The following is a 216,990-nucleotide window of genomic DNA, read 5'->3' as shown; positions in this document are numbered from 1 at the left end:
TAAGACATGATTCAGGACCATCCATTGACTTTCAGGGTTCAGAAGCACCTCCAGTCGTTCCGCGGCGAGAATACCGAGTCCTTATATCCTTCAAATCCAGTCATCTGTTCATTTCCCCGGAGGAAATCATGGCAAGAAAGCTGTTTACCGTCGTCACCGTGTTGCTCTGCTTCGCTATGAGTACGCAAGCAGCCGACAAAAAGGAGTTCAAGATTCCGTACGAGAAATATGCTCTCTCGAACGGGATGGATGTGATCCTCCACGTCGATCATTCAAACCCGATCGTCGCGGTCTATATCGTCTATCATGTCGGATCGGCGAGAGAAGAAAAAGGCAGGACCGGATTCGCACATCTCTTCGAGCACTTGCGATTCAACGAATCGCAGAATATACCGCAGGGACAGTGGTTCAAAAAGCTCCAGACAGCAGGGGCGACAAACGTCAATGGTTCGACGAACACGGACCGGACGAACTACTATGAAGTGGTTCCCAAAAATGCCCTCGAGATGGTTCTGTGGATGGAATCTGACAGAATGGGATTCCTCAAGAGCAAGATCAACCCTCAGACGTTCATCACGCAGCAGAACGTAGTGCAAAACGAGAAGCGCCAGGGGGAAACCTCGCCGTATTCGCAGACGAGCTACATCGTTGACAAACTGACCTACCCCGAGAACCATCCGTACAACTGGCAGGTGATCGGATCGCTGGAAGATCTGGCGAATGCAAAAATCCAGGATGCCATCGATTTCCACGATAAGTACTACGGTCCAAGCAATGCGACGCTCGTCGTGTCCGGAGATATCGATGTCGCCCAGACAAAACAATGGATCGACAAGTACTTCGCCGAGATTCCTTCGTCGCCGAAGCCGAAGTCGTTGGCGAAGATGCCTGTGAAGCTCAGCGAGACAAAGCGCGCGATGTTCGAGGACTACCTTGCCAATGCGCCGCAACTGACCATGACGTTTCCGACCGTAGAGCAATACAGCAAGGACTCGTATGCGCTCTCATTTCTCTCGCGTATTCTCTCGGCCAAGAAATCTCCGCTGATCAAAATTCTCGTGGAAGAGAAGAAACTCGCGCCCGGCGGTTCGGGCGGCAGGGGGTTTGGCCGCGGTGGTGGCGGAGGTTCAGCGGTGTCGGTGTTCCAGGGGAGCCAGGAAGTTGCCGGAGCAATGCAGATCAGTGTCCGGGCATTTCCGAATGTGAAGCTGGGGGATGTCGAAGCGGCTATCAAGGAATCGTTTGAGAGATTTGAAAAAGAAGGATTCACGGAGCAGGATGTCGCCCGCCAGAAAGCGGGACTTGAATACCGTTTCTATACATCAGCGAGCAGCATCTTCGGCAAAGCGACACAGCTTGGGAACTACAATCTGATGACGGGTTCGCCCGACTATATGGCTGTGGATCTGCAGAACTCCATGAGTGTCACCAAAGACGATGTATGGCGTGTGTACAACAAATACATCAAGGGACAGAACTATGTTCTGTTGAGCACTGTGCCGAGCGGCAAGACTGACCTTGCAGCTCCAAACTCCCCGGCGTTCGTTGTCCCTGAAGAATCCGTTGACAAAGCCGGTACGAAGAGAGATGTGGGGACCTACAATATCGGGCCGATCCCTTCGAAGATTGACAGGACGAAAGAGCCGCCAAAGGGTCCCGAACCAGCGGTCACCGTCCCCTCGATCTGGACCGCCAAGACGTCCAATGGCATCGAAATGTACGGCATACAGAAGAGCGATTTCCCGATTGCGGATTTCTCCATCATCATCAAAGGCGGGATGCTCCTCGATGGTCCCGGAAAAATCGGCGCCGCCTATTTAGTCGGTCGCCTCATGAACCAGGGAACAAAAACCAGGACGCCCGTCGAGCTGCAGGAAGCGATCGAGGATTTGGGGGCGAATGTCAGCATCTCGGGGACGGAAGAGTCCATTACTCTGAGCGGCAGCTGCCTGTCGGGCAAGTTGAGGGAAGTGTTCGCGCTGGCGAAAGAGATGATGTTCGAGCCTCGCTGGGATGAAAAGGAGTTTGCGCTTGCCAAGGCTCAAACGATTGAAACCCTGAAGCGATCGGAGACTTCACTCACGTCGATTTCGTCGAGTGTTTTCGACAAGTTGATCTACGGTGATGACAACATCCTCTCCAATAGCGCCATGGGCTCTCCAAAATCCATCGAAAGCATGACAATCGAAGATTTGAAGGCGTATTATGACAAATACTTCTCGTCGTCGATGGCGAAGATCATGGTCCTGGGGGATATCTCCAAAGGAGACGCTCTTCAGCTCTTTGATGGATTGAAAGACTGGAAAGCCAAAGAAGTGAAGCTTCCCGATGTGAAGGTCACCCATGCTGCGAGGCCTGGCGTCTATTTTGTGGACATGCCGAAAGCCAAGCAATCGGTGTTCAACGTCGGTCATATCAGCCTTGCGGCATCGGATCCCGACTATTATAGAACGATCGTCATGAACTACAAGCTGGGAGGAGATTTCTCCAGCGTTTTCAACATGATCCTCCGTGAAACGAAATCATTCACATACGGAGCGCGGTCGGCGTTTTCGGGTTCGCTCTATCCCGGGTCGTTCAGAATGACGACTCAGGTGCAAACGAATGCGACGTTTGAGACCGCGCAGATTGTGAAGGACGAGATCGCGAAGTATCGCCAGGGAATCACGGCTGATGATCTGAACCTCGTGAAGAGCACTCTGCTCAAGAGCAATGCTGGACGATTCGAGACACTCCAGCAATTGGGCGGCATGCTGAATCCGATCGTGACGTACGGCCTCCCCTTCGATTACATCAAGCAGCGCGAAGCGATGGTGCTGAACATGACACTCGAAGAGCACAAGGCGCTCTCACAGAAGTACCTGCATCCTGACAAGCTGGTTTTTGTGATTGTGGGAGACAAGGAAACACAGTTTGACAAGCTGAAGGAACTCGGCTTGGGAGACCCGATTCTTGTTGATAAGGAAGGGAAGCCGGTAGGGAAATAGGGCCTTTCTTCCACGCAGTTCAACCTCTTCCAATTTCTGCATTTCGGCGCCCCCTTTTTGGGGGCGCTGTCATTTTCCTGCTCACCTCTCTTGCCTTTGAAGCACTCCTCCGTTAGCTTTGTGCCAGCAACGATAATTCCCAGGGATGACGCGTAGTCTTGAGTGGTTCGGCTTGCGATGTCGATCAGCAGGATGATCACTGATTCTCTGCCGGCCCCCTGATGTGGTTGCAGACACAAGACATTCTGAAATAGCGGGAGAGCGAGTTCTGCTCTCTCTACAATCCAGATGAGGTAACCAATGCGAAAAATCTATTCTATCATACAAACAGTCCTGCTGTTCTCAACGCTGCTGGTGATCGGTACGCCCGAAACCCAGGCCCAGTGTAAGCAAGAGGGGAGCTGGGTTGTCTGCCGTGATGCCCGATTCCAATTCCTTTCGCCGACGACGATACGAATGGAGTTCGTTCCCGGCAGCGATTTCGTCGACGCACCGACGATCGTCATTCAAAAACGTGAAACCAGGAAGGTCCCGATCGAGGTCTGGGCTGACAAGGAATACCTCGTCGTGAAGACAGCGAAGCTCTTTCTCCGCTACAAAGTCAATTCCGGCCGGTTCACGAAGGACAACCTGAGTCTGACCTGGAAAGGGGAAAAGAAGCCGTTCTGGACGCCCTCTGAGTCTGAGCCGACCAACCTTGGCGGGATTTCAACGTCGCTTGACGGCCTGAGGAAAGATCGCTTGACGAAAACTGAGAACGGCTTCCTCAATCGGAGCGGTATCACTATTGTGGATGACAGCCGGACGCCGCTCTGGGATGAGGAAACGCAGTGGATTAAACCGCGTAGACAGGTCGGGAACCAGGACTGGTACTTCTTCTATTACGGCAACGACTATGCACAGATGCTGAAATGGTACGCGGAATTGACCGGACCGATTCCAATGATCCCCCGCTACGCGCTCGGCGCCTGGATCACCGATCTCAACTACGAGTACCTCCCCGGCACAAAAGTCGTCGACAATTTCAAATACACAGACAAGGACGTGAAGAAAATTGTCGACCGGTTCCGAAGCGAAGGAATTCCGCTCGACGTTCTTGTGCTCGATTTCGCCTGGCACAACTACGGATGGAGGGGAGGATATGATTGGAGCCCGATTTTCCCTCAGCCGAAGGAATTCCTGGACTGGGCACACAAAAGCGGATTGAAGATTTCCCTGAACGATCACCCGGGGTATGGCAAGGAGAGTGTCCTCTCTGATGAAGACAGCCACGCTTCGGCAATCCGGACTGCGTTGCGCATGCCTGCGCCGGAAAAGGCCACATACAATCTCGATCTCACAGCGGCATGGAAGTTCAAGACAGACCCGTCGAACGCCGGTGTGAAGGAGAAGTGGTTCTCGGCGGACACGAAGGTCGATGACTGGGCGACAATCCAGGCCGGAAAACCGTGGGAGGAGCAGGGGCACGCAGGCTACGATGGCGTGGCGTGGTACCGGCAGAACATCTCACCCCCTGTGAACATGCCTTTTGGAAATCTCTATCTCGTTTTTGGCGGCGTCGACGACGAGTATGATCTCTATATCAACGACAGTCTCATTACGCACTTCGGCTCGAAGGGGAACAGCTCGTACAACACTGCCACCTCGACGGAAGTGAGCGGCCTCATCAGGCGTGGGGAGAACAACGTGATCGCTCTCCGTGTTAACGACTGGGGGGGCGATGGAGGGTTGGTGTTCGCGCCGTGGACTATCGCGAATAAACCGCCGCCGAAGGGGATCAGATTCAACCTGGCGAATAAGACGCACGCCGAGGCATTCATGGACATCCTTCATAACCCTCTGGTCGATCAGGGGGTCGATTTCTGGTGGGTCGATGGGGGTGAAGGCGCTTCGGACATGCCGGGATTGAACGGCCAACTCTGGACGAACAAGGTCTTCTATGATTTCACGCAGGATCATACAAAGAAGCGTGGATTTATTTTCAGCCGTTATGGCGGCCCGGGAAATCACAGGTATCCATCGTTCTTCACGGGCGACACGTATGCGCAGTGGGATGTGCTCGCGTACCAGGTGCCGTACACCGCGAAAGGGGGCAATGTGCTGACCCCCTACATCACGCATGACATCGGCGGCTTCATTGGAGCGAACATCAGCTTCGATCTGTACGCACGGTGGGTTCAATTCGGCGTGTTCAGCCCGTTCCTGAGGCTGCATTCGCAGCACGAGAATCCGGAGGAAGGAAACGTAAGGATGCCGTGGACGTACGGCGACAAGGGAACGGCGTTTGCGAAAAAGTTCTTCAATCTCCGCTACAATCTGATTCCCTACATCTATACATACTGCCGCGCTGCAACAGATCAGGCTCTGCCGATCGTTCGTCCGCTCTATCTGGAGTACCCATCGCTGAGCAAAGCGTACAACTATCCGGGCGAGTATTTGTTCGGGGAGCAGTTTCTCGTTGCCCCCGTAACCGATTCGCTCGGCGAGAAGGAAGTGTACCTCCCGCCCGGCGAGTGGGTTGACTACTTCACCGGCCAAAAGTATGGCGGCGACAAGACGATCCGTGAAAAGTATCCGCTCGACCGCATGCCCGTGTTCGTGAAAGCCGGATCCATCATCCCGATGCAGCCTGATATGGCGTATTCCGATCAGAAACCGCTCGAGACGCTTGTCGTGGATGTATACACGGGGGACAAGGGATCATTCTCGCTCTATGAGGACGACGGCAATTCGCTTGAATACAAGACCGGCAAATCGGCCTGGACTCCGCTTGCATTCACCAGAGGTGGCGGCAAAACGGAAGTCACTGTCGGACCGACGAAAGGCGAGTACACCGGCCAGCCGGCCGCGAGGGGATATGAGTTCCGGATTCATGGTGTTACAAAACCGGGTTCCGTGACCGTCAACAACAAGAAGGTCGAGATGGGAACAGGGAAAGAGGGTTGGTCGTGGAACAAGGACAAGTCCGTCGTGATCGTCACAGTTGACGCAAAGAAGATCCGGGAGACTGTGAAGGTGGCGGTGCAGTAAGTTTCTGCGGCAAAATGGAATCAAAGATGGAACGCCCGGCCTTGGTCGGGCGTTCTGCTTTTCATGAGTCAGCCGGATGTAGTGCAGTTTCGAAGATTGGCCATCGGGTTGTGAAACACTCCCAGAGATTCTTACGTATGCGAAAGAGCCCTTTTTTTCGGCCCATCCTTTTCCATTTCACTAATTCGAGGTGAGCATGAAGCACCATCATTGGTTTCGCGTGCTGTGTACGCTCGCGATCACGGCTTTCGTGTTCCAGATCAACGTTGGAAACGACGAGAGCTTTCGCGTGCCGGTTGAATACAAAAAACTGGGTAACGGACTGAAGGTTATCCTTTCGCCGGACCATACGGCTCCGACAGTCGTCGTAGCGGTATACTATAACATCGGGTTCCGGATCGAACCAAGAAACCGGACGGGGTTCGCCCATCTATTCGAGCACATGATGTTCCAGGGCTCGGAAAACCTTGGCAAGATGGAATTCATCAGGCTCGTGCAAAGAAACGGCGGAGTTCTCAATGGCTCGACCCGGTTCGACTTCACCAACTACTTCGAGGTCGTGCCGGCCCACAAACTGGAGACGGCCCTTTGGGCTGAAGCCGACAGGATGCGTGGACTGAACATCACGCAAGAAAACCTGACTAACCAGCAGGGCGTTGTGAAGAACGAGGTGCGGGTAAATGTACTCAACCAGCCGTATGGCGGATTTCCGTGGCTGGATATGCCTCAGTACGCGAATACAAACTGGAACAACGCGCACAATTTCTACTGTGACCTGAAGGACCTCGACGCCGCAACGCTCGGCGACGTTCAGCAGTTTTTCAAGACATTCTATGCTCCCAACAACGCAGCGATCGCCATCGTCGGTGATTTCGATCCGAAGGAGGCAATGGCGTTGATCACGAAGTACTTCGGCGGCATCGCCTCCTCTCCGCAGCCGCCGAAACCGGATCTCACCGAGCCGAGGCAGGAACAGGAAAAGAAATTCACGAAGATCGATACTCTGGCGAACCGTCCAGCCATCGCGATTGCGTATCACATGCCGGAGAGGAACACTCCGGAGTTCTTTGCGATGGGATTGCTCGACCAGATCCTTCTGCAAGGGGATGATAGCATCTTAAGGCAGAAGCTCGTGAAAGAGAAAGGGTATACCGCCGGCGTCGGAGGAGGGATCAACCTCCTAGGCAACATGCACAACTACAATGGTCCGATGCTCTGGATGGCAAGCCTGATTCACGACAAGACCGTGAGTTCCGATGACATCATGAAGGCCTGGGATGAGGCAATCGAGAATGTGACAACCAAGCCGATCGTACGCGCATCAGTTGATCGAGCACTCGTGAAGCTCCGCTCCAATTTCTACGATCAGGTCAGCGGATTCTTCGGCTTCGGGCGTGCCGATTTGCTGGCTTCTTTTGCCCTGTTCGATGACAACCCGGAGCGAATCAACTCGCTGGAGGACCAGTTCAAGAAAGTGACCCCCGAACTGATCCTGAAGACGGCAAAGGAGTATCTCCGCAAAGGGAACAGAACAATTCTGATCATCGAACCGAAATCGGGTTCATAAGGAGGAGCGGCTATGAAAAAGATCATTCTCAGTCTATGTGCAGCCCTTTATGTGCTCACCGGCGCGGTTGTGGCGCAGAAGCAGGTGCCTCCTGAAGGGGGAAAGCCGAAGGACTTCACGCTTCCGCAGAAGCATCAATTCAAACTCCCGAATGGCATGGAAGTGACGCTCGTCCCCTTTGGCGCCATTCCGAAAGTCTCCGTAAGCCTCGTCGTGAGGTCCGGCAATCTCAATGAAGGAGAGAACGAGGTGTCGTTGGCCGACATCGCGGGCGACTTGATGAAAGAGGGGACGAAGTCACGGTCTGCCGACCAGGTGGATCAGGAGGCGGCCGCCATGGGGGGCAATGTGAATATCGCTGTCGGACCGGATCTCTCCACGATCTCCGGAGATGTGCTTTCGGAATTCGGGCCGCAGCTTGTCCGATTGATGGGAGATATCGTCAGAAACTCGCTCTTTCCCGAGTCGGAGCTTGCACGCATCAAGAAGGATGCTGTTCGTCAATTGAGCGTCAGCAAGGCGCAGCCGCAGAGTCTTGCCCTGGAAGAATTTCGGCGCATGATGTATCCGGGCCATCCGTACGGACGAGTGTTCCCGACGCAGGAGATGATTGAAACATTCACCATCGATGACGTCCGCCGGTTCTACAAGGAGAACTTCGGTGCTCAACGCACCAGCATCTATATCGCTGGTAAGTTTGATCGACAGGCGATGGAAGCCGCAGTGCTGCAAACGTTCGAAGGATGGGAAAAAGGGCCGGCTGTGTATACGAACATTCCGAAGCCAGTGACGAAGAAATCGTTCGGTCTCGTCGAGCGTCCGGGCGCTCCACAATCGACGATTTACGTCGGACTCCCCGTCGTGAACCCCTTCGACAAGGACTATGTCAAAATGATGGTGACGAATTCCTTGCTCGGTGGATCCTTCGCCTCGCGCATCACGAGCAATATTCGCGAGAAGAAAGGCTATACGTACTCACCGACCAGCCAGGTGTCTTCCCGGTATCGCGATGCGTACTGGGTGGAGATTGCTGACGTCGGTACCGATGTCACCGGCGCCGCTCTGAAGGAGATTCTTGGCGAGGTCAAGCGGCTGGGAAGCGAGCCGCCGCCCGAAGACGAACTGAAGGGGATCCAAAACTACATTGGCGGCACGTTCGTTCTTCAGAATTCGACGCGCCAGGGGATCATCGGCCAGTTAACAAACCTGAGCCTGCACGGTCTTCCGGACTCGTATCTGACGAACTATGTGAAGAACGTTTTTGCTGTTACGCCCGCCGATGTTCAGCAGATCACGCAAAAGTACATCCGGCCGGATGACATGACGCTCGTCATCGTCGGGGACAAGAAGAAGGTGGAGGTGCAGATCAAAGATTACGCAAGTCCGAAGCCCGAAGGGAAGTAGATTCGCAGTGATGCATCAGCGCGTGCATGAACGAAGCCCGTCAGACCGATTGACGGGTTTCGCTTTTTTATTGCGTGCGCGCAAACCAGGGGAGTTGTTTGGCGCAGGCCGCACCTGCGGGAGTGTACCGCTCCATGTCGTCACCGAGTTCTGTCATTGACTTCATCCGAAACGAGGACGGCTCTGCTATTCCGGCGCAACTCCTTGATTCTGACCATCTCTCCCCCTACATTGAACTCAAGCATGTACACCAGGTGCATCACCAGGAAACTCGAGTTATGATGAAATGAAAATACTCATCGTAGATGACCTTGCATCGAACCGGGCCCTCCTTGACAAGATCGTACGATCGAATCTCTCATATGATACGATCCTCGCCGCCGACGGCAGCGAAGCATTGACTAAAGTCGCTCTCGATAAACCCGATCTCATACTGCTCGATGTCATGATGCCTGTCATGAACGGCCACTCGTTTCTCAAAGAGCTGCGGTCACGTGATCAGTGGAAGGGCATTCCGGTGGTGGTGACGACTTCTTCCGGCGAGAAAGCGATTGTGAAAGAGATGGTCGCGCTTGGTGTCTCCGGCTATCTTCTCCGTCCATTCGCGGCCCGGCAGGTGGTCGCAGCGGTTCAGGAGGCGATGAAGAGTGCGGGGATCGGAGGGGAAAAACCGGGTCACCCGGTAGAAACCGCTCCAACTTGAAAACCCGAGTCATTTGAGGATGTGGAAACTGCAGAAGGCCCCCGAAGTCAGGGGGCTTTTCCATTCAATCGTGAGCTCATCTTCTCGGGCGGTACATTGCCCTCAGATTGAAACACACAGCAGATCTTGTGAAACATGTCGAAGGGACTATCAAGGGGCAGTCCTTGAGCGCAACGAGAGACCGAGGAGGCCTGCAACGGAATCGGCCAGTTTCTTTCCTTCGTTGCTGAAGGGCCAGCAAAAGAGATACTGTATCGGGTGATCGTTCTGGATGGATTTCACAGCCTGGATCGTGAGGCCGCGGGCCAGGCCTTTACCCCGGTGCTCGGGGAGCACGAGTGCAGAACAGAGGTAGACAGCTTCGTACTTCGCACCGACCGGAGTCTTCTCCAACAGCTCGCGTTCGTTGATTTGCTCAGCAATGAATTCTTTCATCAACCTGAGTGTCGTTGGAAGGACAAGGATCCAGGCGATAGGCCCGTCGTCGTTTCGCTTTTCCGCGAGCGTAGAGGGATGAATCTTCCGGAGCGTTGACATGACTTCTTCGGTGACAGAGATCTGACCTGGATCATTTTTGGTCTCGAAGAATTCTTCAGCAAGAAGTATCATCCTCTGGAGATTGTCTAGTCCCACGTTCTCATTTCTCCTAATCGGGAATTTCCAATAGGTGATTGGGCGGTCGTGCCGCTGTTGAGGAGGCAATGCTCTCTTCATTCTCACATCCTGGATTAAAATGGAGAAGCCCTGGCCGAAATGCAATATCTTTTTCTGTGTTGGCAGAAATGGAAACGCCAGAGCAGACGGCCTGCGCACATTCTGCTGATCAACTTCCCATTCGTGATATTCTTCTTTTTGATTCTTCTTTGTGCTGATTGAAACGGAATGCTCGATCACGATCTTCAACTTTCTTGCTCCGGAGATTTTGGTTAGATTGAGTTGTTACCGCGGAAGGACATTGTGTCACATCCATTGGAGAAACCGTTCATGAAAACGTACTCGTTAAAAATCGATCCACTGACGAATGAAGAATATCTCGAAGTGAGCGTCAAAGGAGAACAGATCCTGCACGACCCGTCATTGAACAAAGGCTCAGCGTTTACGGAAGAGGAGCGCATCAGCCTGGGTCTCGAAGGACTGCTTCGTCCCCGGTTGTCCGACATAGAGACGCAGCAAAAGCGTAATCACGAGATGTATCAGCGCAAACACGATGACATCGAAAAATATATTTATCTGCAATCCCTGCTCAACAGGAATGAAACGCTGTTCTACAGGCTCCTCTGTGATAACCTGATTGAGATGCTTCCGATAGTCTATACTCCGACCGTCGGCAAGGCCTGCATGATGCTCAGCCACATCACCCGTGATTTTCGCGGAATCTATATCAGTCCGGAAAACATTGGGAGTATCGACAAGATCTTTCAGGACGTGTCGCTCCCTGAAGTCTCACTCATCGTAGTCACTGACGGCGAGAGAATCCTCGGGCTTGGTGACCTCGGCTCGGACGGAATGGGGATCCCTGTCGGCAAGATCAATCTCTATGTTGCGGCGGGGGGACTTCACCCGGCAACGTGCCTCCCCATTACTCTCGATGTTGGTACGAACAACGGACGTCTCATCAATGACCCTTTGTACCTTGGTTATTGCGGGAAGAGGCTCGAAGGAAAGGAATATGACGATTTCATTGAGCGCTTCGTCCTGGGAGTGAAACGGAATTTCCCCAATGCGCTGCTTCAGTGGGAAGACTTCGCCAAGCACAAGGCTTTCAAACTTCTCGACCGGTATCGAGACAGAATTCTCTCATTCAACGACGACATCCAGGGGACCGGAGCCGTGACGCTTGCCGCGCTGATCAGCGCCATGAAGATCAAGAAGCAGCGCTTCAACGATCAGCGTTACGTCATCGTCGGCATGGGGCAAGCCGGCACCGGCATCGCTTCGAATATCCGGCGGATGCTGGTCGAAGAGGGAGCGTCGGAGGACGAGGCCCAGAGCAAGTTGTACGCATTTGATTTCCCTGGCCTTTTGGTCGATGACATGTCAAACCTGACGGAAAATCAGAAGCCGTTCGCCCAGCGCCGATCGAACCTCACGACATGGAAACTGGACTCTCCATCGACAATCAGCCTGATGGATGTTCTTCGTAACGCCAAGCCAACCGTCCTGATTGGTGTAACTGCCAGCTACGGATTGTTCAACGCAGAAGTGCTCGGCCAGATGGCGAAGAACGACGAGCGGCCGGTTATTTTCGCGCTCTCGAATCCAACGTCAAAATCCGAATGCACCGCTGAAGAAGTTGCCATTGCTACAAAGGGAAAAGGGCTGGTCGCGACAGGAAGTCCGTTTGCAGTTTTCGACTATGAGGGGAAGGAATTTGTCACATCGCAGTGCAACAACATGTTCATTTTCCCGGGCGTTGGTTTGGGGGCGCTCGTGAGCAAAGCGACGAAGGTCACAACGAAAATGTTCCTCGAAGCAAGCAAAGCGCTGAGCTCATTCGTGACACCGGAACAGATCGCGAAGAACATGCTGTTGCCGCAGCTGACAGACATTCGAAAGGTTTCTCTCCACGTGGCGAAGGCGGTTGCCATCGAAGCCCGTGAAGCTGGTCTGGGAAGAAGGTTGAGCGATGAGGAACTCGGCCGGGTGATCGAGAAAGCACAATGGGATCCTCACTACTATGCATACAAACCGAAACCGTGAAGCCGAATAGCGCTGTGAGCTTCAGGCAGGCAGGGTGCTGAAGCACCATTCACTGGAAGCAAAGGAGCCGCACGGCTATTGTGCCGGGCGGCTTCGTTTTGTGCTGTGATCTTGCCGGCCCAAGTTGGAGCCGGGGGCTCTTTCTGTTCGCTCATGCAAGCGGAGACCGGGTTCCGCGACTTCTATTCTCCATTCTCGCAGATTCCACGGAGACTTCACAATTGCGATCGACTTAACCTGCTGCTGCCGGCTGATTTGGGCAGCAGTTCTCCGAAACTTTCTTCCGAGATATCTGTCTAACTCTTGCCCGTGGAAAGCTCCCGGCAACCATCGACTGCCCGAATTTCTCAAGAATCGTCTGTGAGGAAAGCATAGTGAAGAATGCGGTTATCCTTTCCCTTATCGCATCGCTCGCGTGCTCCCTCGGATTCGCTCAGCAGGCCCGGCTTTCAGCTGCCGTGGTTGATTTTGTCTCGCGGGCTCCGCTTGTCAGCGCGAACGTATCTCTTATGAACGCTGCCGATACGGCGACAAAGCGATATACCAGCACGAACGCGGAAGGCAAGTTCTATTTCGCAAATCTTACTGCTGGCTCGTACCAGCTCAGAGTGTGGTATGTCGGTTACCGCGACTTGACAAGGAAAGTCACAATTGCCGGCACCGGCGTTGAGATGGGCATGCTGACGTTGACGCAAACCTCAATTCTGATGGGCGAGTATGTTGTGAAAGGGGAAGCTCCGCCTGTCGTCCAGGTCGGAGACACAGTCCAGTTCAATTCGAAGGCGTTCAAGCTGAACCTCGACGCGACGGCGGAAGATCTACTCACGAAATTGCCCGGGGTGACGGTCGAGAACAACACGGTAACAGCGCAGGGTGAAAACGTCGGACAGGTTTTCGTCGATGGAAAAAGATTCTTCGGGGACGACCCGATGCTTGCAATTCGAAACCTGCCGGCGGAAATAATCGACAAGATTCAGGTCTACGACAAGATGAGCGATCAGTCGGAGTTGACGGGATTCAACGACGGCCAGACGACGAAAACGATCAACATCATCACGCGCCCAGATAGGCGACGCGGACAGTTTGGAAGACTCGTCGCAGCCTACGGCGATGAAGGAAAATACCAGGCTGCGGCGAATACGAATGTATTTCAGGGGACGAGACGCATCACGCTGCTCGGGCAGAGCAACAACATCAATCAGCAGAACTTCACGGCCCAGGATTTTCTTGGCGCCATGGGGGGCGGTCCTGGCGGTGGATTCGGAGGAGGCGGGGGAGGCGGGATGATGGGAGGAGGGGGGCGTGGAGGAGCAGGTGCAGGCGGGCAACGACCAGGAGGTTCTGGAGGCGCGGGTGGGGGAAGAGCGGGGGGCGGAGGTGGCGGCGGACAAGTTGGACAAATGAACAACAATTTCTCCATTGGTCAGCAGAATGGTATCAATACAACGCATGCCCTGGGCGGACAGTACACAGACACATGGGGGGCTGGTTTGAACGTGGAGGGGAATTATTTCTTCAATTTGACGGACAACAAGAACGATCAGCTTACCGACCGTCAGTATTTCCTTACAGCCGACACCAGTCAGTACTACCGGCAGACAAATCTCAGCGACGCGAGGAACAACAACCATCGCCTGAACATGAGGATTGAATACACGATCGATGCTTCGAATGAAGTGATCATCAATCCCCGGCTCAATGTTCAGTCAAACAACTCCGTCAGTAATTTCGACGGACTGAATTGGCTGCAAGGGGCAGCTCCGCTAAGCAAGTCAGCGTCCCTCAATACCTCGGATGTCAATGGGTACACTTCATCCAACTCGATCGTCTACAGGCATAAATTTGATACGAGGGGCCGGTCCATTTCACTCCAGGCAACTGCGAACCTGAATACAAGAAAAAGCGAGCGCTATCTCAAGTCGGACAATGTGTATTTCACCGGGGCAACCCGCACGGCCGATTCGCTGAACCAGTTTGCGGACACACGGACAAACGGTCAGACCTTTGGTTCGAACATCACGTACACGGAACCTGTTGGAACCAGCGGACTCGCGCAGCTGAACTATTCCATCTCCCGTGCGGACAATTCGACCGACAAAAAGTCGTATAACTATGACTATCGCAGCAATTTCTACAGTTCCTTCGATCCCACGGTGAGCAACCAGGTCCAGAGCGGATATCTGACCCATCATGCAGACATCGGGTTTCAGTACAGAGACTCTGCCTTCAGCGCTACCCTCGGTGTTGGTTACCAAAGCGCATCGTTGACAGGCGACCGGACGTTTCCAAAGTCGGTCACGACGGACAAAGCATATCGCAATATCCTGCCGAACGCCACGGTCTACTTTGGAATCACACGGACGAACAATGTCCAGATTCTCTACCGGACGGCAACGAGCGCTCCGTCGATTAGCCAGTTGGAAAATACGATTGATAACTCCAACCCTCTTCTCCTCACGGCCGGCAATTCGGATTTAAAGCAATACTATACCCATACGCTTACCGCCCGGTATATCACCACAAACCTTCAGACCATGCAGAGCTTCTTCTTACTTCTTTCCGGATCTTCGACGGAGGACTATATTGGAAACTCGCTTCTCCTTGCTCAGAAAGATACAACGATCGAAGGAGGGGTTGTTCTCAAGCAGGGTTCACAGCTCTCGAAACCGGTGAATCTGGGGTCACAGCAAAACCTCCGCGCCCTCGTGACGTATAGCATCCCGATCAGCTGGATCCAATGCAACGTGCATCTGAACAGCGGCGTCAACTACAATGAGACTCCTTCACTCATCAACAGCGCGACGAATACGGCAACGACCTACACGCTGAGTGAAGGTGTGGGGCTCTCAAGCAATATCAGCACCGATCTCGATTTCACTCTCGGGTACAGTGCGAATTTCAACAACGTCACGAACACGATCCAGGCGAGCATGGATATCCGCTATTTTTCCCACACAGCGAACCTGAGATTCAACTGGACCTTCTGGGAAGGGTTTACCTTCCGTACCGATGTACGGAACCAGATATACACGCGATCAGAAACGGGCTTCAATCAAAGTTATACGTTGTGGAATATCACCATTGGCAAGAAATTCCTGCAAGACAACCGGGGTGAGATCTCGGCCCAGGTCTTCGACGTCCTGAGTCAAAACAAGAATGTGAGACAGACCGTCACGGACACGTACATTCAGGAACAGCAGACCAAAAACCTCAATCGCTATTTCCTCCTCACGTTCACATATCGCCTGAGCAACTTCTAGCCTGCGGAGAGTTTTCCACAGCTGCCCGATCGAACAAGAACCATTGCCCCGAGCATGGGCTTATCGGCTACCACCGATGACTCAAGGAGTGCTACGGGGGTGCAGGTTTCTAAAAGAGACCTCGGGCCAACGCCGACTTTTCCCATGCCTTAATCGGTTTTCCGCCTGTGAATAAAGGCCGAAAGTGGTTTTTCGACCTCATTTTTGCCTCCTCGCAATATACCGAGTTTTCGGTATTGTGCTTCAAGCGCGCGCCAGATACCATTCCTCAGCGGAATGACTCCGCACTAATCCATTCTCTCTTCACTTTTTGACACGGAGGTCGGCAATGAAAACTAAAACATCAAATTTCTTTACATTGATGGCGGTTGCTCTGGTGAGCTCACTCGTGACGCTGCTCATCACGTTGAACGCTACCACTGCGGGTGCAAGACAGCAACAATTTACGGGGAACGAAAACCACGTCATCACGTTGGATCAAGCTGTCAAACTGGTGCAGAATTATCAAACTTCCCCGCGCCTCCCGTCCATCAAGGGGGGGTATTTTAGCCGCAGCATTTTTGACAAGATCCTCTCCCAGAACGCGTGTGTGGGCGTGAGGTTCTACTATGCTCAGAAAGACGACGGCGGCTCGACAATGGTTCTCGTAGGTGTTGACAACATGGCGAATGACATGACCAGTGGGGTTCTGGGTGACATTACAATCCCGTGTCCGCCTTACTGTGGAACAAGCGTTCTCAATAAATAGGATAGAAGCATGAACCTGCCAATCATGGCACAGGTCGCTGTTTGGAGCATATTCGTTCCGGCTTTGTTGGGCCTGTGGAGATACAGGAGACTCGACAGACCGATGAGACTGTTTGCCGCATTCAGTATGGTCGGTGTCATCAATGTCGTCTTGGAGTTCGTGCTTGGTAGACTTGGCGTCAACAACTACTTTCTTTCTGATTTGTACTTCTTGCTCACAGTGCTGTTTCTTGGCTTCTTCTATCACATCTCCATCTCTGCTCCACGGGCGCGAAGATTCTTAGCGGTGTCCAGCGGATTGTACCTCGCCCTTTGGATACTTCACAAGCTCTTCTTCGCTGATCCAAACAAGATGAGCAGCGAGCTTGCCATGATCACGGCAATATTTCTGGTGGCGATGTCCATCGTGACGTTTAGCGCGTTTCTCAAAACGAGCACGTCAACGCTTCCGCAACGACCTTTGTTTTGGGTCTTAGGCGGGACGATCGTGTACTACTCGGGCAGCTTTGCCGTGATGGGGCTGAGTAACGAACTCCTGAAACTCGGAATCAGTTACTTCGAGACTGCATGGCACATTAATTGGATTCTTATCGTCGTTTCAATGTTGATGTACGCAAAAGGATTCCTGTGCAAGGCGCAGAGCTAGACATTCTGTGGGTCATATTTGGCGGAAGCGTCCTTCTGCTGGTCTTCGCCGTCGGTTACATTCTTGTGACGGTGAGCAGCCATCAGCGCGTGCTTCAGGCTCAACGGGCCCGGTTGGAAGAGGTCGTCAAGAGCGAAGAGAAATACCGAAGCCTGTTCGACAACGCCCTGGCGGGGATTATGAAGTTCTCGCCGGAGGCGATGACAGTCTCCGATTCCAATGAGGCTATTCGCTCAATTTGCGGGTGCAGCTCGCAGGAGGAGCTGCAGAGCTGCATCCATCATCTTCCGTCCGAGTCGTTGCAGCGCATCCGCGAGTCCCTTGCGGAACATGGATTTATCAGAGGCCTTGAAATCCAGACGGCCCGCATGGACGGCAAGGAACTCTGGGTTTTATTCTCTGCAAAGGTGACGAAGGACGATGAGCTCGCGCAGGCGGTCGTCATCGACATTACGCAGCGAAAACTGTTTGAAGAGAAGAACAGGGAGCAAAGCGAACTGCTTGACCAGACACGGGACGCGATCATGGTTGTGGATGATTCCGGTGCCGTGACATTCTGGAACGCGGGTGCTGAGCTGACCTACGGCTGGCCGAGGGATGTGGTTCTGGGAAGAACCATCAGTGACTTGTTGCATGGACCGTCAAAGAAGAATCAATACCTGGAGGCGATGGAGGATATTGCAGCCTTCGGAGAGTGGAACGGCGAGCAGGTCCACACCAGAAGAGATGGCAAAGAGATCCTGGTGGAGAGTCACTGGCGGACAATTGAACGCGGACCGGGGAGGAAAAACTATATCCTCATTGTGAACCTGGACATTACCGAAAAACGAAGGCTGGAGGGGCAGTTCCTCCGGACGAGGAAAATGGAGAGCATCGCGCTTCTCACAAGCGGAATGGCGCACGATCTTCAGAACATCCTTGCGCCGATCTCGATCTCCATTCCGCTGCTCAGGAAGAGGCTCTCGGATGAATCGGGCCTTGCTATCCTCCAGGTGGTCGAGGAGAGCGCCCACAGCGGTCTTGACCTTGTGAAAAATATCATGACGTATGGGAGGGGTATTTCCGGTGAGCGTGTGGTACTCAATGTGGATAGCATCCTCGACCAGGTCCTGACGATGGTGAAGCAGAGCATGCCGGAAAGCGTCAGCATCGACAAGAGGGTGAACAGTCATCCGGCCCTTGTCTCGGGTGATCAGCATCAACTGAAGCAGGTGTTTCTCAACCTGTGCGTCAATGCCCGGGACGCGATGCCGTCGGGAGGGAAATTAGTCCTGGAGGTGTTCCGCGCCGAAGCGGACGAAAGTCTGATGGAGTATCATCCCGATGCTCTCCCCGGGCCGTACGTCATTGTCAATGTCAGCGACACGGGAAAGGGAATTCCGGATGAACATCTGGATAGAATCTTCGAGCCGTTCTTTACTACGCGGGAGCAAGGAGAAGGTACAGGATTGGGCTTGTCCATCGCACATGGGATCGTACAAAGCCACAGCGGTTATATAACCGTTAAGAGCATTGTAGGGCGCGGGACGACGTTCTGCGTCTACCTGCCTGCTCTGACACAATCGTAAGCGGATGGTGCGCACCGTCGTCATCGAGGCAAGGCACTCTTCGCGAATTTGTCATGCATCACTCAAACAGAGAGACATCCATGGGTCCAAGGTCAAATGAAGGCGACCGAATCCCGGTGTGGATCATCGACGACAACAAGGGATTCAGTCTGGTCTTGTCAGAAGCGCTCAACCAGAGCGAGACGGTGATGTGTACGAAGTGTTTCACAACGTGCCGGACGGCAATAGCGGCGCTCTCAGCGGAGGAACTGCTTCCCCGCGTGATTCTTCTCGATATCAAAATGCCCCGTATGTCCGGACTCGACGCGATCTCAATGATCCTGAGCATAAGCCCGGCGACACACATCATCATGCTCACGTCGTTCGATCTCGACGAACACATTCGTATGGCATTGAACCGGGGTGCGGCGGGATATCTTTTGAAAGCGTCGTCTCCGACCGACATCATCAGCGCCATCGAGAAAGTTCAGAAGGGAGGAGCACCTCTTGATGCGATGATCACACAACGCGTCATGAGAGCCTTCCTGGGTCAGAACAGCGAAAGCAGCTACAACCTTACGCAGCGCGAGCAGGATATTCTGCGGCACGTCGCCGGAGGACTCACCACGCTCGAGACGGCACACAAACTCAATCTGAGTTACTACACTGTTGACACGCATTTGAAGAATATCTTCCAGAAGCTTAACGTCCATAATCGGCACGGCCTCGTCATAAAGGCCAACAAAGAAAGGCTCATTTAGCGTTTTTGTACCGTTTTGAGTCATTTTTCAATATACCGAGTTTTCGGTATTGTGCATCGTTTTCCCTCCCTCTACATTCTTCCCACGCACGGTGAGAGTTCGACAGCGGCTATATGGGGAGAATTCTGTCTTGCAACTCCTCGCCAAGAAATACTAACAGATGAAAAACCGCGATATGCCGCACGCGAGCGACACGAGCAAACGCCTGAAGAAGTGGGGCCTGGAAGAGTTTGGGTCTCTCGTGAGTTTCGCGCTGGCGCTCGGGATCTCACAGCAATCGCTGCATGATTATACGAGCGGGCGCTGGGATGCGATGTCGAGTGGTTGATGACGGGCTCCTCGGCGCATGCAGCACTCAGAAAATCCATTCGGCAGAGATCGATGCCGGTCGGTTGGGCAACGTTCGAGGGACGCGTGGTGACGGCGACGGATGGAAGGGAACAATTGCAGAGGAGTGGTTTTCGAAATGGTGCCGGCGTGCCGTACAGGCGAGGGAGTTTCTTTTGTCTCGAGATTGTCAACGATGGTCTCCTGACTGCAGCCCCTCTTCCGGTATATCCCGGCGACGTGTGCATCTTTGAGGCCGGACGGCAGCCCAGAATCGGAGACATCGTTGCCGCGCGGCTCAAGAGGAGCCGCATGATCGTTCGGGTTGTGAACCAGGTTTCCGCACGCGAGATCGAGCTCTCGACCGCAAACAAATTCAGGGACTGTCCATCGATCCGGGTAAAGAAATCAGACATCGAACGCATCGGAGTTCTCAAATCGATTGTGCAGTTGACCGGTGAAGAGAAGAAGTACTTTGGCATCATGTAAGGTTGCATTGAATCCCACAGGAATTCGCTATGGGTGCAGACGTACGTAAATCTTCGGCATCATCAGAACAGGCGATCGCCGTCATGTTCAAAGGAACGGCTCTCCAGTTCAGCCGCTCACTTCGTTCGGGGTTCGACGAAGATCCGGAGTTTCTCGAACATCACGGAGCGGAAGTATTCCCGCTGATGGAGCGGCACTTGAAGAATGCCGGCGTCATGCTGGATGAAACGGGCACACAAGCGCAGATGCGGCACGTTATCAGAGAAGTTGTTGTGCGATTACGGAGCTATGAGAAAGGGAACATATGAAACTCACATGGGAAGTGGAGACAATCCTGTCAACAAACTTGGAGGACGATGCCTTGACAAGACAGCCTGGCACAACAGCAATGGGTGAACCGTTCGGGGCAAGAACGATTGAACAGGTATGGGCGAAGGCGGAACAGGAACTGTGGTTTGTCTATTTCAAGCGGGACGCGTGTGGTGCGACGATCAAGAGGGACGATTATGGGAAGGCGACCGAATTCGGCTGGGAGATTGATCACATCGTTCCCGTGGCGAAGGGGGGAGCGGATGACGTCGACAACCTCCGGCCGTTACATTGGGAGAACAATCGGCACAAAGGGGATGACCATCCCGAGTGGAGTTGCAAGAAGCGACGGTAAGGGAGCGAAAGTTGAATCGTGAAGGAGAAAATTTGAAGTTCACCCGCCAAGAGACGTTCGTCGTTGCGGCACGCAACCCTCAATGGCAGTTCAGCAGGGTCTCGCTGGGCCGGGGTGAGACAGCACAGATTTCTGCGGCAGGCATGTGGGGCGTCGTCGATCCGGCAAACCACGGTTTGACCGGTCCGGGAGGAATTTTCTCGCCTGCAGGCCAGGGTTTCTACAAACCCGGTGCTCCCGAGGGATGCCTGCTCATCCTCACGGGCAACGGAGACGTACTGCATTTCAACAGCGACACCGATACGATAACGATTCGCGTTCCGGGTCCTCTTCACTTTGTCGCCAATGATGACCGCGCTCCGGACTTCCCCGCCCAGAAAGGATTTGACGACAATATCGGCTCGATGACGGTCAACATACGGATTCTGTAGGTTTTGCCCTTTCCCTGTAATTCTCTCTTTTCCCGTGTCCAAATTCCGCTTGGTACTCATGAAGAACTGACAGCGTATGGCTGCTCCTGGCTTCGCCGAGCTTCTCCTTATCCTGCTTACAGAATCCATCTCCGGAGTGGGGCTCATCCTGCTGTTGTGGAGAATTGCAGGAAAGGCGGGCTTCCACCCGGGCCTCAGCCTGCTTGTACTTATTCCGGTCGTGATCTTCGTGATGCTCTACGTTGCTGTGTTTGTCGAATGGCCCAGCCTGAAGCGGGAACGATGAAGCCCGGACCGTGGTTTGATTCTTACAACCGTGATGTTCAATTATCGGTGTGTGCGGCCCACGGCTGATCGCGCTGAAAGGCCGGGGCTTAAAAAACCTGGAGGATACACATTGACGTACCGAGACCTTGCCGGGATTTTCGCTGCAAAGGAACGCGCATTCACAGGGATTGAACTGTCCGCCCGTGATCTCAGCGTCGCACAACTGGGATACCGACCGGTGAGCGGGGGTTGGTCGATCGAAAAAATTCTCGAACATCTGGCTCTCGTCGAAGGTCCCCTTGTCCGACTCATCACGACATTGACCGACAAGGCGGCAGCGGCAACGGGGCCTCATCCACCGCTCCATTCATTCGAGGTCTCGCTCGAGTCATACCTCGAAAGAAGCCGGACGGAGAAATATGTTACGCGCGACAAATTCAGCGCGACGGGCACCGTGAAAGCTCTCGACTCGCTGAAAGTTCTCCGTGACGTCCAAGCGGAGCTTCTTAGTCTCCGGCCGCGCCTCGAGTCCGTTGACCCCACCCTGGTCCGCTTCCCCCACTGGATCTTCGGGCCGCTCGACCTGGCGCAGTGGTTGGCGTTCGTCGGGGTTCACGAAGAGAGGCATCTTGAACAAATTCATGCTATCCTGGCATCACTGGAATTCAGGTCGATTACGACTGGGCCAGGTTCGGGATCCCAATAAAAGCATCCTGGAATGACAACGCAGGAGAGGAATCAAATAGGAGAATGAAACTCAAGGCGATAGTCTTTGGTGCCACCGGCATGGTCGGCGAGGGAGTTCTCGATGTCGCACTCAGACATCAAGATGTTGAATCCGTGCTTGTGATCGGCCGAAAGCCGTGCACTGTGAATCACGGGAAGCTGCGCGAGATCGTCCACAGAGACTTTTTCGACTACTCGGGCATCGAGGGTCAGCTGAAAGGCTTCAACGCGTGCTTCTTCTGTCTCGGCGTGACATCTGTCGGCAAGAAGGAAGATGAATACACGCGACTCACGTACGACCTTACGATGAGCGCCGCCGCGGTTCTGGCAAAGCTCAATCCCGAAATGACGTTTTGTTATGTTTCGGGAACGGGGACTGACGGCAGCGAAAAAGGTCGCTCGATGTGGGCGAGGGTGAAGGGGAAGACCGAGAACGATCTCAGGAAACTTGCATTCAAGGCAGCCTACGCATTCAGGCCTGGGTTCATCAAGCCGATCGATGGACAAAAGAACGCGTACGGAATCTCGAAACTGCTCGGAGCGGCCTATCCTCTTCTGAAAGCACTGTTCCCGAAATACGTGTGCACGTTGGAAGACCTTGGATTGGCAATGATCAGCGTGTCGACATCGGGATACTCCGGGAAAGTTCTTGAGAACCCGGATATCGCTGCGGTCGCACAATCTGCCAGGATGCGCAAATAACTGAGAATGCCGCCGTGAATGTTCTCGCGGGGACTTTCGCTCCTCAGAGTAACAACCGATTCGCTCATCTCACAACAAAGCCCTGGCGTATGTGCCGGGGCTTTGTTGTTTTATCCGATTTCGATGAAGGCTATTTCAGAAGCATAGCTCGCTTTGTGTCCCTGTAGATCTCGCCTTTTTCCGACGTAGCTGTCAACTGATACAGGTACATTCCACTTGGGAGGCTGGATGCATTCCAGTTCATTGTGTATCGACCTGCCTCTTTTCGTCCTTCGGCCAACGTCGCCACCTCTCTGCCAAGCATGTCAAACACTCTGAGGTTCACAACGCTGACAGCCGGCAGCTGATAGCTGATCGCTGTTGCTGGATTGAACGGGTTCGGATAGTTCTGACTGAGTGTGAACCCCGATGGAAGAGCAGACTGCTCAGCCGCGGTCACTGCTCCCAGCGACAGATCGTCGATGACGAAGTACGATCCGACTTTGGCAAGGCCTCCAGCGCCCGTGATCTGAATGAGGAGCTGACAGGTGTCGGGAATCTCGCCCCCTGGATACAGGATCGGCAGTGAGAATTGCTTGAACGAAGTGGTGGCGGTGGGGATAATACCTGCGGCCGCGCCCACTCCCTGGCCAGCCTTTGATAGTGTTGCAACGAGATAAAGCTGATCCCCTGAGCCGCTGGCGGGAACAAATTGGTACCAACCGTTGAACGCTGCGGCACGTTGTGAAAATGGAAAACCCTTGCCCTTTGGTCCAGGCATGAGGATTGGCTGCACGCCGAAGGCAGGGAACCCGGAGAGGGGAACTACCTCGCCTCGTGCAGCATACGTGCCGGAATGGGCTGTCGTCACCCGCGTCACAGGAAGCGACGTCGGAGCCGTGTTCGTTGTATACCACCCGTCAGGGTCTGAGTTCGTCCATGATTCGAATCCAGCATTCGGAATCTGCGCAAAAAGGGCGAGTGTGGAACAGAGCAGTAACAGAAGAAACAGTACCGACTTGTTCATCGATGAGTCTCCTTGGAAGTGGATTTCTTGTGGGAGGAAGCGGTGTTCTGAGAAAAAAGGTTCAACTGCCGACAAAGGTAATGCGTAATAGGGATTCAAACAAGACGAAATTCTGACAGCGAGCCTCCTCCCAAGCTAAGAAACCATATGCGCGCGTTGGTGATTGTACGCACACCGCTTCTCGGTGTTGAAAACGCACCCGCATCAGCACGACCGCCTGCGATCGACCAGCACAACATTTCAAGTGGTGGTATCGGTGCTTTGGTCAGCATCGCTGTCTTGTTCGTGAGTAATTCCCGAACGCCATTCGGGCGACACATAGCCGTGTCAGGATCTCTCAACGAATGAAGGCTCTGGTTGGGGCAATTCGCTTCTGAATTAGATTCCCAATCCTGCAACTCTGGGTCGATTGTGGCGTATTTGCGAAAGATGAGTCCCTCCCGCACTCCTCGATTGTCGAACCCTGGCAAATATCTTTCGCGTAAACGGTCCGATGGTTGCTCGCTTGTGGGTTCCAAAGTATGATCGAAGACAATGAGAACGCACGACGTATCTTCTTGAACTCAGAAAGGCGCAAACAAATGATGCGATTGCTCACAGTTCTCCTGATGGTGAATGCGGCAGCTTCTTCGGAGCAACCAGCGATGGCCGGGGCAGATCGGCCAATAATGCTGCAGTCAAATCCGCAGCACACCGGCGTATACGACGTCAAACCGTTACATCGCCTCGAGGGGGTCAGGTTCACATTCAAGACGGACGGACCCGTGAGAAGCACACCGGCGTTGTCGAACAACGTCCTCTATTTCGGAAGCGGAGACGGCTTCTTCTACGCGGTGGATGCAGGTTCGGGGAAAGAGCGTTGGCACTTCAAGACAGGAGGGGCGATTCATTCATCCCCTGCCGTGGCGCATGGGCTGGTCTACTTCACCAGCAGGGATCCGCATTTGTACGCGCTTGACGCGGTCAACGGCAAAGAAATCTGGAAATTCAAGATGGGAAAGGACCTGGAGTACCGAAACGGTTTCGACTACTATCTTTCCTCACCGACGGTTGTCGGAAATTCTCTGTTCATCGGGAGCGGTGACGGCAATATCTACGCGTTCGATACCAGGACGAAGAGGATGCTCTGGAAACATCCTGCCGGATCGCGGATCCGTTCTACGCCCGCAGTTGCCAATAACCTTGTGATCGTAGGGACGATGAGCGGCTACGTACTTGCATTGGACGCGAAAGACGGGTCGATGAAATGGAAATTCGCCACGAAGGGTGCGTCACTGAAGATCGAGGATTTTGGTTTCGACCGATCGGCGGTTGTTTCGTCCCCCTCCATCGCGAACGGAATCGTGACAGTCGGATGCCGGGATGGTTTCCTGTATGCGCTTGACCTCGAACGGGGAGAGCAGAAGTGGGTGAACGACCATGCGGTATCGTGGGTCCTCTCAACTCCGGCCATCGCTGATGGCAGGGTATTCGCCGGCAGCTCCGATGCGCAGTTTCTCCAGAGCCTCGATCAATCATCAGGGAAGGAAGTCTGGAGGTTCAAGACAAACGGCCCGGTCTGGTCTTCCGCGGCGGTCGCCGGGCCGATGGTCTATTTCGGATCGAACGATGGAAACCTGTTCGCGCTTGACCGTGTGAGCGGAACAGAACAATGGCGGTTCAAAACCAACGATCGCATCTTCTCTTCTCCGGTCCTGTCAGACGGTATGGTCTTTTTCGGAAGTGACGATGGAACCATGTATGCCTTGAAGGGATCGACTGCGCCGGACACAACGGCCGCTTCTCCGGAAAGGGTGGTCTTCTGGGATTCCAAACCGGGAGCCGGAAAATGGTTCTCTGGAGGTGCGGATGAATGGATTCGCGACTACTTCAAGCAGGTTGGATACACGGTCGTTGATTCGAAAGGGCTGGAGGAGTTCATGAAGGAGCGGCTTGGTCCTAATCGCGGGAGCGTCGTCGTGTTCGCAGAACATCGGGTTCCCGAAGCCCTGGTCAAAGAAGAATCACCGAACGCGCTCATACGGAAATATCTGGATGCGGGCGGCAAAGTGGTCTGGCTCGGTCCGGACCCGATTGCATGGAAGCGCGATTCAACGGGGAAGATGCTCGGTATCGACTATTCGGTTTCGCAGAAAATACTCGGGATCCAGTATCCCGGGAAGAGTCTCGAAGGGATCGGATGGTATGCGTCAAGCGTCACAGCGGAAGGGGGAAAATGGGGACTTCAGGGCTGGTGGGTTGGACTCGGCTGGGTGGATCCCGGTCAGGTCTCCAGCGTCCTCGCCCGCGACGAGAATGGCATGGCGGGCGCGTGGGTGAAAAACTTTGGCGGGCCGGAAGGAACGGGACTGGTGCAGCTCTGGCTGCCGCGTGATCGGCACGTTGATCTCTTCCATGTCAAACGAGCTGCGGAATACGGAATACAATAACCCAGCTAAGCTTGTCCGCTGTTTCGTTAACGTGTACCGAAGGCATTTCACAAATGTCCCACCCCGCCTCTTGATTGCGGCGGCATCTTCACCTAGATTTCATTCGAATGTCAATTCTTCATCAAACAGGAGTCAGCATGAAGTCTTTCGTTTCTCTCATTTTATTTCTCCTCGTCATCTCGGTGGCTCCCGCGCAGGAGATCTTTTCTCCAAAGGACCCCGGTGAGACGCCGAACCGGACCTACGATGTGCTTCACTACAAGATCGAGATCAAGCTAAACGATTCTGCAAAATCGGTCGAAGGGAAGGTGACGACCACCTTTGTCCCGTTGCTCCCCGCTCTGAAAACGGCAGTATTCGATGCCGGTGAAATGAAGATTAAGAGTGTCAAAGATGCGAAGGGAAAAGACCTGAAGTTCACGTCCACCACTTCAAGTGTCTCCATCGAGTTCGACAAGCCGCACTCATACCGTGATACACTCAAGGTATCCATTGAATATTCGTGCACTCCGAAGCAGGGACTTACATTCAACAATACCAGCGGGGCCATACCCGGCAAGCGGTCTCAGATCTGGTCGCAGGGCGAAGAAACGACCAATCACTTCTGGTTCCCGTGCTACGATTATCCCAATGACAAATCGACGTCCGAAGTCATCGGTACGGTGGACGCGCGATACTCGTTCCTGTCGAACGGCAAGCTGATCAGTGTCACAGAAAACAAGAAGGAAAAGACGAAGACATTTCATTGGAAGGAAACGAAACCGCATTCTTCCTACCTGATCATGATCGCGGCAGGGGAATACACCATCCTGCGCGATAACCTCGGCAAGCTTCCTCTTGAGTACTGGGTATATACGGACGACACGACGAACGGCCGGGCGAGCTTCAAGTACACCCCAGCGATGATAAAGTTTTTCAACGAAACGATCGGGTTTGACTATCCGTGGGAAAAATACGCACAGATCATTCTTCAAGATCATTTCGGCGGGATGGAAAATACCTCGGCGACAACACTCTCTGACACCTGGGCTGTTTCCGACGCGCGGGGACGAATTGACAATCCTTCCACGAGTCTGCTTGCCCATGAGCTCGTGCACCAGTGGTGGGGGGATCTCGTGACGTGCCGGGACTTTCGCCACATGTGGCTCAACGAGAGCTTTGCCAGCTACTATGATCCATTGTTCCACCGGATGTTTCTCGGCCAGGATGAGTTTGACTACACGTTGTATCAGAACCAGCAGGCTGGAGTTGTCGTGGATACGACACGTGGACGGAAGCCCATCGTCAGCGTTGAGTCGTATGGCGAAAACGTGTATCCACGGGGGGCCGCTGTCCTCCACATGCTTCGCTTTCTGCTCGGCGACGACCTCTACCATCGGGCAATCAAGCACTACATCACGAAACACGCGTTCCAGCCTGTGGAAACAAACGATCTCAAAATCGCGATCGAAGAGAGCACCGGTCAGAATCTTCAATGGTTTTTCGATCAGTGGGTCTACAAGGCGGGCCATCCGGTTTTCGCCGTATCGTATCAATGGGATGAATCTGCGAAACACATAGCGCTTAACGTTCGCCAGACGCAGAAAACCGACAGCCTGACCGGAGTGTTCCGCATGCCGGTGGACATCGAGATCACCACGTCTGCGGGAGCGACAACTCATAGGATTGAGATTCTCACGAAGGACTCGACCTACATGCTTCCTGTTGCTTCGAGGCCTTCCCTGGTGATTTTTGACAAGGGAGATTGGTTGATCAAGCAGCTGAAATTCGAGAAATCGTTTGACGAATGGAAGTACCAGGCCATGTCGGCGACGAGCCTTGTTGACAGGATCCTCGGAATTCAGGCGCTCGCACGGATGCAGAAGGAAGGGGATGTCTTCTCCGTGTTCATAGACCGGATGCTGCACGATTCGTTCTGGGCGGTGCGACGCGACGCGGCTTCACAAATCTCCCAGGCATTGGCCAAGTACGATTCGTTGAGACCTGCCGCAAAGTCCGCGCTCTTCGCAGCGATCAAAGACAAGCGGTCGGAGGTCCGGGCCGTTGCTGCCGGCGCATTGCGATGGTTGAGAGGAAATGATGTCACTCAAGTCCTGAATGGCGCGCTCAACGATTCAAGTTACCAGGTCTTCGGCCGCGCACTTGCATCGATTGCGAAAGTGGATTCGGCACACGCTTTGCCAGTTGTGAAGCGGTATCTCACCGTCCCCTCGCGCCAAAACATCGTTGCTGGCTTTGCGTTGAATGCCCTCGGCACGCTGGATACTGCTCAGGCTGTTGCCGTCGCAATGGAGATGGTGAAAGACCAGACATTCACATCCACCAGGTTCACATCGCTCTCGACCATCCGGTGGTATGGCAAAGGGAGGGGAGACGCGATGGCCGTCGTCAAAGAAATCCTCAAGGATCCGAATGAATCGGTCAGAAATTACGCCGCGTTGGTTCTGGGAGATATCGGCGACGCATCCGTGATCCCTGCTCTGGAAGCACTAGGAAACGACAAGGAGAATCCTGCCTCTGCGACTGCCAGGCAGAGCGTCGAGAAGATCAACAAGAGGATCAATGCGGTGAAATAGTGCCTCGCTTGGTCCGATCAATTCGTCATCGTATGGGCCGGAGCGCATCTCCGGCCCTTTTTGTTTTCGGGCTGCACGTTTGCCGCGATGTCTCTCGTCGCAGGACTTGGTTGCTTTTCAGAGCGAACAGCCGTAGCTTTGTCAGTTCCAACTCCGCACCGGTATCCAGCGTACCTTCTCATGATCGACGACACAGTCGGAAAGAAAATCTTGCTCGCTATTGCATTCTTCTGCCTTCTGTTACTGGTGGCAGCTCCTTCTGCTGTTGCCCAGAACTGCTGGGGGGTGTCCGTCGGGTTCAAACCGATTACCGAACTCGGCTCTGATACGTATAAAGGATACTCCGGAGGATTGTATCTCGGGGGGAGAAACGAACGGCCGTGGGTACATGATACCTGTGGGAGAGCGTTTGCCCGCCAGATACAGCCATTGGACCGTTCAGGGACTGTCGATCCCGTCCAGGGCAGGATCGTCCTGCTTTCGATCGGGATGTCCAACACAACGCAGGAGTTTTCCGCGTTCAAATCGATCGCAGACAAGGATCCAAACAAGAATCCGAAGCTTATGATTGTCGACGGAGCGCAGGGGGGACAAACTGCCGCGCTCATTGCGGACCCGTCTGCGGGTTTCTGGGTTGAAGTTGAACGGCGTCTCTTGGCCGCCGGCGTTGGCAATCAACAGGTCCAGATCGTCTGGCTCAAGGAGGCTGATGCGAATCCGACGCAGGCGTTTCCTACGCACGCACTTCTGCTTCAGAGCGAATTGGAGAACATCGTGCGCCTGTTGAAATCCCGGTATCCCAACCTGAAAATCACTTATGTCTCGAGCCGTACGTATGCTGGTTATGCGACGTCCACGTTGAACCCTGAGCCCTATGCGTATGAATCGGGGTTTGCAGTCAAATGGATGATCGAGAGACAAATCGGCGGGGACACGTCGCTCGCATTCTCGGGATCACGTACAAGGGCTCCATGGCTTTCATGGGGTCCGTACCTGTGGGCTGACGGAATGACGCCGCGTGTTGATCGCTTCATCTGGCAATGCGGTGATTGTCAGGCTGATGGGACTCATCCCTCCTCCAGTGGACAGGCGAAGGTAGCCAACCTCCTGCTCAGCTTCTTCAAAACTGATCCAACGGCGATTCCCTGGTTTGTCGGATCGCCTGGGACCTCCGTTGAGGATCAACCCTCGACTCAGCGCGTCCAGTTTCACCTTCATCAGAATTATCCAAATCCGTTCAACCCGGAAACAGCCATTAGCTTTCAGCTGTTGGCTCATAGCTTCGTTACGATCAAAGTGTATGATCTCCTCGGCCGGGAAGTCTCAACACTTGTTGATGGAATTCGGATGCCAGGATCTCATGCTGTCAGATGGGACGCATCTGGATTCCCGAGCGGGATCTACTTCTGTCGGCTTGAAGTCCGGCCTCTTCCCGGCGATGGCAGGAGCGGTTTCATCGAGACAAGGAAAATGGTGCTTGCACGATAGTGGATGTCGAGGTTCGCTGCTCTGCGCAGCCGGAGAGAAGATCCGGACTTGTTCACGCGATCGGGGATAACGTAACCCCCGCTTTCAAACGAAGAGGAACAAAGCAATGAAGAATGAGTTAGTTGTGTTGGCAAAAGCAGCGGCATTCATCCTGTTTGTCGTGTCGTGTATTTCATGTAGCAAAGATAATCCTGCGGATCCGTCATCCCAGTCCGTTTGTTTCACCGTTTCCGGTTTCAATGTGAGTATCAATCACATGTGGAAGAACGGTAGAGCGCAGACGGAAAACCTTCAGGGTCAGGTCTCATTCTCGTCGGCGGTCTCCACGGCAGGAGAGTCGCACAATCTTGATTGGACGAACATTAAGAACGACTACACAATCCACGTAGTGACGAGTTTCAATGTCAAAATCGATGGTATTGACTACAGCTATCCCGCCGACAAGTGCAAGTGACCAGACGAGCAACCGGATTGAATATCACTAATCTCCACAGATTTTGACCATCCTGGTCGTCCCGGTTTCTGATATTGAGCGCCTGGGAAAGACCGTCGACGTGGATCCCGACTACTTTCCTTGTGTGCAAGGGAGATAGTCCCTTCATTTTGTGCGCCGCAGCTGTTGCCTTTCAGTTTGAAGAAGTGTAGTTTTGCATCACGGAAGCACCTGATCCGTCCCCCTCCTCGCACCGTAGTCGGTAATTGACGCTTTTCATTAAGCAGGTGTACTGTGAAGTCCACCTCTACGCATAAGCAAGCACTTCATTTGATCCTCGACCGGACCTTTACTCCTCTCAATCTTCGTAAGTTTGTACTCTTGTGCTGCATCCTGGCACTTCCGCTCATTCGTTACAGCATCGCATCTGGAAAGCTGAAGCTCGATATGTTGCCAGCATTGCGACTGCCTGTGATAATGAGCGTGTACACCACGACCCTTCGCCTCTATGGCGACCTCGATGCTGAGCGCGGCAAGATCCTCCAAATTATCTATGGCCGCGAATCGATTCCTACCGCGGTTAAGAAGTTCCCTACTGTTTCGTATCCGCGCACCGAATACAGCATGCGGAACGGTTCAGGCATTCGGCACTCTATGAACACGTTGAACCAGGCAACCTGATGAAGTCCTGGATGGCCAGGGGCTTTCCCGGTTCATGGAAGATCTCTGACAAATTGTGTGCAATGGACATTGGAGGCATTCCCATGAAGAAACTACTGCTTCTCGGCCTGTTCCTTTTCTGTTCAGAAGAACTTTTCTCTCGCCAGGCGGGGTGGACTACCACAACCCAGCCTCCGATCAGTTCCATGACAAGCCTCTATGCTCAAGATGCCAACACAGTTCTTGTGGTTGGCGAGAATCGCACGGTGATACGTTCAACTGATGCCGGTGTGACCTGGACGAAACAGCATTTCCAGATTAGCGAGACTTTGAATGATGTTCGCTTTGTCGATGCATCGACTATCTGGGTCGTCGGATCCTCGGGAGTGCTGTACAAAACCACAAACGGCGGATCGACATGGGAGTCAGTCCCTTCGGGTACTGCAAAGACTCTGTACGCCATCGCTACCTCAGGCAGCATCACGTGCGCAGTGGGGTCGGACGGCAAGATAATACGTTCCACCAATGCAGGCGCGACATGGACTGCGCCCGTCAGCGAAACCAGATTACGCTTCTACGAAGACATCCAATTCACGGGCTCAACAACTGCGGTTGTTGTTGGGAGTGGCAGCCAGATTTTGCGCACGACGGACGCGGGCTCGACCTGGAGCAATATCAGCCTCGGAACTTCCTGGGTCAAGGAGGTCTCATTTGCCAACAGCCTCCTGGGATGGGCGGTAGGGATCACGGCTTCTTATATCTCAATCACGGATGATATCTTCTACGGAATTTCGACGAACATCCAGGGGAAACGCAGCTCTGTCTGGAAGACCACCGACGGAGGCCAGACATGGGGGGTAGGCGTTCTTCCCACGACGAACTGGTTAGACGGAGTACATTTTGTTGATGCGAACACGGGATGGATCGTGGGGGAAGGCGGAGCGATACTGAAGACGGCGGACGGGGGGACGACGTGGAACACACAAACAAGTGGTACAACTGTGCGGCTTAGTTCGGTATGTTTCTTCGATAATCAAAAGGGGATCGCCATTGGGCCATCTGGTACTATTCTGAGAACAACAGACGGTGGTACGTCGTGGACGTCCGTCGCCAGCGGGACGAGCAAGAATCTTATCTCTGTCGCACTTTCTTCTCCTCAGCTTGGCATAGCGGTCGGGGAAGGTGGAACGATTCTGAAAACGACCGACGGTGGAGCGAGCTGGCAGAGCCTTTCGGGGGGGAATTCAACCTGGCTCTACAGCCTGTGTGCTATCGGTAGCCTCGATGGTTGGGCGGTTGGCACGAATGGTACAATCCTAAGGACGACAGATGGGGGGACGACGTGGATACTAAAGAACAGCGGAACAACCGACTATCTGCAAGCTGCGTCGTTTGTAGACAAACAAACCGGTTGGGCTGTCGGCTCAACGAATGTATTCAGGACAGATGATGGGGGAGAATCTTGGACGAAAACCTGGACGAGCTCAGGTCAGTATTTCGGTGCAGTATCGTTTGTTGACAAGAACAGCGGTTGGATGGCAGGCTACAAAGGGGCATACCCCTATGAGGGAGTCATTGTGAAGACTCTTGATGGTGGGCGGGTTTGGTCGGAGCAAGTTATTCCAAGTTCGCGTAAGCTTAATGCTCTCCGATTCCTCGATGCCTCGACTGGATATGCCGTTGGCGACAGTGGCACCATCCTCCGGACAACCAATGCTGGAGATACCTGGGTCTCAGCGGTAAGCGGGGCGACTACCACGCTCGTTTCTGTGGGATTCGCAAACACGAGCACAGGGTGGGCAGTCGGTTACGAAGGGACGATCTTGAAAACGACTGACGGCGGGAAGTCTTGGGGTCTGCAATCCACAAATGCCACCTCTTCTTCGTCCTTCTACGGTATCCATCCTGTGAGTGAGTCTGTTGCATGGATTGCCGCGTATGGTGCAGTGCTGAAGACAAATAACGGAGGAGGGGCGGCGATGTTCACTCCCAAGCCGGTGACACCGGCACCGAACGCTTTGGGGGTCCTGTCCGGCACAAGCTTTCAGTGGAACCGGTCAGTCGGTGCTTCGACATATCGACTGCAGATCTCAAATTCAATTAGCTTTTCCTCAGCCGTTGTTGACAAGAGCGGCATTGCGGACACGGCGTACGTTGTGGCAAATCTGGAACCTACAGCCACCTACTACTGGCGGGTTCGTGCAGAATACAGCGGCGGGACAAGTTTCTGGAGCAAGGTCCAACGATTCGAAACGCTGGGCATCACGTGGCGAAATCAATCTGTCAGTAGTTATGCATACCTCATGGGTGTTCACTTTGTCACACCATCGACAGGGTGGGTTGTCGGAAACAGCGGTGTGATCCTGAAGACGTCCAACGGAGGGAAGAATTGGAATGTGCAGAATGGAGCAGGAAGTGTCTACCTGAATTCAGTATTCTTCGCCGACAGTTTGACGGGTTGGGCTGCTGGTGAGTCCGGCAAATTGTTCGTCACTCGGGACGGAGGCAGCACATGGATCAGTCAAGCGACCGGAGTGACACAAACTCTCAATCGCGTCCGGTTCCTGAATCCCTCAAAGGGGTGGATCGCTGCAGGTGGTGGTGTTGTGCTCAGAACGACGGACGGGGGTTCGACGTGGCTCGCATCCAGCACGGGAAGTTCCGAATATGTCTATTCAGTTTTTTCACTCGATGGTTCAACCGTCTGGGCTGTCGACAGGAATGGAGTGTACAAAAGCTCTGACGGAGGCGCCACGTGGGTCAAGAACACGACCGTATCGTACACAGCGGATATGTTTTTTACCAGTCCTCAGAAAGGCTGGGTGCTCGCACAACGGGGTTTCTATCGCACGACGAATGGAGGGGTGAGTTGGCTGTGGAGTGAGGCGGGGACCAACGCCGACCTCAAAGGACTCTGGTTCCTGGATTCACTCAGAGGTTGGGCTGTGGGGACCAGCGGGGCAATGGTGTATACCGCGGACGGTGGAGCAACGTGGCAAACAAGAACATCAGGTACGACCAATTATCTCTACGGTTTGTGCTTTGTCAATGATTCAACTGGATGGGCCGTCGGATCTTCGACCATCCTCAAGGCAACGAAATCGCCGGGAGTTGGATCTTCTACACCACTGATCCTTGCACCAGCGAATCAAGCAACCTCTGTAGGTTTGAATCCAACTCTGAGCTGGGCGGCAGTGAGCAATGCCACGTCCTATCGAGTTCAGGTGTGCAGGTATAGTTGGTACGAAGGCTTCACATGGATCGACTCTTCGGGGATTCTGTCCGCTTCTTTTACTCTCGCCAGCTTGTCAACTGAAACGCAGTACTATTGGCGTGTGGCCGCGTACGATAACGACGGTATCAGCAACTGGTCGGAAGTCTGGAGTTTCAAGACAAAGTCTCTGACGCCTTCGGCTCCACTTCTCTGCGGTCCGGTAAACAACTCCACAGGCACGCCGAGCAATGTTACATTGTATTGGAACAGGGTCGAGGATGCAACTTCCTACCGGATGCAGATTTCAACCCTTCAAAGTTTCGCATCCACATTCATCGATCAAACGGTGAGTGACACTTCATACCTCGCCAATGGCCTCAGTGCCAGCACGGAATACTTCTGGCATGTACGTGCCTCTGTCGGAGGAATGTCTAGTGCTTACTCCACGACCTGGAAATTCACAACCATTATAGTGGGTCCCCCCATGCCTTCGTTGGCTGCTCCTCCCAACCAATCGGTGAGTGTGCCGCTGAACAGTACGTTACGATGGAATCGATCGGTTGGCGCAGCTTCCTATCGAGTGCAACTATCAAGCACGGCTGATTTTTCAGCCCTGCTTTTCGATAAGAGCGTGGCAGATACGGTTTGCCCGGCGACAGGTCTGATCGCCAATACCACCTACTATTGGCGCGTGAACGCAACAGACAGCACCGGGACCTGCAAATGGGCCGGTGCGTGGAGCTTTGTCACCAGTGCGACAGGGTGGGTCAAGACATCGGGGACCTACGGCTTGTCCATGTCAGTCACGTTCGTCGATCAATCTCTTGGCTGGATGAGTACCTACAGCGGGGACATACTGAAGACGACAGACGGCGGAAGCTCGTGGACGACGCAAACGTCGGGCACGTCCTCGGTGCTTTATTCTATATGCTTCGTTAACTCGTCCGTTGGCTGGGCAGCAGGGTCCAAGGGGGTAATCGTCAAAACTTCCAACGGGGGGACTCAATGGATGCCACAAACAAGTGGGACTGCGCAAGACATAAAAGACATAGATTTTGTCGATACTCAAACCGGATGGGCTGTGACACAGGACGGTCTCGTGCTCAAGACGACGGACGGTGGGTCATCCTGGAATTCTCAAACCGTGCCAACAACCACCTACCTTAATGGAGTGGATGCGATCGATCCTCAGAGGGCGTACGTTGTTGGCGCTAGTGTTGTTTTCAAGACGACGGATGGCGGTGCTACATGGATCTCACAGGCAATAGATGCATTTGCATATCTCATGGATGTCTTCTTCCTCAACTCACAACTTGGGTGGACTGTCGGCGCAGATGCAAGGATGTTGAAGACCACGGACGGGGGAGCGTCATGGGTGAGTCAATCTCCTCCGACGCTGAACTGGCTTACGGGAATTCGCTTCATTGACGCGTCCCGGGGATGGGCAGTTGGATGGAATGGAACTGTCATGAAGACTACCGATGGTGGCACAACATGGGGCTTGCAGCGCACTGGGTCGACAGGCTCGTTCTATGCCCTTCATTGCCTTGATACGGCGAAAGTCTGGGCGGTGGGGAGTGGACTGTATAAGACGAATGACGGGGGCGGTCCGATGCTCTTCCCATCGAATCTTGTCGTACCGTCGAACGGAGCAAAAAACGTATCACTGACTCCCGCACTCACGTGGACAGGAGTACCGAACGCTGTGTCGTATCAGGTGCAGGTCTCGTACTATGCGAATTTCACTCCAGTCCTGCTGACCGTGAACACCCTGAGTTCCGTGACAACTCCGATTGGTCCGCTGAGCCTGGACAAGACTCACTATTGGCGTGTCATCGCGACTCTCAACGACAGTCTGAAGCTCGTATCCGCAGCCGGGCAATTTTCGACGATACGTACCACGCAAGCAGAAAGACTTGATGGAGTCCCTTCGGAATTCGCGCTCTACCACAACTATCCAAATCCATTCAATCCATCGACGAGAATCCAGTTCGATATCCCGCATACGTCATTCGTCACATTGAAAGTATATACTGCACTCGGTGTCGAAGTTGCCACACTCGTCTCGTCTGAACTCTCTGCGGGACGGTTCGAGGCCGTGTGGAACGCTGGAAATGTGTCGAGCGGAATCTACTTTTATAGAATACAAGCGGGCACCTATACACACACCAGGAAGATGGTTCTCCTACGATAGGTAAATGAAGGCGACGAGTTTCTACGTTAGGATTGGGAGCGCTAATTGCAGCCCTCATGGTGATAATTGGAGGCGATCGATCTATCCGAGTCTGAATACAACAATCTACATTGTGTCCGAAAAGCCCCATCGTCCAGGTTCCCGATGCTCAGCACCTCGAAATGACAGCCGACGGGGATTTCTTACGCTTTGCCTGCGGAATATGACCCCGCTCACTTTGAATCCCGCAGCTGTTGCCTTTCTCTCCGATCTGCCGTAGCTTTGTAGAACAGACTCACAGCTCAGATTTTCCTGTCCATTGTGTACGAAAATGTTTGATTCGCAGATCACTGAACAACAAACCACGGAGGCACCATGAAGAAAACGTTCTTGTTGATCCTGCTCCTCGCAATCGTTGTTTCGACCGGCTACGCACAACTTGGTGTTGGTCTGTCGAAAGGTCTCATCGGCGGTTTGAATCTTGCTACCGTCTCAGGCGGTGACGTTTCCAAGGACGTCAAAAGCGTCTCCACCTACGCGGCAGGAATCTTTCTTGAGCTGAACATACCGGGACCGTTTTCGTTCGAGGCGAACGCCCTCTATAGTATGAAGGGAGCAAAGACGGAAGCCGGCAGCGTTACGTACACTGATACGTATACCTACATCGACGTGCCTGTCCTGGTGAAGTTCAGCCTGCCCGTGCCGGCTATAAGCCCCTCGATATACGCTGGGCCTATGTACAGCACCCTCCTGAGCGCAAAGACGAAGCAAGAAGGAGGCCTCCTTCCCGGTGAACGCGACATCAAAGATGCGATGGCCAAGAGTGATCTCAGCGCTGTGGTAGGAATCGGGCTCAGTTTCACTGCCCTCAGAATCGATGCCCGTTACAACATGGGTTTGTCGGCGTTGGACAAAGACGGGAAGCTCAAGATGTACAACAAAGTCATCTCACTGTACGTCGGACTAAGCTTGTAGTTAGCCGGTGCTGCCGGAATAGAAACGCCGGACCGGAAATTGAAATTGTGCAGGCGCCCCCTCGTGGGGCGCTTGCGTTTTAGTGATCAGGAAATGAGCTGACGGGAGTCATCGGGCGATGAACCGTTCTGTGAAACAGGATTGTAATATCTCTATCTTGATTTCAGCTGGGGAGTGGAAATCCGACAGGGTGCCTGGAGCGCAAGTTGATCGTTGAGGCACGGCGGCGTCGTGAGCTTTTGGTCAAGAGATTCCCTGGTCGCACCTACACATAAGAAGGAATCGCGGCATGAAGCAATCCCGACTCTTCTCGCTTCAGGAGAAGAAAACGAAACTTATCGTCGGTCTTATGTCCGGCACATCGGCAGATGGAATCGATGCTGCGCTCGTCCGGGTGAGCGGCAGCGGCGTGGATACTCGTCTTACCCAAATCGCCTTTGGCACCTATCCCTATCCCGCCGGTCTTCGCTTCCTGATTCTGCAGAACTCACTGCCCGGCACGGGCAGCGTCGACCTTCTATGCGAACTGAACATTCTGATCGCCCACTTTTTTGCGGATGCGGTAAAGAAGATCGCACGCAAAGCACGCATCGATCTCGCCGACATCGATCTCATCGGTTCACACGGACAGACTGTCCATCATCTTCCCCAGTCGAAGCGGGTTTTCGGGAAAACAATCAGGTCGGGACTCCAGATCGGAGATCCATCAAGCATCGCGAAGCTTACCGGCATCACGACAGTGGGTGATTTCAGGACTGGCGACATGGCTGTCGGGGGCCAGGGCGCGCCGCTTGTTCCGTATTTCGATTACCTGATGTTTTGATCGAAAACAAAGAACCGTATTCTTCTGAATCTCGGCGGTATAGCCAATTTCACAGCGCTCCCCAGGAAATGCTCGGTTGACGATGTCGTTGCGTTCGATACCGGTCCGGCGAACATGGTCATCGACGCCCTGATGATCAAACTCTACGGCAAGAAGTTTGACAAAAATGGAAACGTGGCTCAACGCGGCCGGGTTTCGCCGGGTCTGCTTTCAGAATTGATGGCCCATCCGTATTTCAAACAGCGGCCTCCAAAATCGACCGGCCGGGAAATGTTTGGAACCATGATCCTTCCGCAGATCCTGAAACACCGACGCACATTGGAGAACGAGGATCTGATCGCCACGGTCACTCGCTGGACGGCTTTGTCGGTCTTCGATCAGTACCAGCGGTTCATCGAAAAGAGAATGATCGCCGACGAGGTTCTGGTCAGCGGTGGAGGCGCCCACAACCGCTCAATCATGTCGGGATTGCAGGATTTCTTCGATCCCGTGCCCGTCGAGAAGATCGAATCCATCGGTTTCTCCTCCGACGCGAAGGAGGCAGTCTGCTTTGCGATACTTGCCAACGAGACCATTTGCGAGCATCCTTCGAACGTGCCGGGTGTCACCGGCGCGAGCAGACCTGTTGTCCTCGGAAAGATCTGCCTGTAGAGTCCCGCCACGGAACTCCCTTGCCTTTGATTCTTTCGTGCAGTAGCTTCGGATGTTGATTTCATCAGAACCAATCTGTTGCACTCGAATGGAGTTGCTATGAAAAGTCCTGTCAGCCTGCGGATCCTGGCGCTGTCTTCTCTAAGCCTGTTCCTTTCACTGCACGACGTTTGTGCCCAAATCGTGGTGAAGGACCTCGACGCGTTTGTCCAAAGCGTCCAGAAGGAGTTTGAAGTGCCGGGACTCGCTCTCGCCATTGTGAAGGACGGAAAGGTAGTCGTTGCCAAGGGTTATGGCGTCCGCAAAATGGGAGAAGCGGCCAGAGTTGATGAGCAGACGCTCTTCGGCATCGCTTCGAACACCAAAGCGTTTACAGCAACAGCGCTGGGGCTGCTCGTCGAAGAAGGGATGCTGGAATGGGACGCTCCGGTGGTGAAATACCTCCCCTGGTTCCAGCTCTCTAATCCATATGTGACACGAGAAATCACAATACGTGACCTTCTAGTGCACAGAAGCGGACTCGGTCTCGGAGCCGGTGATCTTCTCTGGTGGCCGCGATCGACGTACGACAGGAAGGAAATTGCCAAACGGCTCAAGTTTATACCGTTGGTGAAGAGCTTCCGGAGTGCGTACGCCTATGACAATGTTCTTTATCTGATTGCGGGCGAAGTCATCGAAGCGATAAGTGGACTGAGTTGGGAAGATTTTGTTGCGACGAGGATACTTGCAAAACTCGGAATGACGGACAGCAATGTCCGGCATTCAGACGCAGGCGGCAATGGGAACGTCGCGATGACGCATGCAAGCGTAGACGGAAAGGTGCGACCTATCGAGCCCTTTACGAGCGACAATACGAATCCTGCCGGCGGAATCAACGCGAGCGCCAGGGATATCGCGAAATGGATGATTGTTCAACTTGATTCAGGGCGGGTTTCCGGCGGCACAAGGCTGTTCTCTCCTCAGACGACCGTCCAGCTATGGCGCATGGTGACTCCGATACCGGCGGGAAATCCTCCGCCTGAGCTTTCGGCGCTACGGACCAATTTCAACGGCTACGCGCTTGGTTTTGGTGTGAGCGACTATCACGGCTACAAATTTGTTCATCACACCGGCGGCCTTCCGGGCTACGTCTCGAAGATTGCGATGATACCGGAGCTCAAGCTGGGCGTCGCGGTGCTGACGAATCAAGAGTCAGGTGAAGCATTTGAGTCCATTACTTATCATGTACTCGATGAATTCATCGGAGGAGCAAAGAAAGACTGGCTTGCCGCGTTCAAGAAAATGCAGGCACGACTGGCTTCCATGACCGCGATGGAGGAAAAAATGACTGTGGGTAAACGAGACAGCACCTCTCGTCCTTCTCTTCCTCTCGCTTCCTACGCCGGTACGTACTCCGATCCGTGGTACGGAGACATCACCGTTGCTTCCGAGAATGGAAAGCTCATGATGAGATTCGGCCATACACCTTCGCTGGAAGGGGAACTCCAACACTGGCAGTTTGATACGTTCATTGCCCGGTGGAAGGATCGTGAACTCCGCGCGGATGCGTTTGTGACATTTTCGCTTAATCCGGATGGGAGTATCGATCAGGCGAAAATGAGAGCGGTCTCACCTGCGACGGATTTCAGCTTTGACTTCCAGGATCTGCTCCTGAAACCGGTGAAGCGTTCAGGCAAATAGGATTCTAGAAGATTGAATTGAAATCAGGAGACTCTCGGCTTGCCTTCTTGCGGCGCGATGGACAGCACACCAGTACACTAAACCAAATCTGAACGACCCCCCGGCATGACCACAAGAAAAGCGCTCGCATATCTAGGGATGCTCATTAGCGTCCTGGTCCTGATCACGCTCTACACTGACAGGGCGCGTCACGCCCCCGTCGATGGTTCCGAATCCGGTGAAGTAGCGCAGGAAATTCCGACCGCGGAGTTCCCGGTTGACTATGCGCTGGGGGAGTTTGATGAACGATTCGGGATCACCAAAGAGAAGTTCCTGGAGATCGCAGAGCAAGCGAAGAGGGTGTGGGAGGATGCAGCGGGCAGACGTCTCTTCAGCCTTCACGGTGAGGGGACCCTGAAAATCAATCTGATATTCGATTGGCGCCAGGAACGTCTGCTGGGAGCAATGAAGGCCAAAGCGACGCTGGATGGCACCGGACGGTCGTTTGATCAACTGCAATCCGACTACAACGAACGATCGCGCATGCTTGACCAGTACCGCCGTTCGTTTGAGGAATCAGCCGGGTCCTACAGGGTTCATCTGGACGGTTACAACGCCCGTGTCGCACGCTGGAACGAGAGTAAGGACCACAGCGACAGCGAGTACAACGCGCTCCAGTCCGCACGCAGGGAGATCGAATCGGAACAGAGCAATCTCGAGAAGAAAAGGGCTGACCTGAATTCCCGGGGTGAGGAGTTTAATAAGCTTGGTGAGAAATTGACGGAGCTTGCAGGCAAGCACAACGTGGATGTCGAGAATTTCAATGGCACGTACGCCCAGTCGAGGGATTTCGAAAAGGGACTCTTTGACGGCAAGTCCATCAACATCTATGAATTTGAGAAAGAAGATGATCTGAAACTCGCGTTGGTGCACGAGTTTGGACACGCCATCGGCTTGGGGCATGTGGATAATCCGAAAGCGATCATGTATCGCAAACTGGCTGTTCAGGACATGAATCCTATCCATCTCGCGAGCGAAGATTTGACCCTCCTGTTGGCGAAGGTGAAATGACTCCACGGGACAATCAAGTTCACGAGAACGACGAGCACCACGAAGCGCCTGCACAGGGACCTCGTTTGCTGCGAGTCCTTGGGTTGAAAGAAGGGCTCGCGATTCACATGAGCGGGATTATCGGCTCGGGCATTTTTGTAGTCCCGGCGGTGATTGCGGGGCATCTCCATTCGATGGGGCTCATCGCGGTGGTATGGGTCCTCGGCGGCTTGCTGACGCTTTTCGGCGCGTTGACGGTGGCGGAGCTCAGTTCATTGATGCCGAGCGCGGGCGGACCCTACATCTATCTGCGCGAGAGCTTCGGCCGTGTCTGGGGCTATATGTTCAGCTGGAATCATTTCTTCATCAACACCGCCGGCGCTCTCGCTGCAATCGCCATCGCGTTTGCTACATATCTCGGATACTTCTTCCCATCGCTTTCTCCCGAACACTCGCTCTTCAGTTCCTCCATCACGATGTTCGGACTGACAGTGGAAATCACGGTGAGGGCGACACAGGTGGTTGCCATGGTTGTTATCGGAATCGCGACCGTCATCAATATCCGCGGTGTCCGGTTAGGAGGGTGGGTGACAAATTTCTTCACGACGGCAAAAGTTTTTGCGCTCCTTACGTTGATCGTCGCCGCGTTCTCGTCAGGGAAGGGAAACGCGGCAAACTTCGCGCCGTGGTGGCCGGAGCATTGGTCGTCGGAACTGACGTCGGCATTTGGTCTGGCAATGATTTCCGTCCTTTGGTCGTACGAAGGCTGGACGACCGTCACGCAATCCGCGAGTGAGATGATGAACCCGGAGAGGAATATTCCGCGCTCACTTCTTTTCGGAACATGTGGGATTATCTTCCTCTATCTAGGTGTCAATTTCGCTTACGTCTATCTGATTCCGATCGATCAGATGTCGGGTTCGGCGCGGATCGCGGCTGATGCAGCATCCGTGGTCTTCGGGCCATTCGGCACTTCCCTCATCATTGTGGGAATTCTCTGCTCGACGTTCGGAACGATCAATAATTCGTTTCTCAGCGATGCCCGTTCGATGTACGCTGCGGGGGCTGACAGCGCGTTTGCCCCGAGTTTCGGCAAAATCCACCCGCGTTTTCGGACTCCCTACATCACGTTGATCGCTCTCGGTGTCTGGAGTGCTCTTCTGACGCTGAGCGGCTCGTACGACCAGATTGCCTCATACGTCATTTTCGGATCCTGGATGTTCTACGGATTGACTGCGGTGTCTGTGATTGTGTTAAGGAAGAAGATGCCAGGCACACCACGGCCGTACAAAGCCTGGGGCTATCCGTATGCGACTCTGTTGTTCGTTGCCGCCGCCGGATGGATCCTCGTCAATACGCTGGTGGAAGATCCCCGCGACGCGGTGATTGGAATCGTGCTCCTGTTGCTCTCGCTGCCGTTCTATTTCTATTGGACAAACTGGAAGAAGACAGAATCCAGAATTCAGAATCCAGAAGGATAAATTCAGAATTCAGAAGGAAGAATTCAGAAGTCAGAATTGAGATTCATTTTGCTGGAGAATCCGATCTGACTCCTGCATTCTGACTCCTACATTCTAAAGGAACCCTCATGATCTCCCCCCTCCGTCCTACAACCCGGCTCCTGTCCGATGCGTTCGCGAAAAACATCATCGATGAGAGCTTCCTTGTCCTTGAGCGGATTGGCGTATTCATTGAGAACGAGGAGGCGGTGAATCTGCTCCGGGCTGCGGGGGCGAAGATCGATACATCTTCCCGAAGAGTGTTTCTTCCTCCCGCAGTCATTGAGAGCGCACTTGCCTCAGCTCCCGAACGCATGACGCTGTTCGATGCGACCGGCGAAAGGTCGTTCCTTGTCGGAGGCGACGAAATCCACTTCGATCCCGGCTCTTCGGCCCTCCGTTTGTTCGATCACAAGACCCAATCCGAGCGTGAGGCTCAAACGAGTGACCTCGTTCGATTTCATAGTCTCGTTGAGCGCCTGGACAATTTTCACTTCCAGAGCACAGGGCTCATCAGCGCCGACGTCCCGGAAGTACTCGCGGACTGCTATCGCCTGTTCATCGCATTGCAGTATTGCACCAAGCCCATCGTGACCGGGCTGTTTGTTGTTGAGGGATTCAAACCTATGTTTGAGATGCTCTGTGCCGTGAGAGGCGGAGCGAGAAATCTGAGAGAAAAACCGCTGGCTATATTCGATGCATGCCCTTCGCCTCCCCTCAAATGGAGCAACCTGACAACCCAGAGTCTCATCGACTGTGCAAGGGCCGGAATACCGTCTGAGTTGGTGTCGATGCCGCTCACGGGCGCAACGGCGCCGGTAACGCTTGCCGGGTCACTGGTGCAATTGACTGCGGAAAATCTCGCCGGTGTGGTGATCACGCAGCTGGCAAGCCCCGGAGCGCCTGTTATGTTTGGAGGTTCACCATCCTGCTTCGACATGCACACCGCGCATCCCCCGATGGGCGCGATCGAGACAATGATGATCGATGCCGCCTACAGCCAGATCGGGAAGGCGCTCGGATTGCCAACGCACGCATACATCGGACTGAGTGATTCGAAATGCGTCGATGCACAGGCCGGTCTTGAGACAGGAATCGGCGCAATCCTCGGTGCGTTGTCTGGCATCAACGTGATGTCAGGGGGTGGGATGATGGACTATGAATCGGCGCAGAGCCTCGAGAAACTTGTGATCGACAACGACATTTGCGGGATGGCATACCGCCTCGTTCAGGGAATCGAACAGCGCGACGAACCGTTGGCGCTGGAGCTGTTCTCGGAACCAGCCGGGGTTACCGATTTTCTGACTCATCCGCATACTCTCCAATGGCATGCCTTCGAGCAGAAATATCCGCGGGTGATGAACCGTGACGGGTATGAACAATGGGTACGGAACGGTAAGCCTTCCCTGGATGAGCGCGCTTCGCAGCAGGTCACACAGCTCTTATCAGAAGTATCTCATTCCCATCTTTCGGATGATCTCCGATTCCACCTGACCGGTGTTATGGAAACGCACGGGAGAAAGTTCGGCATGGATCACCTGCCCGTTCCGGAATAGCCCCGTACGAGTTCATCCGAGTTGCATGATCCCAACCTTATCGCAGAGGAGCATGTCGCTGGTCTTTCGGCGAGACCCTGCTCAAATCATAACAGCTTGCCTTTCTGAACGATCTGAAGTAGTTTTGTTCTGGCCCAACTTTTTGATAGTTTGTAAGCTGATGCGGTTGCCGACCATTCCATGGCAAGCCAGCGTAAGGGAGAGTCCGATGAAATCCAAAATTACCAGGAAGCCGGTGCCTAAGAAACCCCGCAAGCCGGGCGGGAATCGTCCGGCCCGTGCCAAAGCACCGGCGACGGCTCCAAGGAACAATCCAGCGCGTCTTGATGTCTTTTTCCGCCACCTGTTTGAGAGCTCCCCCGAAGGGATCGTGACTCTCGACAAACATGGAGTCGTCATCGATGCCAACGATGCATTCCTGAAGCTGTTCGGGCACTCGCTTGCAGAAATCAAGGGGCAGGAACTTGATGACATGATTGTTCCCGACAACCTCACGGAAGAGGGGCGAAGTTTATCGCGAAGGGTATCGAAGAACGAGACGATTGAAGCAGAGACGATTCGGAAACGCAAGGACGGGGTTCTGGTCCACGTGTCAGTCATTGGCACTCCAATCATGGTGGGCGGCGATCGAATCGGAATCTATGGAATCTACAGGGACATAACAAAGCAGAAACTGTCTGAGGAATCTCTTCGCGAAAGTGAGGCACGCTATCGGACGTTTGTAGAAAGTGCTCAGGACATCATTTACAGCGCTGACATTGTTGGCCGCTTCATCTACGCCAACCCAAACGCGCTGCGAGCCACCGGATATTCCGAAAGCGAGATCATCGGAACGAAGTACCTCGACCTGATCCCAACGCATTTCAGGCACAGGGCGGAAGCTTTTTACAAGAAACAGGTTATCACCGACACTGCAAGCACGTACTTCGAATTCCCGGCGACCAGGAAAGACGGAAAGGAAATCTGGCTGGGACAGATTGTCCAGCTGGTCAAACGCGAAGGGCGGACAGTCGGCATCCAGGCGATCGCACGCGACATCAGCGAACGAAAGCGCATCGAAGACGAACTGAGAGAGAACCAACATCAACTGGCGACTGTCATCGATACGGTGAACGAAGGGCTCACGTTCAGCGACGAGCGGGGGCATTTCGAAGTCTTCAATGCGACGATGGAACGTCTCGCGGGATACTCCAAGGAGGAGGCCAATGCCGGCGATTTCAGCATGTTGCTGTATCCGGATCCTGAGCTTCGTCAGCAGGCACTTGACGGACTGAAGGAACTTCTCGAAAAAGGGGAACTGCACGACGAAGAAACGACAATCACCGCGAAGTCCGGTGAGCGGCGCACGCTGCTCGTGACAACACGGCTGCTGCGCGCGAACGGTAAGAAAATGTTCTTGAGTGCGTACCGGGACATCACAGAACGGAAGCGCATCGAAGCGAATCTGGAAGCCAACCGGGCCTGGCTGAGCGCGATCTTCGATAATGTTGGCGTGGGTGTAAGTGTGATCAATCCAACCGGACGATACATTCAAGCAAACAAATGGTGGACACAGAAACTTGGCTACACGTCTGAAGAACTGCTCAAACTCACAAGCCTCGCGATTACGCATCCGGATGACGTGGAAGCCAGCAAGAAGGAGATGCAGGAGCTTCTACAGGGGACGATCGGACACTACGAACTGGAGAAGCGTTACGTCTGTAAGAACGGGGAAACATTCTGGGCGAGTGTGGCCGTCACGCCGATTCGCCGGGCCGGAGGAGAGCTCGAGGCCGTCGTTGGCATCATTTCGGACATTTCCGTGCGAAAAAGCGCGGAAGAACAGCTTCGCATGCTGGCGCACAGCATCATGAGCGTTTCAGAGTGCGTGACAATTACCGACCTCGAAGACAAGATCGTGTTCGTGAATGACGCCTTCCTGAAAACGTATGGCTATACTCAGGCGGAGGTTCTCGGGAAAGACATTGCGATTGTTCGATCACTGAACAACGATCCGGCTGTTGTGGCCGCGATAGAGGAACGTTCGCTCTCGGGAGGATGGGCCGGCGAACTGGTGAATCGCCGGAAGGATGGGACCGAGTTCCCGATCCGTCTTTCAACGACAGTGCTGCACGACGACAAGGGGAGGCCGGTCGCGCTCGTTGGGGTCGCAACCGACATCACGGAGCGCAAGAAAGCGGAAGAAGAGCTGCGAATGAGCGAAACGCGCTTTCGCGAGATGTTCGATGACGCGCCAGTTGGGTATCACGAGCTGGATACCAGGGGGCGGATTACCCGCGTGAACCGCACGGAACTCCGGACCCTTGGATATGCGGCTGAGGAGATGACGGGTCGACCCGTGTGGGATTATATCGAGGAACGGGAAACCTCCGAGAAGTCTGTATTGGAAAAGCTGGCGGGGACAAAACCCCCGGGTCGGAACGTCGAAAGGAACTATAGAAAGAAGGATGGTTCCCTGGTCCCGGTTCTTTGTGAGGATAGGCTCTTGCGCGATCCTGACGGAAACATTACCGGTATTCGCACCACGCTCCAGGACATCACCGACCGGAAGCGCATGGAGGAAGAGCTGAACACTGCGAAGGAGGTCGCTGAGGCTGCCACGAAAGCGAAATCGGAGTTTCTAGCAGTCATGAGCCACGAGATACGAACACCCATGAATGGCGTCATCGGCATGACTGATTTGCTGGCGCAGACGGATCTCACACCCGATCAGGCGGACTTTGTTGATACCATTCGTGTGAGCGGAGAGACACTTCTGAGTGTCATCAACGATATTCTGGACTTCTCAAAGATCGAATCGGGAAAGATCGAGCTCGAAGAAGTGCAATTCGAACCGAGAACGTGCATCGAAGAGGTCTATGACCTGCTCTCGCAGAAGGCGTCAGCGAAGAATCTTGATTTGCTGTATTGGATCGATCCGGAAGTCCCCTCCGGAATTCTTGGCGACAAGCACCGGCTCCGCCAGATCCTGTTCAATCTGATCGGGAATGCCCTTAAGTTCACGGAGAAAGGGGAGATCTACACATCGGTCGCGCTCAAGTGGAGAATTGGCAAGACCTTTGAGCTCCAGTTCTCTATCAGAGATACGGGCATCGGAATTCCGCAAGACAAGATCGAAAAGTTGTTCAAGGCGTTCACGCAGGTAGATTCTTCAACGACGCGTCGCTATGGTGGAACGGGGCTGGGACTTGCCATTTCCATGCGCCTCGTGGGTCTGATGAAGGGGAAGATCTGGGTGGAAAGCGAAGTGGGAAAAGGATCTGTCTTCCATTTTACCATTCAGTCAAGTATACCTGAAGCATCCGAGGCGCTGCCCGAGGTGTACATGCGCGGCAAGGATGTCACATTTGCGGGACGCCGTATTCTGCTCGTCGATGACAATGCGACAAACCTCCGGATTCTGAGAGAATTGTGCCAACACTGGAAGCTTATTCCGCGGGTCACACATTCGCCAGCCGAAGCACTTGAGTGGATCAGAAAGGGAGATCCTTTTGACCTTGGGATACTCGACATGCAGATGCCCGACATGGACGGAGTGACACTCGCGCAGGAAATCCGGTCGCTGCGTTCTCCCAGCGCCCTCCCCATGATCCTTCTCTCCTCCCTTGGGTCGGCATTGAAGGAAGGGGGCAGGGGAGGAGAACTATTCACTGCCGAAGTCGCGAAACCGATCAAACAATCGCAACTGTACAATGTCATCGCTGAAGCGCTGAGTGGCGAAAGAGTCGCAGCACCGCGCAAGAAAGTGACGCCGGAACTCAAAGTTCCAGCCACATCGAACCTGCGCATTCTGGTGGCGGAAGACAATGCAGTGAATCAGAAGCTGATCCTCCGCATCCTGCAGCAGCTCGGCCACTCCGGTGATGTCGTGACGAACGGTCTGGAAGTGCTGAAGGCGATCGAAGGAAAACAGTACGATCTGATTTTCATGGACGTGCAGATGCCTGAGATGGATGGCCTGGAAGCGACGAGGCGGATAGTCAATTCCAGCAAGCCCGGGGACAGGCCGAAGATCATAGCGTTGACCGCTGACGCAATGTCCGAAGACAGACAGAGGTGTTTTGACGCCGGTATGGACGATTATTTGAGCAAGCCGGTTCACATGGACGATGTCGCGGCGATTTTGCACCAGTGGGCGGTTCCGGCGAAAAAGCAGATAGGTGACACGGACGAGGATGAATCGGCCGAGTTCGTTGAGTTTGAGAAAACCGTGCTGGTACGTTTGAAGGAATTTGGCGTTGCAGGGGACCCTGCCTTCGTTGTAGGTCTATTGGAGGATTTCGTGGGGACCGCGACGCAGCTTCTTTCAGAAATATCAACGGTCCATGGACGGGGTGACAGCGAGCGGCTCGATTACATTGCCCACACATTGAAGGGGAGTTTCACGACTTTCAATCTGATTTCTCTGGTGGCGCTGGCGGCGTCGATCGAGGCGCGGGCCGAAAAGAAGGAACTTGCAGGGCTCGAGAAAGACCTGGCCGAGCTTCGGAATCGGTTCGAGACCAACATCCCTCATTTGATGAAGCTGAAAGCGAAGTTGATGCGGCAGGCGGGGAGTTGAAGCGAGAGCGAATCGTCCGCCTGCGCACTTCGTGTTACGGCGGATCAATAGACGAAACCGACTTGGCACTTGAAACTTCTCCGCCAAAGGCGGATCCGCCTGAGGCGGAAAACTCAAAACTGAACATTCCCATCTCCAAACTCCATGAACGATTTTAACCCAAACAGGAAAGAATACGATCCGCGTATGCATTCCGCGGAGCACATCCTGAATCAGACGATGGTGCGGATGTTCAACTGCGGAAGAGCTTTCAGCGCGCACATCGAAAAGAAGAAATCGAAATGCGATTACAGGTTCGACCGGGATCTTACACAGGAAGAAATTGCGACCGTCGAGAAGAAGGTCAACGAAGTGATAGGCCTGGATCTGCCCATCACGGAGAGTTTTCTTGGTCGAGAGGAAGCGGCGACTCGTTTCATGCTTTCGCGCCTTCCCGAAGATGCAGGAAACACCATACGGGTCATCACGATTGGCGAGTACGATGTGTGCCCGTGCAGCGGGCCGCATGCGTCCACAACGAAAGAGATCGGAAGTTTCAAAATAGGATCGACGGCATTTGAAAACGGAGTGTTGAGAATCCGCTTCAAGCTGCAGGAATAGCAGCTGCTGAGTTTCACATCAATTCAGACCATTGCTCACCTTCACGTATTCTCGCATGCAGCGCATCCTTGTCGGTTGCTTTCTTATGCTGGTGCTCCTCATCTCCGGCGTGCGTTCTGGCATTGCCGGAAGCGGACATCGTGTCTCCGCTCCAGAAATGGTCAAGGCAGCGTTTATTCGCAGCGCGAGCGCCTCGGGGTCTGATTCTCTCAGCCAGGAAAGCTACGAAGGTGCTCTAAAGGGAATGGGATTCACCTACACGGTTCTGGACCCGGGGCATTTCTCGAAGGTGGATCTCGAAGGCACAACCCTGTTGGTGGTTTCCCATGCCTCGGCTCTTGCTATGACTCCCGTTCGCATGAAGGCGGTTATCAACGGCGTGAGAAGGGGGATGCACCTCATCACGGATGGGCCAAGTCCTCTCCTGACTGCGTTGGGGATTCGCCTTGGACCGTCGCAGAGCGTCAGCGCAGTAGTGGATCGCGGGCTCTCCGGTTTTCCACTGCACTGGCCCGACAATCCGTCTGTCCACTCCATCGCCGGATATCCAAAGAAATTGTCCCGAGTCCTCTATGCCGATTCCGTCTCAGGGCGCCCGCTCGGTGTCGCAATCCAACTGGGCAGGGGACGATGCATCGTGCTGTCGCCTCTGTTCGATGAGCTTTCAGGGAAGGGGTATTCCCGATTTCCGACGCTTCCGGATGCAATCGTTGAAGAACTCCGGTGCGCCCCTTCTTTTCGGCGCAACGCGCTGGATGTATACTTCGATGCCGGCTATCGCTTCAACGTGCCGATCGAAACACTTGCCGCAATGTGGCACGAATGGGGGATCCGCGCCGTTCATGCCGCCGCTTGGTACTACCACGACACTCCATCCTACGATTACAAGCGATTGATCGATGCCGCGCACAAAAATGGGATAGTGGTCTACGCGTGGCTGGAGTGGCCGCACGTTGGGCCGGGATTCTGGAAACAGCACCCCGAATGGCGCCAGAAGAATGCCCTCCTGCAGGATGCGAAGCTCGATTTCCTGCATTTGATGGATCTGCAGAATCCCGATTGCCTGACGACGGCGCTGCGAGATCTCTCCAGCCTTCTGAAAGAGGACTGGGACGGTGTGGATATCGCAGAGTTCACGATCACCGGCGCTGGAGGCGAAGCCCTGGCAGGACCGACGCGACCGGACTATTTTGTTCCGTTTACTCCTTCGGCAATCGCAGAATACAAAGTACTCGCAGGCTATGACCCGCTGGAGCTCGAGGATTCGACCTCGCTGAATTTCTGGAAGCGGAATGCGGCCTCGCTCGATCAGTTCTATCGTTACCGCACGGCTGTGAATAACCGTCTTCTGCGGCAGGTAATCGAGTTTGTCTCAAAACTGAAGAGCGATGGAAAACGGGATTGGGAGCTGATTCACACAATCGTCGACAATACGCTTCATCCCGAATTCGACCATCTTCTCGGGTTCGACCAGAAATCGACACTTGCGCTTCTGCGTGAGTACGGCGTGACGCTCAACGTGGAAGATCCTTACATGGAGTGGACGAAGTCACCTGAGAGGTACGCACAACTGAGGAAAACTTTGGTCGCACTCATCCCTGAACGCCCATCGATGATCGATATCAACGTAGTACCGATTCATCCGTTGACTCAGATGACATTCGCGACAGAGCAGGCCACGGGAATAGAACTCCTGCAGCAACTCCAACGGGCCGGCGAACAGAACGGCCGTGTGTGCGTCTACTGTGAATCGTCGGTTTTCAGCCACGACTGGAAACACGTTCCAGCTGCGATGGCGGCTGGCGTGTCCATAACGAGAATCTCATCCGGGTGGGAAATCAACACTCCTCACACTGTGACTTGGAAGACCTCTGCTCAGACAATGGTCTGGCTCGACGGCAGCCTCTGGCCCTGCGGGGATTCGGATGGTGTGATCATTCCGCCTGGAACTCATACTCTGACGGTGAAACCAGGCATCTCCCCATCCCGTGCGGCAGCGTTTCGTCTGCTCTTTTTGTCTGATGAACTTCTCGGCTGCGAAGTATCCGGGGAGAAGATGGATCTCACCTATCGCGCACTTGCCCGATGCATGCTCGTATTCAACAAAGCGCCTGCAACCATCCGGCTTGATGGGATCCCCGTCAAGCTCCCGGTCCTGGCGGGAGAGAAGGGGTATGTCGTCATCGCTCCGTCGGGGGAACATCGCCTTAGTGTATCCAGAAAATAATCATCTCGGATTCTTCAACGAATCATGGCGCCGGAGTGCTCCGGCAAGTACGAACTAAAGGGGAACACGATGAAAAGAATCATGTCAGCGATGTTCGTGGGATTTATGGTCTCGTCCGTCGCGGTGCTTCAAGCCCAACAACCGGTCGCGGCGGCCCCGGATTCGGCAATAATGAGAGCGAAGGACTTCGTCGGTCTCCTCTCGAAAGGGGAATATGCCGCCTGCGTTGGTTTCTTTGACAGCACGATGACCGCGGTGCTGTCCGCGGAGAAACTAAAGGAATCGTGGGACACGGTCCTGGTTCGCGTCGGGCCGTTCAAGAAGCAGCTCCGCGCGTGGTCTCAGAAATACAGGTTGTATGACATCGTGCTTGTGACATGCCTGTTCGAGAAGGACAGCGCCGACGTGCGCGTGGTGCTGAATGAGAAGAAGCAAGTAGCAGGTTTGTTCTATGCGAAACCCGTTCCCCCTATCGAATACAAGGCCCCTGCGTATGTGAACCGTGAGTCATTCCGCGAGGAAGAAGTGCTGGTGGGAAAGGGGAGATGGGCGCTACACGGAACGTTGACGATTCCAAAGAGCCCGAGCCCTTGTCCGGCAGTCGTCCTTGTTCACGGTTCCGGACCCAATGATAGGGACGAGACAATCGGACCAAACAAGCCTTTCCGCGATCTGGCCTGGGGGCTCGCATCAAGGGGAATCGCCGTGCTCCGGTATGAAAAGCGAACGAAGGAACACGGACAGGAACTCGTTGTGCTGAAACAGACATTCACGGTGAAGGAGGAGGCTATTGAGGATGCACTCCTGGCTGTCGAATTGCTGAGGCGGACGAATGGAATTAGCCCAGAGCAGATCCACGTGCTTGGCCACAGCCTTGGCGGAATGTTGGCGCCGAGGATTGGCGTGGGGGATCCCGCACTGGCCGGACTGATCATCCTCGCGGGAGCTTCGAGACCTCTCGAGGATATTATGGTGGAGCAAATTGCCTACCTCGGCTCGTCAGGCGATCTCCCGCCGCAGAAGCAGCTCGAACAATTGAGCAATATCGAGAAAGAGCGGGACAAGGTGAAGAAGCTGACGAAAGCAGACACCTCGTCAGTGGATTCCTACTTCGCGGCTCCAGCCTCGTACTGGATCGATCTGCAGGGTTACGATCCTCCACAGCTCGCCGCTTCACTCAGGATGCCCATGCTCATCCTGCAAGGGGAACGCGACTACCAGGTGACAATGAAAGACTACGAACGTTGGAAGGACGCGTTGCGGGGCAACAAGAATGTGAGCTTCGAATTATACCCAGAGCTGAACCACCTCTTCATCGCTGGAGCAGGGAAGAGCATTCCGGCGGAATATGGGAGGGCGGGACATGTACAGGATGAAGTTGTCGAGGACATTGCACGATGGATAAACGCACCGAAGAAGTGACAGTGACTCAGACGGAAGCATGCGCAGCCCTCCGGTGACGAACGCCGAAACTGTGTCAGCTCCTGAATGTGCCCAATCGTTGTATTGATGCGTTGGTCCGATGCGATCTCCGAGGTGTATTGAAGTTGACAATAGAACCATCGGTGAGTCGGTTGTCTTGTTTCTTGGCCCGTTCCTGACCAAGTTTCAGAATCGTTGTGCATGAGTGCGAATTCGTATTCATCTGGCCCGGTGATTCGATGACCAGATCTCCCAACGGATCGGTCTCCGGATAATCGTCCCTCCTTGCAATTCAACCTTCGCTTTTGTACCATCGATATGACGAAATGGCTGTGATTCTGCGTGTTTTTGGAACACCGCCAGTTCGGATTTCCCCTCAGCCGCAGCAGTTTCCGCACTTGAAAAAGGAATATCGTATGTCCCGAAGACCGTCTGCCCTGCTTATGGTGTTCGCTCTTTTGCTTGTCGTCTCCGGTTGTGCCCTTCTCCGACCTCCAAAGGAAGAAACAAAGCTGCCCGAGATGCCTCGCGCAGAACGCGAGTTTCGCGGCGTCTGGGTGGCGACAGTCGCAAACATCGACTGGCCGAGCAAACCGGGACTGACGAGTGAGGATCAGCAGCGGGAGGCGATAGCAATCCTTGATTCAGTCGCTGCGCTTCGACTCAACGCGATCATTCTCCAGGTGCGGCCGCAGTGTGATGCACTGTATGACAGCGTGCTTGAGCCCTGGTCGTACTATCTTACCGGTACGCAGGGAAAACCTCCCGAGCCATTCTATGATCCGCTCGCGTTCTGGGTTGCAGAAGCTCACAGGCGGGGAATCGAGTTGCACGCGTGGTTCAATCCTTATCGTGCCCACCATCCGCAGGGAGGGGAGGTCACCGGGAGTTCTATCGTGAAGACCCGACCTGGGCTGGCGAAGGACGTCGGGGGCGGAATGTACTGGCTCAATCCGACGAAGAAGGAGGTGCAGAATCACTCCTTTAATGTCGTCATGGATGTCCTCCGCAGATATGATATCGACGGCGTGCACTTTGACGATTACTTCTATCCTTATGGCGACGGCAATTTTCCGGATGATGACACATGGACGGAGTACAGGAATTCCGGAGGTTCTCTCTCGCGTGAGGATTGGCGCAGGGACGCGGTCAATGTCTTCATCGAGCGAATGTATGATGGAATCAAGAAAGAGAAGCCGCACGTGAAGTTTGGGATCAGTCCGTTCGGAATCGGCCGCCCGGGAAATCCTCCGTCAATCGCAGGGTTTGATCAGTACGCTGTCCTCTACGCTGATGCCGAACTCTGGCTGAAGAAGGGGTGGATCGACTACTGGACCCCGCAGCTGTACTGGCCCATCAACCAGATTCCGCAGAGCTTTCCTGTTCTTCTTGGCTGGTGGTCGAAGATGAACACTATGGGCCGCAATCTCTGGCCCGGCATGATCATCGGAAGAATGACAGATGAAAAGGGGGCGGATGAAATCATCAATCAGATCATGATCGAACGCGGATTCGTCAACGACGCTCCGGGCCATATTCACTTCAGCATGAAGGCCTTCCTGAAAGACAGCAGCGCGCTGAACGCAGGGTTGAAATCCGGTCCATATCAAAAACCGGCTCTTGTGCCCCCTTCGCGGTGGCTCGACAATACAGCGCCTGCATCCCCCCGTGCGTCGGTCGAGATTGCCAACGATTCGACACTTGTAGTTACCTGGTCTCATGAGAACGCGCGGGACGTTTTCCGGTATGTTGTTTATTATCAGTATGAGAAAAACTGGGAATACACCATTCTGAATGCTCAGGATCGCATGGTTGGTATTCCGTTCTCCCGAACGGTCAAGGAGCGTGCGCGCGGACGCCAGCGCACAGAAACTGCACAGCCGAAAGTGGAATACGTCACCCGGGTGGCGGTGACGGCTGTCGATCGCCTCGGAAACGAGAGCATGCCTTCGGCGCAAAACATGATTCGTTCTTCGGCTCCCGCAGTACAATGAGCTTCCAGGTTTTCCTGGGTGCTGCTGAGAACACAACGAGACGGTGAGGGGTGGACACTTGAAAGCGGCTCATCTGCGTTTTCTCATGATCGCTTTGGCGATCGCGGCGTGCTCGAGGGAGCCGGTCGACCCGGACCTTCAGCGGGCAGCGAGTTCCGTTGAACAGGTGGTAGCGCCGTTTCAAGCCCCGCGGTCGTCGTTCTTTGTGTTGTTTCCCAACGGTACTCCCAGGCAGTTCGTGAGCTGGTTCTTCTCCCCGATGGGTGCTTCGGAATGGGCTCCTGAGGACAGCTCGAATGAATTCAATCCGGATGAGATCGATGCGCTGCACCAGATGGGATTGGAAACGAGACCGGCGGGCGTGGCTCTTCGGCACACCCAACCTGATCTGAAAATACAGAAGCAGATTGTCGTGAAATGGGACGACGTAGAAGGCACGGTAGTTCTTGAAGGATACCTGGATCCAAATCTGCCGCCTGCATACACAAGATCATTCAAGCTGCCCAAGGACGTGGTGCCTGATCAAATGGCCCGCCTGTCCACCGAATCGAACCTCCAGATGGGGATGCGGTCCCAATCCTTCTGAGACGTCGTCTCTGATGTCTAAGCATGGGGCTGTGGCAATTCGATGGGAGCGTACGGGAAACCCGAAGAGCGAAAAACGGAGTATTGTCTTTCAATTCGAAATGAAGTTGCATTGCATCTATTGACCATTTCTACTCGGAGGACACACCATGCATCCCTTCCCTCTGCTCGTCCGGCGGTTCAGTGTGTTTGTCATGCTCATGGTTCTCGGATGGAGCACCATCGCTGCACAATCGAAGCTTCCGACTCCTTCCCAGTTCCTTGGGTTCGAGGTTGGTGCTGATCGCCAGCTCGCTGACTACAAGCAAATCGTCTCTTACTTCAACGAACTCGCGAAAGGTTCGAGGAAGATCGAGGTCGAGGTCCTCGGCCCGACGACGCTGGGCAATGACCTCGTCATGGCCGTGATCTCGTCGGAAGAGAATCTCAAGAACAAGTCAAAGCATCAGGAGATCGCCAGGAAGCTCGCTGACCCGCGAGGGCTTACGCAGAAAGAGATCCAGGATCTCGTCAATCAGGGGAAGTCAATCGTCCTCGTGACCTGCAATATCCATTCAACGGAAATCGGGTCCACGCAGATGGTCCTCGAGTGGGCGCACTCGTTGGTGACAGCGCAGGACCCGGAGACGATTCGACGTCTTGAGAATGTCATTCTTCTCATCATTCCTTCTCTGAATCCTGATGGCCAGTTGATGGAGGTCGAATGGTATCGGAAGTACGTGGGCACGAAGTACGAAGGAGGCAGGTCGCCGTTTCTCTATCATCCGTACGTCGGGCACGATGACAATCGTGATTGGTACATGCTTACCCAGAAGGAGACTAAGGCGGTAACGAAGGCCGTGTATCACGAATGGTATCCTCAGGTGTGGCTGGATGAGCATCAGATGGGTTCCACAGGTCCGCGTATCTTCACTCCCCCGTTCGCGAATCCCGTTGCCGAGAATGTACATCCGCTCGTCTGGCGCATGGTGGACCATATAGGGACAATGATGTCGTGGCGGTTGGAGGAAAGGAAGAAGACAGGAGTCATCTACGGTGCGATGTACGACACGTATTGGCCCGGTGCGACAGACCAGACTGGTTTTTGGAAGAACATCGTGGGGCTCCTGACAGAAGTTGCGTCGACACGGATGGGAACGCCTGTGGAAGTCACTCCCAACGAGCTCAGTGGAGGAACGAAGGGCCTGGTCGAATACAAGCAGCAGGCGAATTTCCCCAACCCGTGGCCCGGGGGCATCTGGCGTCTGCGCGACATCATGGATTACGAGCGCATCGCATCGGATGCGTTGCTGGAAACCTGCACGAATCATCGCGAGGACATCCTGAGCGGTGTTGCGATGATGGCCCTGGATGCGGTCAACCTCGGGTCACCCGGGGAATACTTCCGCATCGCGGCTGAACAGCGCGACCCGGCATCCGCCGCCCACCTGGCTTTCGTGATGAAAGAGGGGGGAGTCGAGGTGCTCTATGCAGCAACAGAGAGGGCGTACTACATCCCGACGGCTCAACCGTACGGGCGGTTTGTAAAAGAAATGCTCGGTCTTCAGCGCTATCCAAAAGTAAAACTCGTGGCGGGACCGAATATCGTTCAACCCTATGATATGACTGCCTGGTCTCTCCCGTTGATGATGGGCGTAAACGTGGAGAAAGTCACGCTTCTAAAAGAGAAACAGAGCACTCTCCGGGGGCTGAAAGAATCCGATTGGCCGACGGGGAATGTGAAAGAGGCGGGCGCCTCAAGGTTCATTGTTTCGCACGAATCGAACGGCGCGACGAAACTGATCAACAATGCATTGCAACAGAAAGGTACGGTGAATCTCACCGGGGAGGCATACAGTGCAGGGGGGAAGGAGTTTCCCCGCGGCTCCGTAGTAGTCGAGAACATCAAGGGCATCGACGCCCTCGCGAAACAATACTCGCTCGATCTCGTCGGGTTGACTGAAAAACCGAATCTGAAGATGGAGAAGGTGGGCGAGTTCAGACTCGGCATGTACAAGCCATGGGTTGCGTCGATGGACGAGGGATGGACTCGCTGGGTGCTCGAACAGTATGAGTTTCCGCTGAAGAGCATCACCACAAAGGACATCAAGGAACGGAAGCTGGGGAGCGACTATGATGTGATCATCATTCCCGATGTTTCGAAGGAAGTCATGATCGAGGGAAAACGGAAGCCCGAGGAAGGCGACATGAAATACTTTGTCGATTTTCCCCCTGAGTTTTCCGGCGGAATTGGAAAAGAGGGAGTAAAGAACCTGAAGGATTTCGTGGAGCAGGGTGGAACGCTTATCGCAATGGCGTCGGCGTGCGACTTTGTCACAGACGAATTCAACGTCCCGGTGGTCAACGTGCTGTCGAGGACGAAAAGCGAAGAATTCAATTGCCCCGGATCGTTGCTGAGAATGTATATCGATGCAAGCCATCCCGTCGGCTATGGGATGCCGGCAGAGGTCCCCGGATTTGTGAACCAGCGGATTGCTTTCCAGACGACTCCTCCGGCTCCCGAGACGAAACGATGGGTGCTGGCGTGGTATCCCAATGAATCCGAGGATATCCTGATGTCCGGGTGGATGCTGGGGGCTGAGAAGCTTCAGCGCAGAGCGGCGGCGGTTGCCCTGACGTACGGTAAGGGGAAGATCGTCCTCCTGGGATTCCGCGTTCAGCAGCGTGCACAGACCGAAGTCACCTTCAAATTGCTTTTCAACGCGATTCATTGGGGAGCAACAAAATGACGTTGCGTCGTCAGTGCGAGTGTCAACGAGAGTACCAAATAAGAAAGGTGCATTGAAATGAAAACCGAGAACTCTGATCTGATGACAGCAGGCGCACTCGCGAAACACATGGGCTTGTCTGATGCAAAAGTGAAGAAGGCGATTGCGGAGTTGAAGATCAAGCCCGCAGCAAAAAAGGGAGTGTGCAACTTGTACGGGAAAGATGTTATACCGAAGATCAAGTCCGTCTTGAAGTAGCTGGAAGCGTCGCAGTGGGCATGAAAGGGGGGCAGGATGGGGCACGGTCTTCTGTGGGCTGTTGTGATGTGCCTTTTCGCCGGCGGTGTCCGGGCAGGGGCTCAAATGCAAGTGGACAGCCTTGCATTGAGATCATCTCTTCAAGCTGTCAGCACGAACACCATCCGGGTCTTCAGTCAGCAGAACATGCGAAACCTCCCGTTGCGCGGAATCTTGCCGATCGTGGGCCTGAGTAACGGCATCAACCGATACGCAGACGGTTGGCATGTCAGAGGTGGCCGGGCGAATGAAATCAGATTCTTTCTGGATGGATTCGACATCACGAACCCGGCAACACTGGGAATGCACGTTCCTCTCATCCAGGAAATGGTGGAAGAAGCGAGGCTCGAACCCGGCGGATTCGGTGTCGAACGCGGACCAGCGAATTCTGCATTACTCTCTGTCGCAACGCGAACAGGAGACAGCCGCCTCAGGGCTTCCCTTGATGTCCAGACTGATGATTTTGCGAAGCCGGGCAAGACGTTTTTGGGTACCACCGCCTTTGGATATCGTAACATTGTCGGGACTCTAAGCGGGCCTCTCCTGACGCCGGCAATCAGGATCTTCCTCGCCGGTGAGCACAATTACATCAGGGACAGGCAGATCATTTTCTTGGAACCGTTCAAGATTGACGGTCTCGTAGACGAGGGAGTGTACAGTTCTTCATTGCGGGGAGTCCCGTTGCCTGGTCCGATCGAAATACTGAGAAATCATGTCCCAAACAACTGGCGGGAGCAAAACCAGGTAAGTGGGACATTGTTGGTCGACCTGAAAGATATCGCTTCTCTTCCAATGGTGATGAAATTTGCGGCGGGATATTCGCATTCGCGCCAACCCGAAGGAAGCTCATGGGGTGACTCGTTCACGAACGGCCTTCTCCGCAATTACTACCGCGGAAGCCATTTGATGATGTCCGAGTTGTCAACGTGGTTCATTACCGGCAAGCTGACCCACACGTTGTCCCCTTCAACGCGCTATGAACTTGGCATATCGTACCAGTTTTCGAAGAGCCGGACATATGATCCTTCGTTTGGTGACGATTGGGCATCGTATCCCGACAGTCTCGAGTGGGAGGCAAAGGGATTCAGCACGGCCTTATGGCGCAGTAGGTACTCAGGCCCGCCTGAATGGGGAACGAGGATGATGTATTTCCGGGCGGAGAACTGGCCGAACGACCGGTACTCAAAAGGGGAGAACGGCGCGTTGGGAATTACGCTTGATCTCTCCAGCTCAGTAAGCAAGGACATCGAGGTAAGGATCGGTGGTCACCTGTCTTCATGGACTCACCGTTTGTTCGACCTCCAATATATCAGCTACTATCTTACCGGACCGGTCTACTCAGCCCAATACCGCCCTCCTGCAAACGAGTACGAGCGCCGTTTGCTCTACCTCGCATCTCTGGTGGGTGGAAACTACGGATATGATTATCTCGGACGCAAAACAGATGGATATACGCTCGACGGCGCCCCGGCAGGAGCAGTTCTGGATCCTCCTTACAAGTCGCTCAATGGAGGAGCCTATCTGCAAGTGTCGTATGTGTCGGGTGGAGTGGCATTCGACATCGGTGGTCGCTATGAGTTCTTTGACGAGGGTCTGAAATACATTGAGCCCGTGCCAAACCCGTTGACGGGCCAGCCGGATTACAGGAACATCTGGATCAATCAACGTCTGAATATCATCGACGAGAGCAAGATCGAGAACACAAGACCCGTCGGACTCCTGCTTCCACGACTCGGATTCTCCGTTGCGGCCTCCGAGAATACAACGTTCTACGCTCACTACGGCGAGTATGCACAGTTCCCCCGTCTGGATCTGTTCTACCAGGGGTCTGCCGGGTTCAGCGCTGGGCTGAGTCCGAACTCCAGAAGTCCATATGCCGGAAAGTTTGGCTTCTTCGTCCAGCCCGAGCGGACGATGAACATTGATTGCGGAATATCGCAGCGGCTTACAGACAACATGGTTCTTACTACTGCCGTCTATTACAAAGAGCTGAAGCAACAGATCCAGATAAGTCGGTACTATGATTCCATGGGAGAAGGAGTATTTACCGCGTTCATGAATCGGGATTATGGATCAACAAAAGGGTTGGAGTTCACGCTTGAAGTCGCCCGCACACGAAGAGTCTCTGCCAGAGCAAACTATACGCTGGCCAACTCAACCATGACCGAATGGTCCCCCACATCCGGTTCCGTAACTGTTTCCGATGTGAATGCGCGCTATCCAAAAAGTACGTACCTTCCCCCGTTCAATTTCGCCCATACCGCGACGGTGAACCTCGACTATCGGATTGAGAAAGGTGAGATAGGTGGGGTTTTTGAAGGTGTGGGATTGAACGTGCTCCTCTCATTCAATGGCGGCCACGCGTACACCCGCATCGAGGCCATGACGACGCAAGGGTCCGCCTCAGTCTGGAGTGCAGGGGTTCGCCCCCTCGTCGATGCCCGGATGAGTAAACCTCAGGAAGCGCCAGGCTCGTCGACGACTCCGATGATGTGCAATGTTGATCTCCGGTGCAGCAAGCTCTTGTTCCTTGATCCGATCACCCTCGAGTTCTACGTAAACGTTCTGAATCTGTTCAACACGAAGAACGTGATCAACGTGTATCCGATGACTGGGCGTGCAGATGAGGACGGATGGTTGGGCTCCGAGCCCTCAAGATACTATGAGTCTCGGATCCCGGATTATCGCAATATTTATGATGCATTCGGAAACGGCAATCGGTACTACGTCATTGGCACGGGCGTAGGCGACACATACGGCGAACCAAGACAGATCCGCGTCGGATTCCGCCTTGAATATTAGTTGCACATTGCAGTCGCTTATTCACCACTCACTATTCACCCCGCCAAGAAGATGGCGGGCAGGCAATTAACCAGAGGTTTTCTCAATCCCAATGGTTCTTGTTGCAGTGACAGGTCCGGTAGGATCAGGGAAGACGACAGTGCTCTCGTCTCTTTCGGCGTGGGCAAAGGAACAAAGGAAGTCTGTTGACGGCTTTCTCGCCCTGCCGTACGATCGCGTTGAAGCGGGCATGGGAGCAGAGGAGTACGTTCTTCAGCTCATCTCGTCGGGAAAACAGCTTCCGTTCGTCCGCCGGGACACTTCATTGACGCCGCCGTATCGAATTGACCCGGGAACAGTGAAGGAACTGTCTGCGTGGGCGGATTCGCTCAAAGCGAGGCATCCTCTGTCGCTTCTTATCCTCGATGAGTTCGGACCGCTGGAAGCGCGGGGGGACGGGCACATGAAGTACTGGGAATCGATTCAGAGCTCGAAGCCGGAAGTGGTCGTCATCGCTGTGAGAGAAAAAGTTGTTCGGGAAATCGAAAACCGGTTGGGGTCCCCTTTCGATGTCGTATTCGATGTCACCGTACCGGGTGTGCCGGAGCAGCTTCAGAACCTGGTATTGCATCATTCGGATTGGGTCCGGGTTGGACAGTTCGGAGCGGCAGCCGGAGGATTCGAGGCCACGGTTGGCTCCGCGTTGCATCAGGCAAAGATCCCGATGAGCGGGCTTTTCTTGTCGGTGGTGCAATCGTTGGTGATGATGTATGCGGGAGACCGGCTCGCGAACAGGGGCCGGGTGATGTGGGTACCTGTGATCTCCGCAGGTTTGAAAGCGCTCTCGCCGTACGGCGGGCGTCTGCGCCCGATGCTTGCCATCACTGTGCAGGGATTTCTCTTCAGTTTCGTATCCACGATATTGGGATGGAACGTGGTCGGGATCTTCGTTGGAGGATGGTTCGTTGGGGCGTGGGCGGCGCTGCAGGGATTGGTCCTTCAGTATCTGATGATTGGAGACAACCTCCTGCCTGCTCTCGATGTGATGATCCGCTGGACCGCGGAGTATCTGCATCTTCAGCTTCCCGGAATCGTCTCGCTTATCGCTCTGTGGACGGTTGTCTGCGGCACATTGTCTGCTCTCGCTACGCTGTTTGCGTGGCTGCGCCGTCATCGCCTGCCAGCCCGCATCAGGACGATGTTGGACAAAGGCGCGAGAGGTATCACGGGTGATGTCGGAACTCCAACACTGAAGGCAGCCGTTCGAAAGGGATTACGTGACCTTATACGGCCGCTGTTCTGGGCGCCCGTAGTTTTCGTCGGAATCATCATTGTCGTGAACGGTTCAACATGGGAGCAAGCCATGTGGGTTGTTCTTCGGGCTGTCACCGTCGGCTGGGTTTTGTTCTCGCTCGCGAGACTATTTGATCCCCGCAAGCTCGTTGCCTGGCTGAGACGCAAGGGTCACTGGGGTCCGGCGATGGCTCTCAGCAGGGCTCTCCGTCCTCAGCCGGAGTCAACCGATGAGAAGCCTGGCAAGAAGTCTGATTGAAACGGATGCTGTATAGACAATTCAGGGAGTGAAACGTGAATATCAACGTCGGCAAGAACATCAGGATGAGCGAGTTTATCGATTCCAGGGACAAGCGATGTCTTATAATGGACATGACGCGTTCCTCATCTGTGGGCGCGGGTTCTGGAATGGAGGATATTTCCGAGGCCTTGAGACGATGCAATATCTCTTTCGACGGTGTGATCCTGAATCCCGGACAGCTCGAGCACCATGCCGCTCTGCTCGGAGGAAAGATGCGGGCTGCGCCCCTCGTGCGTATCGATTGGACAAACGCATACCGCGACAAGGATTTCTGTCTCCCCGCCTCGACGGCCACGCGAGTTGCCATATCGGACGGTGAGGACGCACTCAAGCTTGGTGCCTCTGCGGTCGTGGCCACATTCCTCCTCGGCTTTGGAGAGGACCTGGAGGCGGAGAACATCAGATCAATTTCACTATTGGCGCGTGAGTGTTACCGGCTGTCTCTCCCTCTCGTGGTGGACATACGGCCGACCGGCGACAAGATCTCCGCAGTCAACTACATGGGTGCCATCAAGCTCGGGACCTCCTTCATGATGGAAGCAGGAGCAGACGCGCTCATTCTGCCGGAGTGCGATGCTGAGACGGTCGCGTTGATCGGTACGTGGGCAACAATCCCGGTGATGCTGCGACTCGACGAGCTCCCTGACTCCGGGAAAACGGATGCGCTCTTCGCTGCAGGAATTTCTGGCGTCGTGCTCACGGAAAAAATCCTCGAGCCGGCAGCAATCGGGGACGAATTCTCTGAACTCAGACAATTGATCCATCGCTGAAAGAATACTCATGACAGTGTCACCTGGTAAAACTGTTCGCCTGAACAGGCTCTTCAATCCGAAAGACGGCAGGGCGGTATGTGTGGCTGCAGACCATGGCTGGATGTCCGATCCGACGCCGAATGTTCTCGAACTCCGAAAGATCCTGGGTCAGGTTGTGCTCGGCGGAGCTGATGGTATCCTTGTGAGTTACGGAACCGCGCTTCGCATGAGCGAGTTCTTCGAGGGGAAGAACGCTCCCGCGCTGCTGATTCGTGCTGACTGGATGAACATGCCACGCTTGGGAGGATCCAACCTGAGCAATATCCTCCCTGCAGTGAATTTCAAGAAGATGGCAACATCGTGTGCCAGGGACGCCCTGCTCGTCGGCGCTTCCGCAATCACGATCTACTACTTCATCGGTTATAGTGACGAATTCGAAGCAGTCAATATCGAGCAGGCTGCTTTCTTCGCGAAGGAATGCCGCAAGGTCGGCCTCCCGTTGATCATTGAACCGATGGCGGTGGGAGCACCGGTTACCGGAGTGAATGTGACGGAGATTCTCATCGCCTCTGCACGGATTGCCGCCGAAATCGGCGCTGATGCTCTGAAGATTCCATATACCAATGATGTGAAGAGCTTCAAGAAACTCGTTGATGAAGCGGGCGTCCCGGTACTCGTGCTTGGTGGGGCCAAGTCGGACGACCCGCGTGACGCGTTGGAACTTGCCGACGAGGCACTGCGTGCCGGCGCCAGCGGCACCGTTTTCGGGAGAAACGTGACGAAGGCGAAAGATCCGAGGAAGATGGTGGAGGATATCTGCGCTCTGGTTCACGAAGGAAAGAGCGTAGATGAAATTCTCGGCACTGAATCCGGCAAGCAAGGAAGGCTCAGACCCATCGCCGTCAATTGCACCGGTTGTCAGCTCTGTGAGATTGCTTGTGTCCATTTCCACTCGACAGAATTCGACCAGAGCAGCCACCGGCTGAGAATTGAGTACAAATTCCGTCCCAACGAGCCCCGTATTTCGAAACCAATTGTTTGTCCGCTTTGTGAGAAATGTGTGGAAGCCTGCAAAGAAGGGGCGCTCACAGTCGGCTCGGGAGGGTATCTCGTCCTCGACCGGTCTCGGTGCACTTCGTGCGGGGATTGTGTGACCGCCTGCCCGCTCGATCTGGTCATGCTCGATCGCCAGGGGATTCCCTTGTTCTGCGACATGTGTGATGGCGATCCTCAATGCATCCAGTGGTGCACACCGCGGGCGATAGTGCTGACCCAACCAAAAGGAACAAGAGCATGAGTCTTAAGAACAGGGGATATGCCGACAATGTGCTGCGAGTCAATTTGACGAAACGGAGTTGTACGACGGAACGCATTGACCCGCATATCGCAAAACTGCTGCTGGGCGGCAAAGGGATCGGAGCATACTATCTGTACAAAGAGTCCGTGCCTCACGCCGATCCACTTTCTCCCGAGAATCCCTTCATCTTCGTGGTTGGACCGCTCACAGGCACCAGCGCACCAACTTCGGGGAGGTTCGGCGTCGTGACAAAGAGCCCGGCGACGCACACCTTCCTCGACTCGTATTGCGGAGGATTCTTCGGTCAAACGATGAAGTTCGCAGGCTATGACGCGATCATCATCGAAGGCGCTGCGAGCGAACCCGTCACGCTTGTCATCGACAATGACCACGTCCATCTTGAAGACGCGAAGGACTTGTGGGGAACAACGACAGCCGAAGCGGCCAAGCGTCTCAAGGCGAAGCACGGTGAAGGATTCCAAACCGTTGTGATCGGTCCGGCGGGCGAACGGCTGGTGCCAATCTCCGGGATTTTCAATGACGAGCGGACTGCCGGCAGAGGCGGAGCAGGGGCTGTTCTTGGCTCGAAAAAGCTCAAGGGAATTGCCCTCAGAGGCACAGGGTCCGTGCAAGTCTTCAATCCGGCGGAGTTTGACGAAGCCACGTGGGTTGCTTACCGGATGCTTCGTATGTCGAACCAAATCAAACGGATGAACGAGGACGGCACGGCCAACATCCTGGGTCTCGTGAACGCGGCGGGCGCATTGCCGACACGCAATTTCCAGGAAGGTCAGTTCGAACACAGCAATGAAATGACCGGGGAGGCGTGGCGCAAAGAATACTGGACCCGCTCCATCGGGTGCTATGGCTGTCCGATTTATTGTTCAAAGATCGCCTACGCGAAAACACGCGACATCGCAATCGATGGACCCGACTTCGAAACGATTTGGGCGATGGGGGTGAATTGCGGCATCACGGACAAGGAAGCTGTTATCTATTCCAATTTCTTGTGCGATCTGTACGGGATCGATACCATCAGCGTCGGCAACATCGTAGGGTTTGTGATGGAGATGTATCAAAGGAACATGATTTCCTCGACAGACCTCGATGGGGTCAAAGCCGAGTGGGGGAGCGGCGATGCGCTTGTTGCTTTGACAGAGAAGATCGCAAAAGGCGAGGGGGTCGGACTGCTGCTGCAGAACGGTGTCCGCGAAATCAGCAAGCACTATCCCGGCAGTGAAGACTTCGCGATGCAAGTGAAGGGACTGGAGTTGCCGGCCTACCATCCGAATGCGGCGCAAGGGATCGGATTGAGCTACGCAGTGTCTGACCGTGGTGGCTGTCATCTCCGCGGCTCGCCGCTGGCGGAGATCCTTGGCGGGGCAGACCCGTTGGCGACGGAAGGGAAAGCGGAGCTCTTCAAGACAAACCAATTCGATACGTCAATCATTGACGCGTTGATTCTCTGTTACTTTGTGAAATTCGGCATCACGCTGAAAGAGATTCTCCAAATGGTCAACCCATGCACCGGGTTCGAATACAAGAGCCCGCGTGACCTTGAACATGTGGGCGAACGGATGACCGTGCTTGCACGGCTCTTCAGCACGAGGGAAGGCTTCACGTCCAGGGAGGATACACTGCCGAAACGGGCGCTCGCCGAGCCAATGACGTCCGGACCGGCAAAGGGGCATGTCCTGGAGCTGGGCAAGCTCAGAAGTGAGTACTACGGCCTCATGGGATGGACTGAAAACGGTATCCCGACTGAAAAACGGTTGGTTGAGCTCGGACTGAAGGAAATCGCCGAGGGCTGAGAGCGCCGAGGACTGGTGCAGTAATGAATCCCTGCTGAATTGAAACGGCAGGGATTCCTTTTTCTATGCTGCGGGCGCACAAGACAAACGTACTTGACTCAATGGCGAGTATTTGTTAATTTCAGATCAATTAGTCTGAATTAAGAAGCTTGGATTGGCGAGATATCACGCGATTCCAGAAACAAGGCAATTTACACACAACCAATGTTGAGGTGAATCATGAAAAAGCTGTGGATACTCTTTTGGTCCGTTATTGCGTTCGGATTTGCCGTTCTGGGATGGGCCGGATGGCGGATATACCAGGAGAAGCCCCCCTTGCCGGCGGCCGTAGTCACGACCGATGGGAGAGTGATCATATCCGAGGGGGAGGTCTCAGATGGACAAAATGTATGGCAGGCAATGGGAGGAATGGAACTGGGTTCAGTGTGGGGGCATGGCAGCTATGTGGCACCGGACTGGACGGCCGACTGGCTCCATCGCGAGTGTATCTTCATTCTGAACTCCTGGTCGAACGAAAAGTACGGAAAGGAATACACTGCACTTGATGGAGAGAATCAATCAATGCTGCAAAGTCGCTTGCAGGAATTGATGAGGACGAACACGTACGATGCTTCCACCGGCAAGATCACCATTGAACCTGTTCGAGCGAGGGCCATTGAAGCGAACACGCGGCACTTCTCCCAGGTCTTCTCTGAGGGGAATGATCACTATGCAATTCCGCAGGGAGCGGTCAGCGATCCGGCGAAACTGAGGCAGATCTCGGCTTTCTTTTTTTGGACGTCGTGGGCTGCTTCAACGAACCGTCCGGGAGACGATATCACTTATACGAGCAACTGGCCGCATGAGGAACTCGTCAACAATCGGCCCACACCTGATGCAGTCGTTTGGACTGGTGTGAGCATCATCCTGCTGCTTGCAGGAATCGGCGGCATGGTGTGGTATCACGCTTCGCGACCTGCGGCGCCGGCGCCGGATTCGTTACCCGCTTCCGATCCGTTGTTCGGCACACGACCGACTCCATCGCAACGTGCAACCCTGAAGTACTTTTGGACTGTCTCCGCCCTCATCCTAGTACAAATCGGCATGGGGGTTGTGACGGCTCACTATGGCGTTGAAGGGGGAGGGTTTTATGGTATTCCGTTGAGCAAATGGATTCCTTATGTCTTGTCGAGAACATGGCATGTGCAACTGGGTATCTTCTGGATCGCGACGGCGTGGCTCGCAGCCGGGCTGTATATTGTCCCTGTCGTCTGCGGAAACGAGCCGAACCGACAGAAACTCGGCGTCGATGTTCTGTTCGGGGCTCTTCTTCTGGTAGTCGTCGGCTCATTCGTCGGCGAAGCGCTCAGCATCCACAACAAGTTGTCGGGTGACTGGTGGTTCTACCTCGGGCATCAGGGGTACGAGTATGTCGATCTTGGAAGAGTGTGGCAGATCGCACTGTCCGGAGGGCTTGCATTCTGGGTCTTCCTTGTCGCCCGCGGAATCGTTCCCGCGATCAGGCGAGGCGATGAGCACAAATCGATCCTCATGTTGTTCCTCATTGCGACGGTCGCCATCGGCGGTTTCTACTTTGCCGGGCTGATGTGGGGACAGCGCACAAACCTGAGCATCGTGGAATATTGGCGCTGGTGGGTGGTCCACCTCTGGGTGGAAGGGTTCTTTGAAGTCTTCGCGACGGTGGTGATCATTTTCATGTTTACGCGATTGAAGTTGATTCGTCCTGCGACCGGAAGTGCGGCCGTCCTCCTCTCGTCCGCGATCTATCTCGCCGGCGGCATCATCGGGACGCTCCACCATCTGTACTTCTCAGGAACGCCGACAGCCGTGCTGGCGCTTGGCGCTGTCTTTAGCGCGCTGGAGGTCGTCCCGCTCGTGCTTGCCGGATTTGAGGCCTGGGAGAACGTCAGACTTTCCCGGTCTGCGGAATGGGTCAGCAGGTACAAATGGCCTGTCTATTTCTTTATCTCCGTGGCGTTCTGGAACATGGTCGGAGCCGGACTGTTCGGCTTCATGATCAATCCGCCGATCGCTCTGTATTATATGCAAGGGCTCAATACGACACCGTTGCATGGACACGCCGCGCTCTTTGGAGTCTATGGAATGCTTGGGATAGGACTCATGCTTTTCTGTCTGAGAATCCTCTGGGTTCAGGACGAATGGAAAGAGAAGATGCTTGGATTCTCCTTCTGGTCGTTGAACGTCGGCCTGATGGCGATGGTTGTCATAAGCCTTCTCCCGGTAGGGTTACTCCAGACGTGGGCATCTGTGAAATACGGTTACTGGTACGCACGGAGCGCCGAATTTCTGGCCACGCCGGTCGTGCAGTCATTCAAGTGGTCGAGAGTCTTTGGTGACACGATCTTTGCGATCGGCTCACTTGCGCTGGTCCTGTTTGTGGTGGGATTGGTGACGGGGCATTCGTTGAAGAAGAAGTGAGGTGGTGCATATCGGGCCATCGATTCATCGGACCATCTGTTGATCGTTAGATGCTAAGATGGTGAGATGAGCCGATGTTCAGATTTCCTGGCGGCTCATTCGTGCTCAACCAACGAGCGCCACGTTTCTTTCTCCAGGAAACTCCCTGGAACATTCTCCTCCAGTTCGAGAAACATCTTGTACGGTACTGCGAAGGTCAGGACGTCATGGCCGAGCGTCGCGGCTGTATGCGCCCTAGCCGCGGTATCCGTCAGTCCGATGACCGCTCGGGGCACCTCGCTGCTCCACTTCGTGATACGCGAGGATTCCGATGCTCTGGCAGCCCGCTCCCGCCCGCACGACGACATTGTCGAGCGTCCCACGCCCGTAGTTTGCGAGCGAGACGAGAGTTGGTATCTGATCCGCGTTCGCGATGAAGATTACGACGATCGGAGTTCCCTTCACAGTGTCCACATTGCTCAGGGGTTTGAAAACCACATATCGGGACGGGATGTCTACCATCGGCAGTGATGCCACAAACCTCTTTGCCAGTTCCGGAGACTTCACATATCCTTCTCCGTGAAGAAATCGCTCAACCGCGAGTTTCCGCCCGGTCTTTCGAATTTCGTCGGCTATCGCCCCCGCGTTTTCCTTTCCTTTATTTCCCGCCGAAAAAAATCCATAGAAACAATCGATCCCCCCGCGCCAGTTGAGGTAGAGGTTCCCGAAGCCGATGCCCACCCCTCCGCCGAGGCAACCGTAGCTTTGTCTGTCGAATGCGACGGTCTTGCCGAGTGCAGCCTGTGCAAACATCTCCATCACGCAGCCCCATTTTTCATGGTGGAATTGCAGGGCATCTTCGGGTTCTGCTTCTGCCCAAAGGAGTGCAACAGGATCATGCCTGAGATTGAGGGCCGCAGCGGTGACTGATTCCATGGGTTCCTCGTGTGGATTTTCGTGCTATGAACGGATGGAATATACCTCGCTGAATCGATACAGGTAAGGATCTGAGCGGGCAGGACGGGCTTTTGCTGTGGCGAAAATTGGGAACTTCAAGGCGCCGTGTCCGTGGCCGCGAGTGCGTTGTTCTCAGGAATTTGCTATCTTTGAACTGCGCCTCGTTCTTCGACTCATGGTTTGATACGTCTTGATACGCTCCTCGGCGCTGTCATAGCGGTACGGGATCGCGTCAAGTGGTTTTTGCTTCGCTGAACAATCCTCCACAGGTCCGCCATGGAAAAACCAGCCATTTCCATTCTTGCCGTTGATGACGAAGAGAGTCTTCTTCATCTCCTGAAGCACGTGTTGGAACGGCAAGGCTACTATGTTGATACTGCCGCCGATGGCAGGACGGCAATCACGATGTTGCAGACGCTTCCGTTCGATCTCGTATTCCTCGATGTCATGATGCCCGATGTCGGCGGTGTGGAAGTGCTGAAGTTCATCAAGAACCAGCACCTGGATACCGAAGTCATCATGCTCACGGCTGTACATGACGTGAAGACCGCTGTGGAATGTATGAGCCTGGGTGCATATTATTATGTCACGAAACCGTATACGCCGGCCGACCTTGTGGGGTTGGTGGAACGGGCGTTGGAGAGGAAACGACTGGTTGTCCAAAATAAGGCGTTTCGGCGCCAGATCGCGTACCGTGCTCTCCCCTCAAGCATGATCAGCGAGAACAAAGCGCTTCTCGGGATGCTGGACGTGGCGATGCGCTCCGCTCCGACGGAATCACCGGTGCTCATCCAGGGAGCGACAGGCACAGGGAAAGAAGTTGTGGCGAATTTCATACACGCGAACAGCCTGCGGAAAGAAATGCCTTTCCTGGTGCTGAGTTGCTCTTCCATTCCGGAGAAACTCCTGGAGAGCGAACTCTTCGGCCACGAGAAAGGAGCCCTGCAGAATGGCGCGGGTTCCAGACAAGGATTGCTGGAGATCGCTGACGGCGGCACTCTCTTTCTGGATGAAATCGGGGAATTGCCGGCGAAATTCCAGCCGAAACTGCTCACATTCCTTCAGACCGGGGAGTTCCGGAGAATTGGAGGGAGCAAGACGCTGAAATCGCATGTACGGATTATTTCAGCATCGACTAAGGATCTGGAGCGCGAGGTCCGGGCCCGGAAGTTCAGTTCTGATCTTCTGGGGCAACTGAATGTCATCACACTTCGGCTCCCCGCATTGAAGGACCGGAAAGACGACATCCCGTTGCTCGTCGATCAATTCCTCGTCGATCACGCCGGATCCAAGCAGCCCAAGAAACTCGACGAGCATGCTCTCGAGACCCTGATGAACTACGACTGGCCCGGGAATGTGCGGGAGCTGGAGAATGTTATTCGCCGGGCCGCTGTGGTTTCTGAAGAAAATACCATCGGAGCCAATCACCTTGCGCTCATCCGCCATTCTCGTGCGGTCCGCAAGTCTACCGTTGGTGCTTCGACCGGGGGAGTTCGTGTCGGCATCAAGATGTCGTTGGCGAAGCTCGAGAAGGCCCATGTCAAAGGCATCCTGAAGTCGGTTGCCTGGAACGAGCGGCGCGCTTCCAGGATCCTGGGCATCAGTGCAAAAATGTTATCAAGCAAAATGAAACTCTACAAACTTAGCAAGCCGAGGTGAAACATGAGCATCACAAGAGGCATGGGTTTTCGAGCACTGTGCGCGGGTCTTCTGGGTGCAGCTTTCCTGCTGAACAGCCTGTTTGCGCAACAGACACAACATGCAGGAGTTTCCCCCAACACACTGACCGCGAAGGAAACGAAGGATGGCTGGAGACTCCTCTTCGACGGAAAGACGATGAACGGCTGGCGCGGAGCATACATGGACTCGCTGCCGAAGAAAGGCTGGGATGTGCGGGATGGAATGCTGATTGTGCGGGAATCGGGCGGCGGCGAAGCGGCATTTGGCGGGGACATCGTCACGATCGACGAGTTCAGCGACTTTGTGCTGCAGCTTGAATTCAAACTTACCGACGGAGCGAACAGCGGAATAAAGTACTTCGTCACCGAGCAGCAGCCGAAGACGCCCGGGTCGGCGATTGGGTTGGAGTATCAAATCCTCGATGACGCCAAGCATCCGGATGCAAAGCTCGGGATCAATGGAAACAGAACTCTGGCATCTTTGTACGATCTCATACCCGCTCACGACAAAAAGGTGAACCCGATCGGTGAGTGGAACCAGGCGCGTATCGTTGTAAAGAAGAAGAATGTCGAGCACTGGCTCAATGGTGTGAAAGTGCTAGAATATGAGCGGGGCGGGAAGGAATTCCTTGCTCACAAGGCAGAAAGCAAGTTCAAGAACCGAGTCGGTTTCGGCGAGGCAAAAAAGGGACACATTCTCCTACAGGACCACGGTAACACGGTGTTCTATCGGAACGTCAAAATCCGGAGCTGGTAGCCCTGCTTCCAAAATGAAGTATTGTATTCTTGATCTTATTGGTTTCTAACGCAGAGTCGCAGAGGACGTTGAGTAACGCAGAGATTGTGAACCTTTCTCCTCCGCGATTCTCCGCGGACTCCGCGTCTCCGCGATGAAAACTACAATAAGACATATTGGAAATGGCTCTAGATATCGTCCAAGGACTAATTCAAATCGACAATCGGCAATTGACATTCGACAATTTCCAGTGAGGTCAAGCATGCGTCATTCTCGCCGCAACTTTCTAAAACTTGCAGGTCTCTCAACAGCAATCGGCTCGCTCCCATTGTCCGCGGTCTTCCCCAAAGTGAAGAGCGCAGACAAAGCTCCCATTCTGTTCACTCTGGGCATCGCGTCATATACATTCCGATCCTTCACGCTCGATCAGGCGATCGAAATGACGAAAAGGCTCGGGATCACGAAGTTGACTCTGAAAGACATGCACCTGCCTGTCAAGAGCACTGAAGAGGAAATCAAGGCCGGTCTTGAGAAAATGAAGGCCGCAGGTGTCGAGCTTTCGTCGTGTGGCGTGGTGTATATGACGACGGAGGAGGAAGTTCGCAGAGCATTTGCATACGCAAAGGCGGCAGGTATCAGAATGTTGGTCGGTGTTCCGGAAGAACCACTGCTTCCCCTCGCGGAGCGTATGGTCAAGGAGACAGATATCTCTCTCGCGATACACAATCATGGTCCTACGGACAAGCGCTATCCCAGTCCCGAGAGCGCCTACAAGCTCATCGCCAAAATGGACAAACGGATGGGACTGTGTATCGATGTCGGACACACGCGGCGGCTGGGAGTCGATCCGGCTGACGATGTGGAGCGCTTTTTTGACAGGCTCCTTGACGTCCACATGAAGGACGTCAGCGATGCCGAAGCAAAAGGAACGACGGTCGAATGCGGGCGCGGAGTCATCGACATTCCCAAACTGCTGAAGACTCTTGTGAAACTGAAGTACGCCGGCGCACTTCATTTCGAGCACGAAAAGGATCAGAAGGACCCGCTGCCGGGTGTCGCGGAATCGGTTGGATATGTAAGAGGCGTCCTGGCAACACTCTAAAGGCGGTGAATAGTAAACAGTAAATAGTGAACAGTGGGTGAATCGTTAGCCAACTCTGAACTCGAAACTTAGAACTCAAAACTCCAGTCAGGACATCAGATGAACTCTCGCCGCAATTTTCTGAAGAAAGCCGCACTCGGTACCGCCGGTCTCGCAATCGGGCTCAATGCCAAGAGTTATGCACGGATACTTGGCGCAAATGACAGGGTGAACTTCGCTGTGATCGGACTGCACGGAAGAGGATATGCGCATCTCGAGTGTATCCGGCAGAACAAGGGAGCGATGGTTACCCACGTCTGCGACGTTGACAGGAATGAACTTGACAAGTTCGCCGCTGCCACGGAAAAGAGCTTTAACCAGGCCCCTGTGAAGGAAAAGGACTTCAGGAAGATCCTGGAGTCGAAGGATGTCGATGTCATCACGATCGCGACACCGGAACACTGGCAGGCACACATCGCAATCATGGGCCTGAAGGCCGGCAAGCATGTGTACGTTGAAAAACCCTCAAGCCATGATCCTCACGAAGGTGAGCTTCTGGTTGCTGCTCAGAAGAAGTATGGCAAACTTGTCCAGCTGGGAAACCAGCAACGCTCTTCCGAACATACGATCGAGATCATGAAGAGGATCAAGGAAGGCGTCATCGGCAGACCCTACTACGGCAAAGCCTGGTATATCAATACGCGGAAGTCGATAGGCGTCGGAAAGGAAGTGCAGGTGCCCGACTATCTGGACTGGGACCTCTGGCAGGGCCCGGCCCCACGACGGCCATACAAAGACAATATTCATCCCTACAATTGGCACTGGTTCTGGCACTGGGGAACAGGAGAGACGCTGAACAACGGTACACACGAAGTAGATCTTTGCCGATGGGCGCTTGGTGTCGGTTTTCCCAACACCGTCACTGCTTCCGGCGGGAGATTTCATTACAAAGACGACTGGGAATTCTACGATACGCTCGTGACCAGCTATGAATACGACGATTCAATGATCACATGGGAATGCCTCAGCTGCCAGGGGAAGAGCCATCACAACCGCGACCGCGGTGTCACAATCCATGGAACGCAAGGGACGGTGCTCCTTGATCGCGGCGGTTACGAAATCTACGATCTCAAAGACAAGATGCTGGAAGAACGGAAGGCTTCACGCGCCAGTACCACTCAGGATGTTCGCAGCATCGATACCATGACCACGAACCATTTTGGAAACCTGATTAGCGGGATCCGCGACGGAGAGAAACTCCACTCGCCGATTGCCGAAGTAAACACCAGTGTGGCGGTCCTCCAACTCTCCAACATTGCCTGGAAGGTGAAGCGGACCCTTCACCTCGACAAGCAGAATGGTCACATTCTGGACGATCCGAAGGCGGCCGAACTCCGGGTACGCGAGTACCAGAAGGGTTGGGAGCTGAAGGTATAGCCGTGGAGAAAAGAATAGCCGCCGGTCTTGCGTCGTTTGGTATGTCGGGCAAGGTGTTCCATGCCCCCCTCATATCACATCACCCCCGATTTGAACTGCGGCGCATCGTTCAGCGAAGCGGAAATGATGCGCGTGCGCTCTATCCGGAAGTTCTCATCTCTCAATCAGTCGATGACCTTGTAAGTGACCGCGACATCGACCTGATTATCGTTAACGTTCCCGATCGGTTTCACTACGAACTGGCGAAGCGTTGCCTCGAGGCCGGCAAGCACGTGGTGATCGAGAAACCGATGACTCAAACTGCCGCTCAGGCTGAGGAGCTTATCGAGCTCGCAGCACGGCACCAGAGAATGCTCACGGTGTTTCAGAACCGGAGATGGGACGGGGATTTCATGACTGTGTGCAAAGTGGTCCGGAGCAACGCGCTCGGACGCCTCGTCGAGTTCGAATCACATTACGACCGGTACAGGAATTTCATTCAGCCGGATACCTGGAAGGAACGATCGGAAGAAGGAACCGGAATTCTGACCAATCTCGGTTCGCACATGATCGATCAGGCACTTGTGCTGTTCGGGATGCCCGGAGCCGTCACCGCCCATCTGCGCATCGTTCGAACGGGCGGGGAGGTGGACGACTGGTACGACATTCGTCTTCACTATGACGAGCTCACGGTGCTTCTCAGGGCAAGCTACCTTGTGAAAGAACCCGGCCCCCGGTACATTCTCCACGGAACCAAAGGCACATTTATCAAGTTCGGTCTCGATCCCCAGGAAGAGGCGTTAAAGAAAGGAGCCGACCCCACAATCCCGGGATGGGGGACTGAATCAGTCGAGTGGTTTGGGACGATGGTGACAGAAAACGGTGGTATCACGAAAAACGCCAAGCTGCAAACGCTTCCGGGTAGCTACAGCGCCTTTTATGACGGAGTAGCTGACTGCCTTGAGAACGGGTTCCAGCCGCCGGTAAGACCGATTGAGGCGGCGAATGTTATCCGGGTGATTGAAGCCGCACAAGAAAGCAACAGCCGTCGGATGACGGTTGATATGCACGGTCGGAAATAAGGGTATGGAATGAGCGCCGGAGGAACTGGAACAGAGAATATTGTCCGAGTTTCCTTGGATGAACTCGATCGGGAATTTCAAAGGGTCCTTCTCACGATCGGGTTTGAATCTCAAAAGGCGAAGTTGTGCGCGCATATCTTTGCTGAGAACACGCTGGTCGGAGTCAATACGCATGGAATCAACAGATTCCCCAGGTTTGTGCGTTACGTGCTGGATGGATTCGTCAAGCCTCACGCAGAACCGCAATTGAAACACAAAGCCGGCGCACTAGAGCAATGGGACGGCTGTCTCGGTCCTGGTCCTCTGAATGCGCTCTTTTGTACGAAGAGGGGGATGGAGATCGCGCGTGAGACCGGCATCGGGTGCGTTGCGCTGTCCAATACAAATCACTGGATGCGTGGGGGCTACTATGGTTGGGAAGCAGCGAAGTCCGGTTTCGTTTTCATCGCCTGGACGAATACGACGGCAAACATGCCGGCGTGGGGAGCTGTGGATTGCCGCCTGGGGAACAACCCTCTCGTGCTGGCTGTCCCTCATGGCGATGACGCAATTGTACTTGATATGGCGATGTCTCAGTTCTCGTATGGTTCGGTTGAGTTACACGATCTGAGGAAGAGCAATCTCCCGCTTCCCGGCGGTTACGATACGCAGGGTGTTCTGACAACAGATCCCTCCGCCATTCTTGAGTCGCGGCGCCTGCTGCCAATGGGATATTGGAAGGGATCGGGGCTTGCGGTGATGCTCGATCTTGTCGCGGCGATTTTCGCCGGCGGTGACTCGACGCACGAGATCAGCACGCGGGAAGCCGAGTATGCAATATCTCAGGTCTATATTCTTGTCGATCCATCTCGGCTCAGCAACAACGGGACCATTGCTGAAACAGTAAGCGGCATCATGAACGATTTGCACGGCTCAGTATCGGCCCCCGGAGTAGAGAATGTTCTGTTTCCGGGGGAGCGTGTGCACAAGACCAGAATTGAGAACCTGACGCATGGTATACCAATAGACAAATCCGTATGGCTGGAGATCCAGCAATTGTGAGGCGCTGGAGTTGTGCTGCCTGATCATTGCTCCTCATCGTTCATCATCCACAAACTGCAATATTACATGATGAAGAATCGCAGACTCCTTATTTTCGTCGCAGCTCTGTTGTTCCTCTCTTCGTTTGTACCGGCTTCTGACGTCAGGGGACAGGATGTTTCGTCGAGTCCTTCCAAGGTCCGGTTCGGAGACGCGATAGTGTCGTTCATGCGTGAAGACAGCCTCGATCCTCCCCCCAAAGGGGCCATACTGTTCATAGGCAGCAGCATCTTCCGGCAATGGACAAACCTCAAGACGCAGATGGCGCCGCTCCCGGTTTTCAACAGGGCGTTTGGTGGCTCCAGAACTTCGGAGGTGTTGTACTATATGGACAAGATTGTCCTCCCCTATAGGCCGCGGATCATCGTGTATTACTGCGGCAGCAACGATGTCAACGCCGGAGAACGGCCGCAGGACATATTCCTGGGGTTCAGGAAGTTTTCGGAAAGGGTGCGGGATGCTCTCCCGGGAACTTTGATATTCTACGTTTCTATTAACCGCGCTCCACAGAAGATGAGCAAATGGGGTGTGGTTGATTCAGCGAACGCTACGGTGAGAAGCTACTGCCTGACCACGAAAAATCTGGGATTCATCGACGTCAACCCGGTTCTTTTCGACAAAGAGGGCAATCCGCGCCTCGATCTTTACAGGGATGATCAGCTTCACTTCAAGGACCCGGCGTACGACGAGTTTGCTGCGGTAATCAAGCCAATCATCGAGAAGGCATGGAACGAGCGCCGCTGAGGTAAGTGACAAGCCGTCATGCCGCGACAATATCCGATCTGAGAAGGGGCATGCCGGATAAGCGCAGCTTATCATCCCGACCAAACGAGGAGATCCAAACATGCGGCGACGTTTTCTGAAACAGATGATTGCATTGCCGTTCGTAAGCGCTCTGGGAATGACGCTGAGACAAACGGCTGTCCGCTCCCAGGAAAAGATCCAAAGAACCGGAGGATCGAAACTGAAGATTGGCTTGAATGCGTACTCTTTCAATGCTCCCCTCACGAAGGGGGGGATGAATCTTGATGATATGTTGGAATTTTGCGCACAGATTGGTCTGGAAGCGGTCGATCTGACCGGCTACTATTTCCCGGGCTATCCAAACGTCCCGCCCGACGAGTACATCTACCACATCAAGCGGAAAGCGTTCCTGCTCGGACTCGATATCAGCGGCACAGGTGTGCGCAATGACTTCACATTCACCGATGCCGCGAAACGGAAAGACGACGTAACGCTTGTCAAGAAGTGGATCGATGTCGCTTCTAAACTTGGGGCACCGGTCATCAGAGTCTTTGCAGGAAAGCAGGATACAAAAGGATACTCCTGGGACCAGGTCGCCGCGTGGCTTGTGAATGACATCAGGGAGTGTGTGGAATATGGTAAACAGCGAGGCGTCATCATCGGCATCCAGAACCACAACGATTTCATCAAAACTTCAGCGGATGCTCTCAAAATCCTGAAGATGGTGGACTCGGAATGGGCAGGGATTATCCTGGATACCGGAAGTTTTCACGTCGCCGATCCCTACACGGAGATTGCTGCGACCGCTCCCTACGCCGTCAACTGGCAGATCAAGGAGAACGTTTTCGTGGGGGAAGAGCAGGTTAAGGTGGATCTACCTAAACTGCTGAAGATCATCCGATCATCAGGATATCGTGGATATCTGCCGATTGAGACGCTCGGAGAAGGCGATCCCAAGATCAAGGTTCCCAGATTTCTTGAAGAGGTGAGAACCGCCTTGAGTCAACCGTAGCTCACAACCGTCGGTCAACAAAAACCCTTTGTGTAATTACATGAGAAGAACCATGCTCGGAAAACAGAAGCTGTACACCGTATCGGCCACCCTGCTCGCTGCAGTTCTCTGCTATCATGTCGCCACGGCCCAGGCGGTGGTTCTTTCCCGTCAGACTAATGATTCGACGAAGTGGAGTATCGAGAAATGTGTGAACGTGTTCTCGAAAGACAAGATCGAGAAAACGGAGGCCGGATATCAATACTGGTTTGTCGATAAAAATCTTGCCGATGGCAAGACATTGAAAATGAGTGTCGTCAAGCCGCACTCTGCAACGCATGCTCCCCATTCTCATCCCGAGGAGGAGTTCTTCTTCGTTCTCGAGGGGAAAGTGGAGTTCTTCCTGAACGGCGAACGGAAAGTCGTTGGGCCGTTCTCGAGCCTTTATTGTCCCTCAAACATCGAGCATGGGATCCGGAATGCCGGCGACACCGAAGCCAAGTACCTTGTCGTGAAAAAGTACGAGAAGAAGTAGTACGGTACGCTCCTGCACGGTTTCTTCGAACCACAAACGATCCCTGCCAGAAGATGCCGGCAGGGATTCCTTGTTTCTTGACGGTTTGTGATGCTTCGGGATCCTGACGAAGATATGGGCCGGGAATGAGTGCAAATGCACATTTTCTTGTATATTGTTGACGTTCCCTCACCAACCATGAAAGAACCCCATGCAAATTGGCATTGTAGGACTCCCGTTCTGCGGGAAATCGACGTTGTTTCAGACCATTACGAAGACTCACCTTGATCCTTCTCTCCTCTCGAAGGCGGAGGCGCATCACGCGGTTCTGAAGGTTCCCGACGCACGTCTCGACAAGTGCTCCGAGATGTTCTCTCCCAAGAGCACCGTGCATGCGACAATCGAATTTGTCGATGTCGTGGGCCTGAAGAAAGGAGAATCTGGCTCGACGCAGTTCACCACGAACTTCCTCTCGAACGTCAAAACAAACGACGCGTTGGTGCAAGTCGTTCGCCTGTTTGCCAACGAGACCGTTCCGCATCCGGATGGGTCCGTCGACGCCGTGCGCGATATCGCTTCGATCGAAACGGAGTTTATTCTTTCAGATCTCTCGCTGCTTGAAACACGGGTGGACCGGATCAAGAAGCAGGTCCAGAAGACTGGCGATGACGTCATGAAGAAAGAACTCCCGGTGCTCGAGAAATGCCATCAAGCGCTGGAAGGCGAGAAGCCGCTCCGGGAAATTGATTTCACAAAGGACGAATTGCATGTCCTGAGAACCTACCAGCTCTTGACGATGAAGCCGATGCTCATTGCTTTGAACTTTGACGAGTCCCAGCGTGCCGAAGTCCCCGAGATTGTGAAGCGAATCGCGGAGAGCAAGGGGGGGAAACAGACCAAAGTGGTCTCGTTTTTTGGCAAGATCGAGATGGAGATGTCTGAGCTCCCGGATGACGAGGCGAGCGTGTTCATGGAAGAGTACGGCATCAAGGAATCGGCGCTCGGTACGATTATCCGTGAATCATACGCGCTTCTCGGGTTGCAGTCGTTCTTCACGGTCGGCGAAGATGAGTGCAGAGCGTGGACGATCAGGAGAGGGACCAATGCTCAGGAAGCTGCGGGGGTGATTCATTCCGACTTCGTAACGAAATTCATCCGGGCTGAAGTTGTCCACTACGACCACTTCGTCGCCCAGGGAGGGTCGTTTGCGAAGGCCAAGGAATCGGGGCACTGGAGACTCGAGGGGAAGGAATATGTCGTAAATGATGGAGATATCATGTCGATTCGGCATAGCTGAGTATTTCCGGTTTGAAACCAATAAGCCTGATGGACCAGAAAAAGAACACGACCGATCGCGATGAAGAGCTTCGTGCGCTGCGCGAAAGCGTGCGTGAACTCCGAACAAAGCTGAAGGAATCGGAAGGGCGCTATAAGGCCCTGACCGATACCTCCCTTCAGGGAACTGTCATCGTGCAGGGTCTGCCCATCCGCGTGGTGTTTGCCAGCCAGCCGACCGCAGAAATGTTCGGATTTTCGATCGAAGAGATTCTCTCAGCTTCTCCCGGGCAGATCCAGAATTTCATGTATGGAGAGGATCGTTTCGGGATGCTGAGCAAATATGAAGGACGCCTCGAAGGAAAAGCGGTCACTCCCCGCTATGAAGCCCGCGTCACTCGCAAGGATGGCGAGGTGCGGTGGCTTGAAATTTTCTCGAGCCGCATCGAGTATCACGGGCAACCCGCCGTGCAGGCTGCATTTGTCGATATAACCGAACGGAAACGCGTTGAACAAGCCCTGCGTGAAAGCGAGGGAAAATACCGGCGGATTTTTGAAAATGTGCAGGACGTATTCTATCAGGTGGACAAGCGGGGGAACATCATTGATATCAGTCCATCGATCGAACGATACTCGGAGTATACACGACAAGAGTTGATCGGACGGCCGGTGACGGATGTCTACGCCAATCCTCCCGACCGAGAGAAACTCCTCGCTGCGATTTCAAAACGGGGAGAGGTCGTTGATTTTGAACTTTCGCTGAAGTCAAAGTCGGGCCACCACGTTACCACATCAGTGAATGCCCACGTGCTCTACAGCGAGTCGGGCGAGCCGATGGGTGTAGAGGGCTCTCTGCGCGACATGACCGAGCGACGAAAGTCCGAACTGGCGTTGCGTGCCAGTGAAGAACGTTACCGACAACTCTTCTACCAATCGCCAGTCGGCATTTTCTATTATGACCTTGACCTCCGCATAACAGATTTCAACACACAGTTTGAAGACCTTCTGCAGTCTACACGGGAACGGCTGCTCGGGCTCGATTTGTCAACCGTCAGGGACAAGAGGGTTCTGCCCGCCGTTCGAGAGTCACTAGCCGGATTGGAAGGGCAGTACGAAGGGCAGTACGAGGCGACAACGAGTTCTGCCCAGCTATGGGTATTGATGAAAACTGCTCCCGTCTATGATGACAAGAGGCACGTCAAAGGCGGCGTTGGCATCGTCGAGGATATGACGAAGCGGCGGGAGGTTGAGCGAGAGATCTTCATGCTTGCTCAAGCGTTGAAGAGCATCAGGGATTGTGTCAGCATCACCGATCTGGAAGACAATATTCTATTCGTGAACGATGCGTTTTCGAGGACGTATGGATACGCGCCAGCGGAGCTCGTGACGAAATCAGTCCGAATGGTGCGCTCCGAGAATAACCTGGCGAATGTGACAGGGGAGATCTTGCAGGCGACCTTGCGCGGCGGATGGGAGGGAGAACTTCTGAACGTGAGGAAAGATGGGTCCGAATTCCCGGTCTATCTCTCAACATCGGTTGTTCGTGATTCGGAAGGTGCTCCCATTGCGCTCATTGGGGCGGCAACGGACATCACGGAGCGTAAGCATGCGGAACAACGTCTCAGCGATAGTGAGGAGCGTTACCGGAGCCTCATTGACAGCGCGAGAGATGTCATCTTTACGGCAACCCCTCACGGCATAATCACCTCGCTGAATCCCGCGTTCGAAATCAGCACCGGGTGGAAACGAGCCGAGTGGCTCGGAAAGCTCTACAACGACCTGTTTCACCACGACGACCTCGCCGGTGCGCGTGAGAATTTTGTGCGAGGGTTGCAGGGAGAGCGTGTGCCAATGCTCGAGATTCGCATTCGGACGAAGGATGGCGGATACGTTGTCGGAGAATTCACGATCACACCTCAAACTCAGGACGGTAAGATTGTCGGTTTGCTGGGTGTAGCCCGGGATGTTTCGGAGAGGAGACGCCTCGAGGGACAATTTCGACAGTCACAAAAAATGGAAAGCCTCGGCACGCTTGCCGGCGGCATTGCGCACGATTTCAATAATATTCTCGCGATCGTTCTCGGACACGCCTCTCTGCTGAAGCAAAGCCAGAACGTCGCGGGCAAACAGATCGCAACCGCCGACGCCATCATCAAAGCGAGCAAGCGTGGAGCCGCCCTTGTTACCCAGCTTCTGACGTTCGCCAGCAAATCAGATGTCCTTTTCGAATCGGTTTCTATCAACGACATTGTCCTGGAAATTACCAGGCTTGTCGGCGAGACGTTCCCCAGGAGCGTGGTCATCAACACGCGGCTCGACACGGATCTTCCATCCATTGTCGCCGATTCAACGCAGCTCCATCAAATGGTGCTTAACCTCTGCATCAACTCCCGCGATGCGATGCCGCGTGGAGGCTCGCTCTCACTTATGACCACACTCGTAGCCGGTAAGTCCGTCGCAGGTCAATTCTCAGGTGCCGGAGCCGCTCAGTATGTCGTCCTGGAAGTGTCCGATACAGGTGAGGGAATGGACGAAGTGACAAAACAACGGATCTTCGAACCATTCTTCACGACGAAAGAGAAGGGAAAAGGGACAGGGCTCGGTCTGGCGACCGTGTACGGTATCATAGAAAGCCACGGCGGGTTCGTCGATGTGGAGAGCGAAGTCGGAATCGGCACGACATTCCAGATCTACCTCCCGGCTGAGGCAGGAGCAGCAGAATTGCCGGAGAGCAAACGAGAGCCATCGGGGGATGTTCCCCGCGGCACAGAAACGATTCTGGTGGTTGAGGATGAAGATATGCTTCGCGATTTGCTGAAGAACGCACTGATATCGAAGGGTTATTCAGTGATAACCGCCGGCGATGGCGTTGAGGCAGTGGAAGTGTTCATGCTTCATAGGCGCGAAATCTCGCTTGTCATAGCGGATGTCGGCCTGCCGCGCCTGTCCGGCAGCGAGGTCTTTCAGAAGTTGAAACGCATCAATGCGCAGATCAAAGTCGTCTTGGCGAGTGGTTTTCTGGAACCGGGATTCACGGCTGATATTCTGAAATCAGGTGTGCGGGAGGTAATCAGGAAGCCCTATCAGCCCGACGAATTGCTCCGCTGCATTCGGAGGGTACTCGACAGCTAGCAGCCCCGGTGTGGATAGCTTAGGACGCCGCAGGCGCATCACGGTTCATGAAAATCGAGGGAGAATCTATGAATCTCAGGAAAACACTCCGTGCGACAATCGTGGGATTAGCGGGACTTCTGTCGCTCCCCGGCTGCGGCACGACATATCCAAATAGGAATATCGTCGGCGAGCCATTTCCCACGGTACAGGGAAAATCGCTGAGCGGTGACGAGGTTACGCTGCCGGATCATTTCAAGGGCAAGAAGGTCGTTATCGTGGTCGGTTACGTACAGGAGACGCAGTTCGATATCGATCGATGGGGGATAGGCTTCTTCACCGCAAATCTCCCTCTTCCTCCGGTCTATGAAGTGCCGACGATCCCCGGTCTGCTTCCGTCCCTCTTCAAGGGAGTCATCGACAAAGGAATGCGAAGCGGTATTCCGCAGGAATCGTGGAAAGATGTCATGACGGTGTATGGAAGCGACGGCGGGAAGATCGCTCAGTGGACAGGAACCCAGACTCCGAGGAATTGCAGAGTCATCCTCCTCGATGAGAAGGGTGTCGTGCTGTGGATGCACGACAAGGGATACGGCCTCCCTCCGCTGAAATCACTGCTGGACATTCTGGCAAAGAGCGCATCTTCTGAAGGGCGTTGATCTCGAGGGATAAAAGAGGAAATTACGAACCGGGCGCACCTTATCCCAGAGGGATCGATACCAGCACTTTGTTACCCGTTCCGACAAACTCTATGTTGAGTGCAGCGCGCGCGATCGCTATGCCCCGACCGTGGTTGTCGAAGAGTCGCGATTCGTCAATACTTAGATAGCGCTGATAATCAAATCCCGTTCCCTGGTCCTCAATTTCAACCTGCAGATTTGATCCCACCCTTTTCATCCGCACTTCGACGTTTCTTTCGGCGTTCTCAGGCAATGCGAGCCTGCGCGTCACTTCCTCTTCCCATGCATTTTCGTCGACGAGCTTCCCTTTCTCTGCATACGTGATACCAAGATTCCCGTGTTCCACTGCGTTGAGGAGCAGTTCCGCGATGACCATCGCGTGTTCAGGATCTGGTGTTGCACTGGCAATCACGACAGCGACCTGCTCAGCTTCCTGTGGAGTGCGAAAACGAAACACCCCTTCTTCGAGCAGGGCGATGGGTTTCTTGTACTGCTGCAGTGTATCAAGTAAATGACGAAAGGCGTGATAGTCCGCGACGGCTGCCCGGAGGATGGAGTTGAGCAGCATCCGTTGGAACGGCTTGATGAGATAGTAGAACGCTCCGGCGTCGATCCCTTCCTTAATGCGGGCTGGGTCGTCGAGGGCCGTCAGCATGATCACCGGAATGTGCTCGATGCGCCGTTGTGTCTTCATCCAGCGGAGGAGCTCGATACCGGTCATCTGCGGCATCATCCAGTCGAGGATGACGACGCTGATCGAATCAGGGTGAGTCTGAAGAATCTTGAGAGCCTCGCTGCCGTTGCTCGCAGTCAGCACCCCGCATCCTTCTTCTTCAAGCATGCGCCGAAGAACATCCCGGAGAGGTTCTTCGTCGTCAACGACAAGGACGGTATCTCGGTTAGGTTCATTTACCATGACAATTTTCCCTTAGTTTCCCCCCATCGAGAATCGGCAACCGCGCAACTGCCATCGTAAGGCCACTCTGGCCCGTCGGCGGCCTCCGAGACTCACCATGTTTCTCAATATCGGTAAGTCAAACCAGTCAAGCAAGCCCAGTTTCTATATCTAACTGTGGGGAATCGCTCTTAGTTTCCATCTTCACAATTGCGAATGAGCCGTGATTCTCGTAATGGGACATCATTCCCCGGCGTTGGAATCGGCACCATCCCAAATAGTATGCTTTCACATGCCTGCCAGAAAGGAAATCTTCGGAAAAACTTCTATCTTTTCCCACCGACACCGGTTTCCCTCGCACCACAACACCACTACGGGGTTCATCATGAAAGCAATACTGCTCGCAGCCATCGTGCTGTGTCTACAAACGCTGTTACACGCTCAACAACCGGAGAAAGAATCTCGCGATATGAATCCATTCTTTTCCAGTTACTCGACGCCTTTCGAGACTCCGCCGTTCAACCTGATAAGACCCGAGCACTACGTGCCGGCTTTTCAGAAGGGAATGCAGGATCAGATGCGCGAGATCGAATCGATCGTCAGCAACCCGCAGCCTCCGAGTTTCCAGAACACAATTGAAGCGTTCGAGCGAAGTGGACTGTTGCTTGACAGAGTCGGGAGTGTCTTCTTCGGCCTCCAGGGGTTCAACACGACCGATGATCTCCAGAAAATTGCCAATGACCTGGCTCCTCAGCTCTCGAAGCATCGTGATGATATCAATCTCAACGACAAGCTCTTCCAGCGCGTCAAGGTTGTCTACGCGCAACGAGCAAAGCTCGGGCTGAATGCCGAGCAGGCGAAACTTCTGGACGATCAGTACAAGCGATTCGTGCGCGGTGGCGCCAATCTTCCGCCAGCCAAGAAGGATGGATTTCGGAAGATCAATGAAGAGCTCTCGCTGCTGGGATTGAAGTTCGATGAGAACGTCCTCAAGGAGACCAACCGGTTCGCGCTCGTGATCAAGAACAAAGAGGATCTTGATGGACTTCCGCAGAATGTAATCGACGGGGCGGCAGAAACCGGCAGGAAGAAGGGACTGGATGGGAAATGGGTCTTCACCGTCCACAAGCCCAGCATGATCCCGTTCCTCCAGTATGCAAAAAACCGGGCACTTCGGGAGGAACTGCTCAAGGCGTACATCATGCGCGGTGACAACGACAACGAGTGTGACAACAAGGGGACGGTCGCGCGCATGGCCTCCCTGCGCGTTCAGCGTGCCCATTTGCTCGGCTACAAGACGCACGCGGATTACGTTGAAGAAAAGAACATGGCGAAGACTCCTTCCGCGGTGTATGCGTTCCTGAACAAGCTGTGGAAACCGGCGCTGAAAAACGCCAAGAAGGAACGGGATGAGATGCAGGCTCTTATCCGAAAAGAAGGGGGCACGTTCAAGCTCCAGCCATGGGACTGGTGGTACTACGCTGAGAAAGTCAGAAAAGCGAAATATGATCTTGACGAGAACGAACTCCGGCCCTATTTCCTGCTTGAGAACGTGCGGAAGGGCGCCTTCGAAGTTGCCTCACGCCTTTTCGGCCTTCAGTTCACGGAGCGCAGGGACATACCGAAGTACATCGACGAAGCTGCAGTGTTTGAGGTCAAACGCCGCGATGGATCGCACGTCGGGATCTTCTATTCCGATTACTTCCCGCGTCCAGGCAAAAGGGCCGGCGCATGGTGCGACGGCTTTCGGGCACAGGAATGGCGCGACGGCAAGATGGTCACTCCACTTGTTTACAACATCGGCAATTTCTCGCGCCCGACGGGCGACAAGCCTGCACTTCTCAGCCCGGACGAAGTGCGCACGTTGTTCCATGAGTTTGGCCATGCTCTGAACGGCCTTCTCCAGAACCAGACGTATCGCAGCCTGAGCGTCCCCGGGGATTTTGTCGAGCTCCCCTCTCAGATCATGGAGAACTGGGCGTTCGATCCGGAAGTTCTTCGGTTGTATGCCCGGCACTACCAGACAGGAGAGGTGATTCCCCAATCGTTGATCAGCAAGATCGAGAACAGCTCGAAATTCAATCAGGGCTTCGTCACCGTAGAATACCTTTCGGCATGCTTCCTCGATATGGACTGGCACTCGCTGACCAAGGCCGAAATCGTCAATGCGAATGCGTTCGAGAAAAAATCGTTGGACAAGATCGGCCTGATTCCGGAGATTGTGGTCCGTTATAGAAGCCCTTATTTTTCGCACATTTGGAGTGCTGGCGGGGGATATGATGCCGGATACTATTACTATATCTGGGCCGCTGTTCTGGACGCTGATGCATTCGACGCATTCAAGGAGCGGGGTCTGTTCGACCAGGCAACGGCAAAGGCCTTTGAAGAGCATGTTCTCGCGAGGGGCGCAACCGACGAGGCCATGAAGCAGTATGAGAAATTCCGTGGGAAGAAACCATCCATCGAGCCATTGCTGAAGAGAAGGGGGTTGATGTAACGGTCGAGAAAGTCCGTCTTGTTCTTCGACAGTTACACTGTCGAAAAGGACCCATGCCCGACAGTTGACGTGCCCGCCTATCTTGCTTGACCGCCGTCTTTGTGGCGGTATGGCGGGACTGTCGGACGACAGATTGGTACTTGCGGACCTAGCCTTCAGTGAGAATCTCGTAGCATCTGTGTAGTCTGCGTTCTATTACTTGAACTCCATAAACCAAAGGACCAAACCTATGCGCAAAATCAGCCTTCTCCTTTTCGCACTTCTATTCAACGCAGCATTCCTCTACGCGCAGCTTCCCGACGAAACGAACGGGCGGGTTCCGGAGCTTGACGCATTCCATAAACCGATCTATGAACTGTGGCATACAGCGTGGCCGGCAAAGGATATCGCAAAGCTGAAGACCCTGCTCCCGGATGTCGAAAAAGCATACGCAACACTGGCCGGCGCAAAACTTCCCGGCATCCTTCGCGAGAAGAAGGACAAATGGGACGAAAAGCTGCAGGTCCTTACCCAATCGATGAAGGAATACAAGGATGCCGTGGCGAAAGACCACAGCGAGGGGATCCTGAAGGCGACGGAAGCAGTTCATATGAACTACGAACAAATGGTTCGTCTCGTTCGCCCCGTCCTGAAAGAGCTCGATGCCTTTCATCAATCACTGTACACGCTCCATCACTACTACGTGCCGGAGAACAAGTCCGAGCTGATTAAAACTTCTGCCGATTCTCTGAGTGTGAAAATGGTGGCACTGAACGGGGCCGCGTTACCGAAGCGGCTTGAAGCGAAAACCGAGCAATTCAACAAGGCTCGAAAAAACCTTGAAGAATCCGTGAAGGCATTTGCTGCGGCAGTGAAAGCAAAGAAGGGGAAGGATGAACTCGCGAAGCTGGAAGAAGCGCTGCACGCACGGTATCAGGTTCTGGAAAAAGTATTTGAATGATCGTAAGGCAGTACAGCAAAGGAGCGTGCGGAGGATCCTCTGCACGCTCCTTTGTCTTTTGGACCAAGCGACAATCATTTCACCAACATGAGCTTCTTCGTCACCGTTCGCCCTTCACCTCGAATCACCGCGAAATAGACCCCCGAACTGTGATTGCCCAGATTCACTGTCACGGTATGTGTCCCTGCCTCATGCCAGGAGCTCTCAATCCGAAGCACTTGTTCGCCCGAAAGCGAAACGATCTCGCCTTCGATGAGCGTCTTCCTCGGTAACTCGATCTGCAGCGTGGTTGATGGGTTGAAAGGATTTGGATACACCGATACATCAAATGTTTTCGGAATAATATCCCCCAACTCTTCCACCGAAACTGTCTTTGGCGAGGCCATGAATATTCTTGCATCCGGGTCGATGGTCGGCGTAACGCCGATGGGAACAGAGAACGTTCCCGTCCCGGAACTCATATCAACAATTAATCTCGTCGAGCCGACCTGCACCTCGACCGGCATCGGAAAAACGATGTTGTTCGGAATGATCCACCGCAACGTGACGGAGGTATCTTTTCGTCCCACTGTCAGTTGGGGAAGCCCTGCTTGCCGAAGATAGACTGTGAAAAACCAGTCCAGGGTTCTGCCCGAAACTTGTTCGGCAATGTGCCGGAATTCTTCGGTCGTTGCGAGGCGGCATTGCCTGCCGTTGGTGAGGTTCTCCATCGCGGGATCGGGATATGCCCAGCGCCGAAGAAGTCTGAAAAACGTTGTATCGCCGACATAATTGCGAAGCGTGTGAAGAACCCAGGCACCGCCGTTATAGACGTTGCCGAGGAACCCAACCTGGGCTGTGACGCTTTGCGGCGGGGCGATGGGACGTGTGATGCTCGTTGGTCTCAATCTTGCCATGTAGGACCTGTACCGCGCAAGGCCGCTTTGTTTTTCAACAAAGAGAGCCTACATGTAAGTGGCGAAACCTTCATGAATCCAGATGTCGCTCCAGTCCTTGGCCGTAACGAGATTCCCCCACCATTCATGCGCTAACTCATGGAGATGGATGTAATCAAAACCATATCCCTGCCAGTTCGCATTGAATTGAGACCCGCCATAGACGCCGTACGCGACACTCGTCTGATGCTCCATCCCGGCATAGGGGGCGTCCACAATGCAATACTTCTCTGCCCGAAATGGATATGGTCCGTTGGTCTCTTCCAGGAAGCGTATGTCCTTGAGCCATGTCGGCATGATCTTCTTCACTGAATCGACGTTGTAGGGAAGGAACCAATACTCGGCGGGGATCTTTGCACCCGTCACGCTGGTGTAATCGACAGGGATTCGAACATAGGGTCCAAGGTAGAATGTGACGTTGTAGTTATTGATCGTCTGACCGACATACCAATGGTACGTTTTCGTCCCGTTGCTATTGTCGACTGTTCCGAGAAGCTTTCCGTTGGACACGCAGACCAGGCTGGATGGCACTGTGAAACTCAGCGCGACCGAGTCAGCCTCATCCGAAGGATGGTCTTTGCACGGCCACCATACGTCGCCGCCTTCTTCCTCGCAAGCCACGCCGGCCCAAAGCTCGCCGGTTTTCGTCCTTTTCCAGACGAAACCGTCGTCCCATGGCGGGTTTGCGGCGACCTTTGGTATGCCACGGTAGAAGACTTCCACCAAAATGGTGTCCGACTGTTGTACGAGAAAGGGGAGGGTGATCCAGAGTCTGCCGCCGGGGCGGGAGTACAAGAGTGGATATCCGTATTGCCGTTGACCCCGCCATGAGACCATGTCCACCGTGTAGTTCTCACTGAGGTCGAGGACAAACGCGCTCAAGGTATCCTTAGCGATGGCGCGGATGAACGTGCTTCCGGAGATCGATCGTGTCGCCGTATCGATAGTGAGCTTCAGCCGGTAGAAGAGAACATCGTACGCCGCCTGCTCCCTCATCAACGCCCCGCCGGAATCAAGGTGCTTGTGCAAACGGCCTTCCGAAGGCACTTGCGCTGCCATGTGCATGGAGAAGATCAGGAGCATCCCAAGGACGCACCGGAATGAAGAATGATGTCGGTTCATTGTGTTCGTGCCTTTTGCCAACGATAAATGTGTTGTGCTTCAACGCCGATGCGCCGGAAATTGCAGAGCAAACAATCAGAAAACCACTACGCTTGCAAATACGGTCACGAGAAAGAGCACTGCCACCGAGATGACATGAAGAGCGCCAATGATGATCGTTCTCCATAGGGCCGAAATCCGCGATTGGCCGAACACCGACCTCATGCCCATATAGAGATAGATCGCCAGTACAATTGGGGCCAACAGAGTAACAGGCGCCAGAAAGGGGACTCGACTCAGCAGCAGCAAGAGCGTCAAGGCCAGGAAAGCGAAACTGTGAAAATGAAGAGAGAAGACGAGCGTCCCGACGTAATGGGGATCCTGTTTCCGATGGAAAAGATACACGAGATATCCAAAGAACGGCATCAGGACAAACACCATGTAGGAGAAGTTCTTAATGATCAAGTGGGTGAATTCCCTCCCACTACCCCCTAAGGCCCGGGCCATTTGATGCACCACGTACCTGCTCATTGCCGTCGGACTTATGTTGCGTGATTGTATCAAAGAATCGATTTGAGAATTCCGGAGGCCGCGAAGCTCATTGGAATTGATACCATAGAAGGTCATGCTGAATCCTCCTGCGGCGGATTGCTCCGCTTCAACCTCAGTGCGTTCATCGGTGCGACCGGAAGAGGATGACAAGAGGAGGAAGAACAAGAAACTAATGAAGATGTACAGCCGGATCGGCGAGACGTATCGGGCCCGTCTTCCGCGGATGAACTCAGTAGTCAGGAATCCGGGACTGAACACAAGAGCCCGCAGCGTGCGGACCGATTTTGTGTCGAAGTGAAACACAGTCTCAACAACCTCAGCGAGAAGATGCCTGACGGGGATGTTCAGGTCGTGATTCTCCTGCCCGCACGCTGGGCAGAAGCCGGCAAGGTCGGGTTTGACACTGAACTCGGCTCCGCAATTTGGACACGTTTTACTCTTAAATCGTCTCACCACTTTCAACTCGGACTGTCCTCCTTGCATTCCATCCTGACGATCTCATTTGGTGACAGGTTGGCGATGCCAATGCGCTTTTCCACTCTGATGCCGTGAATTACCTAACCGGCAAATGAGCAAGGTGGATCATTCCCAGGTTAGATTGAGCTAATAATAGGATTTTCTGATTTGAAAAACATCAGCCATTGCGTTTGAATGCGGACTGCCGTAGCTTTGTAGCGCACATTGCTCACATCGATTCCAGGCCGCGATGGCGGTGATTGTACCAACCGGCTCATGGAGAGAACCCTTATCAGAAAACTCGCAATTGGCAGCATCGCCGGTGTCTTCCCCGAGGCTGTCCAGCGACAGGTTATGGAGACGGTATGTGAACGGGATTGGTTATCGATCCCATGAGCAAAAGGACTGCCGGTCCATCGCGTCATCAGCGGGCCGGTCAATAGGAGTCAGGAACAATCGAAATACATTCAGGCAATAAGGGATCGCTATGATAGCTCCACACCGCACACTTCTGTCCATGTTTGAGGAGAGCGCTGCCAGATTCCCCGACAATGTCATGATGTGGGAAAAAAGTGAAGGGGCCTACAAGGGGTCGTCGTACCGTGAAATCCGGCAACGGGTTTACGAGGCGGCGGCGGGTCTGATGGACCTGGGCATTCAGAAGGGGGACCGTCTGGCGCTCATTTCCGAGGGGCGCAACGATTGGGTGGTCATGGAACTGGCCATGCTGTATGCCGGGGCCGTCAACGTTCCGCTCTCGGTGAAGATCGAGGAGCTTTCCGATCTCCGGTTCCGGCTCGCTCACTCCGGCTGTCGCATGGCAGTCGTGTCCGGCACGCAAGTGCAGAAGATCCGGCAATTGAAAAAGGACCTGCCGGAATTGGAGCATATCCTTGTGCTCGACGGAGACGTCAAGCGCGACGAAGACGAGCAGTCGCTCGACGAATTGCTGCAAATCGGGAAACGGTATCTGAAATTCCACAAGAACGAATTCGAGCAGCGGTGGAAATCGGTGGCCGAAACTGACCCCGCGAACATATGCTACACGTCGGGCACCACAGCGGATCCGAAAGGGATCATCCTGACGCATCGCAACTATACTGCCAACGTCGAGCAGGCGTCCGCCTTGCTCCCGATACCGGAGTCATACACTTCACTGCTGGTCCTTCCGTGGGATCATTGTTTCGCCCACACCTGCGGCGTCTACACGCTCACGAAAAACGGAGCGAGCATGTCGTCCGTGAAAGTGGGCCGGACTCCGCTCGAAACGCTGAAGAACGTTCCCGGGAATATCCGCGAGACTCGACCGACGTTCCTTCTCAGCGTTCCGGCGCTTGCGAAGAATTTCAAAAAGAACATCGAGAAGGGTATCCGTGAAAAAGGGCCGGGCGTGGAAAGAATCTTCAAGAAGGCGCTGGAGCTTGCCTACGCCTACAACGGTAACGGCTGGGATCGCGGAAGGAACGCGAAGGCAGGAATGAAGATTCAATACAAGCTCTACGATTTCCTGATCTTTCGCAAGATCCGGAAGAGCTTCGGCGGACGCCTCCAGTTCTTCATCGGCGGCGGCGCCCTGCTTGATATAGAGCTGCAGCGATTCTTCTATGCCATCGGCATTCCGATGTTCCAGGGGTACGGTCTGACCGAAGCTGCCCCCGTCATCTCGGCAAACGTGCCCGCGCGGCACAAGCTTGGTTCTTCCGGTGCTATTGTGGCGAACCTCGAGGTGAGGATTTGTGATGAACAGGGGAATGATCTCCCGGCTGGTCAGCAGGGGGAGATCGTGGTGAAAGGGGAGAACGTGATGGCCGGCTATTGGAAAAACGAGAAGGCGACGGACGAAACCTTGCGCGATGGCTGGCTCTATACCGGCGACCTGGGATATGTTGACAACGAGAGGTTTCTGTATGTTTTCGGACGGGCCAAGAGTCTCCTCATCGGTCACGACGGAGAGAAATACAGTCCGGAGGGAATTGAAGAAGCGATCGTAGGCGATTCAATCTACATCGATCAGATCATGCTGCATAACAACCAGTCCCCCTTTACGTCGGCGCTCGTGGTCCCGAACAAGGACAACATTCTGAAGCACTTGCGCGACCACAACCTCTCAACGCAGTCTGAAGATGGCCAGGAGGCCGTCCTTCGCCTCATCAAATCCGAGATTGGGAAGTTCGAATCAAAAGGAGCGCACGCAGGGGAATTCCCGGAGCGCTGGCTGCCGGCAGGCATTGCTGTGTTGGGTGAGGGATTCAATGAACAGAATCATCTCCTCAACAGCACGTTGAAGATGGTACGCGGAAAAATCACGGAGTTTTATCGCGACCGCATCGATTACATATACACCGCACAGGGAAAGGACATCTGTAATCCTCAAAACCGGATGATCATCAAACGCTTGGGTTAAATCTCGCTCTCCCAAGGTTCACTTCTTCTCCGGCTCAAAATCCAGTGGCAGCATGTCCCCCACCCGCCTCCACGACCAATACCCGTAGATCTTTGTGGGGAATTCTTCATTGATGAAGCCGCGTTCGTTGATTCCAACTGCCAGGTAGTTCAGCGTAAACCACGAAACTTGACCCGATGTCCCCGCCTTCTGAAGAAGATTGTAACCGCTCTCAACTTCTCTCCAGTATTCGACCTCGAGAAAACCACTGAACCGGAGTGTCTTCACCATGGCTGACGGGCTGTCGTAAAGGACCTCGTTTTCGGTGAGCAGTTTCCGAACCGGCGAAACGTTCCCAACCCCGAGAAAATCGAGATGGAAGATGGAATATCCTGTGGGATTCAATTCTCTTCTGAAGAGAGCCATCAGGAAATGGCGCATCGAGCCGCGAAAGGCCCGCATACGGTTTTCTTTCCATTCTTCAGTCCCCTTCGGTGAGGCCGGTTTCAGCTCGCGGAATTTTGGAAAACCTTCGAATGTCATAATATCTCCTTCCTTCCTGAATGATTTCAAAAGGAAGGTGAGATGGTAGCCCAGTGCCAGGTTCTCGATCTCCAATGACCGGCGGGCAGTTGCTTCAAAGATGTCGTTTCCCTCGGACTTGAAATCGAGAACCTCGGGGTTCATGATTCTGCACCCCTTCGCGTTCCTCGTCGTACCGAGAAAAAGGTCTGAGAACTTCGCAAGATCGTTCTTCCATTCCGTTGGGTCGGGGGCTGAGATAACCACCTCGGTCATCTCGACATTCGTAGGTTTGAGCCTGATCTCAATCTCCCGTTTCCTTGGCTCTCCCAGGCTTGTCCGGAAGGTGGAGAGGAGGTAGCCGATTCTCGACGCTACGATATCATGATTACCCAGAGGGATATTGCGTATCTCAAATACCCCATTCTCATTTGTGTTGGCGCCGAGCGTTGAGCCCGCTATGTAGATATTCACATTGGCGAGCGGCGCTGACGTCGAGTCGTCAAGCACTCTTCCGGCGAGCGTGGCATACTGGGCGAACGTGGCGGACTGAAGGCAAATCAGCACGGCAGTCAGCAGGAGAGATCTTTCAATGACTGATTGTGATCGAAATTGTCGTGGCATGAAGAGCTGTGGAAGTTCGAAGAAGAGACGTTGGTTTCATATGAATATAGATATATGGAAAGACCCGAGCAATCTTTCGAGCGACCGATTTCGTGCATTCCCCTCTCATTTCAGCCGAAATCTGCCATGATCGCCGGCCTGCGGCGATCTGGGTGCGATTGAGATAGGAAGTGACGTCCAATAGCCGTATATTATATGTGCCGCTATACGCGGCCACCGCATCCGTGCTTTATGCATCGGAAGCGGATCACGAGACTCGCTCTCTGATGACAAGAAGCTAAGGTATTGTTGGGAAGAACTTCGCTTGCATCCCACGTGGAGGCAGCCGGGTTCAGCAGCGTTAGACACTCCGCACTCCTGCCAGATACAGCCCCTTAACATCCTACGCAGCGCGTTTCACCATCAGTACTACTTACTATAAGGTTCCTATTTATGCCATTTTCAAAACTTGGTCTTTCAGACCAGCTCGTGCAGGGTATTCTTGCGACGGGTTACACAGCCCCCACTGAGATCCAGACGCGCGCGATACCCCTCGCTGTCGCAGGAAAAGACATCATTGGCTGCGCACAGACCGGGACGGGAAAAACAGCTGCTTTTGTGCTCCCCCTGTTGAACCATCTTACCAAAGGCCCGGCCCATCATACGCACAGGCACGTCAGAGCGCTCGTCCTTACCCCGACGAGGGAGCTTGCCCAGCAAGTTGAGGACTTCGTCACCACGTATGGTCGATTCACAACGCTTCAGAGCCTCTCAATCTACGGCGGTGTCAACATGGACAACCAGCTGAAGCGATTGCGCCGCGGCATCGATATCGTCATTGCTACTCCGGGCCGCCTCCTGGATCATATCAATCGAAAAACAATCGATCTCTCGCACGTCGAAGTGCTTGTGCTTGACGAAGCCGATCGCATGTTCGATATGGGCTTCATCAACGACGTTCGTACGATCATCGGAAAGACAGCCGCGAAACGCCAGACTCTTTTGTTCTCCGCCACGATGTCGAAGGAGATCAGGGCTCTGGTTGCCTCCATTCAGCACAATCCAGAGCTGATCGAAGTCGGTGAGCAACGGAAGCCTGTTGAGACGATTCGTCAGGTCTTCTATAGCGTCGAGCAGGACATGAAGCTGACGCTCCTGTTGCACATCCTAAGAACTGAAAAGATGGACAGCGTTCTTGTCTTCTCCCGCACCAAGCACGGTGCAGACAAGATTTCACGCCGCCTTGAAAAGAACGGTCTGAAATCTGTGGCCATTCATGCGAATCGGACTCAGGCCCAACGTCAACGGGCGCTTGCGGGATTCAAGCAGGGACAGTATACGGTTCTGGTGGCGACAGATATCGCTGCGCGCGGAATTGACGTCGAGGGCATATCCCATGTCATCAACTTTGATACGCCGGCGTTCGCTGAAGATTATGTCCATCGAATCGGACGGACTGGGCGTGCGACACACAGCGGTGATTCTCTTACGTTCGTTTCCAATCAGGAGCGAAAGTATGTGAAGAACATCGAATTCTTCGTCGGAAAGAAGCACGAACTGAAGCGCTACCCGGGATTCGAGCATATCAAGAAAGACGTTCCTCCCGCTTCATCTGGTGAAGGGACAACCCATAAGAAGGAGCCGGAAGAGCGTCGCCATCCGCGCCACACGGCCCGACCGCTGACCTCTACGAAGAACAAGAGAGACGGTAGAGACGGCAGGGACAGCCAGGGGAGCAGGGAAAACCGAAGCAGCAGAGATAGCAGAGACAGCCGAGGCAGCAGAGACAGCCGAGGCAGCAGGGACGGCGGAGGCAGCAGAGGAAGACGACCACAACCTTCGAATCAGACGGGCAAGCGCTACGAGACTCGTAAGGTGACGAACCAGTCTGTCACGCCGACGGTCAAAGATCAGGATTGGCGGAAGTTGATGGAAGAAGGAAAGAAGGACGAAGGGTTCGGAAAGAAGCTAAAGAAGTTCTTTAAACGGGCATAAGTCAAGCCTCGTGTCAGCTATGGATGATCTGTGGGGACGATGTGTCAATGCCCCCACAGAGAATCCGCACTCCGCATTCGCATCGTTTCCCCGCCGCAAGAGTGCTTCTCCCGCCTCTTACACTCCCGTAGATTCAATCGTATCGGAAAAACATCTCGAATGATCGCTCGTCGCCAGAAAGTGGATCCTGGCAGACGGTGATCAGGTCGGCTAACGTGTTTTTTCCGCGAGCTGCACGTGCGTCCAAACGTTGAAGGAGATGTTCGCACCACCGGGGCGATCGCCCCCTGGACCTGCGCCGCCGGGCATTCTTCCCCCGCGGCCGCCACCGACACCTCCTACACCGCCTCTGCCGCCTCCCACGCCACCTCGTCCGCCACCGCCTTCGCCGGCCCCTTCCGGACCTCCCATCCCGCCGGGTCTCTGCAAAGCGTTTGTTTCGAATCCGACTCCGATGGGCGCTCCGGGACGCGATTCAATTGCATAAGGGTGCGCTGAAGAGTACGCCAGCGGAATCTTCAATTCATAGACAAATCGCTCAGGTGCCGATGTCAGGTGCATTTCGATTCCTTGCCCCTGAAGTCTCGACACCATCTGAAGATCCTTCTCTGTCGGTCCAATGAACTCAAAATCGCTGAGCGCCTGGCGGTTCATTGCGTCAAATCTGTTGCCGCGCTGATCGGTTTCTTCATCATCGGGCTTCATCGGCATTGTTCCCATTCTCATCCCGATCGGAAACCTCACACCGAAGGTCTTCTTCTCTCCACCGTTGGGATCGAACCAGACCGTCATCCCCCTGAATATGATTTGCCGCCCGATATTCGGTTTGGACGAAATGACGCAAACATACAGAAACTCATTGTCGTTCATCACGCCGAACCTGATGTCGTCTTTCTGAACGAACAGAGTTGAATCTGACCATTCTTTCAGGTCTCCGTCGATCTGGATCTTGCGCTCGCTCCATTTGCTTGTCAGCTGTAACGATGAGCCGCATCCCTGGAGAAAGAGAACCACGGCAGCGGCAAACAAGAAGACCACTGCTGTGCAGGCAGTGCCCCTTTGTTCCAGAAGTCTATTCATTACTACCTCCGAATTAAGTCGTTTCCACAAATGTTGGACATAGTCGAGAGTCATTTCTTGCACACGAATACGTAGGCACAACCTTAGACGCAGGCCCCAGGCAAAAGTTTTGCGTAATGCTCTGGGCGGACTCATTTCCGGGAATCGATCCGAGTTCCACCAGACTCTGCCGATGGTGAGTTCTCCTCCGAAGGTCCGTTCTCAAGAGCGGATCATTTGCCTCTTTCTGTTGCCTTTCAGGTTGATCTGCAGTAGCTTTGTGCAAAGAACGTGAATCAGAGCAGGTGAATCGGCTCACTCAGGAACCAAAGGAACACACAATGGCCATAGTTCTGCAGGGATCAGGGCTCACTATTGAACAGCTCGTTCGTATCGCCCGGTATGGTGAGCCTGTCGAATTGCATCCAAATGCACTTGAAAGAATCAAAGCGTGCCGCGCGATGCTTGAGCAAAAGCTCCAGGCCAGGGAAATCATGTACGGCACGAATACAGGAATTGGAGAGTTTTCCGAAATCGTCCTGACGGATGAGCAGGTGAAACAATTCCAGAGATATCTCATCTACAATCACGCTGCAGGGATCGGCGAGCCTGCTCCTATCGAGTATGTTCGAGGGGCGATCGCAGGCAGGATCAACGTGCACGCCAGGGGAAGGTCAGGCTGCCGCCCCGAGATCACCCTTACCCTTGTTGAGATGTTGAACAAGGGAGTCACGCCAGTCGTGTGCCAGAAAGGTTCGGTTGGTGCGAGCGGTGATCTGGCACCGATGTCGCAGATTGCTCTTCTTCTGATGGGGGAAGGAGAAGCGTACTATCGTGGAGAACGAATGCCCGGGAAGGATGCCCTCGGGAAGGCGGGAATTCCAATCCCCGGTCTCCACGCCCGGGATGGTCTCGCAACGATCAACGGATCGAACCTGCTCACCGCGATGAGCGCCATCCATATCTACGACATCAACCGCTGGTTGAAGCAGGCAGAAATTGCGTGCGCAATGTCTCTCGAGGCCCTGTACGCGAACATGAAACCGTATGATGTTCGGTTGCACGAACTGCGGGGATTCCCCGGGGCGATTCGGAGTGCGCAAGCGATACTCGCTTGTATCAAGGGGAGCGACCTCCTCTCCGGGAGAATCAAGACGAAAGTACAGGATGCATATTCGATGCGCTCTTCACCGCAGGTCATCGGCGCGGCGCACGACGCAGTCGCACACGCCCGGAAGCAGGTTGAGATTGAGCTCAATGCGGTGGCCGACAACCCCATTTTCCTCCCGGAATACAACCTGACATTGACGGGGGCGAATTTCCAGGGGAGTCCGATTTCTCTTCCCATGGACATGGTTGGTGCGGCCGTTACGATGGTCAGCGTGTTGTCGGAGCGAAGGCTCAATCGGCTCCTGAATCCGGCTTTGAGTGTTGGCTTGCCCGCCTTCCTGACGAAGGGGGCCGGCATGTTTTCCGGATTCATGCTCAGTCAATACACCGCAGATACGTTGATCGTCGAGCAGCGCATGCTTTCCGCTCCGGCGTCGGTTGCGTCAATTCCGGCTGCAGCGGACCAGGAAGATTTCGTTTCCATGGGTATGAACACTGCGATCAAGAATGGACAGATACTTGACAACGCGAACGGCATTCTTGGCATAGAATTTCTCGCCGCGTCGCAGGCTCTCGATTTCCGCGAGTTCACGCCCGGTGTCGGTGTGAGGAAAGCCAGAGAAATTGTGCGGAAGCATGTCACTCATCTCGATGAAGATCGCCCGCTGTATCCGGATCACACGCTGATGCAGAAAGTCGTGCGATCGTGCGAGATTCTTGAAGAGGTTGAGAAAACTGTGGGTGCCCTGGAATCGTCCAATCTTCCTGAATTGTAAGATGCCCGGATCCAAGCATCGCCGAAAAGCAATACGCCTCAGAGGGTATGACTATAGTCAAGCTGGTGAGTATTTTGTCACAATCTGTGCGAAGGATCGCGAGCAAATCTTTGGGAGGGTCAATGCGGATAGAATGGTGCTCAATGGCTTTGGCGAGATCGTTGCCTCATGCTGGAAGGATCTTCCGAACCATTATCCATGTGTCCAGACGGACGAATTCGTGGTCATGCCAAATCACGTCCACGGCATTATTGTCATTACCGAATCCAATCTGGTAGGGGAAGGTTCGGAACCCTCCCCCCCCAGGCGTTATCCTTTGTCTGAAATCGTGCGCAGTTTCAAAACATTTTCAGCCAGACGGATCAACGAATTGCGCGGCACGCCTGGTCTTTCCGTTTGGCAACGGAATTATTTCGAGCACATTATCAGGGATGAACGGTCTCTTGAAAGAATCAGCGAATACATTGCCTCAAATCCGGAGAGGTGGCAAGCAGATCAGAACATCCTCGAACAAGGAGTGATTGACGAATTGTCATCTTGGATTAAACAAGAAGGCGCTAAACCTCCACGCCATTCATCCCGCACGTCAAAACTATGACCTCCCGAGAACGTGTTCTGACATCCCTCGATCATCGCGAACCGGATCGCGTTCCCGTGGATCTCTCCGGCCACCGGTCATCCGGCATCGCAGCCCTCCTGTATCCCAAACTGCGCCAGTATCTCGGTCTGCCTGCTCGTCCTGTTCGGGTCTACGACCCGATCCAGCAACTTGCGATTGTCGATGATGATGTGCTGGACCGGTTCGGAGTCGACACGATAGAACTCGGCCGCGGATTCGCGCTTCGGGACGAGGATTGGGCCGACTGGGTGCTGCCGGATGGTACGGCGTGCAAGATGCCGGTTTGGACACTGCCGGAGCGCGACGACAAACGATGGGTCATACGTTCGAAGAGCGGACGCGTCATCGCTCAGATGCCGGATCGCGCGCTGTACTTTGAGCAAACGTTCTATCCCTTCTATGAAAAAGACAACCTCGACGCAATTCAGGAAGCCCTCGCAGAATCGATGTGGACTGCTATCGCTTCTCCGCCGGGTCCGCTGGTCGATGGTCCCGCCGGTGACACCTTCTATCGTGAAGGCGCGAGACGTCTCCGATTGAGCACTGACCGCGCGATTCTGGGTCTGTTCGGCGGAAACCTCCTCGAGATGGGGCAGTTCCTCTATCGCAATGATGGCTTCCTACTGATGCTCGCAGAGGATCCTGACAGGGTCCACGCATTTCTCGATCGTATCGTCGAAATGCACTTGAAAAATCTCGAGCATTTTCTCGGCGTTGTGGGCGATTCGATCGACGTCATAGTCTTCGGGGATGATCTCGGTATGCAGAGCGGTCCACAAATTTCTCCTGCAATGTACCGTGAGTTCTTCAAACCGCGGCATAGGGTAATGTGGGAACGGGCAAAACAGCTCGCCCCTGTGAAGGTGATGCTGCACTGTTGCGGTGGTGTGAAGGAGCTTCTTCCCGACCTCATTGATGCAGGGCTCGATGCCATCAACCCCGTCCAAATTGCCTGCAGCGGCATGGATGTGAGCGCCCTCAAATCGGAATTTGGCAGCGAGATGGTCTTCTGGGGTGGAGGGTGCGACACACAGCGCATTCTGCCGCTGGGAACACCGGAAGAAATCGAGATGCATGTGAAAAGACAAGTCAACATCCTCAAGCATGGGGGTGGCTTCGTGTTTCAGCAGGTTCACAACATCCTGGCTGACGTCCCGCCGGAGAATGTTGTCGCGATGTTCGACGCCGTACATGAGATCGGGTGATTTGATCATTACACTTTCTTCGGGAGCAAACCATGCAACGCAACATTCCAGTTCTTACCGTCTGCGAAAAGACGCTCGCTGAAGCATACGAGAAAGCGCTCATACAGTTGTACAATCATGGTGTTCGGTTCAAAACGCAGTACGACAAGCCGGACGACCCGCTCAGCATCGACTCCACGATGGATATAACAATTCTCGAACCGTTTACTGATCCGATGATCCACAAAGCCTTCCCGGGAGGGATCGATGACCTGAAGGAATACTCCATGGAACTGATGGGGGCGAAGGACCATTGGGTCAAGAACATGAACGATCCGGATGACACGAGGTGGGAATATACGTATCACGGACGTCTCGCGGCGTACGGGGCATGGAAGGAATTGGCGGGGGGGAAGTCGCAACAGGTTGGATTCTTCACGGTGAATCAGATCGAGGCCGTAGTTGAGAAACTCGCGAAGCAGCCGTTCACGCGCCAGGCCCAAATGATTACGTGGATGCCGAATCTCGACGTCAGCTGCTACGACCCTCCGTGTCTCCAGTCTCTTTGGTACAGAATCCTGGAAGATGAAGAAGGCGTCTGGTGGCTGAACTGCAATGTGCGGTTCCGGAGCAACGACGCATGTGGTGCGAACTTCATGAACATGTTCGGCTTCAACCAGTTCAACAAGGAAATCGTTGCCGCGGGTATCGCAGCGAAGACAGGAAGGAAAGTGGAGCTGGGAAGGATGAACTGGCACGCCGACTCGTTTCATATCTACGGGAAGGACATCGATAGCGCCCGACGTATGCTCTTCGATCGTGTGGAGACCATGAGTTTCGAGGAGAGAGTGTACAATTTCCACGATGACTTCATTCAGGAAATGTACAACGGCACATTGAGATTCACCGATCGTATCATTTCCTCAACTATTTACGTTTCTTCTGCCGGTGGATCGAGGAGTTTGGGCAGCCCCATCGCCTGGTGTTCGGTATCGAGCACGCAACTTCCCTACAACCATTACACTGCATCCAGGAATCGTGTGACCATCAGATCAATCAGTATTTTCCTCATTCTCCTCATCGCCTGCGGCTCTGCCTTTGCCCAGCCCGTCCCCTCCACCATCAGCCTCACCGGACCTTGGAGATTCAAGATCGATTCCACCGACATCGGCATCGCGGACAAGTGGTTTCTAGGCAGCATTCCTGAAACTATCATTCTCCCCGGCTCGATGGCACAGAACGGGAAGGGGAACGACGTCAGTGTCAACACAAAGTGGACGGGCGGCATCGTCGACAAGTCATGGTTCACCGACAAGAAATATGAGAAATACCGCCAGCCGGGAAACGTCAAAGTTCCATTCTGGCTGAATCCTGTCAAAACGTACGTGGGTGCCGCGTGGTATCAAAAGAGTGTAGTTATCCCCGCTGAATGGCAGGGGAAACTAATCTCCATTTTCCTCGAACGCTGTCATTGGGAAACGCAACTCTGGGTTGACGACCGGGAAGTCGGAACGCAGAACAGCCTCGGCACTCCGCACGAGTACGACCTCACCAAGTACCTTACGCCGGGAAAACACCGCATTACCATTCGCATCGACAACCGCATCAAAGATATCGATGTGGGAAGAAATGCACACAGCGTCACAGACCATACGCAGACGAACTGGAACGGGATCACGGGAAGAATTGAACTTCGTACTTTCCCGCCTGTCCACATCGTCAACGTCACTGTTATCTCGCACATCCATTTGAAGAGCGTCACCGTTCGTGTCAGGATCGAAAGTGCGTCGACGGGTTTTGCAGGAGGTATCCTCCGATTATCGGCAAAACTGATAAGCCGAACAGGCAAACCCAAACCGGTTGAAACGTCCTCCTTCATGACCAGTTCGGGACATAATTCCGTCACGCATGATGTCGAACTCAAGATGGGACCTGATGCCCTGCTCTGGGATGAATTCAACCCCAACGTGTACACTCTGAACGTGACATTCGACGGGGGCGGCAAAGAACTTCAGGACAAGCGGACTGTTCAATTTGGCCTGCGAGAGTTCCGCGCTGAAGGGACACGTTTCGTCGTCAACGACCGACCTGTATTTTTGCGCGGGACTCTCGAGTGCGCAATCTTCCCGAAGACCGGATATGCCCCCACAGACATCCGGGAGTGGACAAGAATCTTCAAGACCTGCAAGGCGTACGGCTTGAACCATGTCCGCTTCCACTCCTGGTGTCCCCCCGAAGCCGCATTCGAGGCTGCAGACCAGCAAGGCATCTATCTCTACGTTGAATGCTGTGCCTGGACAACTGTCGGCGAAGGGAAACCGTTCGATATCTGGTTGTACCAGGAGAGCGAGCGAATCGTTGCAGCATATGGAAATCATCCATCGTTCTGCATGATGTCGTACGGGAATGAACCGTCGGGAAGCAATCAGGCAAAATTCTTTGGAGAGTTCGTCAAATATTGGAGACAGAAGGACTCGCGTCGGGTCTATACAAGCGGCGCAGGGTGGCCGCAGATTCCGGAAAGCGATTTCCACGTGACAGATGCGCCTCGCATTCAACTCTGGGGTGCCGGGCTCTCAAGCATCATCAACAAAGAAGCGCCGCAGACTGCGTACGATTTCCGACAGGTCATCACGAAATATGACAAGCCTGTTGTGAGCCACGAGATCGGGCAATGGTGTGCGTATCCAAACTTCAAAGAAATCAAGAAATACACCGGCGTCCTGAGGGCTAAGAATTTCGAGATCTTCAAAGCATCGCTTGAGCAAAATCACATGGGAGATCAGGCGCACGATTTCCTGATGGCCTCCGGCAAGCTTCAGGTGCTATGTTACAAAGCTGACATTGAAGCCGCTCTGCGAACTCCCGGGATGGCGGGATTCGAACTTCTCGATCTGCACGATTTCCCCGGACAAGGAACCGCGCTTGTCGGAGTCCTTGACCCCTTCTGGCAGGAAAAAGGATATGTGACGGCGAAGGAGTATTCGAGATTCTGCAATCCGACGGTTCCACTCGCTCGCTTGCAGAAAATGACATTTCTGAACGACGAGCAATTCGCGGCCGAGATCGAAGTAGCGCATTTCGGCCCGGAACCACTTACACGTATTACTCCTCATTGGAGAATCCGAAACGCGTCGGGAAAGCTCATGGCAGAAGGGATTCTGAAGGAGGCCGATATACCGATTGCGAACGCGGTCGCTCTTGGAAGCATGCGCCTCTACCTCGACGGATGGCCCACGGGCAAGATGAACTTCGAAGTGTCTGTTGGGCAGTTCTCCAACGATTGGGATTTCTGGGTCTATCCGTCGAAACTGGACAGCGTCAGGGCGGCAAATTTCCTCGTGGCGGAGAAACTTGATCCGAGCGTGGAGGAAGCGCTCAGCGCAGGAAAGAGCGTTCTCCTTCTTGCCGATACGAGCCTCGTCAGGTCCGATGTCCCGCCGGGTTTCTCATCCATCTTCTGGAATACGGCGTGGACGTCCAAGCAACCGCCTCACACGCTTGGAATACTCTGTGATCCCAAGCAACCGGCATTCAGGGCGTTCCCGACAGACTTCCACACGAACTGGCAGTGGTGGGATTTGATCACGAAGTCGCGTGCGATGATACTTGATTCTCTCCCGCCGGGAGTCCGACCAATGGTTCAGGTCGTGGATGATTGGTTCACCAACAGACGCCTCGGCTTGGTCGTCGAAGTAAGAGTCGGAAATGGAAAACTGTTGATTTGCAGCATCGATCTGAAGACCGATCTCGAAAAACGACCTGTTGCGCGGCAGCTTCGCTTCAGTCTCGAACAGTACGTCTCCAGCAAGGAGTTTGCTCCGAAGCAATCGATCTCTCTCTCAGAACTACGGAGATTGTTCAATTAGAGGCGGAACCAAAAAGAGAATCATGATCCTGCGGTCAGACTGACGGCGTTTCTCTTTTCGACAAATGAAAACCCCATCGTTATCCTGAGCGCAGTCTTCCCCGCCCCTCTTTGGGCGGCAACTATAGAGCGAACATGCTGACTACGGCACAGATACTAATCTTCCTGGCGAGAAGGCTCTCAAGGCATACGAGGTTCGTGTCGTTGCTCGCTCTTCTGTGCCTCGCCGCACTTCAATCCGCAGCCCAACAAGCCTGGTTGTGGCAAAATCCGTTGCCGCAAGGGAACACGCTGAGAGGTGTTCATGCCGTCAACGCTAATGTCGTTTACGCCGTAGGAGATGCTGGCACTGTGATGAAGACGACCAACGGTGGCTCGACATGGTCGGTTCTGTCGCCTGGAACTCTCGCCAACCTCAACGGAGTCTGGTTCGTTGATGCTGCAAGAGGGTTCGCCGTTGGAGACTCAGGCACGATTCTTCGAACGACGGACGGCGGCGCGGCATGGTCGCCGCAAGTCAGCGATGTGAAGGATCCATTCTACGCCGTCGCATTTGTCGGGGCCGACACAGGTACCGCAGTTGGGTATCCGGGAATAATTCGTCGAACGACCGATGGCGGACGGACTTGGGCGACCCAGTTTGGTGGATCGGCAAGTTACTTCCTGGCAGTGTCCTTCGTCGACGGGAACAAAGGCATCATTGTTGGATCGGCCGGGACGATCCTCCGCACAACAAACGGCGGAGCAAGCTGGAGCCGTCGATTAAGCGGGACGACGAATCGGCTCTACGGTGTCTCATTCAATGACGCGAACAATGGAATAGCCGTCGGTGATTTCGGCACCATTCTACGGACGACTGACGGTGGCGCCAGCTGGTCTTCACAGCAAAGCGGCACTCTCAATCATTTGTACTCGGTCCGTTTCATCAATGCTTCCACGGGCATTGTTGTTGGAGATGCCGGACTCGTTCTCCGAACAACCGACGGAGGCCTTACCTGGGTGCTGCAATCTATGGGAGCGGCGTCATGGTTTTCCAGTGTATCGTTCACGAGTTCGGTTCTCGGCACTGCGGTGGGACCGTATGGAGCGATCTATCGCACAACCGACGGCGGCGTCATGTGGGCTGCCCAGACACCAGCGCCAAGGAGTTCGTTCTACGGAGCGAGCTTCACCGGAACATCGACTGGGGCCATTGCCGGATACAATGGCGCAATGCTACGCACGGACGACGGTGGGGCAACCTGGGTTCCTCAACGGACAGGGTCAACTGATGATCTCACGGCGATTGCGTTCGCAGACCGGAGCACGGCGGTAGCAGTCGGAAGGTCGGCAAGCATCGTACGCACCACGAATGGCGGTCTCACATGGTCGAGGAGCGCGTGGGGCTCGACTCTCTCCGGTGTATCGTTCGGATCGTCGACCACCGGTGTGATCGTCGGCCGGATCTTAACACTGACGGGTGAAGACCGAACACATATTCTGCGCACAACGAATGCTGGAAGTTCATGGTTCGTCCCGCCCGCCCCGAAAGTGGCCCGGACTCATTGGTTGCAATCGGTCTCCTTCAGCAATGCGAATGTCGTGACTGCGGTGGGTGACAGCGGCAGCATCCTTCGTTCGGCGGACGGAGGACAAACCTGGCTGCTCCAGGCGGGACTGTGGCCGGGAGAGGATCTGCCATATGTAGTTCCTGTTGTCACATTTCTTCGTCTGCGCAGCGTATCATTTGCAGACACGATCAGGGGGATTGTCGTGGGTGATTCTGGACTGATCCTTCGTACGACCGACGGGGGTTCTTCGTGGAAGGCACAACAAAGTGGTACGACAAGAAGGTTGTACGGAGTGCGAATGACCGATGCGCAACAGGCAATCGCCGTTGGAGACAGTGGCACGATTATCCGCTCGGATGATGGTGGCGTGACGTGGATCCCGCAATGGGGCGGCACAACGAATTCATTGTATGCTGTCGCATCTGCCGGTCCCAACAAAGGTTTTGCCATTGGCGATGGAGGCACCATCCTGGGATCTTCGCCGGGGATGGTTACTTCCATCCAAAATGAAGCCCATAGTCAGACGTTACCGAGTGAAATCGTATTGTCGCAGAACTATCCGAACCCGTTCAATCCAACAACAGCTATTAGCTATCAGCTAATAGCTAGTAGCTTCGTTACGCTTAAAGTCTTCGATGTGCTCGGTCGCGAAGTAGCGACACTAGTCGACGGAAGAATCGAAGCTGGCGCACACACGGCTGTCTGGAACGCTTCGGGGTTTGCAAGTGGAGTTTACTTTTACAAGCTCCAAAGTGGAGAGTCAGTTCTCGTTCGGAAACTCATGCTTTTGAAGTAGGTCCAGGGCTGTGAACAAAGAAGAGCTGTCATTCCCGCTTGTTGTTGGCGGCCTGCCCGCCGAACCAAAGCTCTGCATTGGGCAGGCGGGGGAATCCAGACCGCGCGGCCTGGACTCCCGATTGAAGCATTCGGGAGTGACAATCGTTCTTGATTTGAGCTTCTGGAGCCCATTCACAAGCCCCCCCGCTGTTGTCCGACAGTTGGACTGTCGGACCTGGGCCCACTTCGACAGTTTAACTATCGAAGAACCGCATCCTTTTTTACACGCTACACGCAAGGGTCTAAAATGCTTAGCCCCAACGTGACCCAGTCTCGCTCGAATTTCACCATCCTTGGTTCATGTATTTTCGTTGGTCTTCTATCGGCTTGCAACCAACCCTTCGATCCCCGGGGAGATCTGGATAAGAAGCTTGTCGTCTTTTCGATCCTTTCCACCGATCGTGATGTCCAATTCGCTCGAGTTGAGAGGACCTACCTGCCTGCCGGCTACGACCCGGGAGCTGATACGACGGACAAAACAATTCGAAACGCGGTCGTCACGATTGGCCAGGGGGGACTGACGCTTCGTCTCAGGGATACAACGCTCACGAGATCTGACCCCAACGAGAATGATATTCTGCTGAGAGCGTATGTTGCAAGTTCGTTCAAGCCAAATCATGGAGGTTCATATATTCTAAGAGTTGAGGCAGATGGATTTGGGCCGGTGTCGGAGTCAGTTCTGGTGCCGATGAAACCGGCCCTCGATATAGATCCCATCTCACAGGCTGTGTTGGATCGACCGGCAAAATATGAAAAGGACGCGAGCATCATGCTTTCGACGACATTGGGATACGGGGCCTACGGCTACCGAATTCGGCTTTTTGTGGACTATGAGGTATTGAAGGGGACTGAGTGGGTAGAGGAACGTGTTGAAATCCCGACTGCATTTACTTTGCCAAACAGCGAGGACTACTCATACGTCAACTATCCAAATTTCACGCGCAGCTCTGCAAACAATCGGGCAAGCGGGAACCACAAGAACAATGTGTACTCTCGCACCCTAATAGAGGTTGCATACAGAAAGTATGGCTCGACAAAAATCATTTTCAATCGAGCCGTGGTTCAGCTCCTCCAGGCTGACCGGAACCTCTATCGCTACTATTTGGCGACCCACTCATACGGGGACCCGCATTCAATTCGCCTTGATGAACCGATCTTCTCGGGCGTCGCAGGTGGTGTTGGCGTGATGGGCGCATACACGTTGGACTCCCTGGTGCATATTCTGCCGGAGAATTTCGCTTATAGTCATTATTGATTACGCCGAACAGGAACATTCGAAAGGCCAATGCGACACACCGAAAAAATGACATCCCGCGAACGGGTCATCAAAGCCCTCAATCATGAGGAACCCGATCGCATCCCCATCGACCTTGGCGGATTTCAAACGGGGATCCACAAGAAAGCCTACAGCTCGCTCCTGGATCACCTCGGCTTCCAGGAAGAGATCCGAACGCTTGATCCGGTCCAGCAGCTGGCGATCCCTTCGGAATCCATTCTTCAGAAATTCCACGTCGACATCCGCTACGTCACAGCCCACGGGCCGGATGGATTCAAGGGTAATATTGAACTTCATGTCAGGGATGGAAGGCGCTGGCACGATCTGAAGGACGAGTTTGGGATCGTCTGGTCAATGCCCGACGACCAAATGCTCTACATGGACATTTCCCATCATCCGCTCGCCACGGCGAGTTTGCGAGATCTCGAATCGTATCCGTTTCCGGATGGGGGCAATCCGACCCGGTTCTTCGGCGTCCGCGAGCATGCGCTCTCGATGCGTAACACTACGCCATATGCCCTCTCGAGCGGAATCTCAGGCGTGACGTACGAGATCTGCTGGTATTTGCGCGGGATGGAGCAATGGTTCGCTGACGTGCTCGAGGATCGCGTGTTCTGCGAAGCACTTCTCGATCGCACGTCTCACTACTGGGTGGAGTGGATGAAAGGTTTCCTTGGCGAAGTGGGAGATGTGCTGGATATCATCATGATTGGAGACGATCTTACTGGTCAGGACGGTCCGATGTTTTCACCCCAGTTCTATCGGGACGTTGTCCGTCCGCGTCAGCAGAAGGTCATCGACACGATCAAAGAGCGCACGAAGGCAAAGATTTGGTATCACACATGCGGTGATTGTTCGGTCTACATTCCCGACCTCATTGAGATGGGTGTCGACATACTGAACCCCGTTCAAATCAACACACGGGGAATGGATCCGAAGGCGCTGAAATTGAAGTATGGTAAAAACCTCGTCTTCTGGGGAGGAGGAATCGATTCCCAGCGCGTTCTGCCGTTCGCATCTCCTGAGGTAGTTCGGCTGGAGGTGAAGAAGAACGTGGAAATCTTCAGGCCTGGCGGTGGATACATCTTCAACAACGTGCACAACATCCAGCCTGGTGTGCCTCCTGAAAATATTGTGGCGATGTACGAAGCTGCTCATGAATTTGGATTCTATGACTAGAACTCATCTCAAGAATCCTCACGCAAAGCCGCCCCCGACAAGAACGTCGGGGCAAGCAAGACAGCAAAGCTGGTTTTTTGGATCCAGCTTAGCCCCTTGGTGTGTGTGCGTGAGATCATCCGCCGTGGGAAAGGTCTTTGTAAGATGAGTTCAAGCAGGTGGACGAAAAAGCAGAAGCAAAGCGAAAGTCAGCCCGTTAGAAGATTGAGAAGGGATCAGACGTTTGCAGCTCTGCAGTTTCCCAATTACCGCCTCTGGTTTCAGGGACAGATAGTCTCACTCTTCGGTACGTGGATGCAGACCACGGCTCAGGGGTTCTTGATCTATGAGCTGACCCATTCTCCCGCCTATCTCGGCTATGTCGGATTTGCATCCGGGATTCCCGCCTGGCTCCTGACGCTGTATGGCGGCGTTGTCGCCGACCGAATGTCGCGCCGCAAGCTGATGATCATCACGCAAACGGCCATGATGCTGTTCGCGTTTATACTCGCCGCCCTGACTTTCCTGCACGTTGTCCAGCCCTGGCATGTTGTCCTTCTTTCGTTCGGACTGGGCACTGCCAATGCGTTCGATGCTCCGGCCCGCCAGGCATTCGTTGGTGAGATGGTCGACAGCGAATATCTGACCAACGCAATAGCGCTCAATGCGACGATGTTCCACACGGCCACGGCGATTGGTCCTGCGGTTGCCGGGATAACATACGCGTTATTTGGTCCGGCATGGTGCTTCACAATCAATGGCGTTTCGTTCATTGCTGTCATCATCGCGCTGCAGATGATGAAGCTCAAGCCGCATGTCCCACCTGCTGAGGGTGAGGGAGAAGGAAAATTCAAAGAGGGGATTCTCTACGTTGTTCGTCACGACCTCATACGCGTGATTATCGGCATTGTCGCATTGAACAGCTTGTTCACGCTTTCGCTCACGACGCTGATCCCTGCCTGGTCCGTGACCATCCTCGGCGGTGATGCGACGACGAACGGTTTTCTCAACTCGGCCCGCGGTATGGGTTCACTGATGGGGGCGCTGGTGATCGCGACGCTTGGGCGGATTACGTATCGTGGGAAACTGGTGACGTTTGGAACGTTCCTTGCTCCCGTACTCCTGCTCGTGTTCGCCACCATTCACTGGCTGCCTGCTTCATACGTGGTGATGGCCGGCATCGGCGTAGGAACAATCATGGTGATGAATCTCGCGAACGCACTCGTCCAGACCTCGACACCCGAACACCTCCGTGGTCGTGTGATGGGAGCTTACACATGGATCTTTTTCGGCTTCATGCCTATCGGTGCACTTTGGTCCGGTGAGCTGGCGGCCCGGTTCGGTTTGGCCGAAACAGTCATCATCAACGGGTTGATCGCACTCGCAGCAGCTGTCGCAATTTGGGTGTTTTACCCGAAGCTGCGAAAGCACTGACACGGGGTCTGGTGCAGAAAGTCAAATTCAAGTATGTCGATAACCTGAAACTCGGCGTCTTGATACTTGACAACTGAAAAAGATCATCCAAGGGGCGATCTCCGAATTTCTTTCGATGATCCTGGTGGCGATCGGTCCTTCTCTTGCCCAGGTGGCCCATCTCGATATTTGCGCGCCCGATTGCAGCGGATCTGCAAGGTAATAGAGCCTTTTTAGTCTCATTCTCCTGCTAAGGTTTCTTCCTTAGATCTTGCCCAGACGGAATATGGCTTTTTCCTGCGGATGCTTTCTCTGCCTCGCTGTCCCGTAATCGACACCGGAATCCCGCTGTTCAACTAATGGAACAGGGCAGATTCTTGTCGGTACTTCCCGCAACAGGTTCTTGTCGGTACTTTCCGCGATTGACTTTGTCACGCGAAATGTGGAGAATTGTACCGTATCAAGCGCCGTCCGATGACCCACCCGGGTCGTTACTCGAGGTCCGATGCACTGATCCAGTTCCTGCCATAGCATTGCTGCATTCACACGCAGTCCCGATTCTCATCAAAGGAAAAACCTATGATCGGGGCGATCATCTCTCACTACAAAATCCTCGAGAAGCTCGGTGGTGGGGGGATGGGCGTTGTCTACAAAGCCGAGGACATTACCCTCAAGCGCATTGTGGCGCTAAAATTTCTTCCGTCTGAACTGACCTCCGACCAGCAAGCCAAAACCCGTTTTCTCCACGAAGCGCAGGCAGCGTCCAAGATCGAGCATCCGAATATCTGTGCTGTTCATGATATCGGGCAGACAGACGATGGAGACACGTACATCGTAATGTCGTTCTATGAAGGGGAGACGCTGAAGAAGAAAATCGCCCGCGGGCGATTGAAAGCGGAACAGGCACTCGAGCTCGCTGCGCAGATCGCAGACGGCCTCGCCAAAGCTCACGCCGCAGAGATCATCCACCGGGACATCAAGCCGGCAAACGTGCTCGTGACGAAAGAAGGAATTGCCAAGATCCTCGACTTCGGTCTGGCAAAACTCAAAGGCGAAACGAAACTGACGCAAACAGGAGCTACAGTCGGTACGCTTTCGTACATGGCCCCCGAACAGGTTCAGGGCCAGGAGAGCGACGCGCGGTCAGACATTTGGTCGCTCGGTGTTCTTCTCTACGAGATGCTCACCGGCAATCCGCCGTTCAAGGGGGAACACGAAGGGGCATTGTTGTACGAGATCATGAGTGCCGATCCACCGCCTCTGACCAACGGTACATCGGACATCGATCCGGAGATACAGCAGCTTGTGACGAAGTGCCTCGAAAAAGATCCTGAGGAGCGGTATCAGGCCGTGAAGGATGTCTCCGTTGATTGCCGGCACATCAAGCGGGAGATGAAGACGTTAAGGCAGATGAGCGGATCGTACTCCCACACAGGGCGTGGAGACAGCCCGTCGCTTTCAAAGATGTATCCTGGTTCCAGATCGCCAAGATATCGATCCCGGCAGACATGGATGGCAATCTCGGCGGCGTTGCTCTGCATCGTCATCTATCTTACGTTTCGCGAACTCTCCAAGGAAACCAAAGAAACACCATTTCCCATTTTGGGGGAACTAACTAGGCCTGAGAACTGCCAGTTCTATTTTGTTGGTGCGCATGCCGGGCCTCCGGCGTTATCGCCTGACAGTCGTCGCATCGCGTACGTGATACGCCAGCGCAATGACCTAAAATACCTGTGGATTCGCAAGACCGATGAGCTCGTAGGTCGAGCCCTGAACAATACAGAAGGCGCGTCGTACCCGTTCTGGTCACCTGATGGTCAGTCTATCGGCTTCTTCTCGGGCTCAATGCTGAAGAGAATCGACGTCGAGAGTGGGGTGGTCAAAGACATATGCGTCGCAAACTACGGTCTCGGTGGATCTTGGAACAGAGACGGATTGATACTCTTTGCTTCTTCCCGAAGCGAGCCCATCTATACCGTTTCAGAACATGGAGGAAATGTCGTAGCAGTAACGGAACGCGATTCTGCAAAAAAAGAAATTTACCATCAATATCCTTCTTTCCTCCCTGATGGCGTTCATTTCTTTTTCCTGGCCAGAACAATTTTTACGGGCTTGGGCCCAAATCCGGATGAAATCTGTGTAGGATCGATTCGATCAAGAGAACGAAAGACAATTCTCAAAGCGACATCAAACGCTGTATTTTCCAACGGTTTCTTGCTGTATCAGAATATGAACAACAGGAACTTGATGGCAGTCCCCTTCGACCTTGGAGCACTTTCGATTTCAGGAGAGAGCATTCCTATTGCGGAGGTGCAGATAAACGGTGTGGATGGTGGGGGAGTGTTTGCAGCGTCAAATAGTCCAACGCTCATCTACCAAAAACCGCCGACTTCGTCGATGACTCGACTAGTTATTTACGATCGGACCGGCAGAGAAATTGGTGCTGTAGGAGGCAGAACCATGACGGGGGGGCCGAGTGTCTTTGGACAGCGAGCTGCGTACTGCGATGTAAGGTTCAGTCCAGACGGAAACAAGGTTGCATATGCGGTTGTCGATTCGCTGGAAGGGCTCCCTCATATCTGGACCTATGACCTTCTAACCTTCGAAAAGAAACGAGTCGCGTACAGTAAAGGGCAAGACCGACTCCCGGTCTGGACGCGCGATGGAAAGGAAATGTTCTTTTGTTCTAACCGCAATACATTGTCAAAAAACTGCGGAGGAGGTGCAGCGTTTGAACTCTACCGAAAAAGCCTCTTATCAGGAGCACAAGAAGTTCTGATACCAGCGTGGGCACAGTACTGTTCAATACAACCCTTCGATTGCTCTCCGGATGGACGGTATCTTGCTTTTGTCGGCAGCGCCAATCAACTACACCCAGGGAATCAGAGCGACATCCTAACGCTTAGTATGGATGGCAAGAACACGATCCGACCATTCTTGGAGTTTGAGGAAAACGAATGGGATCCGAGGTTCTCGCCGGATGGGAAATGGATGGCTTTTTGTTCTGAACAAACAAAGCAGAGTGAAATCTACGTGACTCCTTTCCCGGGACCTCTAAACCCGGAGCCAATCTCCTTCCAAGGTGGTCAGGAACGGACGGGGGGGAGGGGGCCTCGTTGGGCTAGTAACGGCACAGAGATATTCTATCTCACCCTCGACTCCAAACTTGTGGTCGCGCAGGTGAAACCAGCTGGCCCTACAATGCAGGCCGTGAACGTCACTCCACTGTTCAGGGTCAGTGCGCCCTCGTATGCGGGGAATTACGACGTATCCCGTGACGGATCGAAAATCATCGTTAATTCGTTTGACGAGTCGAGCGGTCCGACGGTGATTCTGAATAATTGGACAGAGCTCCTCAAGAAACGATAGGCGATTTGCTGAATCAAGTATCCTATGCCCCAGCTCCTCATCCTCGTTTTCGATGAGGAGCTTTTTTTTGATGTCCGGTGAAATGCACAACTGGTCCCAGTATTGCCCCTCAGGGAACAGATACCGGAAGATATTCGTTGATCATTATACCTGTCGTTCTGAAGGAATCCATGTGACATATAGAAACCTGTGCATACCGGGTATCGTTCTTCTCGTGTCTGTGCTCCTGACCGCTTCGGGCTGCAGCAACAGCCCTGCGGCGCCGGACAGTGGCTCCGATACCAGGTTCACGTACCGTGACCCGTACGCGTGGCCCACTTCCTCGCCGACAGTTCAGGGCCTCGATACTGCAAAAGTCTCCCTGGCGCTCAAAGAGACCAAAGCAAATCCGTTCATCCTCAGTCTTCTCGTCATCAAGAATGATACACTCGTCGTTGAATATTACAGCCGATTTCAGAAGGAGAACGACTACGAGATTCATTCGGCATCGAAGAGCTTTACCTCCGCCCTGTTGGGGATAGCTATCGACAAAGGAATTATCCGGTCAGCGCAGGAGAGGGTGCTCAGCTACTTTCCCGACTTCGACACGACAGGCATCGACCCGCGAAAGCGAAACTGGACGCTTGAACACTTCCTCACGATGAAGAGCGGCATCGATTGGAACGAGACAGCTGACCATACGTCGCTGTACAGCGACAACGTCAACTGGATGTACACGACTCTCAAGCTTCCCCTCAAATATGCACCCGGGGAACAATTCCTCTACACCACTCCGAACGTCAACCTTCTGTCCGGAATCATCACACGGGCATCCGGGATATCCTCGTATGACTTCGCAGAACGATATCTGTTCACTCCCCTGAAGATCTCTGTCCGGGCCTGGTTGAAGGATCCGCAGGGCGTGTATGCAGGCGGCACGGGGATGAGTTTCACCCCCCGCGATCTCGCCCGGTTGGGGCAGCTCTACCTCCACAACGGAATGATCGACGGCACGCAAATCGTCTCCCGGCAATGGATTCAGCAGACGCTTGTCCCGCGCAACAGTGCGAACCACGCATGGGGCGACCTTCCATCAGTGAACTATGGATATCTCTGGTGGAATAACTACGATTCCAGGGACTCGATCTTCATGGCAGCCGGGTTCGCCGGTCAGTTTGTCTTTGTTATCCCGGCGAAGAACATGATTATCGTAACGATCGGAGACGACAACGTGACCACCGAGCAGGCAAGCTACTTCGAGACTGTCATGATCGGTATCCTGAAGAAGTACTTTTTCTGACTTCAGCGCGGGCACCGGCGGCTGCGGTTGCCTTTCAACAAAAACTCTGCTAGCTTCGCTTCTGAACCATCGATTGTACCAACCCTATCACCGCTGCAAATTCTTGTTCTACGCTGTAGTCGGATGACGACGTAGTCTGCGCAAGATCGTATCCATGAGCTCACCGGCTTCTTCAGCGAATCGGATCAGGAACGGGAGGATACCGTGAACGCATTCCGAAGCACCGTTGTCTTGATGTGTGTTGCAGGGTTGACCCTCGGGTATGCTCAAGGGCCAAAGACTATTCAGCTGCCCGCCCCTCAGCAGGAAATTGGCAAGCCGCTCATGCAAGCGCTCAAAGCGCGTCAGTCGTCGCGGATCTTCGATTCGAAACCTCTCCCGCTTCAGGAACTGTCGAATCTTCTCTGGGCGGCGTATGGCATCAACCGTCCGGAGTCTGGGAAAAGGACGGCGCCGTCTGCGATGAACTGGCAGGAAATTGACATCTACGTGGCTCTGCCGGAAGCGATGTATGTGTACGAAGCGAAATCTCACATTCTTGCGCCGGTTGTCGCGAAGGATCTTCGTGAAGCGACGGGGAAGCAGCCATTTGTCAAAGACGCGCCGGTAGCATTTGTGTATGTTGCCGACGCAGCCAGGATGAAAAACGCGTCGGAAGAGGACAGGGCCTTGTACAGTGCAGCAGACGCTGGTTTCATTGCTCAAAATGTGTACCTTTATTGCGCGTCACAAGGGCTCTCGGTCGTCGTCCGGGGGCTGGTCGACCGTCCCTTGCTGGCAAAAGAAATGAACCTGCGGCCCGAGCAAAGAATCCTGCTTGCGCAGACAGTGGGATATCCGAAGCCATGAACGATTGCCGGCTTCTTGCTTCGAGAGGTATGATGAGAATTCGGACATCAACACAGAGAAAGGACTGATCGCATGCACCTACAGCTCGTCGATTGGATCATTGTCGCTGCGACACTCGTTGTCTGTTTTCTGCCGGCATTGTTTTTTGGCAGGCGTGCGGGGAAAAGCACCTCGGAGTTCTTCGCCTCCGGCAGAGCTGTGCCTTGGTGGCTGGCCGGTCTCTCCATGGTTGCCACGACATTCAGCAGCGACACGCCGAACCTCGTGACGGATATTGTCAGGCGCAACGGTGTTGCGGGGAACTGGGTCTGGTGGGCATTCGTGCTGACAGGTGTTGCAACCGTTTTCTTCTACGCGCGGCTGTGGCGGCGATCTGGAGTGATGACCGATCTGGAATTCTACGAGCTCCGGTACTCAGGCAAGGCCGCGAGCCTCGTCCGCGGCTTTCGTTCGGTCTACCTGGGTTTCTTCTTCAATTGCATGATCATGGCGTCGGTCAACCTTGCGGCCTGCAAGATCGCGGCCATTCTGTTTGGCATGGAACGGTGGCAAACCTTGTTGTTTGTGGGGGCGCTCAATGTCGTGTTCGCGACACACTCGGGCCTCTGGGGCGTACTCGTGATTGACATGGTGCAATTTTTCATCAAGATGACCGCAGTGATTGCCGCCGCGTACTTTGCGGTCAACCTGCCGCAGGTCGGCGGCTTGACCGGCCTTGTCGACAAGCTCTCCACAATCAAAGGACCCGGCGGACTGAATTATCTTAACATCCTGCCTGATTTCACGAACAACTGGGACATGGCGATTGCGATTTTCATCATGCCGATCGCCGTCCAATGGTGGGCTGTGTGGTACCCCGGTGCAGAGCCGGGAGGCGGAAGCTACATTGCACAGCGGATGCTTGCTTCGAAATCTGAAAAAGACGCACTCGGAGCGGTGTTGTTTTTCAACATCGCGCACTATGTTCTGCGCCCATGGCCGTGGATTCTGACGGGGTTGGCATCCATCATCGTCTATCCGCAATTGTCCGATATCCAGGCTGCGTTTCCAAATCTCGATCCCAAACTTCTGGGTCACGACATCGCTTTTCCGGCGATGCTCAAGTTCCTGCCCGTCGGGTTCATCGGTTTGATGGTGGGGGGATTGATCGCGGCCAACTCATCTACGATCCTCACTCATTTGAACTGGGGAGCATCATACCTTGTCCACGACTTTTATCGGCGGTTCATCAAGAAGGACGCCACGGAGAAACACTATGTTTTTGCCGGACGGATGGGAACCATCATACTGTTCTTCTCAGCCTCGGGGATGGTGTTCCTGCTCGACACGGCAAAAGACGCATTCGACATCATACTCCAGGTGGGCGCCGGCACGGGCTTGCTGTACCTTGTCCGTTGGTTCTGGTGGCGCATCAACGCCTGGTGCGAAGTTGTGGCAATGGTAAGTTCCTTCGCTGTATCCATCGCCCTTTTGATCCTTGCCAGGAACGGCATCCACTTCTCGACACATGCCGCGTTGTTGGTCACCATCGCCTTTACAACGGTTTGCTGGCTTGTCACAGTGTACGTCGGTCCGGAGACCGATCGCAAAACGCTCATTGATTTCTACAAGAAAGTCCGCCCCTTCGGTCCTGGCTGGAAGAGAATACGCGCAGAAGCAGGTGTGTCAGAGGCGGAAGCGCGGGCAACACATGAGAACATTCCCATGGCTTTGCTCGGATGGGTCGCCGGGAGCGCCGCCATCTGGTCCGCCCTCTTTACCGTGGGGAACTTCCTCTACGGACGAACCGAGACTGCTCTCATGCTCCTTGCGGTCTTTGTGGTAAGTGGATCCGCGCTGCTCTACGTTGTCAACAGGCTTTGGTCAGACAAGGGGTTTGTGGAGCAATCATAGCGCTCGCATTGAGAAGCCGCTTCATAATTCATTGTTGGGAGCCGGATATTGTCCGCCAGAGGCGCCAGCCCGCCCATTGAGTTCTTGAGGCTGGCGGGGATGCGCCTGCGGCGTAGACATTCACTGGAATGTCCAATTTCGAACATCGAACCTCAGAATTTCGAAGGATCGGTCTGCAAGTAACTCCCCTCTCACCGGTCTAATTAAAAGCACCACCGAAGGAGCAGACACGAGAAACGGCCGACATGCCTCCGAGAAGATCTCATTGCAACCTGCTGGTTCATCGAAATCGCGGGAAGGGGAAGGAATGCCTTCCTTCGAGGAGATCTATCTCTCCTACGGTGAACGCGTGTTGAATCTGCTCCATCGGTTCACTTCGCGGGAACAGGTTGCACGTGATCTCCAGCAGGACGTGTTCATCAAAGTGTATGAGCACATTGGGTCGTTCGAAAACCGATCACAGATTTATACCTGGATCTACAGGATCACCGTCAATCATGCCCTCAATTACCTCAAGCGTGAACGCCGCAATGTCTGGTTCGATCTGATGGACGAGAGCGTCGGGGAACTTCTGACGCACGAGAAGATCGAAACAGCGGGTTTCGGCAGAAGTGAGGTTCCTCGCCCCGATCAAATTCTCGAGGACCAGGAGCGGGCGGCACTTACCCAACAGGCCATCGACGCCCTTCATCCGAACCACAAGATCCCGTTTGTTCTGTTCAAGGATGAACACCTCTCCTACGACGAGATAGCCAGGGTGCTCAATATCAGCCACAGCGCGGTGGAAACGCGCATTCACAGAGCCCGCAAAGCGCTTATAAAGAAACTCGGTCCCCTGATTCGCTAAAAGACATGCAAGAATTATCCGCCGTTGTTGTCTAAATCTCTGAAAGGTCAGCTCAGGTGAAACAACACTCCCACATACGATCCCTTCTTCTCCCCTGGATTGAGCTCAGGCTGAACGCACGCGACCAGCAGCTTGTCGAGAGCCACCTGAAAGAATGCCCGTCGTGCAGGGCGTATTTTGAACGGTTGTCGGCGGCTTTGCTCCCTGCTCAGGAAGTGCCGCGCAACACTCTGGCGGCGGATCCTTTCCTCCCAACTCGCATCAGAGCGATGGTCGATTCATCAAAACAGCCGTCGCGTGAAGTGAAGGCGGTAGTTGTGCGTTGGACGCTGATGTCGGCAATGTTCGTGGCGGCCGTCCTGTGCGGCGCGTATCTGGGCGAAGCGCTTTCGTACAGGACTTCGACGGTCACCGAGCAGAATGTCATCACCGAATATTCCGAGTCACTTGAAGTGGGAGGTATAGCAGATCGTTTGCAGTCGATTGCGCAGTCAAGCACGGAGGCGGCGAAATGAAGACGAAAGTTCTCGTCGGTATTCTCCTGTTTCTGATTGTCGTTAACCTCTCGACCATCGGTGTCTTCGTCTATCATACGTTTCAGAGCGGTTCGCGTCAACCGAATGCCGGACCCTTCGAGGGGGGACGCCCGCCCGGAATGATGGGGGGAGAATCTCCGATGATGAGAATGCAGCCGGAAGTGCGCGAGCGGATGCATGCCCTTATGATGAGCTTCAGAGAGGACGTTAAGGATACAGAGCAGCAGATATTGGTGCTCGAAGACTCGACCGTCGCGATGCTCAAGAACGATCCGGCACCGATGGATCGCATCAATGAGAACATAAAGAAACTTTCTGACTTACGACTAATAATCAATGAGAAGGCAGTTCACAATCTTCTCCAGGCAAAGTCGTTTCTGAACTCGGAGCAACAGGAAATGTTCTTCCGGGCGATCATGCAAGCTCGTCCGCAAATGGGACGGACCGGCGGCGGAACCATGGGAAGAGGTCCGATGCGGGGGCGGCAAATGTGGGAAGATGGAAGACGGCCAGATACTATTCAATCACACAAACAATCAAAGAAGAGGGTCCAATGAAGAGGCTGATGATGACGTTGATCGTGTTGATGCTCGTGGTGCTGGTGTCGGCACTCGCGCAGCAGGATCAAAAGAAGGAAGCACCGGCGCCTAAAGTAGTCAAGGGGGTGCCGCTCGAGATGAAGCACGGACATATGCAAGGTGAGATGGGTGGAATGATGGGCGGTATGATGGGTGGTGCACAGGGAGGTCCCATGGCATTCCTGAAGCTCACAGAAGAACAGCGAACGAAGGTCCAGGATCTCGCGCTCGCACACCAGAAAGAAATGATCGCCGCCCGGGCAGACCTTCAGAAGCAGCACGCCTCGTTGAAGCTGGAAGTGACGGCGGACAAGTTCAACGAAAGCAAAGTGAAGTCGATCCAGGGCGAGATTTCAAAGCTTTCAAGTGAGATTGCCATGAAGACCTTTCTGCATCAGCGGGCTGTCAGAGATTTGCTCACGCCGGATCAGAAAAAGCAGTTCGATCGGCACGTGCTGGCAGGAGGCATGATGGGAGGCCGAGGGCCGATGGGTCCCGGTGGGATGATGAAGCAAGGTGGTATGAAGGGTCAAGGCGGAATGATGGGACGTGGCGGAATGACGGGACGAGGGGGAATGATGGGTCGTGGAGTTATGATGGGCGGCAAAGGAATGGGGCCAGGCGGTATGATGCATCAAGGTGCCATGAACGGTTCGATGGATTGCGATCAATGCAAAGGCAAGAAGTAGGCTAGCGTCATAGTGGTATTTCTACGGTATCCCGACCAGCGATTGTTGGTCGGGATTTTTTTTGACAAGTGCGCTTTCTCGTCACGAGATTCCCAGTATGGTCAGATCGTTCCCGTCTGTCCAGGAGATGTTGCCAGAAATGACAGTCTCGTCAGATTGACCAGCTGGGACTCTTGCGTTTCACGCTACTCTCGCTTAGCTTTCCTTCAAGCGAACGATTCCAAAAATCTTCCCCGGTGCACCGTGTACAATATCCCGAAAACAAAGTTTGCATCCGCACTTCTTTGCTTTGTTCTCATTTCTGCCTCATTCCTGTCGGCCCAGGGAAAGGTCTATCTTGTGCTCGGTTCCGATACGGCGACCTGGGAAGGGATGGACACCAATGTATTCCATTGCACGTATTCGATTGCCCTTTTTACGGATCCGGGCCGGAACGCCTACAAGATCATGGACCCCGCTTTCCGCAACAAGCTTGTCGATTCCTACGGGCAGACGGTCAAGCTTACCTGGTGGATGATGGGAGGAAATATCTTCCGGTACGCCACGAACAAGGACATGCCTCTGCCGAATACAATGACTCTGTACGCCATGAAGAAACATCATGCCGCGTCGATTGCGAAGTTCGGTGACGAACTGACGATGCATTACCATACGTTTGTCTGGACGGACTACAACAACGACGGGGTCTTCTGGTGGAACCAGGCGAAGAAATTCACAGAATCGGCTGATGATTTTGATGTTACGCTCTCTCAGTATCTGCTCGAAGAACACACGTTTCCGGTCTCCTTCCGGAGCGGCTGGCACGCGATGGACAATGATTGGCAGCGTACGCTTGATACACTGCTCCCGTTCTCGATGCACGACGATTATCCCGCCCTACGAAATGATACCACTGAACCGATAGACAACGTATACGACTGGTCGAAATCTTCGAAGGAATTTGTACCGTTTCATCCATCCTGGGACAACTATCAACTGCCGGGTTCCCTCAAAGGATATAACCTGCGCTCCGTGTATATGGCGAGCCTTGATTCGGCATCCATGGTCTCGGTTTTTGCGAAAGCGAATGCCGGCGTAGATCAGGTTGTCTGTTTGTGGGCCCATCTTCCTGAGGAGGATTTCCTGACGAACGTCTCCAGAATCGATCGGCTTGCACACGCCGCAGAGGGGAAATATCCGGTTGTGAAATTCCGCTATTGCACTGCTGTGGAGGCTATGCAGCGATGGCTGCGTACGAGTGATGCAACGCCCCCGACTGTCACGATCAGCGAAAAGAGGGTTGGCAACGGTCTGACGTTTGCTGTGACATCCAATGAGCCACTGTTCCAGCCACAGCCGTTTGTAGCGATAAAGGACATGAACGAGAGATATATCCGGTTACGCTCGCGGCAAACAGGTGCGGGTGAGTGGACCACGATTGATCCCGTTGCTGCCGGTTCAGTGGCCAAGGTGGGAGTTGCCGCAACTGATACGGTCGGCAACCTGCGTACTGTGTTTCTGAACTACCTGCCGGACGACATCTATGTGGACAACCGGGACAGTGCGTACGCAGAATTGGCGGGTGCGTGGTCGACGGTGACCAGGAGTGCGTGGGGAATCGACGCGCGCGTTGCCACACTTGGTCAGAACGATTCTGCAAAAATCCAATGGAAGCCGACGATTCCTCAGTCGTGCCGCTACAACATCTTCGTCCAGGTCCCCCCGGTCTCGAACGCAGCCGGAAAGATTTTCATCCGCGTCCTCAGCAAAGGGCAGGTTGTCCAGTCGACGTATTTCGACAAACCATTGACGACTGGCACCTGGGTCTATGCAGGGACAGCTCAGCTTGAAGCTGGTTCGCAAACGGCATTTGAGATGGTCGCCAAAGCCGACGGTCAGGCCGGAAAGGTTGTTGCAGCAGACGTCTTCAAGCTCTCAGCCCTCGTGCGCGATCGCCAGATTGTAGTCAACAATACATCCATCGATTTCGGAGAAGTAAGCGAGCTGGATACGGTCCGGCTCTCATTCCAGGTTGAAAACCGTGGAACCTTGCCCTTGACGATCAGTTCCATCCGAGCGGCGCGTACTTCCGTTCGGTCAATCTCAGCCATGCCGCTCTCGATCGAGCCGATGCAATCCGGCCTCGTTACGCTCTCGTTCATCGCAGGAAACCGCGGAACCATGGCAGACACGCTCACAATCGCCAGCGACGATCCTTTCCAACCCTCTCTCCAGATTCCGCTGACAGGAAAGGTTGTCAATTACTTCCAGATCGCTGACAATGAGGACCCGATGAAGTACAAGGAATTCGGTCCCTGGAACACGAGCGTAGCGCAGGCATATGGTCCGTCAAGCAGATTCTCAGCAATACCGACGCCCCCGGGAACGTACGCAATGTACTCGATGACATTGAAGAAGAGTGGTGTCTACGATATCCAGATCATTGTCCCGACAACAGTGAACGCGGCAACGAGGGCGAAATATGTCGTGCGCATCGGGAGCACTTTTGTCGACAGCGTGTTTGTGGACCAGAACGCCAACAGCGGTTCGTGGGTGACAATCCTGACCCGGTCGCTCCCCGGCTCCACCCCCATTGACGTTATGGTCAGCGATGCGAGTCCGGCCTCTGCCACGGCTATTGTTCTGCGTGCCGATGCTTTGAAATGTTCGCTTCGCCAGGAAGTGACAACTGTTGAGAAGAAAGATTCCGGGACCCTCCCGAGCACATTTGTGCTCAGGCAGAATCATCCGAATCCATTTAATCCTTCCACGCGGATTGAATACGCTGTCCCGATTTCCGGAACCATGTCACTTCGGGTGTTTGATATGCTTGGGCGCGAGGTGGCTGTGTTGGTCGATGGGAATGTCGAGGCAGGATGGTACTCTGTGAATTTCAATGCCCGGCAACTCTCGAGCGGGGTTTATCTGTATCGCCTGGAAAGCAGCGGGTTCGCTCAAACGCTCAAGATGGTTGTCTTGAAGTAGAGAGAACGGCAATCCCACTTCACGAGAAGAGGGCGGGGACTCGAATTGTTGGACGCGCGAACATATGGCCTTCCTCCTTTTTCTGTGGCTGTGGTGCACGGTGGCCCCGGCGCGCGAGGCGAGATGGCGCCCGTTGCGAAGGAATTGTCCGTGCGAAGGGGCGTGCTTGAGCCGTTGCAGACAGCGATGTCACTGCCAGGTCAGGTCGACGAACTCAGGGCGATTATCGAGCACCACTGCAAAGATGGCATCGCTCTTATCGGACATTCCTGGGGCGCGTGGCTGAGTTTCATCCTCGCAGCCCGCCATCCGGCACGTGTCCGGAAGCTGGTGCTTGTCTCTGCCGGCCCGTTCGAGGAGAGCTATGCGGCGGGACTGACAGAAACCCGGCTCAGTCGGCTACCTGAGTCGGAAAGAGCCGAGGTGCAGGATCTGCAATCGAAACTGGAAGATCCTCGCGAGCGGGACAAAGAGCCACTCTTCAGAAGATTCGGTCAATTGATGTCGAAGGCCGATTCATTCGACGCCATCGCAGAGTTGAATACTGAGGTCGAGTTCCTGCCCGAGGCGTACCAGAAAGCATGGAGCGAGGCCAGGGAAATGAGGCGAAGTGGTGCTTTACTCAAGCTCGGTGACACCATCGGTTGCCCTGTTCTGGCAATACACGGAGACTACGATTCACACCCGGCGGAAGGAGTTCGGAAACCTCTTTCGAGAATCCTGAAGGACTTTCGATTTGAGCTCCTGCCGAAATGCGGTCACACGCCCTGGCTGGAACGGTGCGCACAAGATCGATTCTATGAAATCCTTGAATCGGAGCTCAAGGGGTGAACTGACCACTCACCATTTCACCAATTAACCAGATTTCTCGCCATTCAACCACTTGTTTCACCCATGCCAATCTTTTCCACAGCCTGTCCCCGGAACTGCTACAGCACATGCAGTTTCAAAGTACACGTGATGGACGGGAAGATTGCTAACTTCGAGCCGCACCCTGGAAACAGAGCGACTCCAAAAGGGGTATGTCTCAAAGGGCTGAGCTATTTCGAGCGCGCCACCTCATCGCAAAGAATCCTCCACCCCCTTAGAAAGAACACCAGCGGGACGTTCGAACGAATCTCGTGGGACGAGGCACTCGAGACGATCAGCCGCCAGATGCATCGGCTCAAGGAACAGTTCGGAGCGAAATCGATTCTCTTCTATGAATCGAGCGGTATGGCGGGACTGGTAAACGAATTCAGCGGAAAGTTCTGGCAGCTTTTCGGCGGTGCAACGACGACGTACGGGAACCTTTGCTGGCCAGCCGGACTGGAGGGCGTGCGGCTGACGCTCGGGGAGAACAAGCATAATGCTCCGTGGGACATTGCAAACGCACGGCTTATCATACTCTGGGGAAAGAATCCTGCAGAAACAAACGTGCAGCAGATGATATTCCTCGATGAAGCGCAGGCGAAGGGGGCGAAAATTGTCGTCGTCGACCCGCGGCGCACTCAATCGTCGGAGATTGCAGACGTGCTGATACAACCGCGACCCGGCACGGACGCTATCATTGCTCTCGCCATTGCCCGGCAGCTTTTCGAGAAGGGGAAGATCGATCACGATTTCCTCACAGAGCATGTGCTCGGGTTCGAAGAGTTCAGAACGAGCCTCGCTGATGTCACTCTGGAAAAGGCGGCGCAGATAGCTGGCGTGCCCGTTGAAGTTTTGGCACAACTCGCGGAAGACATCGGGGGCATCAAACCAATGACGATCGTCCCCGGCTACGGCATGCAGCGTTTCTCGAACGGAGGACAGACAATTCGCGCACTTCTTGCCCTGAACGTTCTGACCGGAAACATCGGGAAGCCGGGAGCTTGCTTCCATTATGCGAATTTGCAGAGCTATGTTTTCGATGATGTCAAGGAGCCGCTTTGCTACTACCCTCCGAAAGGGCCGAATGGACTGTTCAGACGAACGATCTCCAAGGCGAAGCTCGGCGAAGACATGCTCCGGACGAAGGACCCGGCACTGAAGATGATCTGGGTTGAGCGTGGAAATCCGGTTGCGCAAAACCCTGACACGAACCTGACGCTGGAGGCGTTCCGGAAGCTCGATTTCAGAGTCGTCGTCGAGCAGTTCATGACAGACACTGCGCTGGAAGCCGACATCGTTCTGCCTGCGAAGAACATGTTCGAGCAGTCGGATATCATCGGCTCGTACTGGAATCCATACGTCCAGCTGAAGCCAAAGATACTCGAACCCGCCGGAGAAGTGAAACCGGAGACGGAGATCTACTATGAGCTGGCCCGGAAGCTGGGATTCTCCTCAGCGGAGATCGCGCGGCACCTTCCGGAACCGGGAGATGAGAGCATACAGGCGTTTCTCAATGAACGGCTCCGGGCATTTCCGGGACTGAGATGGGAGGACTTGCAGCAAGGACCGGTTCTGGCTCCGGGCGTGGAAGAGATAGCGTTCTCGGATCTGAAATTCGCAACTCTGTCGGGCAAGATTGAACTGGTTTCCGGGGAGGCGAGCACGATCTGGGGTGCAGACCCGCTGCCGACGTATATCGCGATCATAGAAGGCGATGCAGGCGATCAGAGCAGATTCCCGCTTCTTCTCCTTTCGCCGAATACCCAGAACAGAATCCACTCACAGTTTGGCAATCTCGATCTGATCAAACAATTTGCTCCGCACCCGACGATCTCGATGAGCGCTGCCGATGCGGCTGAGCGAAATATCAGGGAAGGGGAGCTGGTGAGGGTATATAACGACCGTGGGGAGATGAAGGTGCGCGTCCGGCTGGATTTCAGTATCCGAAGGGGATGTGCCGCGTATTACAACGGGTGGTGGCTGTCGGAAGGGGGGACGCCCAATCTCTTTACAGAGGGAAGAGAAACGGACATGGGGCATGGGTCCGCTTTCCATGACACGCGCATAGAGATAGAGAAAGCAACATGAGAAAGGGGTTCATTTTCGACATGAACAAGTGTGTCGGCTGCCAGGCGTGCGTCATCGCCTGTCAGATCGAGAATCATTCCGTTCTGTCGGAGCCCTGGCGTCAGGTGAGCACGTCGAACGATTTGCGCCATCCGCTGCTGCCTCTGTTCCATTTTACGATTGCCTGCAACCATTGTGAAATCCCTCTGTGCCTCGAACACTGTCCTTCGCGCGCATACAGCAAGGATGAATTGCTCGGGACGATTGACCACAATGCCGACCGGTGCATCGGATGCAGGTACTGCTCTGTCCGACCGGGGCTCTCGATTTTGGCGAAATGAGCGGGAAGCCGGTTGTGCGAGTATCTGGTTTTGTCGACAAAGGGATGAGGCCGGGGATTGAAATCATCCCGTTGAGGAAGAGCCGACCTCGTTCCCCAGTCGTCCAGGCACAAGCGGCAGATGAGTCCGGTTTATTCAAACGGCTTCTCTCAACAGGTCCCACGAAGACGGGGTTGAAGCAGGAGTGGCCTCTGATCATCTTTACTATCCTGGCTTCTCTGCTCTTCGGATTCTTTGCCGCGTCAGTATTCAAACCGATTGGTGTCGATCCCGTCGCTTTCCTCGCGACTGGTATCATAGGAATGGGCCTGAGTGCGATTCATCTTGGGAAGAAATTCCGGGCATGGCGGGCGATCGTCAACGTGAAAACATCGTGGTTAAGCAGGGAGATCGGTGCATGCTTTCTGTTTCTCATCTTGTGCGGTCTCAGCGTATCCGTCGTTCACGCAGAGTCGATGCGCGTGGCCGCGATGATCGCAGGACTCGTCATGCTGATTTCAATCGATATGGTGTACTCGGTGGCAGAAGGTAAACCAATGCCCGGGTTGCACAGTGCGAGCGTGCTCGTAACGGGAATTCTCTTCTTTTCGGCCTTCTCTCAAATGATGTCGCTTTTTGTGCTCGTGTCAGGATGGAAATTCATTCTCTATGGTTTCGAGTTCGTGCAGGCCTCGGAGCGCAGTCTGCCGAGAACCGTTCTTTCGATCCTCAGGATTGTCGCCGGATTCATTGTGCCGCTCTTGCTTTTTGGAGGCCCTTCTGGTCGAACAGCGGCGGGGGTTCTCCTGATCGTCGCTGAACTGGCAAACCGCGCCGAGTTCTACGCCGATCTAAAGATTCTCACTCCGCTGCGGCAAGTGGAGAAGGATCTCGTCCGGGAACTTGGATAGGAATCAATTCGCGAGGTGAGTGCCATGACGCAATGGTATGAGCAGCTTTTCGAAAATTACGCCACCAAGTACGAACAGGAGCCCTTCACAAGAGGGACCGTTGGCGAGGTAGATTTCATTGAGAAGGAAATCGGTCCTGACAGGTCAACAAGGATACTGGATATCGGCTGCGGAACGGGGAGGCATTCGATTGAGCTCGCCCGGAGAGGTTATTCCGTCGTCGGAGTGGATTTGTCTGCGGCGCAGCTCAGGAGAGCTCAAGAAAATGCAGCGATGGCAAAGGTTGCTGTCCGGTTCGACGCTGCGGATGCAAGAAAGCTGACCTTCCGCCGGGAGTTTGACGTTGTGATCATGATCTGTGAAGGGGCGTTCCCGTTGATGGAAACCGACGAGATGAATTTCGAGATCCTGAAGAATGCTGCCAACGCTTTGAAGCCGGGGGGCAAATTCATCTTCACCACGCTCAACGGACTGTATCCGTTGTTCCATTCTGTCAAGGATTTCATCAACAGCCACTACGAGGGGGACGTGAGCAAGAAGAACTCGTTTGACCTCATGACGTTTCGCGATATCTCCGAGTATGAGGTCACTGACGATAGCGGCACCACCATGCGGTTGACGTGCAACGAGCGGTACTATGTGCCGTCCGAAATAACGTGGTTGCTGAAATCACTTGGTTTCGCGTATATTGAGATATTGGGATGTGAGATTGGAGCCTGGCGTCGGGACAAGCCGCTGACGACTGAGGATTTTGAGATGCTGGTGGTAGCACGAATGTGATTGACCAACGGTAAGGAGATCTTCATGCTGACACGATACGAGATTGTCCAGAATGCTCTGGTTGAAACTCAATCGGAAGAAGGCCCGGTTCTTGTCTACGTCAACCCGGACGCAGCAGAGAGGGAGATGCTTCGTACAAAGTTCGACATCGATGATCATACGCTCTCTTCCGCCCTCGACCCGGACGAGATATCGCGTGTTGAGTTCAGCCCGGACTTTATCTCGCTCATCTGGAAGCGCCCCACGAACTACTCGGGTAAGGATAACTTCTATTTCAATGTAGCGTCGGTCGGTCTCTTCCTCATCGACCAGAATCTGATCGTCGTTCTTCCGGACGATATCCCTCTGATTGAGTCGGGCGGCAGGCACGCACCTCAGTTGCGAAACGTATACGATGTCATGCTCGCTTTCCTCTACTACACGACTCGCCATTATCTGGAGCATCTCAAAGTTATCAAAATGGTGTCACGGGAACTCCAGCAGAGGATCAATACGTCCATGGAGAACAAACACCTCATTCAGATGTTCAATCTGAGCGAGAGCCTCATCTATTATCTCAACGCGATCAATGCAAACGGCGTCGCTCTTGTCAAGCTCAATAATTATGCACAGAAATCTGGTTACCCAAGAGCGGCCATCGAGCTGCTTGACGACATCATCATCGAGAACAATCAATGCTTCAAACAGGCGGAGATTTATTCGACTGTGTACTCAGGGCTGATGGATGCCCGCGGGAGTCTCGTGAACAACAACGTCAACGTGCTGCTGCGGAAGCTGACGATGATCAATGTCGTCTTCCTTCCCTTGAATCTGATCGCGGGCATCGGCGGAATGTCCGAATTCAGCATGATGACGCATGGTGTCGACTGGAAGATATCCTATTCATTATTCCTCGCCGCAATGGTGTTGATCGGATTGCTGACGGGAGTCGTTCTTGGTAAGATCAATTTCGGAGGCGCCAAGCGCGCAAACCCTCGGAAGAGATGGAGGTTCTTTTCCTGACACCCGTGGCAAGAGGTGCCTGCTTCTCCCGCCCGGCCGATTCGCAATTGCTATGTAGAAATCCGAACTCTTTATAAGGGAACTCTGACAGAACGGGAGGAAACTTGCGGAAGTCACTCTGGGCAATACCCTCAATACTCGCCTCTGCAATTATCTCATGCAGTTCTCCACCCCAACGATCAGAAATGATGGATATCCTTCCTCCCGGATCAAGACTCGTCAAGTACGGGATTGTGCTCCCCGTCGGTGCAAATGGGGAATGGGATGCAGGAATGGTTGAATCACCCTCGGTGTGGTATGACATGCACCGCAAGCTGTATGGAATGGTGTATACCGGTTACGGCAGCGCAGATTCGACGAAGCGGGGGTACAAGTTTGTTACCAGGCCTCAGGTTGGACTTGCGTGGAGCGAAGACCTCCTTCACTGGAAAAAGGATGCACGTAATCCAATTTTCACAGGGAGCGGAATCGCTGGCTCGTCAGATGCCGAGGGGGCTACCGGGCCGTTCATTTGGTTCGAGAACGGAACCTACTATCTTTTCTACATCGGCACGACGGTGAAAGGTTACGAAAAAGGGTCGAAGACACTCAACGTCTCCACATCCAGCGACCTCTATTCATGGAAGCGATCGGAGACAAATCCCATCATCGCTCCGGCCGGAAATGGGTGGCGGCGGGATGCAATCTGGCATCCGCACGTCGTAAAGGTGAAAGACACCTACTATCTCTTCTTCAATGCCTCCGGTGTGGTAAATGAACTTTCTGAGGAGTTCATTGGCTACGCAACCTCGAAAGACCTGTTTCATTGGCAAGTTGACGATGCACACTCTCCATTGATTGTCGGAAGCGCAAAGCCGGGAGCATGGGATGCCTCCGGCAGGGCGGGAGACCCCAGCCTCTACAAAGTAGGCACAACGTGGTATATGGCGTGGTACAGTTGGGATAAGAAGAATTCAGCAGATGGGCTCGCCTTGACTCGTGAGGGAGATTTCCCGCTCGGTTGGAAAACATATGAGCGCAACCCTGTTCTCCGCGTCGGGGAACCAGGATCGTACGACGCACTTCATGCGGGCAAGCCGTGCATCTTCAGAGTGAACGGAATTCACTACCATTTCTATACGGCTGTGGCGCTTGACGAAACGCGACAGATAGCTGTGGCGACGTCACCTGAAATCAAGAAGTAGCCAATGTGTTTGTCGAGGGTGCAATGATCTCTTTCTTCCGAATAGTGGTGAAGTGCTTTTGCTCGGCCATCATAGTGTCATTCTGCGCAGCTCAGGAACAGAAAGAGATACGCGATGATTTCAAGAGGTTCTTCGAATCATTCAAGGTAGAAGGCTCATTCGCCCTCTACGATCTGAAGAACGACTCGTATGTGTTCTGTAACGAAGCGCAGTTCAGGCAGCCGTTCATTCCGGCATCGACGTTCAAGATCTGCAATTCTTTGATCGGACTGGAAACCGGTGTCATCAGGGATGAAAACTTCGTCATCAAGTGGGACGGGGTTGTTCGGCAAGTGGTGGCATGGAACGAAGATCAGGACTTGAAGACGGCGTTCAAGAATTCGACAGTTCCGTGCTATCAGGAACTCGCCAGGCGTGTTGGCGGCAAGCGTATGAAATACTGGCTCGACAAGGCGAAATACGGCAATGCAGATACTTCGGGGGGCATTGACAGGTTCTGGCTCTCAGGCGGCCTGCGTATCACTCCTGAGCAACAAATCAGGTTTCTCGTCCGACTGTACAAGAACGACCTTCCTTTTTCGACGAAGTCGATCGACATCGTGAAAAGGATCATGATCGCACAGGACACTGTCGGTTACATGCTCAGAGCAAAAACTGGCTTGAGCGAACAGGATAGCAAGGCCATCGGCTGGTATGTTGGCTATCTTGAGACGGTGGCCGGGACCTATTTCTTCGCGACGTGCGTCCAAAGTTCAGACAAAGACAATCCGGATTTTGCGCGCTCGAGGAAAGAGATAACGATAGAGATATTGAAATCGTTGAAACTGTATTGAACTAACAGCGGGAGGACCAAATGAAGAAGCTGCTCCTTATCGCGATGCTCATTCTGATTGGGGAGGGAATCCTATACTCTCAGCAAGCGGTAGTGTACGTTAATGAGAGATATGGCGACGACCTTGTAGGCGATGGGAAAAGCCAGGTCAACCCGTACAAGACTATCAGAATGGCTCTCCACAAAGTGGCCGATCGTGGGACAATCATTCTGCTTGCCGGTGATTACGACTATGGCGACATCGTGATCGACCGCGACGCCGCTCCCTACGTGAAATCTCAATTGACACTGATGGCGCAAAAACAAGGCAACAATCAAATTGTCAACGTCGCGAGCGATTCTCTACGAATCGATATCGATGAGCTTAAGCTGAACGTCGAGACGGTGAATGGGACTGAATGCTTCAACGTGGCAGGAACACTCGTCTTGGGGAGTGCGAAAAGCAGCGTGAAGGTCAATATCCCCAAATCGTCCTTTCTCCGATTGAAGTCGAAAGAGTCGCTGATCATGAACGGGAAATCGGCTTTCACCAACGCAAAACCGGAGATGGGGAAGAAGTAGCTCATTGCGGCGACGTTGATTTAGATGCTGGCACATGGCTGACACAGAGTCGAGGAGTGTCGCAAGTCCTGTACAGTCTTCGACTTTGTTCGTCCCGACGATGGTCGGGACTCACTGCGCTCAGACTGACGCAGGATTTTTCCCTAGCAAATAAGAAAACTATCGCCATCCTGAGCGCAGTGCCGATGTTTCTCAATCGGCACGGAGTCGAAGGATGTCACTGGACTGCTAGAGTTTTCGACTTCGTCCCAACAAAACACGCTCGAGATTTCGCTCAGACTGACGGGGATTTGGTTTTGAAGTGGCTTATGGTCAATGCGGATGTGTGTGACGCAGAACGTGCGGTTTCTCGAGTCCGTGTGCGAGCATCAGTTGCTCGTCCCCCAGCAGCTCCTTCGTGGGACCGTCGGCGACGATGAGACCCTGATCCAGTACGATGGTGCGGGAACATAGCTCCACCACCATCTCGAGATCGTGCGTGGCGATGATCTTTGTAGCGGGAATCGATTTGAGAGTCTGAATGAGGCTTCGTTTTCCTCGCGGGTCGAGGTTACTCGTGGGCTCATCGAGCGCCAGAACGCGCGGCTCACAGGCAAGCACTCCCGCCAGACAAACGCGCCGCTTCTCCCCGCTGCTCAAGTGATGCGGGGACCGGTTCTCGTATCCCAGCAGTGACGTCACCTCAAGCCCCTTTTTAACCGCCGCCTTCAACTGCTCTTCACTCAATCCAAATTGCTGCGGACCGAAGGCAACATCTTCATACACCGTCGGACAAAACAACTGATCATCCGGGTCCTGGAACAGCAGCCCGACATCCCTCCGGATTGCGGAAGCATTCTCGCGGTTGACCGGCCGCCCGCAGATTGTCACGCCTGGCGTCGAGGGAAGATCTTCCGGGAGCAGTCCATTGAGATGAAGCAATAGCGTCGATTTCCCCGAACCATTTGGGCCAACAAGTCCGACACACTCACGCTCTCCAACAGCAAAGCTGATCCCCCGCAGGGCTTCCTTGCCATCCGGATAATGAAAGCGAAGGTCGTGGACCGTGATCGCCGGGTTCATTTCCACCCCCGCGCAGACATCGCTGCATAAATACGTTCAGCGCGCTCAGTGGAACGGACAAACAACTGTCCGACGAGCGAAGCCATCGAACCCCATTTTCGCAGGCGCTTGTCCGAAAACGTGCGGCTGTTCCGGGCACGAGTCAGCCGTTCTGCTTCATCGATCAGGACAAACAGGTAGCGGTACATGAGCGCAAGAATCGTCACGAACAGCGTCGGAACTCTGAACCGTTTCAGCGTCACTAGAAGTTCTGAAAACGGTGTGGTATTTGAAAGCAGAATGACGGTGAGAAGACAGAGTGAGCTCTTCGTCACGATGGAAAGAAATATCCACGTCCCGTGTTCCTGAAAGAGTGCCATCACAGCGATGCCGAGTGCAAATGGCTCCAGCATGATGAGCCGGCCGAGAACAAATCTCCACGGAATCGTTGTCAACGCGCTGATGACAAGGAGCGCCGCGCCGATGAATCCGAACACCCAGCCGTGGGAGAAGTTCACTGCAACCGTCACGGAAATGATGCAGAGCGTCCCCAGCAGCTTCACCGTGGCGGGAAGCCGGTGGATCGGGCTGTCGATGCGGCTGTAGCGATCGAGGAAGTCGTGGCGCATGGTCGTTACGGTCGTTGAGTCGGTGTGGGATGATCAATCGTCCCCCGCGAACGGGGAGCGAGCACGCGTGCCAGGAGGAACGAGAGAGCGAATACCGCGATTGCTCCGATGACGCCTGCGACTATCGTTGCGCTTGCGGTCGATTGAATTCCCGGGAGCTGATAATCCTTCATTGGCGATGGCACGTCGGCCGTTTCGGCGGCCTTGTGTTCGAATCCAAGCGAGGAGGCGACTGTCTCGAGCCCATCAGGCAGTTGTGAAGCGTGCGGCGCAACGAGCAGCAACAGGCCGATGACGATGAGGGCATAGTAGACAAGTGTCGTTGAGTTCCAATCGGGCGCGGCGGCTTGGTCATTCTCTTTCAGTAACTCCGGCCGTGTCTTGCCGATGGCCGCAATGACGAGCATTGTGATTGCAGCTTCTCCGAGCCCCGTCAGCATATGCACTCCAGCCATCGCCGGTAACGCTGCTCCCCAACGTACTGTCCCCGACCAGGCGAGCTCGCCTGCGCAGAAGACAGCGGCAACGACTGTCGCAAACCATGACGCAAAGCCAACCGCAACCAGTCGGCCCTGTTCGCCAGAGACGAAGGAGCGGAGGATCTTGTAGACGCCGTATCCGCACAACGGCGCAATGATCGCCATGTTGAACATGTTAGCACCGAGAGCGAGCAGCCCGCCGTCTGCGAAAATCAGCGCCTGCACCACGAGAACGGAGGACATCACGATAATGGCCGCACTTGGCCCCAGGAGAACCGCGGCAAGCGTCGATCCAAGCAGATGTCCCGACGTACCGCTCGCGACGGGAAAGTTGAGCATTTGTGCCACGAAGATAAATGCGGCTGCTAAACCGATGAGCGGGATTTTGCGGGAATGGACATGCACTCCGACGCGGCGCAACGCGGCGCCCAGACCGGTGATGGAGAACATCCCGGTCGCAATTGCCGTCTTCGCGTCGAGGAATCCGTCTGGAATGTGCATGGGAATCGTGGCCTTCTGTGTGTCTAATGTAGCCGAATATGCCGAACGTTGCAAGCGAAAGTCCGGCACTCTCTCAACGCTTGTGGCGCGTTTGTTCCCTTGCCTTTATCACCAATCTGCGTTAGTTTCTCAATCAGGGATTTCAATCACCAAAACCATGGAGACATTCCGTGAAGCCTGCCTTTCGTCTTCTACTTTTTTCACTTCTGTTGTTGACTGACTTTGCCATTGCTCAGCAATTCAATCCGGGAATGTATCAGACCATGCGATGGCGCATGCTCGGCCCATTTCGTGCCGGCCGTACTGTAGGTGCGACTGGTGTTCCGGGTCAGCCGAACGTCTTCTACATCGGCGTCAACAACGGAGGCGTCTGGAGAACATCTGATTATGGTCGCACGTGGACTCCGATCTTCGACGACCAACCGACGGGATCCATCGGTGCTCTTGCTGTCGCTCCATCCAATCCAAATATCATCTATGTCGGCAGCGGCGAAGGATTGCAGCGGCCGGATCTTTCCGTTGGGGACGGCGTGTTCAAATCGATAGACTGCGGCAAAACCTGGCACTTCATGGGCCTTGCGGATGCGCAGCAGATTGGAGCTGTGCTCGTGGATCCCCGCGATCCCAATCGCGTGTATGTCGCTGTTCTCGGCCATCCATATGGTGCAAATGAGCAGAGGGGTGTGTTCCGATCGGCTGACGGGGGAGCAACCTGGCAGAAGATTCTCTATAAGGATGAGAATACGGGGGCGATCGCCCTGGCATTCGATCCTGCCAATGCTGATGTCATCTATGCCGATCTCTGGGCGTCGCGACAGGGGCCTTGGGAGAACGGAGCGTGGGAAGGAAAGACAAGTGGATTGTTCAAGTCGATGGACGGGGGGAACACCTGGCGTCAGCTTACCAAGGGACTTCCTACAGCAGAGCAGGGTTTGGGTCGTATTGGGTTTGGGATTGCGGCGAATGATCCAAACCGGATGTATGCGACGGTCGACGCACAGAAAGAAGGGGGAGTCTACAGGTCAGATGATGCAGGTGAATCGTGGCATCGCATGAACACAGATGGAAGAGTGTGGGGTCGCGGAAGCGACTTTGCTGAGATCAAGGTCGATCCAAAGAACTGTGACATCGTCTATGTGGCAAACACCGCAAGCTACAAGTCGACAGACGGGGCGAAGACCTTCGTCGCGTTCAAAGGTGCACCGGGCGGAGACGACTATCATACGATCTGGATCAATCCTGAGAATTCCCAAATCATGTTGTTCGCCACGGATCAGGGAGCGACGATCACCGTCAACGGCGGAGAAACGTGGAGCTCGTGGTACAATCAGCCGACGGCGCAACTGTACCATGTCATCACAGACAACCAGTTTCCCTACAACGTCTACAGCGGCCAGCAGGAAAGCGGCTCTGTGGGGATTGCCAGCCGCGGTCCAGACGGACAGATCACGTTTCGGGATTGGCGCCCTGTTGGCGCCGACGAGTATGCATATGTCGCCCCGGATCCCCTGAATCCGAATATCATCTACGGCGGAAAGGTGTCGCGCTATGACCGCACGACAGGTCAGGTGCAAAACGTCGCACCCGAAGCGATGCGCTCGGGGAAATACCGGTTCATTCGCACGATGCCTCTCATCTTTTCGCCGGTCGATCCGCACATTCTGCTTCTCGGTTCAAACGTACTCCACAAAACTACCAATGGGGGACAAAGCTGGGACATCATAAGTCCGGACCTGACAAGAGAGAAGCCGGACGTCCCCGCGAACATCGGCATCTACCGTACTCCGGCACTTGAAAAGCAGCAGCGGCGTGGGGTGATCTATGCTGTGGCTCCTTCAAATAAAGACGTGAATGTGATCTGGGCGGGAACAGATGATGGACTCATCCACATCACGGAGGATGGAGGGAAGAATTGGAGAGATGTCACTCCTCCTGCCATCACGGCATGGAGCAAAGTGGCGCAGATTGATGCAGGGAGGTTCGATTCGAAAACGGCGTATGCGGCGATCAACCGTATCCGCCTCGATGATATGAAGCCGCACATCTATCGCACGCACGATGGAGGCAGGACCTGGGTTGAGTCCGTAAAGGGGTTGCCTGAGAGCGGGCCGGTGAATGTCGTCCGCGAGGATCCGGAGAGAAAGGGGCTCCTGTACGCCGGGACTGAAAGAGCGGTCTACGTGTCGTTCAACGATGGCGATGAATGGCAGCCGCTCAGAATGAACATGCCTGCAACGTCCATTCGCGATCTGGTTGTGCACAACGATGACATCGTCGTCGGGACGCATGGGCGGTCATTCTGGATTCTCGACAACGTGACGCCGCTTCGGCAAATCAGCGAACAAGCGAGCACGTCGGCGGTAACTCTGTTCAAGCCGCAGGTTGCCTATCGGGTGAGATGGAACCTGAACGCCGATACGCCTTTGCCCCCGGAAGAGCCGGGAGGGGAGAATCCTCCTGACGGTGCGATGATCGACTACTACTTGAGTGCAGACGTCAAAGATCTCCGGCTTGAGATCTTTGATGCGGCAGGGAACAGTGTCCGTTCCTACACAAGCTCCGATCAGCCGGAAAAGGTCAATGAGAACAGCCTTCCTTATCCGTCATACTGGTTCCGCCAGCAGCAGACGCTCTCGCCGAAGAAGGGGATGAAGCGGTTCATCTGGGATCTTCATTACGCGCCGCCGAAAGGTGTGCGCCGGTCATACAGCATGGCGGCAATTCTACACAATACCCCGCTCTCGCCTGTCGGACCCTGGGTCCAGGCGGGAGAGTATTCTGTCCGACTAACGGTCGGAGGAAAAACGTACACGCAGCCGCTCGTCGTCAAGATGGATCCTCGTGTCACCACGTCCCGGGACGCTCTCGCGGAGCAGTTCGATCTTTCGATGATTTGTTTTCAGGGACTTCAACAAGTCAACAAGGCACGACGTGAGATCGATAACGTCAGATCGCAGGTTCAGTCGCTGCTGAAGGCCGGAGCAGCCGCCGAGATGAAGGACCTCCTGAACAAGTTCGGAAGAAAAGCATCTGCAATCGATGGAACCGGCTGGGCTGAGGATGTCGACGTCATGTATTCGGCCGCATACGCCACGGACCGAAATGAGGAGACCTTGCTGGGGTTGCAGTCCAAACTGCTCTATCTGATGGCTCTGCTGCAGGGGGCTGACGCAAAGCCGACGACGCAGGCCGCGGCTGCTGTGAAGGGTCAGCAACAACCTGTGAGAGACGTGCTGGGGCGTTGGGATGATTTGAAAACCCGGTCGAATGACCTGAAGTCTCTGAATGATCTGCTTAAGAAGGCCGGCAAACAGCCACTGAAGGCAAACGAGCCATAACAATAACTTCGAGGAGGGCGAGCGAGGATGAAACGGGTTACTGGTCTGGGAGGAGTCTTCTTCAGGTGCGCTGATCCTGAAAAGATGAAAAATTGGTATCGAACGCATCTTGGAATCGAATCGGACAAGTATGGGGGGAAGTTCACATGGAGGGACCCCGACGATCCCAGCAAGATCTGCACCACGGCCTGGAGTCCGTTCCCCGACTCGACAGAATATTTCAAGCCGAGCGGGAAGCAATTCATGTTCAACTACCGGGTCGAAAACCTCAGAGCACTCCTCGAAGAGTTGCGGAAGGAAGGCGTGACGGTGGTTGGTGACATGGAGGAATACGAGTACGGCAAGTTCGGTTGGATTATGGACCCCGAAGGGAACAAGATCGAACTTTGGGAGCCAATCGACAAGCCCCTCCTCAATGCGGATGGAAAATAGACTGCCGCGTTTCCCGCCCGCTCCGAAGCTTGTCTTTCACTCGAATCTCCATTAGCTTTCCGGCGAGGGTGGTGCTCTCTACGGGACGAGAGGAATTTGGGATTTTGAACTGGTCATGGTTCTAATCCTTGCTGTCATGCGGTATTCTCTAAAATGTTGCTTGTCACATCTGGTCATCCCTGAGACGCTTATGCCGAAATTCCGACGTGCGACCTGCCGAGCAGCAATCATTGTCCTCGTCAATCTTCTTTCAGCATTCTGTTTTCCAGGGTTGACAATCGGGCGTCAGGATCAGAAACAGTCGGGTCCGCTTCAGCTTCTGGAACAGACCATCAAGCGTGCCTATGCCGTCAATCCTCAGTTTTACCGGGCCTTCACTCCAGGTTGGGAGGCAGCGAACGCTGCGATCGGAAACGCCCATCTCTTTGCCGTAACGCGCGATTCAAGTCTCCTGAAGCTCTACACTACAACCATTGATCCGTTGAAGCTGTTCAACGGCGGGTGGGTCGATGACCGGGCATGGGTCTGTCTGGCGGAAATGTACTGGTGGGACCTGACCGGGAGAAAGAACAAGGAGTGGGTGGAAGACGCCAAAAAGCGCTACCTCGATGCTCGTGCAGAAGGGAGATTGTCGAACAAAGAAGGCTTCTGGAGCTGGTACAACTGGCCACCGAACTGGAAGATCGAGGACAGGATCTTTACGAACAGCAACATGAATCACATGGCTCACGCAGCGTGTCGTCTTTATGAAGCGACGAAGGACAAACAGTTCTACAATGACGCGATGCTCGTATGGAACGGCGACGCGAAATTCCCCGGCATTGAAAAAACATACTACCGGGGCAACGGGAAGTGGGAAGGAAAGGCGGGCCCGGCAGCTTTCGGAAAGCAACTCCCCTGGGAAGGGGCAGAATATGGCTCCCTCGGTGCAGCGATGTATCGGATGACCGGCGATCCTAAATATAAAAAGATCATCGTTGCGACTGCCAGGCGCATCATGGATCCCGCCAACGGCTGGCTCGATCCGGTGGACTACTACCAGCTGACAATGGATGGAAACGGCGCCTTCGTCCATTACATTCTTGACGCCTATCTGACCGCACCTGATGAGCTGGCGGATATTCCTGATAAGATCGCGAAGATGCTGGAGCACGTGTGGACGAACAATCACGGCAAGGCCAAAGTCATGCTGCATCGCCTGAGCGACGATGCAATCCGCAATGGCTGGAACCCCAACGGGGGCGAGGACGGGTACGGCGTCGATCAGGTGGGAAGCGTTCACGCTCAGTCGCAAGCGGTGCGGGCCTACGGCGTTTTCGCGTACGTTCTTCAACAGAGGCTCCTGAATCACTGGTGAAAAACTTCTTCCACGTGTCACAACGCGAGGGAAGTCGTCCCTTTTCGGACTCAACGATCACAAGGAGGCTGTCACTCATGACTACGAAGATCCGATTCATCATTTTTGGAATGATCGTCTTCTCCGGCACACTGCTTTCGCAAGATCCCACATACTACATCCGGAAATCGACTTGGCACGAAACAATGAGAGCCTCGCGCGAAGCGCTCGTGAAAATGCGTGGCGGCGACGCAATCTTTGCTCAGCGAGTCCTGGGACCGTGGTACGCGATCGGGCCATTCAAGTCCACGGGAAAGAGCGCGTTCTCGGAAGCATTCGAACCCGAGAAGGAGATCGACCTCGCCAAATTGTACAAAGGCGGCACGATCAAATGGAACAAAAGGACCGACTGGCCTGACGGAAAAGTGGTAGACCTGGGACCTGAGACGTTGTGTGCAATGTACCTCTTTCGGACATTGACGGTCGATCGCGATACAATCCTGCCGGCTTCGTTGGGCAGCGACGATGGTGTCAAGGTGTGGGTGAACGGCACCGAAGTCCTCGCCAACAACATTGATCGAGGCACCGCTCCCGATCAGGAGCGAATCGACCTCGTCCTGAAAAAAGGAGAAAACAAGTTCCTCATGAAGATCAACAACAACCAGGGCGGGTTCGGGTTTTACTTCCGCCTCGAAGACGCCGGTATCAATAGCATCTCGAAGCTGGTGAAAAGGGACTTCACAGACGCCAGGAGCACGATGGAAATGGGCTGGGAGATCGGGGAAGGTCTCTGGGACAAGGAGTGGAAACCCGGTGATTGGTCCGATCTGGCAGGGCGATATGTTCGCGCGGCAATGTTCGACACTCCGAAGGAACTTGAGAGCGCACTGCTGGTTGCCGACAAAGCGGCCGCCGCCGGCGATCTAGAGCGCGTTCGTGAACTTTATATCCGAACCCATGAAGCCAATGCAACCCCCTACGTTCTGACGCCGAAACCTTCTCCGGGGCCGAGGATCAATAGTGCGAGGGTTTTCGGGGTCCGACCAGGGAGCCCTTTCCTGTACACCATCGCAGCAACCGGGGATCGTCCGATGGAGTTCTCTGTCGAGGGGCTGCCTGATGGCTTGAGCCTGGACAAGAACACCGGCCGCATCACAGGCACGGTCAGCAAGAAAGGGACAAATACGGTCACGTTGAAAGCCAGGAATTCCCTCGGGACCGCAACCTCAGCACTGCGGATTGTTATTGGTGACCAGATCGCCCTCACTCCTCCGTTGGGATGGAACAGTTGGAATTGTTTCGCGAGTGCGGTCGATGACAGCAAAGTGCGTTCGGCGGCTGATGCGATGGTCAAGAGCGGACTCGTCAACCACGGCTGGACGTACATCAATATCGATGATTGCTGGGAGATCAAGCCCCAGACCGATGACCCTGCACTGATGGGGGCACAGCGAAACGAAAAGGGGATGATCAATACGAACAAAAAATTCCCTGACATGAAGGGGCTGAGTGACTATGTCCATGCTCAAGGGTTGAAAATGGGGATCTATTCCTCCCCCGGGCCGTTGACGTGTGCCGGATTTACGGCGAGTTACCAGTTTGAGGAGAAGGACGCGCTCCAGTACGCCGAATGGGGGATCGATTACCTGAAGTACGACTGGTGCTCATATGGCAGAATCGCGAAGGATGGAAGCCTGCCCGAATTGAAGAAACCGTATGAAGTCATGCGCACTGCACTGAACAAAGTCCAACGGGACATCGTGTATAGTTTGTGCCAGTACGGCATGGGGGATGTATGGAAATGGGGAGGTGAAGTCGGCGGGAATAGCTGGCGCACGACGGGCGACATAGAGGACACGTGGGAAAGTATGTCAGGCATTGGTTTTTCTCAGGCCGGCCATGAACTCTATGCAAAGCCGGGCAACTGGAACGACCCCGACATGCTTGTGGTTGGTAAAGTAGGGTGGGGCCCTCAGCTTCATCCTACGAGGCTGACCCCCAACGAGCAGTACACGCACATCAGCCTCTGGTGCCTGCTCAACTCTCCGCTGCTGATCGGTTGCGACATGACGCAGCTGGACGAGTTCACGCAAAACCTACTCACGAACGACGAGGTTCTGGAAGTCAGCCAGGATCCTCTCGGTAAGCAAGCTGCCCGCGTCTCGAAAGATGGCGACCTGGAAGTCTGGGCGAAAGACATGGAAGATGGATCCAAGGCTGTTGGATTCTTCAACCGCGGAGTCTGGAAATCAGAGATCAAGGTACGATGGAGCGATCTGGGTGTTCAGGGCAGGCATGTGGTGCGCGACTTGTGGCGGCAGAAAGACCTTGGCTCATTCAATGATGAGTTCAAGGCCTCCGTTCCGCGCCACGGCGTCGTGCTTGTGAGATTGTCGAAGCTGTAAAGCGAACTTCAGTTCGCCCTATGATTCCTGCATTCGCATACTCGCAATAATTGCGCTGACAGATTCAAGCATCGTCAATATCCGGTCGCACTTTGCGACCGGATCCAGGTTAAGCTTCAATGCATCCGGCGTCTCTTCACGTCGTGCTCTTGGAAGGATCAATAATGCGGAAAGCGCGGATATTTCTGATTGCATCTTTAGGCCTCGGCTTGACCGCGGCGAATGCTCAACCAAAGGCACCGGTATTCACTCGAGCCGACACTCTGCGCGGTGCGCCCTCGCCCGGGCGGACCTGTTACGACCTCACGTACTATCATCTCGACGTCAAAGTGGATCCGGCAAAGCAGTCCGTGAACGGGTCGAATGAAATCTACTTCACGGTGATCACGCCATTCACGAAGATGCAGATCGACCTCTTCAAGAATATGGAGATCGAAAAGATCACACTCGACGACGGAGCGGCAGTTCCGTTCGACCGGGAATTCAACGCGGTTTTCGTGAATCTCCCGAACTCACTTGAGAAGGGCTCGATTCACCGCATCAAAGTGTTCTACGGCGGAAATCCGCAGGTCGCGAAGAACCCCCCGTGGGGCGGTGGGCTCACGTGGGCAAAGGACTCGTCTGGAAATCCATGGGTTGTCGTAACGTGCCAGGGAACCGGCGCCAGCCTCTGGTGGCCGAACAAGGATCACCAGGCCGACAAGCCGGACAGTATGCTTATCAGCATCACTGTGCCCCAAGGCCTTACGGATATCTCCAACGGCCGGCTCCGTGCCACCAAAGAGATGCCTGACGGATGGATGCGGTACGACTGGTTTGTCAGTTATCCGATCAACAATTACAATGTCACTATCAATGTCGGCAAGTTTGCACACTGCAGTGATACCTACGGCAGCAAACCGGCATTAACCCTCGATTACTATGTGATGCCGCAGAATCTGGAACGGGCGAAGAAAACGTTCGAGCAAGTGAAACCGATGATGGCCGCGTTCGAGAAATATTTCGGCAAGTATCCGTTCATTCGTGATGGGTACAAGCTCATCGAAAGTCCGCATACCGGAATGGAGCATCAGAGCGCCGTGGCGTACGGTAATCTTTGGCTCGGCGGTTACCGCGGCTTCGCCCCGTCGGCTGTTGGACTGAAATTCGATTTCATCATCATACACGAGAGCGCACACGAGTGGTGGGGGAACGGCGTCACGTCCAAGGACATCGCCGACATGTGGATCCATGAGAGCTTTGGCGCATACGCTGAGGCGCTCTTTGTGGAGGACCAGTGGGGATATGCAGAGGCTCTCAAGTACATCAACGGCAAGAAGCCAAACGTCCGCAACACCGATCCGATCATTGGCAAGTACGGTGTACAGAATGAAGGGGCGGGCGACATGTATGACAAGGGGCAGCTCGTCCTGAATACACTCCGCAGCGTGATCGACAATGACATCCTCTGGTTCTCAATACTGAAAGGGCTGATGGACAAGTTTCACTACACGACGATCACCGCTGAAGATGTGATTGGCTTTGTGAACGAGAAGACCGGAAAGGATCTCAGCTACTTTTTCAATCAGTACCTCAGGAATACGAAAATCCCACAGCTCGAAGTCAGTCTGACATTCAAAGGCGATTCGGTGATGGCGATGTACCGATGGAATGTGGACGTTCAGGATTTCCGCATGCCTGTAAAGGTGACGATCGCTCCCGGTAAGTTCGAGTTCATTTATCCGACGACGACGTGGCAGCGGATGAACATCGCCACAATGGAACCCTCAGATTTCAAAGCTGATGAGAGCCGGTTCTATGTCAACACACGACTCAGCTGGAGATACATGGATCCGCGGGTCCAGACCGGCGGAAACCGGAGAGGGTCGTGGTTCTAAGGTGAGGCCGGAGGGATTGTTGCATTAGGATTCAGAGACAGAAGTGATCGACAGCTCATTCGAGTCATTGTTCAACCGGAATCAAGGAGAGAGCAGAGAGCGATGAGAAATCTGAGCAAGGTGGCGCCTGCGTGGTGGGACTACACCACATTGGACAGAGGACTTCTCGACGACGCTGCAGCACTGACCGAAAAGGATATCATGAGCCTGGTGCGGCCGGGGTTTGCAATAACGTTCTTCGACACGATCGAGGAGTTCTACCTAGCGGAAGCCTTGGAATATATCTCAGCATGGCGACAGGCTACGGAAAACCGCCCCGCGGGTATCTGCGGGCCTATCGGCCCGACAGAGCAGCTTCCCCTAGTGGCACGCATGGTGAACGAACTAGGGATTTCCCTCAAGCACTGCCACTTTTGGGGAATGGACGAGTGGGTTGTCGCTGGCAAGGAAGTTTCTGCCGATTTCCCTCTCGGCTTCGCGCGGGCCGACATGGAGCTGTGTTTCAAACGGATCAAGCCCGAACTGGCAATGCCCAGGGAGAACATTCATTTCCCCGCGGCCGACGCAAAGGGGTATATCCAGAGCTGGGATTCAGCGCGCTGTGTGGTCATGCAGGGGGGCCAGGGAGAAGTTAAGCACTGGGCATTCAATGATCCGCCGAAACGGGAGGGGGCCTACCGAGACGCTCCCCCGTCTCCCGAGGAATACAGGAAGCTCGGCACCCGGGTCGTCGATTTGCATCCCATGACCCTGATGCAGAATGCTCGAACTTCTGGCGGCGGCGCTGTCCAGAATGTGCCCCATCAGGCTGTTACGGTGGGGCCGGTTGAGACGTGGAAGGCCGAGAAGGTTTCAATCTGGCACCCGGGACATCACGATAACCCGTTCGGCATGCGGCTGACGACCTTGATGATATCCAAGCGGATAGCGGATTCGTCGGTGCCCATGTCGCTTCTATCAGATCACCCCGACGTCCAGTTCAACTTCTTCCGGCCCGCACTTGGCACCTGCAAAGTGGAGATGCATTGATATGGGCCTCCGAGTTTTCGCTATTGCCGCGCACGCGGACGACATCGAGTTCAACATGGCGGGCACCCTCATCCTGCTGAGGAGAGCGGGCTGTGAAGCCCACTACATGAACATAGCCAATGGTTCGTGCGGTTCAGCCGAGCACGACGCGGAAACCATTGCGGTCTTGCGGCTCCAGGAAGCGAAGAACGCGGCGGGCCGGATCGGGGCGGTGTTCCATCCGCCACTGGTTCCTGATATTGAAATCTTCTATGAAAAAGGGCTTCTGGCCAGAATAGGGTCCATCATGCGAATGGTGGCGCCAAACATCCTCCTTGTCCCTTCGCCCCAAGACTACATGGAAGATCATATGATTGCCTGTCGCCTTTCGGTCACCGCTGCGTTCTGCCGGGGCATGCGGAACTTCCCTGTGGATCCTCCCAGGGCACCGATTGAGGGTGAGGTCGCCGTGTATCATGCCCAACCACATGGCAATAGAGATCCCTTGAGCCATCTGGTCCGGCCCGATTTCTTCATCGATATCGGCTCCGCCATTGAGGAAAAATCCAGCATGCTTGCCGAGCACAAGAGTCAGAAGGAGTGGCTGGACCGTAGCCAGGGGATAGACGCCTATCTGAACACGATGAGGAACTTCGCCGGCGAGATGGGGACGTTGGCGACACGATGCGAGTTGGCGGAGGGTTGGCGCAGGCACAATCCACTCGGGTTGTGCGCTGACGACGCAGATCCTCTCTCGGATCTTCTTCGAGAGTATGTCCTGGAGCAGGTCGAACCAGACTCTTGATCGGGCGCGGACAATCCGCGGCGCTGAGTTTCATTTAATTGTCGGATCATTCTCATCAACGTTAGGTTCTGCAAACTCCTGGGTAATTTATGAAAGCTATCGTTTATCACAACTATGGTTCACCCGATGTTCTCAAATGTGAAGAGGTCGAAAAGCCGACGCCTGGGGACAATGAGGTTTTGATACAGGTTCGAGCGGCTTCCGTCAATCCACTTGACTGGCACTTTGTGAGAGGCATTCCGTACTTCCTTCGCATTATGGCCGGCGTGCGCAAACCAAAGAGCACACGACTCGGTGTCGATCTGGCCGGAAAGGTTGAGGCGGTTGGGAGGAACGTAACTCGGTTCAAACCAGGTGATGAGGTATTCGGCACGGGCCACGGAGCGTTCGCCGAGTATGCGTGTTCCACCGAAAATAAACTGGCGCTGAAACCGGCCCGGCTCACATTCGAGCAGGCTGCCGCCGTGCCTGTAGCGGCAATCACCGCTCTGCAGGGTCTTCGCGACAAAGGACAGATTCAGCCGGGGCAGAGGGTACTGATCAACGGCGCTGCTGGAGGCGTCGGGACGTTTGCTGTGCAGATCGCCAAATCCCTCGGAGTACACGTCACCGGTGTGTGCAGTACGAGGAACGTAGATTTGGTCAAATCGGTTGGCGCAGACCACGTCATCGATTACACCAAAGAAGACTTCGCACAAAAGGGGGAGCGTTACGATCTTATACTCGATAACGTGGGAAACCGTTCGTTTGATGATTGCAGGCGCGTCATGGTCGCCAAAGGTATACTTGTGTCGAACGGCGGAGGGTCGCTGAAAGAGAACGAGGGGAGCTGGCTCGGGCCGATAACTGGTTCGATCGCAGCGCTTGCCTTGTCACCGTTCATGAGTCAGAAGATGGTCACGATCCTGGCATCGATAACCAACACCGACTTGACTGCATTGAGAGAGCTCATGGATGCAGGGAAGGTAACACCGGTCATCGATAGGAGCTACAGGTTGATCGAGGTCCCCGATGCCATCCGGCACGTGGAGGAGGGACACGCCCGGGGAAAAGTGGTAATAACCATGGGACAGAGCAGCTAGACGTAACAACACCCCGCACATGACGGTCGTGCCCGGGCGATTCGAATACATGAACAGAGGAGCATCCTTCGTGGCAATTTTGCGTGATACCATACTTCCCTATTCCTCAATTATCCTCGATTGCTTCGATAGTCACACTCCTGTCCTCGAGTGTGCACGGCAACTGAAAGAAGCCGGGTTGCAGTTCAGTGACAAGATCGATTTGGCGAAAGAATCTGAATTTCTAGAAACCGTCAAGGAGATTGCGCTGGAGGCAGCATTGAAGGACAACAAAGACGTGAAGCCTTCTGAATTTGCTATCGACTTCCTCCTCATCATGAATGGGCGCATGGAACTCAATAGAAAAGCTTTTGGGGATCTGATCGTCGGTATTGATTCTGTGCTGAATCACGACGTAAAGGCCACGAGAGATGTCAAGGGCGGGTTAAGAACGGCTATTGTATACATCAAGAAATCCTATCCGTCAGTTTTGACGTGGCTTCCGCTGAAGTACCAGCAATTTGTAAGAACGTTCAGAGGAGTTTAGTCATCCATTCCTCGATGCAAAGACTTCCGTCCTGACATTCACAGGCAACTCAGCTTATAGTTTGGAGTGCCGCAGTTTATCTATCCGCCGAAGAGGTATCTCAGGCGGCCCATCCATTAGCTGCTCAAAGGAGTCAGTATGGTCGATCTCCAGCTCAAGCACGTGCCTATTATGAAGACCGGAATGCTCATCCGCAAGCCCGTCGCGGAGGTGTTTGAAGCGTTCATCGACCCCGACATCACGACGAAGTTTTGGTTCACGAAGAGCAGCGGCAGGCTCGAGGTCGGCAAGCAGGTTCAATGGGCCTGGGAAATGTACGACATCTCAATCGCAGTGACTGCGAAAGTCATAGAACAGAACAAGCGCATCGTTATCGGGTGGCCAGGTTACGGTGGTCTGACTACCGTGGAATGGACGTTTGCCCCCCAGAAGGATGGGACCACGTTTGTCAGTATCACGGAAGCGGGCTTCGCTGGCGATGGAGATGAACTTGTGAAGCGGGTGACCGACTCGACTCAAGGTTTCTCCTTGATGCTCGGTGGCCTCAAAGCGCTCCTTGAGCATAATGTCAGATTGAATCTTGTAGCGGATCGTTTTCCCAAGGGAGTCGTAGAACACTAGCTTCCACCAGGGCAGAATCAGAAGCAAGCACGTTCATCCTGAGCGCAGTGACGACGATTTCCTTTTTCCCTCCGGTGTCAAAACATTCTTGCCCGCGATGTTTTATCGCGGTCTTCCTGACGCTGACAAGTAACCGAGTGAATGGATCCCAAGATGACATGTGACGACAGCGAGTTCTTGGGCTCGCGAACCGATGATCCGCAGGATTGGTAGACCATTCCGGGCAATGATAGACCGCGTGTCGATGCTAATGTGAGGAACTCTTGCATACAGTCATTTCGCCCTACGTCCTTCTCCTCGTGATCGCTGCCGTGATTCTTCTCGCAGTTACCGAGGACCTCTTCTCTTTTTCTGCGGTTGTCATCGCCGTCCAAATTCTCGCAGTCGGCCTTGCCATTTGGGCGCGCCGCTCGTTTCCCACCGGTGCGTTTCGCGTCGACGCCACGCCCTCTGCTGACATGGTCATTCGCCGGGGTGCCTATCGCCTGATCCGGCATTCGATGCATTCTGCGGCACTGCTGTTGATTTGGGCGGCGGTTCTATCTCATCTCTCCTTGCGGACTGGGATCCTGGCCGTCGTTCTCACGGTTGTCATTGCGCTTCGTATCACCTTGGAAGAGCGCTTCCTGCTGGAACGTAACCTCGATTACGCGGCATATATGAAAGTGACCAAAGCGATTGTGCCTTATCTGATCTGACATCGGAGACCAGCTCGAGGCTTACCAGTTGCTCAAGCCTTCGTTGTAGCCCCGCGCGCCCCTGAGTTTCGTGTGTTGGATCCTAAATTTCAGCTTGCGATACAAACAGTTGTCAGGAATTTGCGAACCTCTTCCAACGCGCTGGAACGCGGCTCAGTTCCAGTTTGTTAGGTAGAAACACATCTTCCCGTGGGATATCAAGGAGCTATTCATCTCAAAACTTCGTGTGGAGAGCTTCTCAGTTTCAATAGATGGATTCGGCGCAGGGCCGAACCAGAATCTTGAGAACCCACTCGGTGCCGGTGGACGGAGATTGCACGAATGGGCATTCACAACCAGGACTTTTCAGCAAATGTTCGGAAAGGACGGTGACACAACCGGCACTGATGCGGACTTTGCCGCCCGTGGATTCCGAAACATTGGATCATGGATTCTGGGACGCAACATGTTCGGCCCGATCCGCGGACCCTGGCCAGATATGAATTGGAAAGGTTGGTGGGGTGACAATCCGCCGTATCATACCTCAGTCTTTGTTTTGACGAACCACCCACGCGAGTCCATCCCCATGGCCGGCGGTACCACGTTCCACTTTGTGACCGACGGCATTGTAAGCGCCTTGGAGCGCGCAAAAGATGCGGCAAATGGGTTGGATGTTCGGGTTGGCGGAGGCGTTGCGACAATCCGGCAATACCTGCGTGCCGGATTGATCGACGAGATGCACATTGCCATCGCGCCCATCCTGCTCGGTTCTGGAGAACAGCTATTCAATGATATCGATATGGTTTCGCTCGGCTACCACTGTTCTGAGCATGCACGTTCACCGAGAGCAACCCATGTAGTTCTCACGAAGAAAACGTAGGAATCGAAATCGCTCCTGAACCATTCGCTTCGCTGGACGGCCTTCGGCAGCCGTTGAGCTCAAACCTTAGCCCGCGTGAAAGGATCACCGCTATGGCGGAAAACAAAACCAAACCGACTAAAGGAAGTGTGACTGCTTTCTTGAGCAAAATCAAAGTCAAGCAAGTGCGGGACGATTGCTTCGTGATCCTCGAAATGATGCAGAAGGTCTCAAAATGTGAGCCCGTCATGTGGGGAAGCGCAATCGTCGGTTTCGGGACATATCACTATGTGTATGAGAGCGGGCGAGAAGGAGACATGATACTGATCGGCTTCTCGCCGAGAAAACAGAACATCAGCATCTATCTCATGGGTGGACTGAGCAAAGTTGAAGACGAACTCTTGAAACTCGGGAAACACAAGACCGGGGGAGGGTGCCTTTATATCAACTCGCTCAGCGATGTGAATGTAACGGTTCTCAAGAAAGTCTTTGCCAAGGCCTTTAAGGAAGCACAACGTAAAAAAGCACACACGGGCTAGCCAACCGCTCCCCGATAGGTCCTTTGGATTGCCGCGCTCGGCTCAGGACATCGTGGTAAACAGGCAAGCTGACACGGTAGCCGAAAACGCTAAGTACCGGGAGTTGTCTTGAAACGAACACGCAAACGCTTTTTCAGGAGAAACTGATAATGTCCAACCTCACCAATACGGTCCGCCTTCACCGCGTACTGCGCGCCTCGCCTGAACGTGTCTATCGGGCATTTCTCGATCCCGACGCGATGGCGAAGTGGATTCCGCCGCACGGGTTCACCGGCAAGGTTCATCACATGGATGCAACTGTCGGCGGAAGCTACAAAATGTCGTTCACGAACTTTGGTACAGGAAAGAGCCATTCGTTCGGCGGGATGTACGTGGAACTCAAACCGCATGAGCTGATACGGTACACGGACCAGTTCGATGACCCCAACCTGCCGGGCCAAATGCAGGTCACCATTTCGCTCCGCGGTGTCTCTTGCGGTACCGAACTTACGATGGTTCAGGAAGGTGTGCCATCAGCCATTCCGGTCGAATTGTGCTACCTTGGGTGGCAGGAATCGTTGTTCCTGCTGGCGCATCTCGTCGAACCGGAGATTCCAGACGGCGCGTGACGGTCACGGCGTGGCCGTTGCTGAACCCGAACGTTCAGCAGGTGGAACACCTTCACAACTAATCAGAGCGACCAGACAATGGCCCAATACGACATTCCTTTTCAGGTAATAGATTGGCTTGGGATTGAGCAGACCGGGCACAAGGGACAACGGGGCTCGGCGTTTTGGAAAACGCTCCAATACCCGGGTTTGAGGATCCGGATCGTGACCTACTCTGCCGGATACATCGCTGACCACTGGTGTCAGAAGGGGCATATAGTCCACTGTCTTGAAGGGGAACTCGTCACCGAGCACGAAAATGGCGAGAAGTACTTGTTGAAGGAAGGGATGACATATGTCGTATCGGATGATTTGAGTTCTCACCGTTCTGTTGCAGTGAAGGAAGTGAGGCTCTTGATCATCGATGGTGATTTCCTGATGCCGGAACAACATCGACCCACAGATGAAGGGTCGCAGTAGGCGAAAAAAGCGGAGGTCCACCGTGCACCGATTCCTCGTCTTCTTGACGCTCTTAGCCATCTTCTTGCAGCTGGGCTGTCATGAATCGACACAACCTTCACTTGAAGAAATCGCCGTACTCATCGAGTTAGAATCTGCTTTCAAGAACGATCTTGTCACGCTTACCCTCGATAACAAGATGCTCCTCGAATCACGAATCACGACGAACGATGTTCTGAGCCTCGCGTGGTCCAGTGGATTTCTCAAGCTCTCGAAGGAGAGCCACTCGTTGCACTTCGCGGTTGTCGAGTTTGGGGCTTACGTCGGTTACACTATTGACCTGTCCAACGACACCTCCACGGTCGCTATCGGGTTTGACAGATCGTCGAAACAGATTCACCTTCAGCAATTCAAGGGTAGGCTATTGCGCGACTAATACGAAGAACCAATCTATGGACACCTGGAAAATTGAAAGCAATCCTGCGAAGCAGACGGTGCTTACCTGGTCTATTGTCGCAGTTGGCCTGATCCTGACCTTCGGCTTTCGTGATTTCGACGCCTCGGGTTTCACCAACAGCCTGGCGGGATTTCTGCTTGGAATACTGCTGCTGGTCATCGGCGTGCCTGGCATATTGATGCTGGGGAAGCAGACGATAACTGTGGATCCCACCGTAAGTCAGATCATCGTTGAGGATTTGTCCCGTTTTGGAGCGAAAAAGCGGATAATCCAGTTCAGCGAAATTACGGACCTGTGTGTCAGCTCGTTGGGGAACCGATCAGATGGGTCCGTCAGTTATTATGTTACATTCAAACTGACCTCCGGAAAAGACTATCCGCTCTTCTTCCCCTCCTACTACGATGGAAGATGGGATGAATCTGTTGCAGAGAGCCGATGCCGTCGTCTCGAGGAATATTTACGAGGTCATTCAGGCCTTATCACGCACGCGCAGATGAGCGCAAACGAGGAGAACAAAACATGATCCGATTTCGAACGGGAGTGGCTGCGATCTTGCTTGTGGTGGGAATGTGTTCTGGCGTTCTGGGACAAGGGCGGCCGGATCCGGCGAAACTGATCGCGTCACAACAAGAAGCTATTGGCAAGCTCTCATACATGGACGGGGTCTGGAGAGGCACTGCATGGACTATCCTGCAGTCCGGCGAAAAACACACGATCACTCAGACTGAGCGGATCGGTCCGTTTCTCGACGGTTCGGTGAAGGTCATTGAGGGACGAGGGTACGACCCAGACGGCAAAGTGACGTTTAACGCGTTCGGCACGATTTCCTACAACCCTGCAAATCGTGCATACACGATGCACTCCTACGCGCAAGGCAATGTCGGTGATTTTGTCCTCACCCCGACGGCCGATGGCTACATTTGGGAGATCCCCGCGGGTCCAATGACGATACGTTACACGGCGGTCATCAAGGAAGGCGCATGGCAGGAAGTCGGCGACCGTATCATGCCTGGCAAGGATCCGATCCGATTCTTCGAGATGAACCTCAAGCGAGTGGGTGACACAACCTGGCCGGCTGCCGGGGCAATCCCTCCGAAGTAATCTGCAAACTGTGGGAAGCTCGCCACGCTCCTGAGCCCGCATTCCATTGCTCATCTGACCAAAGTCCACAGGCAAAGATCACTCCGTGAATGTCGCGAAGGGATCTAATCCAGGAAATAGGCAACAAGATGAATGGGAGAACCTGTTGATCCATAGACGCCTGAACATTATTGAACGGACCATTTCTGCAGTGTTGCTCGTCGCGGGCATGAGTGGGTGCAGCAACAGCACCGGCAGTGACGGCCCAATGGAAGTACGGCCGGTGACATGGGTCGACAGTGCATGGACGCAACCGGTTCCGGCATGGGGTTCACCCGTTCGATTGAACCTGCCGGTGCCGCTCGGAAGTATCGTGCTCGCACCGGGGGGCGGTTTCGGAGCATACGGTGCCCACGAAGGCGGCCATGTGGAAGGCTTGAACCACATCTGGATCCCGATTATCGCTGGTACGCCGATCACGAGCTGGGCGGATGGTACGGTCACCCGCATCGACGACACGGGGGATCGCGGCGATGGCAAACATGAATACTTCATCACGATCGACTACGGTCAGGGCCTTGTCGGCAAACACCTCGATGTCGAGGTCATGCTGGTCAAGTTGGGGGACAAGGTCAGGCAAGGCGACCGTGTCGCGACCGGGCCAAGCGCCGAGTTCATGCTGTATGATCAGAACCGGAGCGACGGAGAACGATCAGACGTCGGGTCGATGGTATCTCCTTTCGACTACCTCAGGGACGACGTCAAGGCCGCGGTGATCGCCCGCCATATCTCCAACGTCGTCGATCCCTACTTCAAGGCTGGCAAAGCGATGGGGAATAGCCGGCCCTGGGAGCCGTACCTGACCAACAAGATGCTGTATCACAAAGACCATCCCGGCAGTGTTGCCGGCGAGTGGATCTTGTCGAACAAGGGCTGGAACGTCCCGGATCCTTTATATTACGATGTCATGGCGATCTTTGACGTGACGAATCAGTACGGCCAATTTCACAAGTTTGAGGTGATGGACTATGATTGGTCCAAGCCGGGCAACAAGAAAAATGGCACCGGTTCGTGGACCCCAGGCGATGGACCGGGTAAGATCATCTTTGCACTCACCGGCAACGTTCAGCTCGACGGGACGTACTACGGCCTCTACAAGATCGATGAAGCCGGAGGCCGCGCGAAAATGAGCATCGAATGGAAGAAAGGGAGCTATCCGGATGTTATCTCTTCCAATGCAGCCGTATACACCGAACGTTCGGCGACCTACCTGTCGGACGATGCGCAGAAGCTCGGCATCTTGAAGTAGCTCGTCGCAGATTGGGTTTGCGAGATACAGGACAAGCTCGATGCTCAACCTCATCAAATCTCTCCACACCCTTATCTGGCTCGTCATGGCGATGTCGGTATTCTACATCGGATACTGCGTCGTTATGATGAATTTCGATTCTCTCTTCTACGTCGCCGTAATTCTCATCAGTCTGGAAATCGTCATCATCGTGGCAAATTCATGGCAATGCCCGCTGACAGGAATAGCCCGGCGTCACACTGATGAGACTTCTCCGAACTTCGACATTTACCTCCCTAAAATCATCGCTCAGTACAACAAATAAATCTTCAGCGTCATCCTCGCTATTATACTCGGCCTCTACCTGACGAAGATTCTGAGCTAAACGCTGTGAGGCTCGCATGGGGGAGAGGGACCTCAGGAAACTAAACCTTCGAAAAGGACGTTTACATAATGGGCTCAAGCGGCCTGTGCGCCGTGTGGCTATTACCGTTGGAGGAATAATGTCTATCAGACCAATCAAGCGAATTATTGAAGCTCAACCGACGATCGAAGGCGCCGGTGTGCACCTGCGCCGTGCATTTGGATTCGGCAACACGAAAGATTTCGACCCGTTCCTTCTGTTCGATGATTTTCGTAACGAAAGCCCGGAAGATTACCTCGCTGGTTTCCCATGGCACCCGCATCGGGGGATCGAGACGATAACCTACGTGCTCGCGGGCACGGTGGACCACGGAGACAGCCTTGGAAACAAGGGCACCTTGGGATCAGGCGATGTTCAATGGATGACTGCCGGGAGTGGAATTCTTCACCAGGAGATGCCGAAGGGAGATCCGAGCGGGAGGATGCACGGATTCCAGCTTTGGGCAAACCTGCCGCGGTCTCTCAAGATGACAGATCCACGCTATCAGGATGTCCCATCATCCGAAATACCGGAAGTCGGAGATGATGACGGCACTGTGGTGCGTGTTGTGTGCGGGGAGTTCTGGGGAAAGAAAGGTCCGGTAGCGGGCATCGCGGCTGATCCGCGGTACCTTGATGTCTGGGTGCCGCCGGGTCGACGGAAGACACTTCCCGTTGAGACAACACGACATGCATTTGCCTACATCTTTGAAGGGGACGGGACATTCCGCGACGCCTCAGCCCCGGGGGCAGTTATGACAGAACAGGTCGGTGCCGGCGGTGCGACTGTGCCTGACAAAACCGGAAACCGATCCATGGTTCTTTTCGACCGAGGGGACGAAGTGACTGTGCATGCGGGAGAGAAAGGGATTCGATTTCTGCTCGTGTCGGGCAAACCAATCGATGAGCCTGTTGCATGGTACGGCCCGATCGTCATGAACACGGAAGAAGAACTCCGGCAGGCATTTGTCGAGTTGCAGAATGGAACGTTTATCAAGCATAGATAAGGCTGTAGGTGGAACTACGGGTGCGCCACTCCATCAATCTTGCACGTGACCCGTCGCGCGCAAGGAACAGTGACGCTGTAACTTCAACGCAGGGATTATGTCCGTTACGTTTTCATTCGATCGACCGGACAGCGAAATAGCTTTGGCGCTGATACAAGAATTGGATGCCGATCTGGGTTCCCGGTATCCCGGGCAATGGATTCATGGTCTGCATCCGGAAGATGTCAGAGAATCCAAGCTCATATTTGTTGTCATGTACCACGAGGGCGAACCGGTTGGGTGCGGGGCGCTCCGTCCGCTTGATTCTGAGATGACTGAAGTAAAACGCATGTATGTGAGGCGAGAATTCCGCGGGCGGGGTTACGCCCGGAAGCTGTTAGAGTTTCTTGAAAAGACAGCTCAAACCTCAGGATATAGAGTGATCCGGCTCGAAACTGGCACCGAACAGCCTGAGTCAATCGGACTTTATGTATCGTCTGGTTACCTGCAAATTCCCGCTTACGGAGAGTATGTGGGCAATCCGTTCAGTCTGTGCTACGAGAAGAAGTTGTGAGGGGAATGAAGAACGGAAACCGCAAACCGTAAACCGTGAACCGAAAACCCCTATGACCAAAGGCCGCACGGAAGCGTTCAGTGATGGTGTCATCGCCGTCATCATCACCATCATGGTTCTGGAACTTCGGCCGCCGACAGGGACGGACCTCGCTTCGCTCACTCCCTTGTTGCCGGTCTTCCTCAGCTATGCTCTCAGTTTTGTCTTCCTCGGAATCTACTGGAGCAACCATCATCACCTGCTTCAGGCGATAAAACATGTTGATGGTCGTGTGCTTTGGGCAAACCTCCATTTGCTCTTCTGGCTGTCGCTCACACCGTTCGTCACGACATGGATGGGGGAAAACCATTTTGCTCCGTGGCCAGTCGCCTTAACGGGTTTGTCCTGCTCTTTTCTGCTATTGCCTACTTTATACTGACGAAGGTTCTCATTGCAGCCCATGGTGAAGACTCTCTGCTTGCAGCTGCGCTTGGAGGCGACTTCAAGGGGCAGATATCGTTGGTTATCTACGGAGTTGCCATCATGCTCTCTTTTGTGGCCCCTTGGGCGTCATGTGCACTCTATGTTCTCGTTGCGATCATGTGGCTTGTTCCCGATCGACGAATTGAAAAAACCATCATGAACTGACAGGGCCGATTGCTGGTGTGCAGCTTGACGGTTTTGGTTTCACCAACGACGTATCGCTCTTGCTTTTGGCTCTGTGGGGCACTTATGACGGAGGAAACATGCTAAAATCCATGCCAATCGTCGCGTTCGTGGCGACGACGATGCCGGCCCGTGCAAAGGAATTCTACGCCAATGTGCTGGAGCTTTCGCTCCTCAGCGAGGATGGATTTGCGCTAATGTTCAATGCAGGGGGTACGAAACTCCGCGTCGCCATTGTCAGGGAACTTCAGCCCGCGGGTTATACTGTTCTTGGATGGATTGTGCCGGATATTCGCCGATCCATTCAGGAACTTGCTAGCCGGGGTGTCAAGTTCAACCGCTATGAGGGATTCGAACAGGATGAGTTCGGTATCTGGACGTCACCGTCTGGTGCTCGCGTTGCCTGGTTCAGCGACCCCGATGGCAACACGCTGTCATTGGCAGAGTTCGAACCGTCAGCAAGCGCTGGAATTCGGAAAACGTGAAGTCGTGAAAGCCGTGCTGAGGTGTATGTCAATTGCGCAGTTTGATTTGCAGGCACTCATTTGAGCGGTATCGACAGGAGCGGGTGCTGCACGTCACCACGATCGGACGAGCTATTCTCTAACGGATGCAACAATTCGTGGAAAATGTTTTCGTAGAAACTGATTCTCGCAGGATATCTCCCTCCTCAGACACCTCAACCTTCCACAAGTGATTGCTGTCACCATTCTTTTCCTCAGCCACCCCCATTTTTGTAGTGAAGTGTCATTGAGGGGCGGCAGCGAACTACTGCATCGTAGCAATGGAGGGGGTATGCTGGCAGAGTGGAACAAGCCCGGAATCCGAGAAGGATATCTCACGAAACGATGGTTCGGGGATTCCTTTTTCGATCTGTTCGTTTGGGTTGAGGAATCGAAAACGATTGTGAGTTTCCAGCTATGCTACGGGAAACCGCGCGATGAACATGCGCTTACGTGGATGTACCCATCCATCTACTATCATCAACGCGTGGATGATGGTGAGAACAGACCCGGGAAGAGCAAGTCGACCCCCGTGCTCCTGCCCGACGGCATGTTCGACGTCCGCTCTATCGACCGGCGCTTCCTTGATGAAAGCAAAGAGATCGATCCGTTCATATCCGAATTCATTCATCAAAAGATCCTCGACTTCAGCAAAACATCCGTGGCTGCTTAGCCCGCCTTCCGGTGGTCCCAAATAGCGTCACCATGCCGGGTTCGACCATTACGTGGTGGAAGAATTCTTCCATGATTTGTCGTACAATGGTGATGAAGCCACAGGCCCGGGTCAAAACAAGTTATCCGAACTCACATGACAGAAAACCGAAACAGGATAATAGAATTCCTTGGTCTGAAGAAAGACCTCGTCGGATTGCTCAGCATGGTAGTGCTGGTGGGGCTCGGGGAACACATGGCCGAGCGGTTTCTGCCCCTCTACCTTGTTGCACTGGGAGGCGGAGCCTTCTCGGTCGGATTGTTGAATGGTCTGGACAACCTTCTGGGTGCGTTATATTCCTATCCCGGGGGGTATGCGAGTGATCGGCTGGGATACAAGAGAGCACTGATGCTGTTTAATGTGATTGCCATGGCCGGGTACGCCATCGTGATCATATTCCCCTCGTGGCAGGCCGTCATCGCCGGTGCGGTCCTGTTTGTGTCGTGGACAGCGATCTCGTTGCCGGCAACGATGGACCTGGTGGCAACTGTTCTGCCGAAGAGCAAGCGGACAATGGGAGTATCGCTTCATTCGATGGTGCGCCGCATCCCGATGGCGTTAGGGCCGATCATTGGCGGCGTGCTCATAGGGGCGTTCGGTGAAACGCTGGGCGTGCGCATCGCGCTGTCCGTCGCGTTCGTCCTCGCCGGAGTCTCGCTCGTGCTTCAGCAGGTGATGATTGGGGAGGAGAGGAAGGATGCAGGCGAGAAAAAAATATCTCTGACGAACGGATTACATTTGTTAAGCCCGACGCTGCGAAAGCTCCTCGTGTCGGATATCCTCATCAGATTCTGTGAGCAGATCCCATATGCCTTTGTGGTCATCTGGTGCGTCAGCCTCAACAAGATCACTCCACTGCAATTCGGTCTGCTGACGACAATTGAAATGGCGACCGCAATGCTCGTCTATGTTCCTGTCGCCTACCTGGCTGACAAAACCACAAAGAAGCCTTTTGTGGTCATCACGTTCATGTTCTTCACATTGTTCCCCCTTGTGCTGCTGGTCGCCCATTCATTCTGGATCATGATTCTTGCGTTCGTGATCCGGGGACTCAAGGAATTTGGCGAGCCAACCCGGAAGGCGCTGATCATGGACCTGGCTCCTGAGGGAAGGAAGGCGGCAACGTTCGGTCTATACTACCTTATTCGCGATACCATTGTGTCCCTCGCTGCCTTTGGAGGGGCGATACTGTGGGATGCGTCGACGATGCAACTCGTGGTTGATACCTTCGGAGTCGGACGCTCTCTCTTGCCTTTCTTCAACTCAATTGCATCCCCGTCACTGAATCTCTTCGTTGCGTTCGGGTTCGGTGTGGCAGGCACGATCTATTTCGCGCTCTTTGGAAGGGATATGGGTCGTATGGCTGGTTCGGTCGTTGACAAGTAGTCTGCGTTCTGAAGCGGCAATCGATTCAGGCGGGACGCCGGAAAGCGAACCGCCCCCGGCCGATTGCGGCCCGGGGGCGGTCGATCTTCGTATTGAGGCTCCAAGTTGATAACTGCTACTTCCAGTCCGCCTCGAACTTGTACGTGCCCGACCCGATTTCAAAAACCGCGCAGCCAGCTTCCTCTCTCAGAAACTTGACCTCCGACACTTTGGTGCTCCCGGTCTCACGGACGGATTTCGGGTTCGAAGTCGGGACGTAGACAATTGATGTCGCGTTAGCAGGAATGACAACATCCAGGTTGATCTTTCGTGCGGTGAGCTTCCATCCGCTCCTGATGAGTCCATAGATCGACACGTATTCCGCGTTGGCGAATTTCAGCCCACGGTTCGGCCGAGGATGTATGATCATCTTCTTGTATGCCACAGCGTCGGGATGGAGGTCGATTCCAGCGACGTACCTGAAGAGCCACTCGCCGACGGACCCCATCGAATAATGGTTGAACGAGTTCATGCCTGCATCCTGAAATCCCTTCTCCTTTGTCCATCCGTCCCATCGTTCCCAAATTGTCGTCGCCCCGTTCAGGATTGGATATCCCCACGAGGGGAACGTCTTGTTGAAAAGGAGCCGATACGCCAGGTCAAGGTGTCCGTTGTCTGAGAGCACCGGATTCAGGTACTTCACGCCGATGAAACCCGTGGAAAGGTGGCCGTTTTTCTTCTTGATATCGTCGACGAGCAACTGCACAGCGCGTTCGCGAAGATTGTCGGGGATGAGATCGAAAGCAAGGCTGAGCACGTAACCCGTCTGGGTCTCCCCAAAAACATTCCCCTCCGCTCCGATGTACTTCTTCTGAAACGCTCCCTTGATGACGTTGAAAAGCTCGAGATGCTTCCGCTGGTCATCGGATCGTCCGATTGCGCCCGCCATGTCTGACATAAGCTTTGCGTCGTACGCCCAGAACGCTGTCGCCAGAAGATCTTTGGGCGTCTCAGCATCGATCGAGAGCCAGTCCCCGTAGTCGTTGTTGCGGAGCGTGTTCCTGATGTGATCGGCGTTCGAATCCGCCAGGTACTTCATCCAGCGGTTCATGGCCTCGTAATGTCCTTCGATGATGCGCGTGTCTCCGTAGCATCGATACATGTACCAGGGAACGATGACACCGGCATCTCCCCATCCAGGTGCGCCGTCTGTGCCGTTCCCCTGGATGTACGGTGAAGTGTCCTTGAATGCTCCCTGCGGCGACTGTGCATCTTCCACGTCATTCATCCACTTTGTCATGAAGGAGGCCACGTCCATGTTGAATGACGCAGTCCGTACGAAGATTTGGGCGTCTCCCATCCAGCCGAGTCTTTCGTCGCGTTGCGGGCAATCGGTCGGAATGCTGATGAAGTTGCCGCGTTGGCTCCAGAGGATATTACTTTGAAGCTGGTTGATGATTGGATCTGAACATGTGAAGCTTCCCGCCGTCGGAAGATCGGTGTTGATCGCGCAGCCGCGCAGCGCGCTGATTGACGGCTTGCCCGGGTATCCGGTCACTTCCACGTAGCGGAAACCATGAAAGGTGAAATGTGGTTCGAAGACTTCCTCCCGTCCTCCCTTGAGAACATAGACATCCGTTGCCTTAGCCCTTCGAAGGTTTTCAGTATAGATCGTTCCGTCGGGATTGAGAACTTCGGCATGCCGGAGTGTTACTTCCGTGCCGGCGGGTCCTTTGACTTTGAGGAGACAATACCCTGCGATGTTCTGACCCAGATCGAATACGAACGTTCCCTTTTTCGGCTGGGTTACTTTCTTGGGTTTGAGGATGTGAGCGATGCGTACCGGCTCGGTGGTCAGTGCAACCAACGGTGCAGAAGGTGCGGGCAGGACCAGGACGTTTTGCCATTGGTTGTCCTTGAAGCCTGAGCTGTTCCATCCCTCCGGTTCGTTCCGTGCGTCGTACCGTTCCCCCATCAGCAAGTCGGAGTAGGCGAGGGGCCCATACGTGCCCTTCCAGCTGGCGTCGGTACAAACAATCTGATCTGTGCCGTCAGCATACTCGATGTGAAGCTGGAGGAGAGCGCTGGTCTGCTTCCCGTAGTTGTTGGGAATTTTGCTGAAGCCGACGAATCCCCTGAACCAACCATCACCGATGATCATCCCGATGCAGTTCGTCCCCTCCTTGACCTGGTTCGTCACATCGTAGGTGAGGTACTGAATCCGTTTGCTGTAGTCAGTCCATTCGGGTGATAACGTCTCGTTTCCAATGCGCCTCCCGTTCAAGCTCGCAATGAACAGCCCGCGAGCTGTAACGTACAGCTGGGCTTGCCGGACTGCCCTGGTAACGCCAAACTCTTTTCTCACATAAGGAGCGGGACGCAGCTCGAGAGACGTATCCGCCGGGAGGCCAATCCATTGCGCTTTCCAATCCGTTTTGGAAAGGAGCCCCATTTTCCACATCGCCGCTCTGGAGTATGCCGATGCATTGCCGTGGTTGTCCCAGATTCGCACTTTCCAGTAGCATATCGTCCGGGACGCCAGAGCTTTTCCACTATACATGACGTGAATGGATCGGTCGCTGGCGACCTTTCCGGTTTGCCAGAGATCCCCCGTCTCCTTGTCGAGCAGTTCCTTGCTGCTGGAGACAAGAACTTCGTACGCCGTCTGTGCTACTCCCCGATCTCTGGATTCAATGGTCCAGCTCAGTCGCGGATTTGCGACATCTACACTCAGAGGATCTGTCAGGAATTCACACTTGAGTGAGGTAAGTTTGAGCTGCGCTCTGGAGGGAGTTTGAAGTATCGCCGTGCTCATAAGGATCACCAACGTGATGGTTGCGGTTTTCATGAGAGGACCTCGTATCATAGGCAATTCTGACGTGGTCTAGCTCCCTGCCGTGGGAGGTTAGGATATACGTGGAGGGACTTGCGACCGCGATGTCGGGACATTATAGTGAAAGAAGATCTGAATGACAATCCTCTCATTCCCCGTCACCTTCTGGCGAAGGGGTCAGTGCCTATTGTTCGAAACGGCCTCGTTTCATTTTCAGGAACCCTCACCGGCAGAGCGACTCAAAACAGAAGCGCCCGGCACAAGGTCGGGCGCTTCGATGTATCGGATGTGGGCGGTTATTTTCTTATTTGCCCCGCCCTTTCAGGTTCCGTCACTGGAGGCCACGTCCCCGGCAGACCCGTCCGGCGGTTCACCGGCAGAGTTCGCCGATCACGGGCGACAAATGTCGGATCTTCACTCGCCTGATACACCAGGCTGGCAGTGAGCGCAACATCGTACTCCAGATCGTCAAATACGAGTTTGTCGTAAGTGTCCCGGTTTGTGTGCCAGGTGTAGGAGAAGTAATCCCAGGCGTTTGAGCCGAGGCCGAAGGAGGGTACTCCTGCTGCCACAAAAGAGGCATGATCTGTTCCGCCGCCTCCGGGCATCCCCGGAAGGCTGAGCGTGATACCGCGTGTCAGGTTATCCGGCGTCCGGGCAAACCATCGTGCAAGGTGTTCGCTCGCGTTGATGAAGCCCGATGCTCCGATGCTGGTGATGCGTCCGGTTCCATTGTCCTGGTTAAAGACTGCCTGAATTTTTTCGAGCATGTCAGCGTGGTCTTTGACGAATGCCCGTGAGCCGTTCAAGCCCTGTTCTTCACTGCACCAATGTCCAACGAGGATGGTGCGCTTGGGGTTTGGATAATACTTCTTGAGCAGGCGCATTGTCTCCATCATGATGATTGTGCCCGTCCCGTTGTCTGTTGCGCCGGAGCCGGCTTCCCAGGAATCAAGATGTGCAGAGAGGACGACGTACTCCTCGGGTTTCTCGGTGCCGCGGATCATGCCGATCGTGTTGAACGCCGGTGCGACACCCGTGAACTTTGATTCGGTCTCGACGCGGATCACCGGGCCATCGCCGTACTCTGTCAATCTGAAAAGAAGGTTGTAGTCCTCGAGGCTGAGCGCGACCACCGGAATCTTCTCGTTGGTGGTTCCGAACACACGGTAGACTCCCCATCCATTCGACCACATCGAGGTCACGACCCCCGCTGCGCCTGCTTGCTCAAGAATCCACGCGAGCGTGTCGGGTCTGAATCCTGTTTTTCGGATCCGTTTTGACCAATCGTCGTTCATTTTTGTACGCTGAGACTTCAGGCTGTCAAACGACTCTTTTGTTCCGAATTCTTCCCACACCTTGTCAGGACGCCCGGTTGGTTGCGGTCCCGATACAAGCACAAATTTCCCTTTGACGCTTGGCAGCCATTTCAGAAATGCGGCTGAATCGGGACCGTCAGCGACAATGATCAATCCGGCAGTCACGCCCCCTTTTTTCGTTGCCGGGCTCCATGAGAGGACCGTCCCTTCGAGAGTGCGAACCCGCGGCTGCAGCAGATCGATATGCGTGGTGCCGCGATCCCATCCGCGCCACTTGCCATATTCTTCGTTCTTTGCATCGATTCCCCACGACTGGTATTTGGCAATAACCCAGTTGTTTGCCTTGATCATGCTCGGTGACCCGACGAGCCGCGGCCCGATGACGTCCAGAAGTTCATGGGCAAGCATGGGAAGGTGGGAAGAATCCATCGCTTCCTTGTGCAGGTTCTTGACGATCTGGTCGTCTGTCGGAAACGTTGGTCCCATATTCTGCATGCCGAATGGCTGTGCGAGTGCGGGAACGATGAACAGGATTCCCAAGAGGATTGGGAACACAATCCGTAGTGCATTTTTCATGAAACCTCCTCGATGGATGGTGAATGAGAGTTGCGATGCGGCAGATTCGTGCGTTCAGACTGGAAGTGTGTCAAGGTATTGTGAAAACGAAGATGCTTCAAGTTAAAAAAATAAGACGGATGAGCGGCCGGAAAGTCTCGCTTCTCCGCTCTCTTCCGCTCCGGGAGGTGCCGCGGCTCGAAATACAGCTTGAATGCGCGCACCGATGTTCTTACATTAACCTCCCATATAGTCAGTCAGAAGGAGATCGATCGCATGCGGGTGCCTCGTATATTCCCAGTTTTGGCTCTCATAACAGCGCTGGTGACAGGTTCGCAAAGTCTGCACGGACAGCTGGTTTCCATCGTCCCCCAAAATCCCAGGATTCATGACAGCGTCAAGATAAACTACAATGCAGGGGCACAGAACGCGGCGATTCGAAGGCCTGCCGCTCTGACGCTGAGGACGCTTGTTCTCCGCGACTTGGGTTCCCAGGCAGTGTTGGTAGAGACCCCAATGGAGAAATCCGGAAATATCTGGAAAGCCACTGTGAGCCTGAAGCAGGATGACGCACGGTACTTGGTTCACGAGTTTGTATCCGGCGATCTGAAGGATGACAACGGCGGAAAAGGTTGGGGAACGCTCGTTGTCGGTCCAGACGGCAAGTCTCTCAGGGCGGGGCGTTACTGGCGGGCTGCTCTTCTCGCGTTCGGCGGTTACATGGGATACAAATTCGAAAAGAACGTCGCCGCTGCAAAATCGGAACTTGTGACGGAGCGGAAGCTCTTCCCTGAAGATTACTCTGCGGTCAACCTTGCGTGGTACCTCGAAACGAATCCGGCACCGACGAAGGCCGGCACGGCGCTCGTTAAGAGAGAGCTCGTCAATGCGCTCAAGCAGTTTCGACGGAATGACGATGCGCTCCCGACGCTTCTCGTGTGGTTCGACCAGGTTGGGGAGAAAAAGAAGGCCGATTCTCTGCGAACAGTCTTTATCGCCGAGAATCCCAAAGGAAAAGTCGCAGCGTCAACCCGCCTTATGGGCCTCTCCGTCGAAAAAGATCCCGCAAAGAAGATCAAGCTTCTCGAGCAGCATCTCTCCGATTTTCCGCTGAAGAGCGAAGAGGCGACCGCTGACAGGCGACAACTCGTGATGCTCTATATACAGACAGGGGATTACGACAAGGCGTATGCGGTCCTGAAGTCGTCATCCACAAACGATCCCGCATTGTACAAGAATCTGGCTGTACCGATGATCGCAAAGGGGGCTGGCGAAGAGAAAGCCGCGTCGTGGTTATCGGAAGGTATTGACGCAGTCCGGAAACAGGAAGAGTCATCCAAGCCAGCTTCATTGCCCCTCGAGGACTGGAAGCGGGCTCGATCAGCTACATTGGCGGCCCTTCTGCAGACTCGCGGACAAGCGTACTCCAAACTCGGGAAACACGATGCAGCGGAGAAAGATTTCGCCGAAGCATACGTGCTGACGAGGGGAACGGATCTCTCCGTCAATTTCAATCTGATCGAAGCGCTTCTGGCAACAAACAAGTACCAGAAGGCAGAGGAGCTCGGCTTCGCGAGTGTCAGCAAGGGGAATTCGAATCTTAAGATCGTCGAGAAGTTCAAAGCTGCTTATTCGAAGGTTCACGGGTCGTTGAACGGTTACGACAAGGCGGTGCAAGAAGCCAGAATCGCTGAGCAGTCGCGGCTCATGAAAGATGCTCTCAGCACGCCAGCTCCGGAGTTTTCACTGAGATCCGTCGAGGGTGGACAACTGAAGCTGGAAGAACTGCGCGGGAAAGTGCTCGTCGTGACGTTCTGGGCGACGTGGTGCGGCACAAGCAGGGAGGCGCTTCCCCAGGTTCAGAAAGTGTTCGAGGCCTATCAGTACTACAGGACGGTCTCTTTCCTGACGATCAACACTGCGGAGAACGCGGCCGGTGCCGCCCGGGACACGCTGATAAAAAAATCCATGACGGGAATGAAATGCACGATCCCCACCGGGTTGGATGAAACTGCCGGCGTTGAGGAGAAGTTCGGCATCGAAGGAGTCCCCACCACCTACGTCATCGATAGAAACGGAACGATCCGTTTCAAGCACGTGGGATTCAAAGACGGTAACGAACTCGTGAAAGACCTGACGAAAGAGATTGAAGTCCTGCTGAAGCGCTGACAATGTTCGGGTCATGTGGTGATCGATCCATCGGGCCGCCATCAAATTCTTCTGATGATGAGATGTCCCGATGGTGAGATGATTCGATTTCTTGTCCATCTTTTGATTTCTACCTCACTTTCGCCCACCTGAGGCATCTATGCAGCTAACCCTTGTCGACTGGATCATCATTGGCGCATACTTCGCGTTCAACCTTGCGATCGGGCTCTACTACAGAAAGAAAGCCACCGGCAGCGTGGATGAGTATTTCATCTCGGGCAGAAATGTGTCGTGGTGGCTCGCCGGTACCTCCATGGTGGCAACAACGTTCGCGGCTGACACGCCGCTCGCAGTCACTGGCCTCGTTGCGCGCAATGGTATCGCAGGCAATTGGATTTGGTGGAGCATGGTCTTCAGTGGCATGCTTACGGTCTTCTTCTACGCGAAACTATGGAGAAGGGCGGGAATCTTGACGGACGTGGAGTTCGCTGAAATCAGATACTCCGGCAAGCCGGCGGCGTTTCTGCGTGGCTTCAGGGCGCTCTACCTCGGCTTGCCGATCAATCTCATCATTATGGGATGGGTCAATCTGGCGATGATCAAGATCCTGACCCTCGTTCTGGGGGTGGACAAGATTTATGCGATTGTCATCCTCATCGGGATCATGGTGCTGACCGCCTCGATTTCGACCCTCTCAGGTCTCTGGGGCGTGTTGGTGATGGACTTGTTTCAATTCGTCTTGAAGATGGGGATGGTCATTGCGTTGGCTGTGTTCGCGGTCGAGGCGGTTGGAGGGATGTCGGGACTGAAAGCAGGATTGACGCAAATCGATCAGGCGAGGAATGCCGGGACAGGGACGACGGGATCGGTCATGTCGTTCACGCCGGATTTGAACTCGCTTTGGATGCCAATGATAACGTTTCTCGTTTATATCGCGGTGAACTGGTGGGCCACATGGTATCCCGGAGCCGAACCCGGTGGCGGCGGATACATCGCACAGCGGATCTTCTCAGCAAAGAATGAAAAGCACTCCATCCTCGCTACCCTGTGGTTCAACATCGCTCATTATGCGATCCGTCCATGGCCCTGGATCCTGGTGGCTCTCGTCGCGATGGTGCAATTCCAGCATGATCCGGCCTTCGCAGCCGATCCGGAGTCAGGATACATCCGGATCATGATGCTCCATCTCCCGATTTCGCTCCGCGGCCTCATGATCGCTGCCTTTGCCGCCGCCTATATGTCGACCATCGGCACACAATTCAACTGGGGCGCGTCGTACCTCGTCAGTGACGTCTATAGACGCTTCATCAAGAAGAATGAAACGGAAAAACACTATGTGACGGTTTCCCAAATGACGACAGTGATTCTGATGATCTGTTCTGCGATCGTCTCGTTCTATATGGAATCGATTGCGCAGGCATGGCAGTTCCTGATGGCGCTCGGAGCGGGAACGGGGCTTGTTTACATTCTTCGGTGGTTCTGGTGGAGGATCAACGCTTGGAGTGAGGTCTCGGCGATGTTGTCTGCGTTCATTATCTCGCTGGTCCTCGAGTTCGGTTTCGGCATGACGAGCAGCAACGCTTACGACTTTGCCTACCTCGTGCTGATTACGACCGGAGTAACAACCGTGGTATGGTTGACAGTCACCTTTCTTACGAAACCGGAACCGGATGAAATTCTTGTGTCGTTCTACCGGAAGGTGAGGCCGTCAGCGAGGATGTGGGGACCAATCGCAGCCAAAGTGAAGGACGTGGTGCCGGAGCACGACGATCTTTTCAACCTTTCGAACTGGGCTTTCGGATGCCTGATGATATATATGACTCTCTTCGGTATCGGGAAAATGATATTCGGTGAGTTTCTGCTTGGCTCGGTGTTCCTCTGTATCGCGGCCGTATCCTTTGCGATGATCTACAGAAATCTTACCAAGCGCGGATGGGCATCGGTTGGAACGTAGCTTGAACATGTGATTAGCGCAAAGCTCACGAAAAGCGAGGGGGGGGGGGGAGGAGTTCACACCCAACCATCGCTCGTCAGGTGTTCCATTCCTGACTGCTGAGACCAAGCTCAACTATGAATCAATAAACTATTTTGACCGCAGGTGTAGCTGGGCTCTCCACGCCCGACCGGGAAACAGCCGTCACGCGATAATACCAATCTCCCTTCAGCGCCGCTCCATCAAACCCTTCTCCATTATCTTTGAAACCCGTTGTCCCCGCTGCGACGTATGTGACCAGGTTTGCCGGACCCGCCTTGAAGCCCGGCTTGTTGCTCCTGTAGATCCGGTACCAGAACGCATCCTTACCAATTGAATCCCAAGTCAGTTTCCGTTCCTTCAAGCCGATGTTTGCCGGGCAGAGGGGCCACTTCGAATCTGATGCAGCGCTGACCGCAATCGAAAGTGGAGCCGCCGGAGATGAGGGGGGATAGACCGCCGTATTCGTTCCATCGGAAGCCTCGATGTAATATTGGACTCCTTTCCCGGTGAGATCGGTGCCGGGAATTTCGGCAGCGAACACCGCCTTCGTCCTGCGGTCCATCGGAACAACGTTCCACTTCTTCTGTTCAGGAGCTCTGTAGTACAGCTTCGCAGAAATCTCATCATAGGAGCGCGTATCGAGTATGCGCGCCTTGATCCATGCCGGCTGACCCGAAACGCCTGTGCCAGGAGGGGAGACAAGGACAATTTGAGGCGCGGTGGAGTCAGCTTTGCCCGCTGCGCAGACGACAGGGACAGAGAGAGGACTCTCTTTGCCGTCCATTCCCCTCGCGGTAACACTGTACGAGAATACGCCATCCAACCTGTCGACAAAAAATCTCACGTGCCGCGCAAGCGACTTTTCGTTCACCGGTTCGCCGCTCCGATACACAGTGAATCCGGCGGCATTCGGGTCGTCACTCGCCCACCTCACGATGACACCGTCTTTCGTTCCGCGAACACTGACGCTTGTCGGTGCCTTCAGCGTCTGGCCTTTCCTCAGCGTATCTTCAAGGGCGGCATAGTTGCGCTGTATGTAGCGGTTTTGCATGCTCATGACATTGCCGAGAGACGAAATATCTGTCACTCTCGATGTGAAATTTCTCGCCCATGATTCTGTCGCGCCAGGGAGATCGGCCCAGGTGTAGGTGCCAAAGTTCTTGTTGAGCTCGATGTGATCTTTTGCGGCGGCAATTCTGCTCCGGAGTTGGCCCAACCGGGTTTTCTGGTTTGAGGAGCCGGATCCGGCGATCCATTCGTCGATGACCTTTAATTGTGCGATTGCCTTCGCGTAGTCGCGGAACGGATCCCGGTTCGAGAGGAAATTCATATGGAGTGTGTGCTTGCCGCTGGTGGGAAGGATTGCCCCTTGGGCTGTTGACCATTGCTGCAAGCCCCCGGTATTCCTAACTGTGCAGGACCCTATGACCGGTCCTGCCGCTGAATCAAGCCGCAGTTCGATGATCCCCCCCTCGGTTGCGGAAGCTACGCGAACCTCGAAGGTTGTCGCGTTCACACCGAAGTCCACGTCCGCAAACCTGGCCCATTCTCCGGCGTCAATCCAATCGACACATTCCCCTCCTTCCTCGCATCGGTTTTTTCCGATGCCATATCCTTCGGAATACGTGGCTGCACTCCGTTCCTGCACGGACTCTGGATGATCTTTGAAGAACCTGAACCGTGCGATCTGGAAGAGGCCGCGGGCATCAAGTCGGCCAAACGGGGGAGTCCCTTCACATTCCGCGTAATCGCTCGCGAATGGTTCGTTCTGATTGATGATCCCTGCAATATCCTTCGCTGCGCGCGGACCGTAGGCAAGCGCAGCATACTGTTCGTAGACAGTCTCGGCCGAGTTCAAATCCCCCTTGCCGTCCCACGGGGCGCGGGCGACATACCACATCTTCGGCTCGACTGCATCCGTCAGTCGCCACGTCAGGCAGTAGAAACCTTTCATGTTCGGAGCGCGTTCCTTGAACGCTGCAATCGTGTTCTTCAGGTGCAGATTGTACGGATAGTAGTACTCCGAGCTGTAGAAATCCCTTTCGAGCCATGGACACCCCCAGTACTCTCTGTCGCCGTAGATTGCTCCGGTTTCGCACCGGTCTGAGTAGTACGAAATCGGCGCGCAGATGACATCCGGCGGCAGCGTGGCGATGGATGCAGGGTTCAGTCCCCAGCCGGCAACGGCTACACGCGTGCGCGGCATGCGCAGCTTCACGCCATCGTAGAACCCGGTGAAGATCTTTTTCCAAATCTCATAGAACCGGGGGTCTTTCCCAACATTCTCCGATTGGAAGCAGAGCAGGTAGTCCAGATTCGGGTAATCGTTGACGAGTTGATCGACACGAGCCCGGACGACTTCCGGGTCATCCGCTTGTGCTTTGTACTCCTTGGGAATGAGATCGATATCCAGGCCGAGTCCTACTTTTACGCCCCGACTGTGTGCGTAGTCGATCACCTTTTGAAAGAGCGAGGCGCTCTTCCGGAAGACCTCTTCATTCGAGAGGTTCTCGTTGTGCAGAGCGCAGTCTGCACCGAAGTCGTAGTCGTCGAACAGATCGCTCGCTCCAAACCGATACTTGTTCACATCCCAGGGGCTCATCGCCCACGCATGGGCCTGCCGGGCGGTTGGCATCCAGACGCGCGAGGTGAATCCCTTGTAGACGAAGTTGTGATACATCTCGTTGTGCCCAAGTTCGCCGTTGTAGTTGTGGATATGGATGAAATTCAGCCGCATCTTGGCCATCTGGTCAAGGATGAACTTCCAATCCTCCCACGAATACGAAGTTGCAGACTGAGGGAAGTTCGTCCACGGCAGAAAGCCGCGAACATACATCGAAGGGGACTTCTTCTCATCAACATCGACAAGTGTCAGAGATGACTTCGAATCGGGCAGGATATCTCCTCCAAGGAAAAACCCGACACGATAGTAATCCGTCAGCAGGCCGTAAACGCCGTACAGGCATCCGACTTCATCACTTCCGGCGATGACCAGAGCCGGCTGTTTGTTGACGAGGGTCTTCTTCAGGACATACCCCTGTGGGCCGGGATCGCTTGGAGAAACCTCCACCTGATGAGTGGACGCGAGTCTGGCGACAATCGAATTCGTGCGGGTCTGACCAATGATGAATGTGGGACAATCCAGGCTTTTCGAATCTGTCCTTATCTCGGGGAGAGTGCCTGAGAGTTGGTAGAGATAACGCTGAAGTTCCTTCGACGCAAATCGCTCAAGCTCAGATGCCTTTGCTCCAATCACGATGCGAACCGCGTCGCTTTTCGTTGCTTTGGCAATCTGAGCCGAGACGAGGGTTGAATCGAAGCAGATCGAAACAAGCAAAGCGCTGATAAGGAGGGCTTTCATTTCCGTTATCCTTTTGAGGATGTCGAAGATTGAGGCAGGTTCCAGAATTTCTCGATCTCTTCGAGTGAATGCCCCTTTGTCTCCGGCACAGCTTTCCAGACGAGAAGGACAAGAGCCACACAGAATATCGCATAGATATAGAAAGGGAATCCGTGGTTGAACTGAGCGATGAGGGCCGGATTTTCGTCCATCATCGGAAATGTCTGGGAGACAATGAAGTTTGCTCCCCAGAGGAAGAACGTCGCAATCGATAACGCCCGGCCCCGAATTCGTGTCGGATAGATTTCTGATAGTATCACCCACGTTACGGGTCCGACTGAAAGCGCAAAACACGCGATGTAGGCCAGGATGCAGAGGAGGACCCAGAGCGAGACGACGGAGAATTGCGCCGCCAGTCCCATCGCAACCAGCGAGATTCCCATTCCGATGGAGCCAATGATCATCAACGGCTTGCGGCCCAGACGATCAACGGTCCATATTGCCACGATCGTGAAGGCGAGGTTTACGGCGCCGACCACAATCGTTTGAAGCAGGGCGGCGTCCGCTCCTGAGCCGAGTTTCTTGAAAATCTCCGGAGCGTAGTACATGAAGACGTTGATGCCGGTAACCTGCTGAAGAACCGCCAGCCCGATCCCGAGGATCATCACTTTACGCCAGCCTGTCCGGAACAGTTGCCCGATTGACTCGACTTCCTGGTCCAATGTCGCTTCAATCGACCGGGCCTCGGAGTCGGCATAGGTGCTCCCCCCTATTTGAGCAAGAATCCCGCGCGCCTTCTCTTTGAGTCCCTTTTCGATGAGCCACCTTGGACTTTCAGGTACGAGGAAGAGGAGTATAAGGAAGATCGCCGATGGAATGGCCCCTGATGCGAACATCCAGCGCCAGCCAGTCGAGATGTTCCATACTTCATCACCCCCCCGGGCGATAAAATAGTTCACAAAGTAGATGATGAGCATGCCCGTGACAATCGCGAATTGATTGACCGAGACCATCCGTCCGCGAATGTGGGCAGGCGTGATTTCCGCGATGTACATCGGTGAAGCCATCGACGCGACACCGACGCCTATTCCTCCGAGCATCCGGAAGAGGACAAACAACCAGAATTCATTTGGCACAGCTGTGCCGATGGCGGAAGCGAGAAACAGAACTCCTGATAGAACCAGAGTCTTCTTCCTGCCCATCCGGTCGCTGAAGATCCCGGCGAAGGATACGCCGATGACGCAGCCAAGGAGAGCGCTCGCAGCCGCCCATCCCTTCATCGCCGGGTCAAGCTGAAAGTGCGATTGAAGGAAACCGATCGCACCGGCAATGACGGCGGTGTCGTACCCGAAGAGGAGCCCGCCGAGCGCAGCGACTACGGTTACGAGGGCGATGAAGCGTGAGTTGAAATTCTCTTGAAGCTTGCGATCGTCTGTCATAAGGATCCCGTTGGTGGAATTGAAAGCAGGTTAGTGTACTTTGTGTATCAGCGCTACCCAACCTCCACCCGGAGCAAGGTTCAGGCTTATCACATCTGCGTTGGTGACGTTCTTTGATGTCTTCTTGTAGTCGGCAGCGTAGTGGTCTGCATTGATTCCGTCAGAGAACACTGTCATTTCGTATGTCCCGGCATCGAGGAAGGCAAGGCTGATCTGGAACTCTCGCGGTGTCCAGTTCGTCATTGATCCAACATACCAGTCAGACCCTTTCTTCCGTGCAACGGTGAGGTATTCTCCGATTTTCGCGTTCAACGCTTTCGTATCGTCCCACGTCGTCGGCACGGTGGACAGGAAGTCCAGAATCACCGGTTCGCGTTCGTACTGGGGCGGACTGTCGGAGAGCATTTGCAGCGGGCTTTCGTAGACCACATACATCGCAAGTTGATGACACCGTGTCCCCTGGGTCATCGGCTCGGTGAAGACAGCGCGGAAATTCTCTTTCGTCGCGTTTCTCATCGCACCCGGCGTGTAATCCATCGCCCCCGCGAACATGCGCGTGAAGGGGAGAGTCACGTCGTGACCGGGACTCAGATCCGTCGCCCATTTGTTATTCTCAAGCCCGCGAACACCTTCACGCGTCATTGCGTGAGGAAAGGTGCGGCTGAATCCTGTGGGTTTGTACGCACCGTGGAAATCAACCAGGAGGTGGCGCTTCGCGGCCTCGATGGCAGTCCGTTCGTAGAAGTTCACCATCTTCTGATCGTCTCGCTGCATGAAATCTACTTTGATTCCTTTGGCGCCCCATTTCTCAAACTGATCAAGGGATTCGGTCATGCGCTCGTCGAGTGCCTTCGACGTTACCCACAAGATGATCCCAACGTTCTTCTGCTTCGCGAAGGCAAAGAGCTTGTCCATGTCCATCGAAGGGTTGATTTTCGAGAGGTCACCGGGGTTTGACCATCCCTCGTCGAAGATAACATACTCCAGCTTATGCCGGGATACGAAATCGATGTAATACTTGTATGTTTCTGTATTGATCCCTGACTTGAAATCCACTCCGTAAATATTGTTCGCGTTCCACCAATCCCAAGCCACCTTCCCCGGTTTGATCCAGGAAGTCTCCTTCAGCCGAAGAGGGCTGCCAAGACGATAGATGATATCGTTCTCGATGATATCCCCGTCCTTCTCAGCGATGGCGAAAACTCTCCAGGGAAACTCCCGAACTCCTCTGGTCTCCGCGATGTAGTCTGCAGCCTTGGTCACTTTTATTGTCCGGTCCCGAACGAGCTGTTCTTCCAGTGGATACGGCGGAAATTTCGCGTTGAGTCCCGGGTGCGTCGCTCCATTCCCGCGCAAGTACAATCCCGCATAATCCATGAGATCTGCCTCGGATATCGCAATCTTCAATCCGTTTGGCTCCACAAGAACGGCCGGCAGAACACAGAATTGAGTATCGGCGATGTCTTTCACGGCGATCAGTTTGTAGTCGCGTTCAGAATGCGAAAGAAAGCTCTTTTCCTCGCCGAACCAGACTGAATCAGAAGGGGAGAGATCGAGACTCAGTTCTTCATTCTTCACCTTGAGGGTCCCCGGGATAGTGGTGAAGAATCGGTACGCCACTCCGTCATCATAAGCCCGAAGCTTTAGTCCGTAGTCGCCCTTGAAACTGATCGTCAACTCGTTGTACACGTCTGGAATGATCTTCCGCTTTTCGGCGACGACCGGTTGTATCGTAGTTTTGACCGATGTCGGTGTCGTTCCTTTGACCTCTGGATTCTGTCCCAGGATTTGTCTCTGCAGGATGTCCATTGAAATCCGCGATGGTGGGAGAATCACCTGTCCCCGGTGGAAGATTGAAATGGTTGTCCGATCGCCAACGTCCAGGCGGAGTTCGCTTCTTCCATTAGGAGATTTCACGCTGAGATTCTTGTCCTGGCCGGCGGAAACTCCGATCAGAAAGAGTTCGAGAAGGACGAGGAGTGAACATGCTCGTGTGATAACTGGATGCCTCATGAGATATCCTCCAAATGATTTCACAACTCTGAAAGAAATCCTGAACGTGCTTGTAGGTAACAATTATTCGACAATGATCTCATCCGCAAATATCCAGCAAAGTCCGCCGGCCCCTTTGTGCCAGTTGGGACACGTTTTCAGACTTGTCGCTTTCACTCTCACATAGCGTGCCTCCACGGGATCAATTTCGGCGGGGTAGGAAACGCTCCAGATCCCCTTCCTGTCCTGCGGGATAGCCCTCTGAATGTCTACCACTCGCCTGAAGTTCTGACCGTCATTCGATATCCAATACTCGACGCTGATAGGAAGGAATATCCACGCGTTAATATTCTGCAGAAAACTACTCCTCATTCTCGTGATGGTCTTCGGCGAGCCAAGATCTATCGTGGCTTCCATGTCGACTCCATGGAATCCGAGCCAGTTGAGGTGATAATCATCCAGTCCCTTCAGCCCGTCGGTAAGAGCGCTTTCATCCCCGTCGTGATACTTCTTGCTTGCCGAGTCCTTCAGTACGACAGGTTTCAGAAGGGCCAGGTGGTTCTTCATGCTGCTGGTCAGAAATTCACGGGTCCAGGTCTGATACATATCGGGAGTTGTACCGATTTCATTCAGCGCCACGATCCCGTACTCTTTGCAACGGCTCACAAATGCGTCAAGTAAGAACTCCATGCCGGGCTTCGGGCGCCAGAGACCATCCTCGCCCCTCTCGAAAAATCCTCGTTCACCGGTCCCGTAGATCTTTGCCTGTTCCAAGAGAGCAAACTGCGACGGGAGGCGGGCGATCTTGACTCGTTGCAGCATTGCAGTATCGCTCTTCACAGCTTCTTCTGCTTTGTCGAACAGAGCGACGTATTCATCCATACGGCCGGTGTCAAGGTATCCGTTCCTGGAGGGGAGAGGAAACCCATAGATCCCAAGTTCTTCGCCGGAGCGTTCCAAAGCGTTGTGCATCGTATCAATGTATGCCCGTACGAAAGGCGCGGCCTTTCCGTAGTACCCGCGCAGAAAGTCGCCCATCACCGAATCCACCTTGATGTCCGGATCCCAGAGGAGTTTTGCGATGAGATACGTGCGCAGCTCTTTGAACTCGTTCGGAAGTGTTCCGGATCCCTGTTCGAACATCGCCGTGATGCCGCGCTTGGCGAAGTACTGAATGTTCGGCTGGAGGACGCGGAAATTCGGAAAGGGACTCATCAGGTTGCGAAACTGCACGACGTAGTCCCAGAGATAAATGTTCTTCGTCAACGAAGTCCACTCTTCGACATCCCTTCTGAACGAAGCGCTGCCAGTGTCTGTTTCGAGCGGCCGACTCCGGTTGCACTCGATGCTGCAAAGCATAATGTTGACGTTATCCGCGGGCTTGATGTGTTTCGGTGCCGACCGGGTGTACTGATAGGCAAGCGTCGAAATGGTCTTCTCCGGAAATTCCGCCGCGATCCTGTTCACGAAGGAAAGGAGACTTCCGGACTTCGAACCCTCGAGGCTGTCGATGGTGTGGCACGAATCGCACTCGCACGGATTGAACGTGTCATTCTGGGAAATCGACCAATATTGCGCCCCTGGATTGCCTGCCATATATTCCCGCAGTCTGTCTTTCACGATTCTTTCGACATCGGGGTTGGTCAGACAGAGCTGTCCGTCCGGAATTCTTCCGGCGCGGGTTTTCGTAAAATACTCGGGGTGCTCTTTGAAGTACTTCTCGGGCGGGACGAGGCGGGCAAATGTGTGAACGTACAGGCCGAACATCTCGTCATGGTTATCCAATTTATGCCATGCCATGTATGCCGGATCGTACCAGAATGCGTCGCGGAATAGGAACTTCGGGACCTGCGTGATGTCTATTGCCGGGAGTGAGATTGTTGCGCGCTTCGGAATTACCTCGACTGTTGGACTGAACTTCCGGCAACCGAGGAAAGTCTCCAAGAGTGTATACACGCCATACAACGAGCCCCTCTTCCTGCCGCCGGCGATAAGGATCCGGTTCCCCATTGATCTGATGGTAAATCCGTCATCCTCGAGTTTTGCCCAATCGGGCGCAAAGGGGAAGTCTGCGCTATGGCCCGCACTTCCGATCCAGATACATGCTGATCCCTTCGGTTCTTTACCCTCTTTGATTCTCAGTTGTGCTCCGGAAATCGCTTTGATGTACTTCTGCAATTCCTCGGCAGCTTTGCGGTCCGTCGCTGAAGCATCCCGTGTAATCACGATGCATGAAACGGCTTTGCCGGCGCGGGTGATTGTGACAGGGCGTGCCGATTTCGAGGAAGCGAACCCGGCCACGAGGCCGAGAAGAGCCAGAAGGTGTGCTAAGAAACGAACGACGGGATAGTTCATGCGCGGATGGCCTTTGGTATTTCTGCAGTATTCTGTACCTTGCGGCTCACCATAATGACGAGTGTGAAGGCGGGGCTGGTGAGTCCCAGTGATGCTCGTACGGATTCAGTCGGCGCAACCCAAACGTACAAAGTAAACGAGTCAGGTGAAAGTGTAAATCGAAAATCCTTTCCAGAGATATCCTTGGAGAATCCGGGATGAAAATCGCATTCTATTGTTTGATCGGTCTCACATGCATGACTCTGCCGCTGCTGGCCCAGGAGCGAGAAGAGAATTACGTCCGGGAGAAAGACCCTCTCGTTCTGGCGAAGCTGGAGCAATGGCAGGACTACAAGCTCGGCTTGTTGATGACGTGGGGCACCTACAGTCAATGGGGGATTGTGGAATCATGGTCTCTGTGCGGAGAGGACGAGGGGTGGTGTGAGCGTCGAGGTCCTTATGCGAACGACTACGCCGCCTACAAGAAGGCATATGAAAATCTCAGAACCACTTTCAACCCCTTGAAATTCGATCCGCAACGGTGGGCGGAAGCCGCGAGCGAGGCGGGGATGCGCTATGTCATCTTCACCACGAAGCACCACGATGGGTTCTGTATGTTCGAAACGAAGACGACGGACTACAAGATCACCTCGCCCGAGGGTGCATTCCATACAAACCCGAAGGCAAATGTTGCAAAGGAGATATTCGACGCCTTTCGGAGCAAAGGGCTCGCGGCGGGCGTCTATTACTCCAAACCGGATTGGCACTCGCCCGAATACTGGTGGCCGTATTTTCCAACTCCTGATCGGCATGTCAATTATGACCCTGCCAAATATCCCGACCGATGGAAGCGATTCAAGGACTACACATACACCCAACTTGAAGAGTTGATGACAGGCTATGGGCCGATCGATATCCTCTGGTTTGACGGCGCGTGGGTCCGACCACTCAACAACATGCCGAAGGAATTCGAATCGTGGGGAAAGAAGAACAACTGGGACCAGGATATCGACATGGGTCGCATCACGAAGATGGCTCATCAGCACCAGCCGGGAGTGCTGGTTGTCGATCGATGGGTCAATGGTCAGTATGAAAACTATCTGACGCCTGAGAACAAGGTGCCGGAAAAGGCACTGAGCGTTCCATGGGAATCGTGCATCACCATGGCGACGAGCTGGTCATACGTGAAGACCGATAGGTATAAATCCGTGCGGGAGCTTGTTCAGCTGCTCGTCGACGTCGTTGCGAAAGGGGGGAACCTCCTGCTGAACATAGGGCCTTCGCCGGAAGGAGAGTGGTCTCCGGATGCATACGATCGGCTCAAAGGGATGGCAGCATGGATGAAGGTGAACAGCGAAGCGATCTATGGCACGAGGGCAATTGCGCCTTTCAAGGAAGGGAAGGTGTGCCTAACAAAAAAGAGAGACGGAGGTGCAGCCTACGCGATCTATCTCCCCGATTCGAAAGAAGATCGTCCACCACGAACGATTGCTCTCAAAGGTTTCCAGCCTGCCCCTGGAGCGGAAGTAACGATGCTCGGTGTGCTAGGGGCCCTACGGTGGAAACTAGAAGGAAAAGGCGTCGTGATTGAGATCCCCGACCGTGTGCAGCAGACGCCACCGTGCGATCACGCGTGGGTTATCAAGGTGTCGAAGGCCATGTAGCGGCTTCCTGCATCGGAGGCTCCATGGAGCCGGTCCACTCCTTGCGCTTTTGGACAATCTAAAATACCTTAGCCTCATCATTCGCACCGTTCAACCGCTCTCACATTCTGGAGTTATCATGCCTCTCAAGAAGCTCCTGCTTTCCTGGTTTGTAGCGTCAGCGCTTGTTACCCCGGCTCTTTCCCAGTCACTTCTCCCGGTCGAGACAGACCAGCACAAAACCGAGCGGATGCAATGGTGGACCGAGGCCCGGTTTGGGATGTTCATCCACTGGGGGCTCTATTCGCTTCCCGCCCGCCACGAGTGGGTCAAGAACAACGAACACATCACCGATGAAGACTATCAGAAGTACTTCGACGTCTTCAATCCCGACCTCTACAATCCCAGGGAGTGGGCTCAGATGGCCAAGGCTGCCGGGATGAAGTACTTTGTCATCACGGCGAAACACCATGAAGGGTTCTGTCTGTGGGATTCGAGGTACACCGATTACAAGGCGACAAAAACGCCCTATGGCAAGGATCTTCTGAAACAAGTGGTGCAGGCATTCCGCGAAGAAGGACTCAAGGTGGGCTTCTATTACTCGCTTCTCGATTGGCATCATCCCGATTACACGGTCGATCGCAATCACCCGATGTATTCGAATGAAGAATACAAGAAGAAGGCCTCCGGAAGGGACATGCAGAAGTACAGGGAGTACCTCTTCAATCAGGTCCGTGAGATCCTGACAAATTTTGGCACAATCGACTGCCTTTTTCTCGACTACTCCTTCCCGAAAGGAAAGGATGGCAGAGGGCGCATCGACTGGGATTCGGAACAACTGCTAAAGATGGTACGTGAACTTCAGCCGAACATCATCGTCAACGATCGGTTGGATCTGGACGATGTTCCCGGCGGATGGGATTTCAAGACCCCGGAGCAGTTCATTCCACGCGAATGGATCACCGTGAATGGAAAGAAAGTTCCGTGGGAGACTTGTCAGACGTTTTCTGATTCCTGGGGATACTACCGCGATGAAGAAGGGTGGAAGAGCCCGCAGCAATTGGTCGCTCTGCTTGTTGAAACAGTAAGCAAAGGAGGAAATCTTCTGCTGAATGTAGGGCCGACTTCCCGCGGCACATTTGATGAACGGGCGAAGAGCCGACTGCGTGAGATCGGGAGCTGGATGAAGCTCCACAACCGTTCGATTTATGGCTGCACGCAAGCACCTCCGGAATTCAAGGCGCCGGACAACTGTCTCCTGACCTACAATCCGCGGACAAAACGCGTTTACATTCACGTCTTGAGCTGGCCGCTCGGTAATCTCTTTCTGAACGGCTTCGGCGGAAAGATACAGTATGCGCAGCTCCTCCATGACGGTTCAGAGGTCCAGTTCGGCAAGGCGGACCGGCCGTTCCAGAACAAGCTGGACAATATTTCGTCCGAGACGGTCATTTTGAAACTCCCCGTCAAGAAACCCGATCCGGTTGTGCCCGTGATCGAAGTCTTTCTGAAGTAGTCTGACGAGAAGGCGAAATAGTAACCGCAATCTTTAGATTGCGACGAAGCGTGTAGCTCACAGGCGTAACCGCAATCTTCAGCTTGCGACGAAGCCTGAAGACCCCAGGCGTAGCGCAATCTTCAGATTGCGGCGGAGCCGGAAGCCCTCAGGCGTAATAGCGATCTTCAGATTCGACGAATCGTGAAGTCGACAAAGAGAGGATACCCATGACCAGTAAACAACGCGTCCAGGCTGCTCTCAATCACCGACAACCAGACGCCATACCTGTCGATTTCGGTGGCACGGCGGTTACAGGCGTTCACGTGAACATCATCGCAGGTCTGCGAGACCATTATGGGCTTGAAAAGAAACTGGTGAAGGCGCACGAGCCGTATCAAATGCTCGGTTTGATCGAGGAAGATCTCAAGCAGGTTCTGGGTATCGATGTGGAAGGAGTCTACACTCCCGAAACGATGTTCGGCTATCGCAATGAGAACTGGCGATCGTGGAAAATGGACATCGGTCTCGAAGTTCTGGTGCCAGAGGGCTTCAAGATCACAACCGATCCAAATGGCGACACGCTGGTATATCCCAAGAGCGATCTTTCAGTTCCGCCTTCCGGGAGAATGCCGCACAACGGGTATTTCTTCGACAGTATCATCAGGCAGGATCCGATCGACGAGGAAAAGCTCAATCCGGAAAACAACGTCGAGGAGTTTACTCCGATTTCGGAACGCGACCTCGAATATTTCGGTGTGGCAGCAAGAGAAGCGGCGAAGTCGGGCCGGGGCGTCATAGCGACATTTGGCGGACTCGCATTCGGAGATATTGCTCTTGTACCCGCTCCGTTTTTGAAGCACCCGAAGGGAGTCCGCGATATAGAGGAGTGGTACATTACGACGCTCACGAGACCGGCGTACGTCCATGCCATTTTCGAACACCAGTGCGAGGTAGCTATACAGAACCTGACAACGATACATCAGCGGGTGGGTGACCTCGTCGATGCCACGTTCGTCTGTGGAACAGATTTTGGCACTCAGTGGTCTACGTTCTGTTCAGTTGAAACGTATCATTCCCTCTACCATCCGTATTACAGACGTATCAATGACTGGATACATGCGAATACCACGTGGAAGACGTTCAAGCATACCTGTGGCTCCGTCATCTCGTTGATTCCGTCGCTCATCGAATCGGGTTTCGACATTCTCAATCCTGTGCAATGTTCTGCGGCTGGAATGGATCCTGAGGATCTGAAGAAGCAGTTCGGTGCTGACCTGGTGTTTTGGGGAGGAGGAGTGGATACTCAGAAAACCCTGATGTTCGGTACACCAGAGGAGGTTCGATCGGAAGTCCTGAAGCGTTGCGAGATCTTCGGGAAGAACGGTGGGTTCATCTTCAATGCCGTTCACAATATTCAGGGCAATGTGCCGGTGAAAAATGTTGTCGCGATGTTTGAAAGTCTGAAGGAGGTAAATGGGCGGAAGTGAGTTGAAATGAGCTTTCAGCTGGTGTGATTCATCGCTTTTGATGCATGAAGGGGCTGTCTCCTTGTCAGTCGGATCGCCGATCCGACCAACTTTGGACAGCCCCTTCTGTTTTGAGCAATACTGCAGCGTTTACTTGTTCCCGTACACGGGCTGGCACCAATGCCGGTACTTCGGTACTTTTCCGCGCACGACATTGAAGTAAAGATCCCTGAGTTTCAGTGTCACAGGTCCCATCGTCCCTGAGCCGAGCTTTCGGTGATCAATGCGCGTGATTGCCACGATTTGAGCTCCCGTCGCAACCATGAAAACTTCGTCCGAAAGATACACCTCTGTCCGATCAATCGGCCGCTCGACGACTTCCATGCCCAGTTCGTCACGCAGGAGTGCCATCATGGTATTGCGCGTAATTCCCTCAAGGATATTGTCCGTCACGGGGGGAGTGACGATCTTTCCTTTGCGATAGATAAAAATGTTCTCCGCAGAACCTTCGGAAATATGCCCATCCTGATTCAGCAGAATCGCCTCATCGAAGCCGGCCAGGTTTGCGTCAGACTTCGCCAGGGCCGAATTCACATAACCTCCCGTGATCTTGCCACGCGCGGGGATGACGTTGTCGTCGATCCTTCTCCATGAGGAGAACATGACATGGGCTCCCTCTTCCTTCTCGATGTATCGTCCGAAGGGGAGTACCGAGATGGAAAGGATGGGGGTGACATTGTGGAGTCGGACGCCAATAATCTCATCGCCATAGAACGCGAGCGGACGCACATACACGTCTTCGCGGAGATCCTCTTTTCTGATCAGATCCATGAGGATCGCGGTGATCTCCTCACGCGTGAACGAGAGCTCCATCCGCAGCAATCGTGTGGATTCCAGAAAGCGTTGGAAATGATCAAGGGGTCTGAAAACGAACAGATCTTTTTCGATATCGTTCCAATATCCCCGTATTCCGCCGAAGACTCCTGTCCCATAGTTCAAACCGTGTGTCAGCACTCCGACTTTTGCCTCGGAGTACGGAACGATCTTGTCTTTGAAGAAGGCATAGTTTGGTAGTGACATAGCGCTTTCCTCTAAAGTTCTTCAGATTGAAGGCCGGGACCGCCGGATCGCGGCACCAACGGCCGAAATGATCGACAATCTATGTCAAATCTCGCTCATGAACAAGAACCATGCGGCAAAAACAGACGGAACAAGCAATCGTGCGCCCAAATATGGATGCGGATTCCCTCTTTCTGATCAAGATTGATTCTCGATATCTTTCGTCGTACTTTATCCCACCGTCTCCCCGTTTGAAATTGTGATTGGTTTTCCCTACTGGCAAGTTTCCAGGATGATATGAAGGGTCTGGTGTTCAACATACAGCGGTTTTCCGTCAATGACGGGCCTGGGATTCGGACAACCGTCTTCCTGAAGGGATGCCCGCTCCATTGCAGCTGGTGTCACAATCCGGAGTCGATCGCGCCCGACCAGCAGCTCTTCCTCCGGAATGACCGATGTATCCGGTGCGGCGAGTGCCTTGTGCTGTGCAAGAATGACGCAATCAGAAGGGTGGATGGGGGGTTCTCGACGACCCGCGATCTCTGCGTCGAATGCGGTGAATGCATAGAAGCCTGCAATGCCGAAGCGAGGGAAATTGTCGGCAAGGAAATGTCTGAATTCGATGTAATGAAGGAGGTCGAAAAAGACGTAATTTTTTACGAACAATCAGGTGGAGGGGCCTCTTTTTCCGGTGGAGAACCCATGCTCCAGCACGAATTTCTCCACTCTCTCCTGGGCGCCTGCAAATTGAAGGGTATCCACACAGTTGTGGACACGACGGGATTCACTTCTCCCGAGATCCTCCAACGTCTCAGTCCGCTCGTGGATCTCTTCTTGTATGATCTCAAGACGCTCGACGACCAGAAGCACCGCGAGTATGTTGGAGTACCCAACAGACTGATCTTAAGTAACCTGAAGCGTCTCGCAGAATGGGGGAAAGATGTAATTGTGAGGATCCCGATCATTCCAGGCGTAAACGACGACCCGGTCAGCATACGGGAGTCGGGGGTCTTCATTGCTTCGCTGGGGAATGTTTCCGAGGTCAATCTCCTTCCATACCACGCGAGCGGGGTGGAAAAGTACAAGAGGCTGGGAACGGACGATGAGATGCTGCAGACGGTCCCCCCGTCCGCCGATGACCTGAGTCTGATCGTGAAAGAACTCCATCGCTACGTTCCCACAGTTTCTATCGGAGGCTAATCGATGACCGATCGTGTGAGAAAACTCCGCGAGCAAAGCATGAGCGCTATCCCGCACGTCTCGCCGGAACGCGCGCTGCTGATGACCGAGTTTTATCAGGAAGGGGCCTTTCTCTCTCCTCCGATGCGGAGAGCTCTCGCGTTCAGACGCATCATGGAGAAGAAAGAGATTTGCATCAATGAGGGAGAACTCATCGTCGGTGAGCGCGGTCCCGCACCGAAGGCGACATATTCCTTTCCGGAGCTTTGCTGCCACACAGTTCAGGATTTGGAAATCCTCAACAATCGCGAAAAGGTATGGTTCCGGGTGAGCGACGAAACCAAACTGCTGTACCAGGAGAAGATCATCCCCTACTGGTCCGGAAAGACAATCCGCGAAAAGATCTTCGACGAAATGACGGGTGAGTGGCGCGCCGCGTACGAAACCGGCATCTTCACAGAGTTCATGGAGCAGCGGGCACCGGGGCACACGGTGCTGGACGACAAGATCTATCGGAAAGGAATGCTGGACTTCAAACAGGAGATCGGCGAGGCTCTCGCTTCTCTCGATTTCATCGACGATCCCGAGGCGTACAGCAAACGGGAAGAGCTCAAAGCGATGGACGTCAGCATCGACGCGGTGTTGACGCTCGCCCGCCGATATGCTGACGAAGTACACGAACTTGCCGAGAAAGAGCCTGATCCCGTTCGCAAGTCCGAACTGAGCGCCGTGGAACAGGTCTGCCGCCGCGTTCCCGCCAACGCTCCCACAAACTTCTGGGAAGCACTGCAGTACTATTGGTTTGTTCACCTCGGCGTCATAACGGAATTGAACCCCTGGGATGCATTCAATCCGGGCCGTATCGATCAGCACCTCTATCCGTTCTACCGGAAGGGGCTCGACGAAGGAACGCTTGACCCGGAGAAGGCGAAGGAACTGCTGGAATGTTTCTGGGTGAAGTTCAACAATCAGCCGGCGCCTCCGAAGGTGGGCGTCACGGCAGCGGAAAGCTCGACATACACCGATTTCGCCAACATCAACACAGGCGGGATGAAGGCTGATGGTAGTGATGGCGTCAACGAGTTGACGCATCTTATCCTCGACGTTATAGACGAGATGCAGCTCGTCCAGCCGAGCTCGAACATACAACTCAGCAAGAAGAACCCGGAAGAGTTTTTGAAACATGCCTGCCGGATCCTCCGCCACGGTCGCGGTCAACCCTCGATCTTCAATGCCGATACAATTGTGGATGAACTCTTGCGGCAAGGTAAAACTCTTGAGGACGCGAGATGCGGCGGCGCAAGCGGATGCGTCGAAACCGGGGCTTTCGGTAAAGAAAGCTATATCCTGACGGGTTATTTCAACCTCCCCAAGGTGCTTGAGATTACGCTGTTCAACGGCGTTGATCCGAGAACCGGCAAGAAGATCGGAATCGAGTCCGGAGATCCCGGGCAATTCACCTCCTTCGATCAGCTGCAGGATGCATTCAAACGCCAGTTGAAGCACTTCATCGACATCAAACTGAAGGGCAACAATATTATCGAACGGCTGTATGCGAACTACATGCCTGTGCCGCTCCTATCGGTACTCATCGATGATTGTGTGAAGAAGGGGAAGGACTACAATTGTGGCGGGGCGCGGTACAACACCAACTACATCCAGGGAGTCGGAGTTGGGACGATTACCGACAGCTTCGTGGCGATTCTCCATCACGTGTTCGAGAAGAAATCGATGACGATGAGAGACCTTCTGAAGTCACTCAGCACGAATTTCGACGGACTCGAACCAACGCGCTTGCTCTTGGTCAATAAGACGCCGAAATATGGCAATGACGAGGACTACGCAGACACAGTGATGCGTTGGGTGTTCGATACTTTCTATGATGTGGTCAACGGCCGGAAGAATACAAAAGGAGGCGTCTACAGGATCAACCTCCTGCCGACAACCTGCCACGTCTATTTTGGCTCCGTCACAGGTGCGACGCCGGATGGGCGAAAAGCCTCGACGCCGCTCTCGGAAGGTATTTCTCCTGTTCAGGGAGCCGATCGTCACGGACCGACAGCTGTTCTGAAATCCGCAGCGAAGATGGACCATGTCCGGACCGGTGGAACGCTTCTGAACCAGAAATTCTCACCACAGCTTCTGGAAACCGAGAAGGGTATCGAGAATCTCGCTCACCTTGTGCGGTCGTACTTTACGATGGGAGGACACCACATCCAGTTCAACGTCGTGAACGCACAGACACTCCGGGATGCGCAGGCGAATCCGGAGCAACACCGTGATCTGATTGTGCGGGTGGCCGGATACAGCGACTATTTCTGCGATCTTGGCAGATCGCTGCAGGATGAGATCATTGCGAGAACGGAGCATCATGGCTTTTGAGTGTGCGCACCGCCGGGTGCGATAAGAAAAGGAGCAGTGGCATGGAAGACGCGGGTGGAGGAGGATCTGTCACAGGACTCGTGCTAATGATCGAGGATGAGGAGCACATACGCATCGTGTTTCGCGATGCGATGTTCGACGAGGGGGTCATGGTAGTCGGTCTTGCGACGGGCGAAGAGGGAATAGAATTCTACCGCAGCCACTCCAAAGAAATCGACCTCGTGGTGCTGGATCTGTCACTGCCCGGCATAAGCGGAGAAGCGACGTTCAACCAGTTGAAGGCGCTCGATCCTCACGTGAAGGTTGTCATTTCCTCGGGATTTCCCATCGAGGATGTGACAAGGACGTTTGACGGGACTGGTGTTATCGGCTATCTGCAAAAACCGTACAACTACGTCACGCTCGTCGAGTCTGTCGCAAAGTTTCTGGCAATACGAAAAGACTGATTCGACGTTCCCGGCATTTCTTTCCCCGGAACATCCCGATCTAGGCGATGGGCAGACTCATCAGGTCGTTGATGACGCCGTAGGCGGTATCGTAGAGCGTCGGATCTGTCTCTGCAATCACAAACGGGGCAAGGAGATCGGTCTCGATCATCAGGATTGAGCCGCTCTCCCTTATCGGTGCAAAAGGATGTCCCCGCTCAATCTCTTCAAGTCGAACCCTCGCCTGCACACGATCCCCCTCCCTCCGGGCGCTGCAAATCAATTTGAGATTCTTGCCTGATTTCACCGCGTTCTGGGCGTCGGCGACTGTGACGTGCATGATGCCCTGTCGATCAACATCGAGGGGTGTGATGGATGCCTCCATCAGCGCATTCGCGAGCACGGAGATCTTCGCTGCCGCATCCCAGCCTTCAAGGTCGTTCCTCGGGTCTGCTTCCGCGAAGCCTTCCATTTGAGCAACCTTGACCGCTTCTTCGATTGATTCCCCCTTTTCCATGCGCGACAGAACAAAATTCGTTGTCGAGTTCAGGACCCCGGATACTCCTACAATAGTACAGCCCTTCAAGCCATGCTTCGCCAGGTTGAAGACAGGCGTTCCGTCCATGACCGTCGATTCATACAGGAAGCTCACACCATTCTTTGCGGCGAGCGAGTGAAGCTCGTGCCATGCGAATGCCGCAGGTCCTTTGTTTGCTGTGACGACGTGTTTTCTGCGCTTGAGCGCTTCCCGGACGTGAGAGAGTGCAGGCTCACCGCGTTCCGCTATTGACAGCGTCGAGAGCTCCACGAGGACATCATACTCAAGTTGCTGGGCCGCCTCAAGGCCCTTGATGCTCGTGAGTTCGAAATTCGTCCACGAGAACCTTGCCTGGTCTCTGATTTCCTGGAGCGCTTTCACGATGTCGATTCCATTGTTGTTGACGAGCGAGCCGCGAGATTTCGTCACCACGCCGATGATGGAGAGGTCAAGGCTCTTGAGCTGAGGATGTTTTTCCCTCTCGACGCAGAGTATCTGCGCAATTGTTTGTCCGACGTTCCCGAACCCGATAAAGAGCGCTTTCATAGCATGATTCTCCCTATTCCTGGATCACGTACTTGTGGCAACAAGATTCAGTTCTCCGAGCAACCTCGAGACCTCGTCCATTGAATTGTAGAGGGATATTCCGACGCGTGTCACACCCCCGCGATCGAGCAACCCGAGTACCTCGATCGCGCGGAGGGCATAGAAGTGTCCGTCCCATGTGCAGAAACCCCGTTTTGCAAGGTAGCTGCAAACGTCCACGGCGCTTCGCGACCCGATCGTGAACGAGATGGTTGGAGCGCGCCGCCCGGATATGAACGGTTGCCCATAAATCGTCACGCCGGGAAGTTGGCGCAAGCCATCATAGAGCGTGCTGGCGAGTGAACGCTCGTGTTCACCGATGCATTGCATCGCCGCGACGAGCTGCGAACGCAGATCTACCCCCGAGCCGAGGGAGGCAAGGTAGTCGATGGAAGCCTTCACACCGGCGATTGCTGCATGGTTGAGTGTCCCGGTCTCAATTCTGTACGGCGATTGCTGATCCTGCGTGCGAAGACGATCCGGTTCCAACTGGTCGAGAAGTCCCTCGCGGGAATACAGTATGCCAACATGGGGACCGTAGAACTTGTAGGCGGAGCAGATCAGGAAATCGGCACCGATCGCTTCGACATCGATGGAGAAGTGGGGTGCATAGTGAACGGCATCCAGCATCAACCAGGCTCCGACCTTCGATGCAAGTTCACGCGCCAGTGCGATGTTATTGACTGTCCCCAAAGCGTTCGACGCCATGCCGATGGCAACCAGGCGTGTCTTCGATCCAATCCTCGAGCGCATGTCGTCGTAATCCAGCGTCCCGTCTTTTCTCAAGAGCACTTCGTTGACGACAACACCCCGCTCCCTGAGCATGAGCCATGGACCGCGGTTCGCCTCGTGATCAAGCTGTGTGATGAGAATTTCGTCCCCTGGTTTCAACAGCCGTCCGACAGCATGGCTCAGGGAGAAGCTCAGCGTTGTCATGTTCGCACCAAACGAGATACACTGCGGTCCGCGGGCGCCAAGAAATGCTGCGACGGAGCGTCGTGTCTGCTCGAGAAGTTCGTCGGACTCCTGTGTCGTTATGAAGGCACCGTGCGTATTCGAATTACAGGTAGTGTAGTAATGGATGATCGCATCGATGACCGAACGGGGGATTTGTGTCCCGCCAGGCCCGTCAAAGTAGACCAGCGGTTGTCCCTGGAACTCCCTTCGAAGTGAAGGGAAATCAGCTCTGCGAGCGAACAGCAGCTCAGATGCAGCAGGCAGCGTCTGCGAATTCATTGTGCGTTTCCGGTCGGATGATGACAGAGATACGGACTTGGATCAGAGTGATGCTTCTTCAGTGGACGATGAAGTCTCCGGATACTCAAGGCCTGATAGACTGGAGAATCTAGGTATTGCAGAGGCGAGAATCAAGAAATCAGAAGGCAGAATTCAGAATTCAGAATCCAGGATGGACGAAGCGGGGGGAACACTGGATACACCGCAGGCGCGCCTACACAATCACCGCCATCCGTTTCATCCCACTTCCTTCGCCAAAATCCACTGAATGTGCAACTTAACAAATCGGATTGCGTTAACACAGCTATGCCTTCTGTACATCTGAGACATCTCCGTTCTCCTTCGGGTAATTCCGTCATCCTCAAACCTAACTACGGCATCCCATGCAGCCTTTCTTGATACTCCTTCTTCTCTTGCCCTTTGGCTTCGAAGCGGTAGCCGGCGATCAGCGGGCGCTCAAACTCAAGCGATCAGCTGAACGGATTGTCGTTGACGGAACCATCGACCCGGCGTGGGCCACCGCAGATTCTGCCGACGGTTTCATCATGCAGCAGCCGTATCACAACATCCCGTCAACGCGCAGAACAGTCGCCAAGGTTCTCACGACGGACGAGTCATTATATTGTCTGATGGTCTGCTTTGATCAGCGTGACAGCATTCAGGTCATCACCGGGAGGCTTGACAATACCGATGGCGATAACGCATCGATCATGATCGATACCTTTCTCGACAAACGAACGGCCTACAAATTTGGTGTCACGGCGTCGGGGGCCCGATCGGACTGCCGCCTTCTGGATGATGCCCGCAACAGGGATTACAGCTGGGACGGCGTTTGGTTCTCGGCGTCAAAGGTCTATGATTGGGGGTATGTGATAGAATGGGAGATCCCGTACCGATCGATCCAATATGATCAGAGTCTGTCGGAGTGGGGACTTGATTTCGACCGGTGGATGCCGGCGCACCATGAGGATACATACTGGTGCACTTATGAGGAGAACGAAGGACAGCGGGTGTCGAAGTTTGGCAAACTCGTGTTTGAGGGATTTCATCCGACCATCAAGGGGAACAACCTGGAGTTCTATCCGGTTGGCATCACGAGGGCGACGTATCTGGGAGACGGGAAATACAAAGGAGACCCGGACGCAGGCCTCGATATCTTTTACAATCCTTCACAGAAACTAACATTCCAGCTCACCGCCAATCCCGACTTCGCACAGATCGAAGCCGATCCGTTTGCATTCAACATCAGCCGTTATGAAACCTACTTCGACGAACGCCGGCCGTTCTTCACGCAAGGGAATGAAGTGTTCATGCCGACCGGCCGCGAGCGGGGCACGGGGTTCTATCGTCCGTTGGAACTGTTCTATTCCCGCAGGATCGGAAAAGTACTGCCCGACGGCTCCGAAGTTCCTCTTCAGCTTGGCACGAAGGCGTTCGGCCGGCTTGGGGAATGGGAGTACGGAGGTTTTCTCGCGATGACGGGGGACCAGGATTACACTCAGGACGGAGAGCGGAAAACAGAACCGAGAGCGTACTTCAGCTCGGTGAGGTTGAAGCGGCAGATCCTCGACAATTCATCTGTAGGAATATTGTTCGTCGGCAAACACGCGCTGGATCACGATGATGGAGTAATCGATATCGATGGGGCATTCCGTGCATCGGACTGGCAGCTCTCATACCAGTTCGCCCGATCATTCAAGAACCGGGAAGGCGGGTTGGCCAGCTCTGCCGGGTTCCTGATGGCGAAGGAGAATATGATGCTCTTTATCCGGGGCCGGTACATCAATGACGAGTTCGATGTAAACCAGGTGGGATATGTTCCGTGGATCGGCACCGGCGAACTTACCTCCATAGGTGGCCCGCGGTGGTATTTCAAGGATGGGTACATCCGGCAGATCTTGTTGCTTGGAGGATTCTCGCTTACGCACAAGAACGTGGAGACATATACCGATCAGTCGGGCGTTCTCGTGTTCAATATGCAGTTCAGGGACAATTGGGGTTATGAATTCGATTTCATCATGGGACGGTCCAAAGACCAGGGGGTGGTGTACGATTCGTATGAGCTGGACTACTCAGCATGGTGCAATATTTCTCCGAAATGGTACGGAAATACGGGTGGATCGTACTCCAAATCGTACAATTTTTCCCGAGAGTATCTCGCCCGGTATTTCTCAAGTTGGAGCGAGGTTGGCTGGCATGCGCTGAAAGTGCTTGATGTCGGTACGTCGTTCAACATGTTTGTCGAGGGGAATCCCGAGAACAAGATTCAGGACATTACCTATAACGCGCGTCCGTTTGTTTCCCTGACGCCAGTCAACGATCTCAATTTGCGGCTGTATCTCGACAACGTTTATGTCCGGTCGACCAAAAGGACGGAACGCATCATTTTCGGAGCCCTCTTTTCTTACAGCTTCCTGCCCAAGAGTTGGATCTACCTAGCCGTCAACGAATTGCGTGACAGGAGCGACGAGTTCGCCCCCAACGGCGTGCTGCTTCCCCATGCGCTGCACGTTACCGAGCGGGAGAGTGTTGTCAAGATCAAGTACCTCTACTATTTCTAGCGGCTCGGCCTGAAAGTCCCGCGAAAAGGCGCGAAGCCGCACAGCCGGTTTTGTGATGAGTTTTCGCAAACCTCTTCTTTGCGTGACATCGGTCTTATCGCGTGATCATCCCCGGAAATTGCGTTTCACTCCATTCTCACTTACCTTCTCACGTCAAACAGACTGAAAGGCCGATGCTGCGCAGGCTTCGTCTGTCAATTCCAATCAATCAAGCTCAGGAGGAACTATGGGGCGGAGTTACCGGTATGTCGTGCTGGTGGTGAGTCTGGTCGTGCTTGCTTCGGCAGTTCAGGCAGTGCTGGCGCAGGAAACTCAGAACGTCACGCTCGAAACCATGAACGACCCTTCGTTCGGTCAGGCGTTTTCGCTGCCGCGGGTCTGGTGGTTGAATGACAACTCTGCACTCATCTATGATTCGCGCAAGCCCGACAGTGTCCGCGTTTTGGAACGTTTGGACCCGTCAACAGGAAAGCGTGTACAGCTGTTCGATTGGACAAAAGCGAAAGAGAGCTTCGCGAAGCTCTTTCAGGCCGGGAAAGCGCCCAGGGTTTCGCCTGTGCCTTCGGCGTTCTCGGGAGCGGGAAAGTACGGTCTCTACGTGGTCGGCGGGGATATCTTCGTGCTGGACATACTGAATTCAAGTTTCATCCGCGTAACGGAGACCCCGGAAGAGGAGAAATCGATCAACTTCTCCCCTGATGGAACGAAGCTCGCGTTTGTGCGCGGCACGAATCTGTTTGCCGTGGATATCACCTCGAAAAAAGAATGGCAATTGACGAAAGACGGGAGCGAGACACTGCTCAACGGAACCCTTTCGTGGGTCTATTGGGAAGAAATCTTCGGCCGCCGTGATATCGGGTATTGGTGGTCAGGCGATTCTAAAGCCATCGCCTATCTGCAGACCGATGAATCGGAAGTCAGTATCGATCGTTTTGTGAATTTCGAACCGTGGACACCGACGGTGAAAACCCAGCGGTATCCAAAACCGGGGGAGAAGAACCCGGCCGTGAAGGTCGGCGTCGTCGAGCTTGGATCTGATCAGACAACGTGGGCGGCAATCGACCGCAGCTCATACGAGTACATCGTCCGCGTTGGCTGGCTGCCCGACAGCCGACAGTTCTGGGTCCGGACGGAGAATCGTTTGCAATCCCAGGTCGACCTGTATTTCGTGGATCGTCAAAGTGGAACGTCGAAGTTGATCCTGCGAGACACCGACGAGGCCTGGGTGAACATGAACGATGATTTCTATTTCCTCAAAGACAACAAGCACATGATTCTGGCTTCAGAACGGGACGGCTTCGACCACCTGTACCGGTTCACGATGAAAGGGGAGCTTGTCAACCAGATTACGAACGGTGACTGGGCCATGTGCTCTTCGGGGGGCGGCGCTTTTTGGGTGAAACGGGGAGTCACAGGGATTGACGAGGAAGGGGGATGGATCTACTTCACATCGCTCGAGAAGTCCTCGCTCGAACGACAACTCTATAGAATTCGTTTCGACGGAAAGAACATGGAACGCCTTACAACCGGCGACGGCACGCACTCCATTACGATGAGTCCGAATGCCAAATACTACTTTGACCGTTTCTCGAACACGATGACGCCGCCGTCTCTGACGTTGTGCGAATCCAAAGGGAAGGTGAAAATGACGCTGGCGACCCCCGAAATCGGAGGGTTCAAGACATTCGGCATCCAGGCACCCGAGCTGCTCTATGTCCCGGCGCGGGACGGGTTCAAGCTGCCCGCGTCGATCACGAAGCCGAGAGATTTCGACCCGACCAAAAAGTATCCTGTCATCGTGGAAGTCTACGGGGGTCCGTCGGCCCCGACGGTCTCCAATTCCTTCCAGTTCAACGTGTGGGACAATGTCCTGGGTAACAACGGTTACATTTGCGTGAAGATTGACAACAGGGCCGCAACGGGGATCAGCAAGAAGCTCGAAAACCTCATCGTGAACCGGTCCCCCGGCGAGATTGAACTCAACGATCTCGTCGATGGCGTGCGATGGTTCAAGCAGCAGCCGTACGTCGATCCTGACCGCATCGGCGTCACTGGTTGGAGCGGCGGCGGGACGAACACTGTTCTCGCGATGACCCGGTCGACAGAGTTCAAGGCCGGCATTGCCGGCGGCACGGTGACTGACTTCCGCTTCTATGATTCGAAATGGGGTGAGTCCCTGATGAAGACGGAGAAGGAAAACCTCAAAGGATACGAAGAGAACTCATTGCTCAAGTACGCGAAGGACCTGCATGGCAGGCTGCTGCTCGTCCACGGTTCGCACGATGACAACGTTCATATCCAGAATATCTGGCGCTTCATCAACGAATTGATCAAAGCGAACAAGCTGTTTGACCTCATGGTCTATCCGTTGCGCGGGCACGGTGTTGGAGATCCAGCAGGGAGCCGTCACTTCAACAATGTCCAGCTTGATTTCTGGAAAAGACACCTCTGATTCCTGCGGCATTGTCTCCCGAATCCCGAATTGGCCGCCACATGCACGAACTTGGCGGCCATTGTTGTTTACCCAGTTCTGCTCTGTCAGGACAGGCTGGTTCTCATCGCCGCTCTACGTTCCTTTATCACGAAGTCCGCTTCTTTTCCGAGGCCCCGCAGAAGGCTCCTTCTCACGTAACGATGGAAGGGAAGTTCATTCGAAAATTCATTATTATCGCGAACACCGGAATCAGTCTCTTCATTTCGGGTCTCTTTGATTGTGAATTGCATCCATCCTGAGGAGGTTCCATCCCATGCGAATGCTCAAATCTCCCATCCCTTTGCTTGTCGTACTCCTTGCCCTCGCCTGCGGCACATCATTTCTCTTCGCCCAAGCGACTGTGACGGAATCGAAGCAGGTGTTCCGGACGTATCCGTTCGGTGATCCTGACCCGATCGCCCGGTTTACAAACATCTATCCGTACTTCAGGTTCGAGGGATATGCCATCGCTCCCAAAGACCGGGAATGGAAAGTGGTGACGTTGGAGAACCCGTACATCAAGGTTCTGATAGCTCCGGAAATCGGAGGGAAGATCCTCGGCGCCATCGAGAAATCGACGGGTAAGGCATTCATCTACTTCAACCATGTGGTGAAGTTCCGCGAAATCGCGATGCGGGGTCCATGGACATCGGGAGGAATCGAGTTCAATTTCGGCGACATCGGTCACACGCCCGCGACTGCCACACCGGTGGACTATCTGACGCGCACGAACGATGATGGAAGCGTGAGCTGCATTGTCGGAACGATCGATCTCGCATCGAGGACGGAATGGCGTGTCGATATCCGTTTGCCCAAAGACAAAGCGTACTTTCAAACAGAGGCGTTCTGGTATAACCCTACAGATGTGAATACGTCGCTCTACCACTGGATGAACGCGGCAGCCGATGCGAGCGAGGATCTGCAGCTTAAATATCCTGGTACCGGTTTCATCGATCATGGGGGCGGAGCATTCTCCTGGCCGATCGACAACGCCGGACGAGACATCTCGCGCTATGCCAACAACGCGTTCGGCCCCGCCAAGTCGTACCATGTTCTCGGTTCCTATACCGACACCTATGCGGCATACTATGCCGGGAGCGATTTTGGTGTCGTACACTGGTCTCCGTTTACCGACAACCCCGGTAAGAAGATCTGGATATGGGCGCGATCAAGGGAGGGAGAAATCTGGACAGACCTGCTGACCGACACAGATTTGGGGAACAAGCAGTATGTCGAGATCCAGTCGGGATTGCTCTTCAACCAGGCGGCGGGCGGCAGTTCATTTACTCCATTCAAGCACCAGTTCTTCGCTCCGGTCAGCGAGGAGAGCTTTGTGGAAGCGTGGTTTCCGTTCAAGAACATCGGTGGCATGGTAGAATCGAACCTCAGCGGCACGCTCAACGTCCAGACTGTCGGCAAGATGCTCAAATTCGGATTTTGCCCGCTGGGAAAGACGGCCCAGCCGCTGACCGTCCTGCGGGGCGGAAAGGAAATCTACAAGAAGGATCTTGCGCTCCAGCCGCTGCAGGCTTTTACGGATTCAGTGGAGATCGGAGGGAGCGGGGAGATTGAAGTGAAGGTGGGGGATCTGATCTCCTACAAGTCAGGGGAAGACGAGGCGAGGAAACTTCATCGACCGGTCGTCGCCGGCAAGGAATTCGATTGGACGAGCGTTGAAGGGATGTACACCGAAGGCGCGGAACGAGCGAAGCAGCGAGATTACAAAGGAGCTCTCGAAAAGTACTCCGCTTGCCTCTCGAAAGATCCGGCACACACGCGGGCTCTCACAGGCGCGGCAGAAATCTACTTTCGCCGGATGGAGTATGAAAAGGCACTCGAGCATGTGAAGCGCGCACTTTCAAACGACGCCTACGATCCGGATGCTAATTTCAGCTATGGAGTTATCAGCAGAAAACTGGGCAATCTCTATGATGCGCTGGACGGTTTCGGGGTTTCGGCGCGCTCCATGAAATTCCGGTCCGCTGCGAACGCCGAAATGGCAGAAGTCTCGTTCCTTCAGCAGAAATGGCCTGCCGCAGAGGCGTATGCTTTCAGGGCGTTGGATTACGACCGGATGAATGCGAGGGTGAGCCGGTTCCTCCCTGTGTTGTACCGCTTTCAGGGAACGGATGAAGGTGCCAAGAACGCCATCCAGCACCTCCGCGAGATCGATCCGCTCAATCATCTTGCTGCATTCGAGGACTACCTCAGAGACACGACCTCCGAGAAGCTTGCGCGTTTCAAATCTGTTTTTCGCAGCGAGCTTCCGCAAGAGAACTATCTGGAGCTGGCAAGTTTCTATGTGGGACTTCGCCTCTTCAGCGACGCGCTCAAGGTCCTGGAACAAGCCCCAACGCATCCTATTGTTTCCTATTGGCTCGCCTGGCTGAATCATCAGGTGAAGGGGAATGCGAAAGCGGACTATTACCTTAAGGAAGCGCTCGAGCTCTCCGCGGCACTCGTGTTCCCATTCCGGCAGGAAACGGCAGAGATTCTGAACTGGGCTGAAACCAGGAAGCCGCACTGGAAAACGAAGTACTACCTTGCGCTTGTGTATCTGAGCAAGGATCGTGTTGAGAATGCGCATGTGTTGCTGGATGCTTGCGGGAGCGAACCTACGTTTGCACCGTTCTATCTTCTGAAAGGGAATCTGTTGCGAGCGCAAAAATCCCCTGGTGCTTTGAAAGAGTACAGAAAAGCTCTGGAACTCGGGAAAGGGGAGTGGAGAGCGTATCGGACTTTGATTGATTATGACGTAGAGCGGCTTGAGTATGCGAACGCTCTGGAAACGGCACGGTCTGCTGCCGAACGGTTCCCGGCCAGCTATGTCGCGTTGTTTGATTATGCCCGAGTTCTTCTGCTCAACCGTCAACCGGGAGAGAGCCTCGCCATTCTCGATACGCTGACCGTTCTTCCGTTTGAAGGAGCCCGGTACACCCGCGAGGTTTATCGTCAGGCGTGCATGCTCTCGGCGGCTCGCGCCATGAAAGCGGGCAAGTATCAGGAAGCTGGCGTTTTTCTTGGAAAGGCCCGACAGTGGCCGGAGCGGCTTGGTGTCGGGAAGCCATATGACGTCGACAACCGATTCGAGGACTATCTTGAAGGATTGAGTGCGAACAAGATTGGGGACAACGTGCGTGGGCGAAAGCTCTTTGAACAGGTCACTGCGTACACCCAGAGTCACGCGGGGGACATGGGTGTGAGCCGGTTGTTCGGGGCTCTTGCAGAAAGGGCTTTGGGTCATGAACAGGCGGCATTGAAGTTGCTCGAGCCATGGTCAAGAGATGGAAAATCCACCATGGCACGATGGTTGGTGTCGGTATTCAAAGGGGACAATGCAGCCATCGCCACCAGCGAAAGGGATCTGTACGGTGTGTCAAATGTATCGCTCATGGGTAGAGCTTCAATCGATCAGGAATTAGCCTTGCTGCTGGAGGTCTTTCACACTGTCCAGTTCTGAAGTGAAGAATCGCATCATATCGAAACAACAAGGAGTTGGAATTGATGATATCGAAACCAGCGTTGTTGTCCGTCATCGGGGTCGCACTGATCCTCGTACTCAGCCTGGGCGTCGTCTCGGCACAAGGATTGAAAAACCTGTTCAAACCTGAGCAGAGGTACTACGGCACAGGATCATGGAACGCCGACTCTCTGGGAAACCACCGCGTAGTGCTGAAGGTGCAGAAAAAGTCCGGCGCAGTCTTTGCCCATATTCCGTGGCGAAGGAGGGATGTAAACCCCGGACAGAAAAATATTTTCATCATCGATGCATCGACGGGGAAGAGGATCACAAATGTCAAGTGGATTCGGACAGACCGAGAAGCTGGGGAGGTGATGTTTGAGCCGCAGACAGCCCCGGGGGAATACTATGTGTATTACCTCATCTATCGATCGCGGGGATCGGCGAACTATCCCAAGGGGTACTATCAGCCGGTGGATCGGACAGCAGATGACGCTTGGCCGCAGAAGATCGGGCTGGACAATTTGGCGGGGACGGAGTCCCGTATAAGAAACCTGGAGGAAGCGGCGCTGGTTCAGTTCCAATCGATCGATGAGTTCAACAGTTTCTACCCCATGGAGGTCATCGCAACCTCAGACGAGATGGGAACGCTATTTGAGAAAAATGCTCAGTCTTCCTTTCTTGTTTTTCCTGAAGATCGGGACCATCCGATAAAGATGACGGCTGATCTCCCTTACAGATGGATAGAGAAGGGAGCTGCTCGCAAGTTTGAAGGATCCGCTGATCGGGGGGAATTCTATGCGTTTCAGGTTGGCTTGTACGCTCTGAAATCAAAGATCGAGAATGTGCGAGTCACTATGACTGATCTGAAAGGCCCCGGTGGAAGCAGGATCCCTGCCGCGAGTTTCTCGAGCTTCAATACCGGAGGTACGGACTGGAGGGGGAAAGCGCTCGTGAAAACCCTGGTCGTTGAGAAGGGGCTTGTCCAGGCGTTGTGGATGGGCTTTCAGGTCCCGGAGAGCGTACGGCCGGGGCTGTACGTCGGGGAAGTCAGCGTTGCGCCGAGCGGAATGAAAGAAGAGAAGATACAACTCGAGCTCAAAGTCACCGGTTCCCTCGCCGTTGCTCACGGGGACGACAACCCGCTCAAACTCGGTCGACTGCGCTGGCTTGATTCGAAGCTCGCCGCCGATGACGGTATCGTGCCGCCGTTCACGCCGGTCAAAGTCATGGACAACGTCGTCAGCTGCCTCGGTCGTGATGTGACGCTGACGTCAACAGGATTCCCTCAGCGGATATCCAGTCACTTCTCGCCGGAGGTCACGAGCCTCATCTCTGCGGGGAGAGACATTCTGGCCGGGCCAATCGAGCTGGCGATTGAGGATGCCGCCGGGAAGCTGATGTCGTGGAAGGGAAAGAGTCTGGCTTTCACAAAGAAGAGTGAAGGGGTGGCAGCGTGGAGGGCCGAGAGTCAAGCCGGCAATTTCAAGGTGGCAATGGAAGGCAGTCTGGAGTTTGACGGTTTCGCGGATTTTGAGGTGACACTGACAGCAAGTGAAGAAAGCGCTGTCACCGATATCAGGCTGGAAGTGCCGCTCGTCGCTGATGTGGCAAAATATATGATGGGTCTTGGGGCGAAGGGGGGATTGCGTCCGAAGCAGCTTGACTGGAAGTGGAATCCGAAATTCAACCAGGACGCAATCTGGATCGGCGACGTCAATGCCGGTGTGCAGGTGAGCTTCAGGGATGAGAATTACGTCCGCCCGCTCAACACGAATTTCTATCTCCTGAAACCGCTTGCCATGCCTCCGTCGTGGTACAACGACGGCAAAGGGGGCATACGGTTCAATGAAGAAGGGGGCGTCCTCCGGCTTCGGGCCACCAGTGGACAGAGAACGGTCAAGACCGGGCAGAAGCTCCACTTCTACTTTTCACTCCTGATCACGCCGTTCAAGGTCCTGGACACGGACGCACAGTGGAGCACCCGATACTACCACAAATACACTCCGATTAATAAGATCATCGAAACCGGGGCGAATACCGTCAACGTGCACCATGCAACAGAGGTCAATCCATATATCAACTATCCGTTTCTCAGGCCGGATGCGATGAAAGCGTACGCGGACGAAGCGCACTCGAAGGGTCTTCGGATGAAGATCTACTACACCGTGCGGGAGCTTTCGAATCGGTCTCCGGAATTGTTTGCACTGAGGAGTTTGGGCGACGAAGTCCTTTCGTACGGCCCCGGGGGAGGATTTTCGTGGCTTCAAGAGCACCTGGACACGAGCTATATCGCCGCGTGGTTTGTCCCCGAGTTGAAAGATGCGGCAATTATCAACAGCGGTGTCTCGAGGTGGCACAACTATTACGTAGAAGGACTGAACTGGCTGGTAAAGAACGCAGGGATCGATGGAATCTACATCGACGACGTCGCATTTGACCGGACCACGATGAAGAGGGTACGAAAGGTCCTGGATCGAAACAGGCCTGCCGCCTTGATCGATCTGCACTCAGCGAACCAGTTCAACCCGCGTGACGGCTTTGCGAACAGCGCGAATCTCTACCTCGAACACTTTCCGTACATTAACCGGCTTTGGTTCGGAGAGTACTTCGACTACGACTTTGCTCCGGACTTCTGGCTCGTAGAAGTGTCAGGGATCCCGTTCGGTCTGATGGGAGAGATGCTCGAAAAGGGAGGCAACCCATGGCGTGGAATGATATACGGTATGACGGCAAGGCTTCCCTGGGCGGGCGATCCGACTCCCGTTTGGAAACTCATGGACGAGTTCGGCATGAGCAAAAGTATGATGAAGGGGTACTGGTCGGCGGATTGTCCGGTCAAAACAGACAACAAGAGCGTCCTCGCGACAGTATATCAGAAAGAAGGGAGGACGCTTATTGCGCTTGCAAGCTGGGATCCAAAACCAGTCATCTGCAATTTGGCCATCGACTGGAAAGCGCTGGGTCTCAATCCCTCAAAGGCAGTTCTGCGGGCACATCAGGCGAAGGACTTCCAGCAGGAGAGAACATTTGGGCCAAATGACGGCATTCCGATTGATCCCGGAAAAGGATGGCTGCTCGTGCTCAGCGAAAAACCCTGACCTGGTTCTCAATGGGATGAGTGGAATGGGATAACGCATCGGAGTGACATCGGGAGACGAAGAGCGCTTCCCGCATATCAACGTCGCAGATCCACAAAAAAAGGCGGTGCATGATCTGCGCCGCCTTCCTGCATGGTGTGATGAGATGACCGATGTCACCAGGTCATATCATCCGTCACCCCTTGTCTGCCCGAGCGGACAAGAGGCAGCCAGATCTTGAACGTTGTGCCCCCTTCTGAAAAACTTGTAAACGTCACCTTCCCGCGCAGGTATTGCTCCCCGAGAAGTTTCATACTGTACGTGCCGAGACCTCGGTTCGCCCCTTTGGTTGAGAACGAACGCTGAAACACCTGCAGCTGGACGTGTCGCGGCATGAAGCGCGGGTTGTGCACGAGAAATTCGATCCCTGTCTTGCTTGACCGGCTGGAGAGCTGGATTGTCTCGTTGTCGCCGGATGCCTCCAGAGCATTCTTCACCATATTTCCCACGACGCGCCGGAGCAGCGTCGGGTCTGTGAGAAACTCGATCTCCGATGATGTGGAATCGACCTGGAGCGTCTTGAATCTCGCTGCATCATGATTCTTATAAGCATCGCAGATTTCGTGCATGAAGGCCACCGACTTCGTCGGGATGAAGGTGATCGACAGCTCGTTGTTTTCAGCTGCGACCAGGTCTCTCTGTGCCTTAATTTCTTCGACGAGCTGCTGTGCGAGCTCGAGGATGGGAGTCTTGAGTTCTTCCGCCTCTGAAGAATCGGAATGCTTCAGGAGCTCAATGAATCCCCGAAGACCTCCCGCGGTATTCAGGACGTCATGGAAGAAAATGCGCTCGAGGGCTCTTCGTCGTTTCTCGTGGCTGATGTCGGACACGGCGAAGATGGTGAACTGATAGTCGTCTTCTTTGAGCGGCGATGCATAGACCCTGAGGTCGAGAGGTTCGACAATGTCCTTGCGTGCCAGGTGCCATTCCTGCGCAGACACGTTTCCAAGCTGGCTGGAGAGAATAGCTCCGATGGCGCCGCAGGCCCGGCAGAACTCCGATGTGCCGCATCCTCCGGGCGTTTCGTTTGCGTGAACGCATTGAAGCGCTTCGCCGAAACGCTGTCCAAGGAACGACCCAGTCTCGCGGGCCCCCATGAACCTGTAGAACTTGTCGTTTGCGAGGACGATCTGGCGCTCTTTGTTCAACACCAACACGATGTCAAACACCGAACTGATGAAGCTATGGAGCAGCGGTATCTGCGGGAGTTTCCGCGCTTGGGTGAGAATTTCTTCCCGCGTCGCCCGTTCAGCCGGGGCGAATTCGGTTGCGAGTGGTTCGGGAAGCCGGGGGATAAACCTGAGTGGCTGGGCGCCCGGGTGGGAAGGGCGTTCGCCGTCTCCGGAATCAACCGGCAGTTTTCTTGAATTCATTTGATTCAACCTTTAGTGCGGTGCGGGGTCACTCCCATGAAGCAACAACCACCAGGAGAAGATACGACCGATCTCCCAATTCTCCTAATGATTATGCACAACCGAGAACCAGACGTCGGTGTGTACTGCGAACTTCCATTGGTGTTTCGAGAAAGATGAGAGAGGCTTATCTCCAGCTCAGCGCTTTGCGGTAAGAAGCCTGTTGAATAATACACCAACAGCGGATGACGGGCGGTGCCTTGAATCACCCTCTTCTCTGGCGCTTGGGCCAGTGGTACCAAAAACTTGTAGCATTCTGAGGAGAATTTACTTAACATCGAATTGACAATAAACTCTGGTTCGCCTACTATGGCATTCCCTTATCGCGTCCTCGCTATTGATGATTCACCCCACTTTCGCATACTCATAACGAAATTGCTGAAACGATTCGGGTTTGAGTCTGTCGAGACCGGAGAGAATGGAAAACTGGGGTTGCAGAAGTTTGACACCTTCAATCCTCATGTCGTGTTCCTTGATGGCATCATGCCTGAAATGGACGGCCTGACAGTTCTTCGGTCGATCAAGCAAAAAAGCCCCTCCACGATCGTCGTAGTGACTTCCTCTCTCTCGGAGCGTGACAAAGTTCTTCAGTTCAAAGAGAGCGGCGCAGATCTCTATCTGATGAAGCCGTTCGAGGAAGCGAAGCTTCAGGAAGTCGCTCAGAAGGTTGTGGCCATTCTGGAGGCTCGCACGAAGGCAAGCTCATGACATGTCCTCATTGCAGTGTCGAGAATCCGTCCGGCGCGAAATTCTGCAGTTCCTGCGGGTCGGTGCTGGAGAAAGCATGCGGCGAGTGCGGTTTCCTTTCCCCGCCCGACGATCGATTCTGCAGGGCATGCGGCCAGCCCCTCGCGGCTGCAGCCGGCGAACCCACATCTCGACAACCGATTCCCGTAAAACAGTATTCCCGGCAAGATATCGAGGAACTCCTGGTGCTGCGAAGGCTGGTCAGGAAAGAGGAGATTGCCTCGAAAACACTGAACCAGGACGACGTCGACAAACTTTTCGGATAAGGCATGGCCATCACACGCGAGCAACAACAACTGCTGGATGTGCTCGTTGCGGAGAAAATCCTTCGGGCGGACCAGGTTGAATCGAAGCGCGTGATACTTGAAGAAACGGCGCGCCAGAAGGGAATCGCCCGGAGCCTGATTGAAATTCTCTCTGTGCCGGAAGACGACATCGTCAAAGGCATCTGCAAAGCTTTCGGCTTGGCACGCATGAAAATCGCCACCGAAATCGAAACTGCCCCTTCCAACGTACTCACCGAAGACGAGATTCTCCGATACCGCGCAATTCCCGTGTTCCAGATCGGCCTTGAGCTGACGGTTGCTGTCATTGATCCGCTTTCACCAACCGACCGCAATGAGCTTCAAAGAATCACAGGTGGGCGCGTCCTCCCCGTGGTGACCACAATCTCCGACTTCGAGGCAGCGTTCCAGAAATATGGCGGTGCCCTGGACAAGCTTGAACGGATTGGCTCATCGCTCGACCTGTCGAAATACGATATGCGTAATCGTGGTACAGGCACGTCAGTGCGCGGCATGGACCTCGAGACCGAAGCGTCGATGTCAAAGATGGTGGACGAATTGCTTCTTCGCGCGGCGAAGTCAGGTTCGAGTGACATTCATATTGAGCCGGGAGAAGAGGAATTGATGATCCGCTTCAGGGTTGACGGCGTTCTTCAGCGGATCGTCTCACTGCCGATGTCATATCACCAGGGACTCATCGCAGTCATCAAAGCGCGGGCAGGTATGGATATGTTCGAGCGGACGATACCGCTTGACGGAAGAATCACGCTCACGTTCGCCGATCGGGTGTTCGATGTCCGAATCAACACGCTCCCTCTGTTGTATGGGGAGAAGATGGTGCTGCGGCTCCTGAGCAAGACATCGATGATCCTGAGTCTCGACAACCTCGGCTTCTCGAAGGAGAATCTCGTCAAGTTTCGTTCCTTGCTGACGGTTCCGAACGGCATCGTGCTTGTCACGGGTCCGACGGGCAGCGGCAAGACGACGACGTTGTACGCCGGATTGAATGAGATGAAAAACGTCGGCCGGAACATCACGACGGTCGAGAATCCGGTGGAATACAAGCTCGATCTCATCAACCAGGTGCAGGTTGTCGCCGAGCGTGGTCTGACTTTTGCCGCGGCACTCAGGGCGATCCTCCGCCAGGATCCAAACGTTGTTCTCATCGGCGAGATCCGCGATGCTGAAACCGGAACGATTGCCACCGAAGCAGCGCTGACGGGACATCTTGTCCTCAGCACCATGCACACCAACGACGCCATTGGAGCGATCCCGCGTATGATCAACCTTGGTGTGGAACCCTTTTGGGTCAGCGCGTCCATCATCGGTGTGTTGGCGCAGCGGTTGGTGAGGAAACTCTGCGTCCGATGCTACGAAGAGTACGAGCCTGAAAGTACTAAACTTGAATCTTCAGGATTACTCAACCTCCCGCTCGGCACAACCCTGTTCCGGCCCCGGGGATGCAGTTCCTGCAACGGCATCGGCTACAAAGGCCGTGTGGCAATGCACGAAGTTCTTGCCGTAACCGATGACATGCGCGACCTGATCTCCAGTGAGGTTACGACGACAAAACTCAGGGCCCTTGCGGTCAAGGGTGGGTTCCGGGAGATGTACTTTGATGGATTGCAGAAGGCCCTTGCGGGCATCACGTCGCTCGAAGAAGTGCTGCGCGTGACACGCCGCAACTGATGGTGATCACGCAGGTTGACCCGCGACGAATCCTGTGCGGCCGATCGAGCCCCCTGTTTTCACTCCGCCAGATACACCGTTGATGTGCAGCACACCGCGCTTCTCAGCATCCGCTAAATTCCATATCAAGAGTTCAGGCCGCACCAGGCGATGTCCCACACGTGGAGCTTTACCATGAGTACGCACCGAATCCGAATCACACTGTTCGCGTTTGCGATCGTACCGTCTCTTCTTCAGGCCAATCCTCAACAGTCCGCGCAGGAAATCCGGATCAACATCCGGCAGGTTGTCGATTCGCTGAACCCGATCGATGCGGGCACGTTTCTCAACGGCTATCGTAAGACGCTCTCCGGCCAGCTCATCTCGTATCGTTCGTCTCATCCCGACGCCGACGTCGCTCTTCTGGTACGGGCTCGTAAGGAAGTCCGCTCCATTTCGTGGGAGACGGATACGATTCCTGATATCTATGCCGGTGACCACTATCGATTTATCTGGATTGCAGGTCTGGAACACGCCGGGTTTCAAAACGCGGAGGGGCCGCATCTGTTCCACCTTAGCGTCAACGGTGAGCGTTGGTTTACGTTCAAAAACCTGAAGGACTCAACAGCGAAATCATGGAACGTGAAAGCCGCGAATGGGGCTCAACTGTCTTTTGAGACCGTGACAGTCGATAGGGTTGGTGACCTCTTCGGGACAATGCATCTGGACATCCCCAAGAAGCTTGTCGTTCCCGGAAAGCCCCTGGTTCTGCAAGTGCTCGGCGAGGATGACCGGAGCGACGACTGGTTCATGACGTTTCAATACAGCTTCAGCTTCGAGCCACGCATCCGAATGGAGCCGGTCGTGTTGCGCGAGCAAACGGGTCGGTCACAGGTCCTGAGGTTGAGTCTTGACAACCTGCGGTCAGGAAGGGATATTCAGATCTTCCTCCCCGCGGGGGGAGGCTCGATCACTGAGCCGCTGCGTGTCGGGTCAAACGTTTTCTTTGTTCCGGTGCCAGCTGTCCAGTCATCAAGAGAGATCTCGGTATCCTTCAACGTGAATGACAATCCGGTCAGCAGGAAGTTTGTCACCATCCGGCCGGTGAACAAGCGCGACATCTATTTTCTCTCGTACTCACACAACGACATCGGCTATACCGACCTGCAGTCGAACATCGAGAAAAAGCAATGGAGAAATCTCGATGAAGCGTTACGGCTGATAGCCCTGACAAAGGACTACCCGCCGGATGCCCGGTTCAAGTGGAACATGGAAGTCGTCTGGGCGCTTGACGGATATCTGAAGCAGGCATCCGACTCGAGGCGCAAGGAGGTGATGGATGCGGTCAGGAGCGGGAGCATCGGGCTCAACGCACTGTATGCGAATATTCTGACAGGGTTGGCGAACGCGGTGGAGATGAATCACTTCACAGAGCGGGCACGAACTCTCCAGTCTGAGTATTCAGTACCTATCACAACAGCGCTCGTGTCCGACATCCCCGGCTTCACATGGGGTATCGTGCCGGCGCTCGCCCAATCAGGCGTGAAGTACTTTTCCATTTCACCGAATCCGGGGGACCGCATCGGGTTCACGATAGAGGAGTGGGGGGACAAACCCTTCTACTGGCAGTCGCAATCGGGCAAGGAGAAGGTTCTCACCTGGGTTGCCGGCGAAAGCTACGCCAGCTTTCATGAGGGGGATTTGAGCAAGCTCGGAGACGACAAGATATTCAAACTCCTGAGGAAGCTTGACGATCGGAAATATCCGTATGAAATCGTCCAACTTCCCTACACGGTAGGTGGAGACAACGGGCCTCCGGACCCCAAGCTCTCCGACTACGTCCAGAAATGGAACGAACGGTACGCCTCGCCCCGCCTCATCATCGCAACGCATCGCCAGTTGTTTGAGGAATTCGAGCGCCGCTACGGCCCGACGCTTCGGACATTTTCCGGCGACTTCACTCCCTACTGGGAAGATGGGGCGGCTTCCTCAGCGTATGAGACAGCCGTCAATCGCCGCGCGGCAGACAGGCTGATACAGGATGAGGCCCTCTGGTCGATGCGCGCACCCGCAGTGTTCCCCCGGCAGGACTTCGCGTCGGCGTGGCGGAATGTGATTCTCTACGACGAACACACCTGGGGTGCGCACAACAGCATTTCGGAACCTGACCTACCGTTCGTCAAGGGACAGTGGGAGATCAAGCGGCGCTTCGCCCTTGATGCTGATAGTCTTTCGAAAGTACTCGAGCAACAGCCAATGCCGCAGGATCAGCAGAAGAGGGATGGAGTGTTCGATGTCTATAACACGCAATCGTGGGCGAGAACGGACATCCTCTATTTCACGCCGGATCAGAGCGCGATCGGTGATCGAGTCGTGAACGCAGAAGGGAAGCCAATACCGTCTCAAAGACTTTCCACAGGTGAGCTGGCTGTGCTCATGAAGAACATGCGCCCCATGAGCTCAGCGCGGATCACCCTGAAGAAGGGGACTGCCGCTTCAGAGGGGAGCGTCAATGCCTCTGGTGCTCTCGTCGAAAACGATATCCTCTCGGTCTCTGTGAACAAGACGACCGGCGCCCTCGACGATTTCCAATGGAAAAGGAATGGCCTGCGGATTGTCGACCTCAACCGTGGTAGAGGGCTGAACGAGTTTTTGTATGTCCCCGGCAAGGATCCCTCAGATGCCAGACGGATTTCGAATGCAAAGGTGGGTGTGAAGGAAAAGGGGAAGCTGGTTTCGTCACTCATGGTCGAGGCAGATGCGCCCGGCTGCAGGAAGTACTCCTACGAGGTTCGGGTGATCGATGGCATCGACCGGATCGATATCATCAATCGTTTGGACAAATTGGCGGTCAGGTCGAAGGAAGGGGTCCACATCGGTTTCCCGTTTGACCTCCCCGAGGGAGTCCTGCGGTACGACGTGGCGCACGGCATCGTGCGGCCTGAGGTTGATCAACTCGCGGGAGCGTGTAAGAACTTCTTCTCGGTTGTGAGTTGGGTGGACATCTCGAATGATCAGCGGGGTGTTACGTGGGCAACGCCAGATGTGCCGCTCATTGAGATCGGCGACATCACGGCGGAGAAGCCCTGGATGAGGGATATCAGCACGGCACAGAATTTCTATTCGTACGCAATGAACAACTACTGGCACACAAACTACAAGGCAGACCAGGAAGGGGAGATGGTGTTCCGATACTCGGTCAGGCCGCACGGGGCCTACAGCCAGCTTGAGGCAGCAAGGTTCGGCATCGAGCGCCGTCAGCGGCTCGTCGTATTGCCTGCAAGCGGAGATGGAAAGACCGAAGTGCCGCTCTATGAGATAGAGCCTGCGGGACTCATCGTTCTTTCGACGAAGCCAATACCTGACAACGCGGGTTGGATTCTGACCATCTACAATCCGACTGATCAGAAGCGGTCGGCAAAGCTGCGCTGGAACAAGAGCATGCCGGTGTCAATCCATGCGAGTGATGCGTTCGAGATTACGGGCGGGCAAATCGAAGGGGGAATCGAAGTTCCGGCTTATGGAAGTGTGTTTGTGCGAGTGAATCCGAAGTAGAAAGCAGGTGAGGTGCCACGCACCCAGTTGAGAAGGCCGACTTCTGCCCAGCGAAACCAGCAAGAAATCGGACTTCTACCGTGAAGGTGCGTGGCACGTACCTAGAGCCCTGTCATCTGTGCACTGACTTCCCACAGGCGATGAGCGACGCTTTCGTCATATGAAATCCTGGACGACCGGATCTCTTTCTCGTCGAGGAAGTACTTGCCTGTTACTCCCTCCACTTCCGGAGACGACGCGAGCCAGATGACCGTCTCGGCTCCTTTCTCTGCGCTTCTCATGAAGATATCGAGGTGCTTGAAAACGAAGCCTGCAACCCCCGAGAGTTGCTTTCCGAAGTTCGTCCGCACCGAACCGGGGTGCAAGGTGTTGACCGTGATAGTGGTGCCGGGCGTCCGGCGCGCAAGTTCGTAGGTGAACAGAATGTTTGCAGCCTTCGATCGGGCATACGATTTCATAGGGTTATAGCCGTGTTCGTACTGTATGTCGCTGAATTTCATCGTTCCGAATTGATGCGCCTGGGAGCTGACATTCACGATTCGGGCCGAAGGGGCGGCACGAAGCATCTCGAGCAGAAGGTTGGTCAGAAGAAAATACCCCAGGTGATTCAGAGCCAGGGTCAATTCGATGCCATCGACCGTCAGAATCCTCCTGTCGAATATCCCGCCGGCATTGTTGACGAGGACATCGATTCTCGGATGATCCGTTTTGATTTGCCCCGCCAGTTTTCGAATGTCCCTCTGTGACGAGAGATCAGCGATGTAGACATGCACATCCGCGTTTCTTGTTTTCTCAATAATCTCGGCCCGCACTCTCTCTCCCTTCTCCTTGTTTCGAGAAACTATCAGAGTTGTTGCCCCCTGGCGGGCCAGAGAATGAGCTGTGACCTCGCCAATTCCGGACGTCGCGCCGGTGATGAGGCATATCTTGCCGTCGGTCATTCGGTCCCTCCTGTACTTTGTTGACTAACTGGGTTTTCTTGCCTAATATAGCGCCACAACTTGCCTCACGCAAGTGCGGTCGTAGTGAAACTGCTCCCATTCGTTCCATGGCGGGAGCGAGACCCTCTCTGCTTTGTCTTCAAAACGTCTTTTGCCCCGGCTCATTCAGCGAGCCACAATGAGAAAAGAAAGGCACGCCCATGAGACTCCTCTTTTCGCTCTTCTTCGCCGTCATCTGTGTCGCGCGTTCCCAACAACCACAACAGAGGGACTATCTCCAGGAAACGAAGGCGCAGCGCGAAGCGCGCATGCAATGGTGGAGTGAGGCAAGGTTCGGCATGTTCATTCACTGGGGGTTGTACTCCATCCCCGCAGGTGAATGGAAGGGGAGCACAAACCACGCCGAGTGGATCCGGACGACGGCGCAGATCCCGCTCACGGAGTACGACAAGTTCGTCGGACAATTCAATCCCGTCAAGTTCAACGCCGTTGAGTGGGTGCGGATGGCAAAGAACGCAGGGATGAAATATATCACCATCACATCGAAGCACCACGATGGCTTCTGCCTCTTCGACTCGAAGTACACGGAGTTCGATGTCATGTCGACGCCGTTCAAGCGCGATATCATGAAAGAGCTGGCAGACGCGTGCCACAAGGAGGGAATCAAAATCTGCTGGTATCATTCGATCATGGATTGGCATCACCCCGATTACCTTCCACGGCGCGAATGGGAGAAGGATCGTTCGGCCGCGGGAGCTGAGTTCGACCGCTATTTTCAGCATCTCAAGAACCAGCTCAAGGAGCTGTTGACGAATTACGGTGAGATCGGCGTGCTCTGGTTCGACGGGGAATGGGAGTCAACCTGGAACACGAAGTACGGGACTGAACTCTATAACTATGTGAGAAGTCTGCAGCCAAACATCATCATCAACAACCGCGTCGGAGCCGGACGATCGGGGATGGAAGGATTCACCAAGGCCGGTGAGTTCGCTGGCGATTTCGGCACGCCGGAACAGGAAATCCCGGCGACCGGGTTGTCGGGAGTCTCATGGGAAACCTGCATGACAATGAACGACAATTGGGGCTTCAACAAACACGATGACCGCTGGAAATCAACGGATGACCTGGTTCAGAAGCTGGCCGACATTGCTTCCAAGGGGGGCAACTTCCTCCTCAATATCGGTCCGACATCCGAAGGCGTGTTTCCTCAGCCTGCTATCGATCGCCTCGGGCAGCTTGGTGACTGGATGAAAGTCAACGGTGAGGCGATCTATGAGACCAAAGCAAGTCCTTTCAAGAATCTCGAGTGGGGTCGTTGCACACAGAAGACCATCGATGGCGGCGTACGGCTCTATCTCCATGTTTTCAAATGGCCTGCCAGTGGAAAACTGGTGGTACCGGGAATCCTGAATGAGCCAAAGATCGCGTACCTCCTTGCCGACCGGGAACGACAGCATCTTCTGGTGCGCAGACAGGAGGATGCCATCGTGATCAACGTTCCGGGGAAGGCGCCCGATCCGATCAACAGTGTCATCGTGCTGGATGTGCGTGGAAATATCGATGTGACGAGTCCGCCAAAAATCGGGGCGAAGTTCGAAGTGTTCATCGATGGGCTGGATGTCAGCGTTGGATCGGAGCGGGAGAAAGTTGAAATCCGGTACTCGCTTGACGGGAGCCTTCCTACAGCGAATTCCAAACTGGTGGCTGGTCCAATCAGGGTGACGGAAACAACGACTGTGACCGCACGGTGTTTCTGTGACGGAAGTCCGGTGAGCGGCCCGGGGTCTGCCACGTTCACGAAGGTCTCTCCAAATCCCGCTGTGAACATCGCAGGTCTCGCGGCCGGGATACAATACTCGTGCTATCAGGGAGATTGGAACGTCCTGCCGGATTTCGGCAAACTCAAACCGGTGAAAGAAGGCGTGACATCAGTCTTTGATATCTCTCTAGGGGCTCAACCTGAGTATTTCGGTCTCGACTTCAACGGGTTCATCAGAGTTCCGGAAAACGGAGTCTACGCATTCTCCACAGAATCGGATGACGGAAGCCGGCTCTTTGTCGACGGGAAGATGATAGCAGACAATGATGGCTTGCACGGCAATCGTGAAGTGAAGGGGGTTGTCGCACTTGCCGTCGGTCTGCATGGGATTCGTGTCCAGTATTTCCAAAAAGGAGGGGGACGCGATTTGAAGGTCTTCGTCGAAGGTCCCAAAGGTGAAAAGCTGGTGATTCCGGCTTCGATGCTGTTCTATCAGCAGAAGTAAATGAACGCTGAGCCTTGCCTCGATCACATTTTTTCGGGAAATGAGATCGCCCATGAATAGCCGTGGATTCTGCTCCATAGTTGTGGTGCTGATACTGCTTCTCGAGTCCGGGTTTGCTCTGGAGAAGCAGAAGCCTTCCCGATCTCATGATCTGCGGTTCACGTCGCTCGCCAAGTCCTGGGATGAGGGCGTACCGTTGGGGAATGGAATGATCGGTGCGCTCGTCTGGCAGAGGGACAGCGTCCTGCGAATGTCGCTCGACCGGGCCGACTTGTGGGATCTTCGGAAGATCAAGGAATTTGAAAGCCCCGAGTTTAGGTATGCGTGGGTGGTCGAGCAGGCGACGAAAGGGGATTACAAAAAAGCGCAGGAGATGGGAGACGTGCCTTATGATCGGGACGCAGCACCGACGAAACTGCCGGGTGCAGCCCTGGAACTCCCGATTCCGGGCATCAATGACGTCGTGGCCGTTCAACTCCGGCTCGATGACGCCGTCTGCGTCATCAGATGGAAGTCCGGCATTGAATTGCAGACCTTCGTCCACGCCACGGCGCAACGCGGCTGGTTCCGGATCACTGGTCTCAGAGGAAATATCAAACCGCGACTCATCCCCCCGCCGTACGCATTGCCGGACACTGCAAAGGACTCCGGCAACAGTGGTCCCGGCGGCAATGATCTGCGCCGGCTTGGATATCCGCCCGAAAAAGTCATTGAGAGCGATAAGAACCTCTTCTATCGTCAGGAGTGCTATGGCGGTTTCTCGTACACGGTGCACGTCAGTTGGTCGGATATCAGGGACAACGTCCTGACAGGAGAATGGGAGATTCAGCCGAACCATCCGTTCTCATTGAATGAGGGGCGGAAGGCAACGGGCATGGTCCGGTTGGCTGGCAAGATCTCCTTTGATGAGGACCTCAGGACACACAAGGTGTGGTGGCATCGTTACTGGCGTCAGTCTGCCATCCAGTTGCCCGATTCAATACTCGAGAGCCAATGGTACCGGGAAATGTACAAGTTCGGCAGCGCCTCACGCCGTGGTGCGCCTCCGATTACGCTGCAAGCTGTCTGGACAGCCGACAACAGCCGCCTGCCCCCCTGGAAAGGAGATTATCACCACGATCTCAACACGCAGCTGAGCTATTGGCCAGCGTATAGTTCCAACCATCTCACTGAAGGCCTCGCATTTCTGGACTGGCTCTGGTGGTGTAAGCCGGTTGCCGAGCAGTACACGAAGCAGTATTTCGGTACGACGGGGCTCAACGTCCCGGGTGTCTCGACGCTTGCCGGTGAACCGATGGGCGGGTGGATCCAGTATTCGCTTTCTCCGACGGTCTCCGCGTGGCTTTCCCAGCATTTCTATCTCCATTGGAAATACAGCCTCGACCGGGAGTTTCTTCGTACGCGGGCATATCCCTGGATTCGGGGGGTCGGCGTTCATCTCGAAGAACTTTCTGTTCGGGACAGCCTTGGGAGGAGGCAACTCCCGCTGAGTTCGTCACCGGAAATAAACGACAACCGAGTGGATGCGTGGTTCCGCTCCACGACGAACTACGATCTGGCGCTCATCCGCTGGCTGTTCGGGGCGGCATCGGAACTGGCTCTGGAGCTTGGAGATGCTGAAGAATCGGCGCGGTGGAGACAGATCCAGTCCGAATGGCCTGAACTGGCTCGCTCGCCTGCGAACGGAAAGCTTCTCGTCGCTCCCGGCATTGAGCTCAAGGAGTCGCATCGCCACTTCTCGCACCTGATGGCAATTCATCCGCTTGGGTTGCTTGATTGGGATAACGGAGAGCGCGATCGTCAGAGCATCTCCGCTTCGCTTGCAGATCTCGAGCGGCTCGGTACGGATTGGTGGTGTGGATACTCGTACTCGTGGCTCGGAAGCATGTGGGCACGTGCGCGAAACGGTGAGAAGGCGGCGGAGGCGCTCAGGACATTTGCGACCTGCTTCTGTCTTCCCAATAGTTTTCATGTGAACGGAGATCAATCGGGAACCGGAAAATCCAAATTCACGTACCGACCATTCACGCTCGAGGGCAATTTCGCCTGTGCTCAGGGAATTCAGGAGATGCTTCTCCAGAGCCAGAACGGAACAGTCAGGCTCTTTCCTGCGATCCCTGATTCCTGGAAGAACGTTTCCTTTACCAGTCTCCGCGCAGAAGGTGCGCTCCTTGTCTCGGCACACCAGACAGAGGGGAATGTCAGCATTGTGAGAGTCGTTGCCGAAAAAGGCGGAAGGGTGAAGATGGTGAATCCGTTCGTGCGGAGATCTTTCAAGACGACTTCGAAAGGGGTTGGACCTGTCAGTGAGAAGGCCGGATTCCTCGAGTTCGACGCGAAGACAGGAGGGACGATTGAGTTCCATGCCCGGAAATGAAGTTTGCGACGACCGGACGTCGGCATCGAGCTGATGCCGAACAGATGGTTTAGAGTTTCAGCCAGGCTCCACAATGTAGTTTCTGTTAGATCGAATACTGAAATATCTTTCAATTCGGACGACGATGGAAAGAAGAAAAAAGGTTTTTGTCACAGGTTGTTTCG

General features: G+C 54.2%; 154 protein-coding genes and 1 pseudogene (1 of these 155 running past the window's edge). 132 read left to right on the top strand and 23 right to left on the bottom strand.

Translation table 11 applies throughout. The features are described from left to right. Positions 1-128: 128 nt before the first annotated feature. The 5 genes from NTU47_11400 (at position 129) to NTU47_11380 (ending at position 9,691) form a co-directional block, all read left to right on the top strand. Positions 129-2,987 (top strand): pitrilysin family protein, encoded by a 2,859-nt coding sequence (locus NTU47_11400; protein MCX6134408.1) that lies wholly within the window; start codon positions 129-131, stop codon positions 2,985-2,987. Between the two features lie 300 nt (positions 2,988-3,287). Further along, positions 3,288-6,017, top strand: coding sequence for a DUF5110 domain-containing protein (locus tag NTU47_11395; GenBank protein MCX6134407.1), 2,730 nt, complete (start codon positions 3,288-3,290; stop codon positions 6,015-6,017). A gap of 196 nt (positions 6,018-6,213) precedes the next feature. Beyond that, positions 6,214-7,584, top strand: a complete 1,371-nt coding sequence (locus tag NTU47_11390) for a pitrilysin family protein (GenBank protein ID MCX6134406.1) — start codon at positions 6,214-6,216, stop codon at positions 7,582-7,584. Positions 7,585-7,596: 12 nt separating this feature from the next. Then, positions 7,597-8,988, top strand: a complete 1,392-nt coding sequence (locus tag NTU47_11385; protein MCX6134405.1) for a pitrilysin family protein — start codon at positions 7,597-7,599, stop codon at positions 8,986-8,988. Between the two features lie 286 nt (positions 8,989-9,274). Continuing rightward, entirely contained in the window at positions 9,275-9,691 is a 417-nt protein-coding gene (locus tag NTU47_11380; GenBank protein ID MCX6134404.1) for a response regulator, read from the top strand. A 150-nt stretch (positions 9,692-9,841) separates the two neighbouring features. Here NTU47_11380 and NTU47_11375 read toward each other — a convergent pair whose 3' ends face one another. After that, positions 9,842-10,324, bottom strand: coding sequence for a hypothetical protein (locus NTU47_11375; GenBank protein ID MCX6134403.1), 483 nt, complete (start codon positions 10,322-10,324; stop codon positions 9,842-9,844). Positions 10,325-10,675: 351 nt separating this feature from the next. On the opposite strand from NTU47_11375, the gene NTU47_11370 reads away from it, so the two are divergent. The 14 genes from NTU47_11370 (at position 10,676) to NTU47_11305 (ending at position 22,958) form a co-directional block, all read left to right on the top strand. Continuing rightward, a complete protein-coding gene (locus NTU47_11370; protein MCX6134402.1) occupies positions 10,676-12,391 on the top strand; it encodes an NAD-dependent malic enzyme in 1,716 nt (571 codons plus the stop codon). Positions 12,392-12,765: 374 nt separating this feature from the next. Next, on the top strand, positions 12,766-15,651 hold the full coding sequence (locus NTU47_11365) for an outer membrane beta-barrel protein (GenBank protein ID MCX6134401.1): 2,886 nt from the start codon (positions 12,766-12,768) through the stop codon (positions 15,649-15,651). A gap of 328 nt (positions 15,652-15,979) precedes the next feature. Then, the gene (locus NTU47_11360; protein MCX6134400.1) at positions 15,980-16,399 is read left to right on the top strand and encodes a hypothetical protein; all 420 of its coding nucleotides are present in this window, start codon (positions 15,980-15,982) and stop codon (positions 16,397-16,399) included. Between the two features lie 9 nt (positions 16,400-16,408). Continuing rightward, positions 16,409-17,044, top strand: coding sequence for a hypothetical protein (locus NTU47_11355; protein MCX6134399.1), 636 nt, complete (start codon positions 16,409-16,411; stop codon positions 17,042-17,044). After that, on the top strand, positions 17,026-18,612 hold the full coding sequence (locus NTU47_11350; GenBank protein ID MCX6134398.1) for a PAS domain S-box protein: 1,587 nt from the start codon (positions 17,026-17,028) through the stop codon (positions 18,610-18,612). Before NTU47_11355 ends, NTU47_11350 begins: the two co-directional genes overlap by 19 nt. Positions 18,613-18,692: 80 nt before the next feature. After that, positions 18,693-19,352 (top strand): response regulator transcription factor, encoded by a 660-nt coding sequence (locus NTU47_11345; GenBank protein ID MCX6134397.1) that lies wholly within the window; start codon positions 18,693-18,695, stop codon positions 19,350-19,352. A gap of 160 nt (positions 19,353-19,512) precedes the next feature. Continuing rightward, entirely contained in the window at positions 19,513-19,680 is a 168-nt protein-coding gene (locus NTU47_11340) for a hypothetical protein (protein MCX6134396.1), read from the top strand. A 53-nt stretch (positions 19,681-19,733) separates the two neighbouring features. Then, positions 19,734-20,168, top strand: a complete 435-nt coding sequence (locus NTU47_11335) for a S24 family peptidase (GenBank protein MCX6134395.1) — start codon at positions 19,734-19,736, stop codon at positions 20,166-20,168. Positions 20,169-20,197: 29 nt separating this feature from the next. Next, a complete protein-coding gene (locus NTU47_11330; GenBank protein ID MCX6134394.1) occupies positions 20,198-20,476 on the top strand; it encodes a hypothetical protein in 279 nt (92 codons plus the stop codon). Beyond that, positions 20,473-20,832 (top strand): HNH endonuclease signature motif containing protein, encoded by a 360-nt coding sequence (locus NTU47_11325; protein ID MCX6134393.1) that lies wholly within the window; start codon positions 20,473-20,475, stop codon positions 20,830-20,832. Before NTU47_11330 ends, NTU47_11325 begins: the two co-directional genes overlap by 4 nt. 32 nt (positions 20,833-20,864) lie before the next feature. Then, a complete protein-coding gene (locus tag NTU47_11320; protein ID MCX6134392.1) occupies positions 20,865-21,263 on the top strand; it encodes a hypothetical protein in 399 nt (132 codons plus the stop codon). 76 nt (positions 21,264-21,339) lie between these two features. Next, positions 21,340-21,549 (top strand): hypothetical protein, encoded by a 210-nt coding sequence (locus tag NTU47_11315; protein ID MCX6134391.1) that lies wholly within the window; start codon positions 21,340-21,342, stop codon positions 21,547-21,549. Positions 21,550-21,660: 111 nt separating this feature from the next. Further along, on the top strand, positions 21,661-22,236 hold the full coding sequence (locus tag NTU47_11310; GenBank protein ID MCX6134390.1) for a DinB family protein: 576 nt from the start codon (positions 21,661-21,663) through the stop codon (positions 22,234-22,236). A 44-nt stretch (positions 22,237-22,280) separates the two neighbouring features. Continuing rightward, complete coding sequence (locus NTU47_11305; GenBank protein MCX6134389.1) at positions 22,281-22,958, top strand: epimerase; 678 nt, start codon at positions 22,281-22,283, stop codon at positions 22,956-22,958. Between the two features lie 130 nt (positions 22,959-23,088). Here the strand turns inward: NTU47_11305 and NTU47_11300 are convergent, their stop codons facing one another. Next, positions 23,089-23,964, bottom strand: coding sequence for a T9SS type A sorting domain-containing protein (locus NTU47_11300; GenBank protein MCX6134388.1), 876 nt, complete (start codon positions 23,962-23,964; stop codon positions 23,089-23,091). 581 nt (positions 23,965-24,545) lie between these two features. On the opposite strand from NTU47_11300, the gene NTU47_11295 reads away from it, so the two are divergent. The 26 genes and pseudogenes from NTU47_11295 (at position 24,546) to NTU47_11170 (ending at position 70,218) form a co-directional block, all read left to right on the top strand. Next, complete coding sequence (locus NTU47_11295; protein MCX6134387.1) at positions 24,546-26,393, top strand: PQQ-binding-like beta-propeller repeat protein; 1,848 nt, start codon at positions 24,546-24,548, stop codon at positions 26,391-26,393. A gap of 137 nt (positions 26,394-26,530) precedes the next feature. Then, positions 26,531-28,969, top strand: coding sequence for a M1 family aminopeptidase (locus NTU47_11290; GenBank protein MCX6134386.1), 2,439 nt, complete (start codon positions 26,531-26,533; stop codon positions 28,967-28,969). 180 nt (positions 28,970-29,149) lie between these two features. Beyond that, a complete protein-coding gene (locus NTU47_11285; protein ID MCX6134385.1) occupies positions 29,150-30,457 on the top strand; it encodes a T9SS type A sorting domain-containing protein in 1,308 nt (435 codons plus the stop codon). Positions 30,458-30,563: 106 nt separating this feature from the next. Further along, entirely contained in the window at positions 30,564-30,911 is a 348-nt protein-coding gene (locus NTU47_11280) for a hypothetical protein (GenBank protein MCX6134384.1), read from the top strand. A 273-nt stretch (positions 30,912-31,184) separates the two neighbouring features. Next, the gene (locus tag NTU47_11275; GenBank protein ID MCX6134383.1) at positions 31,185-31,571 is read left to right on the top strand and encodes a hypothetical protein; all 387 of its coding nucleotides are present in this window, start codon (positions 31,185-31,187) and stop codon (positions 31,569-31,571) included. A gap of 83 nt (positions 31,572-31,654) precedes the next feature. Continuing rightward, a complete protein-coding gene (locus NTU47_11270) occupies positions 31,655-36,958 on the top strand; it encodes a YCF48-related protein (GenBank protein MCX6134382.1) in 5,304 nt (1,767 codons plus the stop codon). Positions 36,959-37,312: 354 nt separating this feature from the next. After that, positions 37,313-37,912 carry a porin family protein gene (locus tag NTU47_11265; GenBank protein ID MCX6134381.1) on the top strand — a complete coding sequence of 200 codons (600 nt, stop codon included), beginning with the start codon at positions 37,313-37,315 and terminating at the stop codon, positions 37,910-37,912. 289 nt (positions 37,913-38,201) lie between these two features. Continuing rightward, a pseudogene (locus tag NTU47_11260) lies at positions 38,202-39,386 on the top strand (anhydro-N-acetylmuramic acid kinase). Positions 39,387-39,485: 99 nt separating this feature from the next. After that, the gene (locus NTU47_11255) at positions 39,486-41,066 is read left to right on the top strand and encodes a serine hydrolase (protein ID MCX6134380.1); all 1,581 of its coding nucleotides are present in this window, start codon (positions 39,486-39,488) and stop codon (positions 41,064-41,066) included. A 105-nt stretch (positions 41,067-41,171) separates the two neighbouring features. Beyond that, entirely contained in the window at positions 41,172-42,116 is a 945-nt protein-coding gene (locus NTU47_11250; GenBank protein MCX6134379.1) for a matrixin family metalloprotease, read from the top strand. Then, positions 42,113-43,576 carry an amino acid permease gene (locus NTU47_11245; protein MCX6134378.1) on the top strand — a complete coding sequence of 488 codons (1,464 nt, stop codon included), beginning with the start codon at positions 42,113-42,115 and terminating at the stop codon, positions 43,574-43,576. Before NTU47_11250 ends, NTU47_11245 begins: the two co-directional genes overlap by 4 nt. Positions 43,577-43,683: 107 nt before the next feature. Beyond that, positions 43,684-45,150 carry a trimethylamine methyltransferase family protein gene (locus tag NTU47_11240; GenBank protein MCX6134377.1) on the top strand — a complete coding sequence of 489 codons (1,467 nt, stop codon included), beginning with the start codon at positions 43,684-43,686 and terminating at the stop codon, positions 45,148-45,150. Between the two features lie 208 nt (positions 45,151-45,358). Further along, positions 45,359-49,711: a PAS domain S-box protein gene (locus NTU47_11235; GenBank protein ID MCX6134376.1), complete on the top strand. Its 4,353-nt coding sequence runs from the start codon at positions 45,359-45,361 to the stop codon at positions 49,709-49,711. Between the two features lie 144 nt (positions 49,712-49,855). Then, positions 49,856-50,311, top strand: a complete 456-nt coding sequence (locus NTU47_11230) for a hypothetical protein (GenBank protein MCX6134375.1) — start codon at positions 49,856-49,858, stop codon at positions 50,309-50,311. 55 nt (positions 50,312-50,366) lie between these two features. Beyond that, entirely contained in the window at positions 50,367-52,538 is a 2,172-nt protein-coding gene (locus NTU47_11225; protein MCX6134374.1) for a hypothetical protein, read from the top strand. A gap of 69 nt (positions 52,539-52,607) precedes the next feature. Beyond that, positions 52,608-53,960: an alpha/beta fold hydrolase gene (locus NTU47_11220; protein ID MCX6134373.1), complete on the top strand. Its 1,353-nt coding sequence runs from the start codon at positions 52,608-52,610 to the stop codon at positions 53,958-53,960. Positions 53,961-54,376: 416 nt separating this feature from the next. Then, a complete protein-coding gene (locus tag NTU47_11215; GenBank protein MCX6134372.1) occupies positions 54,377-55,954 on the top strand; it encodes a family 10 glycosylhydrolase in 1,578 nt (525 codons plus the stop codon). A gap of 58 nt (positions 55,955-56,012) precedes the next feature. Continuing rightward, complete coding sequence (locus NTU47_11210) at positions 56,013-56,540, top strand: hypothetical protein (protein MCX6134371.1); 528 nt, start codon at positions 56,013-56,015, stop codon at positions 56,538-56,540. 148 nt (positions 56,541-56,688) lie between these two features. After that, positions 56,689-59,268 (top strand): M14 family metallopeptidase, encoded by a 2,580-nt coding sequence (locus tag NTU47_11205; GenBank protein ID MCX6134370.1) that lies wholly within the window; start codon positions 56,689-56,691, stop codon positions 59,266-59,268. Between the two features lie 57 nt (positions 59,269-59,325). Beyond that, positions 59,326-59,505 (top strand): hypothetical protein, encoded by a 180-nt coding sequence (locus tag NTU47_11200; GenBank protein MCX6134369.1) that lies wholly within the window; start codon positions 59,326-59,328, stop codon positions 59,503-59,505. A gap of 36 nt (positions 59,506-59,541) precedes the next feature. Beyond that, the gene (locus NTU47_11195; protein ID MCX6134368.1) at positions 59,542-62,346 is read left to right on the top strand and encodes a TonB-dependent receptor; all 2,805 of its coding nucleotides are present in this window, start codon (positions 59,542-59,544) and stop codon (positions 62,344-62,346) included. Between the two features lie 91 nt (positions 62,347-62,437). Further along, positions 62,438-63,877, top strand: coding sequence for a hypothetical protein (locus tag NTU47_11190; protein ID MCX6134367.1), 1,440 nt, complete (start codon positions 62,438-62,440; stop codon positions 63,875-63,877). A 35-nt stretch (positions 63,878-63,912) separates the two neighbouring features. Beyond that, positions 63,913-64,689, top strand: a complete 777-nt coding sequence (locus tag NTU47_11185) for a hypothetical protein (protein ID MCX6134366.1) — start codon at positions 63,913-63,915, stop codon at positions 64,687-64,689. Positions 64,690-64,699: 10 nt separating this feature from the next. Further along, positions 64,700-65,968 carry a 4Fe-4S binding protein gene (locus tag NTU47_11180; protein ID MCX6134365.1) on the top strand — a complete coding sequence of 423 codons (1,269 nt, stop codon included), beginning with the start codon at positions 64,700-64,702 and terminating at the stop codon, positions 65,966-65,968. Further along, the gene (locus NTU47_11175; protein MCX6134364.1) at positions 65,965-67,779 is read left to right on the top strand and encodes an aldehyde ferredoxin oxidoreductase family protein; all 1,815 of its coding nucleotides are present in this window, start codon (positions 65,965-65,967) and stop codon (positions 67,777-67,779) included. Before NTU47_11180 ends, NTU47_11175 begins: the two co-directional genes overlap by 4 nt. A 219-nt stretch (positions 67,780-67,998) precedes the next feature. Further along, the gene (locus NTU47_11170) at positions 67,999-70,218 is read left to right on the top strand and encodes a nitric-oxide reductase large subunit (GenBank protein ID MCX6134363.1); all 2,220 of its coding nucleotides are present in this window, start codon (positions 67,999-68,001) and stop codon (positions 70,216-70,218) included. 234 nt (positions 70,219-70,452) lie between these two features. Here NTU47_11170 and NTU47_11165 read toward each other — a convergent pair whose 3' ends face one another. Then, positions 70,453-71,133, bottom strand: coding sequence for a DUF169 domain-containing protein (locus NTU47_11165; GenBank protein MCX6134362.1), 681 nt, complete (start codon positions 71,131-71,133; stop codon positions 70,453-70,455). A gap of 297 nt (positions 71,134-71,430) precedes the next feature. Here NTU47_11165 and NTU47_11160 point away from each other — a divergent pair, with 297 nt between their 5' ends. From NTU47_11160 to NTU47_11105, 12 genes are all read left to right on the top strand, one after another. Beyond that, positions 71,431-72,813, top strand: coding sequence for a sigma-54 dependent transcriptional regulator (locus NTU47_11160; protein ID MCX6134361.1), 1,383 nt, complete (start codon positions 71,431-71,433; stop codon positions 72,811-72,813). Positions 72,814-72,816: 3 nt separating this feature from the next. Beyond that, complete coding sequence (locus NTU47_11155) at positions 72,817-73,590, top strand: DUF1080 domain-containing protein (GenBank protein ID MCX6134360.1); 774 nt, start codon at positions 72,817-72,819, stop codon at positions 73,588-73,590. Positions 73,591-73,831: 241 nt separating this feature from the next. Further along, positions 73,832-74,671 carry a sugar phosphate isomerase/epimerase gene (locus tag NTU47_11150; GenBank protein ID MCX6134359.1) on the top strand — a complete coding sequence of 280 codons (840 nt, stop codon included), beginning with the start codon at positions 73,832-73,834 and terminating at the stop codon, positions 74,669-74,671. 99 nt (positions 74,672-74,770) lie between these two features. Beyond that, positions 74,771-76,087 (top strand): Gfo/Idh/MocA family oxidoreductase, encoded by a 1,317-nt coding sequence (locus NTU47_11145; GenBank protein MCX6134358.1) that lies wholly within the window; start codon positions 74,771-74,773, stop codon positions 76,085-76,087. Positions 76,088-76,089: 2 nt separating this feature from the next. Then, positions 76,090-77,148, top strand: a complete 1,059-nt coding sequence (locus NTU47_11140; protein MCX6134357.1) for a Gfo/Idh/MocA family oxidoreductase — start codon at positions 76,090-76,092, stop codon at positions 77,146-77,148. A 54-nt stretch (positions 77,149-77,202) separates the two neighbouring features. Beyond that, the gene (gene yiaK / locus NTU47_11135) at positions 77,203-78,189 is read left to right on the top strand and encodes a 3-dehydro-L-gulonate 2-dehydrogenase (GenBank protein ID MCX6134356.1); all 987 of its coding nucleotides are present in this window, start codon (positions 77,203-77,205) and stop codon (positions 78,187-78,189) included. 66 nt (positions 78,190-78,255) lie between these two features. Further along, positions 78,256-78,972 (top strand): GDSL-type esterase/lipase family protein, encoded by a 717-nt coding sequence (locus NTU47_11130; GenBank protein ID MCX6134355.1) that lies wholly within the window; start codon positions 78,256-78,258, stop codon positions 78,970-78,972. 100 nt (positions 78,973-79,072) lie between these two features. Beyond that, the gene (locus tag NTU47_11125) at positions 79,073-79,984 is read left to right on the top strand and encodes a sugar phosphate isomerase/epimerase (protein ID MCX6134354.1); all 912 of its coding nucleotides are present in this window, start codon (positions 79,073-79,075) and stop codon (positions 79,982-79,984) included. A 52-nt stretch (positions 79,985-80,036) separates the two neighbouring features. Further along, entirely contained in the window at positions 80,037-80,498 is a 462-nt protein-coding gene (locus NTU47_11120; protein MCX6134353.1) for a cupin domain-containing protein, read from the top strand. A gap of 190 nt (positions 80,499-80,688) precedes the next feature. After that, positions 80,689-81,774 (top strand): redox-regulated ATPase YchF, encoded by a 1,086-nt coding sequence (ychF, locus tag NTU47_11115; protein MCX6134352.1) that lies wholly within the window; start codon positions 80,689-80,691, stop codon positions 81,772-81,774. 11 nt (positions 81,775-81,785) lie between these two features. After that, positions 81,786-84,884: a PAS domain S-box protein gene (locus NTU47_11110; GenBank protein ID MCX6134351.1), complete on the top strand. Its 3,099-nt coding sequence runs from the start codon at positions 81,786-81,788 to the stop codon at positions 84,882-84,884. A gap of 68 nt (positions 84,885-84,952) precedes the next feature. Then, positions 84,953-85,522 carry a hypothetical protein gene (locus tag NTU47_11105; GenBank protein ID MCX6134350.1) on the top strand — a complete coding sequence of 190 codons (570 nt, stop codon included), beginning with the start codon at positions 84,953-84,955 and terminating at the stop codon, positions 85,520-85,522. Between the two features lie 40 nt (positions 85,523-85,562). Here NTU47_11105 and NTU47_11100 read toward each other — a convergent pair whose 3' ends face one another. Continuing rightward, positions 85,563-86,459, bottom strand: a complete 897-nt coding sequence (locus tag NTU47_11100; protein MCX6134349.1) for a response regulator — start codon at positions 86,457-86,459, stop codon at positions 85,563-85,565. A 448-nt stretch (positions 86,460-86,907) separates the two neighbouring features. Between NTU47_11100 and NTU47_11095 the strand changes: the two genes are divergently transcribed. Together NTU47_11095 and NTU47_11090 are read left to right on the top strand one after the other, a co-directional pair. Then, a complete protein-coding gene (locus NTU47_11095; protein ID MCX6134348.1) occupies positions 86,908-88,935 on the top strand; it encodes a M3 family metallopeptidase in 2,028 nt (675 codons plus the stop codon). A gap of 229 nt (positions 88,936-89,164) precedes the next feature. Next, the gene (locus tag NTU47_11090) at positions 89,165-89,875 is read left to right on the top strand and encodes a hypothetical protein (GenBank protein MCX6134347.1); all 711 of its coding nucleotides are present in this window, start codon (positions 89,165-89,167) and stop codon (positions 89,873-89,875) included. Positions 89,876-89,949: 74 nt separating this feature from the next. Here NTU47_11090 and NTU47_11085 read toward each other — a convergent pair whose 3' ends face one another. The 3 genes from NTU47_11085 to NTU47_11075 all read right to left on the bottom strand — a co-directional run bounded on the left by NTU47_11085 (position 89,950) and on the right by NTU47_11075 (position 92,916). Next, positions 89,950-90,771, bottom strand: coding sequence for a T9SS type A sorting domain-containing protein (locus NTU47_11085; GenBank protein MCX6134346.1), 822 nt, complete (start codon positions 90,769-90,771; stop codon positions 89,950-89,952). Between the two features lie 48 nt (positions 90,772-90,819). Then, positions 90,820-91,932: a M1 family metallopeptidase gene (locus NTU47_11080; protein MCX6134345.1), complete on the bottom strand. Its 1,113-nt coding sequence runs from the start codon at positions 91,930-91,932 to the stop codon at positions 90,820-90,822. Between the two features lie 75 nt (positions 91,933-92,007). After that, complete coding sequence (locus NTU47_11075; GenBank protein MCX6134344.1) at positions 92,008-92,916, bottom strand: DUF3667 domain-containing protein; 909 nt, start codon at positions 92,914-92,916, stop codon at positions 92,008-92,010. Positions 92,917-93,406: 490 nt separating this feature from the next. Here NTU47_11075 and NTU47_11070 point away from each other — a divergent pair, with 490 nt between their 5' ends. Then, complete coding sequence (locus NTU47_11070; GenBank protein MCX6134343.1) at positions 93,407-95,323, top strand: AMP-binding protein; 1,917 nt, start codon at positions 93,407-93,409, stop codon at positions 95,321-95,323. A gap of 18 nt (positions 95,324-95,341) precedes the next feature. Here the strand turns inward: NTU47_11070 and NTU47_11065 are convergent, their stop codons facing one another. Continuing rightward, positions 95,342-96,448 (bottom strand): carboxypeptidase-like regulatory domain-containing protein, encoded by a 1,107-nt coding sequence (locus tag NTU47_11065; GenBank protein MCX6134342.1) that lies wholly within the window; start codon positions 96,446-96,448, stop codon positions 95,342-95,344. A 432-nt stretch (positions 96,449-96,880) separates the two neighbouring features. Between NTU47_11065 and NTU47_11060 the strand changes: the two genes are divergently transcribed. After that, positions 96,881-98,422, top strand: coding sequence for a DEAD/DEAH box helicase (locus NTU47_11060; protein ID MCX6134341.1), 1,542 nt, complete (start codon positions 96,881-96,883; stop codon positions 98,420-98,422). Positions 98,423-98,632: 210 nt separating this feature from the next. On the opposite strand, the gene NTU47_11055 is transcribed toward NTU47_11060, so the two are convergent. Continuing rightward, entirely contained in the window at positions 98,633-99,502 is an 870-nt protein-coding gene (locus NTU47_11055) for a hypothetical protein (protein MCX6134340.1), read from the bottom strand. Positions 99,503-99,822: 320 nt separating this feature from the next. On the opposite strand from NTU47_11055, the gene NTU47_11050 reads away from it, so the two are divergent. The 26 genes from NTU47_11050 (at position 99,823) to NTU47_10925 (ending at position 134,785) form a co-directional block, all read left to right on the top strand. Further along, positions 99,823-101,367, top strand: coding sequence for an aromatic amino acid ammonia-lyase (locus tag NTU47_11050; protein MCX6134339.1), 1,545 nt, complete (start codon positions 99,823-99,825; stop codon positions 101,365-101,367). A 133-nt stretch (positions 101,368-101,500) separates the two neighbouring features. Continuing rightward, positions 101,501-101,965 (top strand): transposase, encoded by a 465-nt coding sequence (locus tag NTU47_11045; GenBank protein ID MCX6134338.1) that lies wholly within the window; start codon positions 101,501-101,503, stop codon positions 101,963-101,965. Further along, entirely contained in the window at positions 101,962-103,191 is a 1,230-nt protein-coding gene (locus NTU47_11040) for a hypothetical protein (GenBank protein MCX6134337.1), read from the top strand. Before NTU47_11045 ends, NTU47_11040 begins: the two co-directional genes overlap by 4 nt. Before the next feature lie 32 nt (positions 103,192-103,223). Beyond that, the gene (locus NTU47_11035) at positions 103,224-107,039 is read left to right on the top strand and encodes a thymidylate synthase (GenBank protein ID MCX6134336.1); all 3,816 of its coding nucleotides are present in this window, start codon (positions 103,224-103,226) and stop codon (positions 107,037-107,039) included. A 134-nt stretch (positions 107,040-107,173) separates the two neighbouring features. Continuing rightward, complete coding sequence (locus NTU47_11030; protein MCX6134335.1) at positions 107,174-109,384, top strand: YCF48-related protein; 2,211 nt, start codon at positions 107,174-107,176, stop codon at positions 109,382-109,384. A 288-nt stretch (positions 109,385-109,672) separates the two neighbouring features. After that, positions 109,673-110,680, top strand: coding sequence for a DUF4249 family protein (locus tag NTU47_11025; GenBank protein MCX6134334.1), 1,008 nt, complete (start codon positions 109,673-109,675; stop codon positions 110,678-110,680). A 30-nt stretch (positions 110,681-110,710) separates the two neighbouring features. Then, complete coding sequence (locus NTU47_11020) at positions 110,711-111,880, top strand: hypothetical protein (GenBank protein ID MCX6134333.1); 1,170 nt, start codon at positions 110,711-110,713, stop codon at positions 111,878-111,880. Positions 111,881-112,024: 144 nt separating this feature from the next. Then, on the top strand, positions 112,025-113,293 hold the full coding sequence (locus NTU47_11015; protein ID MCX6134332.1) for an MFS transporter: 1,269 nt from the start codon (positions 112,025-112,027) through the stop codon (positions 113,291-113,293). A 558-nt stretch (positions 113,294-113,851) separates the two neighbouring features. After that, on the top strand, positions 113,852-116,641 hold the full coding sequence (locus tag NTU47_11010; protein ID MCX6134331.1) for a protein kinase: 2,790 nt from the start codon (positions 113,852-113,854) through the stop codon (positions 116,639-116,641). 172 nt (positions 116,642-116,813) lie between these two features. Next, positions 116,814-117,920 carry a serine hydrolase gene (locus NTU47_11005; protein MCX6134330.1) on the top strand — a complete coding sequence of 369 codons (1,107 nt, stop codon included), beginning with the start codon at positions 116,814-116,816 and terminating at the stop codon, positions 117,918-117,920. Positions 117,921-118,124: 204 nt separating this feature from the next. After that, positions 118,125-118,769: a nitroreductase family protein gene (locus NTU47_11000; GenBank protein MCX6134329.1), complete on the top strand. Its 645-nt coding sequence runs from the start codon at positions 118,125-118,127 to the stop codon at positions 118,767-118,769. A 72-nt stretch (positions 118,770-118,841) separates the two neighbouring features. Next, positions 118,842-120,662, top strand: a complete 1,821-nt coding sequence (locus NTU47_10995) for a Na+:solute symporter (GenBank protein ID MCX6134328.1) — start codon at positions 118,842-118,844, stop codon at positions 120,660-120,662. Between the two features lie 307 nt (positions 120,663-120,969). Continuing rightward, on the top strand, positions 120,970-121,509 hold the full coding sequence (locus tag NTU47_10990; protein ID MCX6134327.1) for a sigma-70 family RNA polymerase sigma factor: 540 nt from the start codon (positions 120,970-120,972) through the stop codon (positions 121,507-121,509). Between the two features lie 56 nt (positions 121,510-121,565). Beyond that, complete coding sequence (locus tag NTU47_10985) at positions 121,566-122,024, top strand: zf-HC2 domain-containing protein (GenBank protein MCX6134326.1); 459 nt, start codon at positions 121,566-121,568, stop codon at positions 122,022-122,024. Further along, on the top strand, positions 122,021-122,602 hold the full coding sequence (locus NTU47_10980; GenBank protein MCX6134325.1) for a hypothetical protein: 582 nt from the start codon (positions 122,021-122,023) through the stop codon (positions 122,600-122,602). Before NTU47_10985 ends, NTU47_10980 begins: the two co-directional genes overlap by 4 nt. Continuing rightward, a complete protein-coding gene (locus NTU47_10975; protein MCX6134324.1) occupies positions 122,599-123,312 on the top strand; it encodes a periplasmic heavy metal sensor in 714 nt (237 codons plus the stop codon). The genes NTU47_10980 and NTU47_10975 overlap by 4 nt, the downstream gene beginning before the upstream one ends. A 339-nt stretch (positions 123,313-123,651) precedes the next feature. Continuing rightward, positions 123,652-126,276: a T9SS type A sorting domain-containing protein gene (locus tag NTU47_10970; GenBank protein ID MCX6134323.1), complete on the top strand. Its 2,625-nt coding sequence runs from the start codon at positions 123,652-123,654 to the stop codon at positions 126,274-126,276. A gap of 123 nt (positions 126,277-126,399) precedes the next feature. Beyond that, positions 126,400-127,107, top strand: a complete 708-nt coding sequence (locus tag NTU47_10965; protein ID MCX6134322.1) for an alpha/beta hydrolase — start codon at positions 126,400-126,402, stop codon at positions 127,105-127,107. A gap of 63 nt (positions 127,108-127,170) precedes the next feature. After that, positions 127,171-129,216, top strand: coding sequence for a molybdopterin-dependent oxidoreductase (locus tag NTU47_10960; protein ID MCX6134321.1), 2,046 nt, complete (start codon positions 127,171-127,173; stop codon positions 129,214-129,216). Continuing rightward, positions 129,213-129,536 (top strand): 4Fe-4S binding protein, encoded by a 324-nt coding sequence (locus NTU47_10955; protein MCX6134320.1) that lies wholly within the window; start codon positions 129,213-129,215, stop codon positions 129,534-129,536. Before NTU47_10960 ends, NTU47_10955 begins: the two co-directional genes overlap by 4 nt. Continuing rightward, a complete protein-coding gene (locus tag NTU47_10950; GenBank protein MCX6134319.1) occupies positions 129,488-130,426 on the top strand; it encodes a dimethyl sulfoxide reductase anchor subunit in 939 nt (312 codons plus the stop codon). Before NTU47_10955 ends, NTU47_10950 begins: the two co-directional genes overlap by 49 nt. Before the next feature lie 24 nt (positions 130,427-130,450). Continuing rightward, complete coding sequence (locus NTU47_10945; GenBank protein ID MCX6134318.1) at positions 130,451-131,206, top strand: class I SAM-dependent methyltransferase; 756 nt, start codon at positions 130,451-130,453, stop codon at positions 131,204-131,206. 24 nt (positions 131,207-131,230) lie between these two features. Beyond that, a complete protein-coding gene (locus tag NTU47_10940; GenBank protein MCX6134317.1) occupies positions 131,231-132,208 on the top strand; it encodes a magnesium transporter CorA family protein in 978 nt (325 codons plus the stop codon). A 185-nt stretch (positions 132,209-132,393) separates the two neighbouring features. Beyond that, complete coding sequence (locus tag NTU47_10935; protein ID MCX6134316.1) at positions 132,394-133,392, top strand: hypothetical protein; 999 nt, start codon at positions 132,394-132,396, stop codon at positions 133,390-133,392. Positions 133,393-133,415: 23 nt separating this feature from the next. Then, positions 133,416-134,225 carry a class D beta-lactamase gene (gene blaOXA / locus NTU47_10930; GenBank protein ID MCX6134315.1) on the top strand — a complete coding sequence of 270 codons (810 nt, stop codon included), beginning with the start codon at positions 133,416-133,418 and terminating at the stop codon, positions 134,223-134,225. A gap of 20 nt (positions 134,226-134,245) precedes the next feature. Beyond that, positions 134,246-134,785 (top strand): hypothetical protein, encoded by a 540-nt coding sequence (locus NTU47_10925; protein ID MCX6134314.1) that lies wholly within the window; start codon positions 134,246-134,248, stop codon positions 134,783-134,785. A 312-nt stretch (positions 134,786-135,097) separates the two neighbouring features. On the opposite strand, the gene NTU47_10920 is transcribed toward NTU47_10925, so the two are convergent. From NTU47_10920 to NTU47_10910, 3 genes are read right to left on the bottom strand one after another with little or no spacing between them, the layout of a single operon-like run. Continuing rightward, the gene (locus tag NTU47_10920; GenBank protein ID MCX6134313.1) at positions 135,098-135,847 is read right to left on the bottom strand and encodes an ABC transporter ATP-binding protein; all 750 of its coding nucleotides are present in this window, start codon (positions 135,845-135,847) and stop codon (positions 135,098-135,100) included. Continuing rightward, positions 135,844-136,455 carry a cobalt ECF transporter T component CbiQ gene (gene cbiQ, locus NTU47_10915; protein ID MCX6134312.1) on the bottom strand — a complete coding sequence of 204 codons (612 nt, stop codon included), beginning with the start codon at positions 136,453-136,455 and terminating at the stop codon, positions 135,844-135,846. Before cbiQ ends, NTU47_10920 begins: the two co-directional genes overlap by 4 nt. A 5-nt stretch (positions 136,456-136,460) precedes the next feature. Then, complete coding sequence (locus tag NTU47_10910) at positions 136,461-137,435, bottom strand: PDGLE domain-containing protein (GenBank protein ID MCX6134311.1); 975 nt, start codon at positions 137,433-137,435, stop codon at positions 136,461-136,463. A 170-nt stretch (positions 137,436-137,605) separates the two neighbouring features. Between NTU47_10910 and NTU47_10905 the strand changes: the two genes are divergently transcribed. The 26 genes from NTU47_10905 (at position 137,606) to NTU47_10780 (ending at position 162,019) form a co-directional block, all read left to right on the top strand. After that, positions 137,606-140,773: a hypothetical protein gene (locus tag NTU47_10905; protein ID MCX6134310.1), complete on the top strand. Its 3,168-nt coding sequence runs from the start codon at positions 137,606-137,608 to the stop codon at positions 140,771-140,773. A gap of 27 nt (positions 140,774-140,800) precedes the next feature. Next, positions 140,801-141,205, top strand: a complete 405-nt coding sequence (locus NTU47_10900; protein MCX6134309.1) for a VOC family protein — start codon at positions 140,801-140,803, stop codon at positions 141,203-141,205. Positions 141,206-141,395: 190 nt separating this feature from the next. Then, complete coding sequence (locus NTU47_10895) at positions 141,396-142,562, top strand: hypothetical protein (protein ID MCX6134308.1); 1,167 nt, start codon at positions 141,396-141,398, stop codon at positions 142,560-142,562. 77 nt (positions 142,563-142,639) lie between these two features. After that, entirely contained in the window at positions 142,640-144,946 is a 2,307-nt protein-coding gene (locus NTU47_10890) for a putative Ig domain-containing protein (GenBank protein ID MCX6134307.1), read from the top strand. 164 nt (positions 144,947-145,110) lie between these two features. Continuing rightward, complete coding sequence (locus NTU47_10885) at positions 145,111-146,823, top strand: M1 family metallopeptidase (protein MCX6134306.1); 1,713 nt, start codon at positions 145,111-145,113, stop codon at positions 146,821-146,823. Positions 146,824-146,925: 102 nt separating this feature from the next. Beyond that, positions 146,926-147,852, top strand: coding sequence for a hypothetical protein (locus NTU47_10880; GenBank protein MCX6134305.1), 927 nt, complete (start codon positions 146,926-146,928; stop codon positions 147,850-147,852). Position 147,853: 1 nt separating this feature from the next. Then, positions 147,854-148,636 carry a PIG-L family deacetylase gene (locus tag NTU47_10875; GenBank protein ID MCX6134304.1) on the top strand — a complete coding sequence of 261 codons (783 nt, stop codon included), beginning with the start codon at positions 147,854-147,856 and terminating at the stop codon, positions 148,634-148,636. Positions 148,637-148,725: 89 nt separating this feature from the next. After that, positions 148,726-149,718, top strand: a complete 993-nt coding sequence (locus NTU47_10870; GenBank protein ID MCX6134303.1) for an NAD(P)-dependent alcohol dehydrogenase — start codon at positions 148,726-148,728, stop codon at positions 149,716-149,718. A 70-nt stretch (positions 149,719-149,788) separates the two neighbouring features. Further along, on the top strand, positions 149,789-150,244 hold the full coding sequence (locus NTU47_10865; GenBank protein ID MCX6134302.1) for a hypothetical protein: 456 nt from the start codon (positions 149,789-149,791) through the stop codon (positions 150,242-150,244). Between the two features lie 138 nt (positions 150,245-150,382). Next, the gene (locus NTU47_10860; protein MCX6134301.1) at positions 150,383-150,865 is read left to right on the top strand and encodes an SRPBCC family protein; all 483 of its coding nucleotides are present in this window, start codon (positions 150,383-150,385) and stop codon (positions 150,863-150,865) included. Positions 150,866-151,128: 263 nt separating this feature from the next. After that, a complete protein-coding gene (locus NTU47_10855) occupies positions 151,129-151,563 on the top strand; it encodes a hypothetical protein (GenBank protein ID MCX6134300.1) in 435 nt (144 codons plus the stop codon). Positions 151,564-151,789: 226 nt separating this feature from the next. Then, complete coding sequence (locus NTU47_10850) at positions 151,790-152,422, top strand: dihydrofolate reductase family protein (GenBank protein ID MCX6134299.1); 633 nt, start codon at positions 151,790-151,792, stop codon at positions 152,420-152,422. 92 nt (positions 152,423-152,514) lie between these two features. Beyond that, positions 152,515-152,940, top strand: coding sequence for a DUF1801 domain-containing protein (locus NTU47_10845; GenBank protein MCX6134298.1), 426 nt, complete (start codon positions 152,515-152,517; stop codon positions 152,938-152,940). 149 nt (positions 152,941-153,089) lie between these two features. Then, a complete protein-coding gene (locus NTU47_10840; GenBank protein MCX6134297.1) occupies positions 153,090-153,548 on the top strand; it encodes an SRPBCC family protein in 459 nt (152 codons plus the stop codon). A gap of 78 nt (positions 153,549-153,626) precedes the next feature. Next, positions 153,627-154,007, top strand: coding sequence for a DHCW motif cupin fold protein (locus NTU47_10835; protein MCX6134296.1), 381 nt, complete (start codon positions 153,627-153,629; stop codon positions 154,005-154,007). 22 nt (positions 154,008-154,029) lie between these two features. Further along, a complete protein-coding gene (locus NTU47_10830; GenBank protein MCX6134295.1) occupies positions 154,030-154,422 on the top strand; it encodes a hypothetical protein in 393 nt (130 codons plus the stop codon). A 16-nt stretch (positions 154,423-154,438) separates the two neighbouring features. After that, the gene (locus NTU47_10825; protein MCX6134294.1) at positions 154,439-154,966 is read left to right on the top strand and encodes a hypothetical protein; all 528 of its coding nucleotides are present in this window, start codon (positions 154,439-154,441) and stop codon (positions 154,964-154,966) included. Beyond that, the gene (locus NTU47_10820) at positions 154,963-155,544 is read left to right on the top strand and encodes a hypothetical protein (protein ID MCX6134293.1); all 582 of its coding nucleotides are present in this window, start codon (positions 154,963-154,965) and stop codon (positions 155,542-155,544) included. Before NTU47_10825 ends, NTU47_10820 begins: the two co-directional genes overlap by 4 nt. Before the next feature lie 145 nt (positions 155,545-155,689). Then, on the top strand, positions 155,690-156,832 hold the full coding sequence (locus NTU47_10815) for a hypothetical protein (GenBank protein ID MCX6134292.1): 1,143 nt from the start codon (positions 155,690-155,692) through the stop codon (positions 156,830-156,832). Between the two features lie 40 nt (positions 156,833-156,872). Beyond that, complete coding sequence (locus NTU47_10810; protein MCX6134291.1) at positions 156,873-157,136, top strand: hypothetical protein; 264 nt, start codon at positions 156,873-156,875, stop codon at positions 157,134-157,136. 178 nt (positions 157,137-157,314) lie between these two features. Further along, a complete protein-coding gene (locus tag NTU47_10805) occupies positions 157,315-158,220 on the top strand; it encodes a pirin family protein (protein ID MCX6134290.1) in 906 nt (301 codons plus the stop codon). A 97-nt stretch (positions 158,221-158,317) separates the two neighbouring features. Continuing rightward, complete coding sequence (locus NTU47_10800; protein MCX6134289.1) at positions 158,318-158,773, top strand: GNAT family N-acetyltransferase; 456 nt, start codon at positions 158,318-158,320, stop codon at positions 158,771-158,773. A 52-nt stretch (positions 158,774-158,825) separates the two neighbouring features. Then, positions 158,826-159,191: a TMEM175 family protein gene (locus tag NTU47_10795; GenBank protein ID MCX6134288.1), complete on the top strand. Its 366-nt coding sequence runs from the start codon at positions 158,826-158,828 to the stop codon at positions 159,189-159,191. A gap of 307 nt (positions 159,192-159,498) precedes the next feature. Next, positions 159,499-159,903, top strand: coding sequence for a VOC family protein (locus NTU47_10790; protein ID MCX6134287.1), 405 nt, complete (start codon positions 159,499-159,501; stop codon positions 159,901-159,903). A gap of 310 nt (positions 159,904-160,213) precedes the next feature. After that, a complete protein-coding gene (locus NTU47_10785) occupies positions 160,214-160,594 on the top strand; it encodes a hypothetical protein (GenBank protein MCX6134286.1) in 381 nt (126 codons plus the stop codon). Between the two features lie 135 nt (positions 160,595-160,729). Further along, positions 160,730-162,019: an MFS transporter gene (locus NTU47_10780; GenBank protein ID MCX6134285.1), complete on the top strand. Its 1,290-nt coding sequence runs from the start codon at positions 160,730-160,732 to the stop codon at positions 162,017-162,019. A gap of 115 nt (positions 162,020-162,134) precedes the next feature. Here the strand turns inward: NTU47_10780 and NTU47_10775 are convergent, their stop codons facing one another. Both NTU47_10775 and NTU47_10770 read right to left on the bottom strand, forming a co-directional pair. Next, positions 162,135-164,846 carry a family 78 glycoside hydrolase catalytic domain gene (locus tag NTU47_10775; GenBank protein ID MCX6134284.1) on the bottom strand — a complete coding sequence of 904 codons (2,712 nt, stop codon included), beginning with the start codon at positions 164,844-164,846 and terminating at the stop codon, positions 162,135-162,137. 281 nt (positions 164,847-165,127) lie between these two features. Then, the gene (locus tag NTU47_10770; GenBank protein ID MCX6134283.1) at positions 165,128-166,726 is read right to left on the bottom strand and encodes a M20/M25/M40 family metallo-hydrolase; all 1,599 of its coding nucleotides are present in this window, start codon (positions 166,724-166,726) and stop codon (positions 165,128-165,130) included. A gap of 255 nt (positions 166,727-166,981) precedes the next feature. Between NTU47_10770 and NTU47_10765 the strand changes: the two genes are divergently transcribed. Further along, a complete protein-coding gene (locus NTU47_10765) occupies positions 166,982-168,874 on the top strand; it encodes a redoxin domain-containing protein (protein ID MCX6134282.1) in 1,893 nt (630 codons plus the stop codon). A gap of 139 nt (positions 168,875-169,013) precedes the next feature. Next, positions 169,014-170,807 (top strand): Na+:solute symporter, encoded by a 1,794-nt coding sequence (locus tag NTU47_10760; protein ID MCX6134281.1) that lies wholly within the window; start codon positions 169,014-169,016, stop codon positions 170,805-170,807. A 121-nt stretch (positions 170,808-170,928) separates the two neighbouring features. Here NTU47_10760 and NTU47_10755 read toward each other — a convergent pair whose 3' ends face one another. The 4 genes from NTU47_10755 to NTU47_10740 form a co-directional block, all read right to left on the bottom strand. Beyond that, complete coding sequence (locus NTU47_10755) at positions 170,929-174,189, bottom strand: carbohydrate-binding protein (GenBank protein MCX6134280.1); 3,261 nt, start codon at positions 174,187-174,189, stop codon at positions 170,929-170,931. Positions 174,190-174,194: 5 nt separating this feature from the next. Then, a complete protein-coding gene (locus tag NTU47_10750; protein ID MCX6134279.1) occupies positions 174,195-175,607 on the bottom strand; it encodes a sugar porter family MFS transporter in 1,413 nt (470 codons plus the stop codon). Positions 175,608-175,637: 30 nt separating this feature from the next. Beyond that, positions 175,638-177,620 (bottom strand): glycoside hydrolase family 97 protein, encoded by a 1,983-nt coding sequence (locus NTU47_10745; protein MCX6134278.1) that lies wholly within the window; start codon positions 177,618-177,620, stop codon positions 175,638-175,640. Between the two features lie 63 nt (positions 177,621-177,683). After that, positions 177,684-179,954, bottom strand: coding sequence for a DUF4838 domain-containing protein (locus tag NTU47_10740; protein MCX6134277.1), 2,271 nt, complete (start codon positions 179,952-179,954; stop codon positions 177,684-177,686). A gap of 197 nt (positions 179,955-180,151) precedes the next feature. On the opposite strand from NTU47_10740, the gene NTU47_10735 reads away from it, so the two are divergent. The 3 genes from NTU47_10735 to NTU47_10725 all read left to right on the top strand — a co-directional run bounded on the left by NTU47_10735 (position 180,152) and on the right by NTU47_10725 (position 184,561). Next, a complete protein-coding gene (locus NTU47_10735; GenBank protein ID MCX6134276.1) occupies positions 180,152-181,597 on the top strand; it encodes an alpha-L-fucosidase in 1,446 nt (481 codons plus the stop codon). A gap of 118 nt (positions 181,598-181,715) precedes the next feature. Next, positions 181,716-183,092, top strand: coding sequence for an alpha-L-fucosidase (locus NTU47_10730; GenBank protein ID MCX6134275.1), 1,377 nt, complete (start codon positions 181,716-181,718; stop codon positions 183,090-183,092). Positions 183,093-183,301: 209 nt separating this feature from the next. Continuing rightward, positions 183,302-184,561 carry a hypothetical protein gene (locus tag NTU47_10725; protein ID MCX6134274.1) on the top strand — a complete coding sequence of 420 codons (1,260 nt, stop codon included), beginning with the start codon at positions 183,302-183,304 and terminating at the stop codon, positions 184,559-184,561. A 129-nt stretch (positions 184,562-184,690) separates the two neighbouring features. Here the strand turns inward: NTU47_10725 and NTU47_10720 are convergent, their stop codons facing one another. Next, complete coding sequence (locus NTU47_10720) at positions 184,691-185,620, bottom strand: branched-chain amino acid transaminase (protein ID MCX6134273.1); 930 nt, start codon at positions 185,618-185,620, stop codon at positions 184,691-184,693. A gap of 276 nt (positions 185,621-185,896) precedes the next feature. Here NTU47_10720 and NTU47_10715 point away from each other — a divergent pair, with 276 nt between their 5' ends. From NTU47_10715 to NTU47_10705, 3 genes are read left to right on the top strand one after another with little or no spacing between them, the layout of a single operon-like run. Continuing rightward, entirely contained in the window at positions 185,897-186,799 is a 903-nt protein-coding gene (locus tag NTU47_10715; GenBank protein MCX6134272.1) for a glycyl-radical enzyme activating protein, read from the top strand. Positions 186,800-186,802: 3 nt separating this feature from the next. Next, complete coding sequence (locus NTU47_10710; protein MCX6134271.1) at positions 186,803-189,160, top strand: glycyl radical protein; 2,358 nt, start codon at positions 186,803-186,805, stop codon at positions 189,158-189,160. Between the two features lie 41 nt (positions 189,161-189,201). After that, positions 189,202-189,606 (top strand): response regulator, encoded by a 405-nt coding sequence (locus tag NTU47_10705; GenBank protein ID MCX6134270.1) that lies wholly within the window; start codon positions 189,202-189,204, stop codon positions 189,604-189,606. A 40-nt stretch (positions 189,607-189,646) separates the two neighbouring features. Here NTU47_10705 and NTU47_10700 read toward each other — a convergent pair whose 3' ends face one another. Then, a complete protein-coding gene (locus NTU47_10700; GenBank protein MCX6134269.1) occupies positions 189,647-190,669 on the bottom strand; it encodes a hypothetical protein in 1,023 nt (340 codons plus the stop codon). Positions 190,670-190,693: 24 nt separating this feature from the next. After that, on the bottom strand, positions 190,694-191,944 hold the full coding sequence (locus NTU47_10695; GenBank protein MCX6134268.1) for a cysteine desulfurase-like protein: 1,251 nt from the start codon (positions 191,942-191,944) through the stop codon (positions 190,694-190,696). A gap of 395 nt (positions 191,945-192,339) precedes the next feature. On the opposite strand from NTU47_10695, the gene NTU47_10690 reads away from it, so the two are divergent. The 4 genes from NTU47_10690 (at position 192,340) to NTU47_10675 (ending at position 203,539) form a co-directional block, all read left to right on the top strand. Further along, on the top strand, positions 192,340-194,505 hold the full coding sequence (locus NTU47_10690) for a DUF5916 domain-containing protein (GenBank protein ID MCX6134267.1): 2,166 nt from the start codon (positions 192,340-192,342) through the stop codon (positions 194,503-194,505). Positions 194,506-194,731: 226 nt separating this feature from the next. Beyond that, the gene (locus NTU47_10685) at positions 194,732-196,957 is read left to right on the top strand and encodes a DPP IV N-terminal domain-containing protein (GenBank protein MCX6134266.1); all 2,226 of its coding nucleotides are present in this window, start codon (positions 194,732-194,734) and stop codon (positions 196,955-196,957) included. A gap of 295 nt (positions 196,958-197,252) precedes the next feature. After that, the gene (locus NTU47_10680; GenBank protein MCX6134265.1) at positions 197,253-200,438 is read left to right on the top strand and encodes a DUF5107 domain-containing protein; all 3,186 of its coding nucleotides are present in this window, start codon (positions 197,253-197,255) and stop codon (positions 200,436-200,438) included. Between the two features lie 44 nt (positions 200,439-200,482). After that, entirely contained in the window at positions 200,483-203,539 is a 3,057-nt protein-coding gene (locus NTU47_10675) for a DUF6067 family protein (GenBank protein ID MCX6134264.1), read from the top strand. 155 nt (positions 203,540-203,694) lie between these two features. On the opposite strand, the gene NTU47_10670 is transcribed toward NTU47_10675, so the two are convergent. Then, positions 203,695-204,951 carry a sensor histidine kinase gene (locus tag NTU47_10670; protein MCX6134263.1) on the bottom strand — a complete coding sequence of 419 codons (1,257 nt, stop codon included), beginning with the start codon at positions 204,949-204,951 and terminating at the stop codon, positions 203,695-203,697. 348 nt (positions 204,952-205,299) lie between these two features. On the opposite strand from NTU47_10670, the gene NTU47_10665 reads away from it, so the two are divergent. The 4 genes from NTU47_10665 (at position 205,300) to NTU47_10650 (ending at position 211,244) form a co-directional block, all read left to right on the top strand. Beyond that, on the top strand, positions 205,300-205,698 hold the full coding sequence (locus tag NTU47_10665) for a response regulator (protein ID MCX6134262.1): 399 nt from the start codon (positions 205,300-205,302) through the stop codon (positions 205,696-205,698). Next, a complete protein-coding gene (locus NTU47_10660; GenBank protein MCX6134261.1) occupies positions 205,695-206,003 on the top strand; it encodes a zinc ribbon domain-containing protein in 309 nt (102 codons plus the stop codon). Before NTU47_10665 ends, NTU47_10660 begins: the two co-directional genes overlap by 4 nt. 3 nt (positions 206,004-206,006) lie before the next feature. Further along, positions 206,007-207,710, top strand: coding sequence for a GspE/PulE family protein (locus NTU47_10655; protein ID MCX6134260.1), 1,704 nt, complete (start codon positions 206,007-206,009; stop codon positions 207,708-207,710). Between the two features lie 174 nt (positions 207,711-207,884). Beyond that, positions 207,885-211,244, top strand: a complete 3,360-nt coding sequence (locus tag NTU47_10650) for a hypothetical protein (GenBank protein ID MCX6134259.1) — start codon at positions 207,885-207,887, stop codon at positions 211,242-211,244. A 101-nt stretch (positions 211,245-211,345) separates the two neighbouring features. Here the strand turns inward: NTU47_10650 and NTU47_10645 are convergent, their stop codons facing one another. Then, entirely contained in the window at positions 211,346-212,185 is an 840-nt protein-coding gene (locus NTU47_10645; protein ID MCX6134258.1) for an SDR family oxidoreductase, read from the bottom strand. A 200-nt stretch (positions 212,186-212,385) separates the two neighbouring features. On the opposite strand from NTU47_10645, the gene NTU47_10640 reads away from it, so the two are divergent. The 3 genes from NTU47_10640 to NTU47_10630 all read left to right on the top strand — a co-directional run. Then, positions 212,386-214,449: an alpha-L-fucosidase gene (locus tag NTU47_10640; GenBank protein MCX6134257.1), complete on the top strand. Its 2,064-nt coding sequence runs from the start codon at positions 212,386-212,388 to the stop codon at positions 214,447-214,449. Between the two features lie 52 nt (positions 214,450-214,501). Next, positions 214,502-216,826, top strand: coding sequence for a hypothetical protein (locus NTU47_10635; protein ID MCX6134256.1), 2,325 nt, complete (start codon positions 214,502-214,504; stop codon positions 216,824-216,826). 124 nt (positions 216,827-216,950) lie between these two features. Beyond that, a protein-coding gene (locus NTU47_10630) for an adenylyltransferase/cytidyltransferase family protein (GenBank protein MCX6134255.1) crosses the window boundary here: on the top strand, positions 216,951-216,990 show its beginning. The gene runs 1,115 nt beyond the window's last position; the window shows 40 of its 1,155 coding nt (coding positions 1-40); its start codon is at positions 216,951-216,953; the stop codon falls past the right edge of the window.

The sequence above is a fragment of the Ignavibacteriales bacterium genome, assembly GCA_026390595.1.
Lineage (GTDB): Bacteria > Bacteroidota > Ignavibacteria > UBA10030 > UBA10030 > UBA9647.
This window is presented reverse-complemented; position numbering and strand designations above follow the sequence as displayed.

Bases quoted from the DNA above. Each gene is read 5' to 3' on its own strand.
- NTU47_11400 (MCX6134408.1), top strand. From the start codon at position 129: ATGGCAAGAAAGCTGTTTACCGTCGTCACCGTGTTGCTCTGCTTCGCT.
- NTU47_11395 (MCX6134407.1), top strand. From the start codon at position 3,288: ATGCGAAAAATCTATTCTATCATACAAACAGTCCTGCTGTTCTCAACG.
- NTU47_11390 (MCX6134406.1), top strand. From the start codon at position 6,214: ATGAAGCACCATCATTGGTTTCGCGTGCTGTGTACGCTCGCGATCACG.
- NTU47_11385 (MCX6134405.1), top strand. From the start codon at position 7,597: ATGAAAAAGATCATTCTCAGTCTATGTGCAGCCCTTTATGTGCTCACC.
- NTU47_11380 (MCX6134404.1), top strand. From the start codon at position 9,275: ATGAAAATACTCATCGTAGATGACCTTGCATCGAACCGGGCCCTCCTT.
- NTU47_11370 (MCX6134402.1), top strand. From the start codon at position 10,676: ATGAAAACGTACTCGTTAAAAATCGATCCACTGACGAATGAAGAATAT.
- NTU47_11360 (MCX6134400.1), top strand. From the start codon at position 15,980: ATGAAAACTAAAACATCAAATTTCTTTACATTGATGGCGGTTGCTCTG.
- NTU47_11355 (MCX6134399.1), top strand. From the start codon at position 16,409: ATGAACCTGCCAATCATGGCACAGGTCGCTGTTTGGAGCATATTCGTT.
- NTU47_11345 (MCX6134397.1), top strand. From the start codon at position 18,693: ATGGGTCCAAGGTCAAATGAAGGCGACCGAATCCCGGTGTGGATCATC.
- NTU47_11340 (MCX6134396.1), top strand. From the start codon at position 19,513: ATGAAAAACCGCGATATGCCGCACGCGAGCGACACGAGCAAACGCCTG.
- NTU47_11335 (MCX6134395.1), top strand. From the start codon at position 19,734: ATGCCGGTCGGTTGGGCAACGTTCGAGGGACGCGTGGTGACGGCGACG.
- NTU47_11330 (MCX6134394.1), top strand. From the start codon at position 20,198: ATGGGTGCAGACGTACGTAAATCTTCGGCATCATCAGAACAGGCGATC.
- NTU47_11325 (MCX6134393.1), top strand. From the start codon at position 20,473: ATGAAACTCACATGGGAAGTGGAGACAATCCTGTCAACAAACTTGGAG.
- NTU47_11315 (MCX6134391.1), top strand. From the start codon at position 21,340: ATGGCTGCTCCTGGCTTCGCCGAGCTTCTCCTTATCCTGCTTACAGAA.
- NTU47_11305 (MCX6134389.1), top strand. From the start codon at position 22,281: ATGAAACTCAAGGCGATAGTCTTTGGTGCCACCGGCATGGTCGGCGAG.
- NTU47_11300 (MCX6134388.1), bottom strand. From the start codon at position 23,964: ATGAACAAGTCGGTACTGTTTCTTCTGTTACTGCTCTGTTCCACACTC.
- NTU47_11295 (MCX6134387.1), top strand. From the start codon at position 24,546: ATGATGCGATTGCTCACAGTTCTCCTGATGGTGAATGCGGCAGCTTCT.
- NTU47_11290 (MCX6134386.1), top strand. From the start codon at position 26,531: ATGAAGTCTTTCGTTTCTCTCATTTTATTTCTCCTCGTCATCTCGGTG.
- NTU47_11285 (MCX6134385.1), top strand. From the start codon at position 29,150: ATGATCGACGACACAGTCGGAAAGAAAATCTTGCTCGCTATTGCATTC.
- NTU47_11280 (MCX6134384.1), top strand. From the start codon at position 30,564: ATGAAGAATGAGTTAGTTGTGTTGGCAAAAGCAGCGGCATTCATCCTG.
- NTU47_11270 (MCX6134382.1), top strand. From the start codon at position 31,655: ATGAAGAAACTACTGCTTCTCGGCCTGTTCCTTTTCTGTTCAGAAGAA.
- NTU47_11265 (MCX6134381.1), top strand. From the start codon at position 37,313: ATGAAGAAAACGTTCTTGTTGATCCTGCTCCTCGCAATCGTTGTTTCG.
- NTU47_11255 (MCX6134380.1), top strand. From the start codon at position 39,486: ATGAAAAGTCCTGTCAGCCTGCGGATCCTGGCGCTGTCTTCTCTAAGC.
- NTU47_11250 (MCX6134379.1), top strand. From the start codon at position 41,172: ATGACCACAAGAAAAGCGCTCGCATATCTAGGGATGCTCATTAGCGTC.
- NTU47_11245 (MCX6134378.1), top strand. From the start codon at position 42,113: ATGACTCCACGGGACAATCAAGTTCACGAGAACGACGAGCACCACGAA.
- NTU47_11240 (MCX6134377.1), top strand. From the start codon at position 43,684: ATGATCTCCCCCCTCCGTCCTACAACCCGGCTCCTGTCCGATGCGTTC.
- NTU47_11235 (MCX6134376.1), top strand. From the start codon at position 45,359: ATGAAATCCAAAATTACCAGGAAGCCGGTGCCTAAGAAACCCCGCAAG.
- NTU47_11230 (MCX6134375.1), top strand. From the start codon at position 49,856: ATGAACGATTTTAACCCAAACAGGAAAGAATACGATCCGCGTATGCAT.
- NTU47_11225 (MCX6134374.1), top strand. From the start codon at position 50,367: ATGCAGCGCATCCTTGTCGGTTGCTTTCTTATGCTGGTGCTCCTCATC.
- NTU47_11220 (MCX6134373.1), top strand. From the start codon at position 52,608: ATGAAAAGAATCATGTCAGCGATGTTCGTGGGATTTATGGTCTCGTCC.
- NTU47_11215 (MCX6134372.1), top strand. From the start codon at position 54,377: ATGTCCCGAAGACCGTCTGCCCTGCTTATGGTGTTCGCTCTTTTGCTT.
- NTU47_11205 (MCX6134370.1), top strand. From the start codon at position 56,689: ATGCATCCCTTCCCTCTGCTCGTCCGGCGGTTCAGTGTGTTTGTCATG.
- NTU47_11200 (MCX6134369.1), top strand. From the start codon at position 59,326: ATGAAAACCGAGAACTCTGATCTGATGACAGCAGGCGCACTCGCGAAA.
- NTU47_11195 (MCX6134368.1), top strand. From the start codon at position 59,542: ATGGGGCACGGTCTTCTGTGGGCTGTTGTGATGTGCCTTTTCGCCGGC.
- NTU47_11190 (MCX6134367.1), top strand. From the start codon at position 62,438: ATGGTTCTTGTTGCAGTGACAGGTCCGGTAGGATCAGGGAAGACGACA.
- NTU47_11180 (MCX6134365.1), top strand. From the start codon at position 64,700: ATGACAGTGTCACCTGGTAAAACTGTTCGCCTGAACAGGCTCTTCAAT.
- NTU47_11175 (MCX6134364.1), top strand. From the start codon at position 65,965: ATGAGTCTTAAGAACAGGGGATATGCCGACAATGTGCTGCGAGTCAAT.
- NTU47_11170 (MCX6134363.1), top strand. From the start codon at position 67,999: ATGAAAAAGCTGTGGATACTCTTTTGGTCCGTTATTGCGTTCGGATTT.
- NTU47_11165 (MCX6134362.1), bottom strand. From the start codon at position 71,133: ATGGAATCAGTCACCGCTGCGGCCCTCAATCTCAGGCATGATCCTGTT.
- NTU47_11160 (MCX6134361.1), top strand. From the start codon at position 71,431: ATGGAAAAACCAGCCATTTCCATTCTTGCCGTTGATGACGAAGAGAGT.
- NTU47_11155 (MCX6134360.1), top strand. From the start codon at position 72,817: ATGAGCATCACAAGAGGCATGGGTTTTCGAGCACTGTGCGCGGGTCTT.
- NTU47_11150 (MCX6134359.1), top strand. From the start codon at position 73,832: ATGCGTCATTCTCGCCGCAACTTTCTAAAACTTGCAGGTCTCTCAACA.
- NTU47_11145 (MCX6134358.1), top strand. From the start codon at position 74,771: ATGAACTCTCGCCGCAATTTTCTGAAGAAAGCCGCACTCGGTACCGCC.
- NTU47_11130 (MCX6134355.1), top strand. From the start codon at position 78,256: ATGATGAAGAATCGCAGACTCCTTATTTTCGTCGCAGCTCTGTTGTTC.
- NTU47_11125 (MCX6134354.1), top strand. From the start codon at position 79,073: ATGCGGCGACGTTTTCTGAAACAGATGATTGCATTGCCGTTCGTAAGC.
- NTU47_11120 (MCX6134353.1), top strand. From the start codon at position 80,037: ATGCTCGGAAAACAGAAGCTGTACACCGTATCGGCCACCCTGCTCGCT.
- ychF (MCX6134352.1), top strand. From the start codon at position 80,689: ATGCAAATTGGCATTGTAGGACTCCCGTTCTGCGGGAAATCGACGTTG.
- NTU47_11105 (MCX6134350.1), top strand. From the start codon at position 84,953: ATGAATCTCAGGAAAACACTCCGTGCGACAATCGTGGGATTAGCGGGA.
- NTU47_11100 (MCX6134349.1), bottom strand. From the start codon at position 86,459: ATGGTAAATGAACCTAACCGAGATACCGTCCTTGTCGTTGACGACGAA.
- NTU47_11095 (MCX6134348.1), top strand. From the start codon at position 86,908: ATGAATCCATTCTTTTCCAGTTACTCGACGCCTTTCGAGACTCCGCCG.
- NTU47_11090 (MCX6134347.1), top strand. From the start codon at position 89,165: ATGCGCAAAATCAGCCTTCTCCTTTTCGCACTTCTATTCAACGCAGCA.
- NTU47_11085 (MCX6134346.1), bottom strand. From the start codon at position 90,771: ATGGCAAGATTGAGACCAACGAGCATCACACGTCCCATCGCCCCGCCG.
- NTU47_11080 (MCX6134345.1), bottom strand. From the start codon at position 91,932: ATGAACCGACATCATTCTTCATTCCGGTGCGTCCTTGGGATGCTCCTG.
- NTU47_11070 (MCX6134343.1), top strand. From the start codon at position 93,407: ATGATAGCTCCACACCGCACACTTCTGTCCATGTTTGAGGAGAGCGCT.
- NTU47_11065 (MCX6134342.1), bottom strand. From the start codon at position 96,448: ATGCCACGACAATTTCGATCACAATCAGTCATTGAAAGATCTCTCCTG.
- NTU47_11060 (MCX6134341.1), top strand. From the start codon at position 96,881: ATGCCATTTTCAAAACTTGGTCTTTCAGACCAGCTCGTGCAGGGTATT.
- NTU47_11055 (MCX6134340.1), bottom strand. From the start codon at position 99,502: ATGAATAGACTTCTGGAACAAAGGGGCACTGCCTGCACAGCAGTGGTC.
- NTU47_11050 (MCX6134339.1), top strand. From the start codon at position 99,823: ATGGCCATAGTTCTGCAGGGATCAGGGCTCACTATTGAACAGCTCGTT.
- NTU47_11045 (MCX6134338.1), top strand. From the start codon at position 101,501: ATGGTGCTCAATGGCTTTGGCGAGATCGTTGCCTCATGCTGGAAGGAT.
- NTU47_11040 (MCX6134337.1), top strand. From the start codon at position 101,962: ATGACCTCCCGAGAACGTGTTCTGACATCCCTCGATCATCGCGAACCG.
- NTU47_11035 (MCX6134336.1), top strand. From the start codon at position 103,224: ATGCAACGCAACATTCCAGTTCTTACCGTCTGCGAAAAGACGCTCGCT.
- NTU47_11030 (MCX6134335.1), top strand. From the start codon at position 107,174: ATGCTGACTACGGCACAGATACTAATCTTCCTGGCGAGAAGGCTCTCA.
- NTU47_11025 (MCX6134334.1), top strand. From the start codon at position 109,673: ATGCTTAGCCCCAACGTGACCCAGTCTCGCTCGAATTTCACCATCCTT.
- NTU47_11020 (MCX6134333.1), top strand. From the start codon at position 110,711: ATGCGACACACCGAAAAAATGACATCCCGCGAACGGGTCATCAAAGCC.
- NTU47_11015 (MCX6134332.1), top strand. From the start codon at position 112,025: ATGAGTTCAAGCAGGTGGACGAAAAAGCAGAAGCAAAGCGAAAGTCAG.
- NTU47_11010 (MCX6134331.1), top strand. From the start codon at position 113,852: ATGATCGGGGCGATCATCTCTCACTACAAAATCCTCGAGAAGCTCGGT.
- NTU47_10995 (MCX6134328.1), top strand. From the start codon at position 118,842: ATGCACCTACAGCTCGTCGATTGGATCATTGTCGCTGCGACACTCGTT.
- NTU47_10990 (MCX6134327.1), top strand. From the start codon at position 120,970: ATGCCTTCCTTCGAGGAGATCTATCTCTCCTACGGTGAACGCGTGTTG.
- NTU47_10980 (MCX6134325.1), top strand. From the start codon at position 122,021: ATGAAGACGAAAGTTCTCGTCGGTATTCTCCTGTTTCTGATTGTCGTT.
- NTU47_10975 (MCX6134324.1), top strand. From the start codon at position 122,599: ATGAAGAGGCTGATGATGACGTTGATCGTGTTGATGCTCGTGGTGCTG.
- NTU47_10965 (MCX6134322.1), top strand. From the start codon at position 126,400: ATGGCGCCCGTTGCGAAGGAATTGTCCGTGCGAAGGGGCGTGCTTGAG.
- NTU47_10960 (MCX6134321.1), top strand. From the start codon at position 127,171: ATGCCAATCTTTTCCACAGCCTGTCCCCGGAACTGCTACAGCACATGC.
- NTU47_10955 (MCX6134320.1), top strand. From the start codon at position 129,213: ATGAGAAAGGGGTTCATTTTCGACATGAACAAGTGTGTCGGCTGCCAG.
- NTU47_10950 (MCX6134319.1), top strand. From the start codon at position 129,488: ATGCAGGTACTGCTCTGTCCGACCGGGGCTCTCGATTTTGGCGAAATG.
- NTU47_10945 (MCX6134318.1), top strand. From the start codon at position 130,451: ATGACGCAATGGTATGAGCAGCTTTTCGAAAATTACGCCACCAAGTAC.
- NTU47_10940 (MCX6134317.1), top strand. From the start codon at position 131,231: ATGCTGACACGATACGAGATTGTCCAGAATGCTCTGGTTGAAACTCAA.
- NTU47_10935 (MCX6134316.1), top strand. From the start codon at position 132,394: ATGATGGATATCCTTCCTCCCGGATCAAGACTCGTCAAGTACGGGATT.
- blaOXA (MCX6134315.1), top strand. From the start codon at position 133,416: ATGATCTCTTTCTTCCGAATAGTGGTGAAGTGCTTTTGCTCGGCCATC.
- NTU47_10925 (MCX6134314.1), top strand. From the start codon at position 134,246: ATGAAGAAGCTGCTCCTTATCGCGATGCTCATTCTGATTGGGGAGGGA.
- NTU47_10920 (MCX6134313.1), bottom strand. From the start codon at position 135,847: ATGAACCCGGCGATCACGGTCCACGACCTTCGCTTTCATTATCCGGAT.
- cbiQ (MCX6134312.1), bottom strand. From the start codon at position 136,455: ATGCGCCACGACTTCCTCGATCGCTACAGCCGCATCGACAGCCCGATC.
- NTU47_10910 (MCX6134311.1), bottom strand. From the start codon at position 137,435: ATGCACATTCCAGACGGATTCCTCGACGCGAAGACGGCAATTGCGACC.
- NTU47_10900 (MCX6134309.1), top strand. From the start codon at position 140,801: ATGAAACGGGTTACTGGTCTGGGAGGAGTCTTCTTCAGGTGCGCTGAT.
- NTU47_10895 (MCX6134308.1), top strand. From the start codon at position 141,396: ATGCCGAAATTCCGACGTGCGACCTGCCGAGCAGCAATCATTGTCCTC.
- NTU47_10890 (MCX6134307.1), top strand. From the start codon at position 142,640: ATGACTACGAAGATCCGATTCATCATTTTTGGAATGATCGTCTTCTCC.
- NTU47_10885 (MCX6134306.1), top strand. From the start codon at position 145,111: ATGCGGAAAGCGCGGATATTTCTGATTGCATCTTTAGGCCTCGGCTTG.
- NTU47_10880 (MCX6134305.1), top strand. From the start codon at position 146,926: ATGAGAAATCTGAGCAAGGTGGCGCCTGCGTGGTGGGACTACACCACA.
- NTU47_10875 (MCX6134304.1), top strand. From the start codon at position 147,854: ATGGGCCTCCGAGTTTTCGCTATTGCCGCGCACGCGGACGACATCGAG.
- NTU47_10870 (MCX6134303.1), top strand. From the start codon at position 148,726: ATGAAAGCTATCGTTTATCACAACTATGGTTCACCCGATGTTCTCAAA.
- NTU47_10860 (MCX6134301.1), top strand. From the start codon at position 150,383: ATGGTCGATCTCCAGCTCAAGCACGTGCCTATTATGAAGACCGGAATG.
- NTU47_10845 (MCX6134298.1), top strand. From the start codon at position 152,515: ATGGCGGAAAACAAAACCAAACCGACTAAAGGAAGTGTGACTGCTTTC.
- NTU47_10840 (MCX6134297.1), top strand. From the start codon at position 153,090: ATGTCCAACCTCACCAATACGGTCCGCCTTCACCGCGTACTGCGCGCC.
- NTU47_10835 (MCX6134296.1), top strand. From the start codon at position 153,627: ATGGCCCAATACGACATTCCTTTTCAGGTAATAGATTGGCTTGGGATT.
- NTU47_10825 (MCX6134294.1), top strand. From the start codon at position 154,439: ATGGACACCTGGAAAATTGAAAGCAATCCTGCGAAGCAGACGGTGCTT.
- NTU47_10820 (MCX6134293.1), top strand. From the start codon at position 154,963: ATGATCCGATTTCGAACGGGAGTGGCTGCGATCTTGCTTGTGGTGGGA.
- NTU47_10810 (MCX6134291.1), top strand. From the start codon at position 156,873: ATGCTCAACCTCATCAAATCTCTCCACACCCTTATCTGGCTCGTCATG.
- NTU47_10805 (MCX6134290.1), top strand. From the start codon at position 157,315: ATGTCTATCAGACCAATCAAGCGAATTATTGAAGCTCAACCGACGATC.
- NTU47_10800 (MCX6134289.1), top strand. From the start codon at position 158,318: ATGTCCGTTACGTTTTCATTCGATCGACCGGACAGCGAAATAGCTTTG.
- NTU47_10795 (MCX6134288.1), top strand. From the start codon at position 158,826: ATGACCAAAGGCCGCACGGAAGCGTTCAGTGATGGTGTCATCGCCGTC.
- NTU47_10790 (MCX6134287.1), top strand. From the start codon at position 159,499: ATGCTAAAATCCATGCCAATCGTCGCGTTCGTGGCGACGACGATGCCG.
- NTU47_10785 (MCX6134286.1), top strand. From the start codon at position 160,214: ATGCTGGCAGAGTGGAACAAGCCCGGAATCCGAGAAGGATATCTCACG.
- NTU47_10780 (MCX6134285.1), top strand. From the start codon at position 160,730: ATGACAGAAAACCGAAACAGGATAATAGAATTCCTTGGTCTGAAGAAA.
- NTU47_10775 (MCX6134284.1), bottom strand. From the start codon at position 164,846: ATGAAAACCGCAACCATCACGTTGGTGATCCTTATGAGCACGGCGATA.
- NTU47_10770 (MCX6134283.1), bottom strand. From the start codon at position 166,726: ATGAAAAATGCACTACGGATTGTGTTCCCAATCCTCTTGGGAATCCTG.
- NTU47_10765 (MCX6134282.1), top strand. From the start codon at position 166,982: ATGCGGGTGCCTCGTATATTCCCAGTTTTGGCTCTCATAACAGCGCTG.
- NTU47_10760 (MCX6134281.1), top strand. From the start codon at position 169,014: ATGCAGCTAACCCTTGTCGACTGGATCATCATTGGCGCATACTTCGCG.
- NTU47_10755 (MCX6134280.1), bottom strand. From the start codon at position 174,189: ATGAAAGCCCTCCTTATCAGCGCTTTGCTTGTTTCGATCTGCTTCGAT.
- NTU47_10750 (MCX6134279.1), bottom strand. From the start codon at position 175,607: ATGACAGACGATCGCAAGCTTCAAGAGAATTTCAACTCACGCTTCATC.
- NTU47_10745 (MCX6134278.1), bottom strand. From the start codon at position 177,620: ATGAGGCATCCAGTTATCACACGAGCATGTTCACTCCTCGTCCTTCTC.
- NTU47_10740 (MCX6134277.1), bottom strand. From the start codon at position 179,954: ATGAACTATCCCGTCGTTCGTTTCTTAGCACACCTTCTGGCTCTTCTC.
- NTU47_10735 (MCX6134276.1), top strand. From the start codon at position 180,152: ATGAAAATCGCATTCTATTGTTTGATCGGTCTCACATGCATGACTCTG.
- NTU47_10730 (MCX6134275.1), top strand. From the start codon at position 181,716: ATGCCTCTCAAGAAGCTCCTGCTTTCCTGGTTTGTAGCGTCAGCGCTT.
- NTU47_10725 (MCX6134274.1), top strand. From the start codon at position 183,302: ATGACCAGTAAACAACGCGTCCAGGCTGCTCTCAATCACCGACAACCA.
- NTU47_10720 (MCX6134273.1), bottom strand. From the start codon at position 185,620: ATGTCACTACCAAACTATGCCTTCTTCAAAGACAAGATCGTTCCGTAC.
- NTU47_10715 (MCX6134272.1), top strand. From the start codon at position 185,897: ATGAAGGGTCTGGTGTTCAACATACAGCGGTTTTCCGTCAATGACGGG.
- NTU47_10710 (MCX6134271.1), top strand. From the start codon at position 186,803: ATGACCGATCGTGTGAGAAAACTCCGCGAGCAAAGCATGAGCGCTATC.
- NTU47_10705 (MCX6134270.1), top strand. From the start codon at position 189,202: ATGGAAGACGCGGGTGGAGGAGGATCTGTCACAGGACTCGTGCTAATG.
- NTU47_10700 (MCX6134269.1), bottom strand. From the start codon at position 190,669: ATGAAAGCGCTCTTTATCGGGTTCGGGAACGTCGGACAAACAATTGCG.
- NTU47_10695 (MCX6134268.1), bottom strand. From the start codon at position 191,944: ATGAATTCGCAGACGCTGCCTGCTGCATCTGAGCTGCTGTTCGCTCGC.
- NTU47_10685 (MCX6134266.1), top strand. From the start codon at position 194,732: ATGGGGCGGAGTTACCGGTATGTCGTGCTGGTGGTGAGTCTGGTCGTG.
- NTU47_10680 (MCX6134265.1), top strand. From the start codon at position 197,253: ATGCGAATGCTCAAATCTCCCATCCCTTTGCTTGTCGTACTCCTTGCC.
- NTU47_10675 (MCX6134264.1), top strand. From the start codon at position 200,483: ATGATATCGAAACCAGCGTTGTTGTCCGTCATCGGGGTCGCACTGATC.
- NTU47_10670 (MCX6134263.1), bottom strand. From the start codon at position 204,951: ATGAATTCAAGAAAACTGCCGGTTGATTCCGGAGACGGCGAACGCCCT.
- NTU47_10665 (MCX6134262.1), top strand. From the start codon at position 205,300: ATGGCATTCCCTTATCGCGTCCTCGCTATTGATGATTCACCCCACTTT.
- NTU47_10660 (MCX6134261.1), top strand. From the start codon at position 205,695: ATGACATGTCCTCATTGCAGTGTCGAGAATCCGTCCGGCGCGAAATTC.
- NTU47_10655 (MCX6134260.1), top strand. From the start codon at position 206,007: ATGGCCATCACACGCGAGCAACAACAACTGCTGGATGTGCTCGTTGCG.
- NTU47_10650 (MCX6134259.1), top strand. From the start codon at position 207,885: ATGAGTACGCACCGAATCCGAATCACACTGTTCGCGTTTGCGATCGTA.
- NTU47_10645 (MCX6134258.1), bottom strand. From the start codon at position 212,185: ATGACCGACGGCAAGATATGCCTCATCACCGGCGCGACGTCCGGAATT.
- NTU47_10640 (MCX6134257.1), top strand. From the start codon at position 212,386: ATGAGACTCCTCTTTTCGCTCTTCTTCGCCGTCATCTGTGTCGCGCGT.
- NTU47_10635 (MCX6134256.1), top strand. From the start codon at position 214,502: ATGAATAGCCGTGGATTCTGCTCCATAGTTGTGGTGCTGATACTGCTT.